The sequence below is a fragment of the Brucella tritici genome, from assembly GCF_902825325.1.
Classification (GTDB): domain Bacteria; phylum Pseudomonadota; class Alphaproteobacteria; order Rhizobiales; family Rhizobiaceae; genus Brucella.
Genome location: NZ_CADEAR010000006.1, coordinates 114,989 through 308,273, shown reverse-complemented (window position 1 = coordinate 308,273; position 193,285 = coordinate 114,989). Strand labels below are relative to the sequence as shown.

Below are 193,285 nucleotides of genomic sequence, written 5' to 3'. Positions count from 1 at the left end.
AGAGAAGCTCCGCTTCGCTATCCGTGAAGGCGGCCGCACCGTCGGTGCAGGCATCGTCTCCTCGATCATCGAGTAATGAAGGTTTGTGCAGGAACGCTCGCTCTGGAGCGAGCGTTTCCGCGTAACAAGGAACAGATGAAATGAACGGTCAAAACATCCGCATTCGCCTTAAGGCGTTTGATCATCGGATCCTTGACGCTTCGACGCGGGAGATCGTGTCGACTGCCAAGCGTACCGGTGCAAATGTGCGCGGACCGATCCCGCTTCCTACGCGGATCGAAAAGTTCACAGTTAACCGGTCGCCGCACATCGACAAGAAGAGCCGCGAGCAGTTCGAGATGCGCACGCACAAGCGTCTTCTCGATATCGTTGACCCGACCCCGCAGACGGTGGACGCGCTGATGAAGCTCGATCTGTCCGCCGGTGTCGATGTCGAGATCAAGCTTTAATCGGCTTGAGGACGGAAGGAACGAACCCGATGCGTTCAGGTGTTATTGCACAGAAGCTGGGCATGACCCGCGTCTATAACGACGCCGGCGAGCATGTGCCGGTGACGGTTCTCCGCATGGAGAATTGCCACGTGGTAGCTCAGCGTACAGTTGAAAAGAACGGTTACACGGCTGTTCAGCTTGGCGTTGGACTTGCCAAGGTAAAGAACACGTCCAAGGCTATGCGCGGTCATTTCGCGAAGGCCGAGGTCGAGCCTAAGGCGAAGGTCGCGGAATTCCGCGTTTCGCCGGACAACCTCCTCGAAGTCGGCGCTGAAATCACCGCCGAACACTTCGTCGCCGGCCAGAAGGTCGACGTGACGGGTACTTCGATTGGTAAGGGCTTTGCTGGTGTTATGAAGCGTCATAACTTTGCCGGTCATCGCGCTTCCCATGGTAACTCCATTACCCACCGCGCTCACGGCTCGACCGGTCAGCGTCAGGATCCGGGTAAGGTGTTCAAGGGCAAGAAGATGGCTGGTCACATGGGCCAGACCCGCGTAACCACGCAGAATATTGAAGTTGTCTCGACGGACAGCGATCGCGGCCTCATTCTGGTTCGCGGCGCGGTTCCGGGCTCCAAGGGTGCCTGGATCATCGTGCGCGACGCGGTAAAGGTCTCGCTGCCTGAGAACGCGCCGAAGCCGGCCGCTCTGCGTGCAGGTGCCGCGAAGGCTGAAGCTGTCGCGACTGAGGGAGCCGAATAATGGATCTCACGATTACCACTCTTGAAGGCAAGGATGCCGGCAAGGTCAAGCTGAACGAAGAAATCTTCGGCCTCGACCCGCGTGACGACATTCTTCAGCGCGTTGTGCGCTGGCAGCTGGCTCGCCGCCAGCAGGGCTCCCATAAGGCTCAGGGCCGTGGCGACGTAAGCCGCACCGGTGCCAAGATGTACAAGCAGAAGGGTACGGGCCGCGCTCGTCACCATTCAGCTCGCGCTCCGCAGTTCCGCGGCGGTGGTCAGGCTCACGGACCGGTTGTCCGTTCGCACGATCACGATCTGCCGAAGAAGGTTCGCGCTCTTGGCCTGCGTCATGCCCTGTCTGCAAAGGCAAAGGCATCAGACCTGATCATCATCGATGATCTGGCTGCAACGGAAGCCAAGACGAAGCAGCTTGTTTCGCAGTTCGCCAAGCTCGGTCTTGAAAATGCACTCCTCATCGGCGGTGCAGAGATCGACGTGAACTTCCAGCGCGCGGCTTCGAACATCCCGAACATCGACGTTCTGCCGGTGCAGGGGATCAATGTTTACGACATTCTTCGCCGCGGCAAGCTCGTTCTTTCCAAGGCAGCTGTCGAAGCCCTTGAGGAGCGTTTCAAATGACTGATCTTCGCCATTACGACGTGATCGTCAGCCCGGTTATCACCGAGAAGTCCACCATGGTTTCCGAACACAACCAGGTTGTCTTCAACGTAGCCCGCAAGGCAACGAAGCCGGAAATCAAGGCTGCAGTCGAAGCGCTGTTCGGCGTCAAGGTTACCGCAGTCAACACTGCAGTGCGCAAGGGTAAGGTTAAGCGGTTCCGCGGCCTTATCGGGCGCCAGAGCGACGTCAAGAAAGCGATCGTTACTTTGGCTGAAGGCCAAAGCATCGACGTTTCGACCGGTCTCTGAGAGGCCATGGAGTAAGAGACAATGGCACTCAAGCATTTTAATCCGATCACGCCAGGCCAGCGTCAGCTGGTCATCGTGGACCGTTCGGAACTCTACAAGGGCAAGCCGGTCAAGTCCCTGACCGAAGGTCTGTCCAAGAAGGGTGGCCGCAACAACACCGGTCGTATCACTGTTCGCTTTCAGGGCGGTGGTCACAAGCGTACGTACCGTTTCATTGATTTCAAGCGTCGCAAGCTTGACGTTGTTGGCACTGTCGAACGCCTGGAATACGATCCGAACCGTACCGCGTTCATTGCGCTGATCCGTTACGAAGACGGTGAACTGGCCTACATCCTGGCTCCGCAGCGTCTTGCTGTTGGCGACAAGGTTGTTGCAGGCAACTCCGTCGACGTGAAGCCGGGCAACGCAATGCCGCTCGCTTCGATGCCGGTCGGCACGATCGTTCACAACGTCGAGCTGAAGCCGGGCAAGGGCGGTCAGATCGCTCGTTCGGCTGGCACCTATGCTCAGCTGGTCGGTCGCGATCAGGGTATGGCTATTCTGCGCCTCAACTCTGGTGAACAGCGTCTGGTTCCAGGTGCCTGCTTCGCTTCGGTCGGCGCAGTGTCCAACCCGGATCACGGCAATATCAACGACGGCAAGGCCGGTCGTTCGGTATGGCGTGGCAAGCGCCCGCACGTTCGCGGCGTTGCAATGAACCCGGTCGATCACCCGCATGGTGGTGGTGAAGGTCGTACCTCGGGTGGTCGTCACCCTGTTACTCCGTGGGGCAAGCCTACGAAGGGCAAGAAGACGCGCTCGAACAAGGCGACCGACAAGTTCATCATGCGTTCGCGCCATCAGCGCAAGAAGTAAGAGAGGTAGTCTGAAGTGGCTCGTTCAGTTTGGAAAGGTCCGTTTGTCGACGGCTATCTTCTCAAGAAGGCTGAGAAGGTACGCGAAGGCGGTCGTAATGAAGTTATCAAGATGTGGAGCCGCCGCTCCACCATCCTGCCGCAGTTTGTCGGTCTGACTTTCGGCGTCTACAACGGCAACAAGCATGTGCCGGTGTCGGTTTCGGAAGAAATGGTCGGACACAAGTTCGGTGAATTTGCACCGACCCGTACCTACTACGGTCACGGTGCGGACAAGAAGTCGAAGAGGAAGTAACGATGGGCAAGGCTAAAGCTCCCCGTCAGCTCAAGGACAACGAGGCTCAGGCTGTTGCCCGTACGCTGCGTGTCAGCCCGCAGAAGCTGAACCTTGTTGCGAGCATGATTCGCGGCAAGAAGGTGAATGCGGCTCTTGCCGATCTGACGTTCTCGCGCAAGCGGATCGCCGATACGGTTAAGAAGACGCTCCAGTCCGCAATTGCGAACGCTGAAAACAACCATGATCTCGACGTCGATTCTCTGATCGTCGCCGAAGCTTATGTTGGCAAGTCGATCGTCATGAAGCGCTTCCACGTCCGTGGTCGTGGCCGTGCAAGCCGCATCGAGAAGCCGTTTTCGCATCTCACCATTGTTGTCCGCGAAGTCGCGGAAAAAGGGGAGGCCGCATAATGGGTCAGAAGATTAATCCGATCGGTCTTCGTCTCGGCATCAACCGCACCTGGGATTCGCGTTGGTACGCGAATACCGGTGAGTACGGCAAGCTGCTGCATGAAGATGTCAAGATCCGCGAGTTCCTCACCGAAGAACTCAAGCAGGCTGCGATCTCCAAGATCGTGATTGAGCGTCCGCACAAGAAGTGCCGCGTGACGATCCACTCGGCTCGTCCGGGCATCATCATCGGCAAGAAGGGTGCAGACATCGAAAAGCTCCGCAAGAAGCTTTCCGAGATGACCAACGCCGATACGTCGCTCAACATCGTTGAAGTTCGCAAGCCGGAAATCGACGCTACGCTGATCGCTCAGTCGATCGCTCAGCAGCTCGAACGCCGTGTGGCATTCCGTCGCGCCATGAAGCGTGCCGTTCAGTCGGCAATGCGTCTTGGAGCCGAAGGTATCCGTATCAACTGCTCGGGACGTCTGGGTGGCGCGGAAATCGCTCGCATGGAATGGTACCGTGAAGGTCGCGTTCCGCTTCACACGCTGCGCGCCGATATCGACTACGGCACGGCAGAAGCGAAGACCGCTTATGGTATCTGCGGCGTGAAGGTCTGGGTCTTCAAGGGCGAAATCCTTGAACATGATCCGATGGCTTCCGAGCGTCGTGCGGTCGAGGGTGACAATCAGGGTTCCTCGTCGAACCGCCGCCGCGAAAACGCTTAAAAAGCGGGCCGCGGGCGAGAAATTTGGAGTAGAGAACAATGATGCAGCCTAAGCGCACCAAGTTCCGCAAGCAGTTCAAGGGCCGTATTCACGGCAACTCGAAAGGCGGCACGGATCTGAATTTCGGTGCATTCGGTTTGAAGGCCGTTGAGCCGGAACGCGTCACTGCACGTCAGATCGAAGCGGCCCGCCGCGCGATCACCCGTCACATGAAGCGTGCCGGTCGCGTGTGGATCCGCATCTTCCCTGACCTGCCGGTAACTTCGAAACCTACTGAAGTCCGTATGGGTAAAGGTAAGGGTTCGGTTGACTACTGGGCATGCCGTGTGGCACCAGGTCGCGTGATGTTTGAGCTTGACGGCGTACCCGAAGATGTGGCACGCGAAGCCCTCAGACTCGGCGCAGCAAAGTTGCCGATCAAGACGCGCTTTATCCAGCGCATTGCTGAATAAGGAGAGGCAACTATGAAAGCCGCAGACGTTCGGGCGAAGAGCCTCGATCAACTGAATGACGAGCTGGGCACCCTGAAGAAAGAGCAGTTCAATCTGCGCTTTCAGAAGGCAACCGGCCAGCTCGAAAAAACCGCGCGCGTGAAGCAGGTTCGCCGCGACATCGCGCGTATTAAGACTATTGCCCGCCAGAAGGCGGCCGCAAGCAAGGCATAAGGAAAAATATAATGCCTAAACGCGTTCTGCAGGGCGTTGTCGTCAGCGACAAGAATGACAAGACTGTTGTGGTCAAGGTTGAGCGCCGCTATTCGCATCCGCTCCTCCAGAAGACCGTGCGTCAGTCTAAGAAGTACAAGGCGCATGACGAAAACAACCAGTTCAAGGTTGGTGATCTCGTTTCCATCCAGGAATCGGCTCCAATCTCGAAGGACAAACGCTGGGTCGTTCTGACGAACGAAGCAGCAGGCTAAATTATAAACACGCAGCTTAGGTAGGGCAGGAGCCCTTAACCAGCTGAGAGGAAAGAAGGCGGCCAGTCATGATTCAGATGCAAACAAACCTCGACGTGGCGGATAACTCCGGCGCACGTCGTGTCATGTGCATCAAGGTGCTGGGCGGCTCGAAGCGGCGTTACGCTTCCGTTGGTGACATCATTGTGGTGTCGATCAAGGAAGCTATTCCGCGCGGCCGCGTCAAAAAGGGTGACGTGATGAAGGCGGTTGTTGTACGCACCGCCAAGGACATCCGTCGTCCGGACGGCAGCGTTATTCGTTTCGATAACAATGCAGCCGTTCTCATCGATAACAAGAAAGAGCCGATCGGCACGCGTATCTTCGGACCGGTTCCGCGCGAACTCCGCGCAAAGAACCACATGAAGATCATCTCGCTGGCCCCGGAAGTTCTGTAAGGAAGCAAGACGATGCAGAAGATTCGCAAAGGCGACAGCGTTGTCGTGCTGTCCGGTAAGGACAAGGGCCGTAAAGGCGAAGTTCTCAAGGTTATGCCAAAGGACGAGCAGGCGCTCGTTCGCGGTATCAACATTGTGAAGCGTCATCAGCGTCAGACCCAGACCCAGGAAGCCGGCATTATCTCCAAGGAAGCGCCGATTCACCTGTCCAACCTGGCAATTGCTGATCCGAAGGACGGTAAGCCGACCCGCGTCGGTTTCCGCGTCGAGGACGGCAAGAAGGTTCGTGTCGCAAAACGTTCTGGAGCGCTGATCGATGGCTGAAGCTAAGGCACTTCCCCGCTTCAAGAAGCTTTACAACGAGAACATTCGTAAGGCTCTGCTTGAAGAATTCAAATACGACAACGAGATGCAGATTCCGCGCATCACCAAGGTTGTCCTCAACATGGGCGTTGGCGAAGCCACTGGCGACTCCAAGAAGCCGGCGATTGCCGCTGAAGACCTTGGCTTGATCGCCGGTCAAAAGGCTGTTATCACCCGCGCCCGTAACTCGATCGCAACGTTCAAGTTGCGTGAAGGCATGCCGATCGGCACGAAGGTTACCCTTCGCCAGGATCGCATGTACGAATTCCTTGATCGTTTTATCACGATCGCTCTTCCTCGCGTTCGCGACTTCCGCGGCCTGAACCCGAAGAGCTTTGACGGACGTGGCAACTATGCCATGGGCATCAAGGAGCACATCGTGTTTCCGGAAATCAACTACGACAAGGTTGATCAGATCTGGGGCATGGACATCATCGTTTGCACGACCGCCAAGACGGATGATGAAGCGCGCGCTCTTCTGCGTGCATTCAACTTCCCCTTCCGGCAGTAACGGCAAGCGTAGCGAGGTATATTAATATGGCCAAGACTAGCGCAGTCGAAAAAAACAAGCGCCGCGAAAAGTTGGTTAAGCGTCACGCTGACAAGCGTGCACGTCTGAAGGCGATCGTAATGGATCAGGGCCTTCCGCTGGAGGAGCGCTTCCGCGCCACTATCCGGCTTGCCGAACTGCCGCGCAATTCATCGAAGGTTCGTATTCGCAATCGTTGCGAAGTTTCGGGCCGTCCGCGTGGTTATTACCGTAAACTGAAGATGTCGCGTATTGCGCTCCGTCAGTTGGGTTCGCTCGGTCAGATCCCGGGCATCGTCAAGTCGAGCTGGTAAGGAGTAGCATATGTCTGTGTCAGATCCTCTCGGCGATATGCTGACCCGTATCCGCAACGCAGTAGGCCGCAAGAAGACCAAGGTTACGACCCCGGCTTCCAAGCTGCGCGCCCGCGTTCTCGATGTTCTTCAGTCTGAAGGTTACATCCGCGGTTACTCGCAGAGCGAGTTCGTGAACGGCAAGGCCGAGATCGAAATCGAACTGAAGTACTATGAAGGTGTTCCGGTTATCCGTGAGATCAGCCGCGTATCGAAGCCTGGCCGTCGCGTTTACGTGTCGGTCAAGTCGATCCCGCAGGTCGCAAACGGCCTCGGCATCTCGATCCTCTCTACGCCGAAAGGCGTTATGGCGGATCATGAAGCCCGTGAACAAAACGTTGGTGGTGAGCTGCTCTGCCGCATCTTCTGATGCGGTTGACAGCGAACAGATAAAAGACAGGTATTAAAATGTCTCGTATCGGTAAAAAACCCGTGCCGGTCCCGGCAGGCGTGACCGCCAGTGTTGATGGGCAGATCGTCAAGGCCAAGGGCGCGAAGGGTGAACTCTCCTTCGTCGTGCACGATGAAGTTCTGGTCAAGATGGAAGACGGCGCCGTAAGCGTCGATCCTCGCGACCAGTCGAAGGAAGCTCGTTCGAAGTGGGGCATGTCCCGCACGATGATCTCCAACATTTTTGTTGGCGTGAAGGACGGCTTCGAAAAGAAGCTCGAAATCAGCGGCGTCGGTTACCGCGCTGCCATGCAGGGCAAGAACCTGCAGCTTTCGCTCGGCTTCAGCCACGAAGTGGTCTACGACGTGCCTGCCGGCATCACTGTTGCTGTTCCGAAGCCGACGGAAATCGTCGTCACCGGTATCGACAAGCAGCAGGTCGGTCAGGTCGCGGCTGAGATCCGCGAATATCGCGGCCCCGAGCCTTACAAGGGCAAGGGCGTCAAGTATGCTGGCGAGAAGATCGTCCGCAAAGAAGGCAAGAAGAAGTAAGGGAAGCGCGTCATGGCATCGCCAAAAGAAACTTTGCAGCGTCGCGCTGCTCGTGTACGCCGTCAGGTCAAGGCTGTCGCAAACGGCCGTCCGCGTCTCAGCGTGCACCGCTCTTCCAAGAACATCTACGTTCAGGTTATCGACGACGTTCGCGGTGTTACCATCGCAGCTGCTTCGACCCTGGATGGCGACCTGAAGGGCAAGCTCAAGACCGGCGCCGACTCCGCAGCAGCAGCTGCAGTTGGCAAGCTGGTTGCCGAGCGTGCCGTTAAAGCAGGCGTCAGCGAAGTAGTGTTCGACCGTGGTGCATTCATTTACCACGGCCGCGTGAAGGCTCTCGCCGAAGCTGCCCGCGAAGGCGGACTGAGCTTCTAATAGCATTTTGTGCTTCCGGAAAAGAAAAAGGAAATCAGGATATGGCACAGAGAGAACGTAACCGCGAAGATCGCGGCCGTGAGGAGCGCGACAGCGAATTCGTCGATAAGCTCGTTCACATCAACCGTGTTGCCAAGGTCGTCAAGGGCGGCCGTCGCTTCGGTTTTGCTGCGCTCGTCGTTGTTGGCGACCAGAAGGGCCGCGTAGGCTTCGGTCATGGCAAGGCACGTGAAGTGCCGGAAGCTATCCGTAAGGCTACGGAAGCTGCCAAGCGCGACATGATCTTCGTACCGCTGCGTTCGGGCCGTACGCTGCATCACGATGTTGAAGGCCGTCACGGCGCTGGCAAGGTTCTGCTTCGCGCAGCTCCTGCTGGTAAGGGTATCATCGCCGGTGGTCCGATGCGTGCAGTGTTCGAAACGCTCGGCGTTCAGGACGTTGTCGCCAAGTCGCTCGGTTCGTCGAACCCTTACAACATGGTTCGTGCGACGTTCGATGCTCTGAAGCATCAGATGCATCCGAAGGACATCGCTGCACAGCGCGGCATCAAGTACTCGACCCTTCAGGCTCGCCGCCATGATGTGGTCGGTTCGGAAGAATAGCCGATAGTTTGTGTTCGTCCGGGGCCGCTCAGGCCACCGGATACGCCATAGACAAGGGATTTGAGTGATGGCTGAGAAGAAGGGCAAGACGGTTACGGTCGAGCAGATCGGAAGCCCAATCCGTCGTCCAGCCGAGCAGCGCGCAACGCTGATCGGTCTGGGTCTTAATAAAATGCACCGCCGCAGCACGCTGGAAGATACTCCGGCAGTTCGTGGCATGATCGCCAAGCTTCCACATCTCGTTCGAGTTGTGGACGAGGCGTGATAGCGCAGGGAGATAGAGATATGAAACTCAACGATCTGCGTGACAAGCCAGGTTCTGTCAAGGCGCGCAAGCGCGTTGGCCGTGGTATCGGTTCGGGCACCGGCAAGACCGGTGGTCGTGGTGTCAAGGGTCAGAAGTCCCGTTCGGGCGTCGCGATCAATGGCTTTGAAGGCGGCCAGATGCCAATCTACCGCCGTCTGCCGAAGCGCGGCTTCACCAACATCTTCGCAAAGAGCTTCAACGTTGTGTCGCTTGGCCGTATTCAGGCCGCTATCGATGCAGGCAAGCTCGACGCCAAGGCTGTTGTGAACCTCGATTCGCTGAAGGCTGCTGGCGTGATTCGTCGTGCCAGGGACGGCGTTCGCATCCTTTCGGACGGCGAACTGAAGGCAAAGATTGCTTTCGAGGTAGCCGGTGCTTCCAAGGCTGCGGTCGAAAAGATCGAAAAGGCCGGTGGTAGCATCAAGCTTCCTGAAGCCGCTGCCGAATAAGGCTTCGATACAAAAATAAAAAGCGGCGGCCTTAGTGCCGCCGCTTGCACATTTATGCCAATGCGCATATCTGGGTAGGGTCTTTTTAGTCTCGAGGCGCGACCGCTATAGATTGCGCTGACGGGGGCGGAGGACCGGAGACTTTTCACCGGAGAAATTTAATGGCATCGGCTGCTGAACAGCTAGTTTCCAATCTCAATTTTTCGGCTTTCTCGAAGGCAGAAGAACTCAAGAAGCGCATCTGGTTCACGCTGGGTGCTTTGCTCGTATACCGGTTCGGCACCTATATTCCGCTTCCCGGCATCAATCCTGACGCGCTTGCGCAGGCTTTCCAGCAGCATAGCCAGGGTGTGCTCGGACTTTTCAACATGTTCGCCGGTGGTGCCGTTGGTCGTATGGCCATTTTCGCGCTCGGCATCATGCCTTATATCTCTGCCTCCATTATCGTGCAGCTCATGACGTCCGTTGTGCCGTCGCTTGAAGCGCTGAAGAAGGAAGGCGAGGCGGGTCGCAAGATCATCAATCAGTATACGCGTTACGGCACGGTGCTTCTGGCGCTTGTTCAGGCCTACGCGATTTCGGTCGGTTTGCAGTCCGGTAACGGTATTGTCACCAATCCGGGACCGTTCTTCGTCGTTTCGTCGGTGATCACCCTTGTTGGTGGCACGATGTTCCTGATGTGGCTTGGCGAACAGATCACCGCGCGCGGCATCGGTAACGGTATTTCGCTGATCATCTTCTCCGGTATCGTGGCCAACCTGCCGCATGCCATTTCCGGTACGCTGGAACTTGGTCGTACCGGCGCGCTGTCGACGGGCCTCATTCTGGGCGTCATCATTCTTGCCATCGTGCTGATTGCGGTCATTGTTTTCGTTGAACGCGCGCAGCGTCGCCTTCTGATCCAGTATCCGAAGCGTCAAGTCGGTAACCGCATGTTCCAGGGCGACACGTCGCATCTGCCGCTGAAGCTTAACACTGCAGGCGTTATCCCTCCGATTTTCGCTTCGTCGCTGCTGCTTCTGCCTGCGACCGTTGCGGGCTTCGCCAACACGACGGAAATGCCTGCATGGGCTACGACCATTCTCAATGCGCTTGGTCATGGACAGCCGCTTTACATGCTGTTCTATGCTGCATTGATGGCATTCTTCTGCTTCTTCTATACGGCCATTGTGTTCAATCCCAAGGACACCGCTGACCAGCTCAAGAAGCATTCCGGCTTTATCCCGGGTATCCGTCCGGGCGAGCGTACCGCCGAATACATAGACTATGTGCTGACACGCATCACTGTTGTCGGCGCCATCTATATCGTGCTTGTTTGTCTCCTGCCGGAATTCCTGATTTCCGCAACCGGTGTGCCGTTCTATCTCGGTGGTACTTCGCTGCTGATCGTCGTGAGCGTTACGCTCGATACGGTTGCGCAAATTCAGGGGCATCTGATCGCCCATCAGTATGAAGGGCTGATCAAGAAGTCCAAACTCAGAGGTGGGAAACGCAATAAATGAGACTGATACTTCTTGGGCCGCCCGGAGCAGGTAAGGGGACGCAGGCTGGACTTCTTACCAAGAAGCATGGAATTCCTCAGCTCTCGACCGGCGACATGCTGCGTGCAGCAGTCGCCCAGCAGAGTGAGATCGGGAAGCGCGCCAAGGCCGTGATGGACGCCGGGCAACTGGTTTCTGACGAGATTGTAAACCAGATCGTATCTGAGCGTATTGATGCTCCTGACTGCGCGAACGGTTTTATTCTTGACGGCTATCCACGCACGGTTCCACAGGCTCAGGCTCTGGGGACCATGCTGGCGGGGAAGGGCCTCAAGCTTGATGCAGTCATCGAGCTGAAGGTTGATGAGAATGCTCTGGTCAAGCGGATGGAGAGCCGCGTGGCTGAAACGATTGCCAAGGGTGGTCAGGTCCGCTCGGACGACAATCCGGAAGCTTTCCGCAAGCGTCTCGTTGAATACCGCGAAAAGACTGCGCCGCTTTCGAGCTATTACGCCGGAACCGGTGAACTGCGCGTCATCAATGGCATGGCGCCGGTTGAAGAAGTTACTGCCGAAATCGAGAGGATTCTGGTTCCGGCATGAAAATAGAAGAGGCTTGAAGAAGCCTCATTCCATTACGGGCAGGGAAAGCGTGAAGCATTTTCTGCCCGTTTATTGCTTCCAGAAGTTGATTGATTCGTCTGTGGGCCGGGTTTCACGGCTTTACGAACGTTTAATAGTTGACTTTTTCGGGCGATTCCGTCAAAGACTGCGCCACTTCAACTGGTTTTGAATGGCGGGTATCGGCGGAAATCGAATGAGGCCGGTACCGGTCGTTTAATGCTGTCTGGTTGATCGCATCTGCCAGATGGAATTTTTTATAACTCAAGGAGAACAGACGTGGCACGTATCGCTGGCGTCAACATCCCGACGAACAAGCGCGTTGTTATTGCGCTTCAGTACATCCACGGGATCGGACCGAAATTTGCTCGGGAAATCGTAACGAAGGTCGGCATTGCTGACGATCGTCGCGTTAACCAGCTGTCGGATGCTGAAGTCCTTCAGATCCGCGAAGCAATCGATGCTGACTACCAGGTCGAAGGTGACCTGCGTCGTGAAGTTTCGATGAACATCAAGCGCCTGATGGACCTGGGCTGCTACCGCGGTCTGCGTCATCGTCGTTCGCTGCCGGTTCGCGGTCAGCGCACGCACACCAACGCACGCACCCGTAAGGGTCCGGCGAAGGCAATCGCAGGCAAGAAGAAGTAATTTCGACGGGACATATGTTCCGTCGGGCCTTTCCGGTGCGCCGGTTGGGTTTGATGCTGGTCCTTTCTTGAGGACCGGTGTAGCCGCTGGAATTACGGCGGTGTAGAGATCGATTGAAAGGACTGTCATGGCCAAGGAAGCCACGCGCGTTCGCCGTCGCGAGCGTAAAAACATCTCGTCGGGCGTTGCCCACGTAAATTCGACGTTCAACAACACCATGATCACCATCACGGATGCTCAGGGCAATGCGATTGCCTGGTCGTCTGCCGGTGCTCAGGGTTTCAAGGGTTCGCGTAAGTCGACCCCGTTTGCCGCTCAGATCGCTGCCGAAGATTGCGCCAAGAAGGCTCAGGAACATGGCATGCGCTCCCTCGAAGTCGAGGTTTGCGGACCGGGCTCTGGCCGTGAATCCGCGCTGCGCGCCCTCCAGGCTGCGGGCTTTGTGATCACGTCGATCCGCGATGTTACGCCGATCCCGCACAACGGTTGCCGTCCGCGCAAGAAGCGCCGGGTCTAATCCTCGTTCACATGCCGTACGAGCCTCGGGCTTTCCAAGTTCGGGGCTCCTCTGCGGTTTCTACACTTGATCGCTACGATAGGATGGTAGCGACGATTGATAGAGGGATACTTACATGATCCAGAAGAACTGGCAGGAACTCATCAAGCCGAACAAGGTGGAATTTATCACCAACGGCTCCCGCACGCATGCAACCGTCGTTGCTGAACCGCTGGAACGCGGCTTCGGTCTTACGCTCGGCAATGCTCTGCGTCGCGTGCTTCTGTCGTCGCTTCGCGGCGCTGCCGTGACCGCCATTCAGATTGATGGCGTTCTGCATGAATTCTCTTCGATCCCGGGCGTCCGCGAAGACGTTACGGATATCGTTCTGAACGTCAAGGAAATCGCCATCCGTATGGAAGGCGAGGGCCCGAAGCGCATGGTCGTCCGCAAGGAAGGCCCAGGCGTCGTTACGGCTGGCGACATTCAGACTGTCGGCGATGTCGAGATCCTCAACCCGGATCACGTCATCTGCACGCTGGACGAAGGCGCTGAAATCCGCATGGAATTCACCGTCAACACCGGCAAGGGCTATGTGCCTGCCGACCGCAACCGCGCAGAAGATGCTCCTATCGGGCTTATCCCGGTTGACAGCCTCTACTCTCCGGTTCGCAAGGTGTCGTACAAGATCGAGAACACCCGTGAAGGTCAGGTTCTCGATTATGACAAGCTGACGCTGAACATCGAGACAAACGGCTCGGTCAGCGGTGAAGACGCAGTGGCATATGCTGCTCGTATTCTCCAGGACCAGCTGGCGATCTTCGTCAACTTCGAAGAGCCTCAGAAGGAAGCTCCGCAGGAACAGGTTGCGGAACTGGCTTTCAACCCGGCTCTGCTCAAGAAGGTGGACGAACTCGAACTGTCCGTCCGTTCGGCAAACTGCCTGAAGAACGACAACATCGTCTACATCGGCGATCTGATCCAGAAGACGGAAGCCGAGATGCTGCGGACTCCGAATTTCGGCCGCAAGTCGCTCAACGAGATCAAGGAAGTTCTGGCATCGATGGGTCTCCATCTCGGTATGGAAATCCCGTCCTGGCCGCCGGAAAATATCGAAGATCTCGCAAAGCGCTACGAAGACCAATATTAAGACCGGCAATCCGGCTAGAACTAATTAAGGAGAAGGCTCATGCGTCACGGTAACGGATACCGTAAGCTGAACCGCACTGCCTCGCACCGCAAGGCGATGTTCGCCAACATGGCTGCTTCGCTTATCGAACACGAGCAGATTGTGACGACGCTTCCTAAGGCTAAGGAAATTCGCCCGATCGTTGAAAAGCTTGTCACGCTTGGCAAGCGCGGCGATCTGCATGCTCGCCGTCAGGCAATCTCGGCTATTCGCGACGTCAAGCTCGTTGCAAAGCTGTTCGATACGCTGGCTGCTCGCTATGCAACCCGCAACGGTGGCTACATCCGCATCATGAAGGCTGGCTTCCGCGCTGGCGACAACGCGCCTCTGGCAGTTGTTGAATTCGTGGAACGCGATGTCGATGCAAAGGGCAAGGCTGACCGCGCCCGCGTCGAAGCCGAACAGGCTGCAGAAGCAGACGCAGCATAATCTGCACTGTTTCTGACTATTGAAAAGGGCCGCCTTGTGCGGCCCTTTTTCTTTGCGCAGGCCGTGTTTCCAGTCGTTCGGGGGCAGGCGCTTCACGAAAAATTGCCTGTTTGCTGTCCAAGGTCACAATGTGGCCCTTTATCCTTGCCCTCAGTTGACTACATTCAAGACCGAGTCTTGCATGCTTTCCCGAAAGCGGCAGTAAGCTTGATAAGCGCGGAGTATGTGCATGAATTGGCGACGTTTAGGTATATTGGGTCTTGTAGTGGCGTCGGTCGGACTGGCTGTGCCGTCTGCTATGGCGCAGGATGCGCCCGTAACGCCTCCCAAGGAAGTGCCGCTCAGCCGCGCTGATATGCAACTTTCCTTCGCTCCGCTTGTGAAGGAAACCACACCCGCTGTCGTGAATGTCTATGCCGCGCGCCAGGTTCAGGCACGCTCGCCGTTTGCCGGTGATCCGTTCTTCGAGCAATTTTTCGGGCGGCAGTTCGGGGGAAGTAAACCGCGCATTCAGCAATCACTTGGTTCCGGCGTGATCGTTGACAGTTCAGGCATCGTCGTGACGAACAATCACGTCATCAAGGACGCTGACGAAATCAAGGTCGCCTTGTCGGATGGTCGTGAGTTTGAAAGCAAACTGCTCCTTCGCGACGAAACCACAGACCTTGCCGTGTTGAAAATCGAAGCCAAGGACAAGTTTCCCGTGTTGGGGCTCGGCAATTCCGACGAAGTCGAAGTTGGCGATCTGGTGCTCGCCATCGGCAATCCGTTCGGGGTTGGGCAAACTGTGACGAGCGGTATCGTGTCGGCGCAATCACGTACACAGGTCGGCATTTCCGATTTCGATTTCTTCATTCAGACAGATGCTGCGATCAATCCCGGTAACTCCGGCGGCGCATTGATCGACATGCGTGGACGTCTGATTGGTATCAATACCGCTATCTATTCGCGCTCTGGCGGCTCCGTCGGCATCGGCTTCGCGATTCCGTCCAATATGGTCCGCGCCGTCGTGGAAGCTGCACAGAATGGCAGCAAAAGTTTCGAGCGCCCCTATATCGGCGCAACTTTTCAGGGGGTGACCTCTGATCTAGCCGAGGGGCTTGGAATGGAGAAGCCTTACGGGGCTTTGATTACGGCAGTAGCAAAAGGTGGCCCGGCAGAAGCGGCAGGGCTGAAGATCGGCGATGTAGTGCTGTCCGTCCAGGGCGTTCGCGTCGATAATCAGGATGTGCTGGGATACCGTCTGTCAACGGCTGGCATCGGCAACACCGTGTCGATCGAAATCATGCGGGACGGAAAGAACCAGACCATCCCGGTGAAGCTCTCCAAAGCGCCTGAAGTTAAGGAAACTGCGCCGCAGGTGATCAAGGGCGATAATCCCTTCGCCGGCGCCGCTGTCCTTGTGCTGACGCCATCCACGGCTAAAAAACTGCGTCTCAAGAATGATAGCCAGGGAGTGGCCGTTGTCGATGTCTATTCCGGTTCGCCAGCGGCGCGGCTCGGATTGCGCCCCGGTGACATTGTTCGTAGCATTAACGGCAACCCTATCCGCACCGTGGAGGATATGACTGCGATTCTGGATGCAGGACGTGGTCTTGCCTGGCGGCTTGAGGTGGAACGCAACGGTACCCTATTGCGTCAGTTTGTGCGCTAAATCTTATCGTTGGACATCGCCAAAAGTTGCATGCCGCTTCAGGTGAGACTATGCCTGAAGCGGCATTAGTCTTTTGATAGAGCAAGTGAATGAGCGACCTTTTCTCAGCAGCGGCAGACCCGAACGCGGACCGCAACCGGCCGCTTGCTGATCGTCTGCGTCCGAAGCATTTGTCGGAAGTAACCGGTCAGGAACATCTGACCGGGCCTGAAGGTGTGCTGACACGCATGATTGCGTCCGGTTCGCTCGGCTCCATGATCTTCTGGGGGCCTCCCGGTACCGGCAAGACGACCGTTGCCCGCCTGCTTGCCGGAGAGACTGATCTCGCATTTGAACAGATTTCGGCGATCTTCTCTGGGGTCGCCGATCTCAAGAAGGTTTTTGAAGCGGCCCGCGCGCGGCGCATGTCGGGACGTCAGACGCTGCTTTTCGTAGACGAAATTCATCGCTTCAATCGTGCGCAACAGGATTCGTTTCTGCCGGTCATGGAAGACGGCACGGTTATCCTGATCGGTGCCACGACTGAAAATCCGTCGTTTGAACTCAATGCCGCTCTTTTGTCCAGGGCGAGGGTGCTGACTTTTCACCCTCATGATGGCCAGAGCATTGCAACACTTCTGACCCGTGCCGAAGAACAGGAAGAACGCCCTTTGCCGTTGGACGAGGAAGCGCGGGCCAGCCTTGTTCGTATGGCTGACGGCGATGGACGTGCTGCGCTGACGCTTGCCGAGGAAGTCTGGCGCGCAGCCCGTCCCGATGAAGTGTTTACCGCCGAAAAGCTGCAGGATGTCGTGCAACGCCGCGCCCCGGTTTATGACAAGGGGCAGGACGGGCATTACAATCTGATCTCGGCGCTGCATAAGTCGGTGCGGGGATCGGACCCCGATGCGGCGCTTTATTATCTTTCCCGTATGTTTGATGCGGGCGAAGACCCGCTATATCTTGGACGGCGGCTCGTGCGCATGGCCGTGGAGGATATCGGCCTTGCTGATCCGCAGGCACTGGTCATCTGCAACGCTGCCAAGGATGCGTATGACTATCTCGGTTCGCCGGAAGGCGAACTGGCACTGGCGCAGGCCTGCGTTTATCTTGCGACGGCTCCGAAATCGAACGCTGTCTATGTGGCTTACAAAGCTTCGATGCGCGCGGCCAAGGAAAACGGTTCCCTGTTGCCGCCGAAGCATATTCTCAACGCGCCGACCAAGCTCATGAAAAATGAGGGTTATGGTGATGGCTATGCCTATGACCATGACCAGCCAGACGCGTTTTCGGGGCAGGATTATTTCCCCGAAAACATGGGCCGGCAGAAATTCTACGATCCGCCGGAGCGGGGTTTTGAGCGGGATATTCGCAAGCGCCTCGAATATTGGGCGCGGCTGCGGCAGGAGCGTCAGGGGCGCCGTTGACGTTTGGAGCGATTCTGTTTCAGCCTCGAACCCTCCAGAAACACGCTTTCCCCATAGTTATCCACATTCATCCACAGTTCGAGCCGCTGTCGTATTGGCAACGGCTTTTGCTTTGCTTCTTCACGCGGGTTTGAAGAGCGACGGAAGTGGCGACCTGTCGTTAGAAAGGTCTTCTTAATCTTTACATTTTATCAATTTTTACAAAGAGACGAGGTTTTCCATGATGCGCGTTTTGTTTCTCGTCGCGCTCGTGATCCTAGGAGGCTGCGCGACCGCCCCACGGCAGGTCAACAATGTGTGTGCGGTCTTTGATCAACGCGACGGTTGGTTCAATAACTGGCAGACGGCTGCCACGCGGGTTTCGCGCGAATTCGGTGTTCCGGTTCCGGTTCTGATGGCCACAATCTATACCGAATCCGGCTTCCAGCCCTATGCACGCCCGCCACGGACCAAGATTCTCTGGATCATACCGTGGAAGCGGGCTTCCAGCGCCTATGGCTATTCCCAGGCGCTGAACGGCACGTGGGATCGTTACAAGCGGGAAACCGGTCGATGGACGGCATCGCGCACCAATTTCGCGGACGCTATCCATTTCATTGGCTGGTATCACTATCAAAGCTATCTGAAAAACGGCATCAATCGCGCCGATGCATATAGCCTTTATCTCGCTTACTATTCGGGCCACGGCGGTTACGCGCGTGGTGTCTGGCGCGGGAATGCTACCGCGCTCAATGGCGCAAAACGTGCCCAATCCATGGCCAATCGTTACGCCACGCAGTTGCGCAGTTGCGGAGGCTTCAGTTAAAAAGCGAAAGGCTGGATTCAAACTCGCATTTGAGACACCATCCGGCCTTAATCGCTATTATCATGCGAGCGGATTCGCTAATTGAGGATGACCATTTCATGCTGAAGAAGATCGGTATTGCCCTTTTCGCCGCCACATTTCTGGCAGGCTGCACCACCGACCCCTATACCGGTGAACAGAAGATGTCGAACACTGCGGGCGGTGCTGCGATTGGCGCGGCTGTTGGTGCCCTCGGCGGCCTGATGGTCGGCGGTTCCAGCCGCGCGCAGCGCAATGCCGTTCTGATCGGTGCCGGTATTGGTGCCCTCGGCGGTGGTGCAATCGGCAATTACATGGATCGCCAGGAAAATGAGCTCCGCGCACAGTTGCAGGGCACCGGTGTTTCCGTGACCCGTAACGGCGACCAGATCATCCTGAATATGCCGTCCAGCATTACTTTCGATACCGATCAGGATCAGGTGAAGAGCCAGTTCTATCCGACGCTTAATTCGGTCGCGATTGTGCTGCGCAAGTTCAACCAGACACTTGTGGACGTTTATGGCCACACCGATTCGACCGGCAGTGTCAGTCATAATCAGGCTCTTTCGCAGCGCCGTGCCGCTTCGGTTGCAAGCTATCTCGGTTCGCAGGGTATTGATCCGCGTCGCTTCGCCGTTATCGGCTACGGTGCGAGCCAGCCAGTTGCCACTAATGCAACACCGGAAGGCCGTGCACAGAACCGCCGTGTGGAAATCCAGATCTCGCCGCTTCGCGCCGCAAGCTGATTCCCTTCCCAGGGTAATAGGCTTCAAAAAGAACGTAGTTCTTCGAAAGAAGGGCTGCGTTTTTCTTTGTCTTTCCGAATCGGTAGATGAGCCGTTTGGTTCGAATTAAGTTAATTCGTGGATAGTTCGATTATTTTCGTATTCGCTGATGTTAGAGAACGATTATAGAACAAAAATACGGAATCGTTTATATTCAACAGGTTAGCCTCATTGCCAAAAGAGAACAAAACAGATACAAATAGATAGTGGCAACGAGCCTGCCGGGCTTCTAGCGAGACAAGAGGATGGTGTAAGATGTCTCAGAATTCATTGCGACTTGTTGAGGAAAATTCAGTGGACAAGACTAAGGCTCTCGATGCGGCACTGTCGCAAATCGAAAGGGCGTTCGGTAAGGGCTCGATCATGCGTCTGGGGAAAAATGCCCCGGTTATCGAGATCGAAACCGTTCCGACCGGCTCGCTTTCTCTGGACATCGCGCTAGGTGTCGGCGGCTTGCCCAAAGGACGTATTGTTGAGATTTACGGACCGGAAAGCTCCGGTAAGACGACACTTGCGTTGCATACGATCGCGGAAGCACAGAAGAAGGGCGGTATCTGTGCGTTCGTCGATGCGGAACATGCGCTTGATCCTGTCTATGCGCGCAAGCTGGGTGTAGATCTGGAAAACCTGCTTATTTCGCAGCCGGATACGGGCGAACAGGCACTTGAAATCACTGACACGCTTGTGCGTTCGGGCGCTATCGACGTTCTCGTCGTCGACTCCGTCGCTGCCTTGACGCCGCGTGCGGAAATCGAAGGCGAAATGGGTGACTCCTTGCCAGGCCTTCAGGCTCGTCTCATGAGCCAGGCACTGCGCAAGTTGACCGCATCGATCTCGCGTTCGAATTGCATGGTGATCTTCATCAACCAGATTCGTATGAAGATCGGCGTGATGTTCGGTTCGCCGGAAACGACGACCGGCGGTAACGCCCTCAAGTTCTACGCTTCAGTTCGTCTCGATATTCGCCGTATCGGTTCGATTAAGGAACGTGATGAGGTTGTTGGTAACCAGACCCGTGTGAAGGTCGTCAAGAACAAGCTTGCTCCTCCCTTCAAACAGGTCGAGTTCGACATCATGTATGGCGCTGGCGTTTCCAAGACCGGTGAGTTGATCGATCTTGGCGTGAAAGCCGGTGTTGTCGAGAAGTCTGGTGCATGGTTCTCGTATAATTCCCAGCGACTGGGGCAGGGCCGTGAAAACGCCAAGCAGTATCTCAAGGACAACCCTGAAGTGGCCCGCGAGATCGAGACGACGCTTCGTCAGAATGCCGGTCTGATTGCTGAACAGTTCCTCGAAGATGGCGGACCGGAAGACGACGCAGGCGACGCTGCCGAAATGTAAGATAGACAGCATCGAATGAATTATCGAAGCCCCGTGCAATTGCACGGGGCTTTTGTTTTTGCGACGAGATTTTTTGCGGGCGGACAGAGCTGATTTTCCGCCTGCATTTATCGTCATTCAGCAGAAATTGCTTTTATGGCGCAGCGTACTTATCTGGACAGAAAAGCAAGGCACCGTTAAAAGCGGTCAACCGAAAACTCCACTTCACATTCTAACGGTGCGGGAGAGCCTCGGGCTTTCGATAATCGTTGGTGGCTGTGGGAGTTTGAACAGGATAATTTATGCAGCTTTTTGCAAAGCTGCATCCGTGCAGGGCAAAAAGCCCAAGGGTGACTTATGGCTGGCGTCAACGAGATTAGGTCTACATTCCTCGACTATTTCCGCAAGAACGGGCACGAGGTCGTTCCATCGAGCCCGCTCGTTCCGCGTAACGATCCGACGCTGATGTTCACCAATGCGGGCATGGTGCAGTTCAAGAATGTTTTTACTGGCCTTGAGCATCGTTCCTATAATCGTGCGACTACCTCGCAGAAATGCGTTCGCGCCGGCGGCAAGCACAACGATCTGGACAATGTCGGCTATACCGCTCGCCATCACACCTTCTTTGAAATGCTGGGCAATTTCTCGTTTGGCGACTATTTCAAGGAAGATGCCATCAGCTTCGCCTGGAATCTGATCACGAAGGAATTCGGCCTTCCGAAGGACAAGCTGCTCGTCACCGTTTATCATACGGACGACGACGCCGCGAATTACTGGAAGAAGATCGCCGGTCTTTCCGATGACCGCATTATCCGCATTGCTACCAGCGATAATTTCTGGGCTATGGGCGATACCGGCCCATGCGGTCCGTGCTCTGAAATCTTTTTTGACCATGGCGACCATATATGGGGCGGCCCTCCCGGATCGGCTGACGAAGACGGTGACCGTTTCATCGAAATCTGGAACCTCGTTTTTATGCAGTTCGAGCAGATCACGCCCGAACAGCGCATTGACCTGCCTCGTCCGTCCATCGACACGGGCATGGGGCTGGAGCGCGTCGCTGCGGTCCTGCAGGGCGTGCATGACAATTACGATATCGATCTCTTCAAGGCACTGATCCGCGCTTCCGAAGAAGCAACCGGCGTGAAGGCTGAAGGTGAGTTCCGCGCCAGCCACCGCGTCATTGCTGACCATCTGCGCGCATCGAGCTTCCTGATCGCCGACGGTGTCCTGCCTTCCAACGAAGGCCGTGGCTACGTGCTGCGTCGCATCATGCGCCGTGCAATGCGTCATGCCCAGCTTCTGGGTGCGAAGGAGCCATTGATGTGGCGTCTGTTGCCTGCTCTGATCCGCGAAATGGGACAGGCTTATCCGGAACTGATCCGCGCCGATGCGCTGATCTCCGAAACGCTCAAGCTCGAGGAAACCCGTTTCCGCAAGACGCTGGATCGCGGTCTTGGTCTTCTGTCGGATGCGACGGAAAGCCTTGTTGAAGGTGGTCGGCTCGATGGCGAAACCGCTTTCAAGCTTTACGACACCTATGGCTTCCCGCTCGATCTGACGCAGGATGCTCTTCGTCAACGCGGCATTGCTGTGGATACGGATGGCTTCAGTGCCGCCATGGAACGCCAGAAGGCCGAGGCCCGTGCCAATTGGGCTGGTTCCGGCGAAGCTGCAACCGAAACGATCTGGTTCGGTATCAAGGATAGGGTCGGCGCGACTGAATTCCTTGGATATGAGACCGAGACTGCCGAAGGCGTTATTACGGCTTTGGTGCGCGACGGTGCGGAAGTGCAGTCGGCTTCCGAAGGCGAGACCGTGGTCGTCGTCGTCAACCAGACTCCTTTCTATGGAGAATCCGGTGGCCAGCAGGGCGACACCGGCACAATCTCTGGTGAAGGTTTTGCTATTGCAATCAAGGATACGCAGAAGAAGGGCGAGGGCGTCTTCGTTCACATCGGCGAAGTCACCAAGGGGACGGCGAAAACTGGCGATGCTGTCGAACTGAAAGTAGATTCAGTGCGCCGCACGCGCATCCGTTCCAACCACTCGGCGACCCATCTTCTGCATGAGGCACTGCGTGAAACGCTTGGTAGCCATGTCGCACAGAAGGGCTCGCTCGTTGCACCGGATCGTCTGCGTTTCGACTTTTCGCATCCGAAGCCGCTCTCGGCTGAAGAGCTGACGCAGGTGGAAAGCCTCGCTAATGAAATCATTCTGCAGAATGCTCCCGTCAGCACCCGTCTGATGGCTGTTGACGATGCGATTGCCGAGGGTGCCATGGCACTGTTCGGTGAGAAATACGGCGATGAAGTTCGCGTCGTTTCCATGGGCACCGCCAAGCACGGTTCGAAGGAAGGCAAGGCCTATTCGGTTGAGCTTTGCGGCGGCACACATGTGCGCCAGACCGGTGATATCGGTCTCGTCCGCATCCTGTCGGATACTGGTGTCGCAGCCGGCGTTCGGCGTATGGAAGCGCTGACGGGTGAGGCAGCACGTCTTTACCTCGAAGAGCAGGACGAGCGTGTAAAGGCCATCGCGGGTGCATTGAAGACGACACCATCTGAAGCGCTGGAACGGGTCAACGCACTGCTTGATGAACGCAAGAAGCTGGAACGCGAACTTGCCGATGCCCGCAAGAAGCTTGCGCTTGGCGGCGGTTCGGCAGATGGCGGCAGCGCCGTTGAAGCCGTGAATGGCGTCAACTTCCTCGGCAAGATCGTGACTGGCGTTTCCCCCCGTGATCTCAAGCCGCTTGCCGACGAAGGCAAAAAGCAGGTCGGTTCCGGTGTGGTGCTGTTCATCGGCATCGGAGAAGATAGCAAGGCCAGTGCGGTTGCTGCTGTGACGGAAGATCTGGTTGGCCGGTTTAGTGCGGTCGATTTGGTTCGTGCTGCTTCTGCGGCCCTTGGTGGTGCAGGTGGCGGCGGTCGCCCGGATATGGCGCAGGCCGGCGGGCCGGATGGCGATAAGGCTGATTCTGCGATTGCGGCGGTCAAGGCACTCATCATCTAATGCAATAAAAGGCCGGGTTATCCCGGCCTTTTTTGTTAACGGAATTAGGCCGCATGAACTGTGCGGCTATCGTCTGGCGCTTCGTTTCGCTCATCCAGGCCGTAGTCGCGCATGACGCTGGCTACACGCAAACGGTAGTTTTCAAAAACGCCATTGCGTCCCTTTCCCTGCGCCACCCGATGAGACGGCAGGTTGCGCCATTCGCGTACAGCATCGTCGTCGCGCCAAAACGAGAGCGAAAGCAATTTGTCGGGATCGGCCAGGCTCTGAAAACGCTCGATCGACAGGAAACCGTCAATCCTGGAAAGATCTTCGCGCAGGCCTGCGGCAATATCGAGATACTGTTCGCGTCTGTCGCCATCGGCAGGCCAGACTTCGAATATGACGGCAATCATGGCTTGATGAACTCCCCATGCGGTGCGGATTGGAGTTTAAGGAAGATGCGGTCCTCGGATCGGATGAATTGTTCTCGGCGTGCAAATTCATAATTCTCGCGTCCCAGCGGATCGGCGGCGAGCCGTGCGCGATATGCTTCATACGCGGCAAGGCTTTCGATTGAATAGACGCCGTAGGCCGTGGTTGAAGAACCTTCATGCGGCCCGAAATAGCCGATGAGATCAGCGCCGCAGCGCGGGATGGTCTTTCCCCAATTGCGCGCATATTCTGCAAAGGCATCCACTTTGAACGGGTCGATCTGATAGCGGATGAAACAGGTAATCATGCGTGTCTCCTTGAAATGCATGTCTTCGATGCTGACAATGTAGCAATTGAAATTCCTTCATAGTTCGGTTAGCATCGAAGTATGAAAGATGGTCCGATCATAGCTTCCGTTGCAGCACTCCTCGGTGATCCGGCTCGTGCAAACATGCTCACGGCACTGATGGATGGACGCGCGCTGACTGTCAGTGAACTTGCATCAGCCGCAGGTGTGACGCTGCAAACCGCCAGCGGACATCTTGCAAAGCTCGATGCGGCCAATTTGCTGGTTGCGGAGAAGCAGGGGCGGCACCGCTATTTCCGGCTTTCTGGAACAGATGTGGCGCAGGTCCTCGAGGGGCTTATGGGCCTCGCGCAACGCACTGGCGCTGTGCGGGTGCGGACCGGCCCGAAAGATCAGGCGCTGCGCAAGGCACGCATCTGCTATGACCATCTGGCCGGTGAGCGCGGCGTGGAAATGCTCGATGCCTCGTATCGGCTTGGGCTGATTGTTGATGACAATGAGCCGGTGCTGACAGAAAAGGGCAAGTCGTTTTTCAGTTGCCTTGGCGTTGATGTGACCACTCTGGAGCAGGGCAAGCGCCCGGTCTGTCGTCACTGCCTCGACTGGAGTGAACGTCGCAACCATCTGGGCGGAGCGCTCGGTGCAGCGCTGTTGAACCATTTCATTTCAAAGGGCTGGGCACGCCGCGAGGCGGGGCGTGTCATCGCGTTCTCGCCAAAAGGTGCGCAGGCATTCTCACGCACGTTTGAGCTGGCTGGCCAGATTACGTGACCTGAACAGCCAGCATTATGTTGTTAATGCTGTGTGGCTGCGGCCGCTGCCTCGTCCAGTTCCGTGGCGCGCTTCATGGCGGGGCGATCTTTTAGTCGGTCCCAATAGGCGACGAACGCTCCTCTGGCCGGCAACGTGCCGAAGCGCAGGCCCCAGCCGATGTGCGAGCCGACATAAACATCAGCTGCCGTGAAGCGGTCGCCAGTGATGTATGGATGGCGCGAAACCGCTTTCTCCAATGTGTTGACCACTATATCGTAATTGCCGTAGCCGACCATTCCCTGCTTGTCTGTGGGGATTTCAAAGCCAAGCGCATGGTTGGACAAGGCGGCTTCCACGGGACCTGACGTAAAGAACAGCCAACGGAAGAAATCCGCGCGCTCATTGGGGTGCGGCGCCAGGCCAGCTTCCGGAAACGTCATTGCGAGATAAGCGCAGATTGCGGCTACTTCCGTCACCACCGCATCGCCATGGCGCAGGGCGGGAACTTTGCCCATCGGATTGATTGTGCAGTAGTCAGGTCCCTTCATCGGAGGGCCGAAATCCAGAATTTCCACATCATAGGGTTTGCCGATCTCTTCCAGCATCCAGCGCGCAATACGTCCGCGCGACATCGGGTTGGTATAGAGCTTCAACTCAGCCATTTCATCCTCCCTGTAAGCGGTGGCAGGATGCGCTTTTTCCCTTGAAAAAGAAATGAAAAAACCCGGCAGCGGTGCTGCCGGGTTTTCCATATCGACAATAAAAGTCGAAGATTTTATTAGGCGGCCATGGCCTTCTGGAGGTTTTCGTCGATCTTGTCGAGGAAGCCGGTGGTCGAGAGCCAAGGCTGATCCGGACCGATGAGCAGGGCCAGATCCTTGGTCATGAAGCCGCTTTCGACGGTGTCCACGCAGACCTTTTCCAGCGTATCGGCAAAACGCTTCAGCTCGGCGTTGTCGTCGAGCTTTGCGCGATGCGCCAGACCGCGGGTCCAGGCGAAGATCGAAGCGATCGAGTTGGTCGAGGTTTCCTCACCCTTCTGATGCTGGCGGTAGTGACGGGTCACGGTGCCGTGTGCGGCTTCGGCTTCAACCGTCTTGCCATCCGGCGTCATCAGAACCGAGGTCATCAGGCCGAGCGAGCCGAAGCCCTGAGCCACGATATCCGACTGCACGTCGCCGTCGTAGTTCTTGCAAGCCCATACATAACCGCCGGACCACTTGAGAGCCGAAGCCACCATGTCGTCGATGAGGCGGTGTTCGTACCAGATCTTTGCAGCCTTGAACTTGTCTGCGAATTCGGTCTGGTAGACTTCTTCGAAGATGTCCTTGAAGCGACCGTCATAGGCCTTCAGGATGGTGTTCTTGGTCGAGAGATAGACCGGGTAGTTGCGCTGCAAGCCGTAATTCAGCGAAGCGCGTGCAAATTCGCGGATCGATTCGTCGAGATTGTACATGGCCATTGCCACGCCAGCCGACGGAGCCTGATAGACTTCGTGTTCGATGGTCTCGCCATCTTCACCGACGAACTTGATCGAAAGCGTACCCTTGCCGGGAAACTTGAAATCGGTCGCACGGTACTGGTCACCGAAAGCATGACGGCCAACGATGATCGGCTGGGTCCAGCCCGGCACGAGACGCGGTACGTTCTTGCAGATGATCGGCTCGCGGAAGATCACGCCGCCGAGAATGTTGCGGATGGTACCATTAGGCGACTTCCACATCTTCTTGAGCTTGAACTCTTCAACGCGCGCTTCGTCAGGGGTGATGGTCGCGCACTTTACGCCGACGCCATATTCCTTGATGGCGTTGGCTGCATCGATGGTGACCTGGTCATTGGTCGCATCGCGGTTTTCAACCGACAGATCGTAATATTTCAGATCGACGTCGAGATAGGGATGGATCAGCTTGTCCTTGATGAACTGCCAGATAATGCGGGTCATCTCGTCGCCGTCGAGTTCAACGACTGGGTTCGCAACCTTGATTTTTGCCATGGATGAAGCCTCTTTTTCAATGCGTCGCGCCCGTATAGCACTCACGGCGAATAAGGCAAAGCGTAAGAGGCTTATTCTTTGGCCTATAGAGCGTTTAGGTGGTCAAAATTTCGGGAGAGATTTGCGAGGGGTGTGGAACGGCTTTCTGATGGCGCAGATTATGCGGCGTGGTTGTTAACGTGAGATTTCTCCCATGACGATTGCCGCTCGCGATAGTTTTCCTTTTCCCTGACCAAAATTGTTTCCGCATCCAGTGTGGAGATGGCGGTTGACTTGTCGGTGGGAACAAGGCCGTTCAACTGTAGCGAAAGATAGCGTCCGCAGCAGACTCGCAGGAACGACGCAAAATTATCGAGGTCGTGCCCCTCATTGCGTGATTCATCGTAAAGTTTGCCGATCAGGCGGCTGACCGTGAGATCATCGCGTGCCGCAATATCTTCCAGAGCCCACCAGAAGAAATTCTCAAGCCGGACGCTCGTTACAACGCCGTCGATACGCAGCGAACGTGTCACGCTCAGCCAGAGTTCAGGATCGGCACCGATGAACAGCCTGCACATGATTTCCTCCGGATCATTCTCCCAACCTTACTGTCGCTCAGTTTCGCCCCACCTGCAACCTTGTTGGCAAACAGGCAGGGCGGTGTTGCGATCAGCTATGGGTGATCCTGGTGCCGAGCACAGTAAGGAACTGTGACAGCCATGCCGGATGGGCGGGCCATGCGGGCGACGTGACAAGATTACCATCCGTGACAGCCTGATCGACCGGAATGTCGGCATAGGTGCCGCCGGCAAGCTCGACTTCCGGGCGGCAGGCCGGATAGGCAGAGCAGGTGCGACCTTCCAGAACGCGCGCTGCGGCCAGCAATTGCGCGCCGTGGCAGACTGCAGCAACAGGCTTGTTTGCCTCGAAGAAATGCTTCACCACGGCGATAACCTTACCGACGAGACGCAGATATTCCGGTGCCCGGCCACCGGGAATGACAAGTGCGTCATAGCTCTCCGGTTTCACCTCGGCGAAGGTAGCGTTCAACGTGAAGTTATGCCCCGGCTTTTCCGTATAGGTCTGATGGCCCTCAAAGTCGTGAATGGCTGTCGCGATATGATCGCCAGCCTTCTTTCCGGGGCAGACCGCATGAACCGTGTGGCCAACCGTCAAAAGTGTCTGGAACGGGACCATGGTTTCATAGTCCTCACCAAAGTCGCCGCAAAGCATGAGTATCTTCTTACCGGACATGGTTTCCTCCCTTGATCCTGTATCTGGTGGAAGCAGTCTGGCATGAATGGGCGGCAAACAGGTGTTATCGGGCTACTACACAGGCTTTTCCGTAAAACACGTAAGGGGAATCTTTGCGATTCCGCGTCAATTATGTAAGGGAAACGCCACGATACGATAGCAAATGCGGAAGAGATCATGGCAGGAACAGATAAACAGCGCCCCTTTATCGCGGAAGGACCGGCGATCGTGCTGGTGGAGCCGCAATTGCCGGAAAATATCGGCATGGTGGCGCGTGCCATGGCGAATTTTGGTCTGGCTGAACTGCGTCTCGTTAATCCGCGCGAGGAATTTCCAAGCGAGAAGGCGAGGGCAGCAGCCAGCAAGGCCGATCATGTGATCGACAATGCAGTGGTCTATGACGACCTCCCTTCTGCTATCGCCGATCTCAATTTCGTCTATGCGACAACGGCACGCGAACGCGATGGTTTCAAGCAGGTTCGCAGCGCCGTGGAAGCGGGTGGCGAACTGCGCCGCCGTTTCAGGACCGGAGAGAAGACCGGCATCCTGTTTGGTCGCGAACGCTTCGGTCTCAGCAATGAGGAAGTCGGTCTGGCGGACGAACTGGTGACGTTTCCGGTCAATCCGGCCTTCGCATCGCTGAATATCGCGCAAGCCGTTCTATTGATGTCCTATGAATGGATGAAGTCGGGTCTTGAGACGGAGACTGAAACGGTGTTCCGTGGACCGGAGCTTGAGATGGCGCCGAAGCAGGAGTTGCAAGGACTCTTTAATCATCTCGAAGAAGCTCTTGATGTCAGAGGGTATTTTCGCCCGGAAGCCCGTAAGGAAATCATGGTCAATAATTTGCGCGCCGTACTGACGCGCGCCGGTTTCGCATCTGCGGAGCTGAAGCTGCTACGCGGCGTTGTTACGTCTCTTGACGTGTTCACACCGAAGAAGCCGCGTGGCTCGGGTGCCCCGGAAGGCCGTGCGCGCAAGCCTGTGAGCGAGGCTCCGGCAACAAAGGACAAGGACGAATGAAAAACGCACCCGCTGTAAGCTTTTCCGCCATGCCTTCTGCCGACGCCGAAAGACCCATTCTGGTTTTTGACAGCGGTATCGGAGGGCTGACGGTTTTGCGCGAAGCGCGGGTGCTTATGCCGGATCGTCGCTTCGTCTACGTTGCCGACGATGCCGGGTTTCCCTATGGCGGATGGGAAGAGGATGCGTTGAGGGAGCGGATTGTCGAGCTGTTCGGCAAGCTCATCGCTGCTTATGATCCCGAAATCGCGGTCATTGCCTGCAATACGGCCTCCACGCTGGTGTTGGACGATTTACGGCAAGCCTATCCTTCGGTGCCGTTTGTCGGCACAGTGCCGGCAATCAAGCCCGCTGCCGAAAGAACATCGTCGGGGCTCGTTTCCGTGCTGGCGACCCCCGGTACTGTGCGGCGTGCTTATACGCGCGATCTCATTCAATCGTTTGCTTCCCAGTGTCATGTTCGTCTCGTTGGTGCTGACCAGCTTGCGGCGGTAGCGGAAGCGCATATTCGCGGCGAGAAGATCGATGAGGCGCTGGTTGTGGACCAGATCGCCCCGTGCTTCATTGAGCAGGATGACAGCCGGACCGACATTGTTGTTCTGGCCTGCACGCACTATCCGTTTCTTGCCAATGTGTTTCGTCGTTTGGCGCCATGGCCGGTTGACTGGCTCGATCCTGCGGAAGCGATCGCCCGGCGCACTGTCTCCCTGCTGAAACCACGCCGCGCCGATGAAGAGCTACATCATCACAATGATCTAGCGGTGGTGACATCCCAAAATCCGGATTATGCCATTCGCAGGCTCATGCAGGGCTTCGGCCTGCATTTTGCATGAGGCTTAATTCTTAGGCCTTGAATTTTCCGGACGTGTAGCGATCATGGGAATGATCGTTTGATAGGGGAAGATGCAATGACCGGTACCGTACCACAGATCACCCTGCCTTCGGGCCAGACGGTTCCAGCGCTGGGGCAGGGCACCTGGTATATGGGCGAGGACAGCACGCAACGCCGCTCTGAAATCGAAGCATTGAGAAGCGGTATCGATCTCGGGATGACGCTGATCGATACGGCGGAAATGTACGCAGACGGCGAGGCGGAAGATGTTGTGGGCGAAGCCATTTCGGGACGCCGTGACGACGTGTTTATCGTTAGCAAGGTATTGCCGTTCAATGCGTCACGGAACGGCACGATTGAGGCCTGCGAGAGAAGCTTGCAGCGCCTTCGCACTGATCATATCGATCTGTATCTGCTGCACTGGCGTGGGCGATATCCACTTGAAGAGATCGTCGCGGCATTCGAAGAATTGCAGCATGCCGGGAAGATCGTGAGCTGGGGCGTCAGCAATTTCGATACGGCTGACATGAAAGAGCTGGTCGGTATAACGGGTGGCAAGGCCGTCTCGACAAACCAGATACTCTACAATCTGACGCGACGAGGTCCGGAATTTGATCTGATGCCATGGTGTGCTGAGCGCAAAATTCCACTTATGGCTTATTCGCCCATTGAACAGGGTCGATTGCTGGGCAATCCCGTACTGGCAGAGATTGCAAGCGAAACGGGAGGAACGCCTGCCTCGGTCGCGCTTGCCTGGACGATGCGTAGCGGGAATGTCATTGCAATTCCAAAATCCTCCAACCTGCATCATGTGCGGGATAACAGAAAAGCCGCAGAACTGCGGCTTTCCGAAGATCAATTGAAACTTCTGGATCGGGCTTTCGCGCCACCTGCCCGAAAGACGGCGCTAGAAATGCTGTAGCCATTCATTTTCAAGCTTGTTACCCAAATTAGCTTCCACTTTTGGGCAACAAGCTTTAGCCCGCTTCCTTCTGACGAGTATCCTTCTTTGCCTGAGCGACGCTGGCGGCCTTCCGAAGCCGTCCACGTTCTGCGGGACGGACAAGGCTGTCGTATTTTTCGTTCGGGATGTTGCGCATACCATTAAGCGCATGACGCGTGTTGAAATCCTTCCCCTTTTTCTCGTTTGCTTCTTTGGTCGCGAGTGCCTTTCGGGCATTGGCTATTAATTCTGCGCTGGCGGACATTCGACGACGACGTTCAACTTCGGTATTGATGCGACGCACGGCCATGGCCAGTACAGAAACTTTCAAGTGTGAACCTTCATCCGCCTTGGAGGGCGTTGCGCCGCGAGCCGTGCCCTTTCCACGCATTTCACGTCTGCGTTGGTGGGCCTGGTCTTTTGCCTTTTTACGGCGTTCGCGGATCAGCTTTGCCAGATGGGAAAGCTCTTCGTCGGGAACGTCCTGCAAAAAAGGATGATGCGACTTTTCCACCAACTCTTTTTCGTCGGCATTGAGAGCGCGAGCTTCCTGCTTTTTGGTGACGGCCATGGGACATCCTTTCTGCTAACGACAAGATCTCTGCTGAGGAGATATAGGCCTGAACGTCACGCCGGGAAGATGTGTTGCTCATTCTGGCTCTTGAGTTGTGTTTTTTTCACTTTGTGCTTCGAGACGTTTCAGAATTGCCTTCAATTCGTTGAGAGGCAGATGTTCCGCGCCAATGGTTTCGCTTTTGGTCGTTGAGACGATACTCAAGATTTCATCGAGTTTTGCTTGTGTGGCGCTTGCTTCTCGATCCTGTGCGTTCTGGATCAGAAACACCATTAGGAAGGTGATGATGGTAGTCGATGTATTCACCACCAATTGCCACGTGTCGGAGAAGTTAAAGAACGGTCCGCTGATACCCCATATGATAATCGACAAGGTAGCCAGAACAAATGCCAGATAATGGCCGGCAAGTTCCGCAGTTTTCTCGCTGAGCTTTGTGAAGAACTGTGACATCGCAACCTCCAAACGACAGGTATGAAACGCTTGATTGAGGGGCGCGGTTCCGTATTTGCATATGCGGACGGAACCTTCGGGCGCTGGTTACCGTTTGATCTACGCAAAGAACGCGGAGGTAAAGCGATGGAGATTGTCGAAACCCGCATCAGTTCCGTCGGGGGATTCAAACTCTATATGGTGGAGTTTGTCACTGAGGGCGAAGAAAAGATCACCGTCAAGGTTGAGAACGAGGCAGAAGCCGAACTGGCACGTGATGAAGTGCTACGCCGCGCTGCGATGAAGCTCGGTGAAGCGTTGGGTGTTGCATGTATGGAATGCGGTATTCAGCCTGAAAGCCTGCTGACACGCCCAAGCGCACGCCGTGCTGGAGACCGGGCAGAGCTCGAGCGCCAACTGGACGAAGGGTTGGAGGATACGTTTCCCGCCAGCGATCCAGTATCTGTTACTGGCTCGACGATTGCCGGTTTTGCCGGGCCGAAAAACTGAACGATGGTTATAAGCAAGAAGCCGGGCTATTCACCCGGCTTCTGAAGTTGTTCAGAAAATGAGTCCTGTAATGGGCGTATCTATCTGAAAATACTCACAGATTGCGACGCTTGCCTTCCATCAGATCGAGCACGGCGCGGGCGCAGTCGAGCACATTCGAACCTGGTCCGAATACTGCCGCCACACCATGGTCGAACAGATACTGATAATCCTGACGCGGAACGACACCGCCGCAGACGACGATGATATTTTCCGCGCCCTTCTTGCGGAGGGTGTCGACAAGCTGCGGCAGGAGCGTTTTGTGACCGGCTGCAAGCGACGAAACTCCAAGAACATGCACCTTGGACTTGATCGCCATATCGGCTGCTTCATCTGGAGTCTGAAACAGGGGGCCAGCCAATACTTCGAAGCCGATATCACCAAATGCTGACGCAATGATTTTGGCGCCGCGATCATGGCCGTCCTGGCCGAGCTTTGCCACCATCACTTTCGGGGTTTCACCGATCTGCTTCGAGAAATCACCGAGCCGGTCAACCAGCGTCTGATATTCCGGCTCGTCCTTGTAGGCCGCGCCGTAGACTTTCTTGACGATTTTCGGAACGGCGGCATGATCTCCAAATGCGTGGCGCATGGCATCGGAAATTTCACCGACGCTGGCGCGGGCGCGGGAAGCTTCAACGGCGGCCGCGAGAAGATTGCCTTCACCGGTCCTGGCGACTTTTTCCAACTCCGCAAGGGCTGCTTCGACTTTTACCTTGCTGCGCGTTTCCTTGATACGATTGAGACGTACAATCTGCGACTGGCGAACGGCGCTATTGTCGATTTCCAGAATGTCGATTTCGTCTTCCTGCTCGAGGCGGAATTTGTTGACCCCGACAATGACTTCTTCGCCCTTGTCGACTGCTGCCTGCCGTTTGGTGGCTGCTTCTTCGATGAGGCGCTTCGGAAGGCCGCTTTCGACAGCCTTTGTCATGCCGCCGAGTTTCTCGACTTCCTCGATCAGTGCCCATGCCTTTTCGGCCAGTTCATTGGTGAGGCTTTCAATGTAATAAGAACCTGCCAGTGGATCGACTACTTTGGTCACACCGGTTTCGTTCTGGAGGATAAGCTGTGTATTGCGGGCAATGCGAGCCGAAAATTCTGTCGGCAAAGCAATGGCTTCGTCGAAGGAATTGGTGTGGAGCGACTGGGTGCCGCCGAGTGCCGCAGACATTGCTTCAAATGCCGTGCGGACGATATTGTTATAAGGGTCCTGTTCCTGAAGCGATACGCCTGAAGTCTGGCAATGCGTACGCAACATCAGCGAGCCGGGTTTCTTCGGATCGAATTCCTTCATGATGCGCGACCAAAGCAGGCGCGCAGCGCGCAGCTTGGCGATTTCCATGAAGAAGTTCATGCCTATAGCGAAGAAGAACGACAGGCGACCCGCAAAATCATCGACATTCAGGCCCTTGTTCAGGGCTGCGCGTACATATTCACGGCCATCCGCAAGCGTGAAGGCCAGTTCCTGAACCAGCGTCGCGCCCGCTTCCTGCATGTGATAGCCGGAAATGGAAATCGAGTTGAACTTCGGCATTTCGGTAGCGGTATAGGCGATGATATCCGCAATGATCCGCATGGAGGGTTCCGGCGGATAGATATAGGTATTGCGGACCATGAACTCCTTGAGAATGTCGTTCTGGATCGTTCCGGAAAGCTGCGCGCGGGGAACGCCCTGTTCTTCACCCGCCACAATGAAATTGGCGAGAATCGGGATCACCGCACCGTTCATGGTCATGGAAACGGAGATTTTTTCAAGCGGGATGCCATCGAAAAGAACCTTCATGTCCTCCACGGAATCGATGGCAACGCCAGCCTTGCCCACATCACCTTCAACGCGTGGATGGTCGCTGTCATAACCGCGATGCGTGGCAAGGTCGAAAGCAACCGAAACGCCCTGCTGACCAGCGGCAAGAGCCTTGCGGTAGAAGGCGTTTGATTCTTCAGCCGTGGAGAAGCCCGCATATTGCCGGATGGTCCATGGACGGCCCGCATACATGGTTGCACGCGGCCCGCGCAGGAAAGGCTCAAAACCGGGCAGGGTGCCCAGATGGTCGATGCCCTGCAGGTCGTCTTCCGTGTAGAGCGGCTTGACGTCAATGCCTTCCGGCGTATGCCAAGTGAGGCTGTCGACTGGCCGTTTCAGTTCCTTCTCGGCCAAGGTTTCCCAGTCTGCTCGGGTGGTGGGGCGCTCGCTCATATCGAACCTCACTCAAATTCCATAATCAGTTCATCCACGGCGAGGCTTGCACCTGCTTCCGCCGTAATGCGCTTTACGGTAGCACGGCGTTCCGCTCGCAGCACGTTTTCCATCTTCATGGCTTCCACGGTGGCCAGCGGCTGACCAGCCTCGACCGTTTCACCATTCTTGACAAGGATTGATGTGATGACGCCGGGCATCGGGCAGAGCAACATCTTTGACGTATCAGGAGGCAGCTTTACCGGCATGAGCTGTGCAAGTTCTGCGATGCGCGGCCTGCGGACGTGGGCAACTACATCCATACCGCGCCAGCGCAAACGCCAGCCAGTGCCCGAGCGCGAAACCTTGATAGCGATGGGCTTGCCGCCAACGGTAAACGAGCCCAGATGGCTGCCCGGATGCCAGTCGCTGGCAACTGGCAGGCTGCCGCCATCCACGAAATTGATCGTCGTTCCGCCTTCACCTTCTGCAATTCGAACCGGCAAAGTGAGCCCGCCAAGTGTCGCCACCCAGTCGGTCGCCACAGATTGCTGTTCGCTGGAAATCCGCCCGGTAATCTGCACGTTGCGCTGTTCGATTGCCAGATTGATCTGGGCTGCAACTGCTGCAAGCACCCGCGCATCATCTTCGGAAACCGATACTCCGGCAAAGCCGTCCGGATATTCCTCGGCGATGAATGCGGTTGTGAGGGCACCCTCGCGGAAGCGTGGATGATCCATCACAGCCGACAGGAAAGGCAGGTTGTGGCCGATGCCTTCAACCTCGAATGCGTCCAGAGCATCTCCCATTGCATTGATGGCGCTGATGCGGTCCGGGCCCCACGTGCAGAGCTTTGCGATCATCGGATCATAATACATCGAAATTTCGCCGCCTTCGAACACGCCGGTATCGTTGCGCACGATTGTACCATCCGAATTGCGGCCTTCGACTGGAGGGCGATAACGGGTAAGTCTGCCGATAGAAGGCAGGAAGTTACGATATGGGTCTTCCGCGTAGAGGCGGCTTTCCATTGCCCAACCGTTCAGCTTCACGTCGCTCTGGTCGAAACGGAGCTTTTCTCCAGATGCAACGCGGATCATTTCTTCCACGAGGTCGATGCCGGTAATGAGTTCCGTCACCGGATGCTCGACCTGCAAACGCGTATTCATTTCAAGGAAGTAGAATTGACGCGCGCCATCAACGATGAATTCCACCGTGCCGGCTGAAAAATATCCAACCGCTTTTGCGAGAGCCACGGCCTGTTCGCCCATGGCCTTGCGGGTCGCTTCATCAAGGAAGGGTGACGGCGCCTCTTCGATGACCTTCTGATTGCGGCGCTGGATCGAGCATTCGCGTTCACCGAGATAGACAACGTTACCGTGCTGATCGCCCAGAACCTGAATTTCGATATGGCGCGGCTGCGTGACGAATTTTTCGATGAAGATGCGGTCGTCGCCGAAAGAGGACTTTGCCTCGTTGCGCGATAGCTGGAAACCTTCGCGAGCTTCGTCGTCGTTCCACGCGATGCGCATGCCTTTACCGCCGCCGCCAGCAGAAGCCTTGATCATCACAGGATAGCCGATGGATGTGGAAATGCGAACTGCTTCGTCGGCGTCCTCGATCAAACCCATATGACCGGGCACAGTGGAAACACCGGCTTCGGATGCAAGCTTCTTCGAGGTAATCTTGTCGCCCATGGCGTCAATTGCGTTCACCGGCGGCCCGATGAAGGTGACGTTGGCGGCCTTCAGTGCTTGAGCGAAACGCGGATTTTCCGACAGAAAGCCATAGCCGGGATGCACGGCATCCGCGCCGGTTTCCTTGATAGCCGCGAGGATCTTGTCGATGACGATATAGGACTGATTGGACGGCGCTGGTCCGATATGGATTGCTTCGTCGGCCATTTTGACATGCAGGGCGTTGCGGTCGGCGTCGGAATAGACCGCCACCGTTGCGATGCCCATTTTCTTCGCCGTCTTGATGACCCGGCATGCGATTTCGCCGCGATTGGCAATGAGAATTTTCTTGATCATGTGCTTTTACTCAAATGAACCGGATCATTGCCACGGCATGATCCCGAAAAGTGGGAACCGGTTTTCGGATAAGATCATGCGAAACTAAAGCGGAATGGTGTCGTGCTTCTTCCATGGCGTGCTTTGCTGCTTATTGCGCAGGCTGGCAAAAGCGCGGGCAATGCGGCGGCGCGAGGAATGCGGCATGATGACTTCGTCGATGAATCCACGTTCAGCGGCCACGAACGGATTAGCAAAACGCTCCTCATACTCCTTCGTGCGCGCGGCGATTTTCTCGACATCGCCCAGTTCCGAACGATAGAGAATTTCTGTTGCCCCCTTGGCACCCATGACCGCGATTTCCGCCGTCGGCCATGCATAATTGATGTCAGCGCCGATATGTTTCGAGGCCATCACGTCATAGGCTCCACCATAGGCCTTGCGGGTGATAAGCGTGACCATGGGAACGGTGGCTTGCGAATAGGCGAAGAGCAGCTTTGCGCCGTGCTTGATGACGCCGCCATATTCCTGTGCCGTGCCCGGCAGGAAGCCCGGAACGTCCACAAGGGTCAGGATCGGGATATTGAAGGCATCGCAAAAGCGAACAAAGCGGGCAGCCTTGCGCGATGAATCGATATCAAGACAACCGGCAAGCACCATGGGCTGGTTTGCGACCACACCGATGGTTTGACCGTCCATGCGAATGAAGCCGGTGATGATGTTCTTTGCAAAAGATTCCTGAATTTCGAAGAAATCGCTTTCGTCTGCCAGCGCGTGGATAAGCTCCTTCATGTCGTAGGGCTTGGTGGCGCTATCCGGGATCAATGTGTCGAGCCGCATTTCGAGCCGTGCCGGATCGTCGAATACCGGACGTACGGGCGGCTTTTCGCGATTGTTGAGCGGCAGGAAGTCGAACAGAATGCGGACCTGTTCCAGCGCTTCGATATCGTTCTCATAAGCGCCGTCGGCGACCGATGATTTTCTGGTGTGGGTCGAGGCACCGCCCAGTTCCTCCGCCGTGACAATTTCGTTGGTCACGGTTTTCACCACGTCGGGGCCTGTCACGAACATATAGGAACTGTCACGCACCATGAAGATGAAGTCGGTCATGGCAGGCGAGTAGACCGCGCCGCCAGCACAGGGGCCCATGATGACGGAGATCTGCGGCACCACACCGGATGCATCCACATTGCGCTTGAACACGTCGGCATAACCCGCGAGCGACGCAACGCCTTCCTGAATGCGGGCGCCACCGGAATCGTTGAGCCCGATGACCGGCGCGCCGTTCTTCATGGCCATATCCATGATCTTGCAGATTTTCTGTGCATGGGTTTCGGACAATGAGCCGCCCAGAACGGTAAAATCCTGGCTGAACACATAGACCTGCCGACCGTTGATCGTGCCCCAGCCTGTCACCACGCCGTCTCCGGCAACCTTCTGCTTTTCCATGCCGAAGTCGGTGCAGCGGTGGGTGACATACATGTCGAACTCCTCGAACGATCCCTCGTCGAGAAGCACTTCGATCCTTTCGCGGGCAGTGAGCTTGCCTTTGCCGTGCTGGGCATCGATGCGGCGCTGGCCGCCGCCAAGGCGGGCCTCCGCGCGACGGGCTTCGAGCTGTTCAAGAAGTTCCTGCATAAAGTCCCCACTTTTGGGCGGCCTTTGGAAGGCGAGTTATGAAACTGAAAAGATAGTCTTTTTCTCCTTTCCTGCTTAAAATCCGAAGGCGCTCCGGAAAAGCTTGAAAAGGTGCGATTGTGTAGGATATTAATTTGCAAATAGCGAAATGCGAATTTGCAAATATGGCACCGAGAAAACTTTATATCGGCAGAAAGATACGCGAAATACGCGAGCAGCATAAGGCAACCCAATCGGGCTTTGCCGAACGACTTGGTATTTCAACGAGTTACCTCAATCAGATTGAGAATAATCAACGGCCTGTTTCCGCTGCGGTCCTGCTGGCACTGGCTGAAAACTATCAGATCGATATAGGCGCTATTTCACTGGGGGATGATGATCGGTTGCTTTCAGCAGTTTCTGAAGCGCTCGCCGATCCCGTTTTTGACAATTACAAGCCGAACCTGCAGGAATTGAAGCTCATTACGCAAAATGCGCCGGGGCTGGCGCATGCGCTGATAGCGTGCCATCAGGCCTATCGCCGTAACAGCGAGCAGCTCGCAAGTCTGGATAATCAGCTTGGCCGCGCTCCCTCCACTGCCGAGCCTGCGCCCTACGAGGAAGTTCGCGACTTTTTCCATTTTATCGACAATTACGTACATGAGATTGATATTGCGGCAGAAAAGCTTGCGGTGGAACTAAATATCCCGGGCAGGGATATTGGCGTGGCCTTGCCGCAATATATGGAGCAGCATCACCGGGTGCATATTGCGCGGGCTGGACCGGAGGAGGCAGTCCTGCGTCGGTTCGATCCTGCAGCACGGGTGCTTTATCTCAACCCCTATTCCCCCGCCTCAACCCGCAATTTCCAGATCGCGTTCCAAATCGCCGAACTGGAGATGGAAGAACTGGTGAGCACGATTGCTAGACGCGCCGATTTTCGCTCTGCCGAGGCTGTTGAAATTTGCAAGATCGGCTTGCGCAACTATTTCGCCGGGGCGCTGCTGTTGCCCTATCAGATATTCCTCTCAGCAGCGAAAGAACTGCGTCATGACCTGGAACTGCTGGCATCGCGATTTGGGGCAAGTCTTGAGCAGGTCGCGCATCGGCTCAGCACCTTGCAGCGTTCCGGCCATCGGGGCGTGCCGGTGTTCTTTGCGCGTATAGACCGGGCCGGTAATATCACGAAACGACACAGTGCCGCCAAGTTGCAGTTTGCACGCTATGGTGCTGCGTGCCCGCTGTGGAATGTGCATCAGGCGTTTGAGACACCGGGGCGGATCATCCGCCAGCTGGCCGAAACACCGGATGGCGCGCGTTATCTTTGCATTGCGACAGAACTAACCAAGAGCGAGGGCGGCTTCAATGCGCCCCAGCGGCGCTACGCTATCGCCCTTGGCTGTGAGGTGGCCTATGCGCAGGATTTTGTCTATGCGGACGGGCTCGATATCGCTGTCCGTTCGGCCTTCGATCCGATCGGTGTTTCCTGCCGTATTTGCGAGCGTGCTGAATGCGTGCAACGGGCCGTTCCACCGCTAAAAAGCAGATTGGCGGTCGATCACGACCGCCGCGGAATTTTGCCTTATCGTTTGCTCTGAATATCAAAAGCCGGCATGTTCCTTAAGGAACTCAGCTTCTTCATGGGTCGTATCGCGGCCAAGCACCTCGTTGCGATGGGGGAAGCGTCCAAAGCGTTCGATGATATCATGATGTTGGCGGGCAAAGCCGAGCGAGAATTCGTCGCCGAGCCTTTCGTAGAGATCGACGCAACGCTTCTGGTCGCTCAGATATTCGCTATGCATGAACGGAAGATAGAAGAACTGGCGTTGTTCTGGTGACAGCTTCCGGTCGAAATCATGATCGAGCGCCTGTGCCGCCACATCGCGGGCCAATCCGTCGCTTTCGAAAGAACGGGGTGAACCACGGAACATGTTGCGCGGAAACTGATCGAACAGAATGGTGAGCGCAAGTGCGCTTTCCGGCTGCTGTTTCCAGTGTTCCAGCTTGTCGGCGCGAGCATCTTCATAAGCCGCCAGAAATTTCTCACGAATTTCCGTGTCGATCTCATCACTTTTGCTGAACCAGTTTTCCCGCATCTTGGGCGAAAACCAGAAATCGAGAACGTCCTTGGGTTCGATAGCCATGACAGGCCTCCTCTGGCTTTATTGTGCTGGCTGGTTTGCGCCTTCCGGCTGAGGGCAGGGTGGTTCGCCCTTGAAATTGCGCGACATGCAGGCGAATCGGTCAAAGCTCTTGCCTGTGTCCATGGCGGCCTTGCCTGCTCCCCCACATCCTGCAAGAACAGCCAGAGAAATCAGAATGGCGAAGTTTTTCATGGGGGTCCTTTCAGGGGCCATGTGGTCTGCTCGTATAATAGGGACCGCAATCTGCAGCCGCAACTGCGGCACTGATCAACTAGCCTCTACCACGATAGTTGGGCACGCCTTGTTCCGGTACCCAGACGTTCTGCGGTGCCGCTCCTGTTTGGAAGAAAACGTCGATGGGAATACCGCCGCGTGGATACCAATAGCCGCCGATCCTGAGCCATTCCGGCTCCAGAAGCTCCACGAGGCGCTTGCCTATGGTCACGGTGCAGTCTTCGTGGAATGCGCCGTGATTGCGGAAGGAGAAAAGAAACAGTTTCAGGGATTTGCTTTCCACCAGCCATTGCCCGGGAACATAGTCGATCACCAGATGCGCGAAATCGGGCTGGCCTGTCATTGGGCAGAGCGAGGTGAACTCAGGCGCGGTAAAGCGAACACAGTAAGGCGTGCCAGCTTGCGGATTTGCCACCCGTTCCAGGATAGCTTCCTCCGGAGATTGCGGTACCGGAGTGCTTGAGCCGAGCTGCTTTAGATCGGAATATATTGTCTTTTCAGACATTTGCGTGCCTTTGTTTCAAGCCACGTCGCAGTCTTGTCGCGCATGATTGCGCTTGTCCTTGTTTTGACCGGGTAGGCTGCGACCGGTGGCAAATTGCCAATGATGGGGGAGCTAGCAGACCACAACGATCCCGTAAAGAGTGCAAACAAAAGCCCGCGCATGGAGCGCGGGCATAAGCATCAGACTGTTCTTGCTGTTCAGCGGCGATCAGAAATGGCACATCCAATGGCAACGCCGATGAGAATGCCGATAATTCCGGCAGTTCCGAAAAGTGTCGTCGCTGTGCCCGGATTTTCCCGAACCGTCTCGGCAACCACCTGGCCGCGTTCACGCACGGCTTGCGCGGCATGACGGAAACGACCGGACGCATCATCCATGGCGTCCTCTGCGCGTTCTCTCAGCTCGCCAGAATGTGACGCCAGTGACTTAGAAAGGCGCTTCAGTTCATTGCGCATATCGGCGATTTGCTTTTCGAGAGCCTGCTGGATGTCGTTCGTGATCTTTTCGTCGGCCATTTGAAGTCTCCGTTGAATTGATGACGATAAAACGAGTGAAAACGCGTTCGGTTCCATGCTGCGGCAATGCGGTTAACAAACATGGTAAACCGCTCGTAAACCATTTTAATTTAATCTTTTCGAATACAAGAACGATCTGGAGCGGGGCCAGAATGTATATCGAAAAAGATGCGCTTGTTGGCAGTTGCGAGCCGGTAGCTGCGCGTGTTGTCCGTGCTGCTCGTTTGGCCCGACAGTGTGTTGACCAGCTTCAGCCAGACCATGTTCGTGCCCAGGCTGAAGCGGCTTTGACGCTTCTGCTTGATGATCCTTCGCCGAAAGTGCGCATGGCTATGGCAGATGTACTTTCGACCAGTGTGCACTCGCCCCTGCATATTGTGACGGCGCTTGCCGCCGACCAGCCCGAGGTTGCGGGTTACATCCTAGCACGCTCGACACTCCTCAGCGACGCAGATCTGATTGATCGTGTGGCCTATGGTGCGCCCTCAATGCAGGTTTTGGTTGCTGCGCGCCCGCATGTTTCATTTGCAGTCGCGGCGGCAATCGCCGAAGTTGGAAACAACGAGGCAGTTGCTGAAATGCTGTTTAACAGCTGTGCCCGTATCGCTCCGGTTTCATTCCGGCGCATAAGCGAACGCTGTGGTCATGATGCCCTCGTGCGCGAGGCTTTGCTGGCCCATCCGCGTCTTCCTGCGGAATGCCGTCATCTTCTGGCTGTGAAAGTCGGGGAGGTTTTGCAATCTCTTCCGCTGGTGAAATTGCTTCTGGGTGAACGCCGCGCCGATAAGCTTGTGGGTGATGCGACGGCTCGCGCATCCATGCAACTGGCGGAAACTTGTTCGCAGGAAGAACTTCCGGCGCTGGTCGAGCATCTGCGTCTGCGCGGTGAAATCACGACAAGTTTTGTTATCCGTGCAGTTGCCGGAGGCCGTATAGACTTCTTCGCGAGCCTGCTGGCTGCGCTTTCCGATCTCGATGACGCACGGATCTGTGCAATTATTTCCGGCGGTCGTCCGGCGGCACTTGCCGCACTACTTCGCTCTGCGGGGTTGAGCGATGCGACGCATGCGCCCTTGATTGTTGCCATCGAGGCCTGGCGTGCGGTTGCTGCCGGACGGATGCGGATGGGCGCCGCTGAAATATCGGCGTTGATGTGCGAGGCCGCAGGGGGCAGTCGGTTTGCTGCCGCCAATGACGATCTGGCTGCATTGCTGCGCTCGATCCATCTGGAGTTCATGCGTGAATCGGCACGGGACAGGCTGCAAGCTATTCCAGCAGCCTGATTAGCTTTCCTGCCGGAAGGGACGGATAAGGCTGAGGCCATAGCCAACAGCAATGCCAAGTATGGCTCCGGCAGCTTTGAAAACGAAGTCGATGAACTCGCCATGACGTCCGGGCGCGAGACGCTGCATCAGTTCGAAAAGTGCGGCGCAGCCAACGGTCAACAAAAGAACGCCCATCCAGTGGCGAGGGTAGGCAAGGGCAAATAAGGCGCCGACCAGAAAGAAAGCTGCAAACCGTTCAAGATCGACGGGCTCACCTGTTACGGGGCGGAATTTTATCGGACTAATCGTAACTGCAAGGATGGCCAGAAGTATCAACCAGGCGCCAATGCGCAAAAATCGCTTCATGAAATGCGCCTTTATTCATCCGTATGATCGCCGGGAGGCTCGTCTTGTTTCGGGTCGCCACAACGTTGGTACATTCGGTCGGTTATTGATTTCTTCAGTGCGTTACCGAATGGCAACTCATAATGGGAAATGACATCGACGCCCATACACCATTTAACGTCATGAGGCGACAGGCCATAATTGGTTTCGAGAAAACCAAGTGCATAATTCATGCCTTCGTCACATTGGTCCGTCTGGCAGAAATTACCGTCTCTGGCGAGCTGGCGAATCGAGCCTTCACCAATCTTGACCACAATTGGTTCAACGGCAAATGGTGCAGCACCTATTACGGCGATGACGACAAGTCCGATTAAAGTAAATTTTATTGAGCGCCGCATGAATCGCCATTTGTAACTGGTTTTCGCAAGTTCATAACGCATGAGCGGCAATATGATGGCAAGTCGCCACAACGCGAAATCAACGAAAATACGGGGGTTTCGGCCCGACTATTTCTAAAAATGCGTTCACTGTTCCCAATGATATGATGGGCTGATCATCCTCGTTTTCACTAAATTGTAGCTAAATATATTTTAGCTGTATCGGTTTAATGTTGACTTTTACGTAAGCGCAGGAGCACAACGTTATGCTCTGAACCAATTGAGCTTAGAGCCTGGTCCGCTTGATATAAGGCAGGAATGTTGTGGTGCGCGAATATTATACGATCACAGAGTTGACGCGGGAGTTCGGTATTTCGACCCGTACTTTGCGCTTCTACGAAGATGAAGGCTTGATCGCTCCTGTGAGACGCGGTCGCACGCGACTGTTTCGCCCCGCCGACCGCCATCTTTTGAAGCAGATTCTGCGCGGCAAACGGCTTGGGTTTTCTATCGCGGAAATTCACGAGATCATCCAGATGTATCGCGAGCCGCCCGGTGAAACAGGGCAGTTGAAACTGCTCATGAAGCGCGTCGAAGAAAAGCGCGCTGATCTTCGCCAAAAGCGGCGCGACATTGAGGAAACGCTCGGCGAACTCGACCAGATCGAGGAATCCTGCATCGAGCGTCTCGCCGAACTAGGCGTCAATACTTGATCTTTTTTACTGGGCGTCAGGCACTGGCGAGCATATTTGTGCGATGTTCTGAACCGTGCTGTTGTTCTCTTGGTCGATCTTGCCGCTGAAGACATCATCAAACAGTTTGGCCCTGTCCAGTTCTGTCACGACACAGCCGCAGAACTGCTGACATAGCTGTTCGCTGCCGTTTTGCAGGCATGCTGCCACGCAGGACTGCGTGAAGGCTTCACGCGGCGCAGGCTGTGCGGGAGGCATCAGTTGCGAGAACACATAAACCAGCGCGATCAGTACCGGCTGATGAATGAGATAAAAAGCCAGGCTATGCCTGCCGATGAATGTCAGCGGCTTTTCCAGAAACTGTGGCTTGATTCCGCCAGCCAATAGCTGGAGCCAGCCGAAGCGCTGAGACATGCGAGCGACGGCTATGCCGATGAGAACCGCGCCGAACCATGGAAACAGCGGCACATAATCATTCGAACGCGGCATTACGGTCGAAAGACCAACCCAACTCAGTACAGGATGATTAAAAATATCGGCACGCGCATAGAGCGGAGCGCTAATGACAAGCACTGCAGCAGCCAAGGTTATAAGTGCGGGCAAGCGCAGGAAAAGAAGACCGAGTACACTTGCCAGAGCGATCTGGTGAAGGATGCCGAAAAAGATAAAGCTGTCTGGCGACATGTACCAAGTGACGGCTGAGATCGCGGCGGCAGCGACAACGACCTGCGCCAGCCGTTTCGCCATTGGCTTCCAGCGAATTCCGTTGCCATGCGCCAGGACGAGGCTGAAGCCGACGAGAAACAGGAAGCTTGAAGCGATACAGCGGGCGAAAAGCTTCCAGCCACCGTGGGCGGTCGTGGCAGGCGCCATATAACCGAAGAACTCAAGGTCCCAGCCAAAGTGGTAGATCGCCATGGCGATCAGTGCGATCCCACGTGCAATATCGATACGCCCGAGGCGAATACGGGACGAAGTTACGGTATCCTGAGGCGTGATGTTAGACATGGTTCCTTCCGGGTGGATAGCAATGTCCGGCGGTTTCGATTCCCGGCAAATCTCTAACACAGCCTTTTGCAACACTATAGTATGTGGACGCACACGGATTCGTGCTGATTTTGGCGCGGGCAAAGAGCCTGATATTGGAGGGTTTGGTTGTTCTATAGTCTTTCGAAGATTTTCTGGCTGTTCTTTCAACCTGTCACGATAATCCTCATTCTTGTCCTGATTGCTTTTCTGGCCATGTGGCGCGGCTTCCGGCGGTTCGGCTTGGGAGCGCTGGGGCTGTCGATAGTCATTCTGTTCTTTGCGTCCTTTACGACGCTGGGTTCTGTTCTGCTCGCTCCATTGGAAGACCGTTTTGCAAAGCCGGATGAAATGCCGCAACGGGTGGACGGAATAGTCGTGCTCGGCGGCTATATGAATGGCGAGATCAATGCCGGACGCAAAGGTTTTGAATTGAACAGTGCGGCTGATCGGATTTTTGAGGCAATGCGGCTGGCAAGGCTGTATCCGGACGCTAAAGTCATTATCTCCGGCGGCGAGGGCGCCTATTTTGAAGAATCCGCCAAAGAAGCAGACAGCACACGCCAGATGCTGATCGATCTCGGCTTTTCAGGTGAACGCTATATTTATGAAAACAAATCTCGCAACACTGTGGAGAATGCGGTTTTCTCAAAGGAATTAGCTGAGCCGAAATCGGGTGAAACCTGGCTTCTGATCACCTCCGCATATCATATGCCGCGTTCCGTTGGCTGTTTTCGCAAGGCAGATTTCGACGTTGTCGCTTGGCCGGTGGACTATAAAACGCGCGCCAGTGAGCGTTTTGGCCTTTATCTCGAATCTCCAAATGAAGCGCTTTCGCGGTTCAGTGTGGCCATGCGGGAATGGGTTGGGTTGGCGGCCTACTGGTTCGCTGGCAAGACCGATATGCTCGTGCCGCAACCCTGATGCCGCATTTCTGCCGTCACTTTAAAGCTTTTGTTAAGGTTATCTATCGGTAACTTACTGATAAATATGATTTCCTGAAGCGTCCTGTTTGGCTTTTAGAATCTGTCGCCGCAATTCAGCCGTTTTTGGCCGTTGCGTTCCGATCATCACGAAGCTATATGATTGGTAACAGCGTCGTGAAGGACACTGTGTAAAAGAGTTGCACAACAAGGTTGCCAAAATTTCCATGGACGAAACCGTTCAAAAATCCTGCTGGGGTGTTACGCTCTGGGCAGTCGTTGGTCTCGCTGCTGTCATTCTCATGGCCTATCTGTTCTCCGTCTAGAAGTCAGGCGGAGTTACGTAATCCGGAAATTTGATGCCGCATTTCGGCATTTCGTTTGCGTTGATCCTTTCCTACACTATCTGATAGAGATACGCGGTTTCAGCGTTAGCGACTTTTTGCCGATTTTTGTCTAATATAGACGATCAGGCAAATCGCGGGCGACACTGCGATCAGGAATCAATCAGCCGCGTGAAGGCTGCAGAAGGTGTGGAATGTTTCTGTCGGTTTTCGATCTTTACAAGATTGGCATTGGGCCTTCCAGTTCGCATACGATGGGCCCGATGACGGCTGCACGCATGTTTCTCAATGAGGTAATCGGCGGAAACTGGCCGCGGCCCGCGCATTCGAAAATCCACCGGCTGAAAGCGAGCTTGCACGGCTCTCTGGCTTACACCGGCGTCGGACATGCGACGGATCGGGCTGTTATTCTGGGGCTTTGCGGTCATTTGCCGGATACGATTGATCCCGATATCATGGACGTCGAAGTTGAGAAGGTCTTCGCCGAGAAGAAGGTGAACCCTGACGGGCATCCAGCCTATCATTTCGACCCAAAGGTTGATCTTGTGCTGGATCGGAAAACGCCTTTGCCGGGGCATGCTAACGGAATGGCTTTCTCTGCTTTCGATGCTGACGACAATCTCTTGTTGCGTCGTGCGTATTTTTCCATCGGCGGCGGTTTTGTTGTGACTGAAGAAGAGCTGAGCCGTGTTCAGCGCAGCGGGGCGAAACAGGACGATAAGGCTGATGTGCCGTTTCCTTTCCGTAGTGCCGCTGAAATGCTTGAGATGGCCCACGATAGTGGTTTGTCGATTGCCGAAATGAAACGGGCCAATGAAGAAAAGCATATGGCACGCGGCGATCTGGATAATGGTCTTGATCGTATTTGGGGCGCTATGCGTGGCTGTATCGAGCGCGGCTTGAGCCGGGACGGTGTTATGCCCGGCGGTCTGAATGTTCGCCGTCGTGCGCGACAGCTTCATGACAAGCTTCAGGACGACTGGCGCAACAACCGCAGCAATCCGCTTCTGGCTAATGACTGGCTTTCTGTTTACGCGATGGCGGTCAATGAAGAGAACGCGTCTGGCGGTCGGGTTGTCACCGCACCGACAAATGGCGCTGCAGGCGTTGTACCAGCCGTTCTACGCTACTATCTGCATTTTCATGATGATGCAGACGATAAAGGCATCAGAGATTTTCTCCTCACTTCCGCTGCCATCGGTGGCGTCATCAAGCATAATGCATCGATTTCAGGGGCCGAGGTTGGTTGCCAGGGCGAGGTGGGATCAGCATCGGCCATGGCTGCAGCGGGCCTTGCGGCTGTGCTTGGCGGATCGCCTGAGCAAATTGAAAATGCCGCTGAAATCGCGCTGGAACACCATCTTGGCATGACCTGCGACCCGGTTGCCGGGCTGGTGCAGGTGCCGTGTATCGAGCGTAACGCGCTTGGCGCTGTGAAAGCGGTGACCGCAGCATCACTGGCTGTGAAGGGCGACGGCAAGCATTTTGTGCCGCTTGACGCTTGTATCGAGACGATGCGCCAGACCGGTCACGATATGAGCGAGCGCTACAAGGAAACCAGTCAGGGCGGCCTCGCCGTCAACGTGGTAGCCTGTTGATTTGCAATTCTAGACAGAATGCGATGCTTCAGGCTTGAAGCTCGCATTCGTCTTGGCTAAATCACCCCTATGGCTCTCAATCTCGTCAAACTTTGTGTCGGCTGCGATAGTATCGAAGATCTTGCGGCTTGGATCGATTTCCGTCTTGCGGAACAGCGTGCGGCCGGTCTGGTGCCGGAACAGTTTCATACGACAAGAATGGTGCCAAAACGGATTGATGAGCTGCTGGAAGGCGGCTCGCTCTATTGGGTTATCAAGGGCAACGTTCAATGCCGTCAGCGTTTACTGGATGTCCGTCCGTTTACGGATAGCGAAGGCATTCATCGCTGCCACCTCGTTCTCGAACCCAAGGTTATTCCTACCGAGTGGCAACCGCGTCGCGCTTTTCAGGGGTGGCGTTATCTCAATGAAAATGAAGTTCCACATGACGAAGCGGCAGGTAAAGCGGGCAGGGCAGCCTTGCCTGCGGAATTGCGGCAGGAACTGGCGGCACTGGGGTTGCTTTGAAGATGATATATTCATGAAAAAAGGCCTGCCGGTTAATCGGCAGGCCTTTTTTCATTTTATCTATGTCGATCAATTTTCTATGGTCAGGCGTACAGAAACTCTGTCGAAATTGACTGGCAAGGTCATGCGCATGGAGGCCCGAGGCTGCGCCATTCGCTTGTTGCGTGCTGCATGACAGACGAGCAACCCGACCAAATCTTTCGTCTGGAAGCCCGCGCCGCGCCGTGCATCAGCAATTCGCAGCGCAGCCTGCTTAAGTCCTTGTACCGAAAACAGCGCACCGAAGGCTGAAGTCCTGCCTTCATCCTGTGTCCAGTCACCGGTTTTAAACGGCGGTTGGCCGATAGTTTCTCTCATATTTGACATCTCGAAACCCTCTACGCACTACAAATTCGGGTTTGAAGCTGGCAACGAGGAGGCAAAGCCCCTCGCAATCGATCAGTTCGCGACTGCATAACAGCCGAAGTTTTTCTTCTTCAGCGAGGCGCATGCATCCCATGCGGCTTGCTTGGAAGAGAAGCCGACAAAGCGTGCGCGGTAGAAAGTTGCGCTACCTTTGTTGAAGGTCTCGGTATAGGGCGATGCGGCACGCAGCGTACCGCCTGCCGTGGCCGAAGCCTTGGCCAGCATGTCGCGTGCCTGGCCTTCGCTCGGCAGAGAGCCAATCTGGATAGCCCAGCCACCGGCAGCAGGTGCGGACGCGGTCGTGACCGGATCGACATCCTGTGTCTGCGCAGACGGAACAGCGGCCTTCGGAGTTGGGCGAATAGCGGCCTGTGCTGCGAGAGCTGCCGGGCGCGCTGTTGGAGCTGCAAGCGCCAGAACCTGTGGCTGATCGCTGTCACCTTCGCCGCTTTCGTTATTGATGACATCCTCCACTGCGGCGGCCTGACGTGTCACAGGAACAGGGGCGTTCCGGGCCTTAGGGAGATCGACCGAAGCAACAACCTGCGGTGCATCGTTGCGCATTGCGACGAGCGGTGCAGCGTTGCGGCTACGCGTTGCCATAGGAAGATATTTGCGAATGAGCTGAGCCATATGGGCGTCACGGCTTGCACCGGTATTTCCACCCATCACGACAGCCACCAGTCTACGGCCATCTAGGCTGACCGAGGAGGCCAGATTGTAGCCCGATGCATTGGTATAGCCGGTCTTGATGCCATCCACGCCTTCAACGCGACCGAGCAAACGGTTGTGGCCATTGATAGTCTGGCCGCGGAAAACGAAGCTGCGACGCGAGAAGTAGGAGAATTCGGTCGGGAAATGCTGACGAAGCGCGATGCTGAGAATCGCCATGTCGCGTGCAGTCGTATGTTGCGCCATGTTCGGCAGGCCCGATGCGTTACGGAAGGTCGTGTTGCGCATGCCAAGACGACGTGCCTTCGCAGTCATCATCTGGGCAAAGCGTTCTTCGGAACCGCCGAGATATTCGCCGACAGCTGTGGCTACGTCGTTGGCCGATTTGGTAATCATGGCCAGCGCGGCATCTTCAGCACGAATGCTCTGTCCTGGGCGAAATCCGATTTTCGTAGGTGGCCGTGCGGCTGCATAGGCGGACACGGGAATACGCGTGTCCTTGTTCATGCGGCCAGCCTGCATTGCCTCGAACAGCATGTACAGGGTCATCATTTTGGTGAGAGAGGCGGGATAACGCTGGGCATCCGCATTCGAGGCAAAAAGCGTTTTGCCGGTATTCGCATCGATTACGATAGCTGCGTATCTATCGCTTGCCGCTATCGCTGGTATCGTTGTCGAAGCTGTTGAACACCCCGTTACAACTGCTAGAAGAAGGGTGGCTTGCGCCGCTCTTTTCAAGGCATATGCGATTTTACTAAATGCGGTACGCACGATGATGACCTACCTGTATCCCGGATTTTTTGAACTGCTGCACAAAAGGCACACAGCGTCTAATTCGGTGATCCTACTGCCATCAGCGTTACCAATCCGTTTATGGTAACCGCGTTGTTCATAAATTTCGGAAAAAATTGGGGCTGCCGTGATGTCGGTGTCCGGGTTGGACACAGCGCATATCTATCGCTCACGCAGATGTGTCATCGGAATGTGATCTATGTTTCGGATGATGGGAGGCGAGCCGCAGGCCAAAAAAAACTCGCTTGCGCGAGTTTGAATTTGTTGCTGCCTTATCCAGTTGAAAGGGAGAGGCAGCCATTAAAAATGGACGGGTTGTGAAAAAGTGCTTTCTGATATTATCCGAAGTGCGATTATTAATGTTTTTATTATGTGCCAAAAATAGTATTTTTTACCCATTTCTGAAACGGCAACTTGTACTTCGTCTTTTATAGGGTTGAGTTTTTTCGTCCCAATAATTGAAGTCTGTATTTATGGGACCAACCGCTCCGACTGTTTTACATAGGGCTGTTTCGCCGAGGCCTATCGTTCGGACAATACTATATAACTGTGTCAAGCCTCGTTATTGCAATAAGTCCCGGTTGCAAGTGCCAATGAAGGGCTTAAAATCACCACATGACGACCTACATAATAGGGCAAGTTGGGTCAGGCAGATGGGCATCCGGGTAATAGGTTTCATGAGGCATCTCGATATATTCATGCAAAGCAAAACCGACGGCGGAAATGGTCCGGAAAACGGCACCGTTGTGGTTACGCGTACACAGCCGAAAACCAAGAAGCCGAGCCTCTATCGTGTCCTGCTCCTCAACGACGACTACACACCCATGGAGTTCGTCGTTCATGTCCTGCAGCGGTTTTTCCAGAAGAACCAGGATGATGCCACGCGCATCATGCTGCATGTTCACAATCACGGGGTCGGCGAGTGCGGCGTATTTACATACGAAGTCGCCGAAACCAAAGTCAGCCAGGTCATGGATTTCGCCCGCCAAAACCAGCATCCGCTGCAATGCGTGATGGAGAAAAAGTGAGGTCATATGCCATCGTTCTCCCCAAGCCTTGAAAGGGCCCTGCATCAAGCCCTCACAATAGCAAACGAGCGGCATCACGAATATGCGACGCTCGAACATCTTTTGCTTGCCTTGATCGACGATCAGGATGCGGGCGCAGTGATGCGTGCCTGCAGCGTCGACCTTGAGCATCTCAAACGTATCGTTACCGATTATATTGATCGCGAACTCGATAACCTTGTCACAGGTTATGACGAAGATTCTAAACCAACCGCCGCTTTCCAGCGCGTTATTCAGCGTGCGGTCATCCATGTCCAGTCCTCGAACCGTGAGGAAGTGACCGGTGCCAATGTGCTCGTTGCTATTTTCGCAGAACGGGAAAGCCATGCTGCCTATTTCCTCCAGGAGCAGCAGATGACCCGTTACGATGCCGTGAACTATATCTCGCACGGCATCTCAAAACGGCCGCAGAGCAACGAAACCCGTCCTCCGCGCGGCGCGGAAAGTGCCAGCGAAGAACGCACCAGCACGGAACAGGAAGAAAGCGCCAAGAAGAAGCAGGATGCGCTGTCTGCTTATTGCGTCAATCTGAATGAGAAGGCGAAGGCCGGACGCATCGATCCGCTGATCGGGCGTGATAGTGAAATCAACCGTACCATTCAGGTGCTCTGCCGCCGTTCGAAGAACAATCCGCTTTATGTGGGTGACCCTGGCGTTGGCAAAACCGCCATTGCCGAAGGACTTGCGAAGCGGATCGTTGAAGGACAGGTGCCGGAAGCACTTGCCGATGCGACGATCTTCTCGCTCGACATGGGTACGCTTCTGGCCGGCACGCGCTATCGCGGTGACTTTGAAGAACGTCTGAAGCAAGTCGTCAAGGAGCTCGAAGAGTATCCGGGCGCGGTTCTGTTCATCGACGAGATTCATACGGTCATCGGTGCCGGCGCTACTTCGGGCGGCGCGATGGACGCATCGAACCTGTTGAAGCCGGCGCTTTCATCTGGCGCGATCCGCTGCATCGGGTCAACGACCTATAAGGAATATCGTCAGTTCTTCGAGAAGGACCGTGCCTTGGTACGTCGTTTCCAGAAGATCGATGTCAACGAGCCATCGATCCCGGATGCGATTGAAATCATGAAGGGGCTGAAGCCCTATTTCGAGGATTTCCATAAGGTCAAGTACACGGTCGACGCCATCAAGACGGCGGTGGAATTGTCTGCACGTTATATTTCGGACCGCAAATTGCCCGACAAGGCAATCGACGTGATCGACGAAACAGGCGCCAGCCAGATGCTGTTGCCTGAAAACAAGCGCAAGAAGACCATTGGTGTGAAGGAAATCGAAGCGACAATCGCGACGATGGCCCGTATCCCACCGAAGTCGGTATCGAAGGATGATGAGCAGGTTCTCTCGCATCTGGATGCTGAACTGAAGCGTGTCGTTTACGGTCAGGATCTGGCCATCGAAGCGCTGTCAGCGTCGATCAAGCTCGCCCGTGCGGGATTGCGCGAACCGGACAAGCCAATCGGCTCGTACCTGTTCTCCGGCCCGACCGGCGTCGGCAAGACGGAAGTCGCCAAACAGCTGGCAAGTTCGTTGGGCGTGGAACTCCTGCGTTTCGATATGTCGGAATATATGGAGCGTCACACCGTATCGCGGCTCATCGGTGCGCCTCCTGGCTATGTTGGCTTCGATCAGGGCGGACTCCTGACCGATGGCGTCGATCAGCATCCGCATTGCGTGCTGTTGCTCGATGAAATCGAGAAGGCACACCCCGATCTGTTCAACATATTGTTGCAGGTAATGGATCATGGCTCGCTAACCGATCACAACGGCAAGAAGATCGATTTCCGCAATGTGATCCTGATCATGACCACCAATGCCGGTGCGTCGGATATGGCGAAGGCAGCAATCGGCTTCGGTTCCACGCGTCGCGAAGGCGATGACATGGAAGCGATCAACCGCTTGTTTACGCCTGAGTTCCGTAACCGACTGGATGCGATCATTCCGTTCGGTCCGTTGCCGGTTCCGGTCATTCATCAGGTTGTGCAGAAGTTTGTGCTTCAGCTTGAAGCACAGCTTGCTGAGCGCGGCGTGACCTTCGAGCTGACCGAAGGTGCAATCGCCTGGCTGGCCGACAAGGGTTACGACGAGCGCATGGGCGCACGTCCGCTTGCCCGGGTTATCCAGGAACACATCAAGAAGCCCTTGGCCGATGAAGTGCTGTTCGGAAAACTTAAGCATGGAGGCACCGTTCGTGTAGATGTCGCGACGAAACCGGATGGAAAGACTGATCTTTCGCTGGAGAGCGTGTCTGATAAGCCGGTAAGTCCAAAGAAGGATATCCCGGCTGAAAAGAAGCAGCTGCAACGCAAGAAGGCTGCTCCGAAGAAGGCCGAGAAGGAAAAAGTGCTGGCGGGCAAGGACGAACCAGCGCCGAAATCCTCGTCGAAGGCTTCGGCGGCCAAATCTTCGGTGCCGAAAGTGCCACGTAAGAAGTGATAATCAATCGAAACGGCCCTCTCTGAGGGCCGTTTTATTTAGAGCATGAGACTGGCGTGAACGAAAACTGAGGTTTTCCGATCTGAGCCGGTAAAAACCGGGTGCAACTGCATCGGTGCTTGCTCTAACGTGGCTCTATGCCACCGATTCATTCCGATCATCCCGAGCAAAATTCAGAAGATCATCGTCATCTGCGATGGTTCTTGCGCGGCTGCGCGCGCATTTGCAGCATTCCAGCTCTACTATTGATGAGTTCGTTTATCGGTTTTGCGGGACTGGCAATTGAAAGCGGCATCACCGTCGTTCAAGCCGTTTTCATGACACTGACCATCTGGGCGCTTCCGGCAAAGGTCGTTCTGATCGGTGCGATCAGCGCAGGTGTGGCCTTGCCTGCTGCGGCCCTCGCCGTGGGACTTTCGTCCGTGCGTTTGATGCCGATGGTGGTCGCGCTGCTTCCCGAGTTGCAGGGACCGAAAACGCGGAAACTGACATTGGCGGCCCTTTGTCATTTCGTTGCTGTCACCGCGTGGGTCATGGCCATGGAGGAGCTGCGCAAGATTCCACGTGATATGCGAACCAGTTATTTTGCGGGGATCGGTATGGTTCTGGTGGGAACCAATGCGATTGTCGTAGCCATCGTCTATTCGTTATCGACGTCTTTTCCGCCAATTGTTTTCGCTGCACTTTTCATGCTGACGCCGATGTATTTTCTGACGTCGCTCTGGCGTTCGGCGAGAGAACGGGCGGGGCAGGTCGCAATGATTTCCGGGATTGTTCTGTTTCCCATATTTCATCATCTGGCACCCGGCTATGACCTGTTGATTACGGGTGTTCTCGGTGGGCTGATAGCCTTCGGCTTTCATCGTATGGGCCGCATATCGGTAGGAGCAGTCAAATGAATTGGGACAGTTTTTCGACCTGGTGGTGGCCGTTTTTGTTTATTCTGCTGGCTGGCGCACTTCCAACTTATCTGTTCCGCGTGATGGGCGTGCTGGTTGGCGGGCGCGTAAGGGAGGATTCTGAGGCGCTTGTTCTTGTGCGCTGCGTTGCGACCGTGCTGGTTGCAGGTGTTATCGCGCAGCTCATTCTCTATCCCAATGGAGAATTGGCCAACTCGCCGCTCTGGCTCCGCGCTGGTTCCGCCGTGGCAGGATTCGCCGCTTTTATCATTACCGGCAAGCGATTGCTTGTCGGTGTGCTGGTTGCGGAAATCCTGCTGGTCATCGGCCTACTTACGCTTTGAAAGTGTGAATCATATCAGAGCGCTGCGCGAATCTTTTCAGCGTTTGCAGAAAGAACGGCTGCGTCTTCCATCTGTCCGGTATGGGGCCTGAGCGCCACGCCTTCAAAGCGTGGGATCACATGGAAATGCAGGTGATAGACGGTCTGGCCGGATGCCGGTTCGTTGAACTGCATCACGGTTACACCATCGGCATTGAATGCCGTTTTCACGGCCTGCGCGATTTTCTGCACCACCTGAACAACGTTCGCGAGGGTTTCCGGCTTGGCATCGAGCAGATTGCGGGAAGGGGCCTTTGGCACAACCAGCGTGTGACCCGTGCCTTGCGGCATTACATCCATGAAGGCAACGACGTCGTCCGTTTCATAAACACGGGTGGACGGGATTTCCCCGCGCAGAATCTTAGCGAAGATATTGTTGTCGTCATAGGTGGCAGACATGCGATTCTCTCCAATGCGAAATGTTTGACGGGATCAGATCGCATCAAGTCCCGTTAGGCAAGGTGGATGGGCTCAACCACCTCTGAATGGCGAATGCTCTTCCAAAGCATTATGGATTTGTTCGACTTCGTGACGTTCATGATCGAGATAGTCGCGCACAGCGTTTCGAAAGCCTTCATGGGCAATGTAATGTGCCGAATGGGTTGTGACCGGCACATAGCCGCGCGCCATTTTATGCTCGCCCTGTGCTCCTGCCTCCACGACGCTGAGCTTTCGATCAATCGCAAAATCGATTGCCTGATGATAACAAACCTCGAAATGCAGATATGGGTGATCTTCGATACAGCCCCAATGACGGCCGAAAAGTGTATCGCCACCAATGAAGTTGATCGCACCGGCAATGTAATGTCCATTGCGTTTGGCCATGACGAGTAGAATGTCTTCCGCTATGCTTTCGCCGATCAGCGAATAGAACCGCCTGTTCAGATAAGGCCGCCCCCATTTTCGGCTACCGGTATCCATATAAAACGCGAAGAAATCATCCCATACGGCTTCCGTGAGATCGCTCCCGGTTAGCCAATCGATTTCGATGCCTTCCGATAGAGCTTCGCGCCGCTCTTTTTTCAACGCCTTGCGTTTCCGCGATACCAGCTCATTTAGAAAATCATCATAGCTTTTAAAGCCGTTGTTTTTAAAGTGAAATTGCTGATCCGTGCGATGAAGAAATCCTGCTCGCTCCAACGCGGTGATCTCATCCGGCAGCGCAAAGGTGACATGTGCAGATGAGGCGCCGGTTTGATCCGCCAGTTCTCGCAGTCCGCCAGCTAATGCCAGCCGAACGGTTTCGCTCTCATAGGCAATGTGGTTGAGAAGGCGTGGACCAGTGGCTGGTGTGAAAGGTACTGCAGCCTGAAATTTTGGATAGTATCGACCACCGGCGCGTTCGAAAGCGTCAGCCCATCCATGGTCGAAGACATATTCACCTTGGCTATGTCCCTTGAGATAGTTCGGCACGGCTCCGATGAGGCGGCCCTGATCATCTTCGAGGCGCAAGTGGCGCGGAAGCCAGCCAGCCTTCCGTGAAACTGAGCCTGATTCTTCCAAAGCGAGCAGGAAGTTTCGGGTAATGAAGGGATTATAATGCGCGTCCTGCCGGGAGGCCCCGACAAGACTGTTCCATTCGTCTGCCGTGAATTCGCTGATACTCTCAACGACACGAAGAACGAAGCTCTGTTCATTCTGCGGATCTTCGTCGTTCACCGCTATTCCTTTGCCGTTATCGCGCGTATTTTGCTGCGCCCGGCGTGTTGTCGTCAAGCCATGAGGGCGCGCGGATCAAAGCCTTCGAACGTGATCTGGTCGACATTGAGATCGCTATGCTTCTGCATTTCCCGATCCCGCACCGTCCAACTGATCACCGGCATCTGCAACTTTTCCCGAACAAAGGTGACAAACGGATTGGGCAGGTGATGCACATTGTAGGAGACGAAGGAGATGCCATGCGCCAGCATGGAGAAATGCCTCTCGAAATCTTCCGTGCGCGTACCTTCGGCGGTGAGGCCGCCGGGAATACCCGGAGCGTCCGTCGAAAACCGGCGGATCAAATGGTGGTCGAAAGACATGATCGCAGCTTCGCCCTTATAGGACGCCAGTTCTTTGGCGACAGCGGCAACCAGACCGTCATCTTTGCCTTCGATGCCCTTCAACTCGATAACGAGGGGAACACGACCATTGACCAGATCAAGCATCTGGCGAAGCGTCGGTACGTGATCAGCGGTGCCGCCGATCTTCAGCGAGGTGGCTTCGGCCAGTGTGAGATCGCTGATGTAGCCTTCGCGACCGGCAAGGCGCTTCAGTTCATCGTCGTGAAAGACGACAACACCGCCGTCACGGGTGAGATGCACATCGCATTCGATCGCGAACCCCGCTTTGGCTGCTGCCTCGAACGCTGAAAGGGTGTTTTCCCAGCGCTCTTTATTGAGATCGTGCAATCCGCGATGGGCAACGGGACGCTTCCTGATCCAGTCGATGGAAGTCATGTCAGGCAACCTCGATGATCGCTTCTATTTCGACAGGTGCATTGAGGGGCAGGCTCGCAACGCCAACAGCCGAGCGGGCGTGTTTGCCGGCATCGCCGAGAACCGCCACGAGGAGATCGGAGGCGCCATTGGCCACAAGGTGCTGTTCCACGAAATCGGGCGTGGAGGCCACGAAGGCAGTAATCTTCACAATGCGCTTGATGCGGCCAAGGTCACCAAGAGCGGCCTTTGCCTGGGCAAGGATATTGACAGCGCAGGCCCGCGCCGCAGCTTGCCCATGCGCAACCGTCAGCTCATCACCGATCTGACCCGTATGCACAAGCTTGCCGCCTTCCAGCGGGAGCTGGCCAGATGTGAGAAGCAGCGAACCGCTTTGCGCAAAAGGAACGTAGTTGGCAGCGGGTGCCGCAGCTTCCGGAATGGATATACCCAGATTTTTAAGGCGGCTATCGATTGTATCGGTCATTGCATTAATCCTTGCTTGCAAAGGTACTTCGCGATCTACCTATAGGCAGAATCGGTGAAGCTTTTGGGAAGGGTGCGTTTTTTGCCTCGCTTCCGCCACGAGTTTTTTTATCATGCTCGTCAACTCATCGGGAGATTCATATATGCGTTTTTTCAAGAGTGCGGTTGCGGCGAGTGGAACGGCTGCTTGTGTATGGGCCGGATTTGCTGGTGTCGCTCATGCGGCCTCGACGGTAACGCTGGTTCCACACCGCGCAGTCTATGATCTGACACTAGATCGCGCCGATGAAAAATCGGGAATCAGCGGTTTGACCGGTCGTATGGTCTACGAGTTCAACGGATCTGCCTGTGAAGGTTACACCACCAATTTCCGTTTTGTGACGCGTATCGATATGGAAGAGCAGCCGCAGCGCGTGACCGACCAGCAGACGACAACTTTCGAAGGTGCAGATGGAAAGAACTTCCGTTTCGTCAACAAGACCTTCGTGGACAAGGAACTGGTCAAGGAAGTCCGCGGTGACGCGAAGCTCGAGGGTGGCAAGACAGTCGTTGAATTGAGCAAGCCGAAGGAAAACAAGCTTGACCTCAAGGGAACGCAATTTCCGACCGGACATATGGAAGAACTGATCGGCAAGGCGGAGGCCGGGCAGAAATTCTACCAGACCTCGCTTTTCGATGCTTCCGAAGATGCTGACAGGGTGGTCGCTACCACCGTTGTCGTCGGCAAGGAACAGGCAGTTTCGGACGACGAAACCAAGGTTATGGGTAAGTTTTCCAAGGATCAGGTCTGGCCTGTGACGATCGCTTACTTCGATGACAAGGAAAAGCAGGATGGCCTGCCGATCTACCGTATCAATTTTAAGCTCTACCGCAATGGTATTACTCGTGACCTCACCATGGACTATGGAGATTTCTCCATGCGTGGAAAGCTTGTGAAGCTCGATGTCTACGATGCGGCAAAAAATAAAGTCACCTGTGACAAGTAGCGGCAGCATTAACTATTGTTGTATTATACGACTTCATGTTTTTATGGGGTCGTATTATTCTTGATATGGGAGGATAATAATTTAAAATTTTAATTATTAGCGGTGTTATTATGAAAAGATATATTTCTTTGTTATTTATTTGTGGTGCGGTTTTTGTGGCTCCACTTACTTCCTTCGCAGCGGTTGACGCAAAATCGGATCGCCTAAGTTTGGCAGTTGTCTCGGCGCGTTGCCATGTCCCTACAAAGGCGAAAGTAGCTGCGCTGTTTGAGCGTTGGAACAATTCACTGCGTACAGGCGACCCGGCAGAAGTGGCGGCGAACTACGCGGATGATGCGGTGCTGCTACCGACGCTTTCTAAGGAGGTACGTCATACGCAAAAACAGCGTGAGGATTATTTCCGAGACTTTTTGAAGAAAAAACCGGTCGGCCATATCGATGGCCGCACCATTCGAACAGGCTGTAACAAGGCTATAGATACGGGCACCTATACATTCTCCTTTGGTGACGGCAGCAAAGCGAATGCGCGCTATACATTCACCTATGTTTGGAATGGGAAGGACTGGCTGATCTCGTCGCATCATTCTTCCACTGTGCCTCATTAAGCGTTATTCTATGTGTGCAAGCCGATACGGCAGGTAGGGCCCTCGGTCGCCGCCTGCCGTAATTCCTATGGCATGGGGTTGCATTTCACGGCGCGATCCGTTAACAGCGCGCCTATTCCACACACGGGATTGGGCTTTTGTCGGGAGAAATCCGGCAAAAACCTCCGGTGGCGAGAAATCGCCTCAGCCCGTGGAGGTTAAACCGGAAAAGGAAAATAAAGATGGCATTGCCTGATTTCAGCATGCGCCAGCTTCTGGAAGCTGGTGTTCACTTCGGCCACCAGACCCATCGCTGGAACCCGAAAATGGCACCATACATCTATGGTGACCGTAACAACATCCACATTCTCGATCTGTCCCAGACCGTTCCTCTGCTGCACAATGCGCTGAAGGTTGTTTCTGACACGGTTGCTCGCGGCGGTCGCGTTCTGTTCGTCGGCACGAAGCGTCAGGCTTCGGACATCATCGCCGATGCTGCCAACCGTTCGGCACAGTACTACGTCAATGCACGCTGGCTCGGCGGCATGATGACAAACTGGAAGACGATCTCCAACTCGATCCAGCGTCTGCGCAAGCTCGACGAACTTCTGGCTGGCGAAGCTCAGGGCTTCACCAAGAAGGAACGTCTCAACCTCGAGCGTGAGCGCGAAAAGCTTGACCGCGCCCTTGGCGGTATCAAGGACATGGGTTCGGTTCCGGACCTGATGTTCATCATCGATACCAACAAGGAAGCGATTGCTATTCAGGAAGCCAAGCGTCTTGGTATTCCGGTTGTTGCAGTGATCGATTCGAACTGCGATCCCGACCAGATCGACTACCCGATTCCGGGCAACGACGACGCCGCACGCGCTATCGCTCTTTATTGCGATCTGATTGCTCGCGCCGCTCTCGACGGCATTGCTCGTCAGCAGGGCGCAATGGGCATCGACGTCGGTGCACAGGCTGAAGCTCCGGTTGAGCCAGCTCTCGAAGCTCCGGCTGAAGGCGCTTAATCAGCGTATGATTTCATCCATCCGTCATATCTGTGATAGGGCGGGTGGATAATCTCGTTTCATCCCGGTGCGGGATTGTGATTCCTGAAGTGCAATGCTCAGGCTAATCGTGATCCAGAAATCAAGCGCCGGTTAAAAGTTGGCACACCCATCCGGTGTGCCTTCGCTTTCGTGAAAGGCGATATCATGAGCATTTCCGCATCTCTCGTCAAAGAACTCCGCGACCTCACCGGCGCCGGCATGATGGACTGCAAGGCTGCACTTGCTGAAACCAATGGCGATATCGACGCTGCCGTTGACTGGCTGCGCGCCAAGGGTATTGCAAAGGCCGACAAGAAGGCTGGCCGTACGGCTGCCGAAGGTTTGGTGGGCGTTGCAGCTTCCGGCAACAAGGCTGTTGTCGTTGAAGTCAATTCCGAAACCGATTTCGTTGCTCGCAACGAAGCTTTCCAGGATCTCGTCCGCAAGATCGCCCAGGCTGCCTTGTCGACCGATGGCTCGACGGAAGCCGTGGCCAACGCCGACGTTGGCGGCAAGACCGTTACCGAAACGGCAAAGGACGCCGTTGCCACCATTGGTGAAAACATTGGTTTCCGCCGTTCGGCTGCGCTGACCGTCCCGCAGGGCGTTGTCGCGACCTACATCCACAACGGTGTTGCTGACGGCCTCGGCAAGCTCGGCGTTCTCGTTGCCATCGAAACTGCCGGTGACGCAGAAGCTGCAAATGCATTTGGCCGCCAGGTTGCCATGCACGTTGCTGCAATCAACCCGCTGGCTTTGACTGCCGAAGACGTTGACCCGGCTGCTGCCGAGCGCGAGAAGGCGATCTTCATCGAGCAGGCTCGTGAATCCGGCAAGCCGGACAACATCATCGAAAAGATGATCGAAGGTCGTATGCGCAAGTTCTACGAAGAAGTTGTTCTTCTTTCGCAGGCTTTCGTCATCAATCCTGACCTGACGGTTGCAGCGGCCCTCAAGGAAGCTGAGAAGGCCATCGGTGCACCGGCGAAGATCACTGGCTTTGTCCGTATCGCTCTCGGCGAAGGCATCGAGAAGGAAGAGACCGATTTTGCTGCTGAAGTGGCAGCTGCCGTCAAGAGCTAAACAGCTCTGATCTTCAGCGCGATTTGTCCCAAAGACTGGTTTCCGTTTTTTGGAATGCGCTGATTGCCAGAAAAGGCTTTTGATTATGAAGGGCATCGCGTGACAACGCGATGCCCTTCGTGTATCGGAACCCGAACACAACCCTTGATCTCGATCTGCGGAGAGCATCCAATGTCCGGTAAGCCCGCCTACAAACGCGTCCTTTTGAAAGCCTCCGGCGAGGCGTTGATGGGCAGTCAGGGCTTTGGGATCGATGTTTCCGTTGCAGACCGCATTGCAAACGATATCAAGCAGGCACGTTCGCTCGGCGTTGAAGTTGGCGTCGTCATTGGCGGTGGGAACATTTTCCGTGGCGTCGCTGTGGCTTCCAAAGGCGGCGACCGTGTGACGGGCGACCACATGGGCATGCTAGCTACGGTCATCAATTCGCTGGCGCTACGCACCTCCCTGCACAAGATCGGTGTTGATTCTGTCGTGCTATCGGCCATCGCTATGCCAGAAATCTGTGAGAGCTTCTCGCAGAGGCAGGCTACGGCCTATATGGATGAGGGCAAGGTCGTGATCTTTGCCGGCGGTACCGGAAATCCATTCTTCACAACGGATTCGGCAGCAGCTCTTCGTGCAGCGGAAATTGAAGCCGATGCACTCTTGAAGGGCACGCAGGTTGACGGAATCTATTCTGCCGACCCGAAGAAGGATCCGAACGCAACTCGTTTTGACAGTCTGACGCACAAAGAAGTTCTCGATCGCGGGCTTGCGGTCATGGATACAGCTGCTGTTGCCCTTGCGCGTGAGAACAACATTCCGATAATAGTCTATTCCATCCATGAAAACGGCGGCTTGGCCGAAATTCTGCAAGGCAAGGGGCGCTGCACGATCGTTTCCGATAATTGATCGACCTTTGCTGCGTATCGAAGGAGAAAATGTATGAGTGATGCTTTCGACATCAACGACCTGAAACGCCGCATGGAAGGCGCTATCAACTCTTTGAAGCATGACCTTAACGGTCTGCGTACGGGTCGCGCTTCGGCAAGCTTGCTGGAGCCGATCACCATCGAAGCCTATGGCTCAACGATGCCGATCAATCAGGTTGCCAATATCACTGTTCCCGAATCGCGCATGCTTTCGGTTTCCGTCTGGGACAAGAGCATGGTGGGCGCAGTGGAACGCGCGATTCGCGATTCTGGCCTTGGTCTCAATCCTATTACTGATGGCATGACCCTGCGCATTCCGCTGCCGGAATTGAACGAACAGCGGCGCAAGGAGCTGGTCAAGATCGCCCATCAGTATGCTGAGCAGGGCCGTATCGCTGCCCGCCATGTGCGCCGCGACGGCATGGACACTCTGAAAAAGCTGGAGAAGGACAGCCTCATCAGTCAGGATGACAGCCGCGTTCTATCTGAAAAAGTGCAGAAGCTGACCGACGAAACCATTGCAGAAATGGATAAGGTCGTTGCAGTGAAAGAAGGGGAGATCATGCAGGTCTAGGACTTGCATGGTTTTCAATGAGGGAGAGCTTCGCCATGTCCGATCCGCGCCACATAGCCATTATCATGGATGGCAATGGCCGTTGGGCGAAGGCACGCAATTTGCCACGCAGCGCCGGGCACCGGGCTGGGGTGGAAGCTCTTCGCGAGACTGTACGGGCAGCCGGGGATCGTGGTCTCGGCTACCTTACATTGTTTGCGTTCTCTTCAGAGAACTGGTCCCGCCCCAGCGGCGAGGTGAACGATCTTCTGGGGTTGTTGAAGATTTTCATCCGTCGTGATCTTGCGGAACTGCATCGCAATAATGTGCGGGTCAGCATTATTGGCGAGCGTGAGGAACTTGCGGCCGACATCCGTGCGTTGCTGATCGAGGCGGAGACGCTTACGCATCGAAATACCGGCCTCAACCTGATTATAGCTTTCAACTACGGTTCCCGCGACGAGATAGTCCGTGCCGTTCGAAGCCTGGCGCGCGATGTTGCTGCCGGGCGGCTTGATCCGTCCTCTATCTCGGGCGAACTGATTTCCGCAAATCTTGATACTGCCGGGATACCCGATCCGGACCTCATTATCCGTACGAGCGGGGAAATGCGCCTGTCGAACTTTCTACTCTGGCAAGCGGCGTATTCCGAGTTTCTGTTCCTGCCAATTCATTGGCCAGATTTTCGATCCTCTGACCTAGATGCAGCTTATGAGGCATTTCGCCAGCGCGAGCGTCGATTCGGTGGTGTTGAAGTACGAGTCGGGCTGGAAGAACGTGAAGAAGAAATCGCATGTCCTTCGACCAAGGGGGCGGCTGTATAAAGTGGTTCCAGAGAGGTGGAACGACTGAGAATGCTCTAATATGGCGCAAGCCATTCTGTCGAAAGGTCTCAATGTCCAATCTGCAAACCCGCATCATTACCGCTATTGTTCTCGGTGCAGCCGCCTTGTGGCTGACATGGGTCGGCGGTTTGGGTTTCACGCTGTTTTCGATTGTGATCGGATTGGCCATGTTCCATGAATGGACAAGCCTGACTGCATCGAAACAAACGTCGTTTTCGCGCCTGTTTGGCTGGGGTTGGCTGCTGCTTACCAGCATTTTGCTCGTGATGGACCGGAGCGCATTGCTGACGATTGGTGTTCTGCTTGCAGGCACCCTCATTCTATTGTTCACGCAATGGCGGGCAGGTCGCGGTTGGCCAGCAGCTGGACTTTTTTATGCCGGCTTCTCTGCCATTTCGCTTTCGCTTCTGCGCGGTGACGAGCCTTTCGGCTTTACGGCCATTGTTTTCCTCTTCGCCGTTGTCTGGTCCACCGATATTGCGGCCTACTTCAATGGCCGAGCGTTGGGTGGACCGAAACTGGCGCCACGCTTTTCCCCGAATAAGACTTGGTCCGGCGCCATTGGTGGCGCTGCTGCGGCAGTAGCTGGCGGTATTCTGGTTGCATCTCTGGTGGCTGCGCCCGGCAGCTGGCTCGTGCCGCTGCTCGCACTGTTACTGTCTGTTGTTTCGCAGATCGGCGACCTTGCAGAATCATGGGTGAAACGCCAGTTCGGCGCAAAGGACTCTGGACGCCTTTTGCCTGGACATGGTGGTGTTCTGGATCGGGTTGATGGGCTTGTAGCCGCTGCCGCACTTTTGTACGTGTTTGGTGCAATTTTCGCTGAGCCAGACGTACCGTCCGCGATTTTCTTCAGTTTTTAAGGGCGCAACGAATGAGTTTACGGGATTGCTCAAGACTCATTCGGTTCTTCGGAAGCCCGCTAGCATTGTGCAAGGAGTAGTGATTTGCAGGAGGCGTTGGCCTTTTTTCTGGGTGGCGAAAGCCTGCTTGTCGGGACCATCATACCATTTCTCTTCGTTTTGACCGTTGTGGTCTTCGTTCATGAAATGGGCCATTATCTGGTTGCACGCTGGTGCGGTATTGGCTCGCAGGCCTTTTCTATCGGGTTTGGACCTGAGCTGATTGGCTTCACGGACCGTCATGGGACACGGTGGAAGATTTCCGCCATTCCGCTTGGTGGCTATGTCAAATTCATCGGTGATGAGAGTGCCACGAGCTCTCCTGTCGATGTAGATAATGCAAGCCTGAGTGAAGATGAACAGCGCAGGGCATTTCATACTCAACCCGTGTGGAAACGCGCGGCGACTGTCTTTGCTGGTCCTGCTTTCAATATCATTCTGACTATTGTTATTTTCAGTGTTTTCTTTGCACTTTATGGCCGTCAGATTTCTGATCCGCTGATCGCTGGCGTCCAACCAGACAGTCCCGCTGCTCAAGCAGGGTTTGCAGCCGGAGATCGCTTTATCAGCGTTGACGGTGAAAAAATCACAACTTTTTCTGATGTGCAACGCATCGTGTCAGGTCGCGCGGGAGACAGGCTGAATTTCACCGTTGAGCGTGATGGCAAGATGGTTGATCTGCAGGCCGTCCCGGCAATTGTCGAACGGACCGATCCGCTTGGAAACAAGATCAGGCTTGGTGCTATCGGCGTGGAGACTACCGAAGCAGTCGGTAATTTCCGTCGGATTGAATATGGTCCCCTCGAATCAGTGAGACAAGCTGTCATGGAGACAGGCTATATTATCAGCCGTACGGGAGAGTTCTTCCAGCGTTTTGCGGTTGGGCGTGAGGACAAATGTCAGCTGGGCGGTCCGGTCAAGATTGCCAATATGGCCGGGAAGGCAGCAAGCCAGGGGTTTGACTGGCTCATTCAACTGATGGCGATGTTGTCCGTCGGTATAGGGCTTCTGAACCTGTTTCCTTTGCCGCCACTGGATGGTGGTCATCTGGTGTTCTATGCGGTTGAGGCCATCAAGGGTAGCCCGGTATCTACGGCAGCGCAGGAAATTTTCTACCGTATAGGATTCCTTCTTGTTATGGGATTCATGGGGTTCGTACTTTTCAATGACCTGTTTGCCTGCTAGATGACTCTCCGGCTGGCTCAGGCGGTGATCTTGGAGATCGGTGCAGGCTGGAGGGTTCCAGTCAGCTGACCGCTATGACGCGCATCTTCTCCGATGAGGATCGGGAAAGGTGTTAAACAGAAGTGAAAATTGGGAGTGACTGCTGGAAAAGCTAAGCGATTTGTTTACCATAACGCTTAAATCGCGTGGCGCGGATGCCACGCTGGTTGCTTAAGTAAACAGAATTTAACCGTGACGCTTGCTTGTATGGAAAAACCGGGTATGACGGTTGTATCTGTACGTGCTTTTCTGGGTTAATCGCCCCGGGGACAGAAAGAAACGAAGGTTCGGAAAGCCTATGACGGCAAGTTCTAAATTCTTTGGCGCCGCTTCTGCGCTCGCCATGTCAGTGGCTCTTGTGGCTTCGGGTACTGCTGCACTCTCGCTGACTTCGGTCAATGTAGCTGAGGCAGCTGTCGTTAGCCGTATCGAAGTGCGTGGTAACACTCGCGTCGACGCACAGTCCATCCGTGACAACATTGATATTCGTCCGGGCAAGGCTTTCACCAGCGCTGATATCGATGCTGCGGTGAAGCGTCTGTTCGCGATGGGCCTGTTCTCGGATGTTCGCATCAATCAGTCCGGCAGCACGCTCGTTGTGAATGTTTCCGAGCGTTCTGTGGTCAACAATGTCCTTTTCCAGGGCAATAAGAAGATCAAGGACCCTGATCTAACTCGTGCTGTTCAGCTCAAGCCGCGTTCGCCTTATGACTCTGCGACGATGGAAGCGGATGTTGAGGCCATCAAGGGAGCCTATGCACATATCGGGCGCAGCGATGCGACTGTAAATGCGCGCACGGTTGACCTTGGTCAGGGGCGTGTAAACGTCGTCTATGAAATCAACGAAGGTTCGCGCACGAAGATCGCAAATGTCGATTTCGTCGGCAATCAGGCGTTCAGTGCCCGCCGTCTGCGCGACGTGATTTCGACCAAGCGTTCGAACCCGCTTTCGTGGCTGACGCGTAATGACGTTTATGATGAAGGTCGTCTGCAGGCTGACGAGGAAACGCTCCGTCGTTTCTATTACAATCGTGGCTATGCGGATTTCCGCGTCATTTCGTCGAATGCAGTTCTTGATCCTTCGACGAACGAGTACACGATCACGATCACAGTTGATGAAGGTCAGCGCTATACGTTCGGCAATGTAAGCGTCGAAAGCAACGTTGAAGGCGTTGACGGGCAGGCTCTGGATCATCTGGTCAAGACCCGTTCGGGCAAGCCTTACAGTGCCAAGGAAATCGAAGATTCGGTTCTCGCGGTTACCGAGAATGTTGCTGGTAGCGGCTACGCTTTCGCAAAGGTTGAGCCACGCGGCGATCGTGATTTTGATAACCACACGATCTCGGTCGTTTATAGTGTTGACGAAGGCCCGCGTGCTTACATTCAGCGTATTGAAATCCGCGGCAATGATAAGACTCGCGATTTCGTGATTCGCCGTGAATTCGACATGAACGAAGGTGATGCCTTCAATCAGGTTATGGTGCAGCGAGCGAAGCGTCGTCTCGAAGCGCTTGATTTCTTCCAGACGGTCAACATTTCGACCGCCCCTGGCTCCGAGCCGGATCAGGTCATCCTCGTCGTTGACGTTGTCGAAAAGTCGACGGGTGAATTCTCGATCGGTGGTGGCTACACGACCGGTGGTGAATCCCCAGGTGCGCAGGTCGAAGCTGCCATCACTGAGCGTAACTTCCTCGGACGTGGCCAGTATATCCGCATCAGTGCGGGGGCCGGTCAGGACGATATGCGCAATTACGGCCTGTCGTTCACCGAGCCATATTTCCTCGGATATCGTCTGTCGGCTGGTTTCGATGTATTCCGCCGCACGTACCGCGTGAATGACGATTACGACGTCGAACAGACCGGTGGTACGATCCGTTTCGGTTTGCCGATCACGGACAACTTCTCTGCAGGTATTGCGTATAACCTCGTTCAGGAAAAGTACGACCTTTTCCGTGCTGACCGGGAAGATTATTATGCACCGGCGTTGCTGGAAGCTGCTGAGCACAGCCCTTGGCTTCGTTCATCGATCAGCTACTCGCTGACCTACAACTCCATCGACGACATGAAGAACCCGCATGACGGTCTTTATGGCAAGTTTACGCAGGAGTTTGCCGGTCTCGGTGGTGACGCGAAGTATATCAAGACGACTGCTAAGGCTAACTACTACAAGACGCTTTCTCAGGAAGCCGACATTGTCGGTATGTTGGGCGTCGGCGGTGGTTATATCCACGAGTTTGGCAATGATGGCGTCCGCATCTTCGACTTGTTCAAGAATAACTCGGATATCATTCGCGGCTTCAAGTTCAACGGTATTGGTCCTTATCAGGATTCTGAAAGCGGTAAGCGTTATTGGCTGGGCGGAACGACCTATTTCAACGGTACGGCTGAAGTTCAGTTCCCGATGCCGCTCGTTCCGGAAAGCTTGGGCATCCGTGGTGCTCTGTTCGCAGATGCAGCAACGCTCTATGGCAATAATACCCCAGGTGCTCTTGGTGACGACAAGAAGCTTCGTGCTTCGGCAGGTGTCAGCTTGATGTGGGCCTCACCGTTTGGTCCCCTGCGCTTCGACTACGCGTTCCCGATCGCGAAGGCTGACACCGACAAGGTTCAGAACTTCAACTTCGGTGTTTCGACCAAGTTCTAATAGATTTGCCTTTTCCCGGGGCGTAATACCCCGGGGAAGAAAGTGTTTTGATGGCAGATCCTGTTTTTTTCGCGCCTTCGCGTGAACTCACGATTGGCGATATCGCAGATTTTACCGGTGCAAGACTTCGTGACCCGAAGCTTGCGCCGCGTTCTGTTGCGCGTCTTTCTTCGCTGAAAGACGCGGCTGACGGTTCGCTTGCTTTCGTCGAGGGCAAGAAGAACGCCGATGGCCTCTCCTCGATCAATGCTGCAGGTGTTCTCTGTACGGAAGCTCTCGTAGACAGTGTGCCGCAGCATATAGCGGCACTGGTTACCCGTAATCCGCAACGGGATTTCGCATCCGTTGGTCGAATGCTTTTTCCTGCATCCGTCAAGCCGGTCAGCTGGTTTGGAGAAACGGGTGTTTCTTCCGCTGCTATTATTCACCCGTCAGCGCATATCGAGGATGGTGCGACTATTGAAGCTGGCGCGGTGATCGGCAAGGGCGTGACTGTTGGCTCCGGTACGCTGATTGCTTCAACGGCGGTCATCGGTGAGAACAGCCAGATTGGGCGCGATAGTTATATTGGACCAGGGGTCACGATCCAATGTGCTTTCATTGGTAATCATGTTTCACTTCATCCCGGTGTCCGGATCGGACAGGATGGTTTTGGTTATGTTCCAGGCCCTGCGGGTTTGGAAAAGGTTCCCCAGCTTGGCCGCGTTATCATTCAGGATAATGTCGAGATTGGTGCCAATACCACGGTTGATCGTGGTTCGTTGAATGACACTGTTATCGGTGAAGGTACGAAAATCGATAATCTGGTTCAGATCGCACATAACGTGCGAATTGGCCGTTTTTGTATCGTGGCTGCCCATTGCGGCATTTCCGGTAGCTGTGTCATTGGCGACCAGACCATGCTGGGTGGGCGTGTAGGGCTTGCGGATCATTTGATTATCGGTTCGCGTGTGCAGGTCGCCGCGGCAAGCGGTGTTATGAATGACATACCCGATGGGGAACGCTGGGGAGGCATTCCCGCGCGGCCTATCAAGCAGTGGTTCCGCGATATTGCGAACATACGCAGCATCGGGCAATCGAGAAAGGAGCAATCCTCTGATGAGTGATGCAAATCAGACAAAGCTGGAAGCAGCAGATATCCAGGATCTTCTGGCAGTGTTGCCGCATCGCTATCCGTTTTTGCTGATCGACCGAATTGTCGACATCGACGGTGATGTCTCTGCGACTGGCATCAAAAATGTGACGATCAACGAGCCGCATTTCACGGGACACTTCCCTGAAAAGCCGATCATGCCGGGTGTATTGATCATCGAAGCCATGGCGCAGACAGCCGGCGCTATTTCGCTGCTCCAGCGTAAAACTGGACGTCCCGGCGTGGTCTATTTCATGACTATCGATAATGCGAAGTTCCGTCGCCCGGTTATACCGGGAGATCGGCTTCTGCTTCGCGTCAAGAAAATCAAGCAACGCGCAAATATCTCGAAATATGAATGCGTTGCGGAAGTTGATGGTGTAAAGGTTGCGGAAGCTGAAGTCGCTGCCATGATCAGCACAGCTGAAGAAAGCCAGTGAGCATATCAATGAAAGAAACATTCATTCACCCCACCGCTCTGGTAGAGCAGGGTGTGGAACTGGGGCAGGGTGTGTCTGTCGGCCCCTTCTGTCACATTCAGTCTGGCGCCGTCATCGGCGACAATTCGGAATTGATGAGCCATGTAGTAGTAACCGGCGCGACGACGCTTGGTGCAGGCGGAAAGGTTTATCCACATGCTGTTCTGGGGTGCGATCCGCAGAACAATAAGCATAAGGGCGGCCCGACCAAGCTGAATATCGGCGCAAATTGCCTTATCCGTGAAGGCGTGACCATGCACAAGGGGTCGGACAGTGCGCGCGGTTATACTTCTGTAGGCGATAACTGCTCGTTCTTGGCCTATGCGCATGTAGCCCATGACTGCGATATTGGCGATTACGTTACATTCTCCAATAATGTGATGATTGGCGGTCACACCTCAATCGGACACCACGCTATTCTTGGTGGCGGCGCGGCTATCCATCAGTTTGTGCGCATTGGACATCACGCTTTCGTTGGCGGTATGGCTGCCGTTGTAAGCGATCTTATCCCTTATGGCATGGCGATTGGTGTCCATGCTCATCTCGGCGGATTGAACATCGTCGGTATGAAGCGCTCCGGTATGGAACGCAAAGAGATTCATAATCTCCGTCATGCCGTCCGGATGCTGTTCGACCGCACTAAGCCAATCCGGGATCGTGCCAGGGACGTTCTGATTGCGATACCGGACTCTCCAGCTGTCATTGACATGATCGATTTCATCAATGTCGATACCAAGCGTGCCTACTGTACACCTCCGCTCGATGCGGTTCATGGTGGGGCCGGGCATGACAGCGGCGAAGATTGAGCAAATACCGCGTCTCGCAGATGGTGCGGGGCGCGTTGCGATTATCGCCGGTAATGGCTTGCTGCCGATCAATGTGGCCGAGGCCCTCGCAGTTGCAGGGAAGTCGCCTTTCCTCGTCCCATTGCGAGGAGAAGCTGATCCGCTACTTTACAAATACGAACATCAGGAAATTTCGATCGTAGAGTTTGCAAAGCTCGTGCGGTCGATGAAAACTGCCGGTGTGGATCGGGTTGTCCTTGCTGGCGGAGTGACCAGCAGACCCCATGTAAGCGACCTGAAGTTTGACTGGCCTACTTTACGTGCGGTGCCATACGTTTTGCGTGCGCTGGGGCAAGGCGACGATGCTTTGTTGCGTGCGTTTATTGGGCTGCTGGAGTCCTTTGGCTTCAAAGTTGTCGGAGCTCATGAAGTTGCCCCTGATTTGCTTTCGCCATCACCGGCTCAAATTTTGACCCGAAAGATGCCAGACACCCGAGAGCGTCAAAATCTTGAACTCGCGATGGAATCTGCGCTTCGATTGGGCGATCTCGATGTCGGGCAGGGTGCAATTGCAGTTGGTGGGCGTGTTGTGGCGCTTGAAGGAGCTGAAGGCACGGACCAAATGATCGAGCGTGTGCGCGAGTTGCGTGCAGCTGGTCGCATACCGCGCCGCGGCGGCGTTCTGGTCAAGATGGCTAAGCCGCAGCAGGACGAAAGAGCCGATCTCCCAACTATCGGAATTTCGACAGTTGATAACGCCGCAAAGGCGGGATTATCAGGAATAGCGGTTGAGGCGGGCAGGACATTCATTCTAGGCTTCGGCGAAACCATCGCGGCAGCGAATGAAAAAGGCATTTTCATAGAGACTGTCAGCCGCGGGCGAAAGGATACTAGGAAGTGAGCACCAACAGCCGGCCATTGAAAATAGCAATCGTGGCCGGTGAAGAATCCGGTGATCTTCTTGGTGCCGATTTGATTGATGCTCTGCGAAACCAGACTGACCGGCTGGTTGATATCGTCGGTGTTGGCGGCGATCACCTTGCGGCTAGGGGGATGACGTCCTTCTTTGACCCGCACGAGATTGCGCTTATGGGGCTCGGTGCAATTCTGAAGAACTTGCCGGGGCTAATGCGGCGTATCGGTCAGACCGCGCGGCGCATCGTTGCAGAGAAGCCAGATTGCGTTCTCCTGATCGACAGTCCGGAGTTTACCCATCGTGTCGCCCAGAAGATCAGGGCTGCCAATCCAACAATTCCTATTGTGAAATATATAGCGCCGAGTGTCTGGGCCTGGCGTCCGCAACGCGCCAGGGCGATGAAGGCATATTTTGACCATGTGCTGACTATTCTTCCGTTTGAAGTTGAGGTCATGCAACGATTGAGCGGACCAAGTGCAACGTATGTCGGGCACCGCCTTTCGAGTTATGGCCCGATCTTGCAAGCGCGGGCAGAGCAGAAGGCTTTGGAAAGAGGGCGAACTGCTGAATCCCGGAAAACATTGCTTGTTTTACCGGGTTCACGTCGCACTGAAATCCAAATGCTTATGGAGCCGTTCGGACAAGCTGTCGGTGAGCTCGCGGCCCGTGTTGAAAAGCTCGATGTCGTTCTGCCGACATTGCCGCGCATCGAGGAAATGGTACGGGATCTTTCAAAGAACTGGGCTGTCAAACCGCTCATTGTCTTAGGTGATGAGGAAAAGTGGAAAGCGTTTTCGAAAGCCGATGCCGCGCTCGCCGCCTCCGGCACCGTCTCACTGGAGTTGGCCCTCTCGCGCATTCCAAGCGTGCTTTCCTATAAGGCGGACTGGTTTGCGCGCAAGTTCTTGATGCCGAAGATTACGATCTGGAGTGCGGCTCTGCCGAATATTATTGCCGACGAACCAATCGTGCCTGAATATTTCAATGAGTTTGTCCGTCCGGGAATGCTCGCGCGCAACCTTGAGCGGCTGATGCGGCCCGGATCGGCGCGACAAGCACAACTGGACGGATTTGACAGAGTTGCGTCGATCATGGCGACGGAGCAACCTTCCGGCGAGATCGGCGCGCGGGTCATTCTGGAACTGGCTGGCGATACCAGAAACTGATTTCGCCGCGCAGGCGCTTCGCATTTTTGCTGGGGCTGCTCCGGAAACGAAAAACCCGGTTGTTTTGGCAACCGGGTTTTTTTCTTGCTGATTGATAATTATTTGCGCTTTGCGAGCGGCACGTAATCGCGTTCGGCAGCGCCGGTATAAAGCTGGCGCGGGCGGCCGATCTTCTGCTGCGGATCTTCGATCATTTCCTTCCACTGTGCGACCCAGCCGACGGTGCGGGCGAGAGCAAAGAGAACCGTGAACATTTCGGTTGGGAAGCCGAGAGCCTTCAGCGTGATGCCGGAGTAGAAGTCGATATTCGGATAAAGCTTCTTCTCAATGAAGTATTCGTCCGTCAGGGCGATCTTTTCCAGTTCCATCGCAACGTCGAGCAATGGATCATCCTTGATGCCGAGTTCGCCCAGAACTTCATGGCAGGTCTTCTGCATGATCTTGGCGCGCGGGTCGTAGTTCTTGTAGACGCGGTGACCGAAGCCCATCAGACGGAACGGATCGTTCTTGTCCTTTGCACGGGCGATGAATTCTGGAATACGGTCAACGGAACCAATTTCAGCCAGCATGTTGAGTGCAGCTTCATTTGCGCCACCATGGGCAGGACCCCACAGGCAGGCAACGCCGGCAGCGATACATGCAAATGGATTGGCGCCAGAAGAACCGGCGAGACGCACGGTCGAGGTCGAGGCGTTCTGCTCATGATCGGCGTGGAGGATGAAGATTCGGTCCATCGCGCGAGCCAGAACCGGATTGACCTTGTAATCTTCGCATGGAACGCCAAAGCACATGTGCAGGAAGTTCGATGCAAAATCGAGGTCGTTCTTCGGATACATGAACGGCTGGCCGATATGGTATTTGTAAGCCATGGCAGCAAGCGTCGGAACCTTGGCGATCAGACGGATCGACGCGACCATACGCTGATGCGGGTCGGTGATATCGGTCGAGTCATGATAGAAGGCCGACATTGCACCAACGCAACCGACCATCACAGCCATCGGATGGGCATCACGACGGAAGCCTGTAAAGAACTTCGTCATCTGTTCGTGGATCATCGTGTGGCGCGTCACACGATAGTCGAAGTCAGACTTCTGGGTTGCCGTCGGCAATTCGCCGTAGAGAAGCAGATAGCAGGTCTCCAGAAAATCACCATGTTCGGCGAGCTGGTCGATCGGGTAACCGCGATAGAGCAGCGTGCCTTCATCGCCATCAATGTAAGTGATCTTGGATTCGCACGATGCAGTGGATGTGAAGCCCGGATCGTAGGTGAACATCTGGGAATTCTTGTAGAGTGGACCGATATCAACGACGTCTGGTCCGACAGTGCCTTGTCGCACAGGCAGGTCGAATGTTTTGCCTTCTAGTGTAAAGCTGGCTGTCCTATCTGACATCGTGTTTCCTTTCATGTCCACTTTGCCGCCCGCACGACGGCAGAATTGTAATCGTCGTTATAATTTGTCTTTTATCTTTTGGCATGGTCCCCGGCTTGCGGGGACCATCAGCGTTTCACGCATTATCCTAACGATTTTGCCCGTCAAACTATCCCAAACGGTTCGTGATGCAATGCGTAATTTGAACTATTTACGCCGGTTTTGTCACGTCAGCGTGAATGTTTCCACCTTAACCGATTTGATCGCGAATACGTCCAAGTGACTCTTCGCGTCCAAGGACGAAAAGCACGTCGAACACGCCCGGAGAGGTGGCGCGACCAGTCAATGCTGCACGTAGGGGCTGTGCAATCTTGCCCAGTTTCAGCCCGGTTTTCTCTGCGTGAGTCCGTACGACCGCATCAAGTGATTCAGCGGTCCACTCTTCAGCTGCTTCCAAATCCGGGAGAACGGATTTAAGGACGGAGCGGCCTTCCTCATTCAGGAGCGAAGCTGCCTTCTCATCAAGGTCAAGCGGACGGGCTGCGAAGATAAACTTCGATCCGTCGGCCAGTTCCACCAGAGTTTTGGCGCGATCCTTGAGGCCCGGCATTGCGGCGAGCAATTGTGCGCTGCGCTTGTCGTCCAGCGCGTCCGCAATTTCTTTGCCGCCTTCGATTTCTGGTAGAACAGCGATAAGTGCATCGTAAAGCGCCTTGTCGTCGCTGGCGCGCATATAGACGCCATTGACTGCCTCAAGCTTCTGAAAGTCGAAGCGAGCTGCACCCTTGTTGATGTCCTTCACGTCGAACCATTCGATCATCTGTTCGGTCGACATGATTTCGTCGTCACCGTGGCTCCAGCCGAGACGTACCAGATAGTTGCGCAAGGCCGCAGGCAAATAGCCCATCGCACGGTAGGCATCCACACCCAAAGCCCCATGACGCTTGGAGAGCTTTGCACCGTCCGCACCATGAATAAGGGGGATATGCGACATTTGCGGCACATCCCAGCCCATTGCATCATAGATGACGGTCTGTCGCGCAGCATTGGTCAGATGATCATCACCGCGAATGATGTGCGTCACACCCATATCGTGATCATCGACAACGACTGCATGCATGTAAGTCGGCGTACCATCGGAACGCAGAATGATAAAATCATCCAGATCCTTGTTCGGAAAACGCACGTCACCCTGCACGGCGTCCTGCACGAGGGTTTCACCTTCCTGTGGAGCTTTGATCCGGATGACCGGCTTTACGCCAGCAGGCGCTTCAGACGGATCACGATCACGCCAGCGACCATCATAACGCGGCGGGCGGCCTTCGGCCCGTGCTTTCTCACGCATTTCTTCCAGCTCTGCTGGCGTAGCATAACAATAGTATGCCTTGCCACGAGCGACGAGTTCTTCTGCCACTTCGCGATGACGAGGTGCGCGTTCGAACTGCGAGATGGCATCACCGTCCCAATCCAGGCCCAGCCAGGTCAGCCCATCGAGAATGGCAGCCGTAGCGGCGTCTGTGGAACGTTCCCGGTCGGTGTCTTCGATGCGCAACAGCATCTTGCCGCCATTGTGCTTGGCATAGAGCCAGTTGAACAAGGCAGTACGTGCACCACCAATGTGCAGATACCCCGTGGGCGAAGGGGCAAAACGGGTAACAACCGGTTTCGACATGATAGCTCCACTATGACATGCGCCTTTTAAGAGCAGCGGCAAATGCCGAGACACTAGCGCAAACTTGAATTCTGACGCCCGCGGGAGAAACTCCGGCAGGTAATCGGGGTTCACGATGCGAACCCACTCGATTTCGGCTGCGGTTCATGTAGCATAGGCAGCAATGTGCGCAAGGGTTTCGCATCCCTTTCGTGCTGATGTGCCGTCGTTCTTTCGGGGTATTTTGACGGTTGGGGCTAACTTTTGCGGTCAGGCGGGGGCATGACAGGCATCAGGGAAGCGAGCGATGTAAATGAACGGGCGCTTGTCAGAGGCATGCCCGACGGTTTGGTGCGCGCACTGCTGCCAGAGGTCTGGCCCCAAAATGAAACGGAACTCCAGGTAAGTCCTGAGTCGGTCAAGCCGCCTGTACCGCGCCTGCGTGAACGTTTCCTCTCTTTTCCCTTCGTTGCGGCGGATCAGGTCTGGACCGCAATCGAAACTGAAGAGGGACGCGGCATATTCTTTCTTCTGCTGCCGGTTTTTGCCGGTATCGGCGCGATCATCTATTTTACGCTCTCATTCGAGCCTGCATGGACACCACTTTTGTCCACGCTCGGGATCGCTGTAGTATTGCGGATTGTGACGCGCAGACAATTCGCCGCTGCGCAAGGCGTGACATTGGCAATCGCTCTGCTGGCAGGGCTTTTGGTCGGCAAATGGGAGATGGAGCGCCGTGCGACACCGATGCTGGGCTCCGATGTGGCGACGCGCGTAACGGGCCGGGTTGTTGCTCTTGAATACCAGGATAATGGCAGCTGGCGGATAACGCTTGATGTGCTCCAGACCGAACGCCCCAAACTCCGTTTTCCGCCCAAGCGCATCCGCGTCAATGCAAGGGACATTCCTGCATCGACGGTGATCGGCGGCGGACTGACGGGTTTTGCCCGATTGCGGACCCCTTCAGGCCCGGTTCGCCCCGGCAACTATGATTTCTCGTTTCACGCTTATTTCAATGGGATTGGCGCCAATGGTTTCTTTCTCGGAACACCCAAAGTGGCGACGGTTTCTCCGCCAGATGAACTGACTGCGGAAATTTCCCAGTGGATTGCCATGTTGCGTGTTCGGGTGTCTGAACGAATCGAGGAAGTGATAGGTGGGGAGGATGGCAGTGTCGCCTCGGCACTCGTAGCAGGCACGCGGGCGGGGATTAGTGAGCAGACGAATGAAGATCTGCGCAAAGCGGGGCTTGCGCATATTCTGTCGATCTCCGGCTTGCATATGGCGCTTGCTGCCGGAGTCGTCATGCTGACGTTGCGATCTCTTTTCGCTCTTTTTCCGGCCTTCAGCGTGCGGCATCCCGTGAAGAAGTATGCGGCATTTCTCTCCCTGCTAAGCTGTACTTTCTATCTTGCGATGTCGGGTGCGGATGTGGCGGCACAACGAAGCTATGTCATGATCGCGGTTATGCTTGGTGCATTGCTGGTGGACCGTGCTGCTATCAGTATGCGCAATCTGGCGATTGCGGCCATGGCTATGATTGCAATCTCGCCGCATGAAATATTGGGGCCGAGTTTTCAAATGTCTTTTTCGGCTACGGCCGCGTTGATTGCAGGTTTTGCCTGGTGGAGCGAGCGGAACGCGATCGGGCAGGTTGGAGCGGGAAAGCGTGGGAAGGCCACCTATGGCTTCGCTGGAAAAATCCTGAAGCCTATCACAGCTGCGGCTGGTACTTCACTCATTGCCGGACTGGCGAGCGGGATTTTTGCAGCTTATCATTTCAACAATACAGCGCCGTTCGGTTTGGTAGGAAATGTCCTCGCTGAGCCCGTAATAGCTCTTCTCGTAATGCCGTTTGCTGTCTTCGGCCTTGTGTTGATGCCATTGCAACTGGACTGGGTGCCTTTGCAGATAATGGGCTGGGGTATCTTCGCTGTCAGACACATTGCCTCTTTTGTTGCGGCGTGGTCTCCCGATGGCAATCCCGGCGCCATGCCTGCACTCACTCTCGTTTTCTGGACCATTGCGCTTGTTCTGGCTGTTGTTCTGTCGACGAGACTGAAGGTGTTGGCGCTGCCCTTCATCGTTCTTGGGTTCGCTGCTTTCGTCAGGGAACCTTTTCCCGACATCGTGATATCAGAAGATGCCAAACTGGTTGGAGTCCGACTGGCTGATGGGAGATTTGCAGTCAATCGGAGCCGTCCGTCGCAATTTACAGTCGATAATTGGAAAACAGCATATCTGGTCGAAGAATTCATTGCACCGCCATCGGGCAAAAACAGAAAACGAACCGATGCGGACGGGTTCGAATGTGAAGATGGATTGTGCACGATCAACTTGCGCGATGGCTACACACTGGCCTACACAGCAGATATCGCAATGCAAGAGATCGCCTGCAACATCGGCGATGTGGTCATTCTCGCTGTTCCTGGCAAGGAATCTTCGTGCGGGCGCTCAACAACTCTGAGCATCAGTAAACGCGATCTAGCGCTAAAGGGATCTGTGGAGATAAGACTCGGAAAAACAGAAGAACAAAACCGAACTCCTCAGGCCTTATCCTTAATTTCTCCCAAAACAACGAAAGCTGAGGCGGCGTCGCCAACATCTGAACTGCAACAGGACAGCCGGATAACATTTGCTGTCGATACACCGAGCCGTCCCTGGCATTTGCATCGCATCCATTCACGTCCGGCACGCGGTTTAGCGGAACGCGAGTACAAACCAAAATCCCGCTCTGCCCAAAATGCAGCGAGCTGTTCATCAGATGCCAATGATGACGCAAATCGCTGCGAATGATCCCAGAAGGCTCCCGGCTAAAAGGGAACTTTGGATACGTCCTATCTCTTTGCTTTACGCATTTTCCAGCGCAAAGCCGTTTCTCTTTTTGCCGGAAACATCTTAATAGCGGCGGATCAGGCCAACGAGCTTGCCTTGAACGCGCACTCGGTCGGGGCCGAAGATTCGTGTCTCATAGGCAGGGTTGGCTGCTTCGAGCGCGATGGATGCACCCTTACGACGAAAGCGCTTCAACGTGGCTTCTTCGTCATCGACGAGAGCGACGACGATTTCACCAGGATTTGCGGATTCGCCACGCTTGATGATGACTGTGTCTCCATCGAAAATTCCGGCATCGATCATTGAATCGCCTCTGACCTCGAGAGCGTAATGCTCACCCGCACCAATCATTTCTGGTGGAAGGCTGAGGGAATGGGTCTGATTCTGGATGGCTGAAATCGGCACACCAGCAGCAATTCGCCCCATGACCGGCACGGAAACAGTTGCGGATGTGTCGTCATTCGTGGCCACAGGGGCAGGGCGCAACGGTGGAGGCGGCGGCGCTTTGCCAAGGCTGCCTTCGATAACGCTAGGAGCGAACTTCTTTTGTGCATTGAGCCCTGGAGCAATAGAATCCGGCAGGCGCAGGACCTCAAGCGCACGTGCTCGGTTCGGCAAACGACGAATGAAGCCACGTTCCTCCAGAGCGGTGATCAGACGATGGATACCCGATTTTGAAGCCAGATCGAGCGCTTCCTTCATTTCATCGAAAGACGGGGGAATGCCCGTTTCTTTTAGACGTTCATGAATGAACAGCAGAAGCTCGTGCTGTTTACGGGTTAACATGCGCGACACCCTCCCGGCCAAGAATCGAGAAAAACAAAACCAGAACGAACACTATATGTTCCAGTCTTGTTCTGCAATGGTTTTAAAATCATTAACGCTTGAGCCGAGAGCGAACGGAATGCCATGCTTGCAGAGCTTTATTTGCAAGTCAGGGCAATGTGGAGTTTATATAATATATAATTTACAATAGATTATATATTGTTCTTCATGCATTATCGAGGTCGAAAGCTGTGTCAAATCTATAGCATGAGGACACGGCAATCGTCGCCGACCACAGCCTCTGGGGCGTTCTCATCCCTGATGAGAAGTGCTTTCGAGCCGACGAGAGCCGAAAGCATAGACGAATCCTGGATTGGAAATGGCTTTGCTATCAGAGTTCCATCCGGGGTTGATTCGATTGTAGCTCGGATATAATCGCGGCGGTGGTCATTCGCTGGTAGGGTAGCGCCCAGCTTTGCGGGCCGGATATCGGCATCGAGGCTGGTTCCGGCAAGCTTGGCGACAAGCGGACGGAGAAAGACAAGGCTACAGACGAGACTCGAAACGGGATTGCCTGGCAAGCCTATGACATGCACAATTTTGCCGTTCACACTGATGCGTCCGTACATCAGGGGTTTGCCCGGCCTCATGGCTATCTTCCAAAAATCGAGATTGACCCCCAATTTCTGAAGCGCACCATGCACAAAATCCCGGTCACCGACGGACGCGCCACCAATCGTAACCAGAATGTCGATGCCACTTTGCAGGCTGTCTGCTATTGCCTGTTCGATCTTGGCAGGATCGTCCGAAATAATCCCCTTATCTTCAGGGCTGCCGCCCGCTCGCCTTATGATTTCAGCGATTCCGACACTGTTCGACGCAACAATCTGGTCTTTTCCGGGTGTTTCACCCGGCGCGACAAGCTCATCACCGGTCGCGACGATTGCCACCTTGGGTTTTTGGAATACGTCGATTTTCGCGTGTCCGCTTGCAGCGGCGAGCGACAGGGCAGCGGCATCCAGCTCACGTCCGCTCGAAATGACGATATTACCAGGCGAAAAGTCCAGCCCCGCGCGGCGTATATGCCGTCCCGGCTCTATTCCTTCGTGAACAGTGAGCCGGTTACCCAAACGCTCGGTGTGTTCCTGAATGACAATTGTGTCTGTGCCTTTGGGCAGTGGCGCGCCGGTGAAAATGCGAACCGCCTGTCCGATCCCCAATTTGCCCTCGAAGCGGTTGCCCGCCGCCGATTCACCGATGATGTCGAAATCAACTGGATAAGAGATGTTGTCCGGTGCGATCAGGGCGTAGCCATCCATTGCCGACCCGTCGAAAGGCGGCTGGAGAAAATGCGCCAGCACAGGTGTTGCAACCACGCGCCCGCCCGCATCGGACAAGGTGACTTGCTCTTTACCGTGCGGTTCCGCAGATTTCAGGATGCGGGCCAGTGCTTCATCGACCGGGAGAAGGGACATGGTGTTTCCTCTCGAACTGAATTGTGGACCCGTTTAGAGCATAAAGCCTGTCTGGAAGAATTGATCCAGAACAAGGTTCAGCGATTATGCCGTCCAATCACCTGATTTGCCGCCGCTTTTTTCGGTAACGCGGATGCCGCCGATCTCCATATGTTTGTCGACGGCTTTGGCCATGTCATAGATGGTAAGACACGTTACGGAAACGGCAGTGAGGGCTTCCATTTCCACGCCAGTGCGTCCTTTGAGCTTGGCAAGTGCGCGAACGCGCAAACCGGGTAGTGCCTGATCCGGTTCGATTTCGACAGCGACTTTGGTCAGCATAAGCGGATGGCAGAGGGGAATCAGGTCGGCGGTCTTTTTTGCCGCCATGATGCCTGCCAGACGCGCAGCGCCAATGACGTCACCCTTCGCGGCATTGCCTTCCAGAATGATCGCCAGCGTTTCCGGCTTCATTCTGACTGATCCTTCGGCTGTGGCTTGGCGTTCAGTTTCATCCTTCGCCCCAACATCCACCATATTGGCAGCACCAGTCTGGTCGATATGGGTGAGCTTGGACGTCATCGGTCAGGCCTTGCCGGTCAGGAGTTCATGGGTAGCCGCCGTGACATCTTCCCGGCGCATCAGGCTCTCGCCGATGAGGAAGGTCCCGATTCCGGATTTTTCCAAACGCAGGCAATCTTCGTGTGTGAATATGCCGCTTTCACCAACCAGAACACGATCGGAAGGTGCCATTCTCGACAGGCGTTCCGACACGGCGAGATCAACCTCAAACGTACGCAAATTGCGATTGTTGACGCCGAGCAGACGCGACGAAAGCTTCAGTGCGCGTTCCATCTCGGTTTCGTCGTGAACTTCGATGAGTGCATCCATGCCAAGATCGAACGCGGTTTCTTCCAACGCCTTTGCCAGATCGTCATCGACGCTAGCAAGAATGATCAGAATGCAGTCCGCACCCCAGCTACGCGCTTCATGCACTTGGTATGTATCGAACAGAAAGTCTTTGCGCAGGGCTGGGAGACTGCAAGCGTTACGTGCTGCTGTCAGAAATTCCGGTGCTCCCTGAAAGGACGGCGTGTCAGTCAGTACGGAAAGACAAGCGGCACCGCCGGTCTCGTAGGCTTTTGCAAGTGCTGGCGGATCGAAATCAGGGCGGATGAGGCCTTTCGAAGGGCTTGCCTTCTTGATCTCGGCGATCAGTGCAAATTCACCAGCAGCGCGTTTGGCCTCTAGCGCGCTGAGGAAACCGCGCGGCGCTTCCTGATCCTGTGCACGCGCCTTGAGATCGGCGACGGTGCGCTCGGCCTTGGCTGCGGCGATTTCCTCGCGCTTGTAAGCCTCGATCTTGCGCAGAATGTCGGTGGACATGACTTAATCCTTTCCGTCAGGCAGCTTTGTCGTTCGAAACGGCAATTACCTTCTGCAAGACAGCAAGTGCTGCACCGCTGTCGATGGATTGCGCTGCGAGAGCGATGCCTTCTTTCAGATCCTTCGCTTTGCCTGCAATGACGAGTGCTGCGCCTGAATTGAGCAGGACGATATCTCGATAGGCATTTTTAGTGCCTTCAAGCACGCCGAGCAAAGCCTTGGCATTCAGTGAAGCCTCGCCACCCTTCAGTTCTGCCGGATCGCAACGACGGAGTCCAACTTCTTCCGGCGTGATTTCAAAAGTACGGATTTGACCATTTTCAAGAGCGGCAACTTGTGTCGTGCCAGCGGTGGTCATTTCATCAAGCCCGTCGCCGTAAACCACCCAGGCTGCTTCGGAGCCTAGTTCCTTGAGCACTTCAGCCAACGGTACGAGCCATTGCGGCGCAAACACGCCAACAAGCTGACGCTTGACACTGGCCGGATTGGAAAGAGGGCCAAGGAGATTGAAGATAGTGCGTGTTCCGAGTTCGACGCGGGAGGGACCAACATGGCGCATGGCGGAGTGGTGCATCGGTGCAAACATGAAACCGAGGCCGGCTTCGGTGATGCTGCGGCCGATGATGCTCGCGTCGGCCTCGATATTGATGCCGAGAGCGGCTAGCGCATCGGCGGCACCGGAACGTGAGGAGAGGGCGCGGTTGCCATGCTTGGCGACAGGAACACCAGCACCAGCGACAACAAACGCCGAGCAGCTTGAAACATTGTAGGAACCCGACTGGTCACCACCGGTTCCGACAATATCGATTGCGTCGGCAGGAGCTGAAACTGCCAGCATCCGCGAGCGCATGGACGCAACCGCACCGGCAATTTCTGGTACCGTTTCACCGCGCACACGCAATGCCATCAACAGCCCGCCGATCTGCGACGGAGTTGCTTGTCCCGACATCATTATATCGAAGGCGGTCCTGGAATCCTCAAGCGAAAGCGGCTCGCCTGATGCGGCTTTCGCGATATAGGGTTTTAGATCAGCCATTTTTGATGCCCACCGTCCTTAAAACGCCAGAGCGTTGTTGATGACGGCCTGATTTATCTTCACAGGGTACTGCTTCTGTAGTTCGCCGACGAGCTGTTCGAGAACATCGTCCGAGAGCGATGTGGCCAGATACTTCTGCTGCTGTTCCGGAATAGCTTCCGGACCAGCTCCTGCGGGTTCGGTTACTTCAACAACCTTGAACAGAATCTGGGCATCGTCCGAAGGTGCTGCAGCGCTCCCGGTGAAACCATCTGCTCCACGGAAAATCTGAGCCGCTGCGGCCGTTCCGATATCGGCATCGTTGGTCGTGCGGACAACACCACGCTTGGTCTGCTTCTCAACACCCATTTCGGAGGCAATCGTGTCGAGTGTCGCACCGCCGTCGAGGCGCTTCTTCAGGTCTTCCACCCGCTGGTTGAGGCGCTTGACAGCTTCCTCGCCCTTCCATGCCGCCACAACCTTGTCCTTGACCTCGTCGAGCGTACGTTCACGTGCCGGAGTTACGCCGTCGATCTGGTACCAGAGATAGCCGATATTACCCATGGTCAGGGCATCGTTGTCAAAACCCTGATCGGCCTGGAAAGCAGCAGAAAGCAATGCTTCGGAATTTGGTAGTTGAACGGGATTGCCGGAAGGATCGTTGCCCTCGGCATCAACGGCTTCCACGGTAACGGATTTGAGGCTCAGTTTCTTTGCCACATCAGCCATGGATGCGCCGTCGGAACGATCCTGTTCGTAGGAATCATGAATGCCGCTGATGCTGCTTGCCGCGATATTATTTGCAAGCGTGGTGCGAATTTCACCTTCAACTTCAGCCAGCGGCTTCACATGGGCCGGTTCAATCTGCGTCACGCGCAGGATAACAGGACCAAAACTGCCCTTGACGACTTGGCTCACGCCATTTTCTGAAAGTGCAAAAGCTGCATCGGCAACCGCCTGATCGGGAATAGCGGATTTTTCAAACGAACCAAGTTTCAAGTCGTCTTCTGTTTTGCCTTGTTCCTTGCCGATATCGACAAAGCTGGTTCCCGCGGCGATTTTCTGCTGGGCGGCTTCAGCTGCGGCTTCATCGGCAAAGCTCAACTGCTCGATGGTGCGCTTTTCGATCGTACTGAAGCGATCTTTGTTCTTTTCGTAATATTCGTTGATTTCATCCTGTGTGACGGCAGACGGATCGGCAATATCAGTCGGTTCCAGCTTCACATAGGTTATCTTCCGGTATTCCGGTGCTTTGTACTCGTCCTTGTGCGCATCAAAATAGGTCTTGAGCGCATTATCGGACGGGGCAGGGATGGCATCGGCTTTTTCAGCCTGAATGGTTACATAATCAACGCTGCGGGTTTCACCCTGATAAAGGGCCAGCGCCTTCAACGCCGCATTCGGGAGCTTGATGCCATCGGTGGCGGCTTCCACGATCTGCTGACGACGGGCAACTTTCGCGCGGTTGTCGAGATAGTCCTGCGCACGAATACCGGATTGACGAAGTACCGCATCGAACTGTGCACGATTGAAGTTGCCGCTTGCGTCATGGAAAGCCGGATCTTCGCCGGTCAGCCGTGCAATTCCATCTTTGGAAAGGCCGAGCTGCATGTTGCGCGCACCTTCATCCAGCACGACACCGGCTGCGAGCTGTGCGAGTACCTGATTTTCGACGCCGAACGCCTGCGCTTGCTCCCGCGTCAGACGTTGGCGAAGCTGTTGCGACAAACGCATCATTTGTTGTTCATAGGCGAAACGATAGTCGGTGGCACTCACTTCGGAATCGCCTGCCGTCAAAGCGGCGTTGCCTGCCAGGCCGCCGCGAAAGACATCGGAGATGCCCCAAATCGCAAAGCTCAGTACAAGCAGGCCAAGCAGAAGTTTGGCGACCCAGGATTGAGCGGCGGAACGCAGGCTGTCGAGCATTGGAAACCCTTCAAGAATAAATTGAAGCTCGGCTTTTATAGATAGAGCCAGTCAGGGGATAACCTCAAGCCAGCCCTATATGCAAGGTCTCATTGCATATAGACACTCAAGAACATTTGCATTGCGGCACGAATACGCTTAGTCAGTGGCAAATTTTGGCGCTGGTCCGCTTTTGCGAGGTGGTAGCGTCAACTGTTTTGAACAGGCGAGGAGAATGAAATGACTCCGGGAATCCGTCCGCTGGTTGCTGGCAACTGGAAGATGAATGGTACAGGAGAATCCCTGACCGAATTGCGCGCGATTGCTGCGGGTCTGAGCTCCGATCTCGGTCGCAAGCTCGATGCGGTTATCTGCGTGCCGGCGACGCTTCTTTCTCGCGCAGCGGAAACACTTGAAGGCGAAACCGTTGGCCTCGGCGGACAGGACGCTCACCATAAAGTGTCTGGTGCGCATACGGGTGATATTTCTGCTGCGATGCTCAAAGAGGCAGGCGCCACACATGTCATTATCGGCCATTCCGAGCGTCGGACTGACCATCATGAAAGCAATGATGCCATTCACGCCAAGACCGAAGCCGCATGGGCAGTCGGACTGATCGCTATCGTTTGCGTTGGCGAAACCGCCGATGAGCGCAAGGCCGAGCGTACACTGGATGTGATCGGCAAGCAGCTTGCCGGTTCTTTACCTGATGGTGTCAACGCCGAGAATACGATCATTGCTTATGAACCCGTTTGGGCAATCGGTACGGGGCTGACGCCGACTGTGCAGGACGTGCGGGCTGCGCATGCCTTCATGCGCGAGCAACTGATCGAACGTTTCGGCACGAAAGGCGCACATCTTCGCCTGCTCTACGGCGGTTCAGTCAAACCTTCCAACGCAACCGAATTGCTCGGTGTTGCAGATGTTGATGGCGCACTTGTCGGTGGAGCCAGCTTGAAGGCGACTGATTTTCTCGCCATATGCGAAACCTATCGTAATTTGTAATCGGCACATCGCGTCTGCCTATCTTGGTCTCGGGGCTTGGATTATCGGACAATAGCGTGTAAAGAGCCGCTCTAGTTTTAGGGATATAAAGACCGTAACCCATGCAGACCGTAATCATTGTCATTCACTTGTTGATCGTGCTGGCGCTTGTCGGCGTTGTGCTTATCCAGCGTTCGGAAGGCGGCGGCCTTGGTATTGGCGGTGGTTCAGGGTTCATGACGGCTCGCGGCGCAGCGAACGCGCTGACCCGCACGACAGCCATTCTTGCGATCGGTTTCTTCGCGACCTCGCTTATTCTCGGCATCATGGCGCGCTACGGCGAAAAGCCAACCGACATTCTCAATCGTATTCCGGCGGCAACCGGCAGTCAGACTGCTCCGGCGGGCGGCAATGGTGGTGGTATTCTGAATCAGCTGGGTGGCGAGTCTTCGCGTCCAGATACCAATCAGACTGCACCGGCAGCTCCGGGCGCCGCAGCACCGGTGACGCAGCCTGATGCTACGCAGCCGCAGGCTCCGGTCGTTCCAGAAACTCCGGCCAATCCGGTTCCAAGCTCGCAGTAAAAATACGAGCTAGATGAACGCAATACGAAACCGGCCCTTGAGGCCGGTTTTCTTTTTGTTAACCATAGAGCCGCAAAGTGTTGCAGCTAGGCAATACGCTGCCGCGAATCGCATTGCAGAACGATGGCGGCGAATTGAGAACCGGTTGGCTTTGCAGTAAGGAGATCGAAAGTCTGCTCGCAACTAATGTGGCAGATGTTTCTCCCTTGTGCTTGATTTTCGGGAACCGAACATGTTTTCACGCCGTATTCTGATGGCAGGTATTGCAAGTCTTTGCATTGGAGCGACCGCTCCGGCATTTGCAGCTTCGCCGGTAAGCGCTGAAGCGCAGCTCAATGAAGCTGCCGCATCCGTTCAGCAGGTTGCGCTTTCAAGTGACACCAAGGCCAATCCTGAGAAGCCGAAGAAGAAAAAGGCTTCCAAGAGCGGCAACGCGGTGAAGGCGAATAAGTACAATATCAATCCGAAGTTTCAGGCGCAGGAAGTCGCATTCACCGGCTACAAGCCGGGAACCATTGTGATTGATCCTAAAAACTACTTCCTCTATCTGGTAGAGACTTCAACGACTGCGCGTCGTTATGGCATTGCTGTCGGCAAGGTGGGTTTGGAATTCAAGGGCACGGCTACCGTAAATGCAAAACGCGAGTGGCCACGCTGGATTCCAACGAAGGAAATGATCGAACGTGATCCGGCTCACTATGGCCGTTTCAAGAACGGCATGGATGGCGGCCCAGGTAACCCGCTTGGTTCGCGCGCCATGTATCTCTTCCAGGGCAACAAGGACACCTACATCCGTATTCACGGTACGGTGCAGCCGTGGACCATTGGTAGCTCGGCTTCCAACGGTTGCTTCCGCATGACGAACGACGATGTGCTGGATCTCTATGATCGCGTCGGTCTGGGCACCGAAGTGGTTGTTCTCTGATCTGTAAATGACTATGTGAATGTGGCCGGGCTTACGGGCTCGGCCTTTTCTTTTGTGTTCGTCACTATTCTTGCAGGCGGAAGCTGTGGATTTCGAGCTTCGACATGGCTTTATGTGAATAGGGACGCTAGAGAGTACAGACGTATTCGCTCCGGGGTTTCTGGCTCCGGTTTTTCTTTGTACAACGACGATTACCGCCTGGCTTCGGTGAAAAATACCGCCGGGGTGCATTTTTTTGTGGCGGAATCAATCAAGAAAGTCTAACGAGATAAGCCCATGGCGCGATATGTATTCATCACTGGCGGCGTGGTTTCTTCCCTTGGAAAAGGCATAGCTGCCGCAGCACTGGCTGCACTCCTTCAGGCACGCGGTTACCGCGTGCGTATCCGTAAACTCGACCCTTATCTGAATGTCGATCCCGGCACGATGTCGCCTTACCAGCACGGTGAGGTTTTCGTCACTGACGATGGTGCTGAAACCGACCTTGATCTGGGCCATTACGAGCGGTTCACCGGTCGTCCAGCCAACCAGCAGGACAACATTACCACCGGTCGCATCTACCGTAACATCATCGAAAAGGAACGCCGCGGCGATTATCTCGGTGCGACGGTTCAGGTCATTCCGCATGTGACCGACGAGATCAAGAACTTCGTCCTCGAAGGTAACGAAGATTATGATTTTGTTCTCTGCGAAATCGGCGGCACGGTTGGCGACATCGAAGCTATGCCGTTCCTCGAAGCCATCCGTCAGCTTGGCAACGAATTGCCACGCGGAACGGCAGTTTATATCCATCTGACCCTGATGCCTTATATTCCGGCCGCTGGCGAGTTGAAAACCAAGCCGACCCAGCATTCAGTCAAGGAGCTGCGCTCTATCGGTATTGCTCCAGATATCCTTCTGGTTCGCGCTGATCGCGAGATTCCTGAATCTGAACGCCGCAAGCTGTCGCTGTTCTGTAATGTCCGCGAAAGTGCAGTCATTCAGGCGCTCGACGTGGCTACGATCTATGATGTTCCGATCGCCTATCACAAGGAAGGCCTTGATTCGGAAGTCCTGTCGGCGTTCGGTATTGATCCGGCTCCAAAGCCGCGTATGGATCGCTGGGAAGAGGTTTCCAACCGTCTCCACAATCCGGAAGGCGAAGTGACCATTGCCATCGTTGGCAAGTATACCGGTCTCAAGGATGCCTATAAGTCACTGATCGAGGCGCTTTATCATGGTGGTCTTGCCAACAAGGTGAAGGTCAATCTCGACTGGATCGAGGCGGAAGTCTTCGAAAGTGAAGACCCGGCTCCATATCTGGAAAAGGTTCATGGCATTCTGGTGCCGGGCGGCTTCGGCGAACGTGGTGCAGAGGGCAAGATTCTTGCAGCGAAATTCGCTCGCGAACGCAAGGTCCCTTATTTCGGCATCTGCTTCGGTATGCAGATGGCTTGCATTGAAGCTGCTCGTAATCTCGTCGGCATAGAAAATGCATCATCGACCGAGTTCGGCCCGACCAAGGAGCCGGTTGTCGGTCTCATGACGGAGTGGCTGAAGGGCAATATGCTTGAGAAGCGCGCTTCGGCTGGCGATCTTGGCGGCACGATGCGTCTTGGAGCTTATGAGGCAACTCTTGCTCCTGGATCGAAGATCGCCGAAATCTACGGTTCGACCGATATTTCGGAACGCCATCGTCATCGCTACGAAGTTAATATCGACTACAAGGATCGCCTTGAAACAGCCGGATTGAACTTTGCAGGCATGTCACCGGATGGTGTTCTTCCGGAAACGGTTGAATATCCTGATCACCCTTGGTTTATCGGCGTTCAGTACCACCCGGAACTGAAATCCCGTCCGTTTGAGCCACACCCGCTTTTCGCTTCCTTTATCGAAGCGGCGATCGAGCAGAGCCGTCTGGTGTAGAGCGCTTCCGGTTAAAACGGGATCGTGGAACCGCTCTAACTTATTCGTGGCATTATCCGACGCAAAACCGCTTCGCACTTTTGCAGGAAATGCTCTAGAACTCTAACGCGCCTTTCGGGGCGCGTTTTCGTTTCGGCTTTCAGGTCGCGGTCTTGTTTTCGACCCACCTTTACGCCAGATAAGATGCCTGCAGGCATTCAGTATCGAGGTTCACGTTATGACGACTGCCAATTCATCTGTAAAAGTCGGAAATGTTACTTTCTCAAATAGCGCGCCATTTGCCCTGATTGCGGGACCATGCCAGATGGAAACGCGTGAACACGCTTTCGATATGGCAGGCCAGCTCAAGGAAATGACCGATAAGCTCGGCATTGGTCTCGTCTACAAATCCAGCTTCGACAAGGCCAATCGCACATCCTTGAAGGCTGAGCGTGGAATCGGTCTCGAAAAGGCAATGGAAGTTTTTTCCGATCTCAAGAAGGAATTCGGCTTTCCCGTTCTGACGGATATTCATACCGAAGAGCAATGTGTCGAAGTTGCTCCTGTGGTCGATGTCCTGCAAATCCCGGCATTTCTTTGCCGCCAGACCGATCTGCTGATTGCTGCCGCAAAGACGGGACGTGTCGTGAACGTCAAGAAGGGACAGTTTCTGGCGCCATGGGATATGAAGAATGTTCTTTCCAAGATTACGGAAAGCGGCAATCCGAATGTGCTTGCGACCGAGCGTGGTGTTTCTTTCGGTTATAATACGCTCGTTTCCGATATGCGTTCCTTGCCGATTATGGCGGGTCTTGGTTCGCCGGTTGTTTTCGATGCGACTCACTCCGTGCAGCAGCCGGGCGGGCAGGGCGGCTCGACCGGTGGACAGCGTGAGTTTGTGGAAACGCTGGCTCGGGCAGCAGTTGCCGTCGGTGTTGCGGGGCTCTTCATTGAAACGCATCAGGACCCGGATAACGCACCGTCCGATGGTCCGAATATGGTGCCGGTGGATAAAATGCCCGCGCTTCTCGAAAAGCTCATGGCTTTTGATCGTATCGCAAAAGGGCTTTAAACAGTTCTCGGAGAATTTAAAAAGGCGGGGGATTTTCCTCCGCCTTTTGTTTCGCTAAGGCTTAAAAAACTGGCCGGTGCATAATCTTTTCTGAAATGTCTGCAAACTTTCAGGATTATGCGCTAAGAAATGTCCGCATCGGATTTGTTAAGCGCCTCGCGGATATGGCGGGGCAATCTATAGGGAAGGACTGGTTCCTATGACTGCAATCATCGACATCGTCGGCCGCGAAATTCTCGACAGCCGCGGCAACCCGACCGTCGAAGTAGACGTTGTGCTTGAGGATGGCTCTTTCGGACGCGCTGCCGTTCCGTCCGGCGCATCGACTGGCGCACATGAAGCTGTAGAGCTGCGCGACGGTGGCAGCCGCTATCTTGGCAAGGGTGTTGAAAAGGCTGTTGAAGCTGTTAATGGCAAGATTTTTGACGCTATTGCAGGCATGGACGCGGAAAGCCAGCTGCTTATCGACCAGACGATGATCGAGCTCGATGGTTCGGCCAACAAGGGCAATCTCGGCGCCAACGCGATTCTGGGCGTCTCGCTTGCTGTCGCCAAGGCTGCGGCCCAGGCGACCGGTCTTCCGCTCTACCGCTACGTCGGTGGCGCAAATGCCCATGTTCTGCCGGTCCCCATGATGAATATCATTAATGGCGGCGCACATGCCGACAATCCGATCGATTTCCAGGAGTTCATGATTCTGCCGGTCGGCGCGTCATCCGTTCGTGAAGCCGTTCGTTACGGTTCGGAAGTTTTCCATACGCTCAAGAAGCGCCTCAAGGATGCCGGTCACAACACCAATGTCGGTGATGAAGGCGGTTTCGCTCCGAACCTGAAGAATGCCCAGGCTGCACTCGATTTCATTATGGAATCGATTGAGAAAGCCGGTTTCAAGCCCGGTGAAGATATCGCCCTTGGCCTCGATTGCGCAGCGACCGAGTTCTTTAAGGACGGCAATTACGTCTATGAGGGTGAACGCAAGACGCGCGATCCAAAGGCTCAGGCCAAGTATCTTGCCAAGCTCGCCAGCGACTATCCTATCGTCACCATCGAAGACGGTATGGCTGAAGACGACTGGGAAGGCTGGAAGTATCTGACCGATCTTATTGGCAACAAGTGCCAGCTTGTCGGCGACGATCTGTTCGTCACCAACTCGGCCCGCCTGCGCGACGGTATCCGCATGGGCGTTGCCAATTCGATTCTCGTCAAGGTCAATCAGATCGGATCGCTGTCGGAAACGCTCGACGCTGTCGAGACTGCTCACAAGGCTGGCTATACCGCTGTCATGTCGCATCGTTCAGGTGAAACGGAGGATTCGACGATTGCCGATCTCGCCGTTGCCACCAACTGCGGCCAGATCAAGACCGGCTCGTTGGCCCGTTCCGACCGTACGGCCAAGTACAATCAGCTTATCCGCATCGAGGAAGAACTCGGCAAGCAGGCCCGTTATGCAGGCCGCAGCGCACTGAAGTTCCTCTAATTTTTCTGAGAATCATAAAAGGCGGGCTTAGGGCCCGCCTTTTTTCGTTTCAGCACTATATGAACCCAGATATTCGGCATTTGACCCAATGTAATTATATTGATATCAATGTTATTACATTGGTGTTCGAACTGATGAGGGAGCGGCTTAAACGCAACTGACGAAGCCGTGGGCGGATTTATCAGCGGGAGAGAGAAAATGGCTTATATCGAAGGATTTGTTGTCGCAGTCCCCAAGGCGAACAAGGAAGTCTATCGCAAGCATGCCGCTGAAGCCGCTGTATTATTCAAGGAGTTTGGTGTGACGCGCATGGTCGAGGCATGGGGGGATGATGTGCCGGACGGCAAGGTTACCGATTTTCGACGTGCAGTTAAGGCAGAGGACGACGAGGAGGTTGTGTTCTCCTGGTTCGAATATCCCGACAAGGCGACGCGCGACGCTGCAAATAGCAAGATGATGAGTGATCCGCGCATGAAGGCAATGGGTGACCAGATGCCATTTGATGGCAAGCGCATGATCATGGGCGGGTTTTCTACTATTGTTGATGTTTGATTGAACTTTTTGTTCCGCTTGCAAAATCAAGTGTTCATCTGTCTGCCATTGTAGTTGACCGGCTATGGCGTACCCTGGAGCGCCGATCTGATTGAAGCAGATCGGCGCTCTAATTGTTTGTCCGAACGTGGATCTTATCAGAAAACCGTTTCACACTTTCCTGGATGCGCGCTAGGAGTTCATTTCGCTAGGGGGCGTTCATGAAATCTTACCTGATTAATCTTGACAGGAGCCGTGATCGGCTCGCCTTTATGACGGAGCAGTTTAGCAGGCTGGGATGTGACTTTGTGCGTGTAGCCGCCGTCGACGCGCGCATGTTCACTCCTGAGCTGGTTCAGGATACATTGGCCTCCAAACAAAAATGGCCACACCCTCTGACGCCAGCCGAGATAGGCTGTTTTCTTTCCCATAGAAAATGTATCGAACTCATTGCGCAGGGTGAGGAAAACTATGCTGCAGTCTTTGAGGATGATGTCGTTTTCGGTCGGGGGGCGGACAAGCTGTTTGCCTTGATCAACTGGATACCCGTCGATGCGGATATCGTTAAAATTGAGACACATGAAAAGACAGTGCTTCTCGGGCCACATCTAACCTGTACCGATACGGATTTTACGGTTGCACGGCTGCGAAGTCGACACCTTCTCTCGGCTGGCTATATTATCTCAAAGCCGGCCGCGCAGCGTATGCTCGCCTTTATGGAAAAGCCTTCGGCACCTCTGGACCATTTTCTGTTTGATTCCGAGTTTGGTCCATTCTCGAATTTTGCAGTTTATCAGACTTACCCGGCGCTGTGCCGTCAGGTCGGTCTGGAAAGTACAATTGGCGGGAATCGCAAGCATGCAAAAATCCGCCCTGCATTGATGCGGCTTTTGGTTCGGGAAACTGTCAGAATCTATAAACGCTTACGTCTCGTTATCATTGGTACTTGCGTAAACATGGGAGCTAGAAAGCGTTGGACGCCGATTCCCTTTGAGGCTGAGAATGAGATCGATTGAATAGCTTGCGAGCCAAAGTGTTTGCGGCAGCACGGAAAAATCAGGGTTACCCGCTCCCGACATCTGTTCTTGGTAAATCTCTGTTAAGCAAAATAATGCTTGATGGTGGAATTCGGATTGACGCCCTTCGCAGGATTCGCGGCGGCATTGAATATCCGGGAAGGAAGCCGAAATGTGGACCAAGCAGAAGCGTAAATCGATCCGTGGGCGTTTTGTATTGCCCATTCTGACGGCCGCGTTTCTGAGCTATTTCGGTTTTCACGCCTATCATGGCGAATTCGGTCTCTATTCTCGTATCCAGCTGGAAGAGCAAAAAAGCCTTCTGGCCAAGCAGCTCGAACAGGTGACAGCAGATCGCACTGCGCTCGAAAAGCGAGTCACGCTTCTGCGCGACGGTTCCATCGAGAAGGATATGCTTGACGAGCAAGCACGCAGAGCGCTTAATCTCTCCCATCCCGATGAAGTGACAATTATCACCTCCAGGGAAGACCGATCAAATTAACTGAAATCCGGTTAATTGTCTTTTTGTGATATGTTTTTAAGGGCTTGGCGACATAGCAGCTATGCTCTGGGTGCATATTGTATCTTGTGATATGCCCGTATAACGTCACAATAGAACGACAATTTAGGGAGCGAGATATGGCACCGAGGGCTAAAAAGTCGCCTGCAAGCAAAACGCAGGCGTCTTCTGTGACTGCACCCAAGGCACCTGCACCTGTGAACTTCGACAAGAAGCAGGAGCTGGACGCTTATCGCGAAATGCTGTTGATCCGGCGTTTCGAAGAAAAGGCCGGCCAGCTTTATGGCATGGGCTTCATCGGCGGCTTCTGCCACCTTTATATCGGCCAGGAGGCCGTAGTGGTGGGTATGCAGATGGCGCTGAAGGAAGGTGATCAGGTTATCACCGCCTATCGCGATCATGGTCATATGCTTGCAGCGGGCATGAGCGCGCGTGGCGTTATGGCTGAACTGACCGGACGTCGCAGCGGCCTTTCCAAGGGCAAGGGCGGCTCCATGCACATGTTCTCCAAAGAGAAGAACTTCTACGGCGGTCACGGTATCGTCGGTGCGCAGGTTTCGCTTGGCACAGGTCTTGCGTTCGCGAATCGTTATCGCGACAACGACAATGTAACGCTGACCTATTTCGGTGACGGTGCTTCCAATCAGGGGCAGGTTTACGAAAGCTTCAACATGGCATCGCTGTGGAAGCTGCCGGTAGTCTACATCATCGAAAACAATCGCTATGCCATGGGCACATCGGTTTCGCGCTCCTCCGCTGAAACTGATTTCTCGAAGCGCGGTCTTTCTTTCAATATTCCGGGTATTCAGGTTGACGGCATGGACGTTCGTGCGGTCAAGGCTGCTGCCGATCTGGCTGTGGAATGGACGCGTTCCGGCAAGGGACCGATCATTCTCGACATGCAGACCTATCGTTACCGCGGTCACTCGATGTCGGACCCGGCAAAGTATCGCTCGAAGGAAGAAGTGCAGAAGATGCGCTCCGAACATGATCCGATCGAGCAGGTCAAGCAGCGTCTGATCGAAAAGGGTTGGGCAACCGAGGAAGAGCTGAAGGAAATCGACAAGGATGTCCGCGACATTGTCGCTGATTCTGCTGATTTCGCTCAAAACGATCCGGAGCCGGATGCATCCGAGCTCTACACGGATATTCTGCTCTAATTCCAGGAAGGTGTTGTCATGCCCGTAGAAATTCTCATGCCCGCACTTTCCCCAACCATGGAAGAGGGCAAGCTCTCCAAGTGGCTGAAGAAAGAAGGCGACAAGGTTACGTCCGGCGATGTGATCGCTGAAATTGAAACCGACAAGGCGACGATGGAAGTCGAAGCTGTCGATGAAGGTACGATTGGCAAGCTTCTTGTCGATGAAGGCACTGAAGGCGTGAAGGTCAATACGCCGATTGCCGTGCTTCTCGGTGACGGCGAAAGCGCTTCCGATATCGGTTCTGCTCCGGCTGCGAAGGCTGAAGCACCGCAGGAAGAGCCGAAATCTGAAGAAAAAAAGGCTGATTCTGTTTCAGCTGCTCCCAAGGCTCCGGCACTCGAAGTCGCGTCCGACCCGGATATTCCGGCTGGCACCGAAATGGTTTCGATGACAGTTCGTGATGCGCTTCGTGATGCGATGGCAGAAGAAATGCGCCGCGACCCGAACGTTTTCGTGATGGGTGAAGAAGTTGCCGAATATCAGGGCGCTTACAAGGTAACGCAGGGACTTCTCGATGAGTTCGGTTCCAAGCGCGTTGTCGATACCCCGATCACCGAGCATGGTTTTGCCGGTGTAGGTGTTGGCGCTGCTTTTGCAGGTCTGCGCCCGATCGTTGAATTCATGACTTTCAACTTCGCCATGCAGGCAATCGACCAGATCGTGAACTCTGCCGCCAAGACGCTTTATATGTCTGGCGGACAGATGGGCGCTCCGATGGTCTTCCGCGGTCCGTCCGGCGCAGCTGCGCGCGTTGCTGCCCAGCATTCGCAGTGCTACGCAGCCTGGTACAGCCACATTCCGGGTCTCAAGGTCGTGATGCCGTACACGGCAGCCGACGCCAAGGGCCTGCTGAAGGCTGCAATCCGCGATCCGAATCCGGTGATCTTCCTCGAAAACGAAATTCTCTACGGTCATCATTTCGATGTGCCCAAGCTTGATGATTTCGTTCTGCCGATCGGCAAGGCCCGCATTCACAAGCAGGGCACGGACGCGACCATCGTTTCGTTCGGTATCGGCATGACCTATGCCATCAAGGCGGCCGAAGAACTGGGCCAGCAGGGTATCGATGTTGAAATCATCGATCTGCGTACGATCCGCCCGATGGATATTCCAACGGTTGTGGAATCGGTCAAGAAGACCGGTCGCCTGGTGACGGTGGAAGAAGGCTTCCCGCAGTCGTCCGTTGGTACGGAAATTGCAACCCGCGTCATGCAGCAGGCCTTCGATTATCTCGATGCGCCGATCCTGACCATCGCCGGCAAGGATGTTCCGATGCCTTATGCGGCAAATCTGGAAAAGCTGGCGCTGCCGACGGTTGCTGAAGTGGTCGAAGCGGTGAAAGCCGTTACTTATACCGCGTAACGAAAGGGTCTGGACATGCCGATCAATATCACCATGCCAGCGCTTTCTCCGACGATGGAAGAAGGCAACCTGTCGAAATGGCTGGTCAAGGAAGGCGACAAGATCGCTCCTGGCGATGTTATTGCTGAAATCGAGACCGACAAGGCCACGATGGAAGTGGAAGCTGTGGACGAAGGCACTGTTGCCAAGATCGTGGTTCCCGCAGGTACCGAAGGCGTCAAGGTCAATGCGTTGATCGCTATCCTTGCCGAAGAAGGCGAGGACGTGGCGGCTGCGGCCAAGGGCGCAGCGTCTGCTCTGAAGGCAGAAGCAAAGGCCGAGGCTCCGAAAGAAGAGCCGAAGCCCGCTGAAGCCAAAAAGGAAGCCGCAACACCTGCAACGGTGCTCGCACCCGTCAAAGCGGACCAGCCTGCTGCTGCTTCGAATAAGGGCGACCGCGTATTTGCGTCGCCGCTTGCTCGTCGTATCGCCAAGGAATCCGGTGTCGATATCGCTGCCGTGAAGGGTACCGGCCCGCATGGCCGTGTCGTTCAGCGCGATGTGGAGGCCGCTCTGGCTTCCGGTGGAGTCAAGGCCGCTGCGCCGAAAGCGGAAGCGGCCTCTGCTGCCACGCCGAAGCCGATGTCGGATGATGCCGTTCTCAAGCTCTTTGAAGAAGGCACCTACGAGATCGTTCCGCACGATGGTATGCGCAAGACGATTGCCCGCCGTCTGGTGGAATCGAAGCAGACCGTTCCGCATTTCTATCTGACGATCGATTGCGAACTGGACGCACTTCTGGCCCTGCGTTCGCAGATCAATGCCGCATCGCCGATGATCAAGACCGAAAAGGGTGAGGTTCCGGCCTACAAGCTTTCGGTCAACGATATGGTCATCAAGGCGACGGCTCTGGCGCTGCGCGATGTTCCGGACGCCAATGTGTCGTGGACCGAAGGCGGCATGGTCAAGCACAAGCGCGCTGATGTTGGCGTTGCTGTCTCCATTCCGGGCGGTCTGATTACGCCTATCGTTCGTCAGTCGGACTCGAAGACATTGTCGGCGATTTCCAACGAGATGAAGGACCTTGCCAAGCGCGCGCGTGATCGCAAGCTGAAGCCTGAAGAGTATCAGGGTGGTTCGACCTCTGTGTCCAACCTTGGCATGTTCGGCGTGAAGGACTTTGCCGCGATCATCAATCCGCCCCATGCGACCATTTTCGCAATCGGTGCAGGTGAACAGCGTGCAGTGGTCAAGAACGGTGAAATCAAGGTTGCGACCGTTATGTCCGTGACCCTTTCAACCGATCACCGTGCCGTCGATGGCGCGTTGGCTGCTGAACTTGCACAGGCCTTCAAGCGTCACATCGAAAACCCGATGGGTATGCTGGTCTGATCGATCAACTTCAAGGGCGTCGTGTTCTGCTGAACTCGACGCCTGAGGTTTTTGAATGGCTGGACAACTGAACCTACGCCGGGCTGAACGCCGTGAAGCCGCTGAGATCGCCATTCTTGTCGATATCTCGTCGCACGGTTTTGCGTCATGGCTCTGGTACAGTGCGGTTCTTGACGGACAAACCGAAACGGCCATGGAACGCGGTCGGCAATATATGCGCGCCGACGGCACCGAGGGCTGGGAGAGTACGACGATAGCCGAGTGGGCTGGCAACATTGCCGGGCTTTCCATCGGCTTTACCGTGGACGAAAGCATTAACGATCAGTCGGCAAAACATCCGGTTATGGATCAGCTGATCGCGATGCAGCGCAAGGTCATTGGCAACCGCTTTATAGACAGCGTTGGCGTTTATCGGGAGTTCCGCGGCAAGGGAATTGGCCGCGCTCTTGTCGCCAACGAGATTGACCTGGCTCGTCGGAACGGCAATCGGGCCATCAGCCTGATAACCGAAAGCCACAACGATGTGGCGCTTTCCCTTTACGGCGCCCATGGTTTCAAGGAAATTGAGCGGCTCGAAGCGATAGAACGCATTGGGCAGGACAAAAGACACGACTGGGTGCTGCTCACCCGAGAAGTGAACTGAGCAAAGGCAGGACAATATGGCCGACATTTACGACGTTATTGTTATCGGCTCGGGCCCGGGTGGTTATGTCACCGCAATCCGCGCTGCGCAGCTTGGCCTCAAGACGGCTATCGTCGAGCGTGAACATCTGGGCGGAATCTGCCTCAACTGGGGCTGTATTCCCACCAAAGCGTTGTTGCGTTCGGCTGAGATCTTGCATTTTGGCGAACACGCCAAGGATTACGGTCTGAAGCTGGAAGGTACGATTACACCTGATGTGACGGCTGTGGTGCAGCGATCGCGCGGTGTTTCGGCCCGTCTTAACGGTGGTGTCGGCTTCCTGATGAAGAAGAACAAGATCGACGTGATCTGGGGTGAGGCGAAGCTCGTAAAGGCTGCCTCGGGCAGCAATCCGGTTGAGATTTCGGTCGGCAAGTCGTCAAAGCAGCCGATGCAACCGCAGAACCCTATCCCGAAGGGCGTTCTGGGCGAGGGGACCTACAAGGCGAAGCACGTCATTGTCGCTACTGGTGCACGTCCACGTTCTCTGCCGGGCATTGAGCCGGATGGTAAGCTGATCTGGACCTATTTCGAAGCAATGGTTCCACCGGAACTGCCGAAGTCCATGCTCGTGATGGGGTCGGGTGCGATCGGTATCGAATTCGCTTCTTTCTACAATGACATGGGCGTCGACGTGACGGTCGTGGAACTGATGCCGCAGATCATGCCGGTTGAAGACGCTGAGATTTCCGCATTCGCGCGCAAGCAGCTTGAAAAGCGTGGTCTGAAGATCATTACCGACGCCAAGGTTACCAAGGTCGAGAAGGGCGCAAACAATGTGACTGCCCATATCGAAACCAAGGACGGCAAAACTGAGAAATTGACCGTCGACCGTATGATCTCGGCGGTTGGCGTTCAGGGCAACATCGAAAATCTCGGCCTGGAAGCGCTCGGCGTCAAGACTGATCGCGGATGCATCGTCATTGATGGTTATGGCAAGACCAATGTTGCGGGCATCTATGCTATAGGTGACGTTGCCGGGCCGCCGATGCTGGCGCACAAGGCCGAGCATGAAGGCGTTATCTGCATCGAGAAGATTGCAGGACTTCCGAACGTTCACCCGCTCGACAAGAATATGATTCCGGGCTGCACCTATTGTAACCCGCAGGTCGCTTCCGTCGGTCTGACAGAAGCAAAAGCCAAGGAAAAGGGTTACGATATCCGCGTCGGTCGTTATTCGTTTGCCGCAAATGGCAAGGCGATTGCACTTGGAGAAGATCAAGGGCTGGTCAAGACCATCTTCGACAAGAAGACGGGACAGTTGCTCGGCGCCCATATGGTCGGCGCTGAGGTGACCGAGCTCATCCAGGGCTTCGTGATCGCCATGAATCTCGAAACGACCGAGGAAGAACTGATGCATTCGGTCTTCCCACACCCGACCCTTTCGGAAATGATGAAAGAAAGCGTTCTGGATGCGTATGGTCGCGTGCTGAATGCATAAGACGGAGAGACGCTCATTCCGCTGATCGAGAACGGAGGGCCATGGCGGCGTGCCGCCTGGCCCATCATCAAATGGTGTACCGTGGGAGGGCTGGTGCTGGGATTTGCAGCTGGCACCTTGAGTGTTCTTGGCGGCAACACCATATCGGTCAACGGAATGGCCATAACCGGCTGGTACGGTGTCTGGGCGCTTACATTGGCGCTCGGCACTGCGGGCTTGGTGTTTGGCTTGATATGGGCATTGGTTTTCCGGGCTCTCGGACTGGCGGCGCGGCGATGAGTAGCAAATCGCTCAAGTTGACAGGGTAGAGAGCAGGGATTAGGACCGAACCGAATTTGGAAGCATTTCATGGAAATGTTTCGGATAGGCAGGGAAAAGCATGGTTACAGTTCTCGATCTGGTGAACCAAGGCAAGCGTGAACGGCATCCCGAGAAGGCGCATCGTCCGGACAATGTTGTCCTGAAGAAGCCTGACTGGATTCGCGTCAAGGCTCCTGTCTCGCGCGGCTACAGTGAAACGCGCGATATTGTTCGTTCGAACAAGCTGGTCACGGTTTGCGAAGAAGCCGGTTGCCCGAACATTGGTGAGTGCTGGGAAAAGAAGCACGCGACCTTCATGATCATGGGCGAGATCTGCACACGCGCCTGCGCCTTCTGTAACGTCTCGACCGGTATTCCGACAGCGCTCGATCCGAACGAACCGGAGAATGTTGCCAAGGCCGTCAAGCAGATGGGATTGACGCATGTGGTCATCACATCGGTGGATCGCGACGACCTTGCCGATGGCGGCGCGCAGCATTTTGCACAGGTCATTCAGGCGATCCGTGAAGCTACTCCTGCGACCACGATTGAAATCCTGACGCCGGATTTCCTGCGCAAGGAAGGCGCTCTTGAAGTCGTGGTCAAAGCCCGTCCGGACGTGTTCAACCACAATCTGGAAACAGTGCCTTCGAAATATCTCAAGGTTCGCCCCGGCGCTCGTTATTTCCATTCGATCCGCCTGCTGCAGCGCGTCAAGGAACTGGACCCGACCATTTTCACCAAGTCCGGTATCATGGTCGGTCTCGGTGAAGAGCGGAATGAAATTCTTCAGCTGATGGACGATCTGCGTTCAGCGGATGTGGATTTCATGACCATCGGTCAGTATCTCCAGCCGACCCGCAAGCATCATCCTGTCATTCGCTTTGTGACCCCTGACGAATTCAAGTCGTTCGAAACGATTGGCCGGACAAAGGGCTTCCTGCTGGTTGCGTCCAGTCCGCTGACGCGTTCCTCGCATCACGCTGGCGATGATTTTGCCAAGCTGAGGGCAGCGCGCGAGACGCAGATTGCTGCACAGGTCTAAGACAAGAAATGCCGCAATTTACGACCGTCAGGCGTGCACATCACCGGGCAGATCAGATGTTCGGCCTTGTTGCTGATGTTGAGAAATATCCGCAGTTTCTGCCGATGTGTGAGGCTTTAACGGTTCGCTCCCGCAAGGAGCGCGACGGGAAGGCCCTTCTCATTGCCGACATGACGGTTGGTTACAAGCTCATACGCGAGACATTCACCAGCCAGGTGCTGCTGAAGCCTGAAGACAATGTTATCGATGTGAAATATCTCGACGGGCCGTTTCGCTATCTCGACAACCGCTGGACTTTCAAGCCGGTGGGCGACGGAAACGAGTGCGATGTTGAGTTCTTCATCGATTATGAATTCAAGAGCCGTACCCTCGGCCTCCTTATGGGAACGATGTTCGACCTCGCTTTCAAGAAATTTTCAGAAGCCTTCGAGAAACGGGCAGACCAGATTTTCGGTCTGGCCTGAAAAACCGTTTTACCCTTTTCAGGATGTGCTTTTACTGCGCTGTATAGCCGCCATCGACCAGTATGGATGCTCCGGTGACGAAGGAAGCTTCGTCGCTTGCCAGAAAAAGCACAACGCTGGCTACTTCTTCGGCGCGACCGAGACGACCTATCGGATGCAAGGCCACGAGCGCCTGTTTCTTGTCGTCCGGAATATCCTTGAGAAGCGGCGTGTCGATATAGCCGGGGCAGACTGCGTTAACCCGGATGTTCTGCGCTCCGTAATCGATGGCAAGCGTCTGCGTCAAAAGTTTTACGCCGCCCTTTGCTGCCGCATAAGCGGTGACACCTGATTTACCGACGTGACTGTGAATGGATCCGCAATTCACGATCACGCCGCCGCCCTGCGAGCGCATCTGATCAATGGCGTATTTATCGCAAAGATAGACGCCGGTGAGGTTAATATCGATGGTTTTTTGCCATGCAGCTTCATCCAGCTCGTCTATCGGGCCGTCTGCGGCAATGCCTGCGTTGGCGAACATTATATCGAGGCGGCCATACGTTTCGACGGTTTTGGCAATCAGTGCCTGCACAGCTTTCGTGTCGGTCACATCGGTTTTGACGAATAATGCCCGCTCGGTGCCGCCTGCAAGCTCGTTGGCCAGTTGCTGGCCATGCTCGGAATAATCCGCGATGACGACATTCGCTCCTTCGCGAACGAAGGCCCGAACAGTTGCTTCACCGATGCCGCTTGCTCCACCGGTTACGATTGCCACCTTACCATCGAAACGCATCGCCATGTTCTCCTTACCTGGTCAAAGACAAGGATAGGGCACCATAGATAAAAGTATATGCTCTAAATTTATCGAAGGTTTTCCAGGACGAGGTCCAGTGCGGCGAGAACTGTCGCGTGGCGAATCTCAGCTCGGGTTTTGGGACCGAAACGAAATTCGCGATGAAGGGTCGGGTAGCCTTTTCGCGCCGATGCGATGTGAACAAGCCCAACGGGCTTTTCATCGGAACCGCCACCTGGCCCCGCAATGCCGGTAACTGCCACCGTTACATCGGCACGGGAGTGAGAAAGTGCCCCTTCAGCCATGGAAAGCGCGACTTCCTTCGAGACAGCACCGACGCGATTGATCAATTCCATTGGAACGCCGATCATTTCGGCTTTCGCTTCGTTGGAATAGGTGACGAAGCCGCGATCCACGACATCGGACGATCCGGCGATGTCAGTCAGAGCTCCGGCTATAAGTCCTCCCGTGCAGGATTCTGCCGTTGCAATCATTATGCCGGCCTTGCGACAGGCATCCAACACGGCAACAGCTTTTTCTTCTGCAATCAGCGCGCTCATTCGGGCACCTCACCGGGATAGATGACGGTTGCCGTTGCAATGGCAGCGATACCCTCGCGGCGCCCGACGAAGCCGAGCTTCTCATTGGTGGTCGCTTTGACGGAAACCCGGTCTGCGGCAATTCCCAGCATGTCGCAAAGCGCTTCCGTCATTGCTGCGCGGTGTGGACCGATCTTGGGTGCTTCGCTGATAAAGGTCACGTCAACATTGGCAATACGCCCACCTGCTTCACGTACGATATTGGCGGCGTGTTCGACAAAGATGCGGGAGGCTGCGCCTTTCCACTGCGGGTCGGAAGGAGGGAAATGCGTACCAATATCACCCGCTCCTCGCGTCGCAAGCAGGGCGTCGGTCAGCGCATGAAGTCCGACATCGGCGTCTGAATGACCATTGAGTTTTGCTTCATGGGGGATTTTCACGCCGCACAGCGTCACATGATCGCCGGGTTCAAAGGAATGGACGTCATAACCATTGCCGGTACGAATGTCGGGAAACGAGACGTGGTCTTGCCGCAGGCGCTTGTCAGCCATTTCAATATCCTTTGCCCAGGTAAGCTTTGTATTGTCTGCCGATCCTTCGATGATGCGGACGGCGATGCTTTGCCACTCGGCGATGGCGGCATCGTCCGTGAAATCAAAGCGATTGATCGCGTAGGCCTGTTCATGCGCATCAAGGATAGGCGGGTAGGGAAATGCTTGAGGTGTCTGTGCCGCGAAAAGGCCCGCGCGAGGCACCGTCGTTTTTACTGTTCCGTCCGTGGCTGACTGTTTGAGCGTGTCCGAAACGGCCAGAGCCGGTAGAACGCCTTCATCGGGTGCGAGGTTCTCGACAATACGCTTCAGCAAATCCTGACTGATGAACGGTCTCACGCCGTCGTGGATCATGACATATTGCGGCGCATAATCTCTCAACGCAAGGAGGCCAAGACGTGTTGATTCCTGCCGGGTAGCGCCGCCATTCACGACGAGAATATTACCACAGTTTTCCGGGACGGCACGTTCGTAAAGCACATGGTCATCAGGGTGAATGACGACAACGATGCTATCAACCAGCGGGCAGTCGATAAAGGCGCGCAAAGTGCGGGTAAGTACGGCTTCGCCACCTATGCGCCGGTATTGTTTCGGCCCTTCGACGTTCTGCCCGGCTCGCTCCCCGCGGCCAGCCGCCACAATGACTGCTGCTATCTTTGAAATGGTTGTTGCCTCTGCCAAAGGTTGCATCTGTTCAAAATCTGCGTTTCCAAGCCGAATAATGCCTTGCGCAGATAAATGCCAGACGACAATTGATTTATCGTGATTTTGCGCGCGCTTTTCCTTGCGTTGAAAAGTGAGGCTGATTAATGTATGTGCTAATTGCGCTATGCACATCAAATAGGCACCCATTAGTGAGTTTCCTCGATCAACCTTTGAGTATAGGCGGTGTGGCGCTTGCCAACCGTGTGTTTCTTGCGCCGATGTCGGGCGTTTCGGACCTTCCATTCCGCAGGCGCGCAGCAGCGGCTGGCGCGGGCATGGTTGTGTCTGAAATGGTCGCCAGCGCCGAACTCTGTAACCGTCACAAGGAAAGCCTTCTGCGCCTCTCAGGCGAGGGGCTTGGGACGCATGTTGTGCAGCTCGCGGGACGCGAAGCGCATTGGATGGGTGAGGCGGCCAGGATCGCCGAGGGTGAAGGCGCTGATATCATCGATATCAATATGGGTTGCCCGGCCAAGAAAGTGACAGGCGGCTATTCCGGGTCTGCGCTGATGCGCGATCTCGATCACGCAATGACCCTCGTTGAGGTCACTGTCAACGCGGTCGGCATTCCCGTTACGCTCAAGATGCGGCTGGGATGGGACGAGAAAAGCATTAACGCGCCTGAACTTGCAAGACGTGCCGAAAGTGCCGGCATCGCCATGGTGACTGTCCACGGGCGTACGCGTTGTCAGTTCTATGAAGGCAAGGCGGACTGGAATGCAATTCACGCCGTCCGCGACGCGATCAGGATTCCTCTGGTTGCCAACGGAGATGTGGCGTGTCGAGGTGATGCTGAGGAAATTATGCGCCGCTCTGGAGCTGATGCCGTGATGGTCGGGCGTGCCTCTTATGGGCAACCGTGGCTGGCCGGTGCAATTGCAGGAAGTGACTTTGCCCCACAGTCTCGAAATGAAGTTCTTGATTATATTATAAAGCATTACGAAGATATGCTCGAGCATTATGGAAGCACGACGGGTATCCGTCATTCCCGCAAGCATCTAGGTTGGTATATTGATCGCCATGCTGGTGCCGCATGTATGCCTGCCGAGAAAGCAGAAGTGATGACCCTGACCGACCGGCAAGCCGTCATCGACGCTTTGCGTCGTATATTCATGCGCGAAGCTTCAGAATCCGCGCTCAAAGAGGTTGCCTGATGCGCGAGAGAACTGAAACGAACGGCATTCCATCGGTCGTGCTCGATGCCATCAGCCAGCCGGTTATCATGATCAGCGCCGAGAACTATATCGCCTATGCCAATCTGGATGCAGAACAGTTCTTTCGTTCCGGCTCGTCCATTCTGGCGCGCAACCGGCTGGAGTCCTTTCTGCCCTTTGGTAGTCCGCTGTTAGCGCTGGTCGATCAGGTTCGCACCAGCCAGATGCCGGTGAACGAATATCGCGTCGATGTCTCGTCACCACGTCTTGGGGCGGAGCGTATCGTTGATATTTACGTAGCGCCGGTAGCGGAGCTGCCGGGCGCTGTGGTCATCCTCTTCAAGGAAAAGACGATGGCCGAAAAGATCGATCGCCAGATGACACATCGCGGCGCGGCGCGGTCCGTGACCGGGCTGGCATCGATGCTGGCTCATGAAATCAAGAACCCTCTCTCTGGTATCCGTGGTGCGGCACAATTGCTGGAACAGGTTGTCGGCGATGAGGATCGTGCGCTTGCGCGTCTTATTACCGATGAAACAGATCGGATCGTTTCACTGGTTGACCGCATGGAGGTTTTCTCGGATGAGCGCCCCATCGAGCGCTCTGCCGTCAATATTCATGCGGTTCTGGATCATGTGAAGGCGATTGCGAAGAACGGGTTCGCACGGAAGATCCGTTTTGTGGAAGATTATGATCCTTCTCTCCCGCCGGTTTTCGCCAATCGAGACCAACTCGTGCAAGTTTTCCTCAATCTGCTGAAGAATGCTTCGGAAGCCATAGGCGACCGTGAAGGCGGCGAGATTGTCCTATCCACGGCTTATCGTCCGGGCATTCGTCTGCAGGTGCCGGGTGCGCGGGACAGGGTGGCGCTGCCTCTCGAATTCTGCGTGCATGATAACGGACCGGGTGTGCCGCAGGACATGCTGCCACATCTGTTCGATCCCTTCGTGACGACGAAAACCAATGGGTCGGGACTGGGATTGGCACTCGTTGCGAAGATCATTGGTGACCATGGCGGTATTATCGAATGCGACAGCCATCCTTCGCGAACGACTTTCCGTGTTCTGATGCCCGCATGGAAAAATACGGAACTGGCAGCTGGAAATACTGGAGATAACGCATGACCGCAGGACGTCCGACAGGAACCATATTGGTGGCGGATGACGATGCAGCTATTCGGACCGTGCTGAACCAGGCATTGTCGCGAGCAGGCTACGATGTGCGTGTGACTTCTAATGCTGCCTCGCTTTGGCGCTGGGTGGCTGCAGGCGACGGTGATCTGGTCATTACTGACGTCAATATGCCGGACGAGAATGCCTTCGACCTCCTGCCACGCATCAAGAAGATGCGTCCCGACCTGCCAGTTGTGGTCATGAGCGCGCAGAACACATTCATGACGGCAATCCGGGCATCCGAGGCGGGAGCCTACGAATATCTGCCGAAGCCGTTCGATTTGACGGAACTCATCAATATCGTCGGTCGGGCTCTGTCTGAACCAAAACGTAGGCCCATTGCCGCTTTATCGGATGAGCAGGCCGATAACATGCCGCTGGTCGGCCGCTCGCCTGCGATGCAGGAAATCTACCGTTTGCTGGCCCGCATGATGCAGACGGATTTGACCGTCATGGTTACGGGTGAATCCGGCACAGGCAAGGAACTGGTTGCGCGTGCCCTGCACGAATACGGGCGCCGCCGAAAAGGACCGTTTGTAGCGATCAATATGGCCGCAATCCCGCGCGATCTGATTGAGTCCGAGTTGTTCGGGCACGAGAAGGGTGCTTTTACCGGCGCGCAGAACCGCTCGAGCGGCCGCTTTGAACAGGCAAATGGCGGAACACTGTTTCTCGACGAGATCGGCGATATGCCGATGGAAGCACAAACCCGTCTTTTGCGTGTGCTGCAGCAGGGCGAGTATATGACAGTCGGCGGACGCACGCCGATCAAGACCGATGTGCGCATCGTTGCCGCGACCAACAAGGATTTGCGGCAACTGATAGCGCAAGGTTTGTTCCGTGAGGATCTTTATTACCGGTTGAATGTCGTGCCCCTGCGCTTGCCGCCGCTTCGCGAGCGCAGCGAGGATGTGGCCGATCTTGTGCGCCATTTTTTCAAACGCGCTGCCGAAGAGGGGCTGCCGGAGAAGCGTATCAGCACCGCTGGCCTGGAAATGATGCGCCGGTATCCTTGGCCAGGAAATGTGCGTGAACTGGAAAATCTCGTCCGGAGGCTTTCGGCGCTTTATCCGCAAGAGGAAATATCGCCGGAAATCATCGAAACGGAATTGAAATCTGAACTGGCCAAGCCGGATGTCGTTCCCGCCGGTGGTGGCGATATGGAGAATATTTCGATATCGCAGGCCGTTGAGCAGAATATGCAGCGTTATTTTGCGTCATTCGGTGCCGATCTGCCGCCGCCGGGGCTTTATCACCGGGTTCTGGCGGAACTGGAATATCCCTTGATCCTCGCATGTCTTACCGCAACACGCGGAAACCAGATCAAGGCGGCAGACCTTCTGGGATTAAATCGGAATACGCTGCGCAAGAAAATTCGCGAACTCGGGGTCAATATATATCGCGGAAACAAAGGAAGCTGAACGATAATCAGGCGCTAATAACGCATTAACTACATTATTTAATGAGCAATTAAGTCTGTTCGACTACTGTTGGTTGCATGAGAAATCAGCATTCCACGCGAAGCAAGAAAACCCGGCGTATTCTCGAACCGGCTGTAAGGAGCGGCATTCTTGCCGCACCTTTGATATTGATGCTTGCAATCGTCGTTATTCTGTCAGGAGCAGAGCCAAGGCTCTCCGCGATGATCGATCAAACCTTCACCGGTTCGATTAGCCCCATCATAAAGTAATTACCAGTTGGCCTTGAAGAGGGCGCCCGACTTCCTACTCTTTTAGGATAGCGAGAGCATTTCCTGTTGTGATCGAATCATCGGAAATTCTCTATCTATTTGTTTTTACGCATGTCTTTATCCCGAAACCGGTTCCCATTTTCGGGAGACATGCTCTAGAGGAGGTAATCATGCGTTTCGCCGTTACGACTTTGTTTCTTGGTATGTCCGTTGCTGCGGCCTATGCCGCTCCGCCGCCGGAAGGCACCAAGCTTTCGGAGATAATCGCGAAAATCGAACAGAACGCGGATACCGCTTTCATTGATGAAGTCGACTGGAATGATCGTGGCTACTACGAGATCGAATATGTCACCAAGGCTGGCGCCAAGGTTGAGGTGAAGGTCGATCCGAAAACCGGAGAAAATGTTCGGTGATTTTCAGCGCTCTCACGAGCGATTGTGCTGGAGCGGGTAGCGGGAATCGAACCCGCGCGTTCAGCTTGGGAAGCTGACAGGCTACCATTACATCATACCCGCAAACTGTAATGTATTTCAGCTAATTAGCGACAAGTTTGATGAGGCCGCATTAGAAAGTTTTACAGTTGGTTTTGCCAAACTATGTTCTCTTTCTGGTCTCGTCAAACTCTTTTGTCGACAGCTCGGCCCTGCCATTGCTTTCGCTCTCACGGCCTCACGAAACACTACAGTATCGTGACAAATTTTTCATGAACCGTTCCATTGATATCCAGGATTGAGAAGCCATCTGCAGATGACGCTTCCAACCAAGCAGCCAGATTTTTTGGCTGTTGCAGATGACAGGAAATCCATGGGCAAGATCACAAAGCGCCGGGCACTGCTAATCGTAAATCCTCATGCCCGAAATGGCAGGGGATACGGCGCGGATATTCGCTCTGCGCTGGAACGTGGCGGTCTCCAGCTCATCGAGCGAAATCCGCAGGACGACGAGACGATTTCAGATGTGATCCTTCGCGAAAGAGATTGCGATCTCGTTATTGTCGGTGGTGGTGATGGCTCGCTGAACGCTGCGGCCAAAGGATTGATGGAAACGGGAATGCCGCTTGCAATCCTTCCGCTTGGAACTGCAAATGATTTCGCCCGAACCATCGGCATTCCTGCCGATCCGGTTGAGGCGGCGCGTCGCCTTGTTTCCTATGAGCTTCGGCCCATCGACTTGGGTGAAGTGAATGGTCATCTTTACTTCAATGTCGCGAGCATCGGGTTTAGTGCCGAACTGGCGCAGCAACTCAGTTCTGCTGCAAAGAAAAAGTGGGGAAAGCTCGGTTATGCGATCGTTGCGGCACGCATCCTTATGCGTTCGGAGCTTTTCACAGCCTATCTGGAACATGACGGCATGACGGAGAAAATCCGTACATTGCAGGTTTCTGTCGGGAATGGAAAATTCTACGGCGGCGGCATGGCCGTCGAGAAGGATGCCACAGTGGATGACGGTAGGCTGGATTTCTATAGTCTGGAAGTCGATCACTGGTGGAAACTTTTGCGTCTTCTTCCCAGTCTGCGCCGTGGCACCCACTCCAGATGGGATGATGTGCGGGCTTTTCCGACGACTGAAGTGATTGTGCGCACCAAGAAGCCACGTGCCGTAAACACAGATGGCGAGCTATCGACCTGGACACCAGCTCATTTCCGCCTGTTGCCCAAGGCGATCAACGTCTACATGCCTGATCCGGCAATGAGGCCGTGATATTGGCGAGGCAAAAAAAGACCCGCCTTGTTGGAGCGGGCCTAATCCATGACGTTAGGTGACTGGCTCGGAGGTCATTAGAGCCGTATGAGTAACGATTGAAGGGCCTGAACGTTCCATATCTAAAAGAAAAAATACCAGATAAGCAGCACGACAACGAGTGGAACGCCCATCAGCCAAAGGATCATTGCTCTCAACATTCTTTTTCTCCTTCCTGTTGAAAATTCAACGCTTTGAACGAACGATCGTTCCACGAGACTAGAGGATACAGCTCGTCGGAGTTGAGTGGAGGTCATGCAGCGCGACTCAAAATATGCGGATTTCCAAAAGCTTTAATGATCCGTCAATGAATCGGTGACATCACTAAAATCTAAAAGGGCGCAACCAGCGTTTTCGGTTGTGTTGTTGAGTAACGGGCGTGTGGCGTATGGATTCGAAACGAGGGCTGAAACATTCGGTCAACGGCAAGGCAGTGAAACTGCGCGACAAGCGCGGTTCCATCACCATGTTGTCGTTCATGGCTATTGCGGTCGCCTTGGCGGGCTGTGCCTCGGCACCTCAGCCGAAATCGAAGACAAAGCGCTCAAAGGAATATTTCGCCGAGTCCAAATATGGCGTGAAAGCCAGTCCGCGCGTGGCTTTTTCGAAGGGAAAGCCTCTGCCGCGTGGCGGCGGGCGCGATCAGACCGGACAGCCCTACAAGGTCAAGGGCCGTTGGTATTATCCCAAGGAAGACAAAAAATATGTCAAGGTCGGCCACGCCTCCTGGTATGGCGAAGCTTTTCACGGTCGCCTGACGGCCAACGGTGAAGTCTATGACATGGCGCATCTGACAGCTGCACATCCAACCATGCCGTTGCCGAGTTATGCCCGTGTGACCAACCTTGCCAATGGCAGTTCGGTCATCGTACGCGTGAATGATCGTGGTCCATATGAATTCGACCGTGTCATCGATCTCTCCCAGAAAGCTGCCGAAATGCTTGATTACCAGCATCACGGCACGGCGAATGTGAAGGTCGAATATGTCGGCAGAGCGCCATTGGATGGCAATGACGACGCATTCCTGATGGCGTCTTACCGTCCGGCGGGTGGCGATGGGATCGGCCAGCCTGCAACTGGCGTCATGATGGCGATGAATGGGCCAACGCCGACTTCGCCGAAGTCACGCGTTCCTATGCCTGTGATGGACGCTGTTCCGGTCTCTGCGCCCATACCTGAAAACTCACCTTTTGCCGTCGATCCTGCTTATAGCGATCCGTCCGGCGGTCCAGCTCCGTTGTTGCCAGCGAATGTGCCTGTGCCGTCGCAGCGCCCCGGTTCAAGCTTCGGAGTGGCGAATGCTGCCGGTGTGAGCGGTCTTGCCGGCTATGCTTCTGACCGTCTTGCTGTAACCGCTTATACCGAGGAGCGCACCTATGGCAGCATCCTGACCAAGGATGCAATTTCGAGCGCCTGGAAGCGCCGCGAGGCGGAGGAGCATGGCGAATATGTCGAGCTTGGCACATTCAAGACGCTTGAAGAGGCAAGGCAGCTTCAGGCGTCGTTGCCACGTTCAACCCGATTTACGCTTACCAAGATTCCAACCGACACCAGCGAGTCTTTCGAGCTGACAGCCGTGGCAGAGAAAGGCGGAAACGATGCCCTGTTGCGCGCGGCCTGGAAGGCGGGCGCAGTGAATGCGTTTGTCGTTCGTCTCGATTGATTGCTCACATTACGGTGATACACGCTGGCATATTGATTTTGGTCGGATTCGTTGCGTAAGCTCTATCTCATTGCTCACGTAACGGGATTTGCATGGGGCTGATTTCAAAAACATTGGTATTTGCGCGCGCGGCCTCTGTGGGCGTTTCGCTGGCTGCATTCGTGCCGGTTTTAAGTCAGGCGGCACCTGTTGAGGCGGCATTCGTTTCAAAGGCGCCGCAGGTGTTGCTTATCGATGACCGAAGCGGAACGGTGCTTCTTTCCAAGAATGCCAATGTTCCTATTCCGCCCGCATCTCTTGCCAAGCTGATGACGGCCGAAGTGGTTTTCGAAGCCCTTGATAAAGGCGTGACGACACTCGAAACGCCTTACATCGTCAGCGAGAATGCCTGGAGAACCGGTGGTGCCCCCTCGGGAACATCAACGATGTTCGCACGCATCAAGTCGGCGCCAACGGTCGCTGATCTACTGCAAGGGATGATTGTTCAGTCGGCGAATGACGGCGCCATCGTACTGGCAGAAGGGCTGGCGGGTAGCGAAGAGGCTTTTGCAAAGCGCATGAATGATCGTGCGCAGGAGCTTGGTTTGACCGGCTCCAAATTTGTAAACTCGACGGGTTTGCCCGCCGAAGGGCAGGCGGTCTCGCTGCAGGACCTGGTCAGATTGGCGCGACATATCCGGACAGCCCATCCCGAGTATTATAAATATTATGCTCAACCTGCCTTCACCTGGAACAACATCATGCAACGCAACCGCAACCCCTTGTTGCGGCTTGATGTCGGGGCTGACGGGATGGGAACGGGTTTTACGGAAGCATCAGGTTTTGCGCTGGTCGGATCGGCGGAACAGAACGGCCGCAGGCTTTATCTGGCGATGAGCGGTCTTGCCAGCATCAAGGAGCGTGAAGAAGAAGCAAAGCGTCTCCTGCAATGGGGTATGACGGCCTTTGACGATGTTCAGCTTTATCCTGCGAACGAAATTGTGGGTGAGGCGCAAGTTTTCGGCGGTGCGCTCACGCATGTGCCGTTGAAGGTCAGGGATCGTGTCGAGCTGCTGCTACCGAAGGACGGTCGCGACAAGCTCAAGGCCCGGATTGTCTATAAGGGGCCGCTCGATGCCCCTGTCGCCGACAACCAGCAGGTCGGTATTCTTCAGTTGGAGCTTAATGGTAGCATTCTTCGTGATATCCCTGTTTTCACGGCGCAATCTGTCGAGGAAGGTAGTCTCTCGAAGCGCGCCTTGGGGGCGGCGATGGAGCTCTCCACCGGCTGGCTGCGGAAGTATCTTTAGCCTGCGTTGGGTGTATTCCAGGCTCGACCTGATAGCCAAAGGCCGATAATAACTTTCACAGAAGTCCGTTCGGGCATCGATTCAAACATTTGGAAGTTGGTTTGTCGGGATTGTTCATCACATTCGAAGGCGGCGAAGGAGCGGGCAAGTCAACGCAAATCGCGTTGCTGGCCAAGCACCTGCGGGCATGCGGCTTCGATCCAGTCATCACGCGAGAACCCGGCGGCTCTCCTGGTGCGGAAGCAATTCGCCATGTCATACTGAGCGGCAATGCAGAGAATTACGGCCCAGCGATGGAAGCCCTGCTGTTCGCCGCTGCAAGGGCAGACCATGTAGACCAGCTTATCCGTCCCGCCCTGAACGAGGGGCGAGTGGTGCTTTGTGACCGTTTCATCGACTCAAGCCGTGCCTATCAGGGCGTTACCGGCAATCTCGACAGCACCTATATGGCGGCGGTGGAACGCATTGCCATAGACGGCGCCATGCCTGACATGACGATCATTCTCGACATTCCCGCGGAGAAAGGTCTGTCGCGTGCTGGAAAACGGCGTGGCAGCGAAACTGCGGACCGGTTCGAGAAAGAAGATATTGCTGTGCATGAGGCGCGACGGCAGGCCTTCCTCGCGATCGCCGAGGCGGAACCTGAGCGATGCAAGGTCATCGACGCTGACCGCCCGCAAGACGCGATTGCGGGCGATATCGCAAAAGAAGTTGATCATGTTCTGACGAAAAGGGGGCTTTTGTGATCGAGGAACTCGACGTCCCTAAAGCCCACGATTCTATTGAGGGTGTGCCAGAACCGTCGGCAAGCGATTATATCGCGGGACACCGGGAGATCAGTGATTTTCTGGCGCAAGCCTATCGCGAGGGGCGTATGCATCATGCGCTTCTCTTTGAAGGCGCGCAGGGGATCGGCAAGGCAACGCTCGCTTTTCACCTGGCAGGCCATATGTTGGCCCATGGCAATAATGGCGAGGCACCGGAGCATATTGCTGCGCCGGATTTTGCGCAGCCGCTCTGGCGGCAGATTGCAGGCGGCATGCATCCCGCTGTCCTGCATATCAATCGCCCATTCGATCAGAAGACGGGAAAATTCAAAACGGGTATCCCAGTGGAAGAAATCCGCCGGGTCACGCATTTTCTGACCAGAACGGCATCGGACCACGCCTGGCGCATCATAATTGTCGACCCTGCCGATGATATGAACCGCAATGCCGCCAATGCCCTCCTGAAAACGCTGGAAGAACCTCCTGCACGGGCTCTCTTTATCCTGATTTCTCATTCGGCGGGGCGCTTGCTTCCGACAATTCGGTCGCGTTGCCAGAGCATCGGCTTCAAGCCACTTGATGATAGTGCGCTGACAGATGCCCTCGCACATGTCGGCCCCGGTGTCGGAATGGGGGCTGATGCCGTAACGAAAACGCTGCTTCAGAGATCGGAAGGCAGTGCGCGCAAGGCACTTCTGCTGGTGGCGAATGGCGGTATCGAAATCGCCGATACGGTCGATTCCCTTCTTGAAGGACAAAATTTCGATTTGCTGAAAGCACAGGCGCTCGCCGGCATATTGAATGGTCGCGAGTCGGAAGTTCAGTATGAATTGTTCCGTGACCATCTGCTGGGGCGGGTTGCGATCGAAGCTCGCTATCGTGCGGAGGCAGGGCAACTGCGTGATGCAGACCGCTGGTCGCGTTTCTGGAGCGATCTGTCACGCGAAACCGCGGATGCCGAAACCTATAATCTCGACCGCCGGCAAGCTGTGGTAATTCTTTTGGAAAAAACGCATCGCGCTTTTCGTTCCGGTCAGCCTCCGCTTGCGTGACATGGCCGCTGACATGCGTTATGTCACCGCTGATAATTTTCTCCTCGTGTGTCTGCTAATCATTCAGGCGCGCTTTCAAACTTCGAAAGACCGGGTCCATAATGAGCCGCGAAAAATATTACATCACCACCGCGATTGCTTATCCGAACGGAAAGCCGCACATCGGCCACGCGTATGAACTGATCGCGACCGATGCAATGGCGCGTTTTCAGCGCCTGAACGGCAAGGATGTTTTCTTTCTGACCGGTACGGACGAACACGGTATCAAGATGCTGCAGAGCGCGCGCAAGGAAGGCATCACGCCGCGTGAGCTTGCAGATCGCAATACGGCTGCGTTCAGGCAAATGGCGGATGTACTGAACAGTTCGAATGACGATTATATTCGCACCTCGGAAGAGCGCCATTACAAGGCCAGCCAGGCCATCTGGAAAGCGATGGCCGACAATGGCGATATCTACAAGGGTGGATATGCCGGTTGGTACTCCGTGCGTGACGAAGCCTACTATGGTGAAGAGGAAACGGAAGTCCGCGAAGATGGCGTTCGTTACGGCCCACAGGGTACGCCTGTCGAATGGGTCGAGGAGGAAAGCTATTTCTTCCGTCTCTCAGCCTATCAGGACAAGCTGCTCGATCTTTACGAGAATAATCCGGGCTTCATCATGCCTGCGGAGCGCCGCAACGAGATCGTGAGCTTCGTCAAGTCGGGCCTGAAGGATCTGTCGATTTCGCGCACGACCTTCGACTGGGGCATTCCGGTGCCGGGCGACGAGAAGCATGTCATGTATGTATGGGTCGACGCCCTGACCAATTACATTACCGCTCTCGGCTATCCCGATACTACGGACGAAAAGTGGGGTTATTGGCCAGCAGATGCGCATATCATCGGCAAGGATATCTCGCGCTTTCACGCTGTCTACTGGCCCGCATTCCTGATGTCAGCTGGTATTCCGCTGCCGAAGCGGGTTTTTGCACACGGCTTCCTGTTCAACCGCGGCGAGAAAATGTCGAAGTCCCTCGGCAATGTGATCGATCCGTTTGGCCTGGTTGAGCGTTATGGGCTCGATCAGTTGCGCTATTTCCTGATGCGTGAAGTGCCGTTCGGTCAGGACGGCAGCTATAGCCACGACGCTATCGTCAACCGCACCAACGCTGACCTGGCGAACGATCTCGGCAATCTTGCCCAGCGCTCGCTGTCGATGATCGCCAAGAATTGTGAAGGCAAGGTTCCGGTTCCGGGCGAATTCTCGGACGCGGATAAGGCCATTCTCGATCAGGCCGATACGGCGCTCGATACCGCACGCAAGGCAATGGACGATCAGGCGCTGCATCTTGCGCTTGGGGCGATTTTCGCTGTTGTTGCCGAAGCCAACCGTTATTTTGCGGGACAGGAGCCTTGGGCTTTGCGCAAGACTGATCCAGCCCGCATGGGCACTGTCCTTTATGTGACGGCCGAGGTGATCCGGCGCGTTGGCATCATGGTGCAGCCGTTTATTCCGCAGTCGGCGGAAAAGCTTCTCGACATACTGGCTATCCCTGCCAACAAGCGTCAGTTCTCCGACGTTACGGCAAGCCAGCTTGTCGGCGGGACCGATCTGCCAGCTCCGCAGCCGGTATTTCCGCGCTATGTGGAAACAGAAGAGCAGAACTGAGTTCGATGATGCTTGTCGATAGTCATTGTCACCTCGACTTTGCCGACTTCGAGCCGGAGCGCGATGACATCGTTCAGCGCGCTCTGGATGCCGGGGTCAGGCGCATGGTGACCATTTCCACACGGGTCAAGAAGTTCGACACGATCCGTGCACTCGCTGAAACCTATGATTCCGTTTATTGTTCGGTCGGAACCCATCCGAATAATGCGCATGAAGAACTGGACGTGACCGCCGATGATCTCGTGCGTCTGGCCGAGCACCCGAAAGTGGTGGCTATCGGCGAGGCGGGGCTCGACTATCACTATGATTATGCGCCACCGGCAGCACAGAGGCAGGGTTTTCTCGTGCACATCGAGGCGGCACGTCGTACTCAATTGCCGCTGGTCATTCATGCCCGTAGCGCAGATGAGGATATGGCCGAGATTCTGGAGCGTGAGACGGAGAAGGGCGCTTTTCCGTTCATCCTGCACTGCTTCTCTTCCGGTCGCGCTCTGGCTGAAAAGGGCATTGCGCTCGGCGGTTACGTCTCTTTCTCGGGAATTCTGACTTTCAAAAACTCAGCCGAAATCCGCGAAGTTGCTTCCATCGTTCCGCGTGATCGTTTGCTCGTCGAGACAGATGCTCCTTATCTGGCGCCGGTTCCTTATCGTGGCAAGCGCAACGAGCCTTCTTTCGTGCAGCATACCGCCGCCGTACTTGCCGAGACGATTGGCGTGAGCAGGGAAGAAATTGCGCAAATTACCAGCGAAAATGTCTTCCGCCTGTTCTCCAAGATGCCTATGCCAGAAGATTTGGCCGCAAAAGGAAATTGATCGTGACAGCGCCGCGTAATTGCCTGCGTTTTACGCTTTTGGGCTGCGGGTCGTCTCCCGGCGTACCGCGTATCAACGGTGATTGGGGCAGTTGTGATCCGGAGAATCCGAAAAACAGGCGTCGCCGTGCATCGCTCCTGGTTGAGCGATTTGACAATGCCGGTAATAACACAACGGTCGTGATTGATACGGGGCCGGATTTCCGAGCCCAGATGATCGATGCTGGAGCGCACAGCCTCGACGCGGCTGTCTATACCCATCCGCATGCAGACCATATTCACGGTATCGACGACCTTCGCACTTATGTTGTTGAAAATCGTCGGCTCATGGATGTTTACGCCAATCGGCTGACGCGCAACCGGCTTTTCGAGGCATTCGGCTATTGTTTCGAGACACCCGCCGGATCGAATTATCCACCAATTCTGAGTATGCACGACATCGCTCCTGAGACCCCGTTTTCCATATCGGGAGCTGGAGGTTCAATCCGCTTCGAGCCGTTCAGTCAGGTGCATGGCGATATTGAATCGCTGGGCTTTCGCATAGGTTCTGTCGTTTATTGCACGGACGTGAGTGCTTTTCCCGAACCAAGCCTCAAGCATTTGGATCACGCCGAGGTGCTTATTATCGATGCGTTGCAATATCGTCCACATCCAAGCCATTTCTCGCTTGGCGAAGCACTTGAATGGATCGAGAAACTGGCGCCTCAGCGCGCCATTCTCACGCATATGCATGTTCCACTCGATTACGAAACCGTCATGCGCGAGACACCGGACAATGTCGAGCCGGGATATGATGGGCTTCGTTTCGAGGTGTCGGTTTAGTTCGATATATTTCCAGGCCATGAACAAAAAGCCCGAACCATATGGTTCGGGCTTTTGTGTTCTTGCGCGGGATTGTTAATCGAGAACGTAGCAAGCCTTGGCCTTGCCGCGTGCGGGATCGCCGAAAGCGCGGTTATCGCACTGAACGCCATTCCGGAAGACGCCTTCTGTGAACCGGCCATTTGCGCCGTAACGGACGCGCTTGCGACCGTAAAAATCGCAGAACCCACCTTCTTTCGCGCAACGACTCCAGTCGCGGTCACTATCGTTGTAACGGTCGTCATAACGATCCGGACGACCGGGGCGATCAGGGCGGCCCGGACGATCCGGTCTGTCCCAGCGGTCCTGAACCACGAAGGAGCAGCTTTTCTTTTTGCCCGGTGCCGGGTCGCCGAAGACACGATTGGAGCAGGTAACCTGTGGCCGATCAATGAAACGCGACGTGTTCCGCCCGCCGGTTCCATAAACCACTTCGGCCGGATAGGGCAGCTGGCAGACTCCGTTTTCGCTGGCGCAGCGCTGCAGCTGGGCTGCAGACGCCTGTGTGACGAGTGGCGAAAGGACGGCCACCAAGCCGCCAAGGCATAATGAAGTAACAGTCGTCTTGAGTGCAGGTATCATGATGAGTCCCTCTGATATCGGTGAAATATGCTGTAGTTCCGGTATCTTGAACAGAGGATGAATGTGCAGCGTCCAATGGGAATTTTGCGAGGTGGTTAAAAATTCAAAGTGACAGGGTCGACAATCATTTCCTGCTCTGGTTTGGTTGAGGCAGGAATGAGGATCGGAAATGCACCATCTGCCTTTCAGTTTCAAATCGATTGCCGTTGTTTTGGCGGCCATGATAGCTACCGGGTTATATGTCGGTCACAAGACCAAGGAAGTGCGCCAGACCTCGCTTGTTCAGCGCGTCGCGCCCTCTGAAGCTGGAATATAGTTCAGCGTATCACGCCGGAACCGCTTTCTTTCCCGCCGCTTTCATGAAATGAGAGTGAAACACTCACGTTCACTCTTCGGAAAGTTTGTACCCATGCACGGCGAATACAAAGTCCACGGCGGAAAGCTTGTCGTTGTCGATCTGGATGTTCGTGATGGGCGCCTGAGTGATGTACAGGTGGCGGGCGATTTTTTCCTGGAGCCGGACGAGGCGCTGGAGGATATCCGTAACGCTGTCGAGGGACTCTCTGCCGATGCGTCGTCGGAGCAGATTGCCGATGCGGTGAGGGCAGGCCTGAGGCCCGACGCCATGATGCTCGGCTTCAGCCCGGAAGCGGTTGCAATTGCCGTCCGGCGCGCTTTGGGTGTTGCCCGTACATGGCGGGATTTCGAATGGCAGATTGTTGAAATGCCTGCAGTTTCGCCTGCCATGCATCTCGCGCTGGACGAGGTTCTGGCGCAGGAAGTTGCTGCGGGGCGCCGCGCGCCGACATTGCGCTTCTGGGAATGGGAACGCCCGGCCATCATCATTGGCGCGTTTCAGTCATTGCGCAATGAAGTGGATATGGACGCAACTCGGGAATTCAGCGTCGAGACTGTCCGTCGCGTGACTGGCGGCGGAGCCATGTTTGTGGAGCCCGGCAGCACCATAACCTATTCGCTCTATGCGCCAGGTGAACTTGTGCGTGACATGAGCTTTGCCGATTCCTACGCATTTCTGGATGATTGGGTGCTGAAAGCGCTCAATTCGCTCGGCATCGATGCCTTCTACAAGCCGCTGAACGATATTTCGAGTTCCAAGGGCAAGATCGGCGGCGCTGCGCAGAAGCGCTTCTCCAAGGGGACCGTTCTCCACCACGTCACCATGGCCTATGACATGGATGCCGAGAAAATGGTGAAGGTTTTACGCATCGGGCGCGAAAAGCTGAGCGACAAGGGCACCGCAAGTGCCGTCAAGCGCGTCGATCCGGTGCGCAGTCAGACCGGATTGCCACGCGAGGAAGTTATCAAGCGTATGAAGGACACTTTTGTGTCGCTGAATGGTGGCGTGAGCAGCAAGATTACACCCGAAGAATATGCGGCGGCGGAAAAGCTTGTGGTCGAAAAGTTCTCGACGCAGCAATGGCTGCACAACATTCCCTAAGCCACCCGCCAGCTCTTCAATCGCGAAGTGGGGTGACTTGCCCGTGTCATCATGGCATAGGAGGCCGCAACGCGACCACCTCCCACTCAACGCCATCTCGCAAAGTCCTCCCGTTCCATGATCCGCATCGACAATATCAGCAAGTCCAACAGCCATCGCATTCTCTATATCGAGGCTTCCGCCGCTTTGAATCGCGGTGAAAAGATCGGCCTTGTCGGTCCCAACGGCGCAGGTAAGACAACCCTGTTTCGCATGATTACTGGTGATGAACAGCCGGATGAGGGGCAGGTTTCCGTCGAAAAAGGCGTGACGGTCGGCTATTTCGACCAGAATGTCGGCGAAATGGGTGGTCGTTCCGCTGTCGCGGAAGTGATGGAAGGTGCAGGCCCCGTCAGTGTGGTCGCAGCAGAGCTCCGCGAGCTGGAAGCCGCGATGGTCGATCCGGATCGTATGGATGAGATGGATGTCATCATCGAACGCTATGGCGAAGTGCAGGCGCGATACGAGGAGCTTGATGGCTATGGTCTGGATGGCCGTGCACGTGAGGTTCTGGCGGGTCTCAGCTTCACGCAGGAAATGATGGATGGCGATGTCGGCAAGCTCTCCGGCGGCTGGAAAATGCGTGTTGCGCTGGCGCGCATTCTGCTGATGCGCCCGGACGTGATGCTGCTCGACGAGCCGAGCAACCATCTCGATCTCGAAAGCCTGATCTGGCTGGAAGCATTCCTCAAGAACTATGACGGTGCACTGCTGATGACCTCGCACGACCGCGAGTTCATGAACCGCATCGTGACCAAGATCATTGAAATCGATGCTGGCTCGCTGACGACCTACGCTGGCGATTATGCCTTCTATGAGGGCCAACGGGCGCTGAATGAAAAGCAGCAGCAGGCCCAGTTCGAGCGCCAGCAGGCCATGCTTGCAAAGGAAATCAAGTTCATCGAACGGTTCAAGGCGCGCGCTTCTCATGCTTCACAGGTCCAAAGCCGCGTGAAGAAGCTGGAGAAGATCGACCGCGTGGAGCCTCCACGCCGTCGCCAGACGGTCGCCTTCGACTTTGCGCCTGCGCCGCGTTCGGGTGAGGATGTCGTGAGCCTCAAGGGCGTCCACAAGACCTATGGCAGCCGCACGATCTATGACGGTTTTGATTTCATGGTTCGCCGCCGCGAACGCTGGTGCATCATGGGTATCAACGGCGCAGGAAAATCGACGTTGCTGAAACTGGTCGCAGGCGCTGCCGAACCGGACAAGGGCAATGTCAATATCGGTGCGAGCGTCAAGCTCGGCTATTTCGCGCAGCATGCGATGGATGTGCTTGATGGCGATGCAACGATATTGGAATGGCTGGAAGAGCGTTTTCCAAAAGCAGGGCAGGCCCCACTTCGTGCTTTATCTGGCTGCTTTGGTTTTTCAGGCGACGATATCGAAAAGAAGTGCCGTGTGCTTTCGGGTGGTGAAAAGGCGCGTCTGGTCATGGCGGCCATGCTGTTCGATCCGCCGAATTTCCTGGTTCTGGACGAGCCGACCAACCACCTTGATCTCGATACGAAGGAAATGCTCATCAAGGCGCTGGCTGCCTATGAGGGCACAATGCTGTTCGTATCGCACGACCGGCATTTCCTAGGCGCATTGTCGAACAGGGTTCTGGAACTGACGCCGGATGGTATTCACCAATATGGCGGCGGCTATACGGAATATGTGGAGCGGACGGGGCAGGAGGCTCCAGGGTTGCGTTCGTAACGTGTTTGGTCTGGCGCGCATCTTATCCGAAAATCGTTTCACACTTTTCGGGATGCGCTCTAATGGCAAAATTTGCGTCTCTTAATCAAAATAGGCCATTGATGCATATGCGCGGTTCAGTTAGAAACGCGCATGAAAAGGCTTCGAGCCTTCCGGCGATGCACCCGTAGCTCAGCTGGATAGAGTGCTGCCCTCCGAAGGCAGAGGTCACAGGTTCGAATCCTGTCGGGTGCGCCATTTTTATCAATAAAATCAAATAATTACGAAAGTCGCGAAATTGGCGATTGGAATTTAGCTATTTGTTGGCACAATTTTGGCACTGCGTCGAAACCCCGGCACACTAGCGATTACGGTGATTTCAGGTGGCAACGATTCGACAAAAGGGCCCTGGACAGTGGCATGTTCAAATTCGGCGCAAAGGTTGGCCGAACAAGACAGGCAGGTTTCGAACGAAGGTTGAAGCCGAAACCTGGGCCGTGATGTTGAATCCAGCATGGATAAAGGTGTCTTCTCTAACGAAGTTCACCATGATGAGGGATGTGCGTTAGGAAAAAAGATCGAAATTGTCCGTTTTGGCAAGTGCATGGAGCGTAGTCGTAGCTGACAAACCGCAGCTACGGCTACGTCGACTGTCAGCGCTGCGCCACAGCAACGCCAACAATATTCGTCTCAATGTCATAGTTGATGCTGGCATCATGCTCCCCCGGCTTCCGACTGACAGTCGAAGGCTTTCTTAAACGGAAACCTTCGCACAAGACTTCGTCAGAAAGCAGTCAAAAGAAAAGTTAAGTCGAAAATCCAGTCATTCCGCCGATGATTTGGATTCGACCAAAATAATTCATGTAAAAATGTTGACCACTCTTGACTTGGTGAAGGGTTGCCTTTCCCCTCAACAAATCAGGGTCTCGACAGTGATGAAAACGGCGCGAATACTGAAGGAAAGGCAGAGAAACCATGCAGTGAAATCCAGAACATTACCAATAGAAGCCGAAAGCCATATTCTCTTCAAACCCAGAAAGGTCGGTTACGCGCGGGTGTCGACTGAAGAACAAAAAGTCGATCTGCAGCTAAACGCCTTGAAGCTCGCGGGATGTGAGCAAATTTTCATGGATGAAGGGGTCTCCGGTGCAAAGGCGGACCGGGCAGGGCTGAAGAAAGCGCTGGCGAGCCTGCAGCCGGGCGATACGCTTGTCGTCTGGCGATTGGACCGTCTTGGCCGTTCATTGATCAATCTCGTGGGGCTGATGAGCGAGTTGGGAAATCGCGGCATCGAATTCCATTCCGTGATGGAAAATATCGACACGAGCTCAGCGGGTGGACGGCTGGTTTTCCATTTGATGGCAGCCTTGGCGGAATTCGAACGCAGTCTGATCAGTGAACGCACCAAGGCAGGCATGGAAGCGGCAAAGCTCAGAGGCATTCACGTTGGGCGGCCAAGGCGGGTAGCGAAAACTGGAAGAAAAGGTATTTCCGTTTCCAGTTTATGATCTGCGAAATATTTATCCGGGCCACCGGTTCTTGATGGCAATATTCAGGGATTTTCCTTTTGTTTAACCTTCCCGTAACGTTCACGCGAATGTGATAACGGGTTGTTGATTGGCGGTTCTGGCTGATATTCCAGTGCCATGCAAACATCCCGGTCGATTGGCGGTGCTCGGAGGAATGGTTATTGAACATTTTCAGATTGTTACCATTGCTGGGCTTTTTGACCGCCATTGGCTCGCAAGTTGCTGCTGCGGATGAACAATATCCGTGCAAGCCGGAAGTCGAGGACATGATGCATCGCTGGGCGGGCATACAAAAAATGGACAAGACCTATAAGGTCCGGCGTTACCTTGGTCCGCATACATTTGATATTCCATACGGTTATTTCACTGGCCGTCGAACCCCAGAGGGAGTGAACTGCCAGCCAAAAGAAACCAGTCTCGAATTCGCCTTCTGGCTGCCCGATTTGCGGTCACCACAAAAGGACATGTGGTACGACGCAAATTTTCGCCCCAAGGAAGAGGGACGCGAAGCACCTGGACCACGTGATTATGTGGTTAAGATATTGAGTTTGCGGTTCGTCGATACCGCCAAAGGGGAATCTGAATCTCCCTCCATAGCGTTTTCAAACGGCTTGCATTCGGACGGGGTCATCAGACTAGAACGAAAATTCGGGCTTTTGCATGAAGTGACTGACAGAACTGGTACTCGCGATGACAGCTATGTAGATCTCTCGCAACGCGATTACAAAATCAAATTGGGCTGCTCCGCTCCAGAAAGCAAAGACGAAAACCCTCTTTGCAAGGTTTATCTGTACCTGACGGATCTGCAGCTGGAAGCGATCCTTCTGATGCCCGTCGATGCACTGCCCGAGTGGCAGAAAGTCAAGGATGGCGTCCGCACCCTCGTTGAGCGGTGGCGTGTTCAAGGTTAACGGCTTAAAATTTTTAGTGATTAAGAAGCTAAAGCGAGCATCAACATTCAAAAACCTACTGAGGAAAAAAATGGTTGCACCACGTATAAAGGGTATTTCGTCGTCCGCGACGGATTTGACGAAACAGAATGGTTCTACCCCCCGTAAGTTCTATGTATTCGGCCCAGATGTCACGGGCGGAGGAAAGGGGCATGGCCTCGTATTCGTTAATGAAGAAAAACTACTGACGCCGCCGCGGCTTATTGTAAAGCCTGCCGAAGGCGGCTTTCCTGCTTTGAAAGAAAAACCGCATATCGCCTACGATCCTAAACTGGGGGATGCGCCGCGAGATATCGAAGGCGGCATAAGTGGCTACTGGTTTATCTCCGAGCGCTTGAAGCAGATATTTGAAACCGTTGATCCAGAAGGCTTTGCGTTTGCGGAATGCGACTACACGCTCGCCGACGGCTCTAAAGGTCCCCGGCATTACCTCTGTGATGTTGTGCGAACTATTGATGCAGTTGATGAAGAAAAATCGAAATTAAATATTACGATTAGCGACGAGTTTGTAGCTGGAAAGCAATATAGTTTGTTGGGTAGTGGAGTAATAATTGTTTTTAAGGAGAATATTGTTGGAGATGCGCACGTATTTAGAACACCTTTTTCTGGTAATATTTTCTGTGACTGTAATCTTTATTCAATTTGCAAATCAATTACGGATTTAAATGGTGTTCGTTTCCGGGACGCTACGAATCTATAGTTTATTTTACATGTATTAGTGCATATTTATTGGGAAATAATAATATGGCAGAAACGCCCACTTTTCAGGAGCATCATATTATTGAACGGCAAGCCTTCAGGGGTATTACTCTGTTGCAGCAGCTCTCAAAGCAGGGTCAATTCAATATTGATGATATGCGCAATCTACTGAATATGCCCGCCGATCCAGAACTGGCGGCCAAAATGGGGGTTTCACCCCATAATGGCGGACCACTCAAAGCATATTCAGATGCGTTAGCGGAACGGCTTATTGCACTTGAAGAAACTAAAGACTTCCAAGCTATGCAGATCGGCGACAAAGCGGCTGCTCAACGTTTGGCGGATCGCATCAACGCAATTCGCGATACGATGCGAGCTGGCCTGATCAACGGTGATCTGTTTACGAATACGCCGAAAGATATGTCACCCGAAGCTACCAAGGCGAAGGTTGCGGATTTCATGGGCGAGCTGGACGGCTATTCCACAGAGATATGGTGGTCCTAACCAGTGGTGGAACGCTCATCCCGCAATGCCAAGTCAACATCAGGGAGGCATACATGGAGCAAGAAGTCCGACACAAGGTGCATTCCCAACACCGGTGCCAAGAAAATGAGGTCTTCAATGTTTGACGATTTGATCAGGCTGTCGCCGAATAGAACTCAATTGATTAAAAATTTGAAGCCCGTAGCAGAGACCGAGATCATTGCGCAGCGTGCGAAGTATCCAGAGTGTCCCGACGCATATTGGGAGTTCTTGATCCGCTTCGGATACGGCAAAATTAAAGAAGAAAATGAACCAAAAAACTTTCCCGCTCATTTTGAGTTTACCAATGAACTGATTAGTGCGGTCGATGAGTATTATAAAGATCGTATGATTTATGATAACGGAGCAAAAGGAGATATACTCCTTTTCGGTTTTGATAGCTTGGGTACTGGATTTGGTTTTGACTCGGGAGATCATTATGCGGTTGTTCGAGTCGATGAGTTCCGAATAGTTGAAAAGCTCAATATCGATTTTGAGAATTTTTTTTTAGGACTTCTGGTTTGCTATCCAGATTTCCCTTTCAGTTATGCGTCTGGGGAGTGGTCAGTGGAAACTGGAGAAGTTTACAGAATAAATCAAAAAAAATCAGATAGTTAGTGAGAAGAGTTGGTTGAAATATGGATGTATTGGATTATTAGAAAGGTCAGCATTCTTTTGTGGTGCTCCGTAACATTCTGAGTGCGACAGTAAACGAGCGTAACAGCAACGGTTTCGTCACAGGCCGCAGCTGCTGTCGGCAATGCCTATGAGGCAGCAAAGAAGGTCGGCGATGGCAATGCAGCCAATTCGATTGCCATGGCGACAATTGCCGGGGTCAACGGCAAATATGTCGATGACGTTCTGAATAGCGCAAACGAGAAGAATAACTGGAATCCGGAAGAGCAACTGATTTCCGGGTCTCTTGATATTGGCTTCGAGTATCAGAAGAACAGTGCTGAAGGTTCGGCTTCGATACCTGTTTCGACGACCATTCGTGCTGGCGATACAGTCATTGTGGAAGCAGGGCGCGATATCAATGCGGTTGGCGCGCAAATCGGTGCCGGTTACAACGCAGATGGTACGCTGTCCGGCGGTCGTGGTGATATTGCGCTCATTGCAGGCAATGATATCAATCTGGAAAGCGCCAAGGCTACAACGGAAAATTCAAGCAAGAATGTCTCCGGCGGACTATCCATTGACTTCCTGAGCCCCGGCATTAGCGCGAGCTTCGGTCGGGGCAAAGGCAACGACAAGACCGTCACCAACGTCAATACACATGTCGCAGGTAGCGGAACGGTCTATGTAAACTCCGGGAACGACACCAATCTTCGCGGTGCGACAGTCTCGGGCGAAACCGTGATTGCCGATGTCGGTGGCGATCTCAATATCGAAAGTCAGCTTGATACAGCCACAGCCAACGCCAAGCAGGTTGGTGCCGGCCTTGTGTCGGGTCCAATCCATCCGGGCTTACAGGTGGGTTGTCTGGCTCTTATCAGACAGCCAAGGGCGACGCCGAATATCCGGCACGATGCCATTACCCATTGTTGGATGCATGGTCGTGTTGCCGCGACTGTCGATGGCATGGTAGAGATGCACTATTCGGCTGCAGATACTAATGGATGTCTGGTCAATACGCCATTTGCCCGAAATGACGCTCAAAGCGTGCCAGAGAATCGGGTAAGATATGCTTCTCTGCTTCAACTCCGTTGCTGTGCCAGTCTGGAGAAACATTATGTTGAGAAGTTTATCGATCGCGGCAGTCGCTGCGTTGATGTTCGCAGGCTTCGGGCATTCTGCATCCGGTGCGTCTATCGGCGCAGGTAATCCCTATCCCGTCAGCGACTACACGTGCGAGGATGGTACACGTCTGGCAGTGCGCCTTTTCGGTGATCGTGCATCGGTATCCGTTAATGGCGCTGCCGCAATCGATCTGCCCGCCATGGGCCAGGAGGGGACAACCTATTCGAACGGCAAGCAGACGCTAACCATCGTGCAAGGACGTTTATCCTGGGGCGTCGGCCGTGCCGTGCCGTCCGCTTGTACTGGCGGTTGAACATGCTGTTTCGCTGCACAGTCTGAAGCGCATTCCGAACCGTTTTCACCTTTTCAGAAAAGACATTGTGCAAGTTCCACCGAACCATCTATTGATAGCAACGGGGGAGAAATCATGACGAGTCGGCAATTTACATTGCCGACGTGAAGCCTCCCCTTGCAAGGGCTGAACCAGAAGAGCAATTCTGGAACCGCCGAGACAAAATGGGAGGAATGGGAATGCGCGTTTTAAAGAGTATGGCCGTGGCAGCTTCGATTGTGGGGATCGTGGCCACGACGGGTGGTTTGGCAATTGGCACTGCAAGTGCCGAAGAAACGCTGAAACTTGTAATCGGGACAGAAGGCGCATATCCGCCGTTCAATTTCACCAATCCGGATGGCTCACTGTCGGGCTTCGATGTCGATATCGCAAGAGCACTCTGCGAGGAAATGAAGGCCGAGTGCACATTCATCACGCAGGAGTGGGATGGCACCATTCCGGCACTTCAGGCCGGAAAGTTCGACGCTTATGTTTCTTCCATGTCGATCACGGATGAGCGCAAGAAGCAGGTCGATTTTTCCAACAAGTATTACAACACGCCTCCCGGCATTGCAGTGCCCAAGGATAGCGACATCAAGGGCGTAACCAAGGAAGACCTTGCCGGCAAGACGATCGGCGTTCAGGTGTCCACGACGCATGCGAACTATGCGGAACACGCGTTCACCGACAGCACGATCAAGGCCTATCCGACTGCCGAAGAATATCGGCTTGATATGGCCAATGGCCGCCTTGATGCTGTCAACGACGACAGTGTAACGCTGAGCGAGTGGCTGAAGACGCCGGATGGCGCCTGCTGCAAGATGGTTGGCACCTATCCGTCGGACGATAACATCCATGGCGTCGGTGTCGGCGTAGCCTTGAAGAAGGGGCGCCCCGAACTGGTTGAAAAGTTCAACAATGCAATCAAGGCAATCCGCGCGAACGGCAAGTACAAGGAAGTCAACGACAAGTACTTTGATTTCGACGCTTACGGCGCTGAAAACTGATCGCCCGGAACGATAACGCCGGTAGGAATACCTGAATTTTACAGCGCCGCCCGAGTTGGGCGGCGTTGTTCTAAGAGGATGTGCCCACGCACGCGCCATAGATTTTCCATATAGTTACGAGGCAATTGTTGGTGTTGAGAACTTCTCTGCCTGCATGGACAATATTTTGGTCTTCCTTCCCACGGGAGTTCAAAATGTATCGAATACTTTGCCTGACGGTTCTCGCCTTCGTGCTTGTCGCAATTTATTCATTTTGCGGCCGGGGAATGCCCGCGCTATCCTATTCCGCGTCAAAGGGCTGTATCTGCGATAAAAATCGCCAGCCTGTCTCGGTTTGCCTGGATGTTTGTCAGCCAGCAAACTGAGATTGCTTGAGCACTGAACCGGGAGTTCAAATGAGACCTGAAAATCTCGTCATTCGCGCAGTGGAAGCCACAGATGTCGAAGGCCTCACCCGTCTGCAGAACATGCCGGGATTTCGGTTCGGCACCTTGCGCATGCCGTTCCAGCGCCTCGAGACGACAAGGAAATGGCTGGAGTCGCTTGGCCCGGAATCGACTGTGATTGTTGCGACTATCAATGCAGAGATTGTCGGAAATGCCGGCTTGGTGCGACACAGAGGACGACGGAGCCATGCCGCAGATATCATGATGGGCATAGCTGACGAACATATCGGCAAAGGGATTGGCACGGCACTTATGACCGAGCTGATCGATATCTCCGACAATTGGCTCGATCTGAAGCGGCTTGAACTGACCGTTTATGTCGATAATGCCGCCGCTATCCGTCTCTATGAGAAGTTCGGTTTTGTGGCCGAAGGTGTTCGTCAGAAAGACGCCTTCAGAGCTGGCGAATATGTCGATTCACTTGCAATGGCCAGGCTCAATTTCTAGTTTACCCTTCGGAAACTATCGCACTGCCACGACGGCTGCCCAGTCGGTGGGGCGTTTATCGTAAGCACCGCCAGTCCAGCATTCTATCGTGATATCAGACCAGTGGACATTCTTGCCCCAGCAATGCCGAAGCTCTTCCGGTGATAGATAGTTGTAATAGCGGCCAAGTGCGTCGTGGCCTTCAGCCGTACCGGTCTTGAAGCTTGCCCAAACGATGCCGCCTTTCGCCAACGCGGCGTAGGTTTTCTCAATGATGGGGGCGAGCTCGCCTCTGGGCACATGAGTCAGTGATGCGCAGGCATAAATACCGTCATATTCCTCGACCGCAGAAAGTTCGTCGAACATCATCGTTCTGACGGGCTGGCCCAACTGCCTCGAAGCGATTGCCGCCAGTTCGGCGGAACCGTCTGTTGCATCGAGTTGAAACCCCGCGTTCAAAATAGCGCGTGCATCGATCCCCGAGCCAGTCCCCAATTCAAGAATGCGGCCACCTGGCTTGCAACGCTTCAGGAAATCGAACAGCTTCGGATTGGGCGCATCGCCGCCGGCTGCATAGTCGATGGCATTTGAATTGTAGAATCCCAGCGTATTGTCCGGCATATACCCAAAAGCCCTCTGCGCCAGTGTTTGACAGGTCCGGAAACTTTCGAACCCAACGGATTCTTATGTGATGAAATCGCATCGCATTGAAAGTCCCAAGAGTTTCGTAAATCAGCATTCTTGGTTCTTTCAGGCCTTCTGTATGGTTCATCAACAATGGTGCGCAGAATAACGTTGCATTTTCGCCACAATGCGTTGCATAGATGCAACGCTATTGGGTAACATGGTTAACATGAACACGGCGAATCTGACGGCGGACATGAACGGCGAGAAACAATCATCGCAAGGCGGCGAGGGGCGCAGGCTTCTGGCGCTGCCAGGCATTATCACTGTTGTTTCAGCGCTGATTACGGCGTCGATTTCCTTTGCCATTCTCATTGGCATCACCCCGATCACGCCTGATAGGACCGTCACGCTGGCATTGGTCATCATCAATGTCGCACTGATTCTGTTCCTCATTCTGCTGATCTGCCGCGAAGTCTATCGCATCATCATGGCCCGGCGGCTTGGAAAGGCCGCTTCGCGTCTGCATGTGCGTATCGTCGCGCTGTTTTCGCTGATCGCGGCGGTGCCCGCCATTGTGGTTGCCATTGTTGCATCCGTAACGCTCAATTTGGGGCTCGATCGCTGGTTCGATACCAATACGCGTGACATCGTGAGTTCGTCGCAGAGCCTCACCACCGCCTATATTCGCGAAACCGCGCTCAACCTGCAAAGCACGTCCTATTCGATGCTGCAGGATTTGGATGCGCAGCGCACCATTTATAGTCTCGACCGTGGCGGTTTCATCCAGCTGATGACGCTGCAAACACGTGGTCGTGGTCTGCTCGGTGCGTTTCTGGTGCGTGAAAACGGCGAAGTGGTCGTCAAAAGCGATACCGGTGTCGAGGATCGTCTGCCGCCGCCGACCGAAGACGCATTGAAGACAGCTCCGGACGGCAAGCCGGTTATCATTCCTCCGGGAAACAGCAATTTCGTTGGCGCAATCATCAAGATGCGCGAGATACCTGACGTCTATCTCTATACAGTTCGCGCCGTGGATTCGCAGATTCTCGACGCCATGCGTTTGATGGAAGCCAATACCCAGCGCTATCAGGAGATGGATGCGAACCGCATTCCGACGCAGATTGCATTTGCGCTACTCTATTTCGGCTTGACGCTGATCGTGCTGCTTTCGGCTATCTGGACTGGCATTGCCGTTGCCGACAGGCTGGTTCGCCCGATCCGGCTTTTGATCGGCGCGTCGGATGATGTGGCGGCGGGCAATCTTGACGTCTCTGTGCCGGTACGGACTTCGGATGGCGACGTTGGCGCATTGTCCGGTACTTTCAACAACATGGTCGCGGAACTTAAGAGCCAGCGTAACGAGCTGCTTTCTGCCAAGGACCAGATCGATGAACGCCGCCGCTTCTCGGAGGCCGTGCTTTCCGGTGTGACGGCGGGCGTCATCGGCATCGAAACGGATGGCTGTATTTCCATTCTGAACCGTTCCGCAGAGCACATGTTTGGCGTCACATCGGACGATTCTGTCGGCAAAAACCTTACCAGCATTGCACCGGAGATCGGGCAGGCTTTCGAGGTTGCCCGTTCAACGGGGCGTGCGGTACATCGCGAGCAGGTCAGCATGACCCGTGGCGGCGTAGCGCGTACCTTCAACGTGCAGGTGACCGTCGAAGATACCGAATCCGAAGATCACTCTTATGTGGTAACTGTGGATGACATCACTGATCTGGTACAAGCGCAGCGTTCCTCGGCCTGGGCGGATGTCGCTCGCCGCATTGCGCATGAGATCAAGAACCCGCTCACACCGATCCAGCTTTCCGCAGAACGCATTCGTCGCCGTTACGGCAAGGTGATTACCGAGGATCGCGAGGTTTTCGACCAATGCACAGATACGATCATTCGCCAGGTGGGTGATATCGGGCGTATGGTCGATGAGTTCTCTGCCTTTGCCCGTATGCCGAAGCCGGAAATGCGGCTTATGGATATGCGCGAGGCATTGCGCGAAGCCTCTTTCCTGATTGAAGTCAGCCGTAGCGATATTCGCTTCCAGAACGATTTCGGCCCGGACAGGCTGGTCGGCTCCTTCGACAGTCGCCTGATCGGGCAGGCGTTTGGCAATGTCATCAAGAATGCCAGCGAAGCCATTGACGGACTTCCGAAGGAAGATCGTGAAGAAGGGCACATCCTGATCCGTTCCTATCAGGCGGATGGGCAACTGGTTGTCGATGTCATCGACAATGGCAAGGGCCTGCCGGGCGATGATCGCCAGAAATTGCTCGAACCTTATATGACGACGCGGGAAAAGGGCACCGGCCTTGGCCTCGCGATTGTCCGCAAGATCGTCGAGGATCATGGCGGACATCTGGAATTGCATGATGCGCCTTCGGATTTCCACGGAGGACGGGGCGCAATGATACGCATGGTCTTCCCGCAAGCACCTGCCAGCGATGCTGGCACCAATGCGGATAATGACGAAAAGAACATAGCTGGACAGGTGATTTGATATGGCTGCCGATATTCTTGTAGTTGATGACGAAGCGGATATCCGGGAACTTGTTGCAGGCATTCTGAGCGATGAAGGCCATGAAACTCGCACGGCTTTCGACGCGGACAGCGCGCTCGCGGCGATCAACGATCGCGTTCCCCGGCTGGTTTTTCTGGACATCTGGCTGCAGGGCAGCCGGCTGGACGGTCTGGCGTTGCTTGATGAAATCAAGAAGCAGCACCCTGAACTGCCGGTCGTGATGATTTCCGGTCATGGCAATATTGAAACGGCGGTCTCGGCGATCCGTCGCGGCGCCTACGACTTCATCGAAAAGCCGTTCAAGGCTGACCGATTGATCCTCGTCGCGGAACGGGCGCTCGAAACCTCCAAGCTGAAGCGTGAGGTGTCCAACCTTCGCAAGCGCAGCGGCGATCATCTGGAATTGATCGGCGCGTCCCTGGCGATGAACCAGCTGCGCCAGACCATCGAACGTGTGGCGCCGACCAACAGCCGCATCATGATTACGGGACCGTCGGGCGCGGGCAAGGAATTGGCCGCGCGTGCCATCCATGCGCAGTCCGGCCGCGCCAGCGGACCGTTTGTGACGGTTAACGCCGCGACGATCACGCCGGAGCGCATGGAAATCGAACTCTTCGGCACGGAGATGGACGGCGGCGAGCGCAAGGTAGGCGCTCTGGAAGAAGCTCATGGCGGTATTCTTTACCTCGATGAAGTCGCGGATATGCCGCGCGAGACGCAGAACAAGATCCTGCGTGTGCTTGTCGACCAGCAGTTCGAGCGCGTTGGCGGCACCAAGCGCGTGAAGGTGGATGTGCGCATCATCTCGTCGACAGCGCAGAACCTCGAAGGCATGATTGCGGAAGGCACATTCCGCGAGGACCTGTTTCACCGTCTGTCGGTGGTTCCGGTACAGGTGCCACCGCTTGCGGCCCGGCGCGAGGATATTCCGTCCCTGGTCGACTATTTCATGAAGCAGATTGCCGAACAGGCGGGCATCAAGCCGCGCAAGATCGGTCCCGATGCCATGGCGGTTTTGCAGGCGCATAGCTGGCCGGGCAATCTTCGCCAGCTTCGCAACAATGTCGAACGCCTGATGATTCTGGCGCGCGGCGATGATCCCGAAGCGCCAGTGACAGCCGATCTTTTGCCGGCTGAAATCGGTGACACGCTGCCGCGCGCACCGACGGAATCAGACCAGCACATCATGGCGCTTCCGTTGCGAGAGGCGCGCGAGCGTTTCGAGAAGGAATATCTGATTGCCCAGATCAACAGGTTTGGCGGCAATATTTCGCGCACGGCGGAGTTCGTTGGCATGGAGCGTTCGGCGCTGCATCGCAAACTGAAGTCTCTGGGCGTATAAGCATTCAGAGCGGCCCAGCTGAAGTGGTGCCGCTCTGAACATTGGTTCTGGCGCATTATCCAAAGCAAAACCGCGTCGGGCTTTTGCTGGAAATGCTGTAATTGTCTCGGACGGAGCAGTCATGCGGGTAATCGTTTGCGGAGCAGGGCAGGTCGGATACGGCATCGCCGAGCGGCTTGCGGCGGAAGAAAACGATGTCTCTGTTATCGACACGTCCGCGCGCCATGTCGAGATTGTGCGCGACACGCTCGACGTGCGTGGGTTCGTCGGACACGGTTCGCAGCCCGACGTGCTCGCAGCCGCCGGTGCCGACGAAGCGGACATGATTATTGCCGTCACATTGTCCGACGAGGTCAATATGGTGGCCTGTCAGGTGGCGCATTCGGTCTTCAACGTACCGACCAAGATTGCCCGTATCCGCGCCCAATCCTATCTCAAGGCCGAGTATCAGGACTTGTTCCTGCGCGAAAACCTGCCGATTGACGTGATCATCTCGCCAGAACTGGAAGTGGGTGAGGTGGTTCTGCGGCGTATCGCCTTGCAGGGCGCGACAGATGTGCTGCGCTTTGCCGACGACAAGATCATCGGCCTTGCCATCGAATGTCTTGAGGAATGTCCAGTCATCAATACGCCGCTGAAACAGCTGACGGATTTGTTTCCCGATCTTGCGGCAACCGTCGTTGGCGTGGTGCGCAACGACAGCCTGTTCATCCCGCGTTCTTCTGACGAGCTGAATGCAGGGGATCTGGCCTATGTCGTGACGACGCGTGAGCAGGTTCGTCGCACATTGGGACTGTTCGGGCACGAGAAACCGGAAGCCAGCCGCATCGTTATCGCAGGCGGCGGCAATATCGGTCTCTACGTGGCCAAGGCCATCGAGGACCGTAAATGGAATACGCGCGTCAAGATGATCGAAAGCGAGCATGACCGTGCATTCGCGATTGCCGATCAGCTCAAGCGCACCATGGTCTTGCACGGCAGCGCGCTTGATCAGAACCTGTTGCAGGAAGCCGATATTCAGGATGCCGACCTGATGGTCGCACTCACCAATCAGGATCAGGTCAATATCCTGTCGAGCATCATGGCCAAGCGTCTGGGGTGCAAATCCAACATGGCCCTGCTCAATACGGTCGCCTATCAGGACTTTACCCACATGGTGGGGATCGATGCCTATATCAATCCAAAAGCTGTCACGATCTCCAAAATCCTGCAGCATGTGCGCCGGGGCCGTATTCGCGCAGTCTATAGCGTTTATCGCGATAAGGCCGAACTAATCGAGGCCGAGGCGCTGGAAACATCTTCGCTCGTTGGCGCGCCACTGCGCGATCTCGATCTGCCGGAAGGTTTGCGAATCGGTGCGATCTATCGCGACGGGCAGGTGATCCGACCGAATGGCGATGTGCGGATCAAGCCGAAGGACCGCGTCGTCATTTTCGCCACATCCGACGCCGTAAAGCATGTGGAACAGATGTTCCGCGTCAGTCTGGAGTTCTTCTGATCACAACTTTGTGTTAGCTTCGGTCCGGGTAAGGGCTTAGGGGCTGACATGGATATCTGTACGTTCTGGTACGGGTCGCGTTTGCGCGACGTCGATTGTATTTGTCTGGCGTCAATGGTGATGACTGGTCAACGGGTAAAGCTCTTCGCTTACGCCCCGATCGAGAACGTACCGGCGGGCGTCGAACTGCATGACGCCAGCAGCATCTTGCCCGAAGCGGTCTTCAAGCGGCTTGATCCAGCCTATCCGAATTTCCGTTCCAAACGGACTATCGTTCAATTCAGCGACATTTTCCGCATTATGCTGATGAAATATCAGCAGGGTGTCTGGCTCGATACGGATGTCTATCTTCTGAAGCAGTTTCATCCCGATCCGAATAAACCGTATCTCGCCCGGGAGAATCGATTCCGTGTCGGCGTGTCTGCACTTTATCTTCCGCATGACCATCCGATTATTCGCGAATTTGAGGCCTACGTAGCGGCGACCTATCCGCTACCGAGCTGGCTGGGCATACGTCGAGGCAAATTGCGCCCGCTTTATTACCGCCTGATCGGCAAGGAAGTAACGCCTGCCTCGATTGGCATCACTGTCTTTGGCAATGACGGCATCTCGCGTCTCGCCCGCAAATACGGGATTTTCAAGAACGCGGCCCCCCAGGAAAACTTCTATTACTGGGTCGGCAAGGACGCCACGCGCATCTATGACCCGACCTACGGTCTTGAGCCTATCCGTCATCCGGACTTTATAGGTTTCCATATACATAAAAAGCACAAGGAAGTCGTTTCGCTCCAGCCCGGAAGTTTTTACATGTGGGCAATAGATCGGGTGCGGCCACTGCGTGAATCCCAACAAAATGAAGAGGTTGCCGTAGCAGATTCAGATGCTGAAACTGGCTCGTCTGCCGCAATTCACCAAGAGTCTAATGAAATTGACGGTTGCGCAAAGATTCCCATCCTGTTAACCGAAGCTGAATAGCGAAGCAGTTGTCTTTCCACAGCAATTGCAGTCCAGTACCGGTTTTGCACGCTCCGGTGCTTGATTTATGTGCATGCGCGTGTTCGTTTAACACATCGCGAGCTGGCTGCTGATCGATTAAAGGAATAAAAACAATGGCTGAACGATCGCAAAATCTGCAAGACCTTTTTCTGAATTCTGTACGTAAGCAGAAAATTTCGCTGACGATTTTCCTTATCAATGGCGTGAAACTGACCGGCATTGTAACGTCGTTTGATAATTTCTGCGTGCTTCTGCGCCGTGACGGTCATTCGCAGCTTGTTTACAAGCATGCGATTTCGACGATCATGCCAAGCCAGCCTGTGCAGATGTTCGAAGGCGAAGAAGCCTGACGCTTTCCGAATTCCACTGGAGCGCAATGGCTTAATGCCGTTTCGCTCCAGTTTTTGTTTCTGCTTGACGTTGACCGGACACGCTCTGCCTGTCCGGTTCGTCATGTTTAAACAATCCGGGGCGTCTTTCATTTGAAACAGTCTTAGCGGCGACTTATCTGCAGTGTCAGTTAGTGCATTGACCTGATCTTTTCAGTCAAAAATGCATCGTCGACAGTTTCCGCGTCCCGGAGTGAATATATTTGTCCAAATTCAAGGATAAAAAGCCGACGTCTGCCGATGCAGACAAGGATTTCGAGCTTTCAGAACCCGAGCCTACAAGGGCAGCCGTTATCGTTCCCGTCCTGCCTGAGCGGTATAATACGGGCACGTCGGCGGAAGATGGCGCGCGCCCTGAATTTCAGCGCTCGAATGAGGCGCGCCTGGAAGAAGCCGTCGGGCTTGCCAGGGCAATCAATCTCGACATCGAACATGCTGAAATTGCGATTGTCGCCAATCCACGGCCTGCGACCTTGCTTGGTGCGGGAAAGGTGGAGTCCATCGCCGAAACCGTCAAGGAAAAGGCCATTGGGCTGGTCATCGTCGATCACGCACTGACACCGGTGCAACAGCGCAATCTCGAAAAGGAATGGAACGTCAAGGTCATTGACCGTACGGGTCTCATTCTCGAAATTTTCGGTGAGCGCGCGCGCACCAAGGAGGGCGCTCTGCAGGTCGAGCTGGCGCATCTGAATTATCAGAAGGGGCGTCTGGTCAGAAGCTGGACCCACTTGGAGCGCCAGCGCGGCGGTGGTGGCTTCCTCGGTGGTCCGGGTGAAACCCAGATCGAAGCTGACCGCCGCTTGCTGCAGGAAAAAATTCTAAAGATCAAGCGAGAGCTTGAAACAGTGGTGCGCACCCGCACGTTGCATCGCCAGAAGCGGCGCAAGGTGCCACATCCGATCGTGGCGCTCGTCGGCTATACCAACGCGGGAAAGTCGACGCTCTTCAACCGTATGACAGGCGCGGAAGTACTGGCCGAAGACATGCTCTTCGCCACGCTCGATCCGACATTGCGCCGCATTCGCCTTCCGCATGGCGAAACGGTCATCCTGTCCGATACGGTCGGGTTCATCTCGAACCTGCCGCACCATCTCGTCGCTGCATTCCGCGCCACGCTCGAAGAAGTGGTCGAAGCCGATCTGATCCTGCATGTCCGCGATATTTCCGATCCGGACAATGCCGCGCAGGCGGAAGATGTTGAAAGCATTCTTGCAGGGCTGGGCATCGAGCCGCAAGACCGCAAGCGCGTCGTCGAGATCTGGAACAAGATCGACAATCTCGACGAAAGCGGGCGTGAAGCCGCTATGCGCCTTGCCGCTGCGGGAAGCGAGGAGGGGCGTCCAATCCCGCTTTCAGCGATTACCGGTGAAGGTGTTGACAGGTTGCTTTCGCTCATCGAAACGCGAATAGCGGGTTCGCTCGGTTCGGTCGATGTGTTGCTGTCTCCTTTCGAGCTTCATCTGCTCGACTGGATTTACCAGCATGGCAGCAATGTCGAACGCGAGGATCTGGAAGACGGCTCCGTGCGCATCAAGGCCCGACTGACCGAAGTGGCCCGCAAAACGCTGGACGAGAAGCGCGGCATTCGACCTGAAAAGCCGGAGTCGGACTGGGAGTAAAGCGCGGAGTGCTGCGCCACTTGCGGAACAGGGGCGCAACGCCCTATGTATGGAACACTCACGATTCAAAACTATTCACTTCGCCATAAATATATCCAGAGGCCCATAATGAGAGATCCGATCGAAACCGTCATGAACCTCGTCCCGATGGTGGTTGAGCAGACCAACCGTGGCGAACGGGCCTATGATATTTTCTCGCGCCTTCTCAAGGAGCGCATCATCTTCGTGAACGGACCGGTTGAAGACGGAATGTCTATGCTGGTCTGCGCACAGCTTCTCTTTCTCGAAGCGGAAAACCCGAAGAAAGAGATCAACATGTACATCAATTCACCTGGCGGCGTCGTAACCTCCGGCATGGCGATCTATGACACGATGCAGTTCATCCGTCCGCCGGTTTCCACGCTTTGCATGGGCCAGGCCGCGTCGATGGGCTCGCTGCTTCTGACTGCCGGTGCGACGGGCCAGCGTTATGCGCTGCCGAATGCCCGCATCATGGTCCACCAGCCATCCGGCGGTTTCCAGGGGCAGGCGTCGGATATCGAACGTCACGCGCAGGATATCATCAAGATGAAGCGCCGCCTGAACGAGATTTACGTCAAGCACACAGGCCGCGATTACGAGACCATCGAACGCACGCTGGACCGCGACCATTTCATGACCGCGCAGGAAGCGCTCGAATTCGGCCTTATCGACAAGGTGGTTGAATCGCGCGACGTAGGCGCGGACGAATCGAAGTAAGAGCCGGAATCTCCGGCTCGCACCTGATTTTAGCGCCCTTTGCCACAAAAGGGGCCTAATTCTTGCTCCTACGTGATGGTTAACGCGCCGCGTTAAGCATCTGTTGGGGTTCGGGGCGCTAAACTTGGTCAGATTATGCCGAATCTTTGCCGGGAACTTATTTTTCATTTGTTCGGCGGTGCAGCTTCTGCAAAAGTTGCCAAATGGCTCCTTCGGTCGGGGAGCCACACGGTGACAGGAATCCTGAGACTACAGGCCCTAGATGACAGGCAGTGCGTATCTGCTGCCATCATGACCAGCGGGAGGCGCGTTTCTCCTCCAGCACTGGGTCCGAACCGGAAGAAACGATCGATATGAACGCCCAAGGTTCATTTCGGTCAATTGAAAGGAAACTGCGATGAGCAAAGTCAGCAACAGCGGCGGCGATTCCAAGAATACGCTTTATTGCTCGTTCTGCGGCAAAAGCCAGCATGAAGTGCGCAAGCTGATTGCAGGCCCGACCGTTTTCATCTGCGACGAGTGCGTCGAACTCTGCATGGACATCATCCGCGAGGAAAACAAATCCTCGATGGTGAAGTCGCGCGAGGGCGTGCCTACGCCGCAGGAAATCATGGCCGTTCTTGACGATTACGTCATCGGCCAGAAGGATGCCAAGCGCGTTCTGTCGGTTGCGGTACACAATCACTACAAGCGTCTCGCCCATCAGTCCAAGAGCAGCGATATCGAGCTTGCGAAGTCGAACATTCTTCTCGTCGGTCCGACGGGTTGCGGCAAGACCTATCTTGCCCAGACGCTCGCACGCATTATCGATGTGCCGTTCACCATGGCCGATGCGACGACGCTGACGGAAGCAGGCTATGTCGGTGAAGATGTCGAGAACATCATCCTGAAGCTGCTTCAGGCCGCCGATTACAACGTGGAACGCGCACAGCGCGGCATCGTCTATATCGACGAAGTCGACAAGATCAGCCGCAAGTCGGATAACCCGTCCATCACGCGCGACGTGTCGGGCGAGGGTGTCCAGCAGGCACTTCTGAAGATCATGGAAGGTACCGTCGCTTCCGTGCCGCCGCAGGGTGGCCGCAAGCATCCGCAGCAGGAATTCCTGCAGGTGGACACGACGAACATCCTCTTCATCTGCGGCGGCGCTTTTGCCGGTCTCGACAAGATTATCTCCGCACGTGGCGAGAAGACGTCCATCGGCTTTGGTGCCACCGTTCGTTCGGTTGATGAGCGCCGTATCGGTGATGTCTTCAAGGAACTGGAACCGGAAGATCTTTTGAAGTTCGGCCTCATTCCGGAATTCGTCGGTCGTCTGCCGGTCATCGCGACACTCGAAGACCTTGATGTCGATGCTCTGGTGCAGATCCTGACCGAGCCGAAGAACGCGCTCGTGAAGCAGTATCAGCGCCTGTTCGACATGGAGAGTGTCGAGCTGAGCTTCCACGACGATGCCCTGCGGGCGATTGCCAACAAGGCGGTCGAGCGCAAGACAGGTGCACGCGGTCTGCGTTCGATCATGGAAAAGATCCTGCTCGACACGATGTTCGAGCTTCCGACGCTGGAAGGCGTACAGGAAGTGGTCATCTCCGGCGATGTAGTGGATGGCAGCGCCCGTCCGCTCTATATCTATGCCGAGCGGCAGGACGAAAAGGGTAATGTTTCCGCTTAAGCGGTAACAATTAATCCTTAAAAAGGCCGCGTAAGCGGCCTTTTTCATGTGCAGACTTGCGCCAGGCTGTTCCTGTCACTATTGCAGGCGCAGCAATCAGGGTACAGCCTAAGCTAGATATTGTACTAAATCACTGTACAGCGCAGGATAGATGACGATTCTATGAAAGCCATCCCGCTACAGGCTATTGAATTGCCGGGTTCGGCTCTCCAAGTATGGACCGAAGCACATTCGTGACCTGCCTCATGATGAAAGGGGGCGCGGAGGTGGCAGTCAGGTTGAAAGACCTGAGAAAGGACTGAGTTATGACGGGTACTGAACAGAAGACACCATTGGGTGGTTCTGAAGCGGGCGGTGCAGACGGGCTCTATGCCGTTTTGCCGTTGCGTGACATCGTCGTTTTCCCGCATATGATCGTTCCGCTTTTTGTCGGCCGCGAAAAGTCCATTCGCGCGCTGGAGGAAGTGATGGGCGTGGACAAGCAGATTCTGCTCGCCACCCAGAAAAACGCTGCCGATGACGATCCGGCACCGGATGCGATTTTTGAAATCGGCACGATTGCCAACGTATTGCAGCTCCTGAAGCTGCCGGACGGCACAGTCAAGGTGCTGGTCGAAGGTACGGCGCGCGCCAAGGTTTCCAAGTTTACCGACCGCGAAGATTATCACGAGGCCTATGCTGCGGCTTTGCCGGAGCCCGAAGAAGATGCAGTCGAGATCGAGGCGCTTGCCCGCTCGGTGGTTTCAGACTTCGAAAATTACGTCAAGCTGAACAAGAAGATTTCGCCGGAAGTGGTTGGTGCCGCCAGCCAGATCGACGACTATTCGAAGCTTGCCGACACGGTTGCCTCGCATCTCGCGATCAAGATTCCTGAAAAGCAGGAAATGCTGTCGATCCTCTCGGTGCGCGAGCGCCTTGAGAAGGCACTTTCCTTCATGGAAGCCGAAATTTCGGTTCTCCAGGTTGAGAAGCGTATCCGCAGTCGCGTCAAGCGCCAGATGGAGAAGACGCAGCGCGAATACTATCTCAATGAGCAGATGAAGGCGATCCAGAAGGAGCTTGGCGATGGCGAGGACGGTCGCGATGAAGCGGCTGAACTGGAAGAACGCATCAACAAGACCAAGCTTTCCAAGGAAGCCCGTGAAAAGGCGCAAGGCGAGCTGAAGAAGCTGCGCAGCATGAGCCCGATGTCTGCCGAAGCAACGGTCGTCCGCAACTATCTCGACTGGCTGCTGTCCATTCCATGGGGCAAGAAGTCGAAGATCAAGCAGGACCTGAACTTTGCCGAGGAAGTGCTCGATGACGAACATTTCGGCCTCGACAAGGTCAAGGAGCGCATTGTTGAATATCTCGCGGTGCAGGCTCGCTCGACCAAAATCAAGGGCCCGATCCTCTGCCTCGTCGGACCTCCCGGCGTCGGCAAGACCTCGCTTGCCCGTTCGATTGCCAAGGCTACTGGCCGTGAATATGTCCGTATGTCGCTCGGCGGCGTGCGTGACGAGGCTGAAATCCGCGGTCACCGCCGCACCTATATCGGTTCGATGCCCGGCAAGGTCATCCAGTCGATGAAGAAGGCGAAGAAGTCCAATCCGCTTTTCCTGCTCGATGAAATCGACAAGATGGGCCAGGATTTCCGCGGCGATCCGTCATCGGCCATGCTCGAGGTGCTGGACCCCGAACAGAACTCGACCTTCATGGATCACTACCTTGAGGTCGAATATGATCTGTCGAACGTCATGTTCGTGACGACGGCCAATACGCTGAACATTCCCGGTCCGCTTCTGGATCGTATGGAGATCATCCGTATTGCCGGTTACACCGAGGATGAAAAGCTCGAGATCGCCAAGCGGCACCTGCTGCCGAAGGCAATCAAGGATCACGCCCTGCAGCCGAAGGAGTTTTCGGTCACGGACGACGCGCTGCGCAATGTTATCCGCCTTTACACGCGGGAAGCAGGTGTGCGTAGCCTCGAACGCGAATTGATGACTCTGGCTCGTAAGGCCGTGACCGAAATCCTGAAGTCGAAGAAGAAGTCGGTGAAAGTCACCGACAAGAACCTCTCCGACTATCTGGGTGTCGAGCGTTTCCGCTTCGGTCAGATCGACGGCGAAGATCAGGTTGGCGTCGTGACAGGCCTTGCCTGGACGGAAGTTGGCGGCGAATTGCTGACCATCGAAGGCGTCATGATGCCCGGCAAGGGCCGCATGACCGTCACGGGTAACCTCCGCGACGTGATGAAGGAATCGATCTCTGCAGCGGCTTCCTATGTCCGCTCGCGTGCTATCGATTTCGGCATCGAGCCTCCGCTGTTCGACAAGCGCGACATCCACGTGCACGTGCCGGAAGGTGCAACGCCGAAGGACGGTCCGTCCGCCGGTATCGCCATGGTCACGGCGATTGTATCCGTGCTGACCGGTATCCCGGTTCGCAAGGACATCGCAATGACAGGCGAGGTCACTCTGCGCGGTCGTGTCCTGCCAATCGGCGGCCTGAAGGAAAAGCTCCTCGCGGCTCTGCGCGGCGGCATCAAGAAGGTTCTGATCCCGGAAGAAAACGCCAAGGATCTGGCGGATATTCCGGACAATGTGAAGAACAGTCTTGAGATCGTTCCGGTGTCTCGCGTGGGTGAAGTCCTCAGGCACGCTCTGGTTCGTGAACCAGAGCCGATTGAATGGACCGAGCCGGCAACCCCGGCGACCGTGCCTTCGGTCGAGGAAGAAGCAGGGGTTTCGACGGCGCATTGATGCATTTCCAGCGAAATCGCGAAGCGGTTTGCTTTCCGGTAATGCAGTGAAATGAACTTCTGGCGGGCGATTCTGATTCAGTCGGATAATCCCGCTGGAAGGTGTCTATCAGGACCAACAATCGAAGTGCCGGGCAATTTGTCCGGCATTTCTGTGTTTAACCCCGGTTTTCCGGGGTTTTTTCACGTTGACAGGCTTGGTTTGTGAAACGATTTGAATAAACTCCGACCAATCCGGTCACGTTATCCGTTCCGGTAGATAAAGAAAGGAAATGCCAATGAACAAGAACGAATTGGTTGCCGCAGTTGCGGAAAAGGGCGGTTTGACGAAGGCTGATGCCGGTACCGCTGTTGATGCTGTACTCGCTGCTGTTACCGGCGCCCTGAAGGCTGGTGAAGAAGTCCGTCTGCCTGGCTTCGGCGTTTTCTCCGTTTCGCATCGCGCTGCCTCGACCGGCCGTAACCCATCGACCGGCAAGGAAGTTGCTATTCCGGCTCGCAACGTGCCGAAGTTCTCGGCTGGCAAGGGCCTGAAGGATGCCGTAAACGGCTAATCATGATCTGGAGAGTGAAAGCTCTTCGAACGGATCGTGACAATAAATTTCCAGCTATCGCGGCATGATCGCGAATGGCTGTCGAGAAGGCCCGGCTTGTCCGGGCTTTTTTCGTTGTTTGCGTGGGGCTGATGGTTACCGTGGAGAGCAACCGTGCATGAACATCTTTATCGTATGGACTTTGAGGCGGATGAACTTAAGGACATACCCAAAGTCCATGTCGCATTTCTGGTTTCTTCGTGTGTAGCAATCACTGATATCACTACGTTTTTGCGACTTTTCCTGCTGGCGATCAACGCTCCTAATTTCAAGGGGGGGAAGATCGATAAGGTTGTGTCCGATTACTCCCTAACGCAGGCATTGGTTATTCAACGAACTCTGGCCGGAAAACTAAAAGAATATATTTACATGTGTGAACAGTATCAAAGTACGTGTAAAAAACGTAATGACGATACTCTCCATCAATTCAGACAAAAATCACTACAAAAATGCACTCAGTTGAAGAACGAGCCAGAGTATGATCTCGTTGATTGGTACCGTAATGCAGTTACACATCACTATATATTGAATCATATATCAGAATTAACAAACAGCATGCAGAATGGAGAAAATTACTCCATATTTATGCATGATAGGGATGGAAATAACGGCTTTTTTCTTGGTGAGCAAATCTTGTTCCATAAACTGGGAATAGGATCAAAAGATGAGATTTTTGCGAGAGTCGATGGGTTTCAGAACTGGATAATTACTGCAGCGAAAATTGTGCAAGAGTTGCATCATGATTACTGGATCCAATTTCTTGAAACGTTTTTTCCCGACAAAGTCGCACGGGAAATTTCTATCGATGTGCCTGATGACATGGTGGGCAAGTTAGGCATAACAAAACTCCCCTGTTTCTGGGATTTTCAAGAGTTAATGAAATAGAGTCTCCGCTCAGTCTTAAAGGTGTGAATATCTATCTGCTCAATAGACTAAAAAGCCGGGCGCTAGGCCCGGCTCCAATAATTCTCAATGCCTGCTGCTTACTCCGCAGCCTCTGAACTGCGCTTGGGGCGGCGTTCCAGCAATTCCTTGAGGAAATGGCCGGTGTAGGAGCGCTTTTCCTGCACGATGTCTTCCGGACGGCCCACGGCAACGATTTCGCCGCCGCCATCGCCGCCTTCCGGTCCAAGATCGATCACCCAGTCGGCAGTCTTGATAACTTCCAGATTGTGCTCGATCACTACGACCGTGTTGCCCTGTTCAACCAGTTCGTGCAGCACTTCCAAAAGTTTTGCTACGTCATGGAAGTGCAGGCCGGTGGTGGGTTCGTCCAGAATATAGAGCGTGCGGCCCGTCGCGCGGCGTGACAGTTCCTTGGCAAGCTTCACGCGCTGCGCTTCGCCACCCGAAAGCGTCGTCGCCTGCTGGCCGACCTTGATATAGCCAAGGCCGACCTTGACGAGCGTTTCCATTTTGTCGCGCACCGCGGGAACAGCGGAGAAGAATTCCGCACCTTCCTCGACTGTCATATCCAGCACATCGGCGATGGACTTGCCCTTGAACAGGACTTCCAGCGTTTCGCGGTTGTAGCGCTTGCCGTGGCATACGTCGCAAGTCACATAGACATCAGGCAGGAAGTGCATCTCGATCTTGATGACGCCATCGCCCTGACAGGCTTCGCAGCGTCCGCCCTTCACGTTGAACGAGAAGCGGCCCGGCTGATAGCCGCGCGCCTTGGCTTCCGGCAGGCCCGCAAACCAGTCGCGGATCGGCGTGAAGGCGCCGGTATAGGTTGCCGGGTTGGAGCGCGGGGTGCGGCCAATCGGCGACTGGTCGATATCGATCACCTTGTCGAGGAATTCCAGCCCTTCGATACGGTCATGTTCCGCCGGGTGTTCGCGCGAGCCCATGATGCGACGCGAAGCAGCCTTGTACAGAGTTTCGATCAGGAAGGTGGACTTGCCTCCGCCTGAAACGCCGGTGACGGCGGTGAAGGTTCCTAGCGGGATATCCGCCGAGACATTCTTCAGGTTGTTGCCACGCGCGCCCACGACTTTGATACGCTTGGACTTTGAAATCTTGCGGCGTTCCGCCGGAACGGCAACTTCCATCGCACCGGACAGATATTTGCCGGTCAGCGAATTGGCGTTGGACATCACATCCTGTGGCGAACCTTGAGCGATGATCTTGCCGCCATGGACGCCAGCCGCCGGGCCGATATCGACCACGTAATCGGCAGTCAGGATCGCGTCTTCGTCATGCTCGACCACGATGACTGTATTGCCGAGATCGCGCAGATGGCGCAGCGTGTCGAGAAGGCGGGCATTGTCGCGCTGATGCAAACCAATAGATGGTTCGTCCAGCACGTAAAGCACGCCGGTCAGGCCGGAGCCGATCTGCGAGGCAAGACGGATACGCTGGCTTTCACCGCCCGACAGCGTGCCGGAATTGCGCGCCAGCGTCAGATAATCAAGGCCGACATCGTTGAGGAACTGCAGGCGCTCGCGAATCTCCTTGAGAATGCGGGCGGCAATTTCGCGCTGCTTGTCATTGAAGCTGCCATCGACGTCGCGGAACCAGGCGTCGGCCTTGCGGATCGACATTTCCGTGATCTCACCGATGTGCTTCATGCCGACCTTGACCGCCAGCGCTTCCGGCTTCAGGCGGTAGCCGTTACAGGCAGGGCAGGGCGTAGAGGCCATGAAGCGCTCGATATCTTCACGCGACCAGGCGGAATCGGTCTCCTTCCAGCGGCGCTCCAGATTGGGGATTACGCCTTCAAAAGGCTTCGTCGTCTGGTAGGAGCGCAGGCCGTCATCATACTGGAAGGTGATTTCCTTGCCCTTGGTGCCATAAAGAATGGCCTGCTGGGCTTCTTCCGAAAGATCGGCCCATCGTGCGCCAATCTTGAAGCCATAGGCTTTGCCAAGCGCTTCCAGCGTCTGATTGTAGTAGGGCGACGAAGACCGCGCCCATGGGGCAATCGCGCCGTCCTTCAACACTGCCGTTTCGTCGGGAACGATCAGGTTCGGATCGATGGCCTGCTGCGTGCCGAGGCCATCACAGGTCGGGCAGGCGCCGAATGGATTGTTGAACGAGAACAGGCGGGGCTCGATTTCAGGAATGGTGAAACCGGAAACCGGGCAGGCAAACTTTTCCGAAAACAGAATGCGCTCATGCGTTTCGTTGGCGGACTTGTTGGCAGCACCGCCTTCCGCCGTTTCTTCGGGTGGCAGAGGCTTGTCGGCAAACTCGGCAACGGCCAGACCTTCGGCAAGCTTGAGGCAGGTTTCAAGGCTGTCGGCGAGGCGGGTCGAAAGGTCAGCGCGCACCACGACGCGGTCGACCACGACATCGATATCGTGCTTGTACTTCTTGTCGAGCGCCGGAACGTCGGCAATTTCATAGAAGGTGCCGTCTACCTTGACGCGCTGAAAGCCCTTCTTCTGAAGCTCCGCCAGCTCCTTCTTGTACTCGCCCTTGCGGCCGCGAACGATGGGCGCGAGGATATAAAGGCGCGTGCCTTCTTCCAGCGCCATGACGCGATCAACCATCTGGCTGACCGTCTGGCTTTCGATGGGAAGGCCGGTCGCCGGCGAATAGGGCACGCCCACGCGCGCAAAGAGCAGGCGCATATAGTCGTAAATTTCGGTGACAGTGCCGACCGTCGAACGCGGATTGCGGCTCGTCGTCTTCTGCTCGATGGAAATGGCGGGCGACAGGCCGTCGATCTGGTCGACATCCGGCTTCTGCATCATTTCGAGGAACTGGCGCGCATAGGCCGAAAGGCTTTCGACGTAGCGGCGCTGGCCTTCCGCATAGATCGTATCGAAGGCAAGCGAGGATTTGCCCGAGCCGGAAAGCCCCGTCATCACGATCAGCTTGTCGCGAGGCAGATCGAGATCGACATTTTTCAGATTGTGTTCGCGCGCGCCACGTATGGAAATGAATTTCTGATCGCTCATTCCGCGTCCTGCCTGCTCATGATGCCATGGATAAACGGGCGCCGAATGGTGAAACACGTCGCGCCGGTACCTAATATGGGGTGAAACCCTCCAATAGGAAGGGGGCTCCGGTCATTCATCGGTGCACTCTTATCATTAGAACAAATATCGAACAACCAGCCTTCTGATAGGCGATACGAAATGTGAACGCAAGAGCGTTGACTGTCACTCCTGACTGGAGCAGACTACCCTAACTCGCTGATAGCGGAGAGGTGCCGCGGTGGGATGACACGGCATCGGCAAGAGGTCCGCAGGAGGCGGGGAGACCCAGTAGGGAGGTAAAGGAGCATGAGTCCACCTGACTACAGTGCCTAGCTTTCACAGAGATGAAAGCACAATCCGTTTCGGTTGCGGCAGCATCTTTTCGCAAGGAATGATGCCTCGTTGATCGAAAGTGTGATTGCCGACAATTTGAATTTGCGCGGAATGCAAATGGCCGTGCGCCTTTGTGATCCGAAAAGACCTGCCGACGAATTAATGTCGACACATGAGCATTGCTCAACCCCCAAGCCCTGCGCGCCAAAGATACAGTGAGCGGCAGGGCTTTTCCTTGGAAGCTGATGCGGTTTGCGAAGCGCGGTCATCATGGCTTCATGAGGATGACCGGGGAGGCCGTTTTGAAATTAAGGCAGATGCAGTTTCAGGCCCTGAAATGAGCCAAACCGCATTTTCAGCACAGGAAACGGTGCAAAAACCCACGGAAATTTGTGGCGAACGTGTGACTTTTAAATGTCGGAAGGTTGCATTTTGAACAAAACAAGAACATAAACTCTGTGGACATTGACAAATTCACCGCCCTGGATTGAGCGCTCATTGAGCCAGTCCTGTAAGGTGAACATATGAGTTTCTGGTGATGGCGCATCGTTGCGCCTGATCTTTCATTTGGAACGTGCCTCTTGTCTGTGCGAAGCCGTACGGAAAGAGTGTGCAGGCAAGACCCGGAGTAATTTTTCGATGGCTGGTAGCGTCAACAAAGTCATTCTGGTCGGCAATCTTGGTGCCGATCCGGAAATTCGTCGCCTGAATTCGGGCGATGTGGTTGCCAATCTGCGTATTGCAACGTCGGAAAGCTGGCGTGATCGCCAGACCGGCGAACGCAAGGACCGCACCGAATGGCACAGCGTCGTCATTTTCAACGAGAACCTTGCCAAGGTCGCGGAACAATATCTGAAGAAAGGCGCCAAGGTTTATATCGAAGGCGCACTTCAGACCCGCAAATGGCAGGATCAGAACGGCAATGACCGTTACTCGACGGAAGTCGTGCTGCAGAAGTTCCGTGGTGAACTGCAGATGCTCGACAGCCGTGGTGAAGGCGGCGGTGAGGGCCGTTCGTTCGGCGGTGGCGGCAATCGCAACCAGATGTCTGACTATTCTGGCGGTGGCGGTGACTTCGGCTCGTCCGGCCCGTCTTCGGGCGGCGGCAGCGGCGGTGGCTTCTCACGCGATCTGGACGACGAAATTCCGTTCTGAGGACCGACGTAATCCAGTTTATAAGTTAAATGTGATAAGGCGCTGTTTTACAGCGCCTTTTCTGTTGGTTTGTATTTATATGATGCCATTTGGATCGCCAGAAAGGCTTGGTTTCGCACCTGCGAATGACTTATCAATGTCAGATGGCCCGAATGTCAGATCGACTGTAGCGAAACGCGCTTTTCAAGCTGTGCTGCGGCTTCTTTCCGTTCGCTGTAGCGGTTTGTCAGGTGGCCTGAAATGCCACGCGTCATCACGGTAAACTTCATCAGTTCTTCCATGACATCCACCACACGATCATAGAAGGATGAGGGTTTCATACGGCCTGCATCATCGAATTCCTGCCAGGCCTTGGCAACCGATGACTGGTTGGGAATGGTAATCATCCGCATCCAGCGACCCAGAATACGCATCTGATTGACCGCATTGAAGCTTTGCGAACCACCGGAAACTTGCATCAGGGCCAGTGTCCGCCCTTGAGTTGGACGTACTGCACCGCCGGGCAGGGGAATCCAGTCGATCTGCGATTTCATAACAGCACTCATCGCGCCATGGCGTTCAGGGCTGGTCCAGACTTGTCCCTCCGACCAAAGCATGGCCTCACGCAGTTCCTGCACCTTGGGGTGGCTTGGTGCGCCGTCATCCGGCAAGGGTAGTCCATTGGCATGAAAGATACGTGTTTCCGCGCCCATCGCATCAAGCAATCGCTGGGCCTCCTGCGTCAGGAAACGGCTATAGGAGCGGTCGCGCAACGATCCGTAGAGCAGCAGAATACGAGGCTTGTGCTCTGGGAAAGATGCGCGAAGAGGATCATTATCCGGTAGATGAAAGGATCTCCGGTCCAGATTCGGCAAGTCTGCGTCAGTCATGTCCTCTCCCCGAATTTGACCAACTCGCCGTCTTCTTTGGTGAATGATGCGACTGGGTTTTCCAGAATATCTAGAACCAGTTCTGATGGGCGGCAAAGCCTGGTGCCGCGAGGCGTCTCGACAATGGGCCGGTTGATCAGGATCGGATGAGCCATCATGAAATCGATCAGCTCGTCATCAGTCCATTTCGTATCGGACAGGCCGAGTTCGGCATAGGGTGTGCCTTTCTCACGCAGCAGCTCGCGCGGCGTCAGATTCATTGCTGCCAGCAGGCCGACCAGACGTTCCCGCGTGGGCGGATTCTGCACATACTCAACTATGACGGGCTCTTCGCCACTGGCGCGGATCATTGCCAGCGTATTGCGTGAAGTACCGCATTTCGGATTATGGAAAATAGTGACGGTCATCGGGAGTTTCCTGTCTGTGTTGCGGGCTTTTGATCAGTGCCGCGTTCATACCAGTCTCTGGAGCGGTTCACGATCCAGACAACAGAAAGCATGACTGGTACCTCCACCAGAACGCCGACCACAGTGGCAAGGGCCGCGCCGGATGAAAATCCAAAAAGGCTGATTGCGGCAGCGACGGCCAGCTCAAAGAAATTCGACGCGCCGATCAAGGCCGATGGTCCGGTAACACTATGCTTCTCGCCAGAGAGGCGGTTGAGTAGATAGGCCAGCCCCGAATTGAAATAGACCTGAATGAGGATCGGCACTGCAAGCATCGCGATAATGAGCGGCTGTGCGATGATCTGCTCGCCCTGAAAACCGAAAAGCAGGACGAGAGTAGTCAGGAGCGCGACCAGGGAAAGCGGTTGCAAAGCTTTCAACAGCGTATCGAGCGCGCTTTGTCCGCCCGTTGCCAGAAGGCTGCGCCGAAGAACCTGCGCGAGGATAACCGGAATGACGATATAGAGAACAACGGATAGAACGAGCGTATCCCATGGAACCGTAATTGCCGAAAGCCCGAGTAAAAGCCCGACAATTGGAGCGAAGGCTACGACCATGATGGCATCATTCAATGCGACTTGGGACAGCGTGAAGTGCGGTTCTCCTTTTGTCAGGCTGGACTATATGAAGACCATGGCCGTGCAGGGTGCTGCGGCAAGGATGATGAGACCTGCAATATAAGAGTCGACCTGATCGGTGGGCAGATGCGGACGGAAAAGCCAGCCGATAAACAGCCATGCAAGAAGTGCCATCGAGAACGGCTTTACAGCCCAGTTGATAAACAGCGTAACACCAATTCCACGCCAGTGTCGTCCGACTTGCCGAAGAGCGGCGAAGTCGATTTTCAAGAGCATGGGAATAATCATCAACCAGATGAGAATGGCGACGGGAATATTGACCTTGGCAATTTCGGCAGAGCCGATGGCGTGAAATATCGTCGGGAAAAGATGCCCAAGCGTTACGCCTGCAACAATGCATAGGGCTACCCAGGCGGTCAGATATCTTTCAAAGACAGACATAGAGTCCCTCCACATGTCTTTGCATATTGCGTGTCATGGCCTTGATCTCATGTGAACGTGATTGTCCGCGCAGTCGCCTGGGCGTCTGTTGAAACCGATCCATCATTTTACGTCCATTGGAATGAGCTGGTGTCACCAGCCCGTGATTATCGGGTTGCTGCAGTTGCCGTGGGTGCGCAGCAAGGTGTCAGGCTCTGGATAAGAGGCCCGCAGAGTTCGGCGCTGCCACCGCAACAATCCTTGATCATGAATAGCGTCAGTTCGCGAAATCGATCCAGATCAGCGCGGTATATGATCGAGCGGCTCTGTCGCTCGCTCTTCACGAGGCCAGCCCGCGATAGGGTAGCCAGATGGGCCGACATTGTATTTTGCGGTATATCCAGCATACGCGCCAATTCGCCTGCAGGTATCCCGGCAGGTTCGTGTTTGACCAGCAATCGAAAAGTATCAAGCCTTGTCGATTGGGCGAGAGCGGCCAAAGCCGTGATTGCTACTTCGCTTTCCATATATCCAGAATAATGGATATTATATGTGAGTCAAGATGCGATCTGGAGTAGCCATCCAGCGCATACATCAAATGCTCAGCCGCCGCACTGGCTTAACCAGAGCTCAATGAGTCCAACTGACGGGCTTTGATATTAGGGCGAAATTATCGGCTTCCACGAAAACTTCATCCTCGATGATTAGCTGTTCTCGTCGTTCTCGATAGAAAACTCCATCCTGTCAGCCGAAAAACGTGACAGCGAATATTGGATCGGTTTTCCATCCGTATCGACGTTCACCGCACGAGCTGTCACGACGATGGCACCCGGAGACAATTTCAAGTTTCTTAGGTCTTTCGGGTCGGCATGGCGCGCCGATATGACAGTTGACTTTCGCAGGTAATCGGCGATCCCGGCAGCTTTTAATGCAGCCGTTATCGAGCCGCTTTCCGCATAATCCTGCGCAAAGGAAGGAAAGCGCACAGCATCGATCCAGTGAGTCGCTATCGAAATTGGATAACCATCGGCGTTGTGCATCGTTTCAAGCCGGATCACTTCATCGCCAGCATGCAGTTCAAGTGCGTCTGCGATCTCCCGAGTTGCGGGTTCGATGCCTGATGCCAATAGAATCCCCTGCATTTCCCGCACCTGCGAAGCGAGCGATTGCGAAATGCGGGTGCGGCGTCCAATCTGGTAGGTCAGACGCTTTGCATTGGCAACAAATGTGCCGCGACCTTGCTCGGCGCGCAGCACGCCTTCCTGCGTCAGCGCGGCAATGGCGCTGCGCACCGTATGGCGATTGACCCCAAACCTGTCGGCAAGTTCCATCTCGGCAGGCATGCGCGCACCGGACTGAAGCTTCCCCGCCATGATGTCGCCGCGTATCTCGTCGGCAATCTGCCGCCAGATCGCCACACCGCTGTTTCTCTCAATTCTTCTGGTCTTTGTCATCAACTGTCATCGTCCTGTCATTGGCAGGGTGTATTCATTCTGGTATTGTATAGTTGTCTATATAACTAGACAAATCCGAAGAGCAAGTCAACAAGATCTCAAAGGGCAGGGAAGCTCATGTACGGTACGGAGCAGAGTGCGAAGGGAGGCGGAGCCGGTTCCGCCACTGAAAGCAGAAAGGCGCCAGATCCAGTTCAAGCCGCAAGGCAGGCGAGCATGGCGGTTCTTGCGCGTGCAAGTGGCGAAGAGCTGCAGGCTTTCTGGCAGGCATGGTCGGACAAGCCTGAATTCGAGGTTCTGCGCGGACCGGAAACCGGCCTTGTAATGCTGCGTGGCCGCATTGGCGGCGGCGGCGCAGCCTTCAATGTCGGCGAGGCAACGGTGACGCGCGCTACGGTGCGGCTCTCCGATGGCTCGGTCGGTCATTCTTATGCACTTGGTCGCGATCAGGAAAAGGCACGCCTTGCCGCTCTTTTCGATGCGCTGTGGCTGGATGAAGGCCAACGCGATGCGGTGGAGACGCAGGTGCTGAATGTCTTGCGCAAGCGGCTCGACGACGCGGACGCCACGTTGCGCGGCGAAGCTGCCGCCACCAAGGTTGATTTCTTCACAATGGTCCGGGGAGACAATTAATGCTTCCTTCTTCTGTAAACAGCACTTCCTCCGCGTTTGAGGGCGGCTTTGCCGATCCGGTGACGGATGCGCAGTCGGCATTCCATGCCGTCATGCATGCCATGGCCAATCCCGGCCGCATCTATCCTCTGGCTCGCGCAGCCACCCCACCGCAGCCGCTGACGCCTGAACTGGGCGTTATTGCAGCAACTTTGCTCGATCATGATGCGACGGTTTGGTGCGATGCAGCGATAGCTGCCGATGAAAGTGCAACCGCCTGGCTTACTTTTCACACCGGTGCGCCGCATGTCGATAATACAGACGCCGCGCAATTCGCTCTGGTCAGTAATCTATCGCTGCTGCCGTCCCTGGCAGAGTTTTCGCAGGGCGACGCCGAGTTTCCCGATCGTTCGACAACTATTGTCCTCGCTGTTGCCTCACTGACAAGCGGGCAGGGCTTTGTGCTCAAAGGCCCCGGTATCGATGGTGAACGAGCGCTTCACGTCGAAGGTCTGCCGCAGGATTTCATCAATCAATGGCGCGAGAACGGCGCGCAATATCCGCTGGGCGTGGATCTTGTTCTGGTCTGCGACGGTGCTGTCGCAGCGCTTCCCCGCACAACGCGCGTAAGCAATCTGGAGGGCTGAAAATGTATGTTGCCGTAAAGGGTGGTGAAACAGCCATCCGCAATGCCCACCGTCTTCTCGATGATCGCCGTCGCGGTGACCGTTCGGTCCCGGCACTTCGTCTCGATCAGATTGTCGAGCAGCTTGCGCTGGCGGTCGATCGCGTCATGGCCGAAGGTTCGCTCTATGATCGCGAACTGGCCGCACTTGCTGTGCGTCAGTCCCGTGGCGATCTGATCGAAGCAATCTTTCTGGTGCGCGCCTACCGCACCACCTTGCCGCGCTTTGGCTATTCCCGTCCGATGGAAACAGCTCAGATGCTGATCGAGCGCCGCATTTCGGCGACCTATAAGGATCTGCCCGGTGGCCAGCTTCTGGGACCGACTTTCGATTATACACATCGACTTCTTGATCCCGATCTCGCGGGCGATGTGGCCGTGCCGGAACCGGAAACGCGGGAGGCTCAGCCGGAAGAGACACCACGTGTAACTGATATTCTCGGTGTCAACGGGATGATCGAGGATGACGGTTCCCTGCCGGAAGGTCACGAACCGGGCGACCTGACCCGCGAACCCTGGACATTTCCGATGGAACGCGACCTGCGCCTTCAGGCACTGGCGCGTGGCGACGAAGGATTCCTGCTGGCGCTCGGTTATTCCACCCAACGCGGCTATGGCAACACGCATCCTTTCGTTGGTGAAATCCGCATTGGCGAAGTGGATGTCGAGTTCGACGTGCCCGAACTTGGCTTTGCCGTTTCGCTCGGTCGTGTGCAACTGACTGAATGCCAGATGGTCAATCAATTTAAAGGTTCGGCCAAGCAGCCGCCGCAATTCACACGCGGCTATGGGCTGGTGTTCGGCCAGAGTGAGCGCAAGGCCATGTCCATGTCGCTCTGCGACCGTGCGCTGCGTGTTCGCGAGTTCGATACGGATGTGACCGCTCCCGCACAGGACGAGGAATTCGTCATCTCCCATTCCGACAATGTGCAGTCTACCGGTTTCGTCGAGCACCTGAAACTGCCCCACTACGTGGATTTTCAGGCAGAACTCGATCTCATCCGCCGTATGCGCGCGGAATATGACCAAGCGAACAATAAGACTGAAGGCCCAACACAGGAGGCCGCAGAATGAGCGATCTGGCCAATTACAACTTCGCCTATCTGGACGAACAGACCAAGCGGATGATCCGTCGCGCCATCCTGAAGGCGATTGCCGTTCCCGGCTATCAGGTGCCTTTCGCCAGCCGTGAAATGCCGATGCCTTATGGCTGGGGCACCGGCGGCGTGCAGGTAACCGCCTCGATCATCGGGCCGGACGATGTGCTGAAGGTCATCGATCAGGGTGCTGACGACACGACCAATGCCGTCTCCATCCGCGCTTTCTTCCAGAAGACAGCCGATGTCGCCGTTACTACCCATACGGGCGAGGCGACCATCATCCAGACCCGTCACCGCATTCCGGAATATCCGCTGACCGAAGGGCAGGTGATCGTCTATCAGGTGCCGATCCCCGAGCCGCTGCGTTTTCTTGAACCGCGCGAAACCGAGACCCGCAAGATGCACGCGCTGGCCGAATATGGCCTCATGCATGTGAAGCTTTACGAAGACATTGCGCGTCACGGCCATATCGCCAAGACCTATGATTATCCGGTGATGATCGAGGGGCGCTATGTGATGGCACCTTCGCCGACGCCGAAATTCGACAATCCGAAAATGCATATGTCTCCGGCATTGCAATTGTTCGGTGCCGGTCGCGAAAAGCGCATCTATGCCGTCCCGCCTTACACGCAGGTGGTGAGCCTCGATTTCGAGGACCATCCGTTTGAAGTGCAGAAATTCAAGGAACCCTGTGCGCTCTGCGGCGCGAAGGGCGTCTATCTGGACGAAGTCGTGCTGGACGACCGTGGCGGCTCGATGTTCGTCTGCTCCGACACCGATTTTTGCGAAGACCGTCAGGCCAACGGCCATTTCGGTCATCTGGCAGCGAATAAGGAGGCAGCAGAATGAACAACGAACCCCTGCTGAGAGTAAACAGCCTGTCGAAGTTTTACGGCAATCGCCGTGGCTGCGTGGACATCTCCTTCAATCTGTGGCCAGGCGAAGTGCTGGCCATCGTCGGTGAATCCGGTTCCGGCAAGACGACGCTCCTGAACAGTCTGGCAACCCGTCTGGAACCGACGTCCGGCACGGTTGAATACCGGATGCGCGACGGTGAATTCCGCGATCTCTACAAAATTGGCGAGGCGGAACGCCGCTTCCTGATGCGGACCGACTGGGGTTTTGTGCATCAGAACCCGGCGGACGGATTGCGCATGACGGTTTCGGCCGGTGCCAATGTCGGCGAACGCCTGATGGCCGTTGGTGAACGCCATTATGGCAATATCCGCTCGACGGCGACGGAATGGCTAGGACGCGTCGAAATCGCTTCCGACCGTATCGATGATCAGCCACGCGCCTTCTCTGGCGGTATGCGCCAGCGCCTGCAGATTGCCCGCAATCTGGTGACTGCTCCGCGTCTTGTCTTCATGGATGAGCCAACCGGCGGTCTCGACGTCTCGGTACAGGCGCGTCTGCTCGACCTGTTGCGCGGCCTCGTCAGCGACCTTGGCCTCTCGGTGATTATCGTTACCCACGATCTCGCCGTGGCCCGGCTTCTGTCCCATCGCATCATGGTCATGAAAGACGGCCATATTGTCGAACAGGGACTGACCGACCGCGTGCTGGACGATCCGCAGGCGCCATATACGCAGTTACTCGTGTCGTCAATTCTGCAGGTTTAGTAAACTAAAACAGATATTTGTAGCATGCTGTTCCTAAATTAGACGAACTTCATGCACGAGGTGAAAAATGTCTATGTTGCAAACATCAGCCCCGCTTACCGTCACCGATGTCACGAAAACCTTCGTGATGCATCTGCAAGGCGGCATCGAACTTCCGGTCGTTCGCGGCGTGAACTTCGAACTCCATGCCGGTGAATGCGCCGTGCTTGGCGGTCCTTCGGGTGCGGGCAAAAGCTCGATTCTTAAAATGGTCTACGGTAATTATGCGGTCAATGGCGGCTCGATCCTGATCCGTCATGCAGACCGCACTGTCGATCTTGCTACAGCCGATCCGCGTGAAGTGCTGGCCGTGCGTCGCGACACGATCGGCTATGTCAGCCAGTTTCTGCGCACGCTGCCACGCGTTGCGGCAATCGATGTGGTTGCCGAACCGCTGGTTGCGCGTGGCGTCGATCGTGAAGCGGCACTGAACCGCGCTCGCGAACTTCTGGCGCAGCTCAACCTGCCGGAAAGGCTGTGGGCCTTGCCACCTGCGACTTTCTCCGGCGGTGAGCAGCAGCGCGTGAACATCGCGCGCGGTTTCATTACGGATCATCCGGTATTGCTGCTTGATGAGCCGACCGCTTCGCTCGATGCGAAGAACCGTGCGGTCGTCGTTGATCTCATCAAGACCAAGAAAGAGCAGGGCGTCGCCATGCTCGGCATCTTCCACGATGAGGATGTGCGCACGGAGGTTGCCGACCGGATTATCGACGTGACAGCTTTTTCTCCGAGGGCGCTAGCATGACCAAACTCTCGGTGGAGCCGCTGGTGCATGGAACCGCCGTCGTTAGCGGTTGCACGCTTGGTCGCTATACGGAGATCGGCGAGCGCTCCCGCGTTTCTGAAACCGCACTGGGCGACTATTCCTATCTTGGTGTCGATTGCGAAATCTGGTGCGCGGAGATCGGCAAGTTTTCCAACATCGCCAGCCATGTGCGCATCAACGCCACCAACCATCCGACATGGCGTCCGACACTGCATCATTTCACTTACCGCGCCGGTGATTACTGGCCGGAAGAAAAGGATGAAACGGAGTTTTTCGAGTGGCGTCGCGGCAATGCCGTGAAGATCGGTCATGATACATGGCTCGGTCACGGCGCAACCATTTTGCCGGGCGTGACAGTCGGCAATGGTGCGGTTGTCGGGGCCGGTGCAGTGGTGAGCAAGGATGTGGCGCCCTATACGATTGTGGGCGGCGTACCGGCGCGTCTCATTCGCGAACGCTTCGACGCTGCGACCGGCAATCGCCTGGATCGGCTGGCATGGTGGGACTGGAGCCATAAGCGTTTGCACGAAGCTCTCGACGATTTCCGCGCGCTCGATATCGAATCTTTTCTCTCGAAATATGAAACACCCGCCAATACAAATGCGGTCATGAAAGAGCTATCCAATGGCTAATGAAATCGTTCTGAAAAACGCACAGATCGTGCTTGTTGACGAGATTGTTTCCGGTTCTATCCTGATCCGTGACGGCAAAATTGCAGCAATCGATCAGGGCAATACCAATGGCGGCGATGACATGGATGGCGATTATGTCATTCCGGGTCTGATTGAGCTGCACACGGACCAGCTCGAAAGCCATTATGCGCCGCGTCCGAAAGTTCGCTGGAATGTCGATGCAGCGGTTCAGGCACATGATGCGCAGGTTGCAGCATCCGGCATTACGACAGTTTTCGATGCGATGCGCGTTGGTTCCGACTATGACCGCGACTTCGTAGGCGAGGATATGCGGATGCTTGCTGATGCTATCGAAAGCGGTGTTCGCGAAAATCGCTTGCGTGCAGACCACTTTCTGCACCTGCGCTGCGAGGTTTCGTCGGCGGATTGCCTGGAAACATTCGAGCTTTTCGCAGGTGACGACCGCGTCAAACTCGCTTCGTTGATGGATCATGCGCCGGGACAACGTCAATTCGTTGATCTTGAGACCTATCGCACCTATTACATGCGCAAAATGAAGCTCACGGATGAGGAGTTCCGCGTGCATTGTGAGAAGCGCATGGCGGATTCGGACGCCTATTCGGCCAAGCATCGCCGTTCCATCGCCGAACTGGCTGCGACGCGCGGCATCGTTCTGGCCAGCCATGATGATGCGACCAGCGCGCATGTCGATGAATCGCTCGACCATGGCGTGCGGATCGCCGAGTTTCCGACCACGATGGAAGCCGCAAATGCTTCAAAAGGCGCAGGGCTCTCGATTCTGATGGGGGCGCCAAACATCGTTCGCGGTGGTTCGCATTCCGGCAATATCGCTGCACGCGATCTTGTTGATAATGGTAGCCTCGACATTCTGTCTTCGGATTATATCCCGTTTAGCCTCATTCAATCGGCTTTCGGTCTTGCTTCGGGCGAACGTCCGATTGCACTGCCACAGGCTGTCCGCCTCGTGACCAAGAATCCCGCCGACGCCATGGCCATGGATGATCGCGGCGAGATCGCTATCGGAAAACGTGCCGATATGGTTCGCGTGCGCCCGAAAGGCGCGATCCCGGTTGTCCGCACTGTCTGGCGCGAAGGCGAGCGGGTGCTCTGATGCAGATGCAATCCGATATGCCGAAAGGCTGTTTCGTCGCCGTTGTCGGCCCCAGCGGGGCCGGCAAGGATACGATCATGGATGCAGCGCGTGCGGCTCTTGCGGACGACACGCGGTTTCATTTTGTGCGCCGCATCATAACCCGCCCGCAAATGCCGGGAACGGAAGATCACGACAGTCTGGATGAAGCGGCATTTGCAAAGTCGGCAGATGAGGGCGCTTTTGCCCTGCACTGGCAGGCGCATGGTCTGAGCTATGGATTGCCGAAATCACTTGAGGATGAAATCGCCGACGGCATCGTTGTGGTCGCCAATGTCTCGCGACGGGTTCTGGGTGATATTCGCAGGCTCTACACGTCGCGCTCTGTGGTCGTGATAACGGCCCGACCGGACGTTCTCGCTGAACGGCTTGCATCGCGCGGTCGTGAAAGCCGGGAGGAAATCGCCTTGCGGCTGGCGCGCGAAGTGAGCTTTGATGACGGTGCCGCGGATGTTGTCACAATAGACAATTCCGGCAATGTGAATGCATCCACAGACGCCTTCCTTCGTCACTTAAATGAAATAGCTGTTAAAACAATCGCTTAGATAAAATCCCTATAGCGGCGTGTAAATTTACACAAACGTCATTCTGCTTTCATCGCAGTGTCATGGAAGCAATTCAGAGTGAGCATGAATGGAGACGAATTCATGCTTCAACTGAAAAACATAACGCGCCGCTATAATGACAAGGTGGCGGTTTCGGGCGTGGACCTCGAAATCGAGCCGGGCACGTTTGTGGGAATTATCGGGCGCTCTGGCGCGGGCAAGTCGACGCTTCTGCGTATGATCAATCGCCTTGTCGAACCTTCCGAAGGGACCATCCATTGGGACGGTCGCGACGTTACGGGCCTTAAAAGTTCGGGACTGCGCGACTGGCGTGCGCAATGCGCGATGATTTTCCAGCATTTCAATCTGGTCGATCGTCTTGATGTTCTGACCAACGTTCTGATGGGCCGTCTGAACTATGTTTCGACGCCAAAATCGCTTCTGCGCATCTGGAGCGATGAAGAGCGTTTGATTGCTCTTTCCGCCTTGCAGCAGTTCGATATTGCGCATCTTGCAGCGCATCGCGCCGATGAACTTTCGGGCGGCCAGCAGCAGCGCGTGGCGATTGCCCGTGCGCTTGTCCAGCAGCCGCGCATCATTCTCGCCGACGAACCGATTGCATCGCTCGATCCGCGCAACACCCGCAGCGTCATGGACGCCCTGCGTCGCATCAATCGCGAATATGGCATCACGGTTCTCTGCAATCTGCACTCGCTCGATATTGCGCGCAGCTATTGCGACCGTCTTGTCGGTATGTCGGCCGGCAAGATCGTATTCCGCGGCACACCGTCGATGCTGACCGAAATGGCAGCACGCGACCTTTACGGCATGGAAGCCGCTGACGTCATCGATGCCGATGAGCAGCAGGGCGAAACAATGCCAATGCCAGTTCCGCAGTCGGCTGAAGCCGTTCTGCGTCAGCTTTCCGCGTAAACGCAGGAAAATTACCTTCTAAAATCGGGGATTAACAGGAGATACCTATGCTTAACCGTAGAAACTTTCTGGCGGCTGCTGCGCTTACCGCTACGCTGACCATGCCAATGATGGCCTCCACCGCTCAGGCTGCTGACTGGAGCAAGGACTACCCAGAAATCGTTCTGGGCGTGATCCCAGCAGAAAACGCTTCGACCACTTCCGACCGTTATGCACCTCTGGCTGCCTATCTCGGCAAGGAACTCGGCACGAAGGTCACGCTGCGCGTTGCCAACGACTATGCTGCTGTAATCGAGGGCCAGCGCGCCGGTAACATCCAGATCGCATTCTATGGCCCGGCATCTTATTCCCGCGCCGTCATGACTGGTGTTGAGACCACGCCGCTTGTCAACCAGCGTCACGACACTGGCGTCAACGGCTATTATTCGGTTGTTTATGTTCGCGCTGACAGCCCGTACAAGACCATGGAAGACCTGAAGGGCAAGACCATTGCTCTCGTCGATCCAAATTCGACCTCGGGTAACAACGCTCCGCGCTTCTTCCTCAACCGTGACGGTTATAGTGTCGATACGTTCTTCGGTAAGAACTTCTTCGCTGGCAGCCATGAAAACGCCGTTCTCGCTCTCGCGCAGGGTACCGCAGACGCTGCTGCCAACTCCTGGAATTCGGAAGACGACTCCAACCTGACCCGCATGGTCAGCCGCGGCGTTCTGAAAGACGCCAACGGCAAGGCAATGACGAAGGATGATTTCCGCATCATCTTCAAGTCGGACTTCCTTCCTGAAGGTCCGTTCGCTGTTCTCAGCGCGCTGCCCGACCAGCTGAAGGCCGACATCAAGCAGGCTTTCCTCGACATGCCGAAGAAGGACAAGGCCGGCTTTGACGCTCTTTCCGACGGAAAGGACAAGGAATTCGTAGCCACCGAAGCCAAGGACTATGAACCGATCATCGAGATGCTCAAGTTCAACGACAAGGCACGCAAGTCCTAATCCGTAGAATAATTGAAGTGCCCGAAGCCGCTAAAGCTTCGGGCACTTTTATTAGGGAATCTCGCATGACGGTATCCTCACTAGACGGCAACGGAGCAAAAAGCCTGCTTGCCGATTATCGGAGAGAAGTTGGCAAACGACGTCTCTACGGTATCGCGCTCCTTCTTGCGCTTGTCGTTGTCGCCATTGCTGCCTCCGTCGTTGCCGATGTTCGGCCGGGCACGCTGGTCGAAAATCTCTTTCGCTTTACAAGCTATCTCGGTCGCATTCTGCCGGATCTGACCTTCGCCAATTTCTGGGGCGATCTGGCTGCGTGGTACTGGAACCTCGGCGGCTGGCTCAAGATGCTGTTCGAGACACTGCTGATCGCCTATCTGGCGACATTGATCGGTGCGGTCGTCGCTTTTGCCGCATCATTCGCAGCATCGTCCAATATGGCTCCCAATTCGACGGTGCGTTTTATTGTGCGTCGCGGGCTGGAACTGTTGCGCACGGTTCCGGAAATCGTCTTCGCGCTGCTTTTCGTTATCGCCTTCGGGCTTGGACCGATGGCCGGTGTGCTGGCTCTGATGCTTCACACGACAGGTGCACTGGGCAAGCTGTTTTCCGAAGTCGTCGAAAACATCGACATGCGCCCGGTGGAGGGCATTCGCGCATCGGGCGGTTCTGGCTTGCAGGTCATTCGCTTTGCCGTGCTTCCGCAAGTGGCAGCGAATTTTGCTTCCTATGGCCTGCTGCGCTTTGAAATCAACGTGCGCGGCGCTTCCGTCATGGGCTTTGTGGGGGCGGGTGGTATCGGGCAGGAACTGCTCACCTCGATCCGCCAATTCTATTACAGCGATGTCAGCGCCATCCTGGTTCTGATTATCGTGACCATTGTTGTCATCGACCTCATTACACAGCGCGTGCGACATGCACTACTTGGCCGTATAGGTTGAGGAGAGAGAATTATGACCGACATTGCACAAACTCTCTCCCGTGAGGCACATGCACACGAAAAGGAATTGAGGACCGAATACGCCGATCTGTTCGGCAATGGCCGCACATGGCGCAATCTGGCGATTTTAACCGTAGCTGTTATAGCGTCGGTCTGGTTCGCCTTCTACTGGCTTGATTTCTCGCTGCTGCGTATTCTCAACGGCCTCGGGCGCCTTGGCGATTTCGCCTTGATGATGATGCCACCATCGTCAGGCGGACGTTTCAGCCTCTATCTGTGGTCGATGATGGAAACGCTGGCAATCGCCTATCTCGGCACATTGCTGGCGGCAATCCTCGCCTTTCCGTTCGGGTTCCTGGCGGCGAAGAACATTATCCCGAATGTGTTCCTGCATTTTGGCATTCGCCGCTTCCTCGACACCATTCGCGGCGTCGATACGCTGATCTGGGCGCTGATCTGGGTTTCGGTTGTGGGGCTTGGACCGTTTGCCGGTATTCTCGCCATCGCCTGCTCGGATTTCGGGGCATTCGGCAAGCTTTTCTCCGAAGCCATTGAAGGTGCTGACAAGAAGCCGGTCGAAGGTGTGGTTTCATCGGGCGGCGGCAGACTGCACGGTTATCGCTTTGGCGTGCTGCCGCAGGTTCTGCCGCTGATCGGCAGTCAGGTGCTTTACTTCTTTGAGTCGAATACCCGTTCGGCGACAATCATCGGCATCGTCGGGGCAGGCGGGATCGGCGCGCATCTGGCCGAGCAGATCAAGGTTCTGAACCTTCAGGATGTTTCCTTCCTGATTATCATGATCCTGATCGCCGTCGCCGTGATCGACTGGTTCTCGTCCAAGCTTCGTCACGCCATGATCGGCAAGAAGGCGCAGAAATCGGCTTAACCGTTGATGAGTGTCTTGATGCCGTCGGCAACGAACTGAACGGCAAGCGCTGCCAGAATGACGCCGAGCAAGCGGGTCAGGATGGAACGACCGGTTTCGCCCAAAAACCGGTCGACGCGCTCCGCCAGCAGCAGCACGAGATAGGTAATCAGCAGGCAGACGAAGATAACGCCAAGCAGAGCGGCTCGCGGTCCAATTCCATGGAACGAGTCCGAGGTCAGCACGATAGCCGAGATCGCTCCGGGACCGGCAATCAGCGGAATGGCGAGCGGGAAGGCGGCTATATTGCGGATATGGTCTTTGGTGATGGCAACCTCGGCGCTCTTTTCCTTGCGCTCCGTCCGCTTCTCGAAAATCATTTCAAAAGCGATCCAGAACAGCAACAGGCCACCGGCAACGCGGAACGCGCCAATGGTAATGCCGAACATGCCGAGTATCTGCGCGCCCGCAATGGCAAAGAGCGCCATCACGATAAAACCGATGATAGAAGCGCGTAACGCCACCTGTCCGCGGTGGTGCCGCTCCATGCCCGGCGTCAGGGCCAGAAACAACGGCGCCAGTCCGGGCGGATCGATTGTAACAAGCAGGGTGACGAACGCGCTGAAAACCGTATCGTAGAACCCCATACTGCAAGCGCCCTTCTTGTTGGCATGTTATGCTCAATCGGATACATGGATTGTAGACGATCAGTGGCGCATGGTCGACGCAAAGCGCCGTGACGGGCAACATCGTTGCTCAATCTTTATGTGAATATCTTTTAAGTCATTGAATTGATATACGGAAATAGCTCGCCGAAACGGTCGCGAAATTGGCGTTTTTTGCTGGTTTCCGTTATAAAGTGACTTTATCGATTCTGTTGAGAAAGAAATCTGAATAGTGTCAGATCAAACGCCTCCACCCGGTTCCGACGATATGAATGGTGGCCCAAACGGCGGCCCTAGCGGTATCGAACCGATTTCCATTATCGAGGAGATGCAGCGCTCCTATCTCGATTACGCGATGAGCGTTATCGTGAGCCGTGCGTTGCCCGATGTGCGCGACGGCCTGAAGCCCGTGCATCGCCGCATTCTCCACGCCATGAACGAGATGAACCTCGCCTATAACCGCCCGTACCGCAAGTCGGCGGGTGTGGTCGGTGAGGTCATGGGTAAGTATCACCCGCATGGCGACGCATCTATTTATGACGCTCTCGTGCGTATGGCGCAGGATTTTTCCATGCGCGATCCGCTGGTCGACGGGCAGGGCAATTTCGGCTCCATCGACGGCGATCCTCCGGCGGCGATGCGTTACACCGAATGTCGTCTGGAAAAGCTTACCGAATCCATCCTGTCGGATATCGACAAGGATACGGTCGACTTCCAGGACAATTATGACGGCCGCGAGCAGGAACCTGTGGTTATGCCTGCACGCTTCCCGAACCTGCTTGTCAACGGTTCGGGCGGTATCGCTGTCGGCATGGCGACCAATATTCCGCCGCACAATCTCGGCGAAATCATCGACGGTTGCATTGCGCTGATCGACAATCCGGCCATCGAGCTTCCCGAATTGATGGAAATCATTCCAGGTCCGGATTTCCCGACTGGCGGCATCATTCTTGGACGCGCAGGCATCAATTCCGCCTACACGACCGGACGCGGTTCGGTGGTCATGCGCGGACGCGCCACCATTGAGCCGATGCGTGGTGACCGCGAAGCCATTATCATCACCGAGATTCCGTATCAGGTGAACAAGGCTTCGATGATCGAGAAGATGGCCGAACTGGTGCGTGACAAGCGCATCGAAGGCATTTCCGATCTGCGCGACGAATCCGACCGCGAAGGCTATCGCGTCGTGGTGGAACTCAAGCGCGATGCCGTTGCCGATGTCGTACTGAACCAGCTCTATCGTTACACGCCGCTGCAGACCTCGTTCGGCTGCAACATGGTGGCGCTGAACGGCGGCAAGCCGGAACAGCTCAATCTGCTCGATATGCTGCGCGCATTCGTCGTCTTCCGCGAGGAAGTGGTGACGCGCCGTACCAAGTTCCTGCTCAACAAGGCGCGCGACCGCGCGCATGTGTTGGTGGGTCTTGCAATTGCCGTTGCCAATATCGATGAGGTGATTGCACTCATTCGCCGTGCGCCCGATCCGACGACGGCGCGCGAGCAGTTGATGGAACGTCGCTGGCCGGCAGTCGATGTAGCGCCGCTGATCCGTCTGATCGACGATCCGCGACACACCATCAATGAGGACAACACCTACAATCTCTCCGAGGAACAGGCTCGTGCCATTCTCGATCTGCGTCTGCAGCGCCTGACCGCGCTCGGTCGCGACGAAGTGGCCGACGAACTGAACAAGATCGGCGAGGAAATCCGCGATTATCTCGACATCCTCTCATCGCGCCTGCGCGTGATGACGATCGTCAAGGACGAGATGATTGCGGTTCGCGATGAGTTCGCAACGCCGCGCCGCACCGAAATCGGTTTCGGTGGCGCTGAAATGGACGATGAAGACCTGATCGCCCGCGAGGATATGGTCGTCACCGTCAGCCATGCAGGCTATATCAAGCGCGTTCCGCTGACGACCTATCGTGCGCAGCGTCGTGGCGGCAAGGGTCGTTCCGGCATGGCAACGAAGGACGAGGATTTCGTCACGCGCCTGTTCGTCGCCAATACGCATACGCCGGTTCTGTTCTTCTCCTCGCGTGGCATTGTCTACAAGGAGAAGGTCTGGCGTCTGCCTGTCGGTACACCGCAGTCGCGCGGCAAGGCGCTCATCAACATGCTGCCATTGCAGCAGGGCGAGCGCATCACCACAATCATGCCGCTGCCGGAGGATGAAGAATCCTGGGCAAACCTCGACGTCATGTTCTCGACTACGCGCGGTACGGTTCGCCGTAACAAGCTGTCGGACTTCGTGCAGGTCAACCGCAACGGCAAGATTGCGATGAAGCTCGAAGACGAGGGCGATGAAATCCTCTCGGTCGATACCTGTACGGAATTCGACGACGTGCTTCTGACCTGTGCTGGCGGCCAGTGCATCCGCTTCCCGGTTACCGATGTGCGCGTCTTTGCAGGCCGCAACTCCATCGGCGTGCGTGGCATCAATCTGGCCGATGGCGACAAGGTCATCTCCATGGCTATCCTGCATCATGTCGATGCCGATGCATCGACCCGTTCCGCCTATCTCAAGCGTTCGATTGCCGAGCGCAGGGCGCAGGGTGCGGACGATGCCGATGATATTGTTGTGGTCGGTGAAGACGTTGGAACCGATGCGGAACTGACCGAAGAACTCTATCAGGAGCTGAAGGCTCGCGAAGAAACCGTGCTGACTGTCAGCGAATACGGTTACGGCAAGCGTTCCTCATCTTACGAGTTCCGCGTTTCCGGTCGTGGTGGCAAGGGCATTCGCGCCACCGATACGTCGAAGACCGACGAAATCGGCAAGCTTGTTGCCCTGTTCCCGGTCGAGGCAAGCGATCAGATTCTGCTCGTTTCCGATGGCGGACAGCTCATTCGTGTACCGGTTGACGGTATTCGCATTGCCGGACGTTCCACCAAGGGCGTCACGATCTTCAATACGGCGGACGGCGAGAAGGTCGTCTCGGTCGAACGCATATCCGAAGCGGATAGCGACGAAGAAAACGGCAATGATGGCGAGGCAGCTTCCGAAGGTGAAACACCAACGGCGGGCACCGAAGAATAGTCAGGAAGCTCCGGCTTTTTGTTCTGAACAATGAAAAAGGCCGATGGCGGGAACCATCGGCCTTTTTCAGATGCCAAGACTGGAGGAATTGGCGATCACACAAACTCTTTGCCAGCAAGCTCCAACGCTATTGCGTGAACTCGGCTGTTATTACTTAGCGCGAACGCATGTTGCGCAAGCTGTTGATGTCGAATGCCACCTGACGCACGCGCTGACGCTTGGCTTCGTTCTCGTCGAGAAGCAATATGATTGCCGACGCAGCCATCGCGACCATCATGGATAATGCCAGAAGAAAGATCATCATCGTGTTATCCTTTCGACATACATACGCTTCAGAAGCGAAAAGGTTGCACCAAACTTGCACCTATCTTGGTAAATCGGTTGTGAACTTGTCGTGAAATCGCTGTTCATTTCGCGTTCATCTGGTTTCTTGGTTTCTGTTTTCTTATCGCAGTGGTTCTTGTTGAAAATCCCGTCAGAAAAGGCTAGCTGGAAGAAATGACGATCGCGATTTATGCGGGCTCCTTCGACCCGGTGACAAACGGCCATATGGATGTCCTCAAAGGTGCCCTGCGCCTTGCCGACGAGGTTATTGTCGCAATCGGCGTTCATCCCGGCAAAAGACCTCTCTTCACCTTCGAGGAACGCGTGGCGCTCATCGGTGAAAGCTCGAAGGCTGTATTGGGCAAGGATGCAGGCCGGGTTTCCGTCATTTCCTTCGACGGGCTGGTTATCGATGCAGCACGCAAACATGCCGCACAATTGATGGTGCGCGGTTTGCGCGACGGAACCGATCTCGACTATGAAATGCAGATGGCGGGCATGAATGGCACGATGGCGCCGGAATTGCAGACCGTGTTCCTCCCGGCAGACCCGGCAGTGCGCACGATTACCGCCACATTGGTTCGCCAGATTGCCTCCATGGGCGGCGATATAAAGCCTTTCGTTCCTGCGGCTGTTGCTGCCGCCTTGAACGCCAAATTCAAATCCTGATCACAGGGAGTTTTTCGATCATGTCTTTCTTTCGTTCGGCGCTTGCCGCTGTTGCCTTTATCGCGCTGTCGCAAGGTGCGGTCCAGACGGCTTCCGCCGTCAAGGCCGAAAACACCGTGGTTCTCAAGCTGAAGGACGGCGACGTTGCCATCCAGCTTCGCCCCGATCTCGCACCGAAGCATGTTGCCCAGATTGAAAAGCTGGTCGGAGAAGGCGCATATAACGGTGTTGCCTTCCATCGCGTCATTCCGGGCTTCATGGCCCAGACCGGCGATGTGAAGTTTGGTAATGTGGACAAGGGCTTCGATGCTTCGCGCGTCGGCACCGGCGGTTCCGACTATCCGGATATTCCGGCCGAATTCTCCAAGGAACCCTTCGTGCGCGGCACGGTCGGCATGGCCCGCAGCCAGAACCCGAATTCGGCCAATTCGCAATTCTTCATCATGTTTGCGGACGGCGCGTTCCTCAACGGCCAGTATACCGTGGTCGGCAAGGTTGTCAGCGGTATGGATGTCGTCGACAAGATAAAGAAGGGTAGCGAATCCGATAATGGTGCCGTGGAAAACCCAGACAAGATCATCAAGGCCACGCTTCAGGCCGGTAAAAAGTAAATACAAGGAGAGGCCCAATGGCTTACAAAGACCCTGAAAACACGCTCGTTCTTGAAACCACCAAGGGCAATGTCGTGCTCGAACTCTACCCGGACCTCGCGCCGGATCATGTTGCGCGCGTCAAGGAACTGGCTCGCGAAGGCGCTTATGACGGCGTTGTATTCCACCGCGTGATCGACGGCTTCATGGCCCAGACCGGCGACGTGAAGTTCGGCAAGACCGGTGGTGCTCATTTCAATGGCTCGCGCGCCGGCATGGGCGGTTCGGACAAGCCGGACCTGAAGGCTGAGTTCTCCAACACGCCGCACAAGCGCGGTACTGCTTCGATGGCACGTTCGGCCAACCCGAATTCGGCCAATTCGCAGTTCTTCATCTGCTTTGCCGACGCTCCGTGGCTCGACCGCCAGTACAGCGTCTGGGGCCAGGTCATTGAAGGCATGGATAATGTCGACAAGATCAAGCGCGGTGAGCCTGTATCCGATCCGGACACGATCGTGACGGCCCGCATCGCTGCCGACATCTGATCCTGCCAATTCCATTGAGAAATTACGGCTCCGGTTCATGCCGGGGCCGTAATTTGTTTACCGCATTTCCGAACGCATCGAAGCGGGATCAGAAATCAGTCCAGTGGACTGATTTCCCCGCGTAGGCGCTTCGCACTTTTGCTGGAAATGCTTTAGAGGTTCAAAATGCGTGTTGATCTTTTCGATTTCGATTTGCCGGAAGAGAGCATTGCTCTGCGTCCAGCGGAGCCGCGTGACCACGCGAGATTGTTGCGTGTCCGTCCCGGCCAGCCATTCGAAGATCGACAGGTATTCGAATTGCCCGATCTGTTACAGCCGGGCGATGCACTCGTGTTCAACGACACAAAAGTCATTCCAGCGCAGCTTGAAGGCATGCGCGAGCGCGACGGCAATATTTCGCAGGTCAGCGCCACGCTGCATATGCGCACCGGTCCTGATCGCTGGAAAGCATTTCTACGTCCCGGCAAGCGCGTAAAGGAAGGCGACCGCATCCGTTTCGGCCATTCCGGTTCAAGCTGCTTCCTCGGAACACTTGATGCAACCGTAGCGGAAAAGGGCGATGCAGGCGAAGCGCTTCTCGTCTTCGATTTATCTGGCGCCATGCTGGACGAGGCCATCGCATCTGTCGGGCACATTCCCCTGCCACCCTATATCGCGTCGAAGCGCGCTGAAGATGAGCGCGACCGCAAGGATTACCAGACGGTTTATGCCCGCGAGGAGGGGGCCGTTGCAGCTCCCACTGCCGGATTGCATTTCACGCCCGACCTTCTGGAAAAGATCAAGGCCAAAGGCGTTGAAGAACATTTTGTAACGCTGCATGTGGGGGCGGGAACGTTCTTGCCGGTTAAGGCCGATGACACGACCGACCACAAGATGCATTCGGAAATCGGATATGTGTCGCAGCGGACTGCCAATGCACTCAATGCTGTGCATGAGCGGGGCGGCAGGATCGTCTGTGTCGGCACGACATCGTTGCGCCTGATCGAAAGTGCGGCAGGTGAAGACGGCATCATCCGTCCGTGGGCAGGCCCAACTGATATTTTCATTACACCCGGCTATCGCTTCCGGGCCGTAGATCTGCTGATGACCAACTTCCATCTGCCGCGCTCGACGCTGTTCATGCTGGTGTCGGCCTTCAGCGGTCTCGATACGATGCGCGCCGCCTATGAACACGCTATCGCCAACGGCTATCGCTTTTATTCCTATGGTGACGGCAGCTTGCTAGAGCGAGCCGACAAAGCTAAAGACACCGCATGACTCCGGAAAACCTAAAAACAACCGAAAACTTCGAATTCAAAGTGCTGGCAACCGACGGCGCGGCTCGGCAGGGCGAGATTTCCATGCCGCGCGGCGTGGTGCGTACCCCTGCCTTCATGCCGGTCGGTACGGCCGGCACGGTCAAGGCCATGTATATGGACCAGGTGAAAGAACTTGGTGCCGATATCATCCTTGGCAATACCTATCACCTGATGCTGCGCCCAGGTGCCGAGCGCGTGGCGCGTCTTGGGGGCTTGCACGAATTCGGGGGCTGGAAAGGCCCTATCCTTACCGATTCCGGTGGGTTTCAGGTCATGTCGCTGGCGCAGTTGCGCAAGCTCGATGAGAACGGCGTGACATTCCGCTCGCATATCGACGGCAAGGCGTATGAAATGACGCCGGAGCGGTCCATCGAGATTCAGGGATTGCTCGATTCCGATATCCAGATGCAGCTCGATGAATGCGTGGCGCTACCTTCACCGGAAAAGAACACCGAGCGCGCAATGGAATTGTCGCTGCGCTGGGCCGAGCGCTGCAAGGTCGCTTTCGGCAATCAGCCGGGCAAGGCGATGTTCGGCATCGTGCAGGGCGGCGACGTGGCGCGCCTGCGCGAGAAATCGGCGGAAGCGCTGAAGGCTATGGACCTCAAGGGCTATTCGGTTGGTGGGCTTGCGGTCGGCGAACCGCAGCAGGTGATGCTCGACATGCTGGAAGTGGTCTGCCCGATCCTGCCATCGGAAAAGCCGCGTTACCTGATGGGTGTCGGCACGCCGGATGATATTTTGAAGTCGGTCGCGCGCGGGATCGATATGTTCGATTGCGTGATGCCAACACGTGCAGGTCGTCACGGCCTCGCATTTACGCGCTTCGGCAAGGTGAACCTGCGCAATGCGCGCCATGCAGACGATCATCGTCCGCTTGATCCGGAATCGGATTGCCCGGCGTCACGCGACTATAGCCGCGCCTATCTGCATCATCTGGTGAAATCCGGTGAAGCGCTTGGCGCCATGCTGCTCACCTGGAACAATCTCGCCTATTATCAGTATCTGATGAAGGGCATCCGCGCATCGATTGCCGATGGGCGCTTTGGCGAATTTTCCGCCGAAACCTCGGAAGGCTGGGCGAGGGGCGATATAGCCCCGCTCTGATTCGCGAACTGCCAAAACGAAGGGCGCCCGGCGCCCTTTTTCGTTATTGCTGTCAGTTTTCTGTCAGCATGTTTTCCAAACGGACGAGAACAGCGCGCTGTTCCTCATCGTTCAGGATTTCACATTCCATCAATTTGGAGCATTCGAGACCCGCGACGGCCAGATAGACAATCAGCGCTGTGTCGGAATCGGTTGTGTCCTTGATCATGCGGTCGAGAAAAGCCCTGTGATAGTGCCGAACGGGCACCATGAAACCGGGATCTTCGGCAAGCGCAGCAAGGACACCACAGGCTGGCGGCTCATCATCGGCTTGCACCCGGTAAACATCGAGAAAAGCCCGCGCCACACGATTTTTATCGCCTTTCTGGAGTGTTTCCTGAACCTCCATGGCGTGTTCGTGCTCTTTCATATATTCTTCGACCACTGCTTCGAGCAGTTTGGCCTTTGTCGGAAAAGAATAAAGCAATCCGCCTTTTGAAAGCCCGGCACGGGCTGCTACGGCATCGAGAGAGAGGTGAGCGGGTCCGATCTCACGGGCAAGTTCGGTAGCAGCGCGCAAAATACGTTCGCGCGACGAGACTTTCTTTTTTGTTAGCAACTTACTGGTGTCTCCTGACAGTTCGTGTGTTGACAATACCGTCTGGACGGTACAGTTATTCGCCACTTTCATTCAAGTAAAATACGCGCGACCTTTGCGTGAATGCGAAAGAAGGCGCCGCGGCCAATCCCCCAACCCTGATCAATCAGGGAGCCATCTGGAGTGCATCCGCAATGATCAAGCGCCTTATTCTGGCAATAATATTCCTCGTGATCGTCGTTGGAGGCCTCGTTGGCTTTAACCTGTTCCGATCACAGGCCATCAAAGACTTTTTCGCCAATATGCAGCAGCCCGCCCAGACGGTTTCGACCGTCACGGTGGAGCCGGGCGTCTGGAAGCCGGGCGTCGAAGCGATCGGTACGGCCAATGCACTCAATGGTGTCGATCTGACCGTGCAGCTCGACGGCCTTGTGCAGAAGATCAACTTCAAGGCCAATCAGGAAGTCAAGGAAGGCGATCTGCTGCTTCAGATGGAAGACAGCATTCAGAAAGCAGACCTCGCAGCCGCTGAAGCCGAAGCCGTTCTTGCCCAGCAAAACCTGAAGCGAGCTGACACGTTACGCACTCGTGGCGTTGGTGCTGTGTCGAATGTCGATACAACAGCTTCGGTCGCCGATGCCGCAAGCGCGCGCGTCGAGAAAATGCGTGCAACGCTGGCCCAGAAGTCCGTCAAGGCTCCATTCTCCGGCGTCATCGGTATTTCCAAGGTCGATTTGGGTCAGTATCTGACACCGGGTACGGTCATTGCTACCTTACAGGACACGGGAGTGATGCGTATCGATTTCACCGTCCCGGAACAGTCGCTTTCCTCCATCAAGCTCGGACAGACCGTCAAAGTCGGTTCAACTGCAGAAGCGCTTGATTTCACTGGCACGATTGTCGGTATCGATCCGAAGATCGACCCGACGACTCGTCTGGTCTCTGTGCGCGCTGAAGTGCAGAACCCAGATCACGAACTGACACCGGGCCAGTTTGTGCAGGTTCGTGTAGAGCTGCCGGAAGAAGACAACGTCATTGCACTGCCGCAGACCACGATCATCTCCAGTCTGTATGGTGACTATGTCTACGCGGTCCGTCCGGAACAGAAGCAGGACGATGCAAAGGCTGCTGAAGGCGACAATGCCGCTGGAGCCGCCAAGGCTCCTGCAGCCGATGCTAAGCCGGAAGAAGGCCAGAAGCAGGTCGCGCAGCAGGTCTTCATCAAGCTTGGACGTCGTTATTCCGGTCTTGTCGAAGTGACGAACGGTCTCAAGGCTGGCGATATCATCATCACCGCAGGCCAGAACCGGCTCTCGCCCGGTGTTCCGGTGAAAATCGACAACACCGTCAATCCGATTCCGGCCGGCCAACCGGCTGACAAGCAATAGGCGATCCCGATGAGCTTTTCCGATATTTTCATCCGGCGCCCCGTGCTTGCCACGGTGGTCGCCCTCATGATCATTCTGTTGGGCCTTCAGGGTATCGCGCAGCTGACGGTGCGCGAATATCCGAAGGTCGACGAAACCGTCATCACAGTCACGACGAATTATGCCGGTGCGAGTGCCGATCTCATTCAGGGCTTCATCACCGCACCGATCGCAGAAGCAGTCGCAACCACCGAAAACATTGACTATGTGACGTCTTCGAGCCGTCCATCTTCGAGCACGGTCACCGTGCAGATGAAGCTCGGTGCGAACCCGGATGCGGCGCTGACGGAAGTTATCGCCAAGGTCAATCAGGTTCGCGGCGACTTGCCGGACGAATCCGACGATCCGGTCATCGTCAAGGGAACGGGCCAGAACTTCGCTACCATGTATCTGGCAGCGCAGAACCCGAATATGACGAGCGAACAGATCACCGAATATCTGGAGCGCGTTATCCAGCCGCGTATGTCCACCATTCAGGGTGTTGCGAAGGCTGAGATTCTCGGCGGTCAGGTCTATTCGATGCGCGTCTGGCTCGATCCGATCCAGCTTGCGGCCCGCCAGATCACGGCACCGGAAGTTCTGGCGGCAATCAAAGCCTCCAACTTCCTGTCGGCTCCGGGCACGACAAAGAACGAATATGTGGCGTCTTCGATCACGCTGAAGTCGACCTTGCAGACCCCGGAAGCCTTCGGCGCCATGCCGATCAAGGCTTCGGGGGACGACGTGGTTCGTCTGCGTGATGTGGCGCGGGTCGAACTGGCGGCAAAAAGCACGGACACTATCGTTTCGTTCAACGGTTCGGCGGGTACCTTTCTCGGCGTCTTCCCGACACCGGCGGCAAACCCCATCGACATGGCGGCTGCGGTTCGCAAGGAACTGCCGTCTATTCAGGCATCGCTGCCGGAAGGCATGTCACTTGTTCTCGTCTATGATGCGACCGAGCAGATCAGCTCTTCAATCAAGGAAGTTTTCACGACCATCGGCGAAGCCGTGGCTATCGTGATTTTGGTCATCATCGTCTTCCTCGGGTCGTTCCGTTCGGTGCTCATTCCAATTGTCACGATCCCGATCTCGCTGATCGGCGTGTGCTTCTTCCTTTATGCACTCGGCTTCTCGATCAATCTGTTGTCGCTGCTTGCCATGGTTCTCGCTATCGGCCTTGTGGTCGATGACGCCATCGTGGTTCTGGAGAACATACACCGGCATATCGAAGAGGGCCTCCGGCCTATGGATGCCGCGTTCAAGGGCATGAAGGAAATCACCGGCTCGATCATCGCCATGACGATCACGCTGGCGGCGGTGTTCGCGCCGCTCGGGTTCACAGGCGGCCTGACGGGCGCTCTGTTCCGTGAATTCGCCTTCACACTGGCCGGTGCCGTTATCATTTCTGGTATTGCCGCCTTGACGGTTTCGCCGATGATGTGCGCGCGCATGCTCAAGCATGGCGACCAGACACGGTTCCAGAAGTTCATCGACCGGACCTTCTCGCGCTTCGAGAAGTGGTACCACCGCCGCGTTTCCAACTCGCTCAACTATCGCGGCATCACGCTGATGATCGTTATAGCGCTGATGGGGCTGACTGGATTCCTGTTCATGAACACGTCGAGCGAACTGGCACCGGAAGAAGATTCCGGCGCGCTGTTCTCAATGTTCCAGGCTCCACAATATGCAACCTCGGCCTATACAAACCTCTACGCCGAACAGATCGATGAACTGACCAAGGATCTTCCGGAACTGAAGACCCGCTTCCAGATCGTCGGCATGGACGGCGGCACGACATCGGGTATCGCGCTGTGGGTTCTGAAGGACTGGAACGAGCGTACCCGTTCGCAGAAGCAGATTCAGGAGGACCTGACTGCACGCATATCCAAGGTCGCAGGTGTCGAAGCCTTCATCTTCGCGCCTCCATCCCTGCCGGGGACAGGCGGCGGTCTGCCGATCTCGATTGCCCTGCAGTCGACTGGCCCGGCCGATCAGGTCTTCGCACTGGCTGAAGAAATCAAGAACGAAGCGCAGGCTTCGGGCCAGTACATCATCGTGCAGAACTCGCTCTCCTTCAACGCACCGCAGATCACGATCACAATCGACCGTGACCGCGCGGCGACGCTGGGCGTGCAGATCAGCGATATCGGTTCGACACTTGGTCTTCTGACCGGTGGTGCATCGGTCGCGAAGTTCGACCGCGATTCGAACAGCTATGACATCATCACGCAGGTGCCAGATAGCTATCGTTCGAACCCGGAAAAGCTCGGCGATTTCTATGTGCGCAGCGTATCCGGCTCAATGATACCGCTGTCTTCAGTCATCACGATCAGCCAGAACGCTTCGCCTGCGGCAATCGAGCAGTTCAATCAGCTGAATTCGGCAACGATTTCAGCATTGCCGTTGCCGGGTGTCACAACAGGGCAGGGCCTGCAAACTCTGGTCGATCTGGCCAAATCCAAGATGCCGGAAGGCTTCTTCCTGGATTATTCCGGTCAGTCGCGTCTGGAAGTGGAGCAGGGCAACACGATCCTGATCGCCTTCGGCCTCGCCGTCATCGTGATCTATCTCGTGCTGGCGGCGCAGTTCGAAAGTTTCCGCGATCCGTTCATCATCATGATGTCGGTTCCACTGTCGATCTTCGGTGCCATTGTGCCGCTGAATATCGGTCTCGGTACGCTCAACATCTATACGCAAGTTGGTCTTATCACCCTTGTCGGGCTGATTACCAAGCACGGTATTCTGATGGTGGAATTCGCCAATCAGCAACGCCGTCTGCATGGTCTTTCCCGCCGGGACGCGATCATCGTCGCGGCTGAAACCCGCCTGCGCCCGATCTTGATGACCACGGCGGCAATGGCGCTTGGCGTTGTGCCGCTCATCATCGCAACGGGTGCTGGCGCAGCCGCTCGTTACTCGATGGGTCTGGTGATCTTTACCGGTATCGTGATCGGCACGATCTTCACGCTGTTCGTGGTGCCGATGTTCTACACCTTCATCGCCAAGAAGGATGTGGAAGGCGAATATGTTGCGTCGCCGGAAGAGAGCGGCAAACCGACCGGAGCGGTTTCGACCCAACATCACTGAAACTTGCGTTGAACCAATAATAAAGGGCGGCCTAGAAATAGGTCGCCCTTTATTATTTCCGACGTTGCAAACGCTGCGTTCCAACCCATATGAGCCAGTATGATACCCTTATCCGTTCTCGATCTTTCGCCCGTTCCCGAAGGTAGCGATGCAGCGCAATCGCTGCACAACACGCTGGAACTTGCGCAACATGCCGAACGGCTCGGCTTTCACCGTTACTGGCTTGCCGAACACCACAATATGCCGGGCATCGCCAGTGCTGCGACATCCGTGGTCATCGGTTACGTCGCCAACGGAACGTCCACGATCCGCGTCGGCGCGGGCGGCGTCATGCTGCCCAACCACGCCCCTCTGGTGATTGCAGAACAGTTCGGCACGCTGGCTTCCCTGTTTCCGGGGCGTATCGATCTCGGTCTTGGGCGCGCTCCAGGCACGGACCAGATCACTGCTCATGCGCTTCGTCGCAATCTCGACAGTGACGCGAATGCCTTTCCGCAGGATGTGGTCGAGTTGCTGAATTATTTCAAACCCGCCGAACCCGGCCAGCGTGTGCGCGCAGTGCCGGGCGAGGGGTTGAACGTGCCCGTCTGGATTCTCGGTTCCAGCCTGTTCGGCGCGCAGCTTGCCGCCATGCTGGGGCTGCCTTACGCATTCGCCTCGCACTTTGCGCCTGCAGAGATGGAACGCGCCATCGCTCTTTATCGCGAGCGGTTCGAGCCATCGGAATATATGCAGAAGCCTTATGTAATGCTGGGTCTCAATGTGATTGCAGCGGATACGGACGAAGAGGCGAACTATCTCTTCACGTCGCAGCTGCAGGCTTTCGTCAATCTGCGCAGCGGTCGCCCTGGCAAGCTGCCTGCGCCAGTCGAAGGCTATATGGAGCGGCTTGATCCAGCGGCACAGGCACTTGTTCGCCAGATGTTGTCATGCCGCGTGGTCGGCGGGCCGGAGACTGTGGCGAAGGGCATCAGGACATTTGCAGAGAGCACTGGCGCCGATGAACTGATGTTGACCGGCATGATCCATGATCACAAGAAGCGCCTGCATTCATACGAGATTGCAAGCCGGTCAATCGGCCAGCCCGTCACCTGACCGGTTGCTCTCGCCTTTGATTTCGGTCAGCAGCCAGTCCCGGAATGCAGATACTGCCGGAGTGCTCGAACGAGCCTTCGGCGTTACAAAATAATAGCTGCTCGGACTTTTGACCGTATGCGGACAGGCAACGACAAGCTGGCCGCTTTCTATCTCAGCACGAATGAGGAACAGCGGCATCAGCGCCACACCGAGACCGGCAATGCAGGCTTGAGATACATTCGAGAACTGCTCGAAGCGCATTCCCGGAGAAACCGGGGCCGCGATGTCGAGGCTTTTGAACCAGTGATCCCATGCGCCGGGGCGTGACGCCATGTTGAACAAAGGGAGCGGCAGAAGATCGGTCGGGGCCTGAACCGGGTTTCGCTGGAGAAAAGCGGGGCTGCAGACAGGCGCAACCGTTTCATCCATCAGAAAGACGCTATCGGCGTTGGGCCAGTCCGGCTTTCCGATATGGATCGCCGCATCCAGCCCTTCGCGATCAAAATCGAACTGTCCGATACGCGTCGCAAAATTGAGAATAATATCCGGATACTTTGTCACGAAACGCGGTATGCGCGGTATCAGCCAGCGTGTCCCGAATGTCGGCAGAAACGCGAGATTGAGTGTGGTGCCGCGCATTTGCGACATGACTTGTAGCGAAGCGGCACGAATGGAAGCAAGCGCTGGCCCCACGGACTTCAGATAGGCGCGGCCAGCATCGGACAGAACCACATGACGGCTTGAGCGGTCGAACAGCGCGGTTCCAAGCTGTTCTTCCAGCGCTGCAATCTGTCGGCTCACGGCGCCTTGAGTTAGCGACAGTTCCTCGGCAGCCGCCGAAAAGCTTTCATGCCGCGCAACCGCATCGAAGGCGGCAAGCGCACTGGTGGAGGGAAGCAGGCGTCGCGATATCGAAGTCATGATCCATTACTAAATGGAATAGATCGATGAGTAAACGTCGATTGCACCGAACTTCGGCACGGTTCATATTTCCTGCAAATTTTCATTGAGGAGAATACACTGATGTCACGTGCGGCTTTTAGCTGGGAAGACCCGTTTCTGCTGGATGACCAGCTGACCGAAGACGAGCGCATGATCCGCGACTCGGCCAAGGCTTTCGCGACGGATGTTCTGCTGCCCCGTGTTGAAAAGGCCTATCTGGATGAGACGACCGATCCGGAGCTGTTCCGTCTGATGGGGCAGTCTGGTCTTCTGGGCGTGACGCTTCCTGAAGAATATGGCGCGGCCAATGCGGGCTATGTTGCCTACGGTCTGGTGGCGCGTGAAGTCGAGCGCGTCGATTCCGGTTATCGTTCGATGATGAGCGTGCAGTCGTCGCTCGTGATGTATCCGATCTATGCCTATGGCTCGGACGTACAGCGCAAGAAATATCTTCCGGGCCTTGTTTCCGGCGAATTGATCGGCTGCTTCGGCCTGACTGAGCCCGATGCAGGCTCCGATCCGGCAGGCATGAAGACCCGCGCCGAAAAGATAGACGGCGGCTATCGTCTCAGCGGCTCGAAGATGTGGATTTCGAATTCGCCAATCGCGGATGTGTTCGTCGTCTGGGCAAAGTCAGCCGCGCATGACAACGCCATTCGCGGCTTCATCCTTGAAAAGGGTATGAAGGGCCTTTCCGCGCCGAAAATCGGCGGCAAGCTTTCGCTGCGCGCATCGATCACCGGCGAAATCGTCATGGATGGTGTCGAAGTTTCGGAAGATGCACTTCTGCCGAATGTCTCTGGTCTCAAGGGGCCGTTCGGCTGCCTCAATCGCGCCCGTTATGGCATTTCCTGGGGCGTCCTCGGCGCTGCAGAAGATTGCTGGTTCCGTGCCCGTCAGTATGGCCTCGATCGCAAGCAGTTCGACAAGCCGCTGGCCGGTACGCAGCTTTACCAGAAGAAGCTGGCTGATATGCAGACCGAAATCGCTCTTGGCCTTCAGGCAAGCTTGCGCGTCGGCCGTCTGTTCGATGACGGCAGGATGGCTCCGGAAATGATCTCCATCGTCAAGCGCAACAATTGCGGCAAGGCGCTCGATATTGCCCGTCAGGCGCGTGATATGCACGGCGGCAACGGCATCCAGATCGAATACCACGTCATGCGCCACGCACAGAATCTGGAAACGGTAAATACCTATGAAGGCACGCATGACGTTCATGCGTTGATCCTGGGCCGTGCCCAGACCGGCATTCAGGCTTTCTTCTGATCGCTGTACCGCCAAGCCTTCCATTCGGGCCCGTTCGCAGTTCGCGGGCGGGCCTCTTTATTTTTGTACGGGATTGCTGAAAATGCAGAATACACCGCTTGACGGTCTCAAGGTGGTAGAACTGGCGCGCATTCTTGCCGGGCCATGGGTAGGGCAGACGCTTTCTGATCTTGGAGCAGATGTCATCAAGGTGGAAAGCCCTGAAGGCGACGATACGCGCAAATGGGGCCCGCCATTTATCGATGTGGAAGGCGAACAATCAGCGGCCTATTTCCACGCCTGCAATCGCGGCAAGCGCTCGATTACGGCCGATTTCCGCACCGACGAGGGCAGGGAACTGGTGCGCCAGCTTGTGGCTGACGCCGATGTGGTCATCGAGAATTTCAAGCTGGGCGGTCTCGACAAATATGGCCTCGACTATGAGAGCCTGAAGGCCATCAATCCACGCCTGATCTATTGCTCGATCACCGGTTTCGGCCATACCGGGCCATATGCGGAGCGCGCAGGCTACGATTTCATGATTCAGGGCATGGGCGGCATTATGGATCTCACCGGCGAGCCTGACGGTGAGCCACAAAAGATCGGTGTGGCTTTCGCCGACATTTTTACAGGGCTTTACAGCGTGATTGCGATCCAGTCCGCACTCATCATGCGCGAGCGCACCGGCACCGGCCAGCATATCGATATGGCGCTGTTCGACTGCATGTCTGCGGTCCTTGCCAATCAGGCCATGAATTTTCTGGCCTCAGGTGTTTCGCCAAAACGCATGGGCAACGCGCATCCCAATATCGCGCCATATCAGACGCTGCCCGTTTCCGACGGCTATTTCATCATCGCCTGCGGCAATGACGGACAGTTCGGGAAACTGACCTCGTTGCTTGGCATTGGTGACATCGCCGCTAACGAGCGTTTCGTCAGCAATTCGGCGCGCGTGGCCAATCGAGCTGCCCTGACGGCACTTCTGGAAGAAAAGACACGTGCTTGGAAGCGCGACGATCTTCTGGCCGAACTCGCTAGAATCGGCGTGCCAGCCGGTCCGATCAATACGGTAGCCGATGTATTCGCAGACCCGCAATTCGAGGCGAGGGCAATGAAGATTGATCCGCAAGGCGTTCCCGGCCTGAGAACGCCCATTCGTTTCTCCGATGCAGAATTGAAGCTCGACAAGCGTTCGCCGAAGCTTGGGGAGCATAGCGACGCAATCCGTTCGGAAATCGGTAAAAACTGATCGGGAATAGTGTCATCAGCCAGACGCGCTCTTCATCGAAGGGCGCGTTTTTTGTTTGTAATGCATCGATAGGAAGTGAAGATCTCTAATCAAGAAATAGCTGTAACCCCTTGCGGGGAAAACATTTTAAATTGTTCTTGAGAGAAGATGGTGCGGTCGAGAAGACTCGAACTTCCACGGGTTGCCCCACAGCGACCTCAACGCTGCGCGTCTACCAATTCCGCCACGACCGCCCGTGGTAGGAGCCGAACTCCGTCGGCGAGTGGGCATTTAGCAAATCACTTTGGGGTGCACAAGCCCCATCTGCATCTTCCGGCAATCTTTTTGAAAAAGAATGTGAAAAAGCTGGCGCTCAATCATCGATGACATGGTCAAAACCGCGATTTTCCGGGCTTTTTCAAAGACTTCCACAAATCGAAAAAAATTCCGAAAAACGTCATCGAGCGAGAGCGTTGCGAGGGAAGAGAGCACTGCGAGGGGCAATAAAGAGCGAATCCGGCGCATCCGATTCATTCGGATTCGCTTCCAACGACAAAAAAAATCAGCCGGCGATGCCCTGCAGGCGCTTGATATCCTCAAGGCGCTTCAATGTTTCTGCGTAACCGGCATCGATTGCCTCGGATGCGCGATGGAAATCGGCAAGCCCGATCTGTCCCACAATCGGCATGAGCGTAACATCCGGCGGATCGCCAGCCATGCGGGCGCGCGAGATTCGGTCCTGGATGATGTTGAAGGCTTCCATCATCACGCCGGTAATGCCGAGGCGTGCTTCCTTCTCGCCATGAATCGCGTCCGCAAGCCCTTCCTGGCGCGTTTGCGCATGTTTGATGACCGCAGCGCGACCATACTGGTCGTAGTGCAGGTTGACCGCCAGAACCAGGCGTTGCTCATAAGCACGGCACACGGATACGGGGACGGGATTGACGAGTGCGCCATCGACCAGAACACGCTCCTGCCAGCGCACAGGCTCGAAAACGCCGGGCAGGGCATAGGAGGCGCGCATGGCATCGATAAGCGGACCGGAAGACAGCCAGATTTCATGACCGGTGCGCAATTCCGTGCAGATGGCAACGAAGGGGCGATCCAGTTCCTCGATGCGCAAGCCGTCCAGATGCTCGCGCAGACGGCCATCCAGTTTCATCCCGCCGAACAGCCCGCTGCCGCGAAAGGTGATGTCGAGAAGATTGAACATGCGTCGCCGGGTGAGGCTACGGGCGAAATCTTCCAGTTCATCGAGTTTTCCAGCCAGATAACAGCCGCCTACAAGCGCGCCGATAGATGTCCCGGCAATCATCTCGATATCGATATTGGCTTCGTCCAGCGCCCGTAAAACGCCGATATGCGCCCAGCCGCGCGCAGCTCCACCACCCAGCGCCAAGGCTATCCGGCGCGGTTCACGCTTGATTTCAGGCTTCTCGACGATTTCTTCGGCTGGCGGTGCAAGGTCGTTATTCGCAGCCTTCCGCCTCTGCCCCCATGCAAGCATCACGATGGACACCTCTTCGTCTCGATTTGGAGCATTTCCGGCAAAAGACTGAAGCGGCTTGCGTCAGGAAATGCGTAGAACAAATAGCTAAAGCGATTCCGACCGTTCCGTTTGACAGGAACCGCTTCAGATTAGCGAAACATAGTATCCAAAGAATAAATGCTGCGAATTGATGGCGCGACTCATATTCGCGCCATCACATCCTTTTGACCAAGGTTAATGCTCGTGATCGCAGGCACCTTCAATGGCCAGCGATATATCGCCGTTCTCGGCAATAATCTGCCGATAAAAACAGGAGCGGCGACCCGTATGGCAGGTTGGTCCGTCGCCCGCGACACGCACTTTCAGCCAAAGCGCATCCTGATCGCAATCCGTGCGCAACTCGACAACACTTTGCAGATTGCCCGACGTCTCGCCCTTCTTCCAGAGTGTGGACCGCGAGCGTGACCAGTAATGCGCAATTCCCGTTTCGAGGGTAAGGCGCAGCGCTTCCTCGTTCATATGGGCAACCATCAGCAATTCGCCGTCACGCGCATCGGTTACGACGGCGGTGATGAGACCCGAAGCATCAAAGCGCGGCATGAATGCCGCGCCTTCTTCAATGGCCTTCTTGTCGGAAGGCTGTGCAGGAAAGAAGCTCATTGTCTGCCGTTTATCTGCGGGTCAAGGTCATGAAACGAACCTGTTCCTCCGCATTCACCTGCATTTCGCCGGTAAAGGTGGTGGTGATGGTCGTCGAACCCTGCTTGCGAATGCCGCGCATGGCCATGCACATATGTTCTGCCTCGATCATGACGGCGACGCCACGTGGCTTCAAAATGCGCTGGATGCTGTCGGCGATTTGCGCGGTGATGCTTTCCTGCGTCTGCAGGCGGCGCGCAAAAATATCCACGACGCGCGCAATCTTGGAAAGGCCCACCACTTTGTGATCAGGCAGATAGGCAACATGCGCCTTGCCAATGATCGGCACCATATGGTGCTCGCAATGCGAATGGAACGAAATGTCTTTCACCAGGACAAGATCATTATAGCCGCCGACTTCCTCGAACACCGTGCCGAGGACTTCTTCCGGGCTTTCCGTATAGCCTGCGAACAGTTCCTTATAGGCCTTGGCAACGCGCTTCGGCGTTTCCAGAAGACCTTCACGCTCCGGGTCGTCTCCGGCCCAAAGCAAAAGCGTGCGTACGGCTGCTTCTGCATCGGCCTGCGTCGGCTTGCCATGCAAAAGAGTTACATCTGCCTGCTTGTTTGGCAGGCCGGATTCGTCATCTTCTTTGAGGATGCGAGCGTCCATCAGTATTCTCCAGTAGTCTCCTTCAAGGAGGAGACGAGTTAAACGGACAATACAACGATGCGCTTTGCGAGCGGGCGATGTATTGATTCGGCGCTTGAGGCCACCGGACAGGTTTTCGTGCGACTGCCCCCGGGGTCTGTGCTAATGTTACCCATGGCGCAGACGCTACCTGCCTATTATATAGACAATAAATTGCAACTTCAAACCGCAGCCGGACGACAAATTTATGTTTTTCTCCGGCAGAGCGGAAGGTTCGCCTCCATGATCGATGATATTTATAACAAACGTATTCTGGAATTCGCCGGAAACATGGAGCGTCTGGGACGTCTTCCTGAACCAGATGCAGTTGCCAAGGTGCATTCCAAGCTGTGCGGGTCGACCGTTACCGTCTATCTTAAAATGGCTGACGGTATCGTGACGGATTTCGCGCATGAGGTGAAAGCCTGCGCGCTTGGGCAGGCTTCTTCCTCGGTCATGGCGCGCAACATCATCGGTGCTTCAGCGGAAGAACTGAAAGCGGTTCGCGATGAGATGTACAAAATGCTGAAGGAAGATGGCCCGGCGCCGGAAGGACGTTTCGCCGACCTGAAATATTTCGAGCCCGTTCGCGAATACAAAGCCCGCCACGCCTCCACATTGCTTACTTTCGACGCGGTTGTCGATTGCATCCGGCAGATCGAGGAAAAGGCCAAAGCTGCCTGATGTGTTCTTGCGGCAAGGATCACACCGGCGAGGGCGCGCGGAAGCGCTATAGCCGGAATTTCACCGCCCCCTGGCGCAAGACGCCGGGGAGGGTGATCGGCACTTCGTTCGTGCGATTCTATCAGGTGACATTGTCGTCTCTCATCGGCAATTCCTGCCGCCATCTGCCGACCTGTTCCGAATATGCCTATGAAGCCATTGCCCGCCATGGCCTTTGGAGCGGCGGATGGATGGGATTTTTTCGCGTCATGCGTTGCGGGCCTTTCGGAACCCACGGTTTCGATCCGGTGCCGCATGCACTCTCCAGCGATCTCAAATGGTATCTGCCCTGGCGGTATTGGCGCTGCTCGGCAACTTAGGGCGCGATACGCCTATGAGAACCGTCTTCCGGTTTCCCCGAAATATCCGCAGCTGTGAATTCAGACAGTTTTTTGTTAGCTGATTATAATTCATTAAGGATATCAACGTTTCATTGAGAATTGGAATTTAAGGCAGTGCTGTGGTCTTTTTCGGGCCGCAATTTGCCTGCATGTCCCCCCCGGCGTCCTTATTCCTGTGAGCTGTTATGCTGAAATCATCGCCCCGCCTTTCGCGTTTTGTTGCATCCCTTGCGTTCGGTGCGAGTGTGCTTTGTACGTCTGCGGCGATGGCGAACACGTCCTGGGTTGTCTTCGATGCTGATAGCGGGCGAATCCTTGGACAGGACGATGCCAATGTGCAGCGCGCACCTGCTTCGCTCGCCAAGATGATGACGCTTTATCTCGCCTTTGAAGGTCTCAAGACCGGCACGTTGCATTGGGACGATGCAATGCCTGTGTCGAAAAATGCGTCTGCGAAAGTTCGCATGAAGCTCTGGCTGAAGCCGGGGGAAACGATCACAGTCCGCGATGCGATCAATGGCATGATCATCGTTTCGGCCAATGATGCGGCGACGGTCATGGGCGAATATATCGCCGGATCGGAAGCGGCTTTTGGCCGATTGATGACGCAGCGTGCGCGCCAAATCGGCATGAAGAGCACTTTCTTTGTCAATCCGTCGGGGCTGACGGCGAAGTCAACGCAGCTTACGACTGCCCGCGACATGGCTGTGCTTGGCATGTCGTTGCGCCGTGATTTTCCGGATCAATATGCACTGTTTTCGCAACGCTCCTTCACCTTCCGTGACCGGGTTCGCAACGGCCACAACAATCTGATGTACCGCTATGGCGGCGTTGACGGCATCAAGACGGGTTATACGGATGTATCCGGTTATAACCTCGTTTCATCTGCCGTCATCAACGACAAGCACCTCGTCGGCGTCGTTCTCGGCGCTGGATCGGCGCGGCAGCGCGACGACCAGATGGCGAAACTGCTCACACGGTTCGGCACGGAGGGCACTGAGGCCACGGGACAGCTCGTTGCAATGGCCAAGCCACAGCCTGTCGCAAAGCAGGTAGCTCCGGCCCAGCCAAAGGCTGATGCAGTCGCCGACCTGATCGACGATTCTCGTATCGAGCAGGGCGATGGCGGCTTCCTGATTGCTTCTGCCGCCGCCGGTGCATCGGCCTGGACGATCCAGCTTGGCGCTCCTCCGACAGTTGCCGGAGCAAAGGAGCTGCTGGCCAAGTATCGTCCGGCGGTTGACAAGGTGGCGCCGGGTTTGAAGGCTGAAATTTCTCCCGCTGAAAAGCGCCGCAAGGTCTATCGCGCGCGTTTTTCCGGTTTCAAGGATTCGGCTTCCGCCGAAAAGGCATGCGCTCAGCTGAAGCAGCAGAAGATCGACTGTCTTCCGATCCGGAAATGATTCTATCCTTTTCCCGTCAACAGGCGCGACCTGACGCTGTCAGTCTGTCGCGCTTTACTGGCTGGGCAAAAAAGACTAGAACCCAACCTTCATTTTCATACGCATGAACCCACCCGCAATCGTTGGCGGGACTGGATAAGGATTATTAGAATGTCGAATACCGTTTCCATGCAATTTCCCGATGGCTCTGTGCGTGAATACGATGCGTCGATGACCGGCGCGGGCCTCGCGGAATCGATTTCCAAATCTCTTGCTAAAAAAGCTGTTGCCTATGCCGTCGATGGCACCGTGCGCGATCTTTCTGATCCTCTCGGCGCTTCCGGCAAGATTGAGATTCTGACCCGCGAAGACCCGCGCGCGCTTGAGCTCATTCGTCACGATACGGCGCACGTACTGGCAGAAGCCGTGCAGGAGCTCTTTCCGGGCACGCAGGTTACCATTGGTCCCGTCATCGAAAACGGCTTCTACTACGACTTTGCGCGCAATGAGCCATTCACGCCCGACGATCTTCCGGTGATCGAAAAGAAGATGCGCGAGATCATTCAGCGCAACAAGCCTTTTACCAAGGAAGTCTGGTCGCGTGAAAAGGCCAAGCAGGTTTTTGCTGACAAGGGCGAGAACTACAAGGTCGAGCTGGTGGAAGCTATTCCTGCCGGGCAGGACCTCAAGATTTACTATCAGGGCGACTGGTTCGATTTGTGCCGTGGCCCGCACATGGCCTCAACGGGTCAGATCGGCAATTCCTTCAAGCTCATGAAGGTCGCCGGTGCTTACTGGCGCGGTGATTCCAACAATCCGATGTTGACCCGCATCTACGGCACTGCTTTCGCCAACGACAATGATCTTCAAGCCTATCTCCATATGCTTGAAGAAGCCGAAAAGCGCGATCACCGCCGCCTCGGTCGTGAAATGGATTTGTTCCATTTCCAGGAAGAGGGACCGGGCGTCGTGTTCTGGCACGCCAAGGGCTGGAAGATGTTCCAGAATCTGGTGAGCTATATGCGTCGCCGCCTCGATAGCCATGGCTATCAGGAAGTGAATGCGCCGCAGGTGCTGGACAAGTCGCTCTGGGAAACCTCGGGTCACTGGGGCTGGTATCGCGACAACATGTTCAAGGTGACTGTCGCCGGTGACGAAACCGACGATGATCGCGTGTTTGCGTTGAAGCCGATGAACTGCCCTGGCCATGTGATGATCTTCAAGCATGGCCTCAAGTCCTACCGCGATCTTCCGATCAAGCTTGCGGAATTTGGCAATGTTCACCGCTACGAGCCTTCGGGTGCATTGCATGGCTTGATGCGCGTGCGCGGCTTTACGCAGGACGATGCGCACATCTTCTGCACCGAAGAGCAGATGGCCGCGGAATGCCTGCGTATCAACGACCTGATCCTATCGGTCTACAAGGATTTCGGTTTCGAAGAGATCACCATCAAGCTATCGACCCGTCCTGAAAAGCGCGTCGGTTCGGATGAGCTCTGGGATCGTGCCGAAAGCGTGATGATGTCTGTGCTGGAAAAGATTCAGCAGCAGTCCAACAACATCAAGACCGGCATTTTGCCGGGCGAGGGTGCGTTCTACGGTCCGAAATTTGAATATACGCTGAGGGACGCTATCGGCCGTGAATGGCAGTGCGGCACCACGCAGGTGGACTTCAACCTGCCGGAACGCTTCGGCGCCTTCTATATCGACAAGGATTCGGAAAAGCGTCAGCCGGTGATGATCCACCGCGCAATCTGCGGCTCGATGGAGCGCTTCCTCGGTATCCTGATCGAAAACTTCGCCGGTCACATGCCGCTGTGGTTTGCTCCGGTGCAGGTCGTCGTTGCCACGATCACCTCGGATGCAGACGAATATGCAGCGGAGGCTGCAGCCAAGCTGAAAGCCGCTGGACTGCAGGTTGCGACCGATCTGCGCAACGAGAAGATCAACTACAAGGTTCGTGAGCATTCGTTGCAGAAGGTTCCGGTGATCCTCGTCTGCGGCAAGCGCGAAGCCGAAGAAAACACGGTCAATATGCGCCGTCTCGGTTCAAGGGATCAGGAATCCATGACGCTCGACGAAGCCATCGCGCGGCTGGTGGAAGAGGCGACCCCGCCCGATCTGCTCCGGCTCAAGAACGGTAACTGATAATAAAAAGGCCGCGCACCACGCGGCCTTTTGCTTTTGCAGATAGCTTGTTTCAATCCATGCTGTCTTGCACAGATTCGGATTCGCCATTGGCAACGACTTCGACTTCCTCATTCTTGCCGGATGAAACCTTGAAATCTCGCTGATAGATGCGGTCCTTGTTCTTGGCGACAGCAACATAATCGCCTTCGATAAGTACCATCGATGAATAAGCGCCAGCGCTTTCGCGCACCACATCGCCGGAAGCATTCAGGATGGACCAGGACGTATCGGCAAGTGCTTCGCCGCCGCGCTCGCGTACAAGCTTCAACGTCACTTCCGCGGCGCGATGCTGGACAGTCGCTTCCGTCAGTTTTCCCGCTTCCACACGGATATCGGCCCGAATGGTGGCGTTCGCGGTGCCATAGTTCGAAACAACATGATAGGTGCCGCTGTTGAGGCGAATGACTGTGTTTGGCTTGACGTCGGGCACGATCAGCGAACGATCATTATTGTCTTCGTCGGCATAGATAGAAAAACGCAGGAGATCGTCATTGATCTTGCCGCCGTCCGGCAGAATCGCGCTGAGTTTCATGCCACCTGCATCGAGCATCATTATTTCATGACGGGTCGCATTGCCGACGGTAATGCGCTTGGTGGCTCCGGCGCGCCCATAGGCCACATGCACCAGATAGCTACCCTCCGGCAGATTGAACACAGCGCTACCGCCCTGCGCGCTTGCGATCAACGGCAGTTGACCATCAGCTCCGACATCAGGCGAAAATACGCGCCATACGAGACCTGTCGGAATGTCACCGCCGCTTTCACTCAACCGCGCCTTGAGATCGAGTTCACGTGTCTGGACGAGCGGATTGTTCTCGGGGCTGGACGGGGAGGCGTAAGTGTTCAACGTGGGGAGATTGAGCGTCGGTTGCGGCAAGTCCGGCAGGCCGGTCGTGGTGGTCTGCAACTGTGGGATACTTGTCTGGGGATCAAGGCCCTGAGCCATTGAAGGCATTGCACTGACGGCGAGCAGAACCGCTGTCAAAAACGATCCTCCGCGTAGGGCATTTTTTCTCTTTGGATAAAACAGGTTCAAGCAATCCGACATGCTGTATTTTTGAGCCTATGCGGGTGGCGAATTCAAGGCCAAATCGCTTCCCGTGCTCGCATTTTTCCAACTTCCAGCATTTAATCCATTCCTGAATTTTGACTTTACAGTTCAGATGCAACGGGCGAGAAGAAGCAGCTCCGAATAAGTGGAGCAAGAGAAGCAGCATTTTAATAACGAGGTTAACCGTGGCCCATCCGGTGTTTGACTTTCTGGCGCAGCGCAGTTCCACCCCGATTTCGGTTATTTCCGAGCCAGCTCCCGAGGGTGAGGAACTTGCAGCCTTGCTGAAAGTTGCAGCACGCGTGCCTGACCACGGACGCCTGACGCCCTGGCGTTTCATCCTATATCGCGGCGATGCACGGCTGAAAGTCGGCGAGTATCTGGCTCAACGCGCCGAAGAAATTGAAGGCCCAATGCCGGAAGGACGGAAAGAAAAGGAGCTGACACGCTTTTCACGCGCGCCGCTCGTTGTCGGCGTGGTGTCATCGCCGGTTGCGCACGAACGCATTCCTGAATGGGAGCAGTTCCTTTCGGCAGGCGCTGTCGCGATGAACCTGTGCACTGCTGCCAGCGCGCTTGGATATGCCAGCAACTGGATTACAAACTGGTATTCAGATGACGCACCCGCCCGCGCTTTTCTGGGACTGGCGCCCAATGAACGTGTTGCGGGTTTCGTTCATATCGGAACGGCAGCAAACAAGATGCCGGAACGCCCAAGGGCCGATATGGACAAGATCGTGACTGAATATTCCGGCCCATGGACGCAAGCTTAGAGTCGACTCCAACAAGACTTGCTAATCAACGGATAAACATATGTTTTATGAACCAAGGGAAGGGCACCCGCTGCCCCATAATCCGTTCAAGGCAATTGTTGCCCCGCGCCCCATTGGCTGGATCGGGACGCAGTCGAAAGAGGGCGCGGTCAATCTCGCGCCCTACTCCTTCTTCAACGCGATCTGCGACACGCCGCCGATGGTTATGTTTTCATCGAGCGGCGCGAAGGACAGTGTTTCGTTCATCGAGGAAACCGGCGAGTTCACGGCAAATCTGGTGAGCGATCATTTGAGAACCCAGATGAATGCGTCATCCGTCAATGCGCCTCGCGGGATCAGCGAGTTTGAATATGCCGGGCTCACCAGGGCACCAAGCAGGCTTATAGCAGCGCCGCGCGTCAAGGAAGCTTATGCCGCGCTTGAATGTGTGGCGGTGGAAATCAAGCGATTGCAGGACAAAGAGGGCAGGCCGACCGACAATTACATGGTGATTGGTGAAGTCGTCGGTGTGCATATCGATGAACAGGTTCTGACTGATGGTCTCATCGATATTGCGAAAGCGAGACCGGTCAGCAGGCTCGGTTATATGGATTTCGCAACAACGGAAAGCGTCTATCAGATGTTCCGCCCAAAATGGGAAGATGAAAAATAAGGCAATTGAGCATTCCAGCAA

General features: G+C 55.3%; 197 protein-coding genes, 3 tRNA genes and 4 pseudogenes. 150 read left to right on the top strand and 54 right to left on the bottom strand.

The genetic code is table 11. The features are described from left to right. The 34 genes and pseudogenes from HWX93_RS11490 to alaS form a co-directional block, all read left to right on the top strand. Window positions 1-76: pseudogene (locus HWX93_RS11490) on the top strand (elongation factor Tu); the annotation flags it as partial. 64 nt (window positions 77-140) lie between these two features. After that, complete coding sequence (gene rpsJ, locus HWX93_RS11485; protein WP_002964363.1) at window positions 141-449, top strand: 30S ribosomal protein S10; 309 nt, start codon at window positions 141-143, stop codon at window positions 447-449. A 29-nt stretch (window positions 450-478) separates the two neighbouring features. Next, window positions 479-1,195 carry a 50S ribosomal protein L3 gene (gene rplC / locus HWX93_RS11480; protein WP_012091910.1) on the top strand — a complete coding sequence of 239 codons (717 nt, stop codon included), beginning with the start codon at window positions 479-481 and terminating at the stop codon, window positions 1,193-1,195. Beyond that, the gene (rplD, locus tag HWX93_RS11475) at window positions 1,195-1,815 is read left to right on the top strand and encodes a 50S ribosomal protein L4 (protein ID WP_109987721.1); all 621 of its coding nucleotides are present in this window, start codon (window positions 1,195-1,197) and stop codon (window positions 1,813-1,815) included. The genes rplC and rplD overlap by 1 nt, the downstream gene beginning before the upstream one ends. Next, entirely contained in the window at window positions 1,812-2,105 is a 294-nt protein-coding gene (locus HWX93_RS11470) for a 50S ribosomal protein L23 (protein ID WP_006467028.1), read from the top strand. Before rplD ends, HWX93_RS11470 begins: the two co-directional genes overlap by 4 nt. A 21-nt stretch (window positions 2,106-2,126) precedes the next feature. Continuing rightward, a complete protein-coding gene (rplB, locus tag HWX93_RS11465; RefSeq protein ID WP_109987722.1) occupies window positions 2,127-2,960 on the top strand; it encodes a 50S ribosomal protein L2 in 834 nt (277 codons plus the stop codon). Window positions 2,961-2,975: 15 nt separating this feature from the next. After that, on the top strand, window positions 2,976-3,254 hold the full coding sequence (gene rpsS, locus HWX93_RS11460; RefSeq protein ID WP_006467026.1) for a 30S ribosomal protein S19: 279 nt from the start codon (window positions 2,976-2,978) through the stop codon (window positions 3,252-3,254). Window positions 3,255-3,256: 2 nt separating this feature from the next. Next, a complete protein-coding gene (gene rplV, locus HWX93_RS11455) occupies window positions 3,257-3,646 on the top strand; it encodes a 50S ribosomal protein L22 (protein ID WP_010659918.1) in 390 nt (129 codons plus the stop codon). After that, entirely contained in the window at window positions 3,646-4,356 is a 711-nt protein-coding gene (gene rpsC / locus HWX93_RS11450) for a 30S ribosomal protein S3 (RefSeq protein WP_006467024.1), read from the top strand. The genes rplV and rpsC overlap by 1 nt, the downstream gene beginning before the upstream one ends. Before the next feature lie 38 nt (window positions 4,357-4,394). After that, on the top strand, window positions 4,395-4,808 hold the full coding sequence (rplP, locus tag HWX93_RS11445) for a 50S ribosomal protein L16 (RefSeq protein ID WP_006467023.1): 414 nt from the start codon (window positions 4,395-4,397) through the stop codon (window positions 4,806-4,808). A 12-nt stretch (window positions 4,809-4,820) separates the two neighbouring features. Further along, the gene (gene rpmC, locus HWX93_RS11440; RefSeq protein WP_006467022.1) at window positions 4,821-5,021 is read left to right on the top strand and encodes a 50S ribosomal protein L29; all 201 of its coding nucleotides are present in this window, start codon (window positions 4,821-4,823) and stop codon (window positions 5,019-5,021) included. An 11-nt stretch (window positions 5,022-5,032) separates the two neighbouring features. Beyond that, complete coding sequence (gene rpsQ / locus HWX93_RS11435) at window positions 5,033-5,275, top strand: 30S ribosomal protein S17 (RefSeq protein WP_010659919.1); 243 nt, start codon at window positions 5,033-5,035, stop codon at window positions 5,273-5,275. Between the two features lie 68 nt (window positions 5,276-5,343). Then, the gene (rplN, locus tag HWX93_RS11430; RefSeq protein ID WP_004683923.1) at window positions 5,344-5,712 is read left to right on the top strand and encodes a 50S ribosomal protein L14; all 369 of its coding nucleotides are present in this window, start codon (window positions 5,344-5,346) and stop codon (window positions 5,710-5,712) included. A gap of 12 nt (window positions 5,713-5,724) precedes the next feature. Further along, window positions 5,725-6,036, top strand: a complete 312-nt coding sequence (rplX, locus tag HWX93_RS11425; RefSeq protein ID WP_006467020.1) for a 50S ribosomal protein L24 — start codon at window positions 5,725-5,727, stop codon at window positions 6,034-6,036. Further along, window positions 6,029-6,586: a 50S ribosomal protein L5 gene (gene rplE / locus HWX93_RS11420; RefSeq protein ID WP_109987723.1), complete on the top strand. Its 558-nt coding sequence runs from the start codon at window positions 6,029-6,031 to the stop codon at window positions 6,584-6,586. Before rplX ends, rplE begins: the two co-directional genes overlap by 8 nt. A 26-nt stretch (window positions 6,587-6,612) precedes the next feature. Next, window positions 6,613-6,918: a 30S ribosomal protein S14 gene (gene rpsN, locus HWX93_RS11415; RefSeq protein ID WP_010659922.1), complete on the top strand. Its 306-nt coding sequence runs from the start codon at window positions 6,613-6,615 to the stop codon at window positions 6,916-6,918. 10 nt (window positions 6,919-6,928) lie between these two features. Next, window positions 6,929-7,327 (top strand): 30S ribosomal protein S8, encoded by a 399-nt coding sequence (rpsH, locus tag HWX93_RS11410; RefSeq protein ID WP_078340781.1) that lies wholly within the window; start codon window positions 6,929-6,931, stop codon window positions 7,325-7,327. A gap of 38 nt (window positions 7,328-7,365) precedes the next feature. Continuing rightward, a complete protein-coding gene (gene rplF / locus HWX93_RS11405; protein ID WP_010659923.1) occupies window positions 7,366-7,899 on the top strand; it encodes a 50S ribosomal protein L6 in 534 nt (177 codons plus the stop codon). A 12-nt stretch (window positions 7,900-7,911) separates the two neighbouring features. Beyond that, window positions 7,912-8,274, top strand: coding sequence for a 50S ribosomal protein L18 (rplR, locus tag HWX93_RS11400; protein WP_010659924.1), 363 nt, complete (start codon window positions 7,912-7,914; stop codon window positions 8,272-8,274). Between the two features lie 41 nt (window positions 8,275-8,315). Beyond that, window positions 8,316-8,876 (top strand): 30S ribosomal protein S5, encoded by a 561-nt coding sequence (gene rpsE, locus HWX93_RS11395; RefSeq protein ID WP_006467009.1) that lies wholly within the window; start codon window positions 8,316-8,318, stop codon window positions 8,874-8,876. 67 nt (window positions 8,877-8,943) lie between these two features. Continuing rightward, window positions 8,944-9,141: a 50S ribosomal protein L30 gene (rpmD, locus tag HWX93_RS11390; RefSeq protein WP_002967737.1), complete on the top strand. Its 198-nt coding sequence runs from the start codon at window positions 8,944-8,946 to the stop codon at window positions 9,139-9,141. 20 nt (window positions 9,142-9,161) lie between these two features. Further along, the gene (gene rplO / locus HWX93_RS11385; RefSeq protein WP_176037442.1) at window positions 9,162-9,632 is read left to right on the top strand and encodes a 50S ribosomal protein L15; all 471 of its coding nucleotides are present in this window, start codon (window positions 9,162-9,164) and stop codon (window positions 9,630-9,632) included. 161 nt (window positions 9,633-9,793) lie between these two features. Then, window positions 9,794-11,134: a preprotein translocase subunit SecY gene (secY, locus tag HWX93_RS11380; protein WP_104756405.1), complete on the top strand. Its 1,341-nt coding sequence runs from the start codon at window positions 9,794-9,796 to the stop codon at window positions 11,132-11,134. Beyond that, complete coding sequence (locus HWX93_RS11375) at window positions 11,131-11,715, top strand: adenylate kinase (RefSeq protein WP_109987725.1); 585 nt, start codon at window positions 11,131-11,133, stop codon at window positions 11,713-11,715. The genes secY and HWX93_RS11375 overlap by 4 nt, the downstream gene beginning before the upstream one ends. Window positions 11,716-12,012: 297 nt before the next feature. Next, window positions 12,013-12,381: a 30S ribosomal protein S13 gene (rpsM, locus tag HWX93_RS11370; RefSeq protein WP_006467002.1), complete on the top strand. Its 369-nt coding sequence runs from the start codon at window positions 12,013-12,015 to the stop codon at window positions 12,379-12,381. 127 nt (window positions 12,382-12,508) lie between these two features. After that, window positions 12,509-12,898, top strand: a complete 390-nt coding sequence (gene rpsK, locus HWX93_RS11365; protein ID WP_002964339.1) for a 30S ribosomal protein S11 — start codon at window positions 12,509-12,511, stop codon at window positions 12,896-12,898. 115 nt (window positions 12,899-13,013) lie between these two features. Next, window positions 13,014-14,027 (top strand): DNA-directed RNA polymerase subunit alpha, encoded by a 1,014-nt coding sequence (locus tag HWX93_RS11360; RefSeq protein ID WP_061346158.1) that lies wholly within the window; start codon window positions 13,014-13,016, stop codon window positions 14,025-14,027. A gap of 39 nt (window positions 14,028-14,066) precedes the next feature. Beyond that, window positions 14,067-14,495, top strand: coding sequence for a 50S ribosomal protein L17 (rplQ, locus tag HWX93_RS11355; RefSeq protein WP_006467000.1), 429 nt, complete (start codon window positions 14,067-14,069; stop codon window positions 14,493-14,495). 229 nt (window positions 14,496-14,724) lie between these two features. Further along, window positions 14,725-16,149 (top strand): DegQ family serine endoprotease, encoded by a 1,425-nt coding sequence (locus HWX93_RS11350; protein WP_176037441.1) that lies wholly within the window; start codon window positions 14,725-14,727, stop codon window positions 16,147-16,149. Window positions 16,150-16,238: 89 nt separating this feature from the next. Beyond that, window positions 16,239-17,555 (top strand): replication-associated recombination protein A, encoded by a 1,317-nt coding sequence (locus tag HWX93_RS11345; protein ID WP_176037440.1) that lies wholly within the window; start codon window positions 16,239-16,241, stop codon window positions 17,553-17,555. A 220-nt stretch (window positions 17,556-17,775) separates the two neighbouring features. Continuing rightward, window positions 17,776-18,360 carry a transglycosylase SLT domain-containing protein gene (locus tag HWX93_RS11340; RefSeq protein ID WP_010659931.1) on the top strand — a complete coding sequence of 195 codons (585 nt, stop codon included), beginning with the start codon at window positions 17,776-17,778 and terminating at the stop codon, window positions 18,358-18,360. Window positions 18,361-18,458: 98 nt separating this feature from the next. Beyond that, window positions 18,459-19,124, top strand: a complete 666-nt coding sequence (locus HWX93_RS11335; RefSeq protein WP_010659932.1) for an OmpA family protein — start codon at window positions 18,459-18,461, stop codon at window positions 19,122-19,124. A 294-nt stretch (window positions 19,125-19,418) separates the two neighbouring features. Further along, on the top strand, window positions 19,419-20,504 hold the full coding sequence (gene recA / locus HWX93_RS11330) for a recombinase RecA (RefSeq protein ID WP_109987728.1): 1,086 nt from the start codon (window positions 19,419-19,421) through the stop codon (window positions 20,502-20,504). Between the two features lie 336 nt (window positions 20,505-20,840). Then, window positions 20,841-23,498 (top strand): alanine--tRNA ligase, encoded by a 2,658-nt coding sequence (alaS, locus tag HWX93_RS11325; protein ID WP_176037439.1) that lies wholly within the window; start codon window positions 20,841-20,843, stop codon window positions 23,496-23,498. A gap of 44 nt (window positions 23,499-23,542) precedes the next feature. Here the strand turns inward: alaS and HWX93_RS11320 are convergent, their stop codons facing one another. Then, window positions 23,543-23,893, bottom strand: a complete 351-nt coding sequence (locus HWX93_RS11320) for an antibiotic biosynthesis monooxygenase family protein (protein WP_176037438.1) — start codon at window positions 23,891-23,893, stop codon at window positions 23,543-23,545. Further along, window positions 23,890-24,219, bottom strand: coding sequence for an NIPSNAP family protein (locus HWX93_RS11315; RefSeq protein ID WP_176037437.1), 330 nt, complete (start codon window positions 24,217-24,219; stop codon window positions 23,890-23,892). Before HWX93_RS11315 ends, HWX93_RS11320 begins: the two co-directional genes overlap by 4 nt. A gap of 81 nt (window positions 24,220-24,300) precedes the next feature. Between HWX93_RS11315 and HWX93_RS11310 the strand changes: the two genes are divergently transcribed. Next, a complete protein-coding gene (locus HWX93_RS11310; protein ID WP_176037436.1) occupies window positions 24,301-24,990 on the top strand; it encodes an ArsR/SmtB family transcription factor in 690 nt (229 codons plus the stop codon). Window positions 24,991-25,013: 23 nt separating this feature from the next. Here HWX93_RS11310 and HWX93_RS11305 read toward each other — a convergent pair whose 3' ends face one another. From HWX93_RS11305 to HWX93_RS11290, 4 genes are all read right to left on the bottom strand, one after another. Further along, window positions 25,014-25,634 carry a glutathione S-transferase family protein gene (locus HWX93_RS11305; protein ID WP_176037435.1) on the bottom strand — a complete coding sequence of 207 codons (621 nt, stop codon included), beginning with the start codon at window positions 25,632-25,634 and terminating at the stop codon, window positions 25,014-25,016. A gap of 116 nt (window positions 25,635-25,750) precedes the next feature. Next, entirely contained in the window at window positions 25,751-26,965 is a 1,215-nt protein-coding gene (locus HWX93_RS11300; RefSeq protein WP_104756395.1) for an NADP-dependent isocitrate dehydrogenase, read from the bottom strand. 158 nt (window positions 26,966-27,123) lie between these two features. Next, complete coding sequence (locus HWX93_RS11295) at window positions 27,124-27,522, bottom strand: ribbon-helix-helix domain-containing protein (protein WP_176037434.1); 399 nt, start codon at window positions 27,520-27,522, stop codon at window positions 27,124-27,126. Window positions 27,523-27,613: 91 nt separating this feature from the next. Beyond that, window positions 27,614-28,198 (bottom strand): DJ-1/PfpI family protein, encoded by a 585-nt coding sequence (locus HWX93_RS11290; protein WP_176037433.1) that lies wholly within the window; start codon window positions 28,196-28,198, stop codon window positions 27,614-27,616. 177 nt (window positions 28,199-28,375) lie between these two features. Here HWX93_RS11290 and HWX93_RS11285 point away from each other — a divergent pair, with 177 nt between their 5' ends. The 3 genes from HWX93_RS11285 to HWX93_RS11275 all read left to right on the top strand — a co-directional run bounded on the left by HWX93_RS11285 (window position 28,376) and on the right by HWX93_RS11275 (window position 30,975). Next, window positions 28,376-29,221 (top strand): RNA methyltransferase, encoded by an 846-nt coding sequence (locus HWX93_RS11285; RefSeq protein WP_109987736.1) that lies wholly within the window; start codon window positions 28,376-28,378, stop codon window positions 29,219-29,221. Next, on the top strand, window positions 29,218-30,054 hold the full coding sequence (murI, locus tag HWX93_RS11280) for a glutamate racemase (protein ID WP_176037432.1): 837 nt from the start codon (window positions 29,218-29,220) through the stop codon (window positions 30,052-30,054). Before HWX93_RS11285 ends, murI begins: the two co-directional genes overlap by 4 nt. Before the next feature lie 75 nt (window positions 30,055-30,129). Next, the gene (locus HWX93_RS11275; protein WP_176037431.1) at window positions 30,130-30,975 is read left to right on the top strand and encodes an aldo/keto reductase; all 846 of its coding nucleotides are present in this window, start codon (window positions 30,130-30,132) and stop codon (window positions 30,973-30,975) included. Between the two features lie 55 nt (window positions 30,976-31,030). Here the strand turns inward: HWX93_RS11275 and HWX93_RS11270 are convergent, their stop codons facing one another. Then, window positions 31,031-31,567 (bottom strand): hypothetical protein, encoded by a 537-nt coding sequence (locus HWX93_RS11270; RefSeq protein ID WP_109987739.1) that lies wholly within the window; start codon window positions 31,565-31,567, stop codon window positions 31,031-31,033. A 78-nt stretch (window positions 31,568-31,645) separates the two neighbouring features. Continuing rightward, window positions 31,646-32,020 carry a low affinity iron permease family protein gene (locus HWX93_RS11265; protein WP_109987740.1) on the bottom strand — a complete coding sequence of 125 codons (375 nt, stop codon included), beginning with the start codon at window positions 32,018-32,020 and terminating at the stop codon, window positions 31,646-31,648. 126 nt (window positions 32,021-32,146) lie between these two features. On the opposite strand from HWX93_RS11265, the gene HWX93_RS11260 reads away from it, so the two are divergent. Beyond that, complete coding sequence (locus HWX93_RS11260) at window positions 32,147-32,509, top strand: hypothetical protein (RefSeq protein WP_176037430.1); 363 nt, start codon at window positions 32,147-32,149, stop codon at window positions 32,507-32,509. Window positions 32,510-32,603: 94 nt separating this feature from the next. On the opposite strand, the gene scpA is transcribed toward HWX93_RS11260, so the two are convergent. The 3 genes from scpA to HWX93_RS11245 all read right to left on the bottom strand — a co-directional run bounded on the left by scpA (window position 32,604) and on the right by HWX93_RS11245 (window position 38,377). Continuing rightward, a complete protein-coding gene (gene scpA, locus HWX93_RS11255; protein WP_176037429.1) occupies window positions 32,604-34,748 on the bottom strand; it encodes a methylmalonyl-CoA mutase in 2,145 nt (714 codons plus the stop codon). 8 nt (window positions 34,749-34,756) lie between these two features. After that, entirely contained in the window at window positions 34,757-36,760 is a 2,004-nt protein-coding gene (locus tag HWX93_RS11250) for an acetyl-CoA carboxylase biotin carboxylase subunit (RefSeq protein WP_176037428.1), read from the bottom strand. Between the two features lie 84 nt (window positions 36,761-36,844). After that, entirely contained in the window at window positions 36,845-38,377 is a 1,533-nt protein-coding gene (locus HWX93_RS11245; RefSeq protein ID WP_176037427.1) for an acyl-CoA carboxylase subunit beta, read from the bottom strand. 164 nt (window positions 38,378-38,541) lie between these two features. On the opposite strand from HWX93_RS11245, the gene HWX93_RS11240 reads away from it, so the two are divergent. Beyond that, complete coding sequence (locus HWX93_RS11240) at window positions 38,542-39,954, top strand: helix-turn-helix domain-containing protein (RefSeq protein WP_176037426.1); 1,413 nt, start codon at window positions 38,542-38,544, stop codon at window positions 39,952-39,954. Window positions 39,955-39,957: 3 nt separating this feature from the next. On the opposite strand, the gene HWX93_RS11235 is transcribed toward HWX93_RS11240, so the two are convergent. From HWX93_RS11235 to HWX93_RS11220, 4 genes are all read right to left on the bottom strand, one after another. Continuing rightward, window positions 39,958-40,500, bottom strand: coding sequence for a DUF924 family protein (locus tag HWX93_RS11235; protein ID WP_176037425.1), 543 nt, complete (start codon window positions 40,498-40,500; stop codon window positions 39,958-39,960). An 18-nt stretch (window positions 40,501-40,518) separates the two neighbouring features. Continuing rightward, window positions 40,519-40,692, bottom strand: a complete 174-nt coding sequence (locus HWX93_RS11230) for a hypothetical protein (protein ID WP_176037424.1) — start codon at window positions 40,690-40,692, stop codon at window positions 40,519-40,521. 79 nt (window positions 40,693-40,771) lie between these two features. Beyond that, complete coding sequence (gene queF, locus HWX93_RS11225; protein ID WP_176037423.1) at window positions 40,772-41,239, bottom strand: preQ(1) synthase; 468 nt, start codon at window positions 41,237-41,239, stop codon at window positions 40,772-40,774. Between the two features lie 197 nt (window positions 41,240-41,436). Next, a complete protein-coding gene (locus HWX93_RS11220; protein ID WP_061346182.1) occupies window positions 41,437-41,754 on the bottom strand; it encodes a DUF883 family protein in 318 nt (105 codons plus the stop codon). Between the two features lie 152 nt (window positions 41,755-41,906). Here HWX93_RS11220 and HWX93_RS11215 point away from each other — a divergent pair, with 152 nt between their 5' ends. Continuing rightward, window positions 41,907-43,037, top strand: coding sequence for a DUF2336 domain-containing protein (locus HWX93_RS11215; protein ID WP_176037422.1), 1,131 nt, complete (start codon window positions 41,907-41,909; stop codon window positions 43,035-43,037). Here HWX93_RS11215 and HWX93_RS11210 read toward each other — a convergent pair whose 3' ends face one another. Both HWX93_RS11210 and HWX93_RS11205 read right to left on the bottom strand, forming a co-directional pair. Next, window positions 43,038-43,385, bottom strand: coding sequence for a VanZ family protein (locus HWX93_RS11210; RefSeq protein WP_109987747.1), 348 nt, complete (start codon window positions 43,383-43,385; stop codon window positions 43,038-43,040). An 11-nt stretch (window positions 43,386-43,396) separates the two neighbouring features. Next, the gene (locus HWX93_RS11205) at window positions 43,397-43,762 is read right to left on the bottom strand and encodes a hypothetical protein (protein WP_176037450.1); all 366 of its coding nucleotides are present in this window, start codon (window positions 43,760-43,762) and stop codon (window positions 43,397-43,399) included. Between the two features lie 305 nt (window positions 43,763-44,067). Here HWX93_RS11205 and HWX93_RS11200 point away from each other — a divergent pair, with 305 nt between their 5' ends. Further along, a complete protein-coding gene (locus tag HWX93_RS11200) occupies window positions 44,068-44,454 on the top strand; it encodes a MerR family transcriptional regulator (RefSeq protein WP_010659960.1) in 387 nt (128 codons plus the stop codon). A 6-nt stretch (window positions 44,455-44,460) separates the two neighbouring features. Here HWX93_RS11200 and HWX93_RS11195 read toward each other — a convergent pair whose 3' ends face one another. Further along, window positions 44,461-45,441, bottom strand: coding sequence for a heparan-alpha-glucosaminide N-acetyltransferase (locus HWX93_RS11195; protein ID WP_176037421.1), 981 nt, complete (start codon window positions 45,439-45,441; stop codon window positions 44,461-44,463). 147 nt (window positions 45,442-45,588) lie between these two features. Between HWX93_RS11195 and HWX93_RS11190 the strand changes: the two genes are divergently transcribed. From HWX93_RS11190 to HWX93_RS11180, 3 genes are all read left to right on the top strand, one after another. Beyond that, on the top strand, window positions 45,589-46,383 hold the full coding sequence (locus tag HWX93_RS11190) for a YdcF family protein (RefSeq protein WP_109987749.1): 795 nt from the start codon (window positions 45,589-45,591) through the stop codon (window positions 46,381-46,383). 537 nt (window positions 46,384-46,920) lie between these two features. After that, window positions 46,921-48,324, top strand: a complete 1,404-nt coding sequence (locus HWX93_RS11185) for an L-serine ammonia-lyase (RefSeq protein WP_176037420.1) — start codon at window positions 46,921-46,923, stop codon at window positions 48,322-48,324. 69 nt (window positions 48,325-48,393) lie between these two features. Further along, window positions 48,394-48,831, top strand: a complete 438-nt coding sequence (locus tag HWX93_RS11180) for a DUF1489 family protein (RefSeq protein WP_109987751.1) — start codon at window positions 48,394-48,396, stop codon at window positions 48,829-48,831. 69 nt (window positions 48,832-48,900) lie between these two features. Here the strand turns inward: HWX93_RS11180 and HWX93_RS11175 are convergent, their stop codons facing one another. Both HWX93_RS11175 and HWX93_RS11170 read right to left on the bottom strand, forming a co-directional pair. Then, entirely contained in the window at window positions 48,901-49,197 is a 297-nt protein-coding gene (locus HWX93_RS11175; RefSeq protein WP_176037419.1) for a hypothetical protein, read from the bottom strand. Window positions 49,198-49,269: 72 nt separating this feature from the next. Continuing rightward, the gene (locus HWX93_RS11170) at window positions 49,270-50,679 is read right to left on the bottom strand and encodes a D-alanyl-D-alanine carboxypeptidase family protein (protein ID WP_109987753.1); all 1,410 of its coding nucleotides are present in this window, start codon (window positions 50,677-50,679) and stop codon (window positions 49,270-49,272) included. Window positions 50,680-51,398: 719 nt separating this feature from the next. Here HWX93_RS11170 and clpS point away from each other — a divergent pair. From clpS to HWX93_RS11150, 4 genes are all read left to right on the top strand, one after another. Beyond that, window positions 51,399-51,728 (top strand): ATP-dependent Clp protease adapter ClpS, encoded by a 330-nt coding sequence (gene clpS, locus HWX93_RS11165; protein WP_061346484.1) that lies wholly within the window; start codon window positions 51,399-51,401, stop codon window positions 51,726-51,728. 6 nt (window positions 51,729-51,734) lie between these two features. Then, window positions 51,735-54,209: an ATP-dependent Clp protease ATP-binding subunit ClpA gene (gene clpA / locus HWX93_RS11160; RefSeq protein ID WP_176037418.1), complete on the top strand. Its 2,475-nt coding sequence runs from the start codon at window positions 51,735-51,737 to the stop codon at window positions 54,207-54,209. 248 nt (window positions 54,210-54,457) lie between these two features. Beyond that, window positions 54,458-55,108: an AzlC family ABC transporter permease gene (locus HWX93_RS11155; RefSeq protein WP_235969099.1), complete on the top strand. Its 651-nt coding sequence runs from the start codon at window positions 54,458-54,460 to the stop codon at window positions 55,106-55,108. Beyond that, window positions 55,105-55,452, top strand: a complete 348-nt coding sequence (locus tag HWX93_RS11150) for an AzlD domain-containing protein (RefSeq protein ID WP_176037416.1) — start codon at window positions 55,105-55,107, stop codon at window positions 55,450-55,452. Before HWX93_RS11155 ends, HWX93_RS11150 begins: the two co-directional genes overlap by 4 nt. A 14-nt stretch (window positions 55,453-55,466) precedes the next feature. On the opposite strand, the gene HWX93_RS11145 is transcribed toward HWX93_RS11150, so the two are convergent. From HWX93_RS11145 to HWX93_RS11130, 4 genes are all read right to left on the bottom strand, one after another. Further along, complete coding sequence (locus tag HWX93_RS11145; protein WP_176037415.1) at window positions 55,467-55,889, bottom strand: HIT family protein; 423 nt, start codon at window positions 55,887-55,889, stop codon at window positions 55,467-55,469. 72 nt (window positions 55,890-55,961) lie between these two features. Then, entirely contained in the window at window positions 55,962-57,149 is a 1,188-nt protein-coding gene (locus HWX93_RS11140) for a GNAT family N-acetyltransferase (protein WP_176037414.1), read from the bottom strand. A gap of 53 nt (window positions 57,150-57,202) precedes the next feature. Next, window positions 57,203-57,928, bottom strand: a complete 726-nt coding sequence (locus HWX93_RS11135; protein WP_176037413.1) for a glycerophosphodiester phosphodiesterase — start codon at window positions 57,926-57,928, stop codon at window positions 57,203-57,205. 1 nt (window position 57,929) lies between these two features. Next, entirely contained in the window at window positions 57,930-58,394 is a 465-nt protein-coding gene (locus tag HWX93_RS11130) for a RidA family protein (protein WP_006471616.1), read from the bottom strand. A 142-nt stretch (window positions 58,395-58,536) separates the two neighbouring features. Between HWX93_RS11130 and eipB the strand changes: the two genes are divergently transcribed. The 15 genes from eipB to lpxB all read left to right on the top strand — a co-directional run bounded on the left by eipB (window position 58,537) and on the right by lpxB (window position 73,640). Beyond that, window positions 58,537-59,379, top strand: coding sequence for a cell envelope integrity protein EipB (gene eipB, locus HWX93_RS11125; protein ID WP_176037412.1), 843 nt, complete (start codon window positions 58,537-58,539; stop codon window positions 59,377-59,379). 110 nt (window positions 59,380-59,489) lie between these two features. Further along, on the top strand, window positions 59,490-59,984 hold the full coding sequence (locus HWX93_RS11120; RefSeq protein ID WP_176037411.1) for an SgcJ/EcaC family oxidoreductase: 495 nt from the start codon (window positions 59,490-59,492) through the stop codon (window positions 59,982-59,984). A 221-nt stretch (window positions 59,985-60,205) separates the two neighbouring features. Further along, window positions 60,206-60,976 (top strand): 30S ribosomal protein S2, encoded by a 771-nt coding sequence (rpsB, locus tag HWX93_RS11115; protein WP_176037410.1) that lies wholly within the window; start codon window positions 60,206-60,208, stop codon window positions 60,974-60,976. A 186-nt stretch (window positions 60,977-61,162) separates the two neighbouring features. Beyond that, on the top strand, window positions 61,163-62,080 hold the full coding sequence (tsf, locus tag HWX93_RS11110) for a translation elongation factor Ts (RefSeq protein WP_176037409.1): 918 nt from the start codon (window positions 61,163-61,165) through the stop codon (window positions 62,078-62,080). Between the two features lie 171 nt (window positions 62,081-62,251). Next, window positions 62,252-62,974, top strand: a complete 723-nt coding sequence (gene pyrH, locus HWX93_RS11105; RefSeq protein ID WP_010659978.1) for a UMP kinase — start codon at window positions 62,252-62,254, stop codon at window positions 62,972-62,974. Window positions 62,975-63,007: 33 nt separating this feature from the next. After that, entirely contained in the window at window positions 63,008-63,568 is a 561-nt protein-coding gene (frr, locus tag HWX93_RS11100; RefSeq protein WP_109987763.1) for a ribosome recycling factor, read from the top strand. A 17-nt stretch (window positions 63,569-63,585) separates the two neighbouring features. After that, window positions 63,586-64,371: an isoprenyl transferase gene (locus HWX93_RS11095; RefSeq protein ID WP_268904579.1), complete on the top strand. Its 786-nt coding sequence runs from the start codon at window positions 63,586-63,588 to the stop codon at window positions 64,369-64,371. A 71-nt stretch (window positions 64,372-64,442) separates the two neighbouring features. After that, window positions 64,443-65,255, top strand: a complete 813-nt coding sequence (locus HWX93_RS11090; RefSeq protein WP_176037408.1) for a phosphatidate cytidylyltransferase — start codon at window positions 64,443-64,445, stop codon at window positions 65,253-65,255. An 84-nt stretch (window positions 65,256-65,339) separates the two neighbouring features. Then, window positions 65,340-66,479, top strand: coding sequence for an RIP metalloprotease RseP (gene rseP, locus HWX93_RS11085; RefSeq protein ID WP_176037407.1), 1,140 nt, complete (start codon window positions 65,340-65,342; stop codon window positions 66,477-66,479). 337 nt (window positions 66,480-66,816) lie between these two features. Then, a complete protein-coding gene (bamA, locus tag HWX93_RS11080; RefSeq protein ID WP_176037406.1) occupies window positions 66,817-69,162 on the top strand; it encodes an outer membrane protein assembly factor BamA in 2,346 nt (781 codons plus the stop codon). Window positions 69,163-69,212: 50 nt separating this feature from the next. Further along, window positions 69,213-70,268, top strand: coding sequence for a UDP-3-O-(3-hydroxymyristoyl)glucosamine N-acyltransferase (lpxD, locus tag HWX93_RS11075; RefSeq protein ID WP_176037405.1), 1,056 nt, complete (start codon window positions 69,213-69,215; stop codon window positions 70,266-70,268). After that, complete coding sequence (fabZ, locus tag HWX93_RS11070; RefSeq protein ID WP_176037404.1) at window positions 70,261-70,734, top strand: 3-hydroxyacyl-ACP dehydratase FabZ; 474 nt, start codon at window positions 70,261-70,263, stop codon at window positions 70,732-70,734. The genes lpxD and fabZ overlap by 8 nt, the downstream gene beginning before the upstream one ends. 8 nt (window positions 70,735-70,742) lie before the next feature. Further along, window positions 70,743-71,579 carry an acyl-ACP--UDP-N-acetylglucosamine O-acyltransferase gene (lpxA, locus tag HWX93_RS11065; protein WP_109987770.1) on the top strand — a complete coding sequence of 279 codons (837 nt, stop codon included), beginning with the start codon at window positions 70,743-70,745 and terminating at the stop codon, window positions 71,577-71,579. Continuing rightward, on the top strand, window positions 71,560-72,459 hold the full coding sequence (locus HWX93_RS11060) for an LpxI family protein (RefSeq protein ID WP_176037403.1): 900 nt from the start codon (window positions 71,560-71,562) through the stop codon (window positions 72,457-72,459). Before lpxA ends, HWX93_RS11060 begins: the two co-directional genes overlap by 20 nt. After that, window positions 72,456-73,640 carry a lipid-A-disaccharide synthase gene (lpxB, locus tag HWX93_RS11055; protein WP_176037402.1) on the top strand — a complete coding sequence of 395 codons (1,185 nt, stop codon included), beginning with the start codon at window positions 72,456-72,458 and terminating at the stop codon, window positions 73,638-73,640. The genes HWX93_RS11060 and lpxB overlap by 4 nt, the downstream gene beginning before the upstream one ends. Window positions 73,641-73,738: 98 nt before the next feature. Here the strand turns inward: lpxB and gltA are convergent, their stop codons facing one another. Continuing rightward, entirely contained in the window at window positions 73,739-75,031 is a 1,293-nt protein-coding gene (gene gltA, locus HWX93_RS11050) for a citrate synthase (protein ID WP_061346486.1), read from the bottom strand. A gap of 229 nt (window positions 75,032-75,260) precedes the next feature. Then, window positions 75,261-76,682 carry a glutamate--tRNA ligase gene (gene gltX, locus HWX93_RS11045; protein WP_176037401.1) on the bottom strand — a complete coding sequence of 474 codons (1,422 nt, stop codon included), beginning with the start codon at window positions 76,680-76,682 and terminating at the stop codon, window positions 75,261-75,263. Between the two features lie 261 nt (window positions 76,683-76,943). On the opposite strand from gltX, the gene HWX93_RS11040 reads away from it, so the two are divergent. Then, a complete protein-coding gene (locus HWX93_RS11040; RefSeq protein WP_176037400.1) occupies window positions 76,944-79,457 on the top strand; it encodes a ComEC/Rec2 family competence protein in 2,514 nt (837 codons plus the stop codon). A gap of 102 nt (window positions 79,458-79,559) precedes the next feature. Here HWX93_RS11040 and lexA read toward each other — a convergent pair whose 3' ends face one another. From lexA to HWX93_RS11010, 6 genes are all read right to left on the bottom strand, one after another. Further along, entirely contained in the window at window positions 79,560-80,282 is a 723-nt protein-coding gene (gene lexA, locus HWX93_RS11035) for a transcriptional repressor LexA (protein WP_176037399.1), read from the bottom strand. 239 nt (window positions 80,283-80,521) lie between these two features. Further along, window positions 80,522-81,736 (bottom strand): gephyrin-like molybdotransferase Glp, encoded by a 1,215-nt coding sequence (gene glp / locus HWX93_RS11030; RefSeq protein ID WP_176037398.1) that lies wholly within the window; start codon window positions 81,734-81,736, stop codon window positions 80,522-80,524. 84 nt (window positions 81,737-81,820) lie between these two features. Then, window positions 81,821-82,297 (bottom strand): cyclic pyranopterin monophosphate synthase MoaC, encoded by a 477-nt coding sequence (gene moaC, locus HWX93_RS11025; protein ID WP_109987776.1) that lies wholly within the window; start codon window positions 82,295-82,297, stop codon window positions 81,821-81,823. Window positions 82,298-82,300: 3 nt separating this feature from the next. Next, the gene (gene trpC, locus HWX93_RS11020; protein WP_176037397.1) at window positions 82,301-83,101 is read right to left on the bottom strand and encodes an indole-3-glycerol phosphate synthase TrpC; all 801 of its coding nucleotides are present in this window, start codon (window positions 83,099-83,101) and stop codon (window positions 82,301-82,303) included. A 16-nt stretch (window positions 83,102-83,117) separates the two neighbouring features. Next, a complete protein-coding gene (gene trpD / locus HWX93_RS11015) occupies window positions 83,118-84,137 on the bottom strand; it encodes an anthranilate phosphoribosyltransferase (RefSeq protein ID WP_176037396.1) in 1,020 nt (339 codons plus the stop codon). Window positions 84,138-84,155: 18 nt separating this feature from the next. After that, the gene (locus tag HWX93_RS11010; RefSeq protein ID WP_176037395.1) at window positions 84,156-86,042 is read right to left on the bottom strand and encodes a peptidyl-prolyl cis-trans isomerase; all 1,887 of its coding nucleotides are present in this window, start codon (window positions 86,040-86,042) and stop codon (window positions 84,156-84,158) included. Between the two features lie 219 nt (window positions 86,043-86,261). On the opposite strand from HWX93_RS11010, the gene tpiA reads away from it, so the two are divergent. The 17 genes from tpiA (at window position 86,262) to HWX93_RS10925 (ending at window position 102,881) form a co-directional block, all read left to right on the top strand. Continuing rightward, the gene (gene tpiA / locus HWX93_RS11005) at window positions 86,262-87,026 is read left to right on the top strand and encodes a triose-phosphate isomerase (RefSeq protein WP_176037394.1); all 765 of its coding nucleotides are present in this window, start codon (window positions 86,262-86,264) and stop codon (window positions 87,024-87,026) included. 101 nt (window positions 87,027-87,127) lie between these two features. Then, entirely contained in the window at window positions 87,128-87,589 is a 462-nt protein-coding gene (secG, locus tag HWX93_RS11000) for a preprotein translocase subunit SecG (RefSeq protein WP_109987781.1), read from the top strand. A gap of 232 nt (window positions 87,590-87,821) precedes the next feature. Continuing rightward, window positions 87,822-88,514: a L,D-transpeptidase gene (locus HWX93_RS10995; RefSeq protein WP_109987782.1), complete on the top strand. Its 693-nt coding sequence runs from the start codon at window positions 87,822-87,824 to the stop codon at window positions 88,512-88,514. A gap of 276 nt (window positions 88,515-88,790) precedes the next feature. Then, complete coding sequence (locus HWX93_RS10990; protein ID WP_109987783.1) at window positions 88,791-90,419, top strand: CTP synthase; 1,629 nt, start codon at window positions 88,791-88,793, stop codon at window positions 90,417-90,419. A 217-nt stretch (window positions 90,420-90,636) separates the two neighbouring features. Continuing rightward, window positions 90,637-91,470, top strand: coding sequence for a 3-deoxy-8-phosphooctulonate synthase (gene kdsA, locus HWX93_RS10985; RefSeq protein ID WP_109987784.1), 834 nt, complete (start codon window positions 90,637-90,639; stop codon window positions 91,468-91,470). 199 nt (window positions 91,471-91,669) lie between these two features. Next, on the top strand, window positions 91,670-92,947 hold the full coding sequence (gene eno / locus HWX93_RS10980; protein WP_176037393.1) for a phosphopyruvate hydratase: 1,278 nt from the start codon (window positions 91,670-91,672) through the stop codon (window positions 92,945-92,947). 198 nt (window positions 92,948-93,145) lie between these two features. Next, window positions 93,146-93,499, top strand: coding sequence for a DUF1428 domain-containing protein (locus HWX93_RS10975; RefSeq protein ID WP_109987786.1), 354 nt, complete (start codon window positions 93,146-93,148; stop codon window positions 93,497-93,499). A 200-nt stretch (window positions 93,500-93,699) separates the two neighbouring features. Further along, window positions 93,700-94,494: a glycosyltransferase family 25 protein gene (locus tag HWX93_RS10970; RefSeq protein WP_176037392.1), complete on the top strand. Its 795-nt coding sequence runs from the start codon at window positions 93,700-93,702 to the stop codon at window positions 94,492-94,494. Window positions 94,495-94,666: 172 nt separating this feature from the next. Next, the gene (locus tag HWX93_RS10965; RefSeq protein WP_061346222.1) at window positions 94,667-94,996 is read left to right on the top strand and encodes an FtsB family cell division protein; all 330 of its coding nucleotides are present in this window, start codon (window positions 94,667-94,669) and stop codon (window positions 94,994-94,996) included. A gap of 137 nt (window positions 94,997-95,133) precedes the next feature. Further along, window positions 95,134-96,174, top strand: coding sequence for a pyruvate dehydrogenase (acetyl-transferring) E1 component subunit alpha (gene pdhA / locus HWX93_RS10960; RefSeq protein WP_109987788.1), 1,041 nt, complete (start codon window positions 95,134-95,136; stop codon window positions 96,172-96,174). A gap of 18 nt (window positions 96,175-96,192) precedes the next feature. Further along, on the top strand, window positions 96,193-97,578 hold the full coding sequence (locus tag HWX93_RS10955; protein WP_176037391.1) for a pyruvate dehydrogenase complex E1 component subunit beta: 1,386 nt from the start codon (window positions 96,193-96,195) through the stop codon (window positions 97,576-97,578). Between the two features lie 15 nt (window positions 97,579-97,593). Further along, on the top strand, window positions 97,594-98,949 hold the full coding sequence (locus HWX93_RS10950; RefSeq protein WP_176037390.1) for a pyruvate dehydrogenase complex dihydrolipoamide acetyltransferase: 1,356 nt from the start codon (window positions 97,594-97,596) through the stop codon (window positions 98,947-98,949). A 55-nt stretch (window positions 98,950-99,004) separates the two neighbouring features. Then, complete coding sequence (locus tag HWX93_RS10945) at window positions 99,005-99,592, top strand: GNAT family N-acetyltransferase (protein ID WP_176037389.1); 588 nt, start codon at window positions 99,005-99,007, stop codon at window positions 99,590-99,592. A gap of 16 nt (window positions 99,593-99,608) precedes the next feature. Beyond that, entirely contained in the window at window positions 99,609-101,072 is a 1,464-nt protein-coding gene (lpdA, locus tag HWX93_RS10940) for a dihydrolipoyl dehydrogenase (RefSeq protein ID WP_109987792.1), read from the top strand. Window positions 101,073-101,153: 81 nt separating this feature from the next. After that, a complete protein-coding gene (locus HWX93_RS10935; protein WP_109987793.1) occupies window positions 101,154-101,351 on the top strand; it encodes a hypothetical protein in 198 nt (65 codons plus the stop codon). A 100-nt stretch (window positions 101,352-101,451) separates the two neighbouring features. Then, window positions 101,452-102,417: a lipoyl synthase gene (gene lipA, locus HWX93_RS10930; RefSeq protein WP_176037388.1), complete on the top strand. Its 966-nt coding sequence runs from the start codon at window positions 101,452-101,454 to the stop codon at window positions 102,415-102,417. Between the two features lie 8 nt (window positions 102,418-102,425). Beyond that, complete coding sequence (locus HWX93_RS10925; RefSeq protein ID WP_176037387.1) at window positions 102,426-102,881, top strand: type II toxin-antitoxin system RatA family toxin; 456 nt, start codon at window positions 102,426-102,428, stop codon at window positions 102,879-102,881. Window positions 102,882-102,912: 31 nt separating this feature from the next. Here the strand turns inward: HWX93_RS10925 and HWX93_RS10920 are convergent, their stop codons facing one another. The 3 genes from HWX93_RS10920 to HWX93_RS10910 all read right to left on the bottom strand — a co-directional run bounded on the left by HWX93_RS10920 (window position 102,913) and on the right by HWX93_RS10910 (window position 105,433). Next, a complete protein-coding gene (locus HWX93_RS10920) occupies window positions 102,913-103,653 on the bottom strand; it encodes an SDR family NAD(P)-dependent oxidoreductase (protein ID WP_176037386.1) in 741 nt (246 codons plus the stop codon). A 68-nt stretch (window positions 103,654-103,721) separates the two neighbouring features. Then, complete coding sequence (locus HWX93_RS10915; protein WP_176037385.1) at window positions 103,722-104,213, bottom strand: CinA family protein; 492 nt, start codon at window positions 104,211-104,213, stop codon at window positions 103,722-103,724. Then, the gene (locus HWX93_RS10910; protein WP_176037384.1) at window positions 104,210-105,433 is read right to left on the bottom strand and encodes a bifunctional 2-C-methyl-D-erythritol 4-phosphate cytidylyltransferase/2-C-methyl-D-erythritol 2,4-cyclodiphosphate synthase; all 1,224 of its coding nucleotides are present in this window, start codon (window positions 105,431-105,433) and stop codon (window positions 104,210-104,212) included. Before HWX93_RS10910 ends, HWX93_RS10915 begins: the two co-directional genes overlap by 4 nt. A 164-nt stretch (window positions 105,434-105,597) precedes the next feature. Here HWX93_RS10910 and dusB point away from each other — a divergent pair, with 164 nt between their 5' ends. The 4 genes from dusB to HWX93_RS10890 all read left to right on the top strand — a co-directional run bounded on the left by dusB (window position 105,598) and on the right by HWX93_RS10890 (window position 109,877). Beyond that, window positions 105,598-106,602 carry a tRNA dihydrouridine synthase DusB gene (dusB, locus tag HWX93_RS10905; protein ID WP_176037383.1) on the top strand — a complete coding sequence of 335 codons (1,005 nt, stop codon included), beginning with the start codon at window positions 105,598-105,600 and terminating at the stop codon, window positions 106,600-106,602. Beyond that, window positions 106,602-107,726 carry a two-component system sensor histidine kinase NtrB gene (locus HWX93_RS10900; protein ID WP_176037382.1) on the top strand — a complete coding sequence of 375 codons (1,125 nt, stop codon included), beginning with the start codon at window positions 106,602-106,604 and terminating at the stop codon, window positions 107,724-107,726. Before dusB ends, HWX93_RS10900 begins: the two co-directional genes overlap by 1 nt. Then, window positions 107,723-109,195: a nitrogen regulation protein NR(I) gene (gene ntrC, locus HWX93_RS10895; RefSeq protein WP_176037381.1), complete on the top strand. Its 1,473-nt coding sequence runs from the start codon at window positions 107,723-107,725 to the stop codon at window positions 109,193-109,195. Before HWX93_RS10900 ends, ntrC begins: the two co-directional genes overlap by 4 nt. 439 nt (window positions 109,196-109,634) lie before the next feature. Continuing rightward, on the top strand, window positions 109,635-109,877 hold the full coding sequence (locus HWX93_RS10890) for a PepSY domain-containing protein (RefSeq protein WP_109987868.1): 243 nt from the start codon (window positions 109,635-109,637) through the stop codon (window positions 109,875-109,877). 28 nt (window positions 109,878-109,905) lie between these two features. Here HWX93_RS10890 and HWX93_RS10885 read toward each other — a convergent pair. Further along, window positions 109,906-109,979: transfer RNA gene (locus HWX93_RS10885), tRNA-Gly, on the bottom strand. A 289-nt stretch (window positions 109,980-110,268) separates the two neighbouring features. Here HWX93_RS10885 and HWX93_RS10880 point away from each other — a divergent pair. The 8 genes from HWX93_RS10880 (at window position 110,269) to HWX93_RS10845 (ending at window position 119,257) form a co-directional block, all read left to right on the top strand. Beyond that, window positions 110,269-111,165, top strand: coding sequence for a lipid kinase (locus HWX93_RS10880; protein ID WP_176037380.1), 897 nt, complete (start codon window positions 110,269-110,271; stop codon window positions 111,163-111,165). A gap of 427 nt (window positions 111,166-111,592) precedes the next feature. Beyond that, window positions 111,593-112,867, top strand: coding sequence for a septal ring lytic transglycosylase RlpA family protein (locus tag HWX93_RS10875; RefSeq protein WP_176037379.1), 1,275 nt, complete (start codon window positions 111,593-111,595; stop codon window positions 112,865-112,867). Between the two features lie 92 nt (window positions 112,868-112,959). Beyond that, complete coding sequence (locus HWX93_RS10870; protein ID WP_176037378.1) at window positions 112,960-114,156, top strand: D-alanyl-D-alanine carboxypeptidase family protein; 1,197 nt, start codon at window positions 112,960-112,962, stop codon at window positions 114,154-114,156. Window positions 114,157-114,257: 101 nt separating this feature from the next. Next, a complete protein-coding gene (tmk, locus tag HWX93_RS10865) occupies window positions 114,258-114,902 on the top strand; it encodes a dTMP kinase (RefSeq protein ID WP_109987804.1) in 645 nt (214 codons plus the stop codon). After that, window positions 114,899-115,975: a DNA polymerase III subunit delta' gene (locus HWX93_RS10860; RefSeq protein WP_176037377.1), complete on the top strand. Its 1,077-nt coding sequence runs from the start codon at window positions 114,899-114,901 to the stop codon at window positions 115,973-115,975. Before tmk ends, HWX93_RS10860 begins: the two co-directional genes overlap by 4 nt. Before the next feature lie 101 nt (window positions 115,976-116,076). Further along, window positions 116,077-117,624: a methionine--tRNA ligase gene (metG, locus tag HWX93_RS10855; RefSeq protein ID WP_176037376.1), complete on the top strand. Its 1,548-nt coding sequence runs from the start codon at window positions 116,077-116,079 to the stop codon at window positions 117,622-117,624. Between the two features lie 8 nt (window positions 117,625-117,632). Continuing rightward, window positions 117,633-118,436, top strand: coding sequence for a TatD family hydrolase (locus tag HWX93_RS10850; protein ID WP_109987870.1), 804 nt, complete (start codon window positions 117,633-117,635; stop codon window positions 118,434-118,436). A gap of 2 nt (window positions 118,437-118,438) precedes the next feature. Further along, entirely contained in the window at window positions 118,439-119,257 is an 819-nt protein-coding gene (locus tag HWX93_RS10845) for an MBL fold metallo-hydrolase (RefSeq protein WP_176037375.1), read from the top strand. 75 nt (window positions 119,258-119,332) lie between these two features. On the opposite strand, the gene HWX93_RS10840 is transcribed toward HWX93_RS10845, so the two are convergent. Beyond that, window positions 119,333-119,878: a hypothetical protein gene (locus tag HWX93_RS10840; RefSeq protein ID WP_109987808.1), complete on the bottom strand. Its 546-nt coding sequence runs from the start codon at window positions 119,876-119,878 to the stop codon at window positions 119,333-119,335. A gap of 169 nt (window positions 119,879-120,047) precedes the next feature. Between HWX93_RS10840 and HWX93_RS10835 the strand changes: the two genes are divergently transcribed. From HWX93_RS10835 to HWX93_RS10775, 13 genes are all read left to right on the top strand, one after another. After that, window positions 120,048-120,194, top strand: coding sequence for a hypothetical protein (locus tag HWX93_RS10835; RefSeq protein WP_176037374.1), 147 nt, complete (start codon window positions 120,048-120,050; stop codon window positions 120,192-120,194). A gap of 93 nt (window positions 120,195-120,287) precedes the next feature. Beyond that, entirely contained in the window at window positions 120,288-121,337 is a 1,050-nt protein-coding gene (locus HWX93_RS10830) for a lipoate--protein ligase family protein (RefSeq protein WP_109987809.1), read from the top strand. A 117-nt stretch (window positions 121,338-121,454) separates the two neighbouring features. Then, window positions 121,455-123,077, top strand: a complete 1,623-nt coding sequence (gene abc-f, locus HWX93_RS10825) for a ribosomal protection-like ABC-F family protein (RefSeq protein ID WP_176037373.1) — start codon at window positions 121,455-121,457, stop codon at window positions 123,075-123,077. A 160-nt stretch (window positions 123,078-123,237) separates the two neighbouring features. After that, window positions 123,238-123,314 (top strand) — tRNA-Arg (locus HWX93_RS10820). Window positions 123,315-123,991: 677 nt separating this feature from the next. Beyond that, complete coding sequence (locus HWX93_RS10815; RefSeq protein WP_176037449.1) at window positions 123,992-124,564, top strand: recombinase family protein; 573 nt, start codon at window positions 123,992-123,994, stop codon at window positions 124,562-124,564. 182 nt (window positions 124,565-124,746) lie between these two features. Next, on the top strand, window positions 124,747-125,496 hold the full coding sequence (locus tag HWX93_RS10810) for a hypothetical protein (protein WP_176037372.1): 750 nt from the start codon (window positions 124,747-124,749) through the stop codon (window positions 125,494-125,496). Further along, the gene (locus HWX93_RS10805) at window positions 125,453-126,235 is read left to right on the top strand and encodes a DUF1629 domain-containing protein (protein ID WP_210267212.1); all 783 of its coding nucleotides are present in this window, start codon (window positions 125,453-125,455) and stop codon (window positions 126,233-126,235) included. Before HWX93_RS10810 ends, HWX93_RS10805 begins: the two co-directional genes overlap by 44 nt. Before the next feature lie 44 nt (window positions 126,236-126,279). Beyond that, window positions 126,280-126,738, top strand: coding sequence for an AHH domain-containing protein (locus HWX93_RS10800; RefSeq protein ID WP_176037371.1), 459 nt, complete (start codon window positions 126,280-126,282; stop codon window positions 126,736-126,738). Window positions 126,739-126,855: 117 nt separating this feature from the next. After that, window positions 126,856-127,374 (top strand): hypothetical protein, encoded by a 519-nt coding sequence (locus HWX93_RS10795; RefSeq protein WP_176037370.1) that lies wholly within the window; start codon window positions 126,856-126,858, stop codon window positions 127,372-127,374. Window positions 127,375-127,572: 198 nt separating this feature from the next. Next, window positions 127,573-128,580 carry a hemagglutinin repeat-containing protein gene (locus HWX93_RS10790; protein ID WP_176037369.1) on the top strand — a complete coding sequence of 336 codons (1,008 nt, stop codon included), beginning with the start codon at window positions 127,573-127,575 and terminating at the stop codon, window positions 128,578-128,580. After that, on the top strand, window positions 128,528-128,809 hold the full coding sequence (locus HWX93_RS10785; protein ID WP_109987871.1) for a hypothetical protein: 282 nt from the start codon (window positions 128,528-128,530) through the stop codon (window positions 128,807-128,809). The genes HWX93_RS10790 and HWX93_RS10785 overlap by 53 nt, the downstream gene beginning before the upstream one ends. Before the next feature lie 218 nt (window positions 128,810-129,027). Then, window positions 129,028-129,834 (top strand): ABC transporter substrate-binding protein, encoded by an 807-nt coding sequence (locus HWX93_RS10780; protein ID WP_419190857.1) that lies wholly within the window; start codon window positions 129,028-129,030, stop codon window positions 129,832-129,834. Between the two features lie 395 nt (window positions 129,835-130,229). After that, window positions 130,230-130,727, top strand: coding sequence for a GNAT family N-acetyltransferase (locus tag HWX93_RS10775; protein ID WP_176037368.1), 498 nt, complete (start codon window positions 130,230-130,232; stop codon window positions 130,725-130,727). Between the two features lie 15 nt (window positions 130,728-130,742). On the opposite strand, the gene HWX93_RS10770 is transcribed toward HWX93_RS10775, so the two are convergent. Continuing rightward, the gene (locus HWX93_RS10770) at window positions 130,743-131,327 is read right to left on the bottom strand and encodes a class I SAM-dependent DNA methyltransferase (protein ID WP_176037367.1); all 585 of its coding nucleotides are present in this window, start codon (window positions 131,325-131,327) and stop codon (window positions 130,743-130,745) included. Window positions 131,328-131,517: 190 nt separating this feature from the next. Between HWX93_RS10770 and HWX93_RS10765 the strand changes: the two genes are divergently transcribed. From HWX93_RS10765 to HWX93_RS10710, 12 genes and pseudogenes are all read left to right on the top strand, one after another. Then, window positions 131,518-133,833: a sensor histidine kinase NtrY-like gene (locus HWX93_RS10765; protein WP_176037366.1), complete on the top strand. Its 2,316-nt coding sequence runs from the start codon at window positions 131,518-131,520 to the stop codon at window positions 133,831-133,833. A gap of 1 nt (window position 133,834) precedes the next feature. Next, the gene (locus HWX93_RS10760; RefSeq protein ID WP_061346346.1) at window positions 133,835-135,196 is read left to right on the top strand and encodes a sigma-54-dependent transcriptional regulator; all 1,362 of its coding nucleotides are present in this window, start codon (window positions 133,835-133,837) and stop codon (window positions 135,194-135,196) included. A 121-nt stretch (window positions 135,197-135,317) separates the two neighbouring features. Beyond that, window positions 135,318-136,694, top strand: a complete 1,377-nt coding sequence (gene trkA, locus HWX93_RS10755) for a Trk system potassium transporter TrkA (protein WP_109987815.1) — start codon at window positions 135,318-135,320, stop codon at window positions 136,692-136,694. A gap of 48 nt (window positions 136,695-136,742) precedes the next feature. Continuing rightward, window positions 136,743-137,570, top strand: a pseudogene (locus tag HWX93_RS10750) (hypothetical protein); the annotation flags it as partial. 30 nt (window positions 137,571-137,600) lie between these two features. Beyond that, window positions 137,601-137,798: pseudogene (locus HWX93_RS10745) on the top strand (hypothetical protein). A 5-nt stretch (window positions 137,799-137,803) separates the two neighbouring features. Beyond that, entirely contained in the window at window positions 137,804-138,040 is a 237-nt protein-coding gene (hfq, locus tag HWX93_RS10740; protein ID WP_002964239.1) for an RNA chaperone Hfq, read from the top strand. A 242-nt stretch (window positions 138,041-138,282) separates the two neighbouring features. After that, the gene (gene hflX / locus HWX93_RS10735) at window positions 138,283-139,701 is read left to right on the top strand and encodes a GTPase HflX (protein ID WP_109987816.1); all 1,419 of its coding nucleotides are present in this window, start codon (window positions 138,283-138,285) and stop codon (window positions 139,699-139,701) included. A gap of 108 nt (window positions 139,702-139,809) precedes the next feature. After that, window positions 139,810-140,439: an ATP-dependent Clp endopeptidase proteolytic subunit ClpP gene (gene clpP / locus HWX93_RS10730; protein ID WP_010660144.1), complete on the top strand. Its 630-nt coding sequence runs from the start codon at window positions 139,810-139,812 to the stop codon at window positions 140,437-140,439. 397 nt (window positions 140,440-140,836) lie between these two features. Then, window positions 140,837-142,111 carry an ATP-dependent Clp protease ATP-binding subunit ClpX gene (gene clpX, locus HWX93_RS10725; protein WP_061346342.1) on the top strand — a complete coding sequence of 425 codons (1,275 nt, stop codon included), beginning with the start codon at window positions 140,837-140,839 and terminating at the stop codon, window positions 142,109-142,111. 305 nt (window positions 142,112-142,416) lie between these two features. Beyond that, on the top strand, window positions 142,417-144,855 hold the full coding sequence (gene lon, locus HWX93_RS10720) for an endopeptidase La (RefSeq protein WP_176037365.1): 2,439 nt from the start codon (window positions 142,417-142,419) through the stop codon (window positions 144,853-144,855). Window positions 144,856-145,132: 277 nt separating this feature from the next. Continuing rightward, window positions 145,133-145,408 carry an HU family DNA-binding protein gene (locus HWX93_RS10715; protein WP_006470422.1) on the top strand — a complete coding sequence of 92 codons (276 nt, stop codon included), beginning with the start codon at window positions 145,133-145,135 and terminating at the stop codon, window positions 145,406-145,408. A 153-nt stretch (window positions 145,409-145,561) separates the two neighbouring features. Next, window positions 145,562-146,332 carry a hypothetical protein gene (locus tag HWX93_RS10710; protein WP_176037364.1) on the top strand — a complete coding sequence of 257 codons (771 nt, stop codon included), beginning with the start codon at window positions 145,562-145,564 and terminating at the stop codon, window positions 146,330-146,332. A 98-nt stretch (window positions 146,333-146,430) separates the two neighbouring features. Here the strand turns inward: HWX93_RS10710 and uvrA are convergent, their stop codons facing one another. Next, entirely contained in the window at window positions 146,431-149,355 is a 2,925-nt protein-coding gene (gene uvrA, locus HWX93_RS10705; protein ID WP_176037363.1) for an excinuclease ABC subunit UvrA, read from the bottom strand. 993 nt (window positions 149,356-150,348) lie between these two features. On the opposite strand from uvrA, the gene ssb reads away from it, so the two are divergent. Further along, window positions 150,349-150,864, top strand: a complete 516-nt coding sequence (gene ssb / locus HWX93_RS10700; RefSeq protein WP_006470425.1) for a single-stranded DNA-binding protein — start codon at window positions 150,349-150,351, stop codon at window positions 150,862-150,864. 155 nt (window positions 150,865-151,019) lie between these two features. On the opposite strand, the gene arsH is transcribed toward ssb, so the two are convergent. From arsH to phnF, 5 genes and pseudogenes are all read right to left on the bottom strand, one after another. Next, complete coding sequence (arsH, locus tag HWX93_RS10695) at window positions 151,020-151,733, bottom strand: arsenical resistance protein ArsH (RefSeq protein ID WP_176037362.1); 714 nt, start codon at window positions 151,731-151,733, stop codon at window positions 151,020-151,022. Next, window positions 151,730-152,140 (bottom strand): arsenate reductase (glutaredoxin), encoded by a 411-nt coding sequence (gene arsC / locus HWX93_RS10690; RefSeq protein ID WP_176037361.1) that lies wholly within the window; start codon window positions 152,138-152,140, stop codon window positions 151,730-151,732. Before arsC ends, arsH begins: the two co-directional genes overlap by 4 nt. Next, a pseudogene (gene arsB, locus HWX93_RS10685) lies at window positions 152,137-153,198 on the bottom strand (ACR3 family arsenite efflux transporter). The gene arsC and the pseudogene arsB overlap by 4 nt, the downstream one beginning before the upstream one ends. Before the next feature lie 146 nt (window positions 153,199-153,344). Beyond that, window positions 153,345-153,704 carry an ArsR/SmtB family transcription factor gene (locus HWX93_RS10680; protein ID WP_109987824.1) on the bottom strand — a complete coding sequence of 120 codons (360 nt, stop codon included), beginning with the start codon at window positions 153,702-153,704 and terminating at the stop codon, window positions 153,345-153,347. Window positions 153,705-153,881: 177 nt separating this feature from the next. Continuing rightward, the gene (gene phnF, locus HWX93_RS10675; RefSeq protein WP_176037360.1) at window positions 153,882-154,634 is read right to left on the bottom strand and encodes a phosphonate metabolism transcriptional regulator PhnF; all 753 of its coding nucleotides are present in this window, start codon (window positions 154,632-154,634) and stop codon (window positions 153,882-153,884) included. Window positions 154,635-154,847: 213 nt separating this feature from the next. Between phnF and phnG the strand changes: the two genes are divergently transcribed. The 13 genes from phnG (at window position 154,848) to phnE (HWX93_RS10610) (ending at window position 165,551) form a co-directional block, all read left to right on the top strand. Further along, window positions 154,848-155,264 carry a phosphonate C-P lyase system protein PhnG gene (phnG, locus tag HWX93_RS10670; protein ID WP_235969098.1) on the top strand — a complete coding sequence of 139 codons (417 nt, stop codon included), beginning with the start codon at window positions 154,848-154,850 and terminating at the stop codon, window positions 155,262-155,264. Next, a complete protein-coding gene (phnH, locus tag HWX93_RS10665) occupies window positions 155,264-155,890 on the top strand; it encodes a phosphonate C-P lyase system protein PhnH (protein ID WP_176037358.1) in 627 nt (208 codons plus the stop codon). Before phnG ends, phnH begins: the two co-directional genes overlap by 1 nt. 2 nt (window positions 155,891-155,892) lie before the next feature. Further along, window positions 155,893-157,002, top strand: a complete 1,110-nt coding sequence (locus HWX93_RS10660) for a carbon-phosphorus lyase complex subunit PhnI (RefSeq protein ID WP_176037357.1) — start codon at window positions 155,893-155,895, stop codon at window positions 157,000-157,002. After that, a complete protein-coding gene (locus HWX93_RS10655) occupies window positions 156,999-157,877 on the top strand; it encodes an alpha-D-ribose 1-methylphosphonate 5-phosphate C-P-lyase PhnJ (RefSeq protein WP_109987829.1) in 879 nt (292 codons plus the stop codon). Before HWX93_RS10660 ends, HWX93_RS10655 begins: the two co-directional genes overlap by 4 nt. Further along, a complete protein-coding gene (gene phnK / locus HWX93_RS10650) occupies window positions 157,874-158,650 on the top strand; it encodes a phosphonate C-P lyase system protein PhnK (RefSeq protein ID WP_176037356.1) in 777 nt (258 codons plus the stop codon). Before HWX93_RS10655 ends, phnK begins: the two co-directional genes overlap by 4 nt. 67 nt (window positions 158,651-158,717) lie before the next feature. Next, window positions 158,718-159,437: a phosphonate C-P lyase system protein PhnL gene (gene phnL, locus HWX93_RS10645; protein ID WP_176037355.1), complete on the top strand. Its 720-nt coding sequence runs from the start codon at window positions 158,718-158,720 to the stop codon at window positions 159,435-159,437. Then, window positions 159,434-160,090: a DapH/DapD/GlmU-related protein gene (locus HWX93_RS10640; protein ID WP_176037354.1), complete on the top strand. Its 657-nt coding sequence runs from the start codon at window positions 159,434-159,436 to the stop codon at window positions 160,088-160,090. Before phnL ends, HWX93_RS10640 begins: the two co-directional genes overlap by 4 nt. After that, window positions 160,083-161,222: an alpha-D-ribose 1-methylphosphonate 5-triphosphate diphosphatase gene (locus HWX93_RS10635; protein WP_176037353.1), complete on the top strand. Its 1,140-nt coding sequence runs from the start codon at window positions 160,083-160,085 to the stop codon at window positions 161,220-161,222. The genes HWX93_RS10640 and HWX93_RS10635 overlap by 8 nt, the downstream gene beginning before the upstream one ends. 5 nt (window positions 161,223-161,227) lie before the next feature. Next, window positions 161,228-161,806, top strand: coding sequence for a phosphonate metabolism protein/1,5-bisphosphokinase (PRPP-forming) PhnN (gene phnN / locus HWX93_RS10630; RefSeq protein ID WP_176037447.1), 579 nt, complete (start codon window positions 161,228-161,230; stop codon window positions 161,804-161,806). Window positions 161,807-161,908: 102 nt separating this feature from the next. Beyond that, the gene (gene phnC / locus HWX93_RS10625; protein ID WP_109987874.1) at window positions 161,909-162,739 is read left to right on the top strand and encodes a phosphonate ABC transporter ATP-binding protein; all 831 of its coding nucleotides are present in this window, start codon (window positions 161,909-161,911) and stop codon (window positions 162,737-162,739) included. Between the two features lie 47 nt (window positions 162,740-162,786). Further along, window positions 162,787-163,728 (top strand): phosphonate ABC transporter substrate-binding protein, encoded by a 942-nt coding sequence (phnD, locus tag HWX93_RS10620; RefSeq protein ID WP_109987834.1) that lies wholly within the window; start codon window positions 162,787-162,789, stop codon window positions 163,726-163,728. A gap of 65 nt (window positions 163,729-163,793) precedes the next feature. After that, window positions 163,794-164,666, top strand: coding sequence for a phosphonate ABC transporter, permease protein PhnE (gene phnE / locus HWX93_RS10615; RefSeq protein WP_176037352.1), 873 nt, complete (start codon window positions 163,794-163,796; stop codon window positions 164,664-164,666). Window positions 164,667-164,678: 12 nt separating this feature from the next. Further along, window positions 164,679-165,551 (top strand): phosphonate ABC transporter, permease protein PhnE, encoded by an 873-nt coding sequence (gene phnE, locus HWX93_RS10610; RefSeq protein ID WP_176037351.1) that lies wholly within the window; start codon window positions 164,679-164,681, stop codon window positions 165,549-165,551. On the opposite strand, the gene HWX93_RS10605 is transcribed toward phnE (HWX93_RS10610), so the two are convergent. Continuing rightward, on the bottom strand, window positions 165,548-166,177 hold the full coding sequence (locus HWX93_RS10605; RefSeq protein WP_109987837.1) for a MarC family protein: 630 nt from the start codon (window positions 166,175-166,177) through the stop codon (window positions 165,548-165,550). The two genes, phnE (HWX93_RS10610) and HWX93_RS10605, sit on opposite strands and share 4 nt — an antisense overlap. Before the next feature lie 286 nt (window positions 166,178-166,463). Between HWX93_RS10605 and gyrA the strand changes: the two genes are divergently transcribed. Further along, on the top strand, window positions 166,464-169,235 hold the full coding sequence (gene gyrA, locus HWX93_RS10600) for a DNA gyrase subunit A (RefSeq protein ID WP_176037446.1): 2,772 nt from the start codon (window positions 166,464-166,466) through the stop codon (window positions 169,233-169,235). A 154-nt stretch (window positions 169,236-169,389) separates the two neighbouring features. Here the strand turns inward: gyrA and HWX93_RS10595 are convergent, their stop codons facing one another. Further along, entirely contained in the window at window positions 169,390-169,539 is a 150-nt protein-coding gene (locus tag HWX93_RS10595; protein ID WP_168436506.1) for a hypothetical protein, read from the bottom strand. A 194-nt stretch (window positions 169,540-169,733) separates the two neighbouring features. Here HWX93_RS10595 and coaD point away from each other — a divergent pair, with 194 nt between their 5' ends. The 5 genes from coaD to tgt all read left to right on the top strand — a co-directional run bounded on the left by coaD (window position 169,734) and on the right by tgt (window position 173,768). Then, window positions 169,734-170,228: a pantetheine-phosphate adenylyltransferase gene (coaD, locus tag HWX93_RS10590; RefSeq protein WP_176037350.1), complete on the top strand. Its 495-nt coding sequence runs from the start codon at window positions 169,734-169,736 to the stop codon at window positions 170,226-170,228. Window positions 170,229-170,248: 20 nt separating this feature from the next. After that, entirely contained in the window at window positions 170,249-170,839 is a 591-nt protein-coding gene (locus HWX93_RS10585; RefSeq protein ID WP_176037349.1) for a peptidylprolyl isomerase, read from the top strand. 17 nt (window positions 170,840-170,856) lie between these two features. Then, window positions 170,857-171,363 (top strand): peptidylprolyl isomerase, encoded by a 507-nt coding sequence (locus tag HWX93_RS10580; protein WP_104756238.1) that lies wholly within the window; start codon window positions 170,857-170,859, stop codon window positions 171,361-171,363. Window positions 171,364-171,528: 165 nt separating this feature from the next. Continuing rightward, a complete protein-coding gene (gene queA, locus HWX93_RS10575) occupies window positions 171,529-172,620 on the top strand; it encodes a tRNA preQ1(34) S-adenosylmethionine ribosyltransferase-isomerase QueA (RefSeq protein ID WP_176037348.1) in 1,092 nt (363 codons plus the stop codon). Next, a complete protein-coding gene (gene tgt / locus HWX93_RS10570) occupies window positions 172,617-173,768 on the top strand; it encodes a tRNA guanosine(34) transglycosylase Tgt (RefSeq protein WP_176037347.1) in 1,152 nt (383 codons plus the stop codon). The genes queA and tgt overlap by 4 nt, the downstream gene beginning before the upstream one ends. 52 nt (window positions 173,769-173,820) lie before the next feature. Here the strand turns inward: tgt and HWX93_RS10565 are convergent, their stop codons facing one another. Further along, window positions 173,821-174,438: a TetR/AcrR family transcriptional regulator gene (locus HWX93_RS10565; protein ID WP_419190850.1), complete on the bottom strand. Its 618-nt coding sequence runs from the start codon at window positions 174,436-174,438 to the stop codon at window positions 173,821-173,823. Window positions 174,439-174,539: 101 nt separating this feature from the next. On the opposite strand from HWX93_RS10565, the gene HWX93_RS10560 reads away from it, so the two are divergent. From HWX93_RS10560 to HWX93_RS10550, 3 genes are all read left to right on the top strand, one after another. Next, window positions 174,540-175,733 carry an efflux RND transporter periplasmic adaptor subunit gene (locus HWX93_RS10560; protein ID WP_176037346.1) on the top strand — a complete coding sequence of 398 codons (1,194 nt, stop codon included), beginning with the start codon at window positions 174,540-174,542 and terminating at the stop codon, window positions 175,731-175,733. A 9-nt stretch (window positions 175,734-175,742) separates the two neighbouring features. Continuing rightward, window positions 175,743-178,841 (top strand): efflux RND transporter permease subunit, encoded by a 3,099-nt coding sequence (locus tag HWX93_RS10555; RefSeq protein WP_176037345.1) that lies wholly within the window; start codon window positions 175,743-175,745, stop codon window positions 178,839-178,841. A gap of 99 nt (window positions 178,842-178,940) precedes the next feature. After that, the gene (locus HWX93_RS10550) at window positions 178,941-179,936 is read left to right on the top strand and encodes an LLM class flavin-dependent oxidoreductase (protein WP_176037344.1); all 996 of its coding nucleotides are present in this window, start codon (window positions 178,941-178,943) and stop codon (window positions 179,934-179,936) included. Here HWX93_RS10550 and HWX93_RS10545 read toward each other — a convergent pair. Further along, complete coding sequence (locus HWX93_RS10545; protein WP_109987847.1) at window positions 179,913-180,839, bottom strand: LysR family transcriptional regulator; 927 nt, start codon at window positions 180,837-180,839, stop codon at window positions 179,913-179,915. The genes HWX93_RS10550 and HWX93_RS10545 overlap by 24 nt on opposite strands. A 102-nt stretch (window positions 180,840-180,941) precedes the next feature. On the opposite strand from HWX93_RS10545, the gene HWX93_RS10540 reads away from it, so the two are divergent. After that, on the top strand, window positions 180,942-182,126 hold the full coding sequence (locus HWX93_RS10540) for an acyl-CoA dehydrogenase (protein WP_176037343.1): 1,185 nt from the start codon (window positions 180,942-180,944) through the stop codon (window positions 182,124-182,126). 82 nt (window positions 182,127-182,208) lie between these two features. After that, window positions 182,209-183,354: a CaiB/BaiF CoA transferase family protein gene (locus HWX93_RS10535; RefSeq protein ID WP_176037342.1), complete on the top strand. Its 1,146-nt coding sequence runs from the start codon at window positions 182,209-182,211 to the stop codon at window positions 183,352-183,354. 148 nt (window positions 183,355-183,502) lie between these two features. On the opposite strand, the gene HWX93_RS10530 is transcribed toward HWX93_RS10535, so the two are convergent. The 5 genes from HWX93_RS10530 to folE all read right to left on the bottom strand — a co-directional run bounded on the left by HWX93_RS10530 (window position 183,503) and on the right by folE (window position 186,134). Continuing rightward, window positions 183,503-183,587 (bottom strand) — tRNA-Leu (locus tag HWX93_RS10530). Between the two features lie 37 nt (window positions 183,588-183,624). Continuing rightward, window positions 183,625-183,867, bottom strand: a complete 243-nt coding sequence (locus HWX93_RS10525; RefSeq protein ID WP_176037297.1) for a hypothetical protein — start codon at window positions 183,865-183,867, stop codon at window positions 183,625-183,627. Window positions 183,868-183,895: 28 nt separating this feature from the next. Then, window positions 183,896-184,843: a patatin family protein gene (locus tag HWX93_RS10520; RefSeq protein WP_109987876.1), complete on the bottom strand. Its 948-nt coding sequence runs from the start codon at window positions 184,841-184,843 to the stop codon at window positions 183,896-183,898. Window positions 184,844-185,056: 213 nt separating this feature from the next. Then, on the bottom strand, window positions 185,057-185,482 hold the full coding sequence (hisI, locus tag HWX93_RS10515; protein WP_176037341.1) for a phosphoribosyl-AMP cyclohydrolase: 426 nt from the start codon (window positions 185,480-185,482) through the stop codon (window positions 185,057-185,059). A gap of 10 nt (window positions 185,483-185,492) precedes the next feature. Continuing rightward, window positions 185,493-186,134, bottom strand: coding sequence for a GTP cyclohydrolase I FolE (folE, locus tag HWX93_RS10510; protein WP_006466810.1), 642 nt, complete (start codon window positions 186,132-186,134; stop codon window positions 185,493-185,495). A gap of 261 nt (window positions 186,135-186,395) precedes the next feature. Here folE and HWX93_RS10505 point away from each other — a divergent pair, with 261 nt between their 5' ends. From HWX93_RS10505 to thrS, 4 genes are all read left to right on the top strand, one after another. Then, window positions 186,396-186,836 (top strand): iron-sulfur cluster assembly scaffold protein, encoded by a 441-nt coding sequence (locus HWX93_RS10505; protein ID WP_109987852.1) that lies wholly within the window; start codon window positions 186,396-186,398, stop codon window positions 186,834-186,836. Next, on the top strand, window positions 186,836-187,195 hold the full coding sequence (yidD, locus tag HWX93_RS10500; protein WP_176037340.1) for a membrane protein insertion efficiency factor YidD: 360 nt from the start codon (window positions 186,836-186,838) through the stop codon (window positions 187,193-187,195). The genes HWX93_RS10505 and yidD overlap by 1 nt, the downstream gene beginning before the upstream one ends. Before the next feature lie 206 nt (window positions 187,196-187,401). After that, window positions 187,402-188,619 (top strand): D-alanyl-D-alanine carboxypeptidase, encoded by a 1,218-nt coding sequence (locus tag HWX93_RS10495; RefSeq protein WP_176037339.1) that lies wholly within the window; start codon window positions 187,402-187,404, stop codon window positions 188,617-188,619. 150 nt (window positions 188,620-188,769) lie between these two features. Beyond that, window positions 188,770-190,746: a threonine--tRNA ligase gene (gene thrS / locus HWX93_RS10490; RefSeq protein WP_176037338.1), complete on the top strand. Its 1,977-nt coding sequence runs from the start codon at window positions 188,770-188,772 to the stop codon at window positions 190,744-190,746. 52 nt (window positions 190,747-190,798) lie between these two features. On the opposite strand, the gene HWX93_RS10485 is transcribed toward thrS, so the two are convergent. After that, entirely contained in the window at window positions 190,799-191,743 is a 945-nt protein-coding gene (locus HWX93_RS10485) for a hypothetical protein (protein WP_419190879.1), read from the bottom strand. A gap of 281 nt (window positions 191,744-192,024) precedes the next feature. On the opposite strand from HWX93_RS10485, the gene HWX93_RS10480 reads away from it, so the two are divergent. Together HWX93_RS10480 and HWX93_RS10475 are read left to right on the top strand one after the other, a co-directional pair. Beyond that, window positions 192,025-192,612 (top strand): nitroreductase family protein, encoded by a 588-nt coding sequence (locus HWX93_RS10480; protein WP_109987858.1) that lies wholly within the window; start codon window positions 192,025-192,027, stop codon window positions 192,610-192,612. Between the two features lie 40 nt (window positions 192,613-192,652). Beyond that, the gene (locus tag HWX93_RS10475) at window positions 192,653-193,264 is read left to right on the top strand and encodes a flavin reductase family protein (RefSeq protein WP_109987859.1); all 612 of its coding nucleotides are present in this window, start codon (window positions 192,653-192,655) and stop codon (window positions 193,262-193,264) included. Window positions 193,265-193,285 lie beyond the last annotated feature (21 nt).

Bases quoted from the DNA above. Each gene is read 5' to 3' on its own strand.
- HWX93_RS10950 (WP_176037390.1), top strand. From the start codon at position 97,594: ATGCCGATCAATATCACCATGCCAGCGCTTTCTCCGACGATGGAAGAA.
- HWX93_RS11260 (WP_176037430.1), top strand. From the start codon at position 32,147: ATGGAGATTGTCGAAACCCGCATCAGTTCCGTCGGGGGATTCAAACTC.
- eipB (WP_176037412.1), top strand. From the start codon at position 58,537: ATGCGTTTTTTCAAGAGTGCGGTTGCGGCGAGTGGAACGGCTGCTTGT.
- HWX93_RS11310 (WP_176037436.1), top strand. From the start codon at position 24,301: ATGAAAGATGGTCCGATCATAGCTTCCGTTGCAGCACTCCTCGGTGAT.
- HWX93_RS10580 (WP_104756238.1), top strand. From the start codon at position 170,857: ATGGCTTACAAAGACCCTGAAAACACGCTCGTTCTTGAAACCACCAAG.
- rplD (WP_109987721.1), top strand. From the start codon at position 1,195: ATGGATCTCACGATTACCACTCTTGAAGGCAAGGATGCCGGCAAGGTC.
- HWX93_RS10790 (WP_176037369.1), top strand. From the start codon at position 127,573: ATGGCGACAATTGCCGGGGTCAACGGCAAATATGTCGATGACGTTCTG.
- uvrA (WP_176037363.1), bottom strand. From the start codon at position 149,355: ATGAGCGATCAGAAATTCATTTCCATACGTGGCGCGCGCGAACACAAT.
- HWX93_RS10525 (WP_176037297.1), bottom strand. From the start codon at position 183,867: ATGAATCGGATGCGCCGGATTCGCTCTTTATTGCCCCTCGCAGTGCTC.
- eno (WP_176037393.1), top strand. From the start codon at position 91,670: ATGACTGCAATCATCGACATCGTCGGCCGCGAAATTCTCGACAGCCGC.
- HWX93_RS11010 (WP_176037395.1), bottom strand. From the start codon at position 86,042: ATGCTCGACAGCCTGCGTTCCGCCGCTCAATCCTGGGTCGCCAAACTT.
- HWX93_RS10870 (WP_176037378.1), top strand. From the start codon at position 112,960: ATGGGGCTGATTTCAAAAACATTGGTATTTGCGCGCGCGGCCTCTGTG.
- HWX93_RS10545 (WP_109987847.1), bottom strand. From the start codon at position 180,839: ATGACTTCGATATCGCGACGCCTGCTTCCCTCCACCAGTGCGCTTGCC.
- gyrA (WP_176037446.1), top strand. From the start codon at position 166,464: ATGAATGGTGGCCCAAACGGCGGCCCTAGCGGTATCGAACCGATTTCC.
- HWX93_RS11250 (WP_176037428.1), bottom strand. From the start codon at position 36,760: ATGATCAAGAAAATTCTCATTGCCAATCGCGGCGAAATCGCATGCCGG.
- HWX93_RS11235 (WP_176037425.1), bottom strand. From the start codon at position 40,500: ATGGCTATCGAACCCAAGGACGTTCTCGATTTCTGGTTTTCGCCCAAG.
- HWX93_RS11040 (WP_176037400.1), top strand. From the start codon at position 76,944: ATGACAGGCATCAGGGAAGCGAGCGATGTAAATGAACGGGCGCTTGTC.
- phnE (WP_176037351.1), top strand. From the start codon at position 164,679: ATGACCGACATTGCACAAACTCTCTCCCGTGAGGCACATGCACACGAA.
- HWX93_RS10920 (WP_176037386.1), bottom strand. From the start codon at position 103,653: ATGCGTTTCGATGGTAAGGTGGCAATCGTAACCGGTGGAGCAAGCGGC.
- rplO (WP_176037442.1), top strand. From the start codon at position 9,162: ATGAAACTCAACGATCTGCGTGACAAGCCAGGTTCTGTCAAGGCGCGC.
- trpC (WP_176037397.1), bottom strand. From the start codon at position 83,101: ATGTCCACCGACATTCTGCGCAAGATCGAGGCTTACAAGCGCGAGGAA.
- clpA (WP_176037418.1), top strand. From the start codon at position 51,735: ATGCCATCGTTCTCCCCAAGCCTTGAAAGGGCCCTGCATCAAGCCCTC.
- HWX93_RS11185 (WP_176037420.1), top strand. From the start codon at position 46,921: ATGTTTCTGTCGGTTTTCGATCTTTACAAGATTGGCATTGGGCCTTCC.
- rpsK (WP_002964339.1), top strand. From the start codon at position 12,509: ATGGCCAAGGAAGCCACGCGCGTTCGCCGTCGCGAGCGTAAAAACATC.
- pyrH (WP_010659978.1), top strand. From the start codon at position 62,252: ATGTCCGGTAAGCCCGCCTACAAACGCGTCCTTTTGAAAGCCTCCGGC.
- HWX93_RS10585 (WP_176037349.1), top strand. From the start codon at position 170,249: ATGTCTTTCTTTCGTTCGGCGCTTGCCGCTGTTGCCTTTATCGCGCTG.
- HWX93_RS10475 (WP_109987859.1), top strand. From the start codon at position 192,653: ATGTTTTATGAACCAAGGGAAGGGCACCCGCTGCCCCATAATCCGTTC.
- ntrC (WP_176037381.1), top strand. From the start codon at position 107,723: ATGACCGCAGGACGTCCGACAGGAACCATATTGGTGGCGGATGACGAT.
- HWX93_RS10995 (WP_109987782.1), top strand. From the start codon at position 87,822: ATGTTTTCACGCCGTATTCTGATGGCAGGTATTGCAAGTCTTTGCATT.
- lpdA (WP_109987792.1), top strand. From the start codon at position 99,609: ATGGCCGACATTTACGACGTTATTGTTATCGGCTCGGGCCCGGGTGGT.
- rpsQ (WP_010659919.1), top strand. From the start codon at position 5,033: ATGCCTAAACGCGTTCTGCAGGGCGTTGTCGTCAGCGACAAGAATGAC.
- queA (WP_176037348.1), top strand. From the start codon at position 171,529: ATGCGTGTTGATCTTTTCGATTTCGATTTGCCGGAAGAGAGCATTGCT.
- HWX93_RS10970 (WP_176037392.1), top strand. From the start codon at position 93,700: ATGAAATCTTACCTGATTAATCTTGACAGGAGCCGTGATCGGCTCGCC.
- HWX93_RS11345 (WP_176037440.1), top strand. From the start codon at position 16,239: ATGAGCGACCTTTTCTCAGCAGCGGCAGACCCGAACGCGGACCGCAAC.
- coaD (WP_176037350.1), top strand. From the start codon at position 169,734: ATGACGATCGCGATTTATGCGGGCTCCTTCGACCCGGTGACAAACGGC.
- phnG (WP_235969098.1), top strand. From the start codon at position 154,848: ATGGCGGTTCTTGCGCGTGCAAGTGGCGAAGAGCTGCAGGCTTTCTGG.
- HWX93_RS10540 (WP_176037343.1), top strand. From the start codon at position 180,942: ATGTCACGTGCGGCTTTTAGCTGGGAAGACCCGTTTCTGCTGGATGAC.
- folE (WP_006466810.1), bottom strand. From the start codon at position 186,134: ATGGACGCTCGCATCCTCAAAGAAGATGACGAATCCGGCCTGCCAAAC.
- HWX93_RS11230 (WP_176037424.1), bottom strand. From the start codon at position 40,692: ATGAAAAACTTCGCCATTCTGATTTCTCTGGCTGTTCTTGCAGGATGT.
- HWX93_RS11215 (WP_176037422.1), top strand. From the start codon at position 41,907: ATGTATATCGAAAAAGATGCGCTTGTTGGCAGTTGCGAGCCGGTAGCT.
- recA (WP_109987728.1), top strand. From the start codon at position 19,419: ATGTCTCAGAATTCATTGCGACTTGTTGAGGAAAATTCAGTGGACAAG.
- HWX93_RS10955 (WP_176037391.1), top strand. From the start codon at position 96,193: ATGCCCGTAGAAATTCTCATGCCCGCACTTTCCCCAACCATGGAAGAG.
- HWX93_RS10945 (WP_176037389.1), top strand. From the start codon at position 99,005: ATGGCTGGACAACTGAACCTACGCCGGGCTGAACGCCGTGAAGCCGCT.
- HWX93_RS10550 (WP_176037344.1), top strand. From the start codon at position 178,941: ATGATACCCTTATCCGTTCTCGATCTTTCGCCCGTTCCCGAAGGTAGC.
- HWX93_RS10875 (WP_176037379.1), top strand. From the start codon at position 111,593: ATGGATTCGAAACGAGGGCTGAAACATTCGGTCAACGGCAAGGCAGTG.
- lexA (WP_176037399.1), bottom strand. From the start codon at position 80,282: ATGTTAACCCGTAAACAGCACGAGCTTCTGCTGTTCATTCATGAACGT.
- rplC (WP_012091910.1), top strand. From the start codon at position 479: ATGCGTTCAGGTGTTATTGCACAGAAGCTGGGCATGACCCGCGTCTAT.
- HWX93_RS11130 (WP_006471616.1), bottom strand. From the start codon at position 58,394: ATGACCGATACAATCGATAGCCGCCTTAAAAATCTGGGTATATCCATT.
- murI (WP_176037432.1), top strand. From the start codon at position 29,218: ATGAAAAACGCACCCGCTGTAAGCTTTTCCGCCATGCCTTCTGCCGAC.
- HWX93_RS10815 (WP_176037449.1), top strand. From the start codon at position 123,992: ATGAAAACGGCGCGAATACTGAAGGAAAGGCAGAGAAACCATGCAGTG.
- hfq (WP_002964239.1), top strand. From the start codon at position 137,804: ATGGCTGAACGATCGCAAAATCTGCAAGACCTTTTTCTGAATTCTGTA.
- rplN (WP_004683923.1), top strand. From the start codon at position 5,344: ATGATTCAGATGCAAACAAACCTCGACGTGGCGGATAACTCCGGCGCA.
- HWX93_RS10505 (WP_109987852.1), top strand. From the start codon at position 186,396: ATGATCGATGATATTTATAACAAACGTATTCTGGAATTCGCCGGAAAC.
- scpA (WP_176037429.1), bottom strand. From the start codon at position 34,748: ATGAGCGAGCGCCCCACCACCCGAGCAGACTGGGAAACCTTGGCCGAG.
- HWX93_RS11275 (WP_176037431.1), top strand. From the start codon at position 30,130: ATGACCGGTACCGTACCACAGATCACCCTGCCTTCGGGCCAGACGGTT.
- HWX93_RS11350 (WP_176037441.1), top strand. From the start codon at position 14,725: ATGAATTGGCGACGTTTAGGTATATTGGGTCTTGTAGTGGCGTCGGTC.
- HWX93_RS11090 (WP_176037408.1), top strand. From the start codon at position 64,443: ATGTCCAATCTGCAAACCCGCATCATTACCGCTATTGTTCTCGGTGCA.
- rpsN (WP_010659922.1), top strand. From the start codon at position 6,613: ATGGCCAAGACTAGCGCAGTCGAAAAAAACAAGCGCCGCGAAAAGTTG.
- rpsH (WP_078340781.1), top strand. From the start codon at position 6,929: ATGTCTGTGTCAGATCCTCTCGGCGATATGCTGACCCGTATCCGCAAC.
- HWX93_RS10830 (WP_109987809.1), top strand. From the start codon at position 120,288: ATGCACGGCGAATACAAAGTCCACGGCGGAAAGCTTGTCGTTGTCGAT.
- queF (WP_176037423.1), bottom strand. From the start codon at position 41,239: ATGTCTGAAAAGACAATATATTCCGATCTAAAGCAGCTCGGCTCAAGC.
- phnH (WP_176037358.1), top strand. From the start codon at position 155,264: ATGCTTCCTTCTTCTGTAAACAGCACTTCCTCCGCGTTTGAGGGCGGC.
- rpmC (WP_006467022.1), top strand. From the start codon at position 4,821: ATGAAAGCCGCAGACGTTCGGGCGAAGAGCCTCGATCAACTGAATGAC.
- rpsE (WP_006467009.1), top strand. From the start codon at position 8,316: ATGGCACAGAGAGAACGTAACCGCGAAGATCGCGGCCGTGAGGAGCGC.
- abc-f (WP_176037373.1), top strand. From the start codon at position 121,455: ATGATCCGCATCGACAATATCAGCAAGTCCAACAGCCATCGCATTCTC.
- phnL (WP_176037355.1), top strand. From the start codon at position 158,718: ATGTCTATGTTGCAAACATCAGCCCCGCTTACCGTCACCGATGTCACG.
- HWX93_RS10925 (WP_176037387.1), top strand. From the start codon at position 102,426: ATGCCGCAATTTACGACCGTCAGGCGTGCACATCACCGGGCAGATCAG.
- HWX93_RS10915 (WP_176037385.1), bottom strand. From the start codon at position 104,213: ATGAGCGCGCTGATTGCAGAAGAAAAAGCTGTTGCCGTGTTGGATGCC.
- HWX93_RS10775 (WP_176037368.1), top strand. From the start codon at position 130,230: ATGAGACCTGAAAATCTCGTCATTCGCGCAGTGGAAGCCACAGATGTC.
- HWX93_RS11375 (WP_109987725.1), top strand. From the start codon at position 11,131: ATGAGACTGATACTTCTTGGGCCGCCCGGAGCAGGTAAGGGGACGCAG.
- clpX (WP_061346342.1), top strand. From the start codon at position 140,837: ATGAGCAAAGTCAGCAACAGCGGCGGCGATTCCAAGAATACGCTTTAT.
- lpxA (WP_109987770.1), top strand. From the start codon at position 70,743: ATGAAAGAAACATTCATTCACCCCACCGCTCTGGTAGAGCAGGGTGTG.
- lipA (WP_176037388.1), top strand. From the start codon at position 101,452: ATGGTTACAGTTCTCGATCTGGTGAACCAAGGCAAGCGTGAACGGCAT.
- rplV (WP_010659918.1), top strand. From the start codon at position 3,257: ATGGGCAAGGCTAAAGCTCCCCGTCAGCTCAAGGACAACGAGGCTCAG.
- secY (WP_104756405.1), top strand. From the start codon at position 9,794: ATGGCATCGGCTGCTGAACAGCTAGTTTCCAATCTCAATTTTTCGGCT.
- rplP (WP_006467023.1), top strand. From the start codon at position 4,395: ATGATGCAGCCTAAGCGCACCAAGTTCCGCAAGCAGTTCAAGGGCCGT.
- HWX93_RS11295 (WP_176037434.1), bottom strand. From the start codon at position 27,522: ATGTGCAGGCTGTTCATCGGTGCCGATCCTGAACTCTGGCTGAGCGTG.
- pdhA (WP_109987788.1), top strand. From the start codon at position 95,134: ATGGCACCGAGGGCTAAAAAGTCGCCTGCAAGCAAAACGCAGGCGTCT.
- HWX93_RS10765 (WP_176037366.1), top strand. From the start codon at position 131,518: ATGCGTTGCATAGATGCAACGCTATTGGGTAACATGGTTAACATGAAC.
- rpsJ (WP_002964363.1), top strand. From the start codon at position 141: ATGAACGGTCAAAACATCCGCATTCGCCTTAAGGCGTTTGATCATCGG.
- tpiA (WP_176037394.1), top strand. From the start codon at position 86,262: ATGACTCCGGGAATCCGTCCGCTGGTTGCTGGCAACTGGAAGATGAAT.
- HWX93_RS10605 (WP_109987837.1), bottom strand. From the start codon at position 166,177: ATGGGGTTCTACGATACGGTTTTCAGCGCGTTCGTCACCCTGCTTGTT.
- HWX93_RS10890 (WP_109987868.1), top strand. From the start codon at position 109,635: ATGCGTTTCGCCGTTACGACTTTGTTTCTTGGTATGTCCGTTGCTGCG.
- phnK (WP_176037356.1), top strand. From the start codon at position 157,874: ATGAACAACGAACCCCTGCTGAGAGTAAACAGCCTGTCGAAGTTTTAC.
- HWX93_RS10910 (WP_176037384.1), bottom strand. From the start codon at position 105,433: ATGCAACCTTTGGCAGAGGCAACAACCATTTCAAAGATAGCAGCAGTC.
- HWX93_RS11175 (WP_176037419.1), bottom strand. From the start codon at position 49,197: ATGTCAAATATGAGAGAAACTATCGGCCAACCGCCGTTTAAAACCGGT.
- HWX93_RS11135 (WP_176037413.1), bottom strand. From the start codon at position 57,928: ATGACTTCCATCGACTGGATCAGGAAGCGTCCCGTTGCCCATCGCGGA.
- HWX93_RS11120 (WP_176037411.1), top strand. From the start codon at position 59,490: ATGAAAAGATATATTTCTTTGTTATTTATTTGTGGTGCGGTTTTTGTG.
- HWX93_RS10760 (WP_061346346.1), top strand. From the start codon at position 133,835: ATGGCTGCCGATATTCTTGTAGTTGATGACGAAGCGGATATCCGGGAA.
- HWX93_RS11270 (WP_109987739.1), bottom strand. From the start codon at position 31,567: ATGGCCGTCACCAAAAAGCAGGAAGCTCGCGCTCTCAATGCCGACGAA.
- HWX93_RS11335 (WP_010659932.1), top strand. From the start codon at position 18,459: ATGCTGAAGAAGATCGGTATTGCCCTTTTCGCCGCCACATTTCTGGCA.
- rplE (WP_109987723.1), top strand. From the start codon at position 6,029: ATGGCTGAAGCTAAGGCACTTCCCCGCTTCAAGAAGCTTTACAACGAG.
- gltA (WP_061346486.1), bottom strand. From the start codon at position 75,031: ATGTCAGATAGGACAGCCAGCTTTACACTAGAAGGCAAAACATTCGAC.
- HWX93_RS11305 (WP_176037435.1), bottom strand. From the start codon at position 25,634: ATGGCTGAGTTGAAGCTCTATACCAACCCGATGTCGCGCGGACGTATT.
- HWX93_RS11470 (WP_006467028.1), top strand. From the start codon at position 1,812: ATGACTGATCTTCGCCATTACGACGTGATCGTCAGCCCGGTTATCACC.
- gltX (WP_176037401.1), bottom strand. From the start codon at position 76,682: ATGTCGAAACCGGTTGTTACCCGTTTTGCCCCTTCGCCCACGGGGTAT.
- HWX93_RS10800 (WP_176037371.1), top strand. From the start codon at position 126,280: ATGGCAGAAACGCCCACTTTTCAGGAGCATCATATTATTGAACGGCAA.
- rplR (WP_010659924.1), top strand. From the start codon at position 7,912: ATGGCATCGCCAAAAGAAACTTTGCAGCGTCGCGCTGCTCGTGTACGC.
- lpxD (WP_176037405.1), top strand. From the start codon at position 69,213: ATGGCAGATCCTGTTTTTTTCGCGCCTTCGCGTGAACTCACGATTGGC.
- phnC (WP_109987874.1), top strand. From the start codon at position 161,909: ATGCTTCAACTGAAAAACATAACGCGCCGCTATAATGACAAGGTGGCG.
- HWX93_RS10655 (WP_109987829.1), top strand. From the start codon at position 156,999: ATGAGCGATCTGGCCAATTACAACTTCGCCTATCTGGACGAACAGACC.
- HWX93_RS10840 (WP_109987808.1), bottom strand. From the start codon at position 119,878: ATGATACCTGCACTCAAGACGACTGTTACTTCATTATGCCTTGGCGGC.
- HWX93_RS10560 (WP_176037346.1), top strand. From the start codon at position 174,540: ATGATCAAGCGCCTTATTCTGGCAATAATATTCCTCGTGATCGTCGTT.
- alaS (WP_176037439.1), top strand. From the start codon at position 20,841: ATGGCTGGCGTCAACGAGATTAGGTCTACATTCCTCGACTATTTCCGC.
- HWX93_RS10680 (WP_109987824.1), bottom strand. From the start codon at position 153,704: ATGGAAAGCGAAGTAGCAATCACGGCTTTGGCCGCTCTCGCCCAATCG.
- HWX93_RS11265 (WP_109987740.1), bottom strand. From the start codon at position 32,020: ATGTCACAGTTCTTCACAAAGCTCAGCGAGAAAACTGCGGAACTTGCC.
- phnD (WP_109987834.1), top strand. From the start codon at position 162,787: ATGCTTAACCGTAGAAACTTTCTGGCGGCTGCTGCGCTTACCGCTACG.
- phnE (WP_176037352.1), top strand. From the start codon at position 163,794: ATGACGGTATCCTCACTAGACGGCAACGGAGCAAAAAGCCTGCTTGCC.
- HWX93_RS10880 (WP_176037380.1), top strand. From the start codon at position 110,269: ATGGGCAAGATCACAAAGCGCCGGGCACTGCTAATCGTAAATCCTCAT.
- HWX93_RS11210 (WP_109987747.1), bottom strand. From the start codon at position 43,385: ATGAAGCGATTTTTGCGCATTGGCGCCTGGTTGATACTTCTGGCCATC.
- HWX93_RS10835 (WP_176037374.1), top strand. From the start codon at position 120,048: ATGCACCATCTGCCTTTCAGTTTCAAATCGATTGCCGTTGTTTTGGCG.
- secG (WP_109987781.1), top strand. From the start codon at position 87,128: ATGCAGACCGTAATCATTGTCATTCACTTGTTGATCGTGCTGGCGCTT.
- HWX93_RS11220 (WP_061346182.1), bottom strand. From the start codon at position 41,754: ATGGCCGACGAAAAGATCACGAACGACATCCAGCAGGCTCTCGAAAAG.
- hisI (WP_176037341.1), bottom strand. From the start codon at position 185,482: ATGAGCTTCTTTCCTGCACAGCCTTCCGACAAGAAGGCCATTGAAGAA.
- frr (WP_109987763.1), top strand. From the start codon at position 63,008: ATGAGTGATGCTTTCGACATCAACGACCTGAAACGCCGCATGGAAGGC.
- HWX93_RS10785 (WP_109987871.1), top strand. From the start codon at position 128,528: ATGTTCGCAGGCTTCGGGCATTCTGCATCCGGTGCGTCTATCGGCGCA.
- yidD (WP_176037340.1), top strand. From the start codon at position 186,836: ATGTGTTCTTGCGGCAAGGATCACACCGGCGAGGGCGCGCGGAAGCGC.
- HWX93_RS11245 (WP_176037427.1), bottom strand. From the start codon at position 38,377: ATGCAGGAACTTCTTGAACAGCTCGAAGCCCGTCGCGCGGAGGCCCGC.
- HWX93_RS10565 (WP_419190850.1), bottom strand. From the start codon at position 174,438: ATGAAAGTGGCGAATAACTGTACCGTCCAGACGGTATTGTCAACACAC.
- HWX93_RS11320 (WP_176037438.1), bottom strand. From the start codon at position 23,893: ATGATTGCCGTCATATTCGAAGTCTGGCCTGCCGATGGCGACAGACGC.
- trkA (WP_109987815.1), top strand. From the start codon at position 135,318: ATGCGGGTAATCGTTTGCGGAGCAGGGCAGGTCGGATACGGCATCGCC.
- HWX93_RS10715 (WP_006470422.1), top strand. From the start codon at position 145,133: ATGAACAAGAACGAATTGGTTGCCGCAGTTGCGGAAAAGGGCGGTTTG.
- HWX93_RS10660 (WP_176037357.1), top strand. From the start codon at position 155,893: ATGTATGTTGCCGTAAAGGGTGGTGAAACAGCCATCCGCAATGCCCAC.
- HWX93_RS11360 (WP_061346158.1), top strand. From the start codon at position 13,014: ATGATCCAGAAGAACTGGCAGGAACTCATCAAGCCGAACAAGGTGGAA.
- rpsC (WP_006467024.1), top strand. From the start codon at position 3,646: ATGGGTCAGAAGATTAATCCGATCGGTCTTCGTCTCGGCATCAACCGC.
- thrS (WP_176037338.1), top strand. From the start codon at position 188,770: ATGTCGAATACCGTTTCCATGCAATTTCCCGATGGCTCTGTGCGTGAA.
- moaC (WP_109987776.1), bottom strand. From the start codon at position 82,297: ATGACGTCCAAGCTCACCCATATCGACCAGACTGGTGCTGCCAATATG.
- clpP (WP_010660144.1), top strand. From the start codon at position 139,810: ATGAGAGATCCGATCGAAACCGTCATGAACCTCGTCCCGATGGTGGTT.
- arsC (WP_176037361.1), bottom strand. From the start codon at position 152,140: ATGACCGTCACTATTTTCCATAATCCGAAATGCGGTACTTCACGCAAT.
- HWX93_RS11240 (WP_176037426.1), top strand. From the start codon at position 38,542: ATGGCACCGAGAAAACTTTATATCGGCAGAAAGATACGCGAAATACGC.
- HWX93_RS10635 (WP_176037353.1), top strand. From the start codon at position 160,083: ATGGCTAATGAAATCGTTCTGAAAAACGCACAGATCGTGCTTGTTGAC.
- glp (WP_176037398.1), bottom strand. From the start codon at position 81,736: ATGTCCCTTCTCCCGGTCGATGAAGCACTGGCCCGCATCCTGAAATCT.
- HWX93_RS10485 (WP_419190879.1), bottom strand. From the start codon at position 191,743: ATGCCTTCAATGGCTCAGGGCCTTGATCCCCAGACAAGTATCCCACAG.
- clpS (WP_061346484.1), top strand. From the start codon at position 51,399: ATGCAAAGCAAAACCGACGGCGGAAATGGTCCGGAAAACGGCACCGTT.
- HWX93_RS11150 (WP_176037416.1), top strand. From the start codon at position 55,105: ATGAATTGGGACAGTTTTTCGACCTGGTGGTGGCCGTTTTTGTTTATT.
- phnN (WP_176037447.1), top strand. From the start codon at position 161,228: ATGCAATCCGATATGCCGAAAGGCTGTTTCGTCGCCGTTGTCGGCCCC.
- HWX93_RS10640 (WP_176037354.1), top strand. From the start codon at position 159,434: ATGACCAAACTCTCGGTGGAGCCGCTGGTGCATGGAACCGCCGTCGTT.
- HWX93_RS11195 (WP_176037421.1), bottom strand. From the start codon at position 45,441: ATGTCTAACATCACGCCTCAGGATACCGTAACTTCGTCCCGTATTCGC.
- rpmD (WP_002967737.1), top strand. From the start codon at position 8,944: ATGGCTGAGAAGAAGGGCAAGACGGTTACGGTCGAGCAGATCGGAAGC.
- HWX93_RS11285 (WP_109987736.1), top strand. From the start codon at position 28,376: ATGGCAGGAACAGATAAACAGCGCCCCTTTATCGCGGAAGGACCGGCG.
- rplB (WP_109987722.1), top strand. From the start codon at position 2,127: ATGGCACTCAAGCATTTTAATCCGATCACGCCAGGCCAGCGTCAGCTG.
- ssb (WP_006470425.1), top strand. From the start codon at position 150,349: ATGGCTGGTAGCGTCAACAAAGTCATTCTGGTCGGCAATCTTGGTGCC.
- arsH (WP_176037362.1), bottom strand. From the start codon at position 151,733: ATGACTGACGCAGACTTGCCGAATCTGGACCGGAGATCCTTTCATCTA.
- bamA (WP_176037406.1), top strand. From the start codon at position 66,817: ATGACGGCAAGTTCTAAATTCTTTGGCGCCGCTTCTGCGCTCGCCATG.
- HWX93_RS11315 (WP_176037437.1), bottom strand. From the start codon at position 24,219: ATGATTACCTGTTTCATCCGCTATCAGATCGACCCGTTCAAAGTGGAT.
- tgt (WP_176037347.1), top strand. From the start codon at position 172,617: ATGACTCCGGAAAACCTAAAAACAACCGAAAACTTCGAATTCAAAGTG.
- HWX93_RS10595 (WP_168436506.1), bottom strand. From the start codon at position 169,539: ATGATGATCTTTCTTCTGGCATTATCCATGATGGTCGCGATGGCTGCG.
- HWX93_RS10770 (WP_176037367.1), bottom strand. From the start codon at position 131,327: ATGCCGGACAATACGCTGGGATTCTACAATTCAAATGCCATCGACTAT.
- rplX (WP_006467020.1), top strand. From the start codon at position 5,725: ATGCAGAAGATTCGCAAAGGCGACAGCGTTGTCGTGCTGTCCGGTAAG.
- HWX93_RS10900 (WP_176037382.1), top strand. From the start codon at position 106,602: ATGCGCGAGAGAACTGAAACGAACGGCATTCCATCGGTCGTGCTCGAT.
- HWX93_RS11205 (WP_176037450.1), bottom strand. From the start codon at position 43,762: ATGCGGCGCTCAATAAAATTTACTTTAATCGGACTTGTCGTCATCGCC.
- kdsA (WP_109987784.1), top strand. From the start codon at position 90,637: ATGACGACTGCCAATTCATCTGTAAAAGTCGGAAATGTTACTTTCTCA.
- HWX93_RS11290 (WP_176037433.1), bottom strand. From the start codon at position 28,198: ATGTCCGGTAAGAAGATACTCATGCTTTGCGGCGACTTTGGTGAGGAC.
- HWX93_RS10780 (WP_419190857.1), top strand. From the start codon at position 129,028: ATGCGCGTTTTAAAGAGTATGGCCGTGGCAGCTTCGATTGTGGGGATC.
- HWX93_RS10555 (WP_176037345.1), top strand. From the start codon at position 175,743: ATGAGCTTTTCCGATATTTTCATCCGGCGCCCCGTGCTTGCCACGGTG.
- HWX93_RS11340 (WP_010659931.1), top strand. From the start codon at position 17,776: ATGATGCGCGTTTTGTTTCTCGTCGCGCTCGTGATCCTAGGAGGCTGC.
- HWX93_RS10975 (WP_109987786.1), top strand. From the start codon at position 93,146: ATGGCTTATATCGAAGGATTTGTTGTCGCAGTCCCCAAGGCGAACAAG.
- trpD (WP_176037396.1), bottom strand. From the start codon at position 84,137: ATGGCTGATCTAAAACCCTATATCGCGAAAGCCGCATCAGGCGAGCCG.
- HWX93_RS11145 (WP_176037415.1), bottom strand. From the start codon at position 55,889: ATGTCTGCCACCTATGACGACAACAATATCTTCGCTAAGATTCTGCGC.
- rplF (WP_010659923.1), top strand. From the start codon at position 7,366: ATGTCTCGTATCGGTAAAAAACCCGTGCCGGTCCCGGCAGGCGTGACC.
- HWX93_RS10965 (WP_061346222.1), top strand. From the start codon at position 94,667: ATGTGGACCAAGCAGAAGCGTAAATCGATCCGTGGGCGTTTTGTATTG.
- HWX93_RS10990 (WP_109987783.1), top strand. From the start codon at position 88,791: ATGGCGCGATATGTATTCATCACTGGCGGCGTGGTTTCTTCCCTTGGA.
- HWX93_RS10805 (WP_210267212.1), top strand. From the start codon at position 125,453: ATGGCGTCCGCACCCTCGTTGAGCGGTGGCGTGTTCAAGGTTAACGGC.
- HWX93_RS11300 (WP_104756395.1), bottom strand. From the start codon at position 26,965: ATGGCAAAAATCAAGGTTGCGAACCCAGTCGTTGAACTCGACGGCGAC.
- HWX93_RS10850 (WP_109987870.1), top strand. From the start codon at position 117,633: ATGCTTGTCGATAGTCATTGTCACCTCGACTTTGCCGACTTCGAGCCG.
- HWX93_RS10795 (WP_176037370.1), top strand. From the start codon at position 126,856: ATGTTTGACGATTTGATCAGGCTGTCGCCGAATAGAACTCAATTGATT.
- HWX93_RS11155 (WP_235969099.1), top strand. From the start codon at position 54,458: ATGAGTTCGTTTATCGGTTTTGCGGGACTGGCAATTGAAAGCGGCATC.
- fabZ (WP_176037404.1), top strand. From the start codon at position 70,261: ATGAGTGATGCAAATCAGACAAAGCTGGAAGCAGCAGATATCCAGGAT.
- HWX93_RS11095 (WP_268904579.1), top strand. From the start codon at position 63,586: ATGAGGGAGAGCTTCGCCATGTCCGATCCGCGCCACATAGCCATTATC.
- rplQ (WP_006467000.1), top strand. From the start codon at position 14,067: ATGCGTCACGGTAACGGATACCGTAAGCTGAACCGCACTGCCTCGCAC.
- metG (WP_176037376.1), top strand. From the start codon at position 116,077: ATGAGCCGCGAAAAATATTACATCACCACCGCGATTGCTTATCCGAAC.
- HWX93_RS11060 (WP_176037403.1), top strand. From the start codon at position 71,560: ATGACAGCGGCGAAGATTGAGCAAATACCGCGTCTCGCAGATGGTGCG.
- HWX93_RS11180 (WP_109987751.1), top strand. From the start codon at position 48,394: ATGGCTCTCAATCTCGTCAAACTTTGTGTCGGCTGCGATAGTATCGAA.
- HWX93_RS10495 (WP_176037339.1), top strand. From the start codon at position 187,402: ATGCTGAAATCATCGCCCCGCCTTTCGCGTTTTGTTGCATCCCTTGCG.
- rpsB (WP_176037410.1), top strand. From the start codon at position 60,206: ATGGCATTGCCTGATTTCAGCATGCGCCAGCTTCTGGAAGCTGGTGTT.
- tsf (WP_176037409.1), top strand. From the start codon at position 61,163: ATGAGCATTTCCGCATCTCTCGTCAAAGAACTCCGCGACCTCACCGGC.
- HWX93_RS10535 (WP_176037342.1), top strand. From the start codon at position 182,209: ATGCAGAATACACCGCTTGACGGTCTCAAGGTGGTAGAACTGGCGCGC.
- lon (WP_176037365.1), top strand. From the start codon at position 142,417: ATGACGGGTACTGAACAGAAGACACCATTGGGTGGTTCTGAAGCGGGC.